Origin of the sequence: Microbacterium sp. LMI1x-1-1.1 (genome assembly GCF_040676205.1) — a bacterium.
Lineage (GTDB): Bacteria > Actinomycetota > Actinomycetes > Actinomycetales > Microbacteriaceae > Microbacterium > Microbacterium aquilitoris.
Genome location: NZ_JBEGHM010000001.1, coordinates 224394 through 443083, shown reverse-complemented (window position 1 = coordinate 443083; position 218690 = coordinate 224394). Strand labels below are relative to the sequence as shown.

At 70.6% G+C, this 218690-nt stretch carries 213 protein-coding genes, 1 tRNA gene and 1 pseudogene (2 of these 215 cut by a window edge); 114 read left to right on the top strand and 101 right to left on the bottom strand.

Annotated elements, in window-relative coordinates; translation table 11 throughout:
- Positions 1-569, top strand: the final stretch of a protein-coding gene (locus MRBLMI1x_RS02130; RefSeq protein ID WP_363455543.1) for an FAD-binding dehydrogenase. The gene continues 1084 nt to the left of window position 1, outside the view; 569 of the gene's 1653 nt are visible here — the last part of the coding sequence; its start codon lies beyond the left edge, outside the window; it ends in the stop codon at positions 567-569.
- A 66-nt stretch (positions 570-635) separates the two neighbouring features.
- On the opposite strand, the gene MRBLMI1x_RS02125 is transcribed toward MRBLMI1x_RS02130, so the two are convergent.
- The 3 genes from MRBLMI1x_RS02125 to MRBLMI1x_RS02115 all read right to left on the bottom strand — a co-directional run bounded on the left by MRBLMI1x_RS02125 (position 636) and on the right by MRBLMI1x_RS02115 (position 2497).
- A complete protein-coding gene (locus MRBLMI1x_RS02125) occupies positions 636-1217 on the bottom strand; it encodes an RNA polymerase sigma factor (protein ID WP_363455540.1) in 582 nt (193 codons plus the stop codon).
- 99 nt (positions 1218-1316) lie between these two features.
- Entirely contained in the window at positions 1317-2255 is a 939-nt protein-coding gene (locus MRBLMI1x_RS02120; RefSeq protein ID WP_363455537.1) for an SRPBCC family protein, read from the bottom strand.
- Positions 2252-2497: a hypothetical protein gene (locus tag MRBLMI1x_RS02115; RefSeq protein WP_018187697.1), complete on the bottom strand. Its 246-nt coding sequence runs from the start codon at positions 2495-2497 to the stop codon at positions 2252-2254. The genes MRBLMI1x_RS02120 and MRBLMI1x_RS02115 overlap by 4 nt, the downstream gene beginning before the upstream one ends.
- A gap of 128 nt (positions 2498-2625) precedes the next feature.
- On the opposite strand from MRBLMI1x_RS02115, the gene MRBLMI1x_RS02110 reads away from it, so the two are divergent.
- Together MRBLMI1x_RS02110 and MRBLMI1x_RS02105 are read left to right on the top strand one after the other, a co-directional pair.
- The gene (locus MRBLMI1x_RS02110; RefSeq protein ID WP_363455532.1) at positions 2626-3456 is read left to right on the top strand and encodes an aldo/keto reductase; all 831 of its coding nucleotides are present in this window, start codon (positions 2626-2628) and stop codon (positions 3454-3456) included.
- Between the two features lie 136 nt (positions 3457-3592).
- Positions 3593-5104 carry an MATE family efflux transporter gene (locus MRBLMI1x_RS02105; RefSeq protein ID WP_363455529.1) on the top strand — a complete coding sequence of 504 codons (1512 nt, stop codon included), beginning with the start codon at positions 3593-3595 and terminating at the stop codon, positions 5102-5104.
- A gap of 114 nt (positions 5105-5218) precedes the next feature.
- Here the strand turns inward: MRBLMI1x_RS02105 and MRBLMI1x_RS02100 are convergent, their stop codons facing one another.
- Positions 5219-5686, bottom strand: a complete 468-nt coding sequence (locus MRBLMI1x_RS02100) for a DUF4188 domain-containing protein (RefSeq protein WP_018187694.1) — start codon at positions 5684-5686, stop codon at positions 5219-5221.
- Positions 5687-5754: 68 nt separating this feature from the next.
- Here MRBLMI1x_RS02100 and MRBLMI1x_RS02095 point away from each other — a divergent pair, with 68 nt between their 5' ends.
- The 4 genes from MRBLMI1x_RS02095 (at position 5755) to MRBLMI1x_RS02080 (ending at position 8860) form a co-directional block, all read left to right on the top strand.
- Complete coding sequence (locus MRBLMI1x_RS02095) at positions 5755-6369, top strand: MerR family transcriptional regulator (RefSeq protein ID WP_336125268.1); 615 nt, start codon at positions 5755-5757, stop codon at positions 6367-6369.
- 28 nt (positions 6370-6397) lie between these two features.
- Positions 6398-7195, top strand: a complete 798-nt coding sequence (locus tag MRBLMI1x_RS02090) for an alpha/beta fold hydrolase (RefSeq protein ID WP_116227733.1) — start codon at positions 6398-6400, stop codon at positions 7193-7195.
- A gap of 90 nt (positions 7196-7285) precedes the next feature.
- Positions 7286-8278, top strand: a complete 993-nt coding sequence (locus MRBLMI1x_RS02085; protein ID WP_363455523.1) for a DUF2332 domain-containing protein — start codon at positions 7286-7288, stop codon at positions 8276-8278.
- A 129-nt stretch (positions 8279-8407) separates the two neighbouring features.
- Positions 8408-8860 (top strand): hypothetical protein, encoded by a 453-nt coding sequence (locus MRBLMI1x_RS02080; RefSeq protein ID WP_363455520.1) that lies wholly within the window; start codon positions 8408-8410, stop codon positions 8858-8860.
- On the opposite strand, the gene MRBLMI1x_RS02075 is transcribed toward MRBLMI1x_RS02080, so the two are convergent.
- On the bottom strand, positions 8835-9962 hold the full coding sequence (locus tag MRBLMI1x_RS02075; protein WP_363455518.1) for a PQQ-dependent sugar dehydrogenase: 1128 nt from the start codon (positions 9960-9962) through the stop codon (positions 8835-8837). The two genes, MRBLMI1x_RS02080 and MRBLMI1x_RS02075, sit on opposite strands and share 26 nt — an antisense overlap.
- Positions 9963-10057: 95 nt before the next feature.
- Here MRBLMI1x_RS02075 and MRBLMI1x_RS02070 point away from each other — a divergent pair, with 95 nt between their 5' ends.
- The gene (locus tag MRBLMI1x_RS02070; RefSeq protein WP_116227729.1) at positions 10058-10699 is read left to right on the top strand and encodes an acyl-CoA synthetase; all 642 of its coding nucleotides are present in this window, start codon (positions 10058-10060) and stop codon (positions 10697-10699) included.
- Positions 10696-11052: a hypothetical protein gene (locus tag MRBLMI1x_RS02065; RefSeq protein WP_116227728.1), complete on the top strand. Its 357-nt coding sequence runs from the start codon at positions 10696-10698 to the stop codon at positions 11050-11052. The genes MRBLMI1x_RS02070 and MRBLMI1x_RS02065 overlap by 4 nt, the downstream gene beginning before the upstream one ends.
- 233 nt (positions 11053-11285) lie before the next feature.
- On the opposite strand, the gene purB is transcribed toward MRBLMI1x_RS02065, so the two are convergent.
- The gene (gene purB, locus MRBLMI1x_RS02060) at positions 11286-12668 is read right to left on the bottom strand and encodes an adenylosuccinate lyase (RefSeq protein ID WP_363455514.1); all 1383 of its coding nucleotides are present in this window, start codon (positions 12666-12668) and stop codon (positions 11286-11288) included.
- Positions 12669-12694: 26 nt separating this feature from the next.
- Positions 12695-13168, bottom strand: coding sequence for a low molecular weight protein-tyrosine-phosphatase (locus MRBLMI1x_RS02055; protein ID WP_018187685.1), 474 nt, complete (start codon positions 13166-13168; stop codon positions 12695-12697).
- A 140-nt stretch (positions 13169-13308) separates the two neighbouring features.
- Here MRBLMI1x_RS02055 and MRBLMI1x_RS02050 point away from each other — a divergent pair, with 140 nt between their 5' ends.
- The gene (locus MRBLMI1x_RS02050; protein WP_363455511.1) at positions 13309-13602 is read left to right on the top strand and encodes a hypothetical protein; all 294 of its coding nucleotides are present in this window, start codon (positions 13309-13311) and stop codon (positions 13600-13602) included.
- Entirely contained in the window at positions 13602-14894 is a 1293-nt protein-coding gene (locus tag MRBLMI1x_RS02045; RefSeq protein ID WP_363455508.1) for a hypothetical protein, read from the top strand. The genes MRBLMI1x_RS02050 and MRBLMI1x_RS02045 overlap by 1 nt, the downstream gene beginning before the upstream one ends.
- Here MRBLMI1x_RS02045 and MRBLMI1x_RS02040 read toward each other — a convergent pair.
- Entirely contained in the window at positions 14866-15258 is a 393-nt protein-coding gene (locus tag MRBLMI1x_RS02040; protein ID WP_018187682.1) for a phage holin family protein, read from the bottom strand. The two genes, MRBLMI1x_RS02045 and MRBLMI1x_RS02040, sit on opposite strands and share 29 nt — an antisense overlap.
- Before the next feature lie 48 nt (positions 15259-15306).
- Between MRBLMI1x_RS02040 and MRBLMI1x_RS02035 the strand changes: the two genes are divergently transcribed.
- A complete protein-coding gene (locus tag MRBLMI1x_RS02035) occupies positions 15307-16371 on the top strand; it encodes a histidinol-phosphate transaminase (protein WP_018187681.1) in 1065 nt (354 codons plus the stop codon).
- 131 nt (positions 16372-16502) lie between these two features.
- On the opposite strand, the gene MRBLMI1x_RS02030 is transcribed toward MRBLMI1x_RS02035, so the two are convergent.
- Positions 16503-17963, bottom strand: a complete 1461-nt coding sequence (locus MRBLMI1x_RS02030; protein ID WP_018187680.1) for a sugar porter family MFS transporter — start codon at positions 17961-17963, stop codon at positions 16503-16505.
- Between the two features lie 134 nt (positions 17964-18097).
- Here MRBLMI1x_RS02030 and MRBLMI1x_RS02025 point away from each other — a divergent pair, with 134 nt between their 5' ends.
- Positions 18098-18850: a hypothetical protein gene (locus tag MRBLMI1x_RS02025; RefSeq protein WP_363455504.1), complete on the top strand. Its 753-nt coding sequence runs from the start codon at positions 18098-18100 to the stop codon at positions 18848-18850.
- Between the two features lie 13 nt (positions 18851-18863).
- Here the strand turns inward: MRBLMI1x_RS02025 and MRBLMI1x_RS02020 are convergent, their stop codons facing one another.
- Complete coding sequence (locus MRBLMI1x_RS02020; RefSeq protein WP_363455501.1) at positions 18864-19295, bottom strand: GIY-YIG nuclease family protein; 432 nt, start codon at positions 19293-19295, stop codon at positions 18864-18866.
- A 453-nt stretch (positions 19296-19748) separates the two neighbouring features.
- On the opposite strand from MRBLMI1x_RS02020, the gene MRBLMI1x_RS02015 reads away from it, so the two are divergent.
- Positions 19749-20327 carry an NAD(P)H-dependent oxidoreductase gene (locus MRBLMI1x_RS02015; RefSeq protein ID WP_363455498.1) on the top strand — a complete coding sequence of 193 codons (579 nt, stop codon included), beginning with the start codon at positions 19749-19751 and terminating at the stop codon, positions 20325-20327.
- Between the two features lie 25 nt (positions 20328-20352).
- Here the strand turns inward: MRBLMI1x_RS02015 and MRBLMI1x_RS02010 are convergent, their stop codons facing one another.
- Positions 20353-21762, bottom strand: coding sequence for a carboxylesterase/lipase family protein (locus tag MRBLMI1x_RS02010; protein ID WP_363455495.1), 1410 nt, complete (start codon positions 21760-21762; stop codon positions 20353-20355).
- A gap of 156 nt (positions 21763-21918) precedes the next feature.
- Positions 21919-22671, bottom strand: a complete 753-nt coding sequence (locus MRBLMI1x_RS02005) for a PepSY domain-containing protein (RefSeq protein WP_363455492.1) — start codon at positions 22669-22671, stop codon at positions 21919-21921.
- An 85-nt stretch (positions 22672-22756) separates the two neighbouring features.
- On the opposite strand from MRBLMI1x_RS02005, the gene MRBLMI1x_RS02000 reads away from it, so the two are divergent.
- Positions 22757-23269 (top strand): ASCH domain-containing protein, encoded by a 513-nt coding sequence (locus tag MRBLMI1x_RS02000; protein ID WP_363455489.1) that lies wholly within the window; start codon positions 22757-22759, stop codon positions 23267-23269.
- A gap of 33 nt (positions 23270-23302) precedes the next feature.
- Here the strand turns inward: MRBLMI1x_RS02000 and MRBLMI1x_RS01995 are convergent, their stop codons facing one another.
- Entirely contained in the window at positions 23303-24631 is a 1329-nt protein-coding gene (locus tag MRBLMI1x_RS01995; protein ID WP_363455486.1) for a sensor histidine kinase, read from the bottom strand.
- Positions 24624-25301 carry a response regulator transcription factor gene (locus MRBLMI1x_RS01990; protein WP_363455483.1) on the bottom strand — a complete coding sequence of 226 codons (678 nt, stop codon included), beginning with the start codon at positions 25299-25301 and terminating at the stop codon, positions 24624-24626. The genes MRBLMI1x_RS01995 and MRBLMI1x_RS01990 overlap by 8 nt, the downstream gene beginning before the upstream one ends.
- A gap of 145 nt (positions 25302-25446) precedes the next feature.
- On the opposite strand from MRBLMI1x_RS01990, the gene MRBLMI1x_RS01985 reads away from it, so the two are divergent.
- The 3 genes from MRBLMI1x_RS01985 (at position 25447) to MRBLMI1x_RS01975 (ending at position 29025) form a co-directional block, all read left to right on the top strand.
- A complete protein-coding gene (locus tag MRBLMI1x_RS01985; protein WP_363455480.1) occupies positions 25447-26586 on the top strand; it encodes a thiamine pyrophosphate-dependent enzyme in 1140 nt (379 codons plus the stop codon).
- Entirely contained in the window at positions 26583-27566 is a 984-nt protein-coding gene (locus tag MRBLMI1x_RS01980; RefSeq protein ID WP_311858314.1) for an alpha-ketoacid dehydrogenase subunit beta, read from the top strand. Before MRBLMI1x_RS01985 ends, MRBLMI1x_RS01980 begins: the two co-directional genes overlap by 4 nt.
- A gap of 124 nt (positions 27567-27690) precedes the next feature.
- Positions 27691-29025, top strand: a complete 1335-nt coding sequence (locus MRBLMI1x_RS01975; protein ID WP_363455476.1) for a dihydrolipoamide acetyltransferase family protein — start codon at positions 27691-27693, stop codon at positions 29023-29025.
- A gap of 8 nt (positions 29026-29033) precedes the next feature.
- Here MRBLMI1x_RS01975 and MRBLMI1x_RS01970 read toward each other — a convergent pair whose 3' ends face one another.
- A complete protein-coding gene (locus MRBLMI1x_RS01970) occupies positions 29034-29462 on the bottom strand; it encodes a BLUF domain-containing protein (RefSeq protein WP_363455473.1) in 429 nt (142 codons plus the stop codon).
- Between the two features lie 169 nt (positions 29463-29631).
- On the opposite strand from MRBLMI1x_RS01970, the gene MRBLMI1x_RS01965 reads away from it, so the two are divergent.
- From MRBLMI1x_RS01965 to rpsN, 12 genes are all read left to right on the top strand, one after another.
- Positions 29632-30582 (top strand): metal ABC transporter solute-binding protein, Zn/Mn family, encoded by a 951-nt coding sequence (locus tag MRBLMI1x_RS01965; RefSeq protein WP_363455470.1) that lies wholly within the window; start codon positions 29632-29634, stop codon positions 30580-30582.
- Positions 30579-31391 (top strand): metal ABC transporter ATP-binding protein, encoded by an 813-nt coding sequence (locus tag MRBLMI1x_RS01960; protein ID WP_116227712.1) that lies wholly within the window; start codon positions 30579-30581, stop codon positions 31389-31391. The genes MRBLMI1x_RS01965 and MRBLMI1x_RS01960 overlap by 4 nt, the downstream gene beginning before the upstream one ends.
- Positions 31388-32287, top strand: a complete 900-nt coding sequence (locus tag MRBLMI1x_RS01955) for a metal ABC transporter permease (RefSeq protein WP_018187665.1) — start codon at positions 31388-31390, stop codon at positions 32285-32287. Before MRBLMI1x_RS01960 ends, MRBLMI1x_RS01955 begins: the two co-directional genes overlap by 4 nt.
- A gap of 9 nt (positions 32288-32296) precedes the next feature.
- A complete protein-coding gene (locus MRBLMI1x_RS01950; protein ID WP_018187664.1) occupies positions 32297-32725 on the top strand; it encodes a Fur family transcriptional regulator in 429 nt (142 codons plus the stop codon).
- On the top strand, positions 32715-33746 hold the full coding sequence (locus MRBLMI1x_RS01945; protein ID WP_020098413.1) for a permease: 1032 nt from the start codon (positions 32715-32717) through the stop codon (positions 33744-33746). Before MRBLMI1x_RS01950 ends, MRBLMI1x_RS01945 begins: the two co-directional genes overlap by 11 nt.
- A gap of 4 nt (positions 33747-33750) precedes the next feature.
- On the top strand, positions 33751-34518 hold the full coding sequence (locus MRBLMI1x_RS01940; protein WP_363457782.1) for a TIGR03943 family putative permease subunit: 768 nt from the start codon (positions 33751-33753) through the stop codon (positions 34516-34518).
- Positions 34508-35896, top strand: coding sequence for a hypothetical protein (locus MRBLMI1x_RS01935; protein ID WP_363455465.1), 1389 nt, complete (start codon positions 34508-34510; stop codon positions 35894-35896). Before MRBLMI1x_RS01940 ends, MRBLMI1x_RS01935 begins: the two co-directional genes overlap by 11 nt.
- Entirely contained in the window at positions 35893-36558 is a 666-nt protein-coding gene (locus MRBLMI1x_RS01930) for a DNA-3-methyladenine glycosylase (protein WP_336125226.1), read from the top strand. Before MRBLMI1x_RS01935 ends, MRBLMI1x_RS01930 begins: the two co-directional genes overlap by 4 nt.
- Before the next feature lie 85 nt (positions 36559-36643).
- Positions 36644-37270 carry a HEAT repeat domain-containing protein gene (locus MRBLMI1x_RS01925; protein ID WP_363455461.1) on the top strand — a complete coding sequence of 209 codons (627 nt, stop codon included), beginning with the start codon at positions 36644-36646 and terminating at the stop codon, positions 37268-37270.
- Between the two features lie 171 nt (positions 37271-37441).
- Complete coding sequence (rpmB, locus tag MRBLMI1x_RS01920; RefSeq protein WP_018187658.1) at positions 37442-37678, top strand: 50S ribosomal protein L28; 237 nt, start codon at positions 37442-37444, stop codon at positions 37676-37678.
- A complete protein-coding gene (gene rpmG, locus MRBLMI1x_RS01915) occupies positions 37678-37848 on the top strand; it encodes a 50S ribosomal protein L33 (protein ID WP_005051772.1) in 171 nt (56 codons plus the stop codon). The genes rpmB and rpmG overlap by 1 nt, the downstream gene beginning before the upstream one ends.
- A 4-nt stretch (positions 37849-37852) precedes the next feature.
- Positions 37853-38158: a 30S ribosomal protein S14 gene (gene rpsN, locus MRBLMI1x_RS01910; protein ID WP_018187657.1), complete on the top strand. Its 306-nt coding sequence runs from the start codon at positions 37853-37855 to the stop codon at positions 38156-38158.
- 58 nt (positions 38159-38216) lie between these two features.
- Here rpsN and MRBLMI1x_RS01905 read toward each other — a convergent pair whose 3' ends face one another.
- Positions 38217-38720 (bottom strand): GNAT family N-acetyltransferase, encoded by a 504-nt coding sequence (locus tag MRBLMI1x_RS01905; RefSeq protein ID WP_116227707.1) that lies wholly within the window; start codon positions 38718-38720, stop codon positions 38217-38219.
- Complete coding sequence (locus MRBLMI1x_RS01900; protein WP_363455456.1) at positions 38717-39067, bottom strand: ArsR/SmtB family transcription factor; 351 nt, start codon at positions 39065-39067, stop codon at positions 38717-38719. Before MRBLMI1x_RS01900 ends, MRBLMI1x_RS01905 begins: the two co-directional genes overlap by 4 nt.
- Positions 39068-39160: 93 nt before the next feature.
- Between MRBLMI1x_RS01900 and MRBLMI1x_RS01895 the strand changes: the two genes are divergently transcribed.
- Genes MRBLMI1x_RS01895 through MRBLMI1x_RS01885 form a run of 3 tightly spaced genes read left to right on the top strand, consistent with a single transcriptional unit; the run spans position 39161 to position 41646 of the window.
- A complete protein-coding gene (locus tag MRBLMI1x_RS01895; protein WP_363455453.1) occupies positions 39161-40480 on the top strand; it encodes an FAD-dependent oxidoreductase in 1320 nt (439 codons plus the stop codon).
- Between the two features lie 48 nt (positions 40481-40528).
- A complete protein-coding gene (locus tag MRBLMI1x_RS01890) occupies positions 40529-41245 on the top strand; it encodes an MIP/aquaporin family protein (protein WP_363455450.1) in 717 nt (238 codons plus the stop codon).
- A complete protein-coding gene (locus MRBLMI1x_RS01885) occupies positions 41242-41646 on the top strand; it encodes an arsenate reductase ArsC (RefSeq protein ID WP_020098422.1) in 405 nt (134 codons plus the stop codon). The genes MRBLMI1x_RS01890 and MRBLMI1x_RS01885 overlap by 4 nt, the downstream gene beginning before the upstream one ends.
- 57 nt (positions 41647-41703) lie before the next feature.
- Here MRBLMI1x_RS01885 and MRBLMI1x_RS01880 read toward each other — a convergent pair whose 3' ends face one another.
- A complete protein-coding gene (locus MRBLMI1x_RS01880) occupies positions 41704-42222 on the bottom strand; it encodes a hypothetical protein (protein ID WP_116227705.1) in 519 nt (172 codons plus the stop codon).
- Positions 42223-42579: 357 nt separating this feature from the next.
- Positions 42580-42912: a hypothetical protein gene (locus MRBLMI1x_RS01875; RefSeq protein WP_020098424.1), complete on the bottom strand. Its 333-nt coding sequence runs from the start codon at positions 42910-42912 to the stop codon at positions 42580-42582.
- Between the two features lie 445 nt (positions 42913-43357).
- Between MRBLMI1x_RS01875 and MRBLMI1x_RS01870 the strand changes: the two genes are divergently transcribed.
- A complete protein-coding gene (locus tag MRBLMI1x_RS01870) occupies positions 43358-44788 on the top strand; it encodes a glycosyltransferase family 39 protein (protein ID WP_363455445.1) in 1431 nt (476 codons plus the stop codon).
- Positions 44789-44796: 8 nt separating this feature from the next.
- Here MRBLMI1x_RS01870 and MRBLMI1x_RS01865 read toward each other — a convergent pair whose 3' ends face one another.
- A complete protein-coding gene (locus MRBLMI1x_RS01865; protein WP_307463499.1) occupies positions 44797-45399 on the bottom strand; it encodes a hypothetical protein in 603 nt (200 codons plus the stop codon).
- A 171-nt stretch (positions 45400-45570) separates the two neighbouring features.
- Between MRBLMI1x_RS01865 and MRBLMI1x_RS01860 the strand changes: the two genes are divergently transcribed.
- Positions 45571-45876: a hypothetical protein gene (locus MRBLMI1x_RS01860; protein WP_018187649.1), complete on the top strand. Its 306-nt coding sequence runs from the start codon at positions 45571-45573 to the stop codon at positions 45874-45876.
- Positions 45877-46166: 290 nt separating this feature from the next.
- Here MRBLMI1x_RS01860 and MRBLMI1x_RS01855 read toward each other — a convergent pair whose 3' ends face one another.
- Complete coding sequence (locus MRBLMI1x_RS01855; protein WP_018187647.1) at positions 46167-46793, bottom strand: DUF1349 domain-containing protein; 627 nt, start codon at positions 46791-46793, stop codon at positions 46167-46169.
- Between the two features lie 157 nt (positions 46794-46950).
- Positions 46951-47448: a hypothetical protein gene (locus MRBLMI1x_RS01850; protein ID WP_363455440.1), complete on the bottom strand. Its 498-nt coding sequence runs from the start codon at positions 47446-47448 to the stop codon at positions 46951-46953.
- Positions 47449-47510: 62 nt separating this feature from the next.
- On the opposite strand from MRBLMI1x_RS01850, the gene MRBLMI1x_RS01845 reads away from it, so the two are divergent.
- Entirely contained in the window at positions 47511-47756 is a 246-nt protein-coding gene (locus MRBLMI1x_RS01845) for a hypothetical protein (RefSeq protein WP_018187645.1), read from the top strand.
- Between the two features lie 168 nt (positions 47757-47924).
- Here the strand turns inward: MRBLMI1x_RS01845 and MRBLMI1x_RS01840 are convergent, their stop codons facing one another.
- A complete protein-coding gene (locus MRBLMI1x_RS01840; RefSeq protein WP_363455436.1) occupies positions 47925-48908 on the bottom strand; it encodes an aldo/keto reductase in 984 nt (327 codons plus the stop codon).
- Positions 48909-48996: 88 nt separating this feature from the next.
- Between MRBLMI1x_RS01840 and MRBLMI1x_RS01835 the strand changes: the two genes are divergently transcribed.
- From MRBLMI1x_RS01835 to MRBLMI1x_RS01805, 7 genes are all read left to right on the top strand, one after another.
- Positions 48997-49410: a MerR family transcriptional regulator gene (locus MRBLMI1x_RS01835; RefSeq protein ID WP_055939212.1), complete on the top strand. Its 414-nt coding sequence runs from the start codon at positions 48997-48999 to the stop codon at positions 49408-49410.
- Positions 49411-49950: 540 nt separating this feature from the next.
- Positions 49951-50115, top strand: a complete 165-nt coding sequence (locus MRBLMI1x_RS01830) for an RNA polymerase sigma factor (protein WP_363455432.1) — start codon at positions 49951-49953, stop codon at positions 50113-50115.
- 132 nt (positions 50116-50247) lie between these two features.
- Positions 50248-50817, top strand: coding sequence for a hypothetical protein (locus MRBLMI1x_RS01825; RefSeq protein WP_363455429.1), 570 nt, complete (start codon positions 50248-50250; stop codon positions 50815-50817).
- A gap of 221 nt (positions 50818-51038) precedes the next feature.
- Entirely contained in the window at positions 51039-52070 is a 1032-nt protein-coding gene (locus MRBLMI1x_RS01820) for an alpha/beta hydrolase (RefSeq protein WP_363455426.1), read from the top strand.
- 56 nt (positions 52071-52126) lie between these two features.
- Positions 52127-53029, top strand: a complete 903-nt coding sequence (locus MRBLMI1x_RS01815) for an alpha/beta fold hydrolase (protein WP_116228448.1) — start codon at positions 52127-52129, stop codon at positions 53027-53029.
- Between the two features lie 342 nt (positions 53030-53371).
- Complete coding sequence (locus MRBLMI1x_RS01810) at positions 53372-53650, top strand: HU family DNA-binding protein (protein ID WP_018187642.1); 279 nt, start codon at positions 53372-53374, stop codon at positions 53648-53650.
- An 82-nt stretch (positions 53651-53732) separates the two neighbouring features.
- Positions 53733-55724 (top strand): cytochrome c oxidase assembly protein, encoded by a 1992-nt coding sequence (locus MRBLMI1x_RS01805; RefSeq protein WP_363455420.1) that lies wholly within the window; start codon positions 53733-53735, stop codon positions 55722-55724.
- Positions 55725-55730: 6 nt separating this feature from the next.
- On the opposite strand, the gene MRBLMI1x_RS01800 is transcribed toward MRBLMI1x_RS01805, so the two are convergent.
- Positions 55731-56858, bottom strand: a complete 1128-nt coding sequence (locus MRBLMI1x_RS01800; RefSeq protein ID WP_363455417.1) for a hypothetical protein — start codon at positions 56856-56858, stop codon at positions 55731-55733.
- A gap of 35 nt (positions 56859-56893) precedes the next feature.
- On the opposite strand from MRBLMI1x_RS01800, the gene MRBLMI1x_RS01795 reads away from it, so the two are divergent.
- The 3 genes from MRBLMI1x_RS01795 (at position 56894) to MRBLMI1x_RS01785 (ending at position 60507) form a co-directional block, all read left to right on the top strand.
- On the top strand, positions 56894-58288 hold the full coding sequence (locus tag MRBLMI1x_RS01795) for an ATP-dependent DNA helicase (RefSeq protein WP_018187639.1): 1395 nt from the start codon (positions 56894-56896) through the stop codon (positions 58286-58288).
- A gap of 93 nt (positions 58289-58381) precedes the next feature.
- Positions 58382-59635: a serine hydrolase domain-containing protein gene (locus MRBLMI1x_RS01790; RefSeq protein ID WP_363455413.1), complete on the top strand. Its 1254-nt coding sequence runs from the start codon at positions 58382-58384 to the stop codon at positions 59633-59635.
- Positions 59632-60507 (top strand): EamA family transporter, encoded by an 876-nt coding sequence (locus MRBLMI1x_RS01785; protein WP_020098438.1) that lies wholly within the window; start codon positions 59632-59634, stop codon positions 60505-60507. Before MRBLMI1x_RS01790 ends, MRBLMI1x_RS01785 begins: the two co-directional genes overlap by 4 nt.
- A gap of 7 nt (positions 60508-60514) precedes the next feature.
- Here MRBLMI1x_RS01785 and MRBLMI1x_RS01780 read toward each other — a convergent pair whose 3' ends face one another.
- From MRBLMI1x_RS01780 to MRBLMI1x_RS01750, 7 genes are all read right to left on the bottom strand, one after another.
- Positions 60515-61210: a sirohydrochlorin chelatase gene (locus MRBLMI1x_RS01780; RefSeq protein ID WP_018187636.1), complete on the bottom strand. Its 696-nt coding sequence runs from the start codon at positions 61208-61210 to the stop codon at positions 60515-60517.
- The gene (locus MRBLMI1x_RS01775) at positions 61207-62355 is read right to left on the bottom strand and encodes a uroporphyrinogen-III synthase (protein ID WP_363455408.1); all 1149 of its coding nucleotides are present in this window, start codon (positions 62353-62355) and stop codon (positions 61207-61209) included. The genes MRBLMI1x_RS01780 and MRBLMI1x_RS01775 overlap by 4 nt, the downstream gene beginning before the upstream one ends.
- Positions 62352-63590 carry a uroporphyrinogen-III C-methyltransferase gene (cobA, locus tag MRBLMI1x_RS01770; RefSeq protein ID WP_363455405.1) on the bottom strand — a complete coding sequence of 413 codons (1239 nt, stop codon included), beginning with the start codon at positions 63588-63590 and terminating at the stop codon, positions 62352-62354. The genes MRBLMI1x_RS01775 and cobA overlap by 4 nt, the downstream gene beginning before the upstream one ends.
- A complete protein-coding gene (nirD, locus tag MRBLMI1x_RS01765; protein ID WP_363455402.1) occupies positions 63587-63967 on the bottom strand; it encodes a nitrite reductase small subunit NirD in 381 nt (126 codons plus the stop codon). Before nirD ends, cobA begins: the two co-directional genes overlap by 4 nt.
- A complete protein-coding gene (nirB, locus tag MRBLMI1x_RS01760; RefSeq protein WP_363455399.1) occupies positions 63964-66540 on the bottom strand; it encodes a nitrite reductase large subunit NirB in 2577 nt (858 codons plus the stop codon). Before nirB ends, nirD begins: the two co-directional genes overlap by 4 nt.
- Positions 66541-66617: 77 nt before the next feature.
- A complete protein-coding gene (locus MRBLMI1x_RS01755) occupies positions 66618-67490 on the bottom strand; it encodes a formate/nitrite transporter family protein (RefSeq protein WP_363455396.1) in 873 nt (290 codons plus the stop codon).
- Between the two features lie 142 nt (positions 67491-67632).
- A complete protein-coding gene (locus MRBLMI1x_RS01750) occupies positions 67633-67974 on the bottom strand; it encodes a hypothetical protein (RefSeq protein ID WP_363455393.1) in 342 nt (113 codons plus the stop codon).
- A 130-nt stretch (positions 67975-68104) separates the two neighbouring features.
- Here MRBLMI1x_RS01750 and MRBLMI1x_RS01745 point away from each other — a divergent pair, with 130 nt between their 5' ends.
- The 5 genes from MRBLMI1x_RS01745 to MRBLMI1x_RS01725 all read left to right on the top strand — a co-directional run bounded on the left by MRBLMI1x_RS01745 (position 68105) and on the right by MRBLMI1x_RS01725 (position 73041).
- Positions 68105-68641 carry a MarR family winged helix-turn-helix transcriptional regulator gene (locus MRBLMI1x_RS01745; protein ID WP_018187629.1) on the top strand — a complete coding sequence of 179 codons (537 nt, stop codon included), beginning with the start codon at positions 68105-68107 and terminating at the stop codon, positions 68639-68641.
- A 79-nt stretch (positions 68642-68720) separates the two neighbouring features.
- The gene (locus tag MRBLMI1x_RS01740) at positions 68721-69080 is read left to right on the top strand and encodes a hypothetical protein (RefSeq protein ID WP_020098445.1); all 360 of its coding nucleotides are present in this window, start codon (positions 68721-68723) and stop codon (positions 69078-69080) included.
- A gap of 82 nt (positions 69081-69162) precedes the next feature.
- Positions 69163-71436 (top strand): alpha-L-rhamnosidase, encoded by a 2274-nt coding sequence (locus MRBLMI1x_RS01735; protein WP_363455389.1) that lies wholly within the window; start codon positions 69163-69165, stop codon positions 71434-71436.
- A 103-nt stretch (positions 71437-71539) separates the two neighbouring features.
- Positions 71540-72586, top strand: coding sequence for an NAD(P)-dependent alcohol dehydrogenase (locus tag MRBLMI1x_RS01730; RefSeq protein WP_363455386.1), 1047 nt, complete (start codon positions 71540-71542; stop codon positions 72584-72586).
- 110 nt (positions 72587-72696) lie between these two features.
- Complete coding sequence (locus tag MRBLMI1x_RS01725) at positions 72697-73041, top strand: hypothetical protein (RefSeq protein WP_018187625.1); 345 nt, start codon at positions 72697-72699, stop codon at positions 73039-73041.
- A gap of 56 nt (positions 73042-73097) precedes the next feature.
- Here the strand turns inward: MRBLMI1x_RS01725 and MRBLMI1x_RS01720 are convergent, their stop codons facing one another.
- The 3 genes from MRBLMI1x_RS01720 to nhaA all read right to left on the bottom strand — a co-directional run bounded on the left by MRBLMI1x_RS01720 (position 73098) and on the right by nhaA (position 75910).
- Positions 73098-73850 carry an SDR family NAD(P)-dependent oxidoreductase gene (locus tag MRBLMI1x_RS01720; protein WP_363455383.1) on the bottom strand — a complete coding sequence of 251 codons (753 nt, stop codon included), beginning with the start codon at positions 73848-73850 and terminating at the stop codon, positions 73098-73100.
- Positions 73851-73963: 113 nt separating this feature from the next.
- The gene (locus MRBLMI1x_RS01715; protein WP_231370964.1) at positions 73964-74464 is read right to left on the bottom strand and encodes a hypothetical protein; all 501 of its coding nucleotides are present in this window, start codon (positions 74462-74464) and stop codon (positions 73964-73966) included.
- Between the two features lie 84 nt (positions 74465-74548).
- A complete protein-coding gene (nhaA, locus tag MRBLMI1x_RS01710; protein ID WP_363455380.1) occupies positions 74549-75910 on the bottom strand; it encodes a Na+/H+ antiporter NhaA in 1362 nt (453 codons plus the stop codon).
- Between the two features lie 202 nt (positions 75911-76112).
- On the opposite strand from nhaA, the gene MRBLMI1x_RS01705 reads away from it, so the two are divergent.
- The 4 genes from MRBLMI1x_RS01705 (at position 76113) to MRBLMI1x_RS01690 (ending at position 78262) form a co-directional block, all read left to right on the top strand.
- Positions 76113-76856 carry a hypothetical protein gene (locus tag MRBLMI1x_RS01705; RefSeq protein WP_363455377.1) on the top strand — a complete coding sequence of 248 codons (744 nt, stop codon included), beginning with the start codon at positions 76113-76115 and terminating at the stop codon, positions 76854-76856.
- Positions 76834-77247: a phage holin family protein gene (locus MRBLMI1x_RS01700; protein WP_116227679.1), complete on the top strand. Its 414-nt coding sequence runs from the start codon at positions 76834-76836 to the stop codon at positions 77245-77247. The genes MRBLMI1x_RS01705 and MRBLMI1x_RS01700 overlap by 23 nt, the downstream gene beginning before the upstream one ends.
- The gene (locus tag MRBLMI1x_RS01695) at positions 77244-77807 is read left to right on the top strand and encodes a DUF3618 domain-containing protein (RefSeq protein ID WP_116227678.1); all 564 of its coding nucleotides are present in this window, start codon (positions 77244-77246) and stop codon (positions 77805-77807) included. The genes MRBLMI1x_RS01700 and MRBLMI1x_RS01695 overlap by 4 nt, the downstream gene beginning before the upstream one ends.
- A 107-nt stretch (positions 77808-77914) precedes the next feature.
- Positions 77915-78262 (top strand): hypothetical protein, encoded by a 348-nt coding sequence (locus tag MRBLMI1x_RS01690; RefSeq protein WP_363455372.1) that lies wholly within the window; start codon positions 77915-77917, stop codon positions 78260-78262.
- Between the two features lie 335 nt (positions 78263-78597).
- Here the strand turns inward: MRBLMI1x_RS01690 and zapE are convergent, their stop codons facing one another.
- Both zapE and MRBLMI1x_RS01680 read right to left on the bottom strand, forming a co-directional pair.
- The gene (gene zapE, locus MRBLMI1x_RS01685) at positions 78598-79590 is read right to left on the bottom strand and encodes a cell division protein ZapE (protein ID WP_363455369.1); all 993 of its coding nucleotides are present in this window, start codon (positions 79588-79590) and stop codon (positions 78598-78600) included.
- Positions 79591-79675: 85 nt separating this feature from the next.
- The gene (locus MRBLMI1x_RS01680) at positions 79676-80485 is read right to left on the bottom strand and encodes a helix-turn-helix transcriptional regulator (protein ID WP_363455366.1); all 810 of its coding nucleotides are present in this window, start codon (positions 80483-80485) and stop codon (positions 79676-79678) included.
- Between the two features lie 169 nt (positions 80486-80654).
- On the opposite strand from MRBLMI1x_RS01680, the gene MRBLMI1x_RS01675 reads away from it, so the two are divergent.
- Complete coding sequence (locus MRBLMI1x_RS01675) at positions 80655-81143, top strand: hypothetical protein (protein WP_363455363.1); 489 nt, start codon at positions 80655-80657, stop codon at positions 81141-81143.
- Positions 81140-81307 carry a hypothetical protein gene (locus MRBLMI1x_RS01670; protein ID WP_363455360.1) on the top strand — a complete coding sequence of 56 codons (168 nt, stop codon included), beginning with the start codon at positions 81140-81142 and terminating at the stop codon, positions 81305-81307. The genes MRBLMI1x_RS01675 and MRBLMI1x_RS01670 overlap by 4 nt, the downstream gene beginning before the upstream one ends.
- Positions 81308-81701: 394 nt before the next feature.
- On the opposite strand, the gene MRBLMI1x_RS01665 is transcribed toward MRBLMI1x_RS01670, so the two are convergent.
- From MRBLMI1x_RS01665 to MRBLMI1x_RS01655, 3 genes are all read right to left on the bottom strand, one after another.
- Positions 81702-81775 (bottom strand) — tRNA-Gly (locus MRBLMI1x_RS01665).
- Between the two features lie 62 nt (positions 81776-81837).
- Complete coding sequence (locus tag MRBLMI1x_RS01660; protein WP_363455357.1) at positions 81838-82185, bottom strand: hypothetical protein; 348 nt, start codon at positions 82183-82185, stop codon at positions 81838-81840.
- A 28-nt stretch (positions 82186-82213) separates the two neighbouring features.
- Positions 82214-83413 carry an MFS transporter gene (locus tag MRBLMI1x_RS01655; protein WP_363455354.1) on the bottom strand — a complete coding sequence of 400 codons (1200 nt, stop codon included), beginning with the start codon at positions 83411-83413 and terminating at the stop codon, positions 82214-82216.
- Between the two features lie 42 nt (positions 83414-83455).
- Here MRBLMI1x_RS01655 and MRBLMI1x_RS01650 point away from each other — a divergent pair, with 42 nt between their 5' ends.
- Complete coding sequence (locus tag MRBLMI1x_RS01650) at positions 83456-84340, top strand: LysR family transcriptional regulator (RefSeq protein ID WP_363455351.1); 885 nt, start codon at positions 83456-83458, stop codon at positions 84338-84340.
- Between the two features lie 19 nt (positions 84341-84359).
- Positions 84360-85409 carry a zinc-binding dehydrogenase gene (locus MRBLMI1x_RS01645; RefSeq protein WP_363455348.1) on the top strand — a complete coding sequence of 350 codons (1050 nt, stop codon included), beginning with the start codon at positions 84360-84362 and terminating at the stop codon, positions 85407-85409.
- On the opposite strand, the gene MRBLMI1x_RS01640 is transcribed toward MRBLMI1x_RS01645, so the two are convergent.
- Positions 85393-85983 (bottom strand): TetR/AcrR family transcriptional regulator, encoded by a 591-nt coding sequence (locus tag MRBLMI1x_RS01640; RefSeq protein WP_363455345.1) that lies wholly within the window; start codon positions 85981-85983, stop codon positions 85393-85395. The genes MRBLMI1x_RS01645 and MRBLMI1x_RS01640 overlap by 17 nt on opposite strands.
- Before the next feature lie 60 nt (positions 85984-86043).
- On the opposite strand from MRBLMI1x_RS01640, the gene MRBLMI1x_RS01635 reads away from it, so the two are divergent.
- On the top strand, positions 86044-88068 hold the full coding sequence (locus MRBLMI1x_RS01635; protein ID WP_363455342.1) for a beta-galactosidase: 2025 nt from the start codon (positions 86044-86046) through the stop codon (positions 88066-88068).
- A 60-nt stretch (positions 88069-88128) separates the two neighbouring features.
- Entirely contained in the window at positions 88129-88734 is a 606-nt protein-coding gene (dcd, locus tag MRBLMI1x_RS01630) for a dCTP deaminase (RefSeq protein WP_018187610.1), read from the top strand.
- Positions 88735-88740: 6 nt separating this feature from the next.
- Here dcd and MRBLMI1x_RS01625 read toward each other — a convergent pair whose 3' ends face one another.
- Complete coding sequence (locus MRBLMI1x_RS01625) at positions 88741-89178, bottom strand: hypothetical protein (protein ID WP_363455338.1); 438 nt, start codon at positions 89176-89178, stop codon at positions 88741-88743.
- A 143-nt stretch (positions 89179-89321) separates the two neighbouring features.
- On the opposite strand from MRBLMI1x_RS01625, the gene MRBLMI1x_RS01620 reads away from it, so the two are divergent.
- Both MRBLMI1x_RS01620 and MRBLMI1x_RS01615 read left to right on the top strand, forming a co-directional pair.
- Positions 89322-89837 (top strand): MarR family winged helix-turn-helix transcriptional regulator, encoded by a 516-nt coding sequence (locus MRBLMI1x_RS01620; RefSeq protein WP_363455335.1) that lies wholly within the window; start codon positions 89322-89324, stop codon positions 89835-89837.
- Positions 89838-89907: 70 nt separating this feature from the next.
- Complete coding sequence (locus tag MRBLMI1x_RS01615; RefSeq protein WP_363455332.1) at positions 89908-91575, top strand: BCCT family transporter; 1668 nt, start codon at positions 89908-89910, stop codon at positions 91573-91575.
- 17 nt (positions 91576-91592) lie between these two features.
- On the opposite strand, the gene MRBLMI1x_RS01610 is transcribed toward MRBLMI1x_RS01615, so the two are convergent.
- From MRBLMI1x_RS01610 to MRBLMI1x_RS01595, 4 genes are read right to left on the bottom strand one after another with little or no spacing between them, the layout of a single operon-like run.
- Positions 91593-94541: a glycoside hydrolase family 2 TIM barrel-domain containing protein gene (locus MRBLMI1x_RS01610; protein ID WP_363455329.1), complete on the bottom strand. Its 2949-nt coding sequence runs from the start codon at positions 94539-94541 to the stop codon at positions 91593-91595.
- The gene (locus MRBLMI1x_RS01605; RefSeq protein ID WP_363455326.1) at positions 94538-95296 is read right to left on the bottom strand and encodes a glucosamine-6-phosphate deaminase; all 759 of its coding nucleotides are present in this window, start codon (positions 95294-95296) and stop codon (positions 94538-94540) included. Before MRBLMI1x_RS01605 ends, MRBLMI1x_RS01610 begins: the two co-directional genes overlap by 4 nt.
- A complete protein-coding gene (locus MRBLMI1x_RS01600; RefSeq protein ID WP_363455323.1) occupies positions 95293-96240 on the bottom strand; it encodes an N-acetylglucosamine kinase in 948 nt (315 codons plus the stop codon). Before MRBLMI1x_RS01600 ends, MRBLMI1x_RS01605 begins: the two co-directional genes overlap by 4 nt.
- Complete coding sequence (locus MRBLMI1x_RS01595; RefSeq protein WP_363455320.1) at positions 96233-97378, bottom strand: ROK family transcriptional regulator; 1146 nt, start codon at positions 97376-97378, stop codon at positions 96233-96235. Before MRBLMI1x_RS01595 ends, MRBLMI1x_RS01600 begins: the two co-directional genes overlap by 8 nt.
- A gap of 97 nt (positions 97379-97475) precedes the next feature.
- Here MRBLMI1x_RS01595 and MRBLMI1x_RS01590 point away from each other — a divergent pair, with 97 nt between their 5' ends.
- The 3 genes from MRBLMI1x_RS01590 to MRBLMI1x_RS01580 are packed head-to-tail and all read left to right on the top strand — an operon-like array spanning position 97476 to position 101507.
- A complete protein-coding gene (locus MRBLMI1x_RS01590; protein ID WP_363455317.1) occupies positions 97476-98462 on the top strand; it encodes an aldo/keto reductase in 987 nt (328 codons plus the stop codon).
- Entirely contained in the window at positions 98459-100813 is a 2355-nt protein-coding gene (locus MRBLMI1x_RS01585; protein ID WP_363455314.1) for a glycosyl hydrolase family 95 catalytic domain-containing protein, read from the top strand. Before MRBLMI1x_RS01590 ends, MRBLMI1x_RS01585 begins: the two co-directional genes overlap by 4 nt.
- A 58-nt stretch (positions 100814-100871) precedes the next feature.
- Positions 100872-101507, top strand: coding sequence for an NADPH-dependent F420 reductase (locus MRBLMI1x_RS01580; protein ID WP_363455311.1), 636 nt, complete (start codon positions 100872-100874; stop codon positions 101505-101507).
- Positions 101508-101605: 98 nt separating this feature from the next.
- Here the strand turns inward: MRBLMI1x_RS01580 and MRBLMI1x_RS01575 are convergent, their stop codons facing one another.
- Positions 101606-103012, bottom strand: coding sequence for an MFS transporter (locus MRBLMI1x_RS01575; protein ID WP_116227658.1), 1407 nt, complete (start codon positions 103010-103012; stop codon positions 101606-101608).
- 47 nt (positions 103013-103059) lie between these two features.
- The gene (locus tag MRBLMI1x_RS01570) at positions 103060-103611 is read right to left on the bottom strand and encodes a GNAT family N-acetyltransferase (RefSeq protein WP_363455307.1); all 552 of its coding nucleotides are present in this window, start codon (positions 103609-103611) and stop codon (positions 103060-103062) included.
- A gap of 178 nt (positions 103612-103789) precedes the next feature.
- Here MRBLMI1x_RS01570 and dnaK point away from each other — a divergent pair, with 178 nt between their 5' ends.
- The 5 genes from dnaK to MRBLMI1x_RS01545 all read left to right on the top strand — a co-directional run bounded on the left by dnaK (position 103790) and on the right by MRBLMI1x_RS01545 (position 108785).
- Positions 103790-105652: a molecular chaperone DnaK gene (dnaK, locus tag MRBLMI1x_RS01565; protein WP_116227656.1), complete on the top strand. Its 1863-nt coding sequence runs from the start codon at positions 103790-103792 to the stop codon at positions 105650-105652.
- 2 nt (positions 105653-105654) lie between these two features.
- Positions 105655-106245 (top strand): nucleotide exchange factor GrpE, encoded by a 591-nt coding sequence (locus tag MRBLMI1x_RS01560; protein WP_116227655.1) that lies wholly within the window; start codon positions 105655-105657, stop codon positions 106243-106245.
- An 11-nt stretch (positions 106246-106256) separates the two neighbouring features.
- Positions 106257-107240: a DnaJ C-terminal domain-containing protein gene (locus MRBLMI1x_RS01555; RefSeq protein WP_018187595.1), complete on the top strand. Its 984-nt coding sequence runs from the start codon at positions 106257-106259 to the stop codon at positions 107238-107240.
- A 10-nt stretch (positions 107241-107250) separates the two neighbouring features.
- Positions 107251-107685: a heat shock protein transcriptional repressor HspR gene (locus MRBLMI1x_RS01550; RefSeq protein WP_018187594.1), complete on the top strand. Its 435-nt coding sequence runs from the start codon at positions 107251-107253 to the stop codon at positions 107683-107685.
- A gap of 173 nt (positions 107686-107858) precedes the next feature.
- Positions 107859-108785 (top strand): hypothetical protein, encoded by a 927-nt coding sequence (locus MRBLMI1x_RS01545; RefSeq protein ID WP_363455301.1) that lies wholly within the window; start codon positions 107859-107861, stop codon positions 108783-108785.
- A gap of 42 nt (positions 108786-108827) precedes the next feature.
- On the opposite strand, the gene MRBLMI1x_RS01540 is transcribed toward MRBLMI1x_RS01545, so the two are convergent.
- Entirely contained in the window at positions 108828-109433 is a 606-nt protein-coding gene (locus MRBLMI1x_RS01540) for a hypothetical protein (protein ID WP_018187592.1), read from the bottom strand.
- A 30-nt stretch (positions 109434-109463) separates the two neighbouring features.
- Here MRBLMI1x_RS01540 and MRBLMI1x_RS01535 point away from each other — a divergent pair, with 30 nt between their 5' ends.
- From MRBLMI1x_RS01535 to MRBLMI1x_RS01525, 3 genes are all read left to right on the top strand, one after another.
- A complete protein-coding gene (locus MRBLMI1x_RS01535) occupies positions 109464-110678 on the top strand; it encodes a fibronectin type III domain-containing protein (RefSeq protein WP_363455297.1) in 1215 nt (404 codons plus the stop codon).
- A 135-nt stretch (positions 110679-110813) separates the two neighbouring features.
- Positions 110814-112013 carry a glycosyltransferase gene (locus tag MRBLMI1x_RS01530; protein ID WP_018187590.1) on the top strand — a complete coding sequence of 400 codons (1200 nt, stop codon included), beginning with the start codon at positions 110814-110816 and terminating at the stop codon, positions 112011-112013.
- Position 112014: 1 nt separating this feature from the next.
- Positions 112015-113109 (top strand): glycosyltransferase, encoded by a 1095-nt coding sequence (locus tag MRBLMI1x_RS01525; protein ID WP_363455293.1) that lies wholly within the window; start codon positions 112015-112017, stop codon positions 113107-113109.
- A 19-nt stretch (positions 113110-113128) separates the two neighbouring features.
- Here the strand turns inward: MRBLMI1x_RS01525 and MRBLMI1x_RS01520 are convergent, their stop codons facing one another.
- Both MRBLMI1x_RS01520 and MRBLMI1x_RS01515 read right to left on the bottom strand, forming a co-directional pair.
- Entirely contained in the window at positions 113129-113341 is a 213-nt protein-coding gene (locus MRBLMI1x_RS01520; protein WP_363455290.1) for a hypothetical protein, read from the bottom strand.
- A gap of 43 nt (positions 113342-113384) precedes the next feature.
- Positions 113385-113816: a hypothetical protein gene (locus tag MRBLMI1x_RS01515; protein WP_363455287.1), complete on the bottom strand. Its 432-nt coding sequence runs from the start codon at positions 113814-113816 to the stop codon at positions 113385-113387.
- Between the two features lie 185 nt (positions 113817-114001).
- On the opposite strand from MRBLMI1x_RS01515, the gene MRBLMI1x_RS01510 reads away from it, so the two are divergent.
- From MRBLMI1x_RS01510 to MRBLMI1x_RS01500, 3 genes are read left to right on the top strand one after another with little or no spacing between them, the layout of a single operon-like run.
- Positions 114002-114970: a GlxA family transcriptional regulator gene (locus MRBLMI1x_RS01510; RefSeq protein ID WP_363455284.1), complete on the top strand. Its 969-nt coding sequence runs from the start codon at positions 114002-114004 to the stop codon at positions 114968-114970.
- 52 nt (positions 114971-115022) lie between these two features.
- Positions 115023-117233, top strand: coding sequence for an ATP-dependent Clp protease ATP-binding subunit (locus tag MRBLMI1x_RS01505; protein ID WP_363455281.1), 2211 nt, complete (start codon positions 115023-115025; stop codon positions 117231-117233).
- Complete coding sequence (locus MRBLMI1x_RS01500; RefSeq protein WP_363455278.1) at positions 117233-117772, top strand: GNAT family N-acetyltransferase; 540 nt, start codon at positions 117233-117235, stop codon at positions 117770-117772. Before MRBLMI1x_RS01505 ends, MRBLMI1x_RS01500 begins: the two co-directional genes overlap by 1 nt.
- A 141-nt stretch (positions 117773-117913) precedes the next feature.
- Here MRBLMI1x_RS01500 and MRBLMI1x_RS01495 read toward each other — a convergent pair whose 3' ends face one another.
- Positions 117914-119230, bottom strand: a complete 1317-nt coding sequence (locus tag MRBLMI1x_RS01495) for an HNH endonuclease signature motif containing protein (RefSeq protein WP_363455275.1) — start codon at positions 119228-119230, stop codon at positions 117914-117916.
- Positions 119231-119395: 165 nt separating this feature from the next.
- On the opposite strand from MRBLMI1x_RS01495, the gene MRBLMI1x_RS01490 reads away from it, so the two are divergent.
- On the top strand, positions 119396-120226 hold the full coding sequence (locus MRBLMI1x_RS01490; RefSeq protein ID WP_363455272.1) for a UbiA family prenyltransferase: 831 nt from the start codon (positions 119396-119398) through the stop codon (positions 120224-120226).
- Between the two features lie 29 nt (positions 120227-120255).
- Here MRBLMI1x_RS01490 and MRBLMI1x_RS01485 read toward each other — a convergent pair whose 3' ends face one another.
- The 7 genes from MRBLMI1x_RS01485 to MRBLMI1x_RS01455 form a co-directional block, all read right to left on the bottom strand.
- Positions 120256-121383 (bottom strand): NAD(P)/FAD-dependent oxidoreductase, encoded by a 1128-nt coding sequence (locus MRBLMI1x_RS01485; RefSeq protein WP_363455269.1) that lies wholly within the window; start codon positions 121381-121383, stop codon positions 120256-120258.
- On the bottom strand, positions 121376-122068 hold the full coding sequence (locus MRBLMI1x_RS01480; protein WP_363455266.1) for a methyltransferase domain-containing protein: 693 nt from the start codon (positions 122066-122068) through the stop codon (positions 121376-121378). Before MRBLMI1x_RS01480 ends, MRBLMI1x_RS01485 begins: the two co-directional genes overlap by 8 nt.
- Entirely contained in the window at positions 122065-123186 is a 1122-nt protein-coding gene (locus tag MRBLMI1x_RS01475) for a type III polyketide synthase (RefSeq protein WP_018187579.1), read from the bottom strand. Before MRBLMI1x_RS01475 ends, MRBLMI1x_RS01480 begins: the two co-directional genes overlap by 4 nt.
- A 56-nt stretch (positions 123187-123242) precedes the next feature.
- On the bottom strand, positions 123243-124880 hold the full coding sequence (locus MRBLMI1x_RS01470) for a sensor histidine kinase (RefSeq protein ID WP_363455261.1): 1638 nt from the start codon (positions 124878-124880) through the stop codon (positions 123243-123245).
- Positions 124881-124949: 69 nt separating this feature from the next.
- Entirely contained in the window at positions 124950-125669 is a 720-nt protein-coding gene (locus MRBLMI1x_RS01465; protein WP_116227636.1) for a hypothetical protein, read from the bottom strand.
- Positions 125670-125740: 71 nt separating this feature from the next.
- Entirely contained in the window at positions 125741-126313 is a 573-nt protein-coding gene (locus MRBLMI1x_RS01460; protein WP_363455257.1) for a nitroreductase family protein, read from the bottom strand.
- Positions 126314-126359: 46 nt separating this feature from the next.
- Positions 126360-127724: a glucose-6-phosphate dehydrogenase gene (locus MRBLMI1x_RS01455; RefSeq protein WP_363455254.1), complete on the bottom strand. Its 1365-nt coding sequence runs from the start codon at positions 127722-127724 to the stop codon at positions 126360-126362.
- A 78-nt stretch (positions 127725-127802) separates the two neighbouring features.
- Here MRBLMI1x_RS01455 and MRBLMI1x_RS01450 point away from each other — a divergent pair, with 78 nt between their 5' ends.
- Positions 127803-129605 (top strand): glycoside hydrolase family 15 protein, encoded by a 1803-nt coding sequence (locus tag MRBLMI1x_RS01450; protein WP_018187574.1) that lies wholly within the window; start codon positions 127803-127805, stop codon positions 129603-129605.
- 104 nt (positions 129606-129709) lie between these two features.
- On the top strand, positions 129710-131119 hold the full coding sequence (locus MRBLMI1x_RS01445) for a serine/threonine-protein kinase (protein ID WP_363455250.1): 1410 nt from the start codon (positions 129710-129712) through the stop codon (positions 131117-131119).
- Between the two features lie 55 nt (positions 131120-131174).
- Here MRBLMI1x_RS01445 and MRBLMI1x_RS01440 read toward each other — a convergent pair whose 3' ends face one another.
- Both MRBLMI1x_RS01440 and MRBLMI1x_RS01435 read right to left on the bottom strand, forming a co-directional pair.
- On the bottom strand, positions 131175-132266 hold the full coding sequence (locus MRBLMI1x_RS01440; RefSeq protein WP_363455247.1) for an ABC transporter permease: 1092 nt from the start codon (positions 132264-132266) through the stop codon (positions 131175-131177).
- Positions 132263-133147, bottom strand: coding sequence for an ABC transporter ATP-binding protein (locus tag MRBLMI1x_RS01435; protein WP_363455244.1), 885 nt, complete (start codon positions 133145-133147; stop codon positions 132263-132265). Before MRBLMI1x_RS01435 ends, MRBLMI1x_RS01440 begins: the two co-directional genes overlap by 4 nt.
- Positions 133148-133360: 213 nt before the next feature.
- On the opposite strand from MRBLMI1x_RS01435, the gene MRBLMI1x_RS01430 reads away from it, so the two are divergent.
- Positions 133361-133930: an NADPH-dependent FMN reductase gene (locus MRBLMI1x_RS01430; RefSeq protein WP_020098495.1), complete on the top strand. Its 570-nt coding sequence runs from the start codon at positions 133361-133363 to the stop codon at positions 133928-133930.
- A gap of 54 nt (positions 133931-133984) precedes the next feature.
- On the opposite strand, the gene MRBLMI1x_RS01425 is transcribed toward MRBLMI1x_RS01430, so the two are convergent.
- The 3 genes from MRBLMI1x_RS01425 to MRBLMI1x_RS01415 all read right to left on the bottom strand — a co-directional run bounded on the left by MRBLMI1x_RS01425 (position 133985) and on the right by MRBLMI1x_RS01415 (position 136806).
- On the bottom strand, positions 133985-134656 hold the full coding sequence (locus MRBLMI1x_RS01425) for a response regulator transcription factor (protein WP_363455241.1): 672 nt from the start codon (positions 134654-134656) through the stop codon (positions 133985-133987).
- Positions 134653-135900 carry a sensor histidine kinase gene (locus MRBLMI1x_RS01420; RefSeq protein ID WP_363455238.1) on the bottom strand — a complete coding sequence of 416 codons (1248 nt, stop codon included), beginning with the start codon at positions 135898-135900 and terminating at the stop codon, positions 134653-134655. Before MRBLMI1x_RS01420 ends, MRBLMI1x_RS01425 begins: the two co-directional genes overlap by 4 nt.
- A gap of 66 nt (positions 135901-135966) precedes the next feature.
- Positions 135967-136806 (bottom strand): exodeoxyribonuclease III, encoded by an 840-nt coding sequence (locus MRBLMI1x_RS01415; RefSeq protein WP_363455235.1) that lies wholly within the window; start codon positions 136804-136806, stop codon positions 135967-135969.
- 51 nt (positions 136807-136857) lie between these two features.
- Between MRBLMI1x_RS01415 and pyrE the strand changes: the two genes are divergently transcribed.
- Positions 136858-137436, top strand: coding sequence for an orotate phosphoribosyltransferase (gene pyrE / locus MRBLMI1x_RS01410; protein WP_018187566.1), 579 nt, complete (start codon positions 136858-136860; stop codon positions 137434-137436).
- A 5-nt stretch (positions 137437-137441) separates the two neighbouring features.
- On the opposite strand, the gene MRBLMI1x_RS01405 is transcribed toward pyrE, so the two are convergent.
- A complete protein-coding gene (locus MRBLMI1x_RS01405; RefSeq protein ID WP_018187565.1) occupies positions 137442-137588 on the bottom strand; it encodes a hypothetical protein in 147 nt (48 codons plus the stop codon).
- A gap of 59 nt (positions 137589-137647) precedes the next feature.
- Here MRBLMI1x_RS01405 and MRBLMI1x_RS01400 point away from each other — a divergent pair, with 59 nt between their 5' ends.
- Positions 137648-138601 (top strand): SDR family NAD(P)-dependent oxidoreductase, encoded by a 954-nt coding sequence (locus MRBLMI1x_RS01400; RefSeq protein ID WP_363455230.1) that lies wholly within the window; start codon positions 137648-137650, stop codon positions 138599-138601.
- A 3-nt stretch (positions 138602-138604) separates the two neighbouring features.
- Here the strand turns inward: MRBLMI1x_RS01400 and MRBLMI1x_RS01395 are convergent, their stop codons facing one another.
- Both MRBLMI1x_RS01395 and MRBLMI1x_RS01390 read right to left on the bottom strand, forming a co-directional pair.
- Complete coding sequence (locus tag MRBLMI1x_RS01395) at positions 138605-139243, bottom strand: metal-dependent transcriptional regulator (RefSeq protein ID WP_363455227.1); 639 nt, start codon at positions 139241-139243, stop codon at positions 138605-138607.
- A gap of 25 nt (positions 139244-139268) precedes the next feature.
- Positions 139269-140024, bottom strand: a complete 756-nt coding sequence (locus MRBLMI1x_RS01390; RefSeq protein ID WP_363455224.1) for a TetR/AcrR family transcriptional regulator — start codon at positions 140022-140024, stop codon at positions 139269-139271.
- 93 nt (positions 140025-140117) lie between these two features.
- Here MRBLMI1x_RS01390 and MRBLMI1x_RS01385 point away from each other — a divergent pair.
- A pseudogene (locus MRBLMI1x_RS01385) lies at positions 140118-141140 on the top strand (amidohydrolase family protein).
- An 18-nt stretch (positions 141141-141158) separates the two neighbouring features.
- On the opposite strand, the gene MRBLMI1x_RS01380 reads toward MRBLMI1x_RS01385, so the two are convergent.
- Positions 141159-142427, bottom strand: a complete 1269-nt coding sequence (locus tag MRBLMI1x_RS01380) for an Nramp family divalent metal transporter (RefSeq protein WP_363455221.1) — start codon at positions 142425-142427, stop codon at positions 141159-141161.
- 59 nt (positions 142428-142486) lie between these two features.
- Positions 142487-143176 (bottom strand): response regulator transcription factor, encoded by a 690-nt coding sequence (locus MRBLMI1x_RS01375; protein ID WP_363455218.1) that lies wholly within the window; start codon positions 143174-143176, stop codon positions 142487-142489.
- A 111-nt stretch (positions 143177-143287) separates the two neighbouring features.
- Between MRBLMI1x_RS01375 and MRBLMI1x_RS01370 the strand changes: the two genes are divergently transcribed.
- Genes MRBLMI1x_RS01370 through MRBLMI1x_RS01345 form a run of 6 tightly spaced genes read left to right on the top strand, consistent with a single transcriptional unit; the run spans position 143288 to position 149315 of the window.
- Complete coding sequence (locus MRBLMI1x_RS01370; RefSeq protein ID WP_018187558.1) at positions 143288-143911, top strand: hypothetical protein; 624 nt, start codon at positions 143288-143290, stop codon at positions 143909-143911.
- Complete coding sequence (locus MRBLMI1x_RS01365; RefSeq protein WP_363455215.1) at positions 143908-144960, top strand: peptidoglycan-binding domain-containing protein; 1053 nt, start codon at positions 143908-143910, stop codon at positions 144958-144960. The genes MRBLMI1x_RS01370 and MRBLMI1x_RS01365 overlap by 4 nt, the downstream gene beginning before the upstream one ends.
- Entirely contained in the window at positions 144957-145661 is a 705-nt protein-coding gene (locus MRBLMI1x_RS01360; RefSeq protein WP_363455212.1) for an ABC transporter ATP-binding protein, read from the top strand. The genes MRBLMI1x_RS01365 and MRBLMI1x_RS01360 overlap by 4 nt, the downstream gene beginning before the upstream one ends.
- The gene (locus tag MRBLMI1x_RS01355) at positions 145654-146841 is read left to right on the top strand and encodes an ABC transporter permease (protein WP_363455209.1); all 1188 of its coding nucleotides are present in this window, start codon (positions 145654-145656) and stop codon (positions 146839-146841) included. Before MRBLMI1x_RS01360 ends, MRBLMI1x_RS01355 begins: the two co-directional genes overlap by 8 nt.
- A 47-nt stretch (positions 146842-146888) precedes the next feature.
- Positions 146889-148676: a sensor histidine kinase gene (locus MRBLMI1x_RS01350; RefSeq protein ID WP_363455206.1), complete on the top strand. Its 1788-nt coding sequence runs from the start codon at positions 146889-146891 to the stop codon at positions 148674-148676.
- A gap of 9 nt (positions 148677-148685) precedes the next feature.
- Positions 148686-149315, top strand: coding sequence for a TrmH family RNA methyltransferase (locus MRBLMI1x_RS01345; RefSeq protein WP_018187553.1), 630 nt, complete (start codon positions 148686-148688; stop codon positions 149313-149315).
- Between the two features lie 10 nt (positions 149316-149325).
- Here the strand turns inward: MRBLMI1x_RS01345 and MRBLMI1x_RS01340 are convergent, their stop codons facing one another.
- From MRBLMI1x_RS01340 to MRBLMI1x_RS01330, 3 genes are read right to left on the bottom strand one after another with little or no spacing between them, the layout of a single operon-like run.
- Positions 149326-149745, bottom strand: coding sequence for a hypothetical protein (locus MRBLMI1x_RS01340; protein ID WP_018187552.1), 420 nt, complete (start codon positions 149743-149745; stop codon positions 149326-149328).
- Positions 149746-149805: 60 nt separating this feature from the next.
- Entirely contained in the window at positions 149806-150465 is a 660-nt protein-coding gene (locus tag MRBLMI1x_RS01335; protein ID WP_065571104.1) for a response regulator, read from the bottom strand.
- Positions 150458-152086, bottom strand: a complete 1629-nt coding sequence (locus MRBLMI1x_RS01330; protein ID WP_363455201.1) for a sensor histidine kinase — start codon at positions 152084-152086, stop codon at positions 150458-150460. Before MRBLMI1x_RS01330 ends, MRBLMI1x_RS01335 begins: the two co-directional genes overlap by 8 nt.
- Positions 152087-152256: 170 nt before the next feature.
- Between MRBLMI1x_RS01330 and MRBLMI1x_RS01325 the strand changes: the two genes are divergently transcribed.
- Positions 152257-153777 carry a CitMHS family transporter gene (locus MRBLMI1x_RS01325; RefSeq protein WP_363455198.1) on the top strand — a complete coding sequence of 507 codons (1521 nt, stop codon included), beginning with the start codon at positions 152257-152259 and terminating at the stop codon, positions 153775-153777.
- Positions 153778-153816: 39 nt separating this feature from the next.
- On the opposite strand, the gene MRBLMI1x_RS01320 is transcribed toward MRBLMI1x_RS01325, so the two are convergent.
- From MRBLMI1x_RS01320 to MRBLMI1x_RS01295, 6 genes are all read right to left on the bottom strand, one after another.
- Positions 153817-155244: an ATP-binding protein gene (locus tag MRBLMI1x_RS01320; protein ID WP_363455195.1), complete on the bottom strand. Its 1428-nt coding sequence runs from the start codon at positions 155242-155244 to the stop codon at positions 153817-153819.
- Positions 155245-155409: 165 nt separating this feature from the next.
- A complete protein-coding gene (locus MRBLMI1x_RS01315; RefSeq protein WP_020098510.1) occupies positions 155410-156729 on the bottom strand; it encodes an MATE family efflux transporter in 1320 nt (439 codons plus the stop codon).
- Positions 156730-156773: 44 nt separating this feature from the next.
- Positions 156774-158192 (bottom strand): rhamnulokinase, encoded by a 1419-nt coding sequence (locus MRBLMI1x_RS01310; RefSeq protein WP_363455191.1) that lies wholly within the window; start codon positions 158190-158192, stop codon positions 156774-156776.
- Positions 158189-159046: an alpha/beta hydrolase gene (locus tag MRBLMI1x_RS01305; RefSeq protein ID WP_363455188.1), complete on the bottom strand. Its 858-nt coding sequence runs from the start codon at positions 159044-159046 to the stop codon at positions 158189-158191. The genes MRBLMI1x_RS01310 and MRBLMI1x_RS01305 overlap by 4 nt, the downstream gene beginning before the upstream one ends.
- Before the next feature lie 7 nt (positions 159047-159053).
- Entirely contained in the window at positions 159054-160220 is a 1167-nt protein-coding gene (rhaI, locus tag MRBLMI1x_RS01300) for an L-rhamnose isomerase (RefSeq protein WP_363455185.1), read from the bottom strand.
- The gene (locus MRBLMI1x_RS01295) at positions 160217-160582 is read right to left on the bottom strand and encodes an L-rhamnose mutarotase (protein ID WP_116227599.1); all 366 of its coding nucleotides are present in this window, start codon (positions 160580-160582) and stop codon (positions 160217-160219) included. Before MRBLMI1x_RS01295 ends, rhaI begins: the two co-directional genes overlap by 4 nt.
- Before the next feature lie 105 nt (positions 160583-160687).
- Here MRBLMI1x_RS01295 and MRBLMI1x_RS01290 point away from each other — a divergent pair, with 105 nt between their 5' ends.
- On the top strand, positions 160688-161689 hold the full coding sequence (locus tag MRBLMI1x_RS01290) for a LacI family DNA-binding transcriptional regulator (RefSeq protein WP_363455181.1): 1002 nt from the start codon (positions 160688-160690) through the stop codon (positions 161687-161689).
- Positions 161690-161707: 18 nt separating this feature from the next.
- Here the strand turns inward: MRBLMI1x_RS01290 and MRBLMI1x_RS01285 are convergent, their stop codons facing one another.
- Entirely contained in the window at positions 161708-162652 is a 945-nt protein-coding gene (locus MRBLMI1x_RS01285) for a hypothetical protein (RefSeq protein WP_363455178.1), read from the bottom strand.
- Positions 162653-162827: 175 nt separating this feature from the next.
- On the opposite strand from MRBLMI1x_RS01285, the gene MRBLMI1x_RS01280 reads away from it, so the two are divergent.
- On the top strand, positions 162828-165122 hold the full coding sequence (locus MRBLMI1x_RS01280) for a rhamnogalacturonan lyase (protein WP_414685562.1): 2295 nt from the start codon (positions 162828-162830) through the stop codon (positions 165120-165122).
- A gap of 55 nt (positions 165123-165177) precedes the next feature.
- Here the strand turns inward: MRBLMI1x_RS01280 and MRBLMI1x_RS01275 are convergent, their stop codons facing one another.
- Together MRBLMI1x_RS01275 and MRBLMI1x_RS01270 are read right to left on the bottom strand one after the other, a co-directional pair.
- A complete protein-coding gene (locus MRBLMI1x_RS01275) occupies positions 165178-166482 on the bottom strand; it encodes a cellulase-like family protein (RefSeq protein ID WP_363455172.1) in 1305 nt (434 codons plus the stop codon).
- Positions 166479-169709: a DUF5107 domain-containing protein gene (locus MRBLMI1x_RS01270; RefSeq protein ID WP_363455169.1), complete on the bottom strand. Its 3231-nt coding sequence runs from the start codon at positions 169707-169709 to the stop codon at positions 166479-166481. Before MRBLMI1x_RS01270 ends, MRBLMI1x_RS01275 begins: the two co-directional genes overlap by 4 nt.
- Positions 169710-169802: 93 nt before the next feature.
- Here MRBLMI1x_RS01270 and MRBLMI1x_RS01265 point away from each other — a divergent pair, with 93 nt between their 5' ends.
- Positions 169803-170666 carry an AraC family transcriptional regulator gene (locus tag MRBLMI1x_RS01265; protein WP_018187535.1) on the top strand — a complete coding sequence of 288 codons (864 nt, stop codon included), beginning with the start codon at positions 169803-169805 and terminating at the stop codon, positions 170664-170666.
- Positions 170667-170714: 48 nt separating this feature from the next.
- Here MRBLMI1x_RS01265 and MRBLMI1x_RS01260 read toward each other — a convergent pair whose 3' ends face one another.
- Positions 170715-171497, bottom strand: a complete 783-nt coding sequence (locus tag MRBLMI1x_RS01260; protein ID WP_363455166.1) for an alpha/beta fold hydrolase — start codon at positions 171495-171497, stop codon at positions 170715-170717.
- Positions 171498-171753: 256 nt separating this feature from the next.
- On the opposite strand from MRBLMI1x_RS01260, the gene MRBLMI1x_RS01255 reads away from it, so the two are divergent.
- Complete coding sequence (locus tag MRBLMI1x_RS01255; RefSeq protein ID WP_363455163.1) at positions 171754-173886, top strand: beta-galactosidase; 2133 nt, start codon at positions 171754-171756, stop codon at positions 173884-173886.
- 270 nt (positions 173887-174156) lie between these two features.
- On the opposite strand, the gene MRBLMI1x_RS01250 is transcribed toward MRBLMI1x_RS01255, so the two are convergent.
- The 7 genes from MRBLMI1x_RS01250 to MRBLMI1x_RS01220 all read right to left on the bottom strand — a co-directional run bounded on the left by MRBLMI1x_RS01250 (position 174157) and on the right by MRBLMI1x_RS01220 (position 181949).
- Positions 174157-175116, bottom strand: a complete 960-nt coding sequence (locus tag MRBLMI1x_RS01250) for a serine hydrolase domain-containing protein (protein WP_363455160.1) — start codon at positions 175114-175116, stop codon at positions 174157-174159.
- Complete coding sequence (locus MRBLMI1x_RS01245; RefSeq protein WP_363455157.1) at positions 175113-176561, bottom strand: aldehyde dehydrogenase (NADP(+)); 1449 nt, start codon at positions 176559-176561, stop codon at positions 175113-175115. Before MRBLMI1x_RS01245 ends, MRBLMI1x_RS01250 begins: the two co-directional genes overlap by 4 nt.
- Complete coding sequence (locus MRBLMI1x_RS01240; protein WP_363455154.1) at positions 176561-177649, bottom strand: mandelate racemase/muconate lactonizing enzyme family protein; 1089 nt, start codon at positions 177647-177649, stop codon at positions 176561-176563. The genes MRBLMI1x_RS01245 and MRBLMI1x_RS01240 overlap by 1 nt, the downstream gene beginning before the upstream one ends.
- Entirely contained in the window at positions 177646-178545 is a 900-nt protein-coding gene (locus tag MRBLMI1x_RS01235) for a 5-dehydro-4-deoxyglucarate dehydratase (RefSeq protein WP_363455151.1), read from the bottom strand. Before MRBLMI1x_RS01235 ends, MRBLMI1x_RS01240 begins: the two co-directional genes overlap by 4 nt.
- Positions 178542-179480: an NAD-dependent epimerase/dehydratase family protein gene (locus tag MRBLMI1x_RS01230; RefSeq protein ID WP_363455148.1), complete on the bottom strand. Its 939-nt coding sequence runs from the start codon at positions 179478-179480 to the stop codon at positions 178542-178544. Before MRBLMI1x_RS01230 ends, MRBLMI1x_RS01235 begins: the two co-directional genes overlap by 4 nt.
- Positions 179477-180823, bottom strand: a complete 1347-nt coding sequence (locus MRBLMI1x_RS01225) for a Gfo/Idh/MocA family protein (RefSeq protein ID WP_363455145.1) — start codon at positions 180821-180823, stop codon at positions 179477-179479. The genes MRBLMI1x_RS01230 and MRBLMI1x_RS01225 overlap by 4 nt, the downstream gene beginning before the upstream one ends.
- 133 nt (positions 180824-180956) lie before the next feature.
- The gene (locus MRBLMI1x_RS01220) at positions 180957-181949 is read right to left on the bottom strand and encodes a LacI family DNA-binding transcriptional regulator (RefSeq protein WP_363455142.1); all 993 of its coding nucleotides are present in this window, start codon (positions 181947-181949) and stop codon (positions 180957-180959) included.
- A 170-nt stretch (positions 181950-182119) separates the two neighbouring features.
- Here MRBLMI1x_RS01220 and MRBLMI1x_RS01215 point away from each other — a divergent pair, with 170 nt between their 5' ends.
- From MRBLMI1x_RS01215 to MRBLMI1x_RS01205, 3 genes are all read left to right on the top strand, one after another.
- Entirely contained in the window at positions 182120-183076 is a 957-nt protein-coding gene (locus tag MRBLMI1x_RS01215; RefSeq protein WP_363457779.1) for a M24 family metallopeptidase, read from the top strand.
- Between the two features lie 153 nt (positions 183077-183229).
- Complete coding sequence (locus MRBLMI1x_RS01210) at positions 183230-183388, top strand: hypothetical protein (protein ID WP_363455139.1); 159 nt, start codon at positions 183230-183232, stop codon at positions 183386-183388.
- 111 nt (positions 183389-183499) lie between these two features.
- Positions 183500-184816 carry an HNH endonuclease signature motif containing protein gene (locus MRBLMI1x_RS01205; protein ID WP_363455136.1) on the top strand — a complete coding sequence of 439 codons (1317 nt, stop codon included), beginning with the start codon at positions 183500-183502 and terminating at the stop codon, positions 184814-184816.
- Between the two features lie 70 nt (positions 184817-184886).
- Here the strand turns inward: MRBLMI1x_RS01205 and MRBLMI1x_RS01200 are convergent, their stop codons facing one another.
- The 4 genes from MRBLMI1x_RS01200 to MRBLMI1x_RS01185 all read right to left on the bottom strand — a co-directional run bounded on the left by MRBLMI1x_RS01200 (position 184887) and on the right by MRBLMI1x_RS01185 (position 188551).
- On the bottom strand, positions 184887-185102 hold the full coding sequence (locus MRBLMI1x_RS01200) for a hypothetical protein (RefSeq protein WP_018187521.1): 216 nt from the start codon (positions 185100-185102) through the stop codon (positions 184887-184889).
- Between the two features lie 52 nt (positions 185103-185154).
- Positions 185155-185829: a rhamnogalacturonan acetylesterase gene (locus MRBLMI1x_RS01195; protein WP_363455133.1), complete on the bottom strand. Its 675-nt coding sequence runs from the start codon at positions 185827-185829 to the stop codon at positions 185155-185157.
- Between the two features lie 69 nt (positions 185830-185898).
- Positions 185899-187182: a sugar ABC transporter substrate-binding protein gene (locus tag MRBLMI1x_RS01190; protein WP_311858084.1), complete on the bottom strand. Its 1284-nt coding sequence runs from the start codon at positions 187180-187182 to the stop codon at positions 185899-185901.
- 238 nt (positions 187183-187420) lie between these two features.
- The gene (locus MRBLMI1x_RS01185) at positions 187421-188551 is read right to left on the bottom strand and encodes an acetylxylan esterase (RefSeq protein ID WP_363455129.1); all 1131 of its coding nucleotides are present in this window, start codon (positions 188549-188551) and stop codon (positions 187421-187423) included.
- 125 nt (positions 188552-188676) lie between these two features.
- Between MRBLMI1x_RS01185 and MRBLMI1x_RS01180 the strand changes: the two genes are divergently transcribed.
- Together MRBLMI1x_RS01180 and MRBLMI1x_RS01175 are read left to right on the top strand one after the other, a co-directional pair.
- On the top strand, positions 188677-189612 hold the full coding sequence (locus MRBLMI1x_RS01180; RefSeq protein ID WP_020098536.1) for a carbohydrate ABC transporter permease: 936 nt from the start codon (positions 188677-188679) through the stop codon (positions 189610-189612).
- Positions 189602-190519, top strand: coding sequence for a carbohydrate ABC transporter permease (locus MRBLMI1x_RS01175; protein WP_018187515.1), 918 nt, complete (start codon positions 189602-189604; stop codon positions 190517-190519). Before MRBLMI1x_RS01180 ends, MRBLMI1x_RS01175 begins: the two co-directional genes overlap by 11 nt.
- A gap of 59 nt (positions 190520-190578) precedes the next feature.
- Here the strand turns inward: MRBLMI1x_RS01175 and MRBLMI1x_RS01170 are convergent, their stop codons facing one another.
- The 3 genes from MRBLMI1x_RS01170 to MRBLMI1x_RS01160 all read right to left on the bottom strand — a co-directional run bounded on the left by MRBLMI1x_RS01170 (position 190579) and on the right by MRBLMI1x_RS01160 (position 193396).
- Positions 190579-192537 carry a DUF6807 family protein gene (locus MRBLMI1x_RS01170; protein WP_363455125.1) on the bottom strand — a complete coding sequence of 653 codons (1959 nt, stop codon included), beginning with the start codon at positions 192535-192537 and terminating at the stop codon, positions 190579-190581.
- 68 nt (positions 192538-192605) lie between these two features.
- Positions 192606-192989: a fluoride efflux transporter CrcB gene (crcB, locus tag MRBLMI1x_RS01165; protein WP_018187513.1), complete on the bottom strand. Its 384-nt coding sequence runs from the start codon at positions 192987-192989 to the stop codon at positions 192606-192608.
- Complete coding sequence (locus MRBLMI1x_RS01160; RefSeq protein WP_363457776.1) at positions 192986-193396, bottom strand: fluoride efflux transporter FluC; 411 nt, start codon at positions 193394-193396, stop codon at positions 192986-192988. The genes crcB and MRBLMI1x_RS01160 overlap by 4 nt, the downstream gene beginning before the upstream one ends.
- Before the next feature lie 225 nt (positions 193397-193621).
- Here MRBLMI1x_RS01160 and MRBLMI1x_RS01155 point away from each other — a divergent pair, with 225 nt between their 5' ends.
- The 6 genes from MRBLMI1x_RS01155 to MRBLMI1x_RS01130 all read left to right on the top strand — a co-directional run bounded on the left by MRBLMI1x_RS01155 (position 193622) and on the right by MRBLMI1x_RS01130 (position 200473).
- Positions 193622-195397: an ABC transporter ATP-binding protein gene (locus MRBLMI1x_RS01155; RefSeq protein ID WP_363455122.1), complete on the top strand. Its 1776-nt coding sequence runs from the start codon at positions 193622-193624 to the stop codon at positions 195395-195397.
- Positions 195394-196299, top strand: coding sequence for a hypothetical protein (locus MRBLMI1x_RS01150; RefSeq protein WP_363455119.1), 906 nt, complete (start codon positions 195394-195396; stop codon positions 196297-196299). Before MRBLMI1x_RS01155 ends, MRBLMI1x_RS01150 begins: the two co-directional genes overlap by 4 nt.
- Before the next feature lie 235 nt (positions 196300-196534).
- Positions 196535-197821: an extracellular solute-binding protein gene (locus tag MRBLMI1x_RS01145; protein ID WP_116227573.1), complete on the top strand. Its 1287-nt coding sequence runs from the start codon at positions 196535-196537 to the stop codon at positions 197819-197821.
- A 68-nt stretch (positions 197822-197889) separates the two neighbouring features.
- Positions 197890-198882: a carbohydrate ABC transporter permease gene (locus MRBLMI1x_RS01140; RefSeq protein WP_018187508.1), complete on the top strand. Its 993-nt coding sequence runs from the start codon at positions 197890-197892 to the stop codon at positions 198880-198882.
- Positions 198879-199814, top strand: a complete 936-nt coding sequence (locus MRBLMI1x_RS01135) for a carbohydrate ABC transporter permease (protein ID WP_363455115.1) — start codon at positions 198879-198881, stop codon at positions 199812-199814. The genes MRBLMI1x_RS01140 and MRBLMI1x_RS01135 overlap by 4 nt, the downstream gene beginning before the upstream one ends.
- 2 nt (positions 199815-199816) lie before the next feature.
- Positions 199817-200473, top strand: coding sequence for a hypothetical protein (locus MRBLMI1x_RS01130; RefSeq protein ID WP_363455112.1), 657 nt, complete (start codon positions 199817-199819; stop codon positions 200471-200473).
- A gap of 1 nt (position 200474) precedes the next feature.
- Here the strand turns inward: MRBLMI1x_RS01130 and MRBLMI1x_RS01125 are convergent, their stop codons facing one another.
- From MRBLMI1x_RS01125 to MRBLMI1x_RS01105, 5 genes are read right to left on the bottom strand one after another with little or no spacing between them, the layout of a single operon-like run.
- Positions 200475-202163, bottom strand: a complete 1689-nt coding sequence (locus tag MRBLMI1x_RS01125) for a hypothetical protein (RefSeq protein ID WP_363455109.1) — start codon at positions 202161-202163, stop codon at positions 200475-200477.
- A complete protein-coding gene (locus tag MRBLMI1x_RS01120; RefSeq protein WP_363455106.1) occupies positions 202163-205222 on the bottom strand; it encodes an alpha-mannosidase in 3060 nt (1019 codons plus the stop codon). Before MRBLMI1x_RS01120 ends, MRBLMI1x_RS01125 begins: the two co-directional genes overlap by 1 nt.
- Positions 205222-206115, bottom strand: coding sequence for a carbohydrate ABC transporter permease (locus MRBLMI1x_RS01115; RefSeq protein WP_018187503.1), 894 nt, complete (start codon positions 206113-206115; stop codon positions 205222-205224). The genes MRBLMI1x_RS01120 and MRBLMI1x_RS01115 overlap by 1 nt, the downstream gene beginning before the upstream one ends.
- Positions 206109-207059 (bottom strand): carbohydrate ABC transporter permease, encoded by a 951-nt coding sequence (locus MRBLMI1x_RS01110; protein WP_020098548.1) that lies wholly within the window; start codon positions 207057-207059, stop codon positions 206109-206111. The genes MRBLMI1x_RS01115 and MRBLMI1x_RS01110 overlap by 7 nt, the downstream gene beginning before the upstream one ends.
- A 21-nt stretch (positions 207060-207080) precedes the next feature.
- Positions 207081-208346 (bottom strand): ABC transporter substrate-binding protein, encoded by a 1266-nt coding sequence (locus MRBLMI1x_RS01105; RefSeq protein WP_018187501.1) that lies wholly within the window; start codon positions 208344-208346, stop codon positions 207081-207083.
- A 408-nt stretch (positions 208347-208754) separates the two neighbouring features.
- Here MRBLMI1x_RS01105 and MRBLMI1x_RS01100 point away from each other — a divergent pair, with 408 nt between their 5' ends.
- The 8 genes from MRBLMI1x_RS01100 (at position 208755) to MRBLMI1x_RS01065 (ending at position 217179) form a co-directional block, all read left to right on the top strand.
- Positions 208755-209882, top strand: coding sequence for a Gfo/Idh/MocA family protein (locus tag MRBLMI1x_RS01100; protein ID WP_036324548.1), 1128 nt, complete (start codon positions 208755-208757; stop codon positions 209880-209882).
- Positions 209883-209885: 3 nt separating this feature from the next.
- Positions 209886-211088 (top strand): dihydrodipicolinate synthase family protein, encoded by a 1203-nt coding sequence (locus tag MRBLMI1x_RS01095; RefSeq protein WP_363455101.1) that lies wholly within the window; start codon positions 209886-209888, stop codon positions 211086-211088.
- Positions 211085-211957, top strand: a complete 873-nt coding sequence (locus MRBLMI1x_RS01090) for a sugar phosphate isomerase/epimerase family protein (protein WP_363455097.1) — start codon at positions 211085-211087, stop codon at positions 211955-211957. The genes MRBLMI1x_RS01095 and MRBLMI1x_RS01090 overlap by 4 nt, the downstream gene beginning before the upstream one ends.
- A gap of 45 nt (positions 211958-212002) precedes the next feature.
- Complete coding sequence (locus MRBLMI1x_RS01085; RefSeq protein ID WP_311868091.1) at positions 212003-213046, top strand: LacI family DNA-binding transcriptional regulator; 1044 nt, start codon at positions 212003-212005, stop codon at positions 213044-213046.
- Positions 213043-214149, top strand: a complete 1107-nt coding sequence (locus tag MRBLMI1x_RS01080) for a glycerate kinase (RefSeq protein WP_018187496.1) — start codon at positions 213043-213045, stop codon at positions 214147-214149. The genes MRBLMI1x_RS01085 and MRBLMI1x_RS01080 overlap by 4 nt, the downstream gene beginning before the upstream one ends.
- Positions 214150-214161: 12 nt before the next feature.
- Entirely contained in the window at positions 214162-216051 is a 1890-nt protein-coding gene (locus MRBLMI1x_RS01075; protein ID WP_363455093.1) for a DUF2264 domain-containing protein, read from the top strand.
- A 175-nt stretch (positions 216052-216226) separates the two neighbouring features.
- Positions 216227-216637 carry a DUF4383 domain-containing protein gene (locus MRBLMI1x_RS01070; protein ID WP_018187494.1) on the top strand — a complete coding sequence of 137 codons (411 nt, stop codon included), beginning with the start codon at positions 216227-216229 and terminating at the stop codon, positions 216635-216637.
- Positions 216637-217179 carry a hypothetical protein gene (locus tag MRBLMI1x_RS01065; RefSeq protein WP_018187493.1) on the top strand — a complete coding sequence of 181 codons (543 nt, stop codon included), beginning with the start codon at positions 216637-216639 and terminating at the stop codon, positions 217177-217179. The genes MRBLMI1x_RS01070 and MRBLMI1x_RS01065 overlap by 1 nt, the downstream gene beginning before the upstream one ends.
- Before the next feature lie 157 nt (positions 217180-217336).
- Here MRBLMI1x_RS01065 and araA read toward each other — a convergent pair whose 3' ends face one another.
- On the bottom strand, positions 217337-218690 hold the 3' portion of the coding sequence (araA, locus tag MRBLMI1x_RS01060) for an L-arabinose isomerase (RefSeq protein ID WP_363455089.1). 149 nt of this gene lie beyond the right edge of the window; 1354 of the gene's 1503 nt are visible here — the last part of the coding sequence; its start codon lies off the right edge, out of view; the stop codon is at positions 217337-217339.

Genomic DNA, 218690 nt, shown 5'->3' with positions numbered 1-218690 from the left:
CCGACCTCACCGGGAAGGACGTGCGACTCCTCGCGCAGCGGCTGAAGGGTGACCGGGCGACGGCACCCGTCGAGGCGTTCAAGGAGCGCGGCGCGGACTTCATCGTCGCCGACACGGTTCCGCAGTTGCTCGAGCGGATGCGGGCGGCATCCGCTCTGCTCGACATCGATCGCGTGCGCCTCGAACTCGAGGGCCGCGACCGCGAGATGACGAATCCGTTCACGAAGGACGCGCAGGTCACCGCGGTCCGGCAGGCGCGACGCTACCGCGGCGACAAACTGCTGCGCGTCGCGACGCCGGGCCCGATCGCCGACCCGAAGAACGGACCGCTCATCGCGGTGAAGCTGCACGTCATCACGCGCAAGAGTCTCGGCGGCATCGAGACCGACCTGTCCGGCCGTGCGCTCGCCGCATCGGGGGAGCCGATCCCGGGCCTGTACGCCGCAGGTGAGGCGAGCGGCTTCGGCGGGGGCGGCGTGCACGGGTACCGTGCGCTCGAGGGCACCTTCCTCGGCGGCTGCATCTTCTCGGGACGCGTCGCCGGCCGCGCGATGGCCGCCGCCGTCTGATCCGCGCGCGTTCCCCTGTCGCAACACGCCGCACGGAGCCGCACTCTGTGACAGGCGAGCGGCGTCCTAGGCGACGGCGCCGGTCTGCGGCGGCTGGATCGGGGTGGAGCCGGTCAAAGGGAGCACGATCGACTCGGCGAGGGGGCGCGCCGCCTCGCGAAGCTGGTCGAGCGCGCTGCGGGTGCGTGCTTTCACCGTGGCCAGGGGAGTGCCCGTCATCTCGGCGATCTCGGGCTGGCTGTGGCCGCCGAAGTAGGAGAGCGAGACGACCTGTTCCTGCTCGTCGGGGAGCTTCCGAAGGGCCCGGTGATTGGCCGCGGTGCGATCCGGGGTGTGCGCCTCGGCGCCGGCGGGCCGCGCGTCGCGCAGGCTCTCGACGGCGTGCCGGTGGACGATGGCCAGGATCCAGGTGCGCGGGGACGTCCGGCGCGCCGAGTATCGTCGCGACTCGTTCCACACCGACACGAAGGCGCTCTGCAGCACCTGCTCGGCGAGATGTCGGTCATCGGTCACGCGCACGGCGACGGCGAACGCCGCCGCGGATGTCGCGTCGTAGAGACGCGTGAAAGAGGCGACGTGGCCGGATGCCGACCGGGCGATGAGTCGCGCCAGCGCGGCATCCGTCGCGGACGCGGGTGTTTCGGACATGACTGAATGGTGCGCTTCCGCGACCCCCGCAACGAGCGCTTGCCGCACGCTCGGGAGAGTGCTAGGAGATTCCATTCATGTGAATCGCTTCACGTGTCGTCAGCGCACCGCTGCCCCGAGCGTCGCCATCAGGCGCGCCACCTGCATCGCGAGGACCACGCGGTAGAGCGGTGCCATCACCCAGCCGAACGCACTCCGTCGACGGGAGTAGGTGCGCTCCCAGGAGTAGTCGATGTGCACCGTCGTCCCGCCGGCGGCGGGCTCCAGACGCAGGCCGATGCGTCGCGTGTTCGCCTTCGGTGCGTCGGGGTAGCGGAACGTCCACGTCACGAGGTGCGCCTCGGCATCCATCGTCCGCGAGATGGACAGGCGACGGAACGCCGGCTTCGCCTCGACGTCGTCGCGAGGCGCTCCGGCCCATCCGCCGTCGGGTGCCTCGCTCACGTGCCCGACCGACTCCTCCCACTCCGGCACTCGCTCGGGGTCGGACACGAGCGCCCAGGTCTCGTGGACGGGTGCGGCGACGAACGACGCGGCAGACCGGGCGAGCGGATGCCGCCGCCGCACCGTCGTCGCCGGCGGCAGCGCGCCGGCGGCATCGAGTCGCGCACGCAGATCGTCCACCGTCAGGTCCAGCCGGCGCAGCAGGGCCTCGATCGCACCGCTCGGCTCGTCGAGGAGTCGGCGCAGGATGCCGGAGCTCGTCCCGTCTCCCGGTGAGGTCAGCACCCGCTCTGCCACCGGAGACCACGCCCATCCGGCCGAGGGTCCGACCGCGATGGGGCCGGGCGAGAGGGCAGCCCCCGCTGCGCCGAGCGCGGCGAGGTGTGCGGCTTCCTCCGCGGCGACGGCCTCACGGACGGTCGTGATCGTCGCCCCCGCCGCTCGCAGGACCTGACCGGCATCCGCCTCGTCGAGGGTGAGGGCGAGGAACAGGTGCTCGACGCCGAGTTCGGTGCGGCCCGTGCGGGATGCCTCTTCCATTGCGTAGCGCGTGAGGCGATGCGCGTTCCCCAACGCCGTGGTCATCTTGCTCATGCTCTCCTCCGGGGGACCTCGATGGTCGGATCGATCCGCTTCGCATACTTCTTGTGCACGGCCTGGCGGGTGACGCCGAGCGCATCGGCGATGCCCTGCCACGACATGCCGCCGCGCAGGGCGGCCTCGACCTGCCGGAGTTCGAGAGTGTCGGCGAGGATGCGGAGCGATGCGACGGCGCGGAGTCCCGCGCGGGGGTCCGTCGTGTCGCTCGCGACCTCGATCGCGCTGGGAGTGTCCATGAAGCAACCTTGGTTGACAGAGCGACGAGTTGTCAACCTTCGTTGCTCGACATGGACACCGATGCCGCATCCGCGGCGATTCGTCAAGGCATAGGGATCGCTCATCCTGCGGTGGAAAAGTGACACCCATGACCGTTCCCACCATCACACTCAACGACGGACACACCATCCCCCAGCTGGGCTTCGGCGTCTTCCAGGTCGACCCGGCCGAGGCCGAGCGCATCGTCAGCGTCGCCCTCGAAGCCGGCTACCGCCACATCGACACCGCCGCCGTCTACGGAAACGAAGAGGGCGTCGGCCGTGCGATCGCGGCCTCCGGCATCCCCCGCGACGAACTGTTCATCACCACGAAGCTGTGGAACTCCGAGCAGGGCACCGACACCCCCCGCCCGGCGATCGAGGCGAGCCTTCAGAAGCTCGGACTCGACTACGTCGACCTGTACCTGATCCACTGGCCGCGTCCCGACAAGAACCGTTACGTCGAGACCTGGCAGCAGTTCGAGACCTTCCGGTCCGAGGGTCTGACGCGCTCGATCGGCGTCTCCAACTTCCACCAGCCGCACCTGGAGCGACTGTTCGACGAGACCGACACCGTGCCGGCCGTCAACCAGATCGAGCTGCACCCGGCGTTCGCGCAGCGCGAGCTCCGCGCGTTCCAGGAGCCCAAGGGCATCCACACCGAGTCGTGGGGCCCCCTCGGGCAGGGCAAGTACGACCTGTTCGGCGAGAAGGCCGTGGCGGATGCCGCCGAGGCCCACGGCGTGAGCCCAGCTCAGGTCGTCATCCGCTGGCACCTGCAGGAGGGCCTCATCGTCTTCCCCAAGTCCTCGACGCCCGAGCGCATCGCGACGAACTTCGACGTGTTCGGCTTCGAGCTGAGCGCTGACGAGGTCGCCGGTATCAACGCGCTCGACCGCGGCCAGCGTGTCGGTGCCGACCCGGACACCGCCACCTTCTGATCCATCCACGAGGGGAGGGCGCCGAGGAATCGGCGCCCTTTTCTTGTGCGACCCCCCTTTCGGCTCCCAGGGTGGGCTCGGTACAATCGATCGTCCTCGAATCGATTCGAAATCCCCCGAAGCCCCGAAAGCCCGCATGGCCACCTCTTTGACGACGGGCCGCCCCTGGCGCGTCATCCTCCTGTTCACCCTGCCGCTCATGATCGGCAACGTGGTGCAGCAGATGTACCACTTCGCCGACACGATCGTCGTGGGTCGGCTGCTCGGCGTCGACGCGCTCGCCGCCGTCGGCGCCACCGGGAGTCTGCTCTTCCTCCTGCTCGGCTTCGCGTGGGGACTGACCTCGGGTTTCGCCATCCCGACCGCGCAGGCCTACGGAGCGATGGATGCCGCGGGCGTCCGCCGGTCGGTCGCGACCGGCGCGTTCCTCAGCGGCATCACGACGATCCTCCTGACCGTCGGCGCCCCCCTCATCGCCGAGCCGGCACTCGTCGCGCTGCAGACTCCGCGCGAACTCCTCGCCGACGCGACGGTGTTCACCCAGATCAGCTTCCTCGGCGCCGGTGCGCTGATGTTCTTCAACTTCCTCTCCGCCGTCATCCGGGCCATCGGCGACTCGCGGACGCCCCTCATCTTCCTCATCGTCTCGTGCGGGCTGAACGTCGTGCTCGTCATCGCCGCCATCGCCTGGCTCGGCATGGGCGTCGCCGGAGCGGCCCTCGCGACGGTGATCGCGCAGGCGACGTCGGTGCTCCTGTGCCTCGAGTTCGTGCGCCGCCGCATCCCCGAACTGCACCTGCGCCGCGAGGACTGGCGCATCACCCGCGCCGACATCGTCGCGCACCTGCGCCTCGGCCTCCCCATGGGGTTCCAGGCGTCGATCATCGCGATCGGTGCGCTCACCGTGCAGGTCGCGCTCAACACACTAGGCGGCGAGGCGATCGCCGCCTACACCGCGGCATCCCGCGTCGACGGTCTCGCCGTCGCCCTCCTGCAGTCCATGTCGCTCGCCGTCTCGATGTACGTCGCGCAGAACTACGGCGCCGGTCGCCCCGACCGCATCCGCCGGGGCGTCGTGCAGGCGACGTGGATCGCGCTCGGCACGGCGGTGGCCCTCGGCATCCTGCTGATCTCCTTCGGCGGTCCCATCGTCCGGATCTTCGTCGGCGATGGCGCGGACGAGGTCATCCATCTGGCCGTCTCGATGCTCGTGATCAACGGCCTGAGCTACACGGCCCTCGGCGTGCTGTTCGTCACACGCGGTGCGCTGCAGGGACTCGGCAACGCCGTCATCCCGACGGTCACGGGCGTCGTGGAGCTCATCGCGCGCGCGGCCGCGGCAATCCTGCTCGGGTCGCTGTTCGGCTTCATCGGCGTCGCATGGTCGAACCCGCTCGCCTGGATCTCGGCCGCCGTCATCCTCATCCCGTCGTACATCCGCGCGCACAAGACGCTCGCGACAATGCCGATGGCGCCCATGACGATCACCCCGACGACCCCGATCGCGGTCATCGGCCCGGTCGACGGATCCATGACGGTCGAGACGGTCGTCACGCAGCCGGTGCCGCTGCCGCAGCATCCGTCCCGCATGCGTCAGGCGCTCCGGCGTCGCCCCCGCGCTCCGCGTCGGCTCTCGCGCAAGCGCTGACCCCGCGGCGCCTCGCGCGGGTGCCGGCGCCGAGGTCCCACTCCGGACGGGTACGGGCCCGCCATTCCCGGCCCGATCGGGACCTCGATCGGGCCCCAGGCCGCGGCCTGCGCGTCAGGAGGTCGCGCCGTCCTCCAGACGCGCCCGTGCGCGGTCGTGGCGGCGGCCGATCTCGACCAGTCCGGTCGCGGCCCCCAGGCCCATCGGGGGAGTGTCGACGTAGATCGACTCCGCGGCCGCGACCCGGTAGGTCTCGTGCCACACGCCGATCGCGCCCGGGTGCTTCCGCGCGTTGCGGTTGAAGCTCGTCCACGCGGGGCGGTGCGCCTGCTCGGGCGCCGACGCGTAGGCGTAGAGCTTCTCAAGCGACGACCAGTACTGCACGAGGTACGGCCCGCGGCGTCCGAGGAGCATCGTCGAACCGAGCAGGCCTGACTCGGGGTCGCTGAACAGCTCGCCGAGCATCTTCGGCATGCTGGCGGACACCGGCATCCACACGTCGGGACGCCACCACTTCTTGATCGTCATACCGATGTGGAAGACGACGAGTTCGCCGTCGTACGAGTGGGTCATGCGGGCCATGTCGACGCCTTTCGATAGTGTCGCTATCTAGAATGGATAGCGGTACTATCGATGTCAAGGGGGAATCGATGCGGATCTCAGAACTCTCCGCCGAGACGGGCGTCCCGGTCGCGACGATCAAGTACTACCTGCGCGAGAAGCTGCTCCCCGAAGGTGAGCGGACCTCTCCGACGCAGGCCGTGTACGGCCCTGCACACGTTGAAAGGCTGCGGCTGATCCGCGCGCTCGTCGACTCCGGCGTCGGGATCGCCGCCTCGCGACAGGTCATCGCCGCGCTCGACGATCCGCCCGCCAACCCGAACCATCTCCTGGGAATGGCGCATGCCGCCGTCTCGCCGCCGGCGCTCGACGATCTCGATCTGTCGGCGGCCGAAGCGCTGATCTCGCGGTGGGGATGGAACCCCGACGCCTGCGGTCCGCAGCAACTCGCCGGCGTCGCCCGTGCTCTCGACACCCTCGATCGGGCCGGCTTCACCGTGCCCGAGGCCACCATGGACGCCTACCTCGCCGGCATCCGTCGGATGGTCGACGCGGAGATCGACGCGATCCCCACGACGTCGACCGACGCGGCAGTGCGGTACGTCGTGCTGGGGACGGTGCTCGTCGAACCGCTCCTCCTCGCTCTCCGTCGCGTCGCCGAGGAGTTCGTCTCGGGCGACCGGTACGGCGACGCGGTTTCCTGAGATAAACCTGGGGGTGCACAATCGGGGGATGACGACCGTCTTCCCCGCGTTGACCGAGACCCCCGACCCGCAGTTCGTCATGGTCGGCGACGGGTACCGGATCGCGACCTACGAGTGGGGACCGGCGGATGCCCCGACGGTGCTCCTCGTGCACGGGTTCGCCTCGAGCGCGCGTGACAACTGGGTCAACACGGGCTGGGTGCGCGACCTGCTGCGTGCCGGATACCGTGTGCTCGCCGTCGACCAGCGCGGTCACGGCGCCAGCGACAAGCCGCACGAGTCGCGGGCCTACGCGCTCCGGACGATGGTCACCGACGTCGAGGCGGTGCTCGACACCTACCTCGTCGACGAAGCGCTCTACGTGGGCTACTCGCTCGGCGCCCGCGTCGGGTGGGAGGTCGCCCGCGACCTGGAGCCCCGCATCCCGCGCGTCGTCCTCGGCGGCGTCCCCGACGGCGTTCCGCTCGGACGACTCGACCTCGACCAGGTTCAGGCGTACGTCGATGAGGGCGCGCCGGTGACGGATGCCGTGACCCTGAACTACATCACCCTCACCGAGCGCGTGCCCGGCAACGACCTGCGCGCCCTGCTCGCGATCGCCCGCGGCATGCGCGCGACCGGCACGGTCGACCCCGACCCGGGCAACGCTCCCGCCCAGCCGGTGCTCTTCGCGACGGGGACGAAGGACGGCATCATCGAGGGCTCCCGCACGCTCGCGGCGGCGACCCCGCAGGGCCGGTTCGTCGAGATCCCCGACCGCCACCACTTCAACGCGCCCGGCTCCCGCGCCTTCCGCGAGGCGGCGCTGGCCTTCCTCGCCGAATAGGCGCGGCATCCGTCGAGGTCCCGTTCCGGCCGGGAATCGCCGGGGCATACGCGGCCCAATCGGGACCTCGCGGCGGACTACGCTCGCGTCATGACAGACCTCTCGTCGTGGGGCGTAGCCTCCGACTCGCCGACCGCGGCGCACTACCGCACGTTCGGCTCCGTCGAGGCCCGCGGCTCGTCCGACACATATGAGGACTGGGCCCTCGGAGTCGCGGACGACGCCGAGATGCTCGCGCTGATCGACGAGCTGCCGCGTGCGAAGCGGCAGGCGAACCTCGTTTTCGCGGCGATGCGCGTCGCCGGTGTGCCGGTCGCGTCGTGGCGCGATGCCCGCGGCGCGGCGATCGCGCGCTGGCCGCGCATCCGCGACATCGCACTCACCCACGCGACCCAGACGAACGAAGCCGCGCGCTGCGCCGTGCTGCTGCCGCAGCTCGCGCGCATCCCCGGTCCGCTCGCGCTGCTCGAGGTCGGTGCCTCCGCCGGGCTCTGCCTGTATCCCGATCGCTACGCATACCGCTACACCTCCGCCGACGGCACCGTCACGACGCTCGACCCGACGGAACCGTCCGGCGTCGCGATCGACTGCGACCTCTCGGATGCCGAGCCCCCGATGCGCCTGCCCGAGGTCGTCTGGCGCGGGGGCATCGATCTCAACCCGCTCGATCCCGCCGACCCCGACACGCTCGCCTGGCTCGACGCCCTCGTGTGGCCGGAGCACGAGGACCGGCGCGCCCGCCTCCGTGCCGCCATGGCGGTCGCGGCATCCGATCCCGCACCGATCCGCGCCGGCGATCTCAACGACCTGATCGCGGATGCCGCGGCATCCGCCCCCGTCGACGCGACCCTCGTGGTCTTCCACACCGCCGTGCTCGCCTACCTGAGTCCCGAGGATCGCGAGCGCTTCCGCCGCACGATGGCCGACACGGATGCCGTCTGGCTCTCGAACGAGGGGCTCGGCGTGTTCCCGGAGTTCGAGCGGATCGTCCCGCCGGGGGAGCGGCACCGATTCGTCCTCGCCGTGGACGGCGAGCCCGTCGCCCTCACTCACCCCCACGGCCGCAGCTACCGCGGCCTCTGATCGCGCTCCGGGGACGCCACGCGCCGCTTCGGCGGCATTCCCGCGACACCACGCGTCCCCGGAACCGACCCCCTCGCCCCGCACCCCCGCACCTGGCAACATCGGCAGAAGACACCGAGAGGATCGACCATGGCAGGCAAGACCAGTGACGGCGCCGGCTTCAGCGACGCCGAGAAGGCCGCGATGAAGCAGCGCGCCGAGGAGCTCAAGGCGATGAAGGGACTCAAGGGTCTCGCGAAGATCGAGAAGGAGAACCAGGCCTGCCTCGACGCGATCGAGGCGCTCGAGGGCACCGACCGCATCGTCGCCGAGCGACTGCACGTCGTCGTCCTCGAGGAGGCGCCGCACCTCAACCCGAAGACGTTCTATGGCTTCCCGGCCTACGCGAAGGACGGCAAGGTCGTCGTCTTCTGGCAGCCGGCATCCAAGTTCACCACCCGCTACGGCACGGTCAGCTTCGACGAGACCGCGCAGCTCGACGACGGTCCCATGTGGCCGGTCTCGTTCGCGGTGATCGAGATGACGGATGCCGTCGAGCAGCGCATCCGCGAGATGGTCAGGACCGCGGCACCGCGAGACTGACGATCCGGTCGTCGCCCTCCCGCGGGGACCCGCGTCCGTCGGTGTTGTTCGTCAGGACGAACACGGTGCCGTCCGGGCCGACGGTCACGTCACGGAGCCGGCCGTAGTCGGCGCTGAGCTCGGTGGACGTCGACGGGTCCGCCACGGGGACGGCGCGCAGCACGCGCCCGCGCAGGTTGGCGATGAGTATCGTGTCGTTCACGATGGCGATGCCGCTGGGGCTGGCGGCATCCGTCGGCCAGGTCTGGACGGGATCGATGTACCCATCCGCCTCGCCGCCGGTGCCCTCGACGGAGGGCCAGCCGTAGTTGCCGCCCGGCTCGATGACGTTGAGCTCGTCGCGGTAGTTGCGACCGAATTCGCTCGCGAACATCGTCCCGTCCTCGGCCCACGCGAAGCCCTGCACGTTGCGGTGTCCCAGGCTGTAGACCGCTGACGGCGGGTCGGGATTGTCCGACGGGATGCCGCCGTCCGGGGCGATCCGCAGGATCTTGCCCGCCAGCGAGCCCGGGTCCTGCGAGGCCGGTTCGTCGCTCGTGTCGCCGTTCGCGATGTAGAGCATGCCGTCGGGACCGAACGCGATACGACCGCCGTTGTGGTGTGTGCCGGCCGGCATCCCGTCGATGACGGCCGCCGGCTCGCCGAGACCGTACGAGCCGGGGGTCCCGGTCAGCGGGTACTTCTCGACGCGGTTGCCGCTGCGGGCGGTCGAGTAGACGTACAGCGCGTCGCCGTCGGTCGCGAGGCCCAGGAGTCCGCCTTCGTCGCTGTGCACGACGCCCTCGATGGTGTCGACGACGCGCGTGGTCCCGTCGAGGGATACCTCGAGGATGCGGGCGGTGTCCCGCTCGCTGACGAACACGATGTCGCCGACCACCGCCATCGACCAGGGAGCGTCGAGCCCGCTCGCGACGGTGCGGGGCGTCACCGGTACGGGCGTCGGTGTCGCGGTGGGGGTCGGGCGCGGGCTCGCGCTCGGCGTCGAGGAGGGTGTCGGGGATGCGGCGTCGGGCTCTTCCGCCGGAGCACACGCGCTGAAAAGCAGGGCGGCGGCGACACCGACCCCGGCGACGGACGAGGAGGTGCGGCGGCGCGACGACATGCGCCCAGTCAACCGCATCGGGCCCCGCGGAGAGCGGACCCAGGTGAACGACCTAAACTGGGGGCATCCCGTTCCTGTCTGTGAGAACCACGCCTGTGTCTGACGTCGCCCCCCGCACCTTCGAGGTGCGCCACCTGCAGATGGGGCGCGCCCTCTTCGCGGCTCTCGCGGCGATCATGATCACGTTCTCGGTCGACCATTCCGCGCCGGTCGGGATGTCGGTGTTCAGCGGGTTCGCGATCGCAACCGCGCTGATCCTCCTGCTCTCGGCCTGGCTCGTCTTCCGCGCCGGCGAGCGTTGGCAGGCGGTGCTCCTCGGCTCCCTGACCCTCGTCGCCGGGATGGTCGCCTCGTTCCCGGTGCTCCGCACGGTCGACGGCTTCTTCACGACCGTCCTCGTCTGGGCGCTCGTGACGGGGGCGGCCGAACTCGTCATCGGCATCCTCGGACGCCGTCGCGGCGACGCCGCCGCGCGCGAGGCGGTGTTCGTCGGCAGCCTCACGGTGCTCCTCGGCGTCGCACTGCTGTTCGTCCAACGGGACTACCTGCTCGAGTACTACATAGCCCAGGCCCGACAGTCGTTCAGCCTCACCGGCATCACGATCGGCGTGGGTGTCCTGGGCGGCTACGCGGCGATCGTCGCCGTGTACCTGGGAATCGCGGCGTTCTCACCCCGCCCCGACGCGGCGGCCGCCGTCGAGACGGCCGACACGGATGCCGCTGGAGGCCGCGCATGAGCGAGAAGAACCCCACCCGTCGTGATCTGATGCGTCCGGTGCAGCTGCTCGGATTCGCCCTGCTGGCGGCGGTGTTCGCCGGTGTCGTCACCCTCGTCTCGATGGGCGTGCTGCAGGATCAGCGGCCGGGGAGCGACGTCGACCAGCACCTGCGTGCGTGGGCTGTCGCCGGCATCGTCACGGGCATCACCTTCATCGCGACGCTCGTGATCATGGCGCTGTCGCTGCTCGCCGTCGACCCCGCGCAGATGGCCAAGCCGGTCGAGCGGGGACTGCTGCTCGACGCCGAGGACGAGTCGACGCCCGGTGAGGGCGACGCGGGTCGCCGTCCGGCCCCGCCCTCCGGGCACTGACCCGGGCTTCGGCCTGCGCGGTGCGCCGGCCAGCGCTGCGGCATCCGCTGGGCTCGGTTGTCGCGTTCAGTCGCGTCAAAGTGCGGTCTCGTGCGCGCTGAACCCGCCTTTCGGCGCGACTGAACGGTAGGGCCGGCGTTCAGCCGCGTCAAAGTGCGACTTCGCGCGCGCTAAACCCGCCATTCGGCGCGAGCGGATGCCGGGGCCACGCGCCCCCGCCCCGCCCCCGCGCGTCAGCGCAGCAGGTCGACGAGCCGGTCAGCGAGGCCCGCGTAGCCGGCGGGCGTCAGGGCGAGCAGGCGCTGCTTCGCGGCATCCCCGATGTCGAGCCCGTTCACGAACTCGGCGAGCTCCGGAGCGCCGACGCGGCGGCCGCGGGTGAGGTCCTTCAGCAGCGCGTACGGGTCGGTGATCTGCGAGCGACCGGCGACGATCTCGGCGCGGACGACGGTCTGGATCGCCTCGGCGAGCACTTCCCAGTTCGCGTCGAGGTCCGCGAGCAGCACGTGGCGCGACAGCGAGATCTCGGTGAGGCCGCGCTGCAGGTTGTCGAGCGCGAGCAGCGAGTGCCCGAACGCGACGCCGATGTTGCGCTGCGTCGTCGAGTCGGTGAGGTCGCGCTGCTGACGTGAGGTCACGAGCGTCGACGCGAGCGTCCCGAACAGGCCGCCGGCGATCTCGAGGTTCGCTTCGGCGTTCTCGAAACGGATCGGGTTGATCTTGTGCGGCATCGTCGACGACCCGGTCGCCCCCGCGACGGGGATCTGGGCGAAGAAGCCCATCGAGATGTAGGTCCACACGTCGGTGGCGAGATTGTGCAGGATGCCGCCCGCGTGCCGCACGCGGTCGTAGAGCTCGACCTGCCAGTCGTGCGACTCGATCTGCGTCGTCAGCTCGTTGAAGCCGATGCCGAGACCCTCGATGAAGCCGCGCGACAGGGCGGGCCAGTCGACGTCGGGCTCGGCGGCGAGGTGCGCCGACCACGTGCCGGTCGCGCCGGAGAACTTCGCGAGGTACTCGCCCTGCGAGATCTGGGCGGCGACGCGCTGCAGGCGCCAGGCGAAGACGGCGAGCTCCTTGCCCATGGTCGAGGGCGTCGCCGGCTGACCGTGCGTGCGCGACAGCATGACGGCATCCCGGTGCTCTTCGGCCAGCTGCGTCAGCAACTCGACCACGGCATGGAGCTTCGGCAGCCACACGCGCTCGACGGCGCGCTGGACGGTGAGGGCGTACGAGGCGGAGTTGATGTCCTCGCTGGTGCAGGCGAAGTGCGTGAGCTCGGCGATCGCGTCGAGTCCGAGGGTCGAGAGGCGGTCGCGGACGAGGTACTCGATCGCCTTGACGTCGTGGCGGGTGACCGCTTCCTTCTCGGCGAGCCAGCCGATCTCGTCGGCGCCGAAGTCGCGGTAGAGGGCGCGGAGCGACTCCTTCTGCGCGTCCGTCAACGCGGACGAACCGAACAGTCCGCGATCGGTGAGCGTGATGATCCACTCGACCTCGACCTCGACGCGGGCCCGGTTCAGGCCGGCTTCGGAGAGGTACTCGGTCAGGGGAGCGACGGCGGGGGCGTAGCGTCCGTCGAGGGGGCTCAGCGACATCGAGGGCAGGGAGGACACGCGACTCCGTTCGGTGGGGGGTGCGCTCACCGGCGAAGCGCGGGTTCGAGCTGCCGGAACAGAGCCCGGCTCGCGCTCTCGATCATACCGAGCACCTCGTCGAACATCGTGGGGCCGCCGTAGTACGGGTCCGGGACGTCGAGCGCACCGTCCGCGCGCGCGTCGAAGTTCAGCAGGAGTGCGAGCTTGTCGACGTCAGCGGGGCTCCGTGCCCACTCCGACAGGATCCGTTCGTGCGAGCGGTCGAGCGCGATCACCAGGTCGTTGCGGTCGAAATCCTCACGCGAGAACTGCTTCGCCCGGTGGCGGGTGCCGTCGTAGCCGCGCCGCTCGAGCGCATCGAGGGTGCGGCTGTCCGCGCGCTCCCCGACGTGCCATTCGCCCGTGCCGGCGCTCGTCGAGACGACGCGGTCGCCGAGTCCCGCCTGATCGGCGAACCACCGGAAGACGACCTCCGCCATGGGGGAGCGGCAGATGTTCCCGGTGCACACGAAAACCACGCGAAAAGCATCATCGGGCGCGGGCACCACTCCATTGTGCTGATCGAAGCGCCTTCTGCACAGACCGGGGGGTTCCTGAGGCATCCACCGGGCTTCGTCAGGGTCGCTCGCAGACGGATGCCGCGGGCCACCCTCGACGCATGTCCGATGTCGTCGCGCCCTACCCGTACCTCTGGGGCACCCCTCTCGAGGAGCGTCTCGCCACCTTCGATCAGGCCCTGGCCCTCCTGCGGCAGGCTGACGGGGAGGCACTTCGCCTGCTCGCGGGCGTACGCGGTCTTGCGCACCTCGTGGATTGGAGTGCGGATGCCGCCGATGCATTCCGCGCAGCGGTGTCGGCCTGGGAGAGCGAGCTGGTGCAACTGACCGCCGCCATCCAGGCCGTGATCGACCAGACCTGTCTCGACCGGCGTGTGGCGGAGGCGGCGGGCTGATGGGCGATCTCGAGATCCGCAGCGGGCGGGTCGTCGCGGTGGACACCGAGACGCTCCGACATGCGGCCGCGCGAGCCGACCTGGCCGTGGCCGATGCGGAGACGCTCGGCACGACGCTGCGACAGGCGGACCAACTGCTCGACATCACCGTGACCGGTGTGATGGTCGGCCACCCCGTGACGATCGCTCAGACGGTGACCGAGCAGGGGCGGATGCTGGTGACCGCGCTGCGCGACACCGCAACGGCCTACGAGCTCGTCGAGCTGCAGGCGCGTCACGCTGCCGCGGCGGCAGGGGACGCCGCGGATCGTCGTGACGCGGTGCTTCTCGCCCGCCGGATCGAGCAGCTCGAGGCATCCTCTCCCGCGGCCGCAGCGCTCGCGGAGCAGGCGGTCGCCGATGCTCCGAACCCCTTCGCGACGGTCGCGCGCGAGCTGTTCTGGCCGAGCCTCCTCCTCGGCACGGCCGGCGCCGGCGCCATGGGTCTCTACGGCGCGGGCGCGCTCGCGATCCGCGCTGCGGGGAAGGGGGCGATCCCCGACGGCAGCAGACTCGTGGGAACGCCGAGGACGCCGACCGTCTCGCTGATCACGGTCGCGAAGGGCACGGCGCCCGAGTCGATGTCTGCCGTCGCCCGCCGGCAGCCGTCGACGGAGCGGCCGGGGGACATCCGCGTCGAGCGGTACACGATGCCCGGCGGACGTCGGCGGTTCGCTCTCTACGTCTCGGGGACGCGCACCAAGGGCGACGTCGGCACCTTCGGCATGGGGACGAACGTGCCGCTGTACCTCGGTGCCGCGTCGTCGTCCTACGAGTCCGTCCGGATCGCGCTCGAGAAGGCGGGCGCGAAGCCGGGCGACTCGGTGATGGTCAGCGGGCATTCGCAGGGCGCGATGATCGCCAGCCGTGTCGCGCTCGAGGAGGAGTACGAGGTGCCGATGCTGGTGGGATTCGGCAATCCGGTGCAGGCGGACGTCGGCGCCGACACCCTGCAGGTCGACGTCCGCCACAGCGACGATCTTGTGCCCCTCCTGGCTGCCGGAGGGCATGACGGATCGATCGGCGCTCAGGGCAGCATGGTCGTCGAGCGGGACGTCAGTCCTTGGCCGGGTCTCGACTCCCACCAGATGGATGCCTACACCGAGACCGCCGAGATGCTCGACGCATCCTCCGACCCGCGGGTGGATGCCGTCCGGCAGCGTCTCGCCGAGTTAGGGCAGGCCGAATCGGTCGAGGTGTTCGTCTACGACACCGAGGAGGGTGTCACGCCTTCGTCTGCGGACGCAGGATGATCCCGAAGACGAAGTTGATGATCGAGATGATGAGGGCGGCGACGACGCCGAGCCAGAAGGACTCGACCGTGAGGCCCCAGCCCCACCACTCGGTGAACCATCCGGTCAGCCAGAACAGGAAGCCGTTGATCACGAGGGAGATGAGACCCAGGGTCAGGATGTAGAGCGGGAAGGCGAGGATCTTCAGCACCGTCCCGATCACGGTGTTCACGATCGCGAACACGGCCGCCACGGCGAGGAGCGACAGCACGAGCTGCAGCGTCTCGCCGGGGGCGAACGGGGTGACCTCGACGCGCAGCGGCTCGATGAGGGTGACGACCCAGATCGCGAATGCGTTGATCACGACGCGGATGATGAAGCGCATGCTCGCAGTCTCCCACGCGCGCCGCCACGCCGCTCGTAGACTCGTCGCGTGACCGACATCCCCATCCGGGTTCGCCCTGAGATCGCCGCCCTCCCTTCGTACAAGCAGGGCAAGCAGGCCGGCGCCACCGCCTACAAGCTCTCCAGCAACGAGAACCCGTTCGATCCCCTGCCCGGCGTCGTCGACGCGGTGCGGGGTGCGGTCGCGTTCAACCGCTACCCCGATGCGCTCGCCGGCCGGCTCCGAGCCCGGCTCGCCGAGCGGTTCGGCGTGAGTGACGACCGCATCCACATCGCCGCGGGCTCCGTGTCGATCCTGTACCAGCTCGCTCAGGCCGCGGCATCCGTCGGCGACGAGATCGTCCTGCCGTGGCGCTCCTTCGAGGCGTACCCCGGCATCGTGACGGTCACGGGTGCGACCCCCGTCATGGTGCCGCTGAATGACGACGCCGCCGTCGACCTTCCCGCGCTCGCGGCGGCCGTCACCGACCGCACCCGCGCCGTTTTCGTCTGCACGCCCAATAACCCCACCGGTGCCGTCGTGACCCAGGCCGACTTCGACGCGTTCGTCGCGGCCGTCCCCTCGGATGTGCTGATCGTCCTCGACGAGGCGTACGTCGAGTTCGTGACGGATGCCGCAGCGGTCAAGGGCGAGCAGGTCATCGCCGCCGGGCATGACAACGTCGTGATCCTCCGCACCTTCTCGAAGGCCTACGGGCTCGCGGGTCTGCGCATCGGCTACGCCGTCGGGCACCCCCGCATCCTCGATGTCGCCCGCAGCGCCGGCATCCCCCTATCCGTCACGGCGCAGGCCGAAGCGGCGGCTCTCGCGAGCCTCGATGCCGAGGACGAGCTGCGTGAGCGGGTCGCCGTCGTCGCCGAGCGGCGCGACCGCTTGGTCACGCGGCTGCGCGAGATCGGCTGGGACGTCCCGACCGCGCAGGGCAACTTCGTCTGGTTGCCCGCGGGGGAGCGCTCGCTCGAGGTCGCAGCGGCGTTCGAAGCCGCCGATCTCGTCGTCCGGCCGTTCGCCGGCGACGGCGTCCGTGTGTCGGTGGGCGAGGACGAGTCGATCGATCGCGTGGTCGAGGTCGCGGCATCCGTCCGTCCCTGACCGGGCCCTGAGACGACGACGTCCCCGGAGCCCTGAATCGGGCATTCCGGGGACGCGTCGTGTCGGGGTCTGTGTCGTGTCTGTGTCTGGCGGTTCGGGCGACGTCTCGCGTCCCCGGAACCCGTCGCGGCTCAGCGCGAGGACTTCTCCTTCTGCTTGCGCACGAACAGAGTCTCGGTCTGCTCGAGCTCCATGCCCTTCGTCTCGGGCACGCGCCAGGCGACGTACACGAACGACAGGGCCGCGAACAGCGCGTACATGCCATAGGTGAGCGGCAGCGACCAGCCCGACATCGCCGGGAACGACACCGTGATGAGGAAGTTCGCGATCCACTGTGCGGCGGCCGCGACACCGAGCGCCTTGCCACGGATTCGGCTGGGGAAGATCTCGCCGAGCAGCACCCAGACGAGCGGGCCCCACGACGCGCCGAAGCCGACGACGAACAGGTTCGCGGCGACGAGGGCGATCGGACCCCACGCGCCGGGCAGCGAGACCTCGCCGTCCACGGTCACCGCGAAGGCGAACGCCAGTGCCATCGTCGCGAGCGACAGGGTCATGAGCACCGAACCGGTCAGCAGGATCGGCTTGCGGCCGACGCGGTCGACCAGCCAGATGGCGATGAGCGTGACGACGACGTTCGTGATCGAGGTGATGACGCTGATGGTCAGCGAGTTGCTCTCGTCGAAGCCGACCGCCTTCCAGAGCGTCGTCGAGTAGTAGAAGATCACGTTGATGCCGACGAACTGCTGGAACGTCGACAGGATGATGCCGACCCAGACGATGCCTTGGAGCCCCAGGACCGGGCCACGCAGCGACGCGCTCTTGCTCTTGCGGTCCTGCTCGATCGCCGAGCGGATCTCGTTGACGGACTTGTCGAGGTCGGCCTGGGGGACCAAGCGCGAGAAGACCTCTCGGGCTTCGTCGTTGCGGCCCTTGGCGAGAAGGAAGCGCGGCGATTCCGGCATCGTGAAGGCGAGGATGCCGTACACGGCCGCCGGGATGACGCCGACGAGGAACATCCAGCGCCAGGCCTCGAGCCCGAGCCACAGCTGCTCCGCGGCGCCGCCGGCACTGTTGGCGAGGACGGCATCCGACAGGAGGGCGGCGAAGATGCCGAGGGTGATCGCGAGCTGCTGCAGCGACGCGAGGCTGCCGCGGATCTGCCGTGGCGCGATCTCGGCGATGTAGGCGGGGGCGACGACCGAGGCGATGCCGATGCCGATGCCGCCGATGACGCGCCACACGATGAGGTCGGGCACGCTGAAGGTCAGACCCGAGCCGATCGACGAGACGAGGAACATGACGGCGCCCAGCATCATCGTCTTGAGGCGGCCCCAGCGGTCCGACAGGTTTCCGGCGATGATGGCGCCGACGGCACACCCGAGCAGGGCGACGGCGACGACGAATCCCGTCAGCACCTTGTCGAGCTCGAAGTTGCCCTCGATCGCATCGACGGCACCGTTGATGACGGACGAGTCGAAACCGAAGAGGAACCCACCGACCGCCGCGGCTATCGACAGCCCGATCGCTCGTCGCCCGTAGGGGCTTTTGATCGAGAAGGCGTCTGCGGGAATCGTGCCGGTAGTGCTCATGAGGGACGAGGTTACCCCCGCTCCCACGAGCCGAGGGTGGACTTGCGCGAGCGCGAGAATCCGGTAATGGATGCCTGTCGGCCCGCGCGTTCTCGTCGTCCGGGTGCCGGATGGGGGTGTGTCACGATGCTCGCATGGGGATCCCGGTCACTGACGAGCTTCGCGCGTTGCGCGCCCGCGCCTACGGGCCGGCCGCCGACATCCATCTCGATCCCGCGGCCATGCGGCGCTTGGAGGAACTCGAGGAGGCAGGGCGGCGCTCGCCCGCGGTCGAGCTTCCGGTAGCGACTCCCGCTGACGTGGCCGTCGCTGACGAGGATGCCGCCGCATCACCGAGCGCCGCTGATGTCGCTCCGCCTGCACCCGAGCTGCCCTTCTGGCGCCGTCCGCGCGTTCGGACCGCGAAGTGGGCTGTGGGCCTGGTCGTCGCCGCGCTACTCGGTGCGGGCCTCACATACTCCGTGGTCGCGATCACACCGGTCTCGACGTCGTCGGGTGCCGAGCAGATCGCGACCCTCACGCCGAGTACGACACTGCGGATCCCGCCCGGCTACTTCGGGTGGGAGGATGGCGGATCTGCATTCGAGTACGCGGGGCTCACCATCCTCCAGACGTCGAACAGCTTCATCGCCGCTGGCGTCGGCGACGCGCCGTGCATACAGGTTCTGGAGACCCGGCTGGTCCCCGATCCGCAGGAATTCGACGAAGCGGGTGGCTGGTCGTACGACGGCAACCTCTGGGGCGGCTGTTCTGTCGGTGCCTTCCCCGCGTCGGCGGCTGTGCCCCTCTCCGGCGAGGGCGCCCCCAAGGTGGACCTGCCCGACGGCCGCGCTCTCCAGTTCGTCCTCGAGGGGGATCGCGTCGGCGTCTTCCTTGACCGGGGCTGACCCCGGCGACTGGTCAGGACGACAGGCGGCGGTAGGCGTCCCCGAGCCAGCGGTCGTAGGCCGCCCAGGGCTCCCCGATCCGGCTGCGCACGTCGGCGATGTGCGTCGCCAGGTCGCCGGTCAGCGTGAACCACTCGCCTCCCTCGCGGAGGTCGGCGAACTCCACGTGCCGCTGATGCTCGACGTGGCGGTCACCCGGTTCGAACGCGAGCAGCTCGTCGTGCATGATCGCGGCGAGGCGGCGTCGCGGCGTCGCGGACGTCCCGATCTTCACCCGGTCGCGGAACCGCAGGTAGTAGACGACGTCCATGCGCGGTCGGGGAAGGTCCGCGTCGGGGGCGTCGCCCAGTCGCCAGCCGCAACGATCGCAGAGCCAGGCGTCTTCGAGACGATCGCCGGTGACGCCTCCGCACACGCGGCACGGGTGGGGAAGGGATGCGGGCACGCGCCCATCCTCGCTGCGACCGCCGACACCCGTTCGTCCGGCGGGAGGGTCCCGGGTCGGAGTCGAGGGGGGAGATCGACTCGACGAACCGGGCCCCCGGATGCGTCACTGCGACGTGCAGAAACGCGATCCCGCGCGGACACCCGGGGCTGGGTTGTCGGCGACGATACGCGCACGCACGCCGGGGCGGAACCCCCTCATTGACGAACCCGGCTGGAGAGGGGCGTCCCCCTGACCCCAGCCGGGTCGTGTCGCTGTAGCGTGGCCCGCACGCGGGAACGCCTGGAATCCCCCAGAAACCAGTCCGGGTGCGGGCTAACCAGCTCCCCAACTGTTGGTCTACAGCAGGACGAATATAGAACCTCGCGAGGAGTGATTTGTCCCCCTTTCGGGGGACAAGCGAGATGTGCTAAAAACTTCTCCCCACTCCCGCGAGGCAGCCAGGATGGAGGGATGTCCACCCTCATCGTCGTCGCACACCCCGATCCGGCCTCCCTCACCCACCACGTCGCGAAGAGTCTCGCGGCGACGCTCCCCACGGGCGACGTAGAGGTCGCCGATCTCGCCGCGGAGGGCTTCGACCCGCGATTCTCCCCCGCCGACCGGCACTCGTACGCCGTCGCGGGCGAGTACCCGGACGACGTGGCAGCCGAGATCGCGAGGATCGAGCGCGCGGACCACATCGTCCTCGTCTTCCCCGTGTTCTGGTGGTCGATGCCCGCCCTCCTGAAGGGCTGGATCGATCGCGTGTTCGTCAACGGCTGGGCATTCGGCGTCGGTGAGGGCGGCGGCATCCGTCCCGGACTCGGACGTCTGACCGCGCACCTGGTTCCCCTCGCGGGGTCGGATGCGGCGCTCTACGAACGGCGCGGGTACGACGTCTCGTTCTCGACGCAGATCGCGACCGGCATCTTCGACTACTGCGGCATTCGGCGCGGACTCACCGAGTTCCTGTACGAAGCGGATGCCGGTGTCGCGGCATCCGACATCGACACGGCTGTCGAGCGCATCACGGCTGCCATCCGCGGCTGAGAGCTCGCCGGCCTCACCGCGATCCTCATCCGAAGGCGTCGACGACCTCTGTGCGGCGCTGCGGAACGGTCTGCGAGACGGTGTCGAATACGCGGTTCGCGCGCGTCGCCCCGAAGGGCGGCCAGCCCGGGTCGCCGGTGCGGATGAACGACACCCACGCGCCGTGCATCTCGTCGGCGAGGGACTGCGGGGCATCCTCTCCCGAGAGCGCCACCGCGTCGGGGCCGCTCAGCCGGCCGAACGCGAACGCGATCTCGACGGCGTGCGCGGCGCGCAGACCGCGGACGGGGCTCTGCCAGGCGAACTCGTACACGAAGGTGCGTTCGGGGCGGCCCTGCGCAAGCCGCGTCGCGGGCGCGCGCAAGATCTTGTCGCTGAGCGCCTGCCCGAGCGCTTCGGCGCCGCGTGAGCCGTCGGCCCGGGCCGCGCGCATCGCACCTGCCGGGATCCGCCCGAACAGGGCGAGGGCGGCGACCTTGAGCGGGCGGAGCGCGGCGATCGCCGCCGGCGACAGCCAGAGTCGGTACTCGTCGGTGTTGGTGCCGAGGAGGATCGGGGCCGCGGCATCCGTCAGCGCCTTCTCGGGAGCACGGGGCACCGACGCGGGGTCGAGGGCGAGGGCGAAGCCGCCGACGGGGATCGGCGACGACTTCCGCGTCAGCTCGAGTCGGGCGTCGACGAGCCGCTGCGGGCTGACGGCGGCGAACGCATCGCGGGTCGCGGGGATGCCGAGGTGCTTCGCGATCGCCCGGGTGACGCGGCCGGCGCGTTCGGGGGTCGACGCGTCGAGCGGCCCGGACTGGATGATCGCGCCGTGCGCGCGCTCGCCGATGCGGGGGATCGCCATGGCGGCAGCGACCAGTGCACCGCCGGCGGACTCGCCCATGAGGGTGACGCGCTCGGGGTCGCCGCCGAACGCGGCGATCTCGCGGAACACCCAGTCCACGGCCACCCCGACATCGAGCAGCCCGAGGTTGCGAGGCACCCCGTCGAGCACCGAGAACCCCTCGCTCCCCAGGCGGTAGTTGAGCGAGACGAAGACGACACCGTCGCGGGCGAACGTCGTACCGTCGTACCCCTCGAGCGCCGCTGTGCCGCGCTCGAGGGCGCCACCGTGCACCCACACCACGACGGGGGCGGCGTCGGCATCCGCGGGGGTCCAGACGTTGACGGTCAGGATGTCCTCGCCCGGGATCTCGACGCTGCTCAGCAGCGTCGCCGAATCGCCCTGGTACGGACTCTGAGGTGCGGTGGGCCCGAATCCGGTCGCCTCGCGCACGCCCTCCCACGCACGTGCCGGGACGGGGGCGGCGAACCGCCGGTCGCCGAAGGGCGGTTCCGCGTAGCGGATGCCGAGGAACCGGCGGACGCCGGCGCTCTCCGTCCCGGCGACGGTGCCCGTCGTGAGGGTGACGCTGGGTGAGGGGTGAGGCATCGGCATCCTTCCGAGACGGTGCGGCGGATGATGGCCGCGGCAGTCATCGTGGCATTCGGGGCTATGCGAACGCCATGCTCGGGTGACGGACGCCGACGGGCGCGGACCCCGAAGGATCCGCGCCCGGAGCGAGGGATGCCGCGGCGCGGCATCCGCTCAGTCGTCGATCTCGGTGGCGATGACCTTCCCGCCGGCGTCGAGGGTGACCTCGACGATCTGGCGGTCACCGGTGAGGATGGACACGTCGAACGGCGAGCGGTTGTCGTCGTCGGCGTCGATCTCGAGGACGCGGCCGGGCTGCTCGGCCAGTGCGGCGTCGACCATGGTCGCGAGGGTCTTCGCGTCGAGCACGTTCTTCGGGGCGCGGTCGTCCGCGTCAGCGGCCTCGGTCTCGCGGACGACGGCCTTCCCGTCGGCGCTCACGCGCACCTCGGTCTCGGCGCCGTCGGGTGCCGTCAGGGTGACGTCCCAGCTGCCGTCGCGGTCGGCGTCGATCGAGGTCGGAGCACCGTCGGCCACGCCCTTCGCGGCGCTGACGGCGGCGCCGAGCTCGTCGGCGCTCGCCGCGCCGATGGATCCGGATGCCGCACCCGCCGCGTCGTCGTCTGCGCGGTCGTCGGTGCGGTCGTCGTCGGTGTCCGTCGTCGTCGCGGCGGGGACCCCGCTGGACGGGGCGTCGGAGAGCCGGCTCGAGGCGACGCTGTCGAGACCGTCCTCGTCGCGGTCGTCGGCCACCGCGGAGCCGATGGCGACGCCCCCTCCGACGAGGAGGAGCGCGCCGAGCGTGGCGCCGCCCGCGATGAGGGCCGTGCGTCCGCGCCGCTTCGGGGCGGTGGGGGCCTCGGCGACGGTCGCGTACTGCTCGGTGGGGGCGGTGGTCTGGTCGGGGGTGGTGTTGTTCTCGCTCATGACCCCAGAGTGCCGAGTGGGCACTGAAGCGGACCTGAAGCGACCTGAAGCCGTCTTCAGGATGCCGGGGTGAGAGGATCGACGGATGTCCGAGAGCCTCTCCTCCGCCGCCTTCCCCCTCGACCGCGACGCCGCCGACCGGATGTGGGCCGACTACCGCGCGGCGCACCCTGGCGCCGCTGCGGCCGGAGCCGAGTACACCGTCGAGCACTTCGGCGACAGCCCGCGCCTCGCCGACCAGCTGCTCGACGCCGTGCTGAACGGTCCGAAGCGGGCGACCTCCGAGCTGGTCGCCGAGTTCTCCGAGCACGGCGACCCGCTGCCGCGGATCGGCTCGCACTGGATCGCATGCGATGGCACGGGCGCCCCGCGGATCATCATCCGCAGCACGGAGCTGCGCGTCGGGCCCTTCGCGAGCGCCGACGCGGCGTTCGCGTTCGACGAGGGCGAGGACGACCGGTCGTTCGTGAGCTGGCAGCGCGAGCACCGTCGCTACTTCGCGCGGGTCGCCGCCGCGCGCGGCGCGGAGTGGTCGGAGGACGACGAGATCGTCTTCGAGCGCTTCGCCGTGGTCTGGCCGCCCGAGCACGCCGACTGAGTCTCAGCGGTCCGGCTCAGCCGACGGCGGGGATCAGCCTGCCGCCGGCAGCCGAACCGTGAAGCGTGCGCCGCCCCAGGGCGACTCGCCCACCGCGACGGTGCCGCCGGAGGCCCGCACCACGCCCGCGACGATCGCGAGGCCGAGGCCACTGCCCCCGGCATCCCGCGCCCGTCCCTCGTCGAGACGCACGAAACGTTCGAACACGCGCTCGCGCTCTGACGCGGGGATCCCGCTGCCGTCGTCGTCGACCGTCAGTACCGCGTCCGCTCCGTCGCGCGCGACGCCGACGGCGACGCGGGATGCCGCGTGCCGGGCCGCGTTGTCGGCCAGGTTGCGGGCGATGCGGCCGAGCAGGCGTTCGTCGCCCGCGACCTGCACCGCCGTGATCGCGGAGCTGTCGACCGTGACCCCGGCGGCACGCAGGCGCGACACCTCGGCGAGGGCGAGGTCGTCGAGGTCGACGACGCCTCGCCGCTGCGGAGCCTGTTCGTCGAGGCGGGTCAGCACGAGGAGACCGTCGACGAGGTCCTGCATCCGCACACCCTCGGCGGCCACCACTTCGGCGAGGTCGTCGAGCGTCGTCGCGTCGGGGTGGGCGCGGGCGAGCTCGGCGTGCTGTCGCATGGTCGCGAGCGGGGAGCGCAGCTCGTGCGAGGCATCCGACACGAACCGGCGCTGCGCAGTCGCGGATGCATCGAGCCGGTCGAGCATGCGGTTCATCGTGACGGCCAGCGCGGCGATCTCGTCGCCCGACGAGGGCTCGGGCACGCGACGGTCGAGTCGGTCGGCGGTGATGTCCTCGACCTCGCGACGGATCCGGCCCACGGGACGGAGCGCGCGCCCGACGACCCACCAGGTGACGGCGGCGACCACGAGCACGACGAGCAGAGTGGATGCCGCGAGCAGCCAGCCCGCCGTGGCGAGCGTGGCCTCGTCGCCGTCGACCGGAGTCGCAAGCACGACCCGCATGTCGTCGTCGGTTTCCTCCACGACGATGAGGACCGGGTCGCCGTCGTACGTCACGACCTCGCCGTCGCGATCCGCGGGCAGGGTGCCGTCCTCCGCGTCCTCGGATGCCGCGATCACACGACCCGACTCGTCGATCACCTGCACGATGTCGTCATCGAGGTCGGGGATGCCGGCGGTGCCCGTGTCGTCGATGCGGGTGGTCAGCTCGGAGGCGCGCGTCTCGGCCGCTCGGGTGGTCGCGTCCCGCACCTCTGAACCCAGCACCGCGCTGAACCCGATCGACGCGAGAATCATGACGACCGCGACGATGACGGTCGCGGCGGCGGTGATGCGCGCTCGCAGGGACCTGAGGAGCGGCATCCGTCCGCTCGTCGTCACCTGGTCAGCCACCGTCGGCCGCCAGTCGGTAGCCGGCGCCGCGCACCGTCTCGATCGCGGTCCGGTCGAACGGTCGGTCGAGCTTGCGGCGCAGGTGCCCGACGTACACCTCGACGATGTTCGGGTCGCCGTCGAAGTCGTCGTCCCAGACGCCGGCGATGAGGTCGCGCTTGGAGACGACCTGTCCCTTGTGGCGCATGAGGTGCAGCAGCACGGCGAACTCGCGAGAGGTCAGTTCGATCGCGGCGTCGCCGCGGTGGACGCGTCGCGCGGCCGGATCGACGTGCAGGTCGCCGGCCTCGAGGGCGACGGGGCGCTCGACGCCGCCGCGGCGGATGAGGGCGCGGAGCCGCGCGACCAGCACGGGGTAGGAGAACGGCTTCGTGACGTAGTCATCGGCGCCGGCATCGAGGGCGTCGACCTGGTCCCACTCGCCGTCCTTGGCGGTCAGCATGAGGACGGGGGTCCAGTTCTCCTCGGCTCGCAGCGCCTCGCAGACCTTCCATCCGCTCATCCCCGGCATCATGAGGTCGAGCACAATCGCGTCGTACCGCGTCTCGCGGGCGCGCCACAGTCCGTCGACGCCGTTGTGCGCGACGTCGACGGCGAAGCCCTCGGCCTCGAGCCCGCGCCGTACGCCGTCGGCCAGGCGCACCTCGTCGTCGACCACCAGAACACGCATGCGCCCAGTGTGGCGTGCGCACGCTGAAGCGGGGCTGAAGCGGATGCCGGGGCGGGGCCGCCTTGTCCTGAACGCACGGCGAATCGCGGCATCCGTTGTCGACCTCATGCAGAACCGGTCATGCGCGGGGGGTTAGCGTGGGAGGGTGACCCCCTCGTTCGAGGCTCCGGCCGAAGCATCCGACGTCGTCCGCGTCCTCGCCGCCGACGGTTCGTACGCCCCCAGTGAGGCGGCCGAGCGCTACCTCCCCCTCATCGACGCGCTGACCGACGCCGAGCTCGAGACGTTCTACCGCGACATGGTCGTGGTGCGCGCCTTCGACCGGCAGGCGACCAACCTGCAGCGGCAGGGCCAGCTCGCCCTGTGGCCGCCGTCCCTCGGACAGGAGGCCGCGCAGGTCGGCTCGGTGCGCGCCGCCCGCGCACACGACCACGTCTTCCCCTCCTACCGCGAGCACGTCGTCGTGACGACCCGCGGCGTCGACCCGATCGACATCATCCGCCTGATGCGCGGTCTCACGCACGGCGGCTGGAATCCTGCCGAGCACCAGAACACGCACATCTACACGCTCGTCCTCGGCGCGCAGACCCTGCACGCGACGGGTCTCGGCATGGGCCTCGTCTTCGACGGTCGCACCGGCACCGGCGACCCCGAGAAGGACGAGGCGGTCATCGTCTACTACGGCGACGGCGCCTCGAGCCAGGGCGACGTCCACGAGGCCATGGTGTTCGCGGCCAGCTACCAGACGCCGCAGGTCTTCTTCCTGCAGAACAACCACTGGGCGATCTCGGTGCCCGTCTCGACTCAGTCGCGCGTGCCTCTCGCTCGCCGCGGTGAGGGCTACGGCATCCCGTCGGTGAGGGTCGACGGCAACGACGTCCTCGCGAGCTACGCCGTCAGCAAGCTCGCCCTCGACGAGGCGCGCGCCGGCGGCGGTCCCCGCGCGATCGAGGCGCTCACCTACCGGATGGGCGCGCACACGACGAGCGACGACCCGACCAAGTACCGCACGGGCGACGAAGAGCAGTCGTGGGCCGAGCGCGACCCGATCGCGCGCATGCGGGCCTTCCTGCAGAACCGCGGCACGCCGGCATCCTTCTTCGACGAGGTGGATGCCGCAGCCGCGGCCTACGCCGACGACGTGCGCGTGCGCACCAACGCCCTCGGCGACATCCCGACGGGCATCATGTTCGACCACGTCTACGGCGACGTCCACCCGCTCGTGCAGGAGCAGCAGCGCTGGCTCGCCGAGTACGAGGCATCCTTCGAGGAGGGGAACGCGTGAGCGACATCCAGACCCTGCCCTTCGCGAAGGCGCTCAACGCGGGCCTTCGCGCGGCGATGACCGCGGACGACCACGTCCTGCTGATGGGTGAGGACATCGGTCCGCTCGGCGGCGTGTTCCGCGTGACCGAGGGCCTGCACGCCGAGTTCGGCCCGCAGCGGGTGCTCGACACCCCCTTGGCGGAATCGGGCATCGTCGGCACCGCGATCGGGCTGACGATGGCCGGATTCCGTCCCGTCATCGAGATCCAGTTCGACGGCTTCGTCTTCCCCGCCTTCGACCAGATCACGACGCAGCTCGCGAAGCTCACGAACCGCCACGAGGGGAACGCGAACTTCCCCGTCGTCATCCGCATCCCCTACGGCGGGCACATCGGCGCCGTCGAGCACCACCAGGAGAGCCCCGAGGCGTACTTCGCGCACACCCCGGGTCTGCGGGTCGTGTCGCCGTCGACGCCGAACGACGCGTACTGGATGATCCAGGACGCGATCGCCTCGCCCGACCCGGTCATCTTCCTCGAGCCCAAGGCGAAGTACTGGATGAAGGGCGAGGTCGACGTCGCCGAACGCGCCCTGCCGCTCCATGCCTCGCGCGTCGTCCGCAAGGGCACCGATGTGACCCTCGTCGGTCACGGCGCCATGGTCACGACGCTCCTGCAGGCCGCTGCGCTCGCCGAAGGTGAGGGCACCTCGTGCGAGGTCATCGACGTCCGCTCGCTCGCGCCGATCGATTACGAGCCGATCCTCGAGTCCGTCCGCCGCACCGGGCGCATGATCTACGCCCAGGAGGCCCCCGGCAACGTGTCGGTGGGCTCCGAGGTCGCGGCGACCGTCATGGAGAGGGCGTTCTACGCCCTCGAGGCGCCGGTCCTGCGGGTCTCGGGCTTCGACGTGCCGTTCCCGCCCGCGAAGCTCGAGGGCCAGTACCTCCCCGACGCCGACCGCATCCTCGAGGCCGTCGACCGCGCCCTCGCCTACTGACCCCCGACGATGCCCCCCTACCCGCGACCCCCGCACGTCCGCGAGACTGCACGTGTGCGCCGAGACTGCGGCGTCAGCCCGCTGTCTCGACGCGCGGCTGCAGTCTCGCGGGGATGGAGATGACATGAGCACGCAGACCTTCCACCTGCCGGACGTCGGCGAAGGCCTCACCGAGGCCGAGATCGTGCAGTGGCGTGTGGCGCCCGGCGATGCGGTCGACGTCAACGACGTCCTCGTCGAGATCGAGACGGCCAAGTCGCTCGTCGAGCTGCCGTCGCCGTTCAGCGGCACGGTCGGCGACATCCTCGCCACCGAGGGCACGACCGTCGAGGTCGGTGCGGCGATCATCACGATCGCCGGTGGCGAGGGGCAGCCGGATGCCGACATCGGCCGCTCCGAGCATGGTGAGAAGCCCGCCGAGGAGCCCGGTGGCTCGGTGCTCGTCGGCTACGGCACCGGTGGCGAGGTCAAGTCGCGTCGCCGCAAGCCGGCCGAGAAGCCCGTTACCCGCGCCGTGGGCGTCGTCGCGAAGCCCCCGATCCGCAAGCTCGCGCGCGACCTCGGCGTCGACCTGGCCGACGTGTCGCCGAGTGGCACCGCCGGCGAGGTCACCCGCGAGGACGTCGTCCGCCACGCTGAGCAGGCCTCGGTGTTCCGCAACATCGCGACCCCCGACCTCCCCGAGGAGCGCGAGCTCTCGATCCCCGTCGCGGCACCGGCGGCATCCGCCCCCGCTCCTGCAGCACCCCAGGCTGATGCCCGCGAAGAGGCCATCACGGTGAAGGGCGTGCGCAAGGCGACGGCCAACGCGATGACCTCGAGCGCGTACACGGCGCCGCACGTGTCGGTCTGGACCGACGTCGACGCGACCCGCACGATGGAGCTCGTCAAGCGGCTCAAGGCCTCGCCCGACTTCGCCGACGTGAAGATCTCGCCGCTGCTGATCTTCTCGCGCGCAGTCATCTGGGCCCTCCGCCGCACGCCGATGATCAACGCCGCATGGGTCGAGACCGAGAACGGCGCCGAGATCCGCGTGCGTCACTACGTGAACCTCGGCATCGCGGCGGCGACCCCCCGCGGTCTGCTCGTCCCGAACATCAAGGACGCGCAGGACCTCAACATGCGCGGCCTCGCGCGGGCCCTCGAGAAGCTGACCGCCACCGCGCGTGACGGCAAGACGACGCCGGCCGACCAGCAGGGCGGCACGTTCACGATCACGAACATCGGCGTCTTCGGGATGGATGCCGGGACCCCGATCATCAATCCGGGCGAGTCCGGCATCATCGCCATGGGCACGATCCGCCAGAAGCCGTGGGTCGTCGACGGCGAGGTGCGCCCGCGCTTCGTGACGACCGTGTCGGGATCGTTCGACCACCGCGTCATCGACGGCGACGGCATCAGCCGCTTCATCGCCGACGTCGCGTCGGTGCTCGAGGAGCCGGCGCTCCTGCTCGACTGAGACCTGCCTCAGGCCCGGTCCGCGCCCGCCTTGTCGCGGAACCAGCCGCCGAGGGCGTCGGCCGACTCGCGTGCCGACGCTTCGTCACCGGCCGCCTGGATCGCCGTCGCCGCGTCGCCCGAGCCGTCGCCGGGAACGGTCGGTTCGTAGCCCATGGACCAGGTCGCGTACTTGCGTTCCGTGACCTGCTCGTCGAGCAGGACGCGGACGTCGGTGTGGCGCGGATCGCGGCCGATGCGCTCCAGGAGGGCGCGGACCGCGGCATCCGGTCCTTCGAGGATCTGGATGAAGTCGGGCTCGCTGTAGACGAGCATGCCCGTGATGCCGTCGCGGGAGTTGTTCGCGCGGCTCTCGGTGAGCAGGTCGACCAGGCTCGCGTGATCGAAGGATGCCGTGGCGCGGCTCGCGTACGCGATGAAGGTCAGCTGCTCGGTCATGTGCGAATCCCCCGGGTGATGGTGCGCCGGAGGGTGCGGGTGCCGCCCGGTCCGACGACAGTAACACCGGGTGGCGGGCGTTTCCGCCGGCCGGGCACGGACCAATGAGTCCGCTGAGCGTTGCCCGCTGAGTTTGAGAACCGTTATCAACAGGACATACACTCGATCCATGACCTCTCGTGTGCCCGCCCTCGCCGCCCTCGCGGCCGGATCCGTCCTCGTCCTCGCCGGATGCGCCACGGCGACCCCGGCCGGTTCGTCCGGCGGCGACGCCTCCCCCCTCAAGGTCGTCGCGTCGACCAACGTCTACGGCTCCCTCGCCGAGGCCATCGGCGGCAAGGACGTCGAGGTCACGTCGATCATCCACTCGATGTCACAGGACCCCCACTCCTACGAGGCATCCGCCCGCGATCAGCTGACCATCTCGGACGCCGACCTCATCCTCGAGAACGGCGCCGGCTACGACAGCTTCCTCGACTCGCTCGTCGAGGCGAGCGGCACGAAGGCTCCGGTCCTCACCGCCGTCGAGTACTCGCACGCGTACGAGGACGCCGACCCGCAGCACGCCGACGACCACGGCCACGGGCACATCGAGGGCTTCAACGAGCACGTCTGGTACGACCCGCACACGATGGAGGAGTACATCACCGCCATCGCGAAGGAACTGGGCACGCTGGATGCCGCCAAGGCCGACACCTTCACGAAGAACGCCGACACCCTCATCGAGGGCATCAGCGGTCTCGAGACCTCGCTCGACGGTCTCAAGGCGAAGTACGACGGCGAGAAGGTCTTCGTCACGGAACCCGTGCCGCTCTACCTGACCGCTGCCGCGGGCCTCGAGAACGCGACCCCGGAGGCGTTCAGCGAAGCCGTCGAAGAGGGTCAGGACGTCCCGCCGGCGACGCTGCTCGAGGCCACGAAGATCCTGGAGTCGGGCGAGGTCCGTACGGTCGTCGTCAACGCGCAGACCGGTGGTGCCGAGACCAGCGAGATCAAGAAGCTCGCGAAGACGAACGACATCCCGGTGCTGAAAGTCACCGAGGTGATGCCCGAAGGGCTGACTTACGTGACGTGGATGCAGAAGAACATCGACGAGCTGGCGGGTACGCTGACCCGGTGACCCGGCACGCATCACCCCCTCTCGAGATCCGGGGTGCCGCGCTCCGGCGCGGCGGACGCGAGCTCTGGAGCGGACTCGACCTCACGGTCGAGCCGGGTGAGTTGATCGCCGTCCTCGGCCCCAGCGGCTCGGGCAAGACCACCCTTCTGCGCGCCATCCTCGGACTCGAGGACCTCAGCGAGGGCACGGTCGAGGTCGACGGCAAGCGGGTCGCCCGCGCGGGGAACCGCGGCATCGGCTACCTGCCGCAGACCCGGCCGCTCCCGCGCGACACCGCACTCCGCGGCCGCGACCTCGTCGCCCTGGGCGTCAACGGGCACCGCTTCGGGCCCCCGATACCGCGGCGCAGAGACCGCGAGCGGGTCGACGAGCTGATCGCCGCGATCGGCGCCACCGACTTCGCCGATCGACCCGTCGGCATCCTGTCGGGTGGTGAGCAGCAGCGCCTGCGCGTCGGTCAGGCCCTCGCCGACGACCCCCGTCTGCTCCTCTGCGACGAGCCGCTGACCAGTCTCGACCTCGCGAATCAGCAGGCCGTCGTCGGTCTCATCGACCGGCACCGCCGCAGCGGTGCCGCAGTCCTGCTCGTCACCCACGACATCAACCCGCTGCTCGGCAAGGTCGACCGCATCCTCTACATCGCGAACGGGCGGTTCACCCTCGGCGCACCGAAGGACGTCCTCACCTCCGAGGTCCTCACCGACCTCTACGGCGCTCCCGTGTTCGTGCTCGAAGCGGGCGACCGTCTGGTCGTCGTCGGCGCTCCCGACGCCGAGGCATCCCACCACCATCACGAGGACCACGCATGAACTGGGACGACATCGCGAACGCCATGTTCGGCGGCGTACCCGTGTACGGGCAGATCCTCGCGCTCGTGCAGAACTCGGTGTGGGCGGGTGCCATCCTCGGCCTCGTCGGCGGGCTCATCGGCGTCTTCGTCCTGCAGCGCGACATGGCGTTCGCCGTGCACGGCATCAGCGAGCTCTCGTTCGCCGGTGCGGCGGCAGCGCTCCTGATCGGCGCGGACGTCGTCACGGGGTCGATCGTCGGGTCGATGGTCGCCGCGGCGTTGATCGGCTGGCTCGGCTCGCGCGCCCGCGACCGCAACTCGATCATCGGCGTGCTCATGCCGTTCGGTCTCGGCCTCGGCATCCTCTTCCTCGCGCTCTACAACGGGCGGAGCGCCAACCGGTTCAGCCTCCTGACGGGGCAGATCGTGTCGGTGCAGTCCGACCAGCTGACCTGGCTGATCGCGATCTCCGCCGTCGTGCTGGTGGCGCTTCTGCTGATCTGGCGACCGCTGCGATTCGATTCGCTCGATCCGCAGTCCGCGGCGGCGCGCGGCGTGCCGACGGGGCTGATCTCGCTCGCGTTCATGCTGTTGCTGGGACTCGCGGTCGCCGTGGCCGTCCACATCATCGGCGCGCTGCTCGTCCTCGCGCTGCTCGTGACGCCGGCCGCCGCCGCGGCGCGCATCGCGCACGGCCCCGTCGCGGTCCCGCTGCTCGCGGCCCTGTTCGGCGTCGTCTCGGCGGTCGGCGGCATCCTGCTCGCCGTCGCCGGAACCCTGCCCGTGAGCCCGTACATCACGACGATCTCGTTCGTCATCTACCTCGTCTGCCGTGTCGTCGGCGACCGGCGGGGCCGGGTGGAGCGCACGGACGCCGCGCACCGCACCCAGCCCGTCGCTAGCGTCCGCGCGTAGAATCCGCCCATGGCCCAGCGCAACACCTGGCAGCGAGAGCGCGTGCGCTCGGCGCTGTCCGACGCTCCCGGGTTCGTGAGCGCTCAGGATCTGCACGCCGCGCTCCGCGACGAGAACACCGGCATCGGTCTCGCGACCGTCTACCGGGCGCTCGCGACCCTCGCCGCGAGCGGTGAGGCGGATCAGCTCCAGTCGCCCGAGGGTGAGGCGATCTACCGCGCCTGCGCCAGCACCGGCCACCACCATCACCTCATCTGCCGGGTGTGCGGCAAGGCCGTCGAGATCCAGGCCGACGAGGTCGAGACCTGGGCGAAGCGGACGGCGGCGGCGAACGGGTTCACCGATGCCGAGCACGTCGTCGACATCTTCGGCACGTGCGCCGAGTGCTCCGCGCGGATCGCGCAGGGCGACGACCGGCCTGAGGCCCGTGCGGACTGAGGTCCGCCCCGCGGCATCCCGAGCATCGTCGACCCCCTCGCCGGGGTCGGCTGCGCGCGGCGCGCTCTGGCTGGGGCTCGGGCTCCTCGCCGTCCTCGCGCTCATCGGCGTCGCCCTGTGGAGCCCGTCGCCCGAACTGCCCACGCGAGCCCAGGACGGTCTGACCCTCGCCCTCAGCGTGCTCATCGAGTCGCTGCCGTTCGTCATGCTCGGCGTGATCCTGTCGATCGTCGTGCAGGTGTGGGTGCCGCCGGGGGTCATCGAACGGTGGATGCCGCGGAACGCGTGGGGTCGCCGCGCTGTCCTGTCGCTCCTCGGCATGCTGATCCCGGTGTGCGAGTGCGGCAACGTCCCGTTCGCCCGCGGCCTCATGATGCGCGGGTTCTCGGTCGCCGAGACGCTGACGTTCCTGGTGGCGGCGCCCATCGTCAACCCGATCGTCATCATCACGACGCACCAGGCCTTCGGCTTCGACGACGGCATCCTCGTCGCCCGTCTGCTCGGCGGCTACCTGATCGCCAACGTCATCGGATGGCTGTACAGCCGGCATCCCGATCAGGACGCCCTCATCACCGACCGCTTCCGTGACGCGTGTCTGGCCGAGCAGGGCGTGAGCGGCGACCGTGCCCGCCGCAGCCTCGCCCAGTTCGTCGTCGAGCTGCGCGCGGTCATGCCGGCCCTCATCATCGGATCCGCCGTCGCCGGCGCTGTCCAGGTCATCGTCCCGCGCAACGTGCTGCTGTCGATCGGGTCGAACCCGGCCCTGTCGATCGCAGCGATGATCATGCTCGCGATGATCGTGTCGATCTGCTCGAACGTCGACGCGTTCTTCGCGCTGTCGTTCGCCTCGACGTTCACCCCGGGTGCGATCGTCGCGTTCCTGCTCGTCGGACCCCTCGTCGACGTGAAGATGCTCGCGCTCCTGCGCACCACCTTCCGGACGCGGGTGCTCGGCGTCCTCGTGGCGACGGTCGTCCTCGCAGCGGCGGCGATCGGAGGGGTGGTGAACCTCCTTGCGTGACACCGTGTGGTTCCGGATGCTGGGCGTCGGTGCCGTGGCATCCATCGCCGCCCTGACGATCGCCCTCGCGGTCACCGGCCGGCTCGGTCTGTACATCAACCCCGAGTCGTCGTGGTTCGCCGTGTCGATGGCGGTGCTCGCGCTGGTCGGCTCGGTCCTGAGCTTCCTGCTGCCGCTCGGCGCAGCCGAGGACCACGGGCACGACCACGGCGATGCTCCCGCGGCGGATGCCGACCACGACCACGACCACCACGATCACGCGCCGCGCACGAGCCGGCAGCTCGTCGGAACAGCGGCGACGGTCGCGGGCGGCGTGCTCGCCCTCGGGGTCGCCACGACGATGCTCGTCGTCCCGCCGGCGACGCTGTCCGCGGAGCTCGCGGCCTCGCGCAACACGGGAGCCCCGCCGCTGTTCCAGGGGTCCGACACGGTGGCGCTGGCGATCACCGGAGACACCGCCTCGTTCGGCATCGGCGACTGGGCGAGCGTGTTCGCGACGGCGACCGACCCCGAGGTGTTCGACGGCACCGAGATCTCGCTCACCGGGTTCGTCGCCCCCGGCAAGGGCGGCTTCGACCTGACGCGGCTCATCATCACGCACTGCGTCATCGACGCGCAGCCGGCGAGCCTGCCGGTCACGGCCGACGACATCCCGGACGACGGCCAGTGGGTGACCGTCACGGGCACCATCCGCGACGTGAACGGGCAGCTGCAGGTGGCGGCGGCATCGGTGAAGCCGATCGCCGAGCCCAAGGATCCGTATGAGTTCTGACAGCCGCCGCTCCCATCGCCAGCGGCGGCGGGCGCGCGGGTTCTCGGTGCGCGTCCTCGCGGTCGTCGCGGTGCTCGGCGTGGTGGCGCTCGCCGGCGGCCTGGTGACCACCCTGCAGGGTCCCCGCGTCACCTCGGTGCAGTCCGACGCCGCGGCCGCGGTCAGCTCGGCCGGCTCGCGCCTCATCTTCGAGACGACGCAGTCGCTGCAGAAGGTGGATGTCTCGCAGGTCTCCGTGACCCCCGCGGCGCCGTTCACCGTCGACACGTCGGGGCGGAGCGTCGGCATCCGTTTCACCGACCCGCTCTGGGACGAGACGACGTACACGATCCGCATCGACCGGCTCGCGGGCCTCGGCGGAGGGCCGACCTCGACGGTCGAGGAGTCGTTCTCGACCCCGAAGCTGCACTCGTACGTCCTGCAGCGCGGCGGGGGCGGCGACAAGATCTACCGCGTCGGCCTCGACGGCGACAACGAACCCGTATTCGAGGACGAGCACATCGAGGACTTCCGGGCCACCGCGGCCCGCCTCGTCGTCTCGACCGTGAAGGACGGCGTCTCGCACCTCATCGTCACCCGCACCGACGGCACCCACCGGCAGGAGCTGACCCTGCCGGGCAAGGGCGTCGTCACGAACCTGCAGAGCGCCGAGCGGGGGAACACGATCGGCTACACCTTCACGGATGCCGACATCTCGGCATCCGGCGGCCGTGAGAGCCTGCTCTTCACCGGGTCGACGGCCGATCCTGCGGCGGAGCCGACCGAGATAAAGGTCACCGGTGCTGACCCCCGCGTCGAGGACTGGCGCTTCGTGCCGGGCACCGACACCATCCTCATGCTCACCTTCGACGGCGCCCTCAGCCTCGTCTCGTCGACGGGCGCCGCGCCCGTGGAGCTCGGCAACGCGACCGGCATCGACGACATCTCGGGCACGACGGCCTACATCGAACGGGTCGAGGGACCCGTCGTCGTCGACCTCGCCTCGGCGAAGGAGAAGCCCCTGCCCCCGACATCCCCCGACCTCGGCCAGACCGGGTCGGTCCTCGCGATGTCCGACGGCTCGACTCTCCGCGCGCTCACCCCGTTCGACGGACTCAACCCGCTGGGGACGAACATCCTGCGAGTGGATGCCGCCGGCAAGACGAGCGTGGTCGCGAAGGTCGACATCGCCGACGGTCTGCTGCAGACCTGCGTCTCGCCGAGCGGGCGATACGCGGCCCTCGTCATCGCGCCCGACGTGGTCGACAACCCGTACGACGGATACACGCTGCCCCTCCCGAAGAAGCTCGAGACCCGGATCTTCAGCTTCGACGGGAAGCAGATCACGACGCTCGAGGGGTTCGACGTCGCGTGGTGCCGCAAGGCTCCGTCGCAATGACCTCGCTGGTTCCCGCGACGCGCGAGGCGCTCGAAGGGCTCCCGGCCGAGGTCGCCCCCGCGCTGCTCGGCGGCGAGCTGCGGGTGCAGACGTCGACCGGTTCCGTGGCGCTCCGCATCACCGAGGTCGAGGCGTACCACGGGCGGGGTACCGGCCCGCAGGTCGACCCCGGCTCGCACGCCCGCATGGGGCCGACCGCCCGCAACGCGACGATGTGGGGCGAGCCGGGCCATCTGTACGTCTACTTGAGCCACGGCATCCACTCGTGCGTCAACGTCGTGAGCGGTCCCGAGGGCGTCGCCGGCGGGATCCTGCTGCGCGCCGGAGAGGTCGTCGACGGAGCGGATGCCGCGCACGCCCGCCGTCCCGCGGCGCGCGTCGCGCGCGACCTGGCCCGCGGGCCGGGCCGCCTCGGCGATGCGGTGGGGCTCCGGCATCCGATCCACGACGGTATCGACGCGGTCACGGGGGAGGAGCGGGCCGGCGCGAGCGCGCGGCTGTTCCTGCTCGCCGAGCCGCTGGCCGAGATCGCGACGGGACCCCGGGTCGGTGTCGCGGGGATCGCCGGGACGGATGCGTTCCCGTGGCGCTTCTGGATTCCGGGCGACCCGACCGTGTCGGCCTTCCGCTGGGGCCGCGGCGCGCGCGAGGCGGCGGGCTGATTCGACGCCCGGGAACACCCGCCGGCCTCGGCGCGTTGCCCTGAGGGTGGGATGCCGCCTCCCACCCGACCCCGTGAGGTGACCCGTGACCGAGACCACCGCCGCAGACCGCCTCGAGGCGGCGCTCGCGTCGCTCGACCCGTCGGCGCGTGTGCAGGCCGCGATGACGGCTGGCACCCACCCGCGCTCGGAGTACATCCCGGTGCTCGTGGCGCAGTGCCGCATCGAGCCGCAGTTCCTCGTGCGCGAGATGCTGACCTGGGCGTTGACCCGGCACGACGCCGATGAGGTCATTGACCGGCTCCTCGTCGAACTGGGCTCGCGCGGTGCGCAGATCCGTGCGCAGGCGCTGCACACCATGTCGAAGATCGGCGGGCCGCGCGTGTGGCCGGCGATCACCTCCGACCTGCTGAAGGATGCCGACGACGCGGTCGCGCGCGTGGCCTGGCGCACGGCGGCCCGGCACGTGCCGGCAGCCGAGGCATCCGCTCTCGCGACGACCCTGGCGACGCAGTTCGCCCGCGGCGAGGACGACACCCGGCGGAGCCTCAGCGAGGCCTTCGCGACGCTCGGCGAGCCCGCCCGCCCGCAGGTCGACTGGGCCCTCGCGACCGGCGGCCCGTACACGCGCGCCCATGCGGCCGTGACGGCTCGACTCATGGACGACCCGGAGCAGACGTACGACGAGGCCGTGGCCGCGGCATCCGCCTGAGTCAAGGCGACACGCCCGGCCGTGCTAGACTGACTCTTCGTCTGCGCGCACTCCAGCACGCAGTTCGCATCCCACCCTCAGAAGACGGCCTACAGCCGTGTCCGGGAGCGGGGTGCAGACAAGGGATCTTGGGTGGCACCGTCCGGTGTCACGGTACTAAGGAGAATCACTATGGCAGCAGTGTGCCAGGTGACTGGAGCTGTTCCCGGCTTCGGTCACAACATCTCGCACTCGCACCGCCGGACGAAGCGCCGCTTCGACCCGAACGTGCAGAAGAAGACCTATTTCGTTCCTTCGCTTGGTCGCAAGATCACGCTGAACGTCTCGGCTAAGGGCATCAAGGTCATCGACGCCCGCGGCATCGAGTCGGTCGTGAAGGACCTCCTCGCGAAGGGTGTGAAGCTCTAATGGCGAAGAAGGCTCAGGACGTTCGTCCGATCATCAAGCTGCGTTCGACCGCCGGCACGGGGTACACCTACGTGACGCGCAAGAACCGCCGCAACAACCCCGACCGCATCGTGCTCAAGAAGTACGACCCGGTGATCCGCAAGCACGTCGAATTCCGAGAGGAGCGCTGATCGCATGGCGAAGAAGAGCAAGATCGCGCGCAACAACCAGCGCGAGGTCATCGTCGCCCGCTACGCCGAGAAGCGTGCCGAGCTGAAGAAGACCCTCGTGGACCCGAACGCGACCGACGAGGCCCGCGAGGCCGCCCGCGTCGGCCTGCAGAAGCTTCCCCGCAACGCGTCGCCGGTCCGCCTGCGCAACCGCGACGCCATCGACGGACGCCCCCGCGGCCACCTGTCGAAGTTCGGCATCTCGCGTGTCCGCTTCCGCGAGATGGCGCACCGTGGCGAGCTGCCCGGCGTGACCAAGTCGAGCTGGTAAGCACCACTTCCGCACGAAGCCCCCGTCTCCGGACGGGGGCTTCGTCGTTTCCGGGGGCTCAGTCGGCCCGACGTTCGATGAGGATCGTGTCGCGCCAGGTGCCGGCCCACGGGCCGTGAGTCATGTACGCGATGCGTTCGCGGCGACCGACCTGGCGGAAACCGGCCCGCTCGTGCAGCGTCAAGCTGGCGATGTTCTCGGGGAAGATGCTCGCTTGGACCATCCAGATGCCGGCGGCGGCGGCATCCGTCACGAAAGCCTCGAGGAGACCTCTGCCGACGCCTCGGCCCTGTGCGCTGTCGGCGACGTAGACGGAATGCTCCACGACCCCTCGGTAGACCTCACGCGTCGAGACGGGGGAACCGGCGATCCAGCCGAGCACCATGCCGGTGGGGTCGGCAACGACGAGTCTGCCGACCTGGAGCTTTGCTCGGTCGAACTCCTCCCACGACGGGGGTGCGCTCTCGAAGGTCGCGTTCCCCGCTGCGATGCCTTCGCGGTAGATCGACTCCACCTGGGGCCAGTCGTGCGCGGTCAGGGCCCGGATGGTGGCGTCGGTCATGGACGGAGGGCCTGGGATGCCGCGCCGAGCGCGTCGGTGACGACGCGGTAGTAGGCCCATCGGCCCCGCTGCTCGCGCGTCGCGAGTCCCGCGTCGACGAGCTGCTTCATGTGATGGGAGACGGTCGGCTGAGACAGCCCGACGGGCTCGGTGAGATCGCAGATGCACGCTTCGCCGTCGGCGGAGGCGGCGATCAGGGAGAGCAGACGCACACGGGTGGGGTCGCCGAGCGCTTTGAAGACCCGCGCGGTGCGCTCCGCATCCTCCACCGAGATCACACTGCCCGTGACCGTCCCGCAGCACACTGCACCTTCGGACGGGGCGAGAAGCGGGAGGTGTGCAGGCATGCGGTCATCTTCTCACGTCGTATTGACATCTGTCGATGGATCTGTGCATCCTCTATCCATCGAGCTTTGTCGATGTGTGTGAGGAGGCCCCAGGTGGACGATGTCCTGCCCGTCGTCGTCATCGGTGCAGGTCCGCAGGGGCTCGCCGCTGCGGCACACCTCATCGAGCGGAACATGCCCGTCGTGGTCCTCGAGGCCGGTGCTGCTCCTGCTGCGGCTGTCGCGGAGTGGGGCCACGTCCGCTTGTTCTCCGAATGGCCCGAGCTCATCGACGCGTCCGGCGCCCGCCTTCTGCGCACGTCGGGGTGGCAGGCGCCCGCTGCCGGATACCCCACCGGCGACCAGTGGATCGGGAAGTACCTCGCCCCCCTCGCCACGGCGTTGGGTGATCGGATCCGCTTCGGCTCCCGCGTTACGGGTGTCTCCCGGATGGGTCGGGACCGGCTCGTCGATGCCGACCGCGGGGAGCAGCCGTTCACGGTCCACATCTCGCCCTCCGAGGGGGAGGAGTACCGGCTGCAGGCGCGGGCCGTGATCGACGCATCCGGCACGTGGGCCAGTCCGAACCCTGCCGGAGCCGACGGCCTGCCCGCGCTGGGGGAGGCCTCCGCGGCGGACCTGCTCTCGTACCGCATCCCCGACTTCCGCGATCGGGCGGGTTTCTCCGGTAAGCACACGATCGTGATCGGCTCCGGGCACTCCGCGGTGACCGCCGTCCTGGCCCTTGCCCGTATGGCTCGTCGCGACCCCTCGACGACCGTGACCTGGGCGCTGCGCCGCGCGACCGCCGGCAACACGTTCGGTGGAGGGGATGCCGACGAGCTGCCTGCGCGCGGCGCCTTGGGGATCCGGGCGAAAGAGTATGTCGAGGCCGGTCTCGTCTCCCTCGTCACCGGGTTCCGCGTCGAGCGGGTCACTCATGACGGAGAAAGACCCACTTTGGTCGCGGAGGACGGCCGCACCCTCACCGCCGACCGCGTCGTGGTGTTGACCGGGTTCCGTCCCGACCTGTCGTTCCTCTCCGAGCTGCGATTGGAGCTCGACCCGACACTCCAGGCTCCGGTGCGGATTGCCGCGGAGGTCGATCCGAACGTCCACTCCTGCGGTTCCGTCGCCGCGACGGGCGCCGCGGACCTCGCTCAGCCGGAGCAGAGCTTCTACCTGGTCGGGGCGAAGTCCTACGGTCGTGCGCCGACGTTCCTCGCCCTCACCGGGTACGAGCAGGTGCGCAGCGTCGTGGCCGAGCTGGCAGGCGATCACGAAGCCGCCCGCCGCGTAGAGCTGGTCCTGCCGGACACCGGCGTGTGCGGCGGCGCGGGATTGTTCGATGCGTCCGGAGCCTCGCTCGGTGGGGCGTGCTGCGCCCCGCCTGTCGCGCTCGTGCAGGTCGGCCGCGCCCCGGCATCCGTCTGATCCGTGGATATGCACATTGCATCGTGTCGGCCACCGCTGGCGCGCCGGATGCTGGCCGAGTTCGTCGGAACGGGGATGCTCGTCACCGTCGTCGTCGGCTCGGGGACCGCCGCCCAGCGACTCTCCCCGAACGACGTCGGCCTGCAGCTGCTCGAGAACAGCCTTGCCACGGCTCTCGGTCTTGCTGTGCTGATCCTCATGCTCGGCCCCGTGTCAGGGGCGCATCTCAACCCCGCCGTCTCGCTCGCGGACGGGGTGCTCGGTCGGCGCCGCGCCGGTGGCCTTCCCACGACCGACCTCGGGGGCTACCTGGCCGCTCAGCTCTCGGGTGGCGTCGCCGGGACGCTCCTGGCGGGCGTGATGTTCGACGTCGCGCCCGCGTTCTCGACGCATCAGCGAGCAACTCCCGGGCAGCTCATCGGAGAGGTCGTCGCCACCGCCGGGCTCGTGCTGCTGATCTTCACCCTCGCCCGTACGAGCACGCCGAGCGTGACCGCCGCAGCCGTCGGGGCGTACATCGGCGCTGCGTACTGGTTCACCAGCTCGACATCGTTCGCGAACCCTGCGGTCACGGTCGCCCGCATCTTCACCGACACCTTCGCCGGAATCGCCCCGGCATCCGCCGTGCCGTTCATCCTGGCGCAACTCGTCGGCGCCTCCATCGGGCTCGGCCTGCTCCTCGTCCTCCAGCCGGCAGCCACACGCGCAGCCGGCCGTGCCGTCATCCCCACCGAACCCGAAACCACCCCGCAGGAGCACTCATGACCGAGACCACCAAGCCCGCCGTCCTCTTCGTCTGCGTCCACAACGCCGGCCGATCGCAGATGGCGGCCGGGTACCTCCGCGCGATCGCCGGAGACCGCATCGACGTGTTCTCCGCCGGGAGTGAGCCCGGCAACGCCGTGAACCCGAACGCCGTCGCCGTCATGGCGGAGGAAGGCATCGACCTCGCCGGTGCCGTCCCCCAGATCCTGACCACCGACGCCGTGCGTCAGGCCGACGTCGTGATCACGATGGGATGCGGCGACGCCTGCCCGATCTTCCCCGGTAAGCGCTACGAGGACTGGGAACTCACCGACCCCGCCGGGCAGCCCCTCGACGTCGTCCGTGAGGTCCGCGACGACATCCGCGGGCGGGTCGAAGGACTCGTCGCCAGCCTGCTCTAGGTTTTCGCGCCACGCCATCGTCGCGGGCGCTGACGGTGAGTTGCCGGGTCATCGCTCTCAGTCGCGGCCTGATCCACCTTCTTCCATCCAGTCGCTTACTCGCGCGCTCTCGTCACTCAGGTCGCCTGCATCTGGCGGCGTGAATGCGATCGATTCGGCTAGCACTGCAACCGCGGCGGCGCGCGCCTTTTCCTGATGCGACGCGTCCTGGAACCGGTGGGCGTCGGCGTTTCGCTGGATCGCCAGATGAGTGTCGATGTCGCCCAGGCGCTGTGCGATCACGGAGGCGAGTCCATCACGGAGCTCTTCGAGATTGGTGTTGTGGATCTCAAGCCGACGGTCGGACACCCGCAGTTCCGCGGTCGAGTACCCGTGCGCGGACAGCTGCGCGCGAGTCTCGTTGCCTTGAATATCGGCTACCTCATCCGGCTCCACCCTGCGGGTGAAGACAGCTTCGACGGTGTATCGGTCGGGTGCATCGACGGTCATCAGCTCCGACGGGAGGGTGGTGACCAGGATCGACCGGAGGCCCAACAATGCGGGGCCACTGCCCGCGCTCTTCACTTTTGCATTCATGAACCGACGTTACGCCTCCGGCCTGGGCGTCGCACAGAAACCGTCGGCTGCCCCAGCCTGTCGCTGGAGCGGGGACCTCGCCAGGCGCGCACTGGGGGTTGCGTCGGCCTCAGAAGACGAGGTCCCCTCTCAAACGGTCGTGCAAAAACAGGATCCCCTCACAATCACCCCCCAGGTGAGTGCAAGGGGATCCACCCATCTCCAAAACACGAGGATCAAAAGATCTGCGGTGCTGGCGGGGCTTCTCCAACCGGGCGGGCCCCCCGACCGCCCTCATTGCTGACAGTGTCACGGATCCCTGCGCACCGATAGGGGGGTAGCCGGATACCACCCGGCCGGACACTTCGGGGGCGTTGGTCAGATGACGTCTGCGGCCGCTTCGGCGCGATGGTCATCCGGCGGCTCGGACACGAGGTAGAGCCCGCTGGTCGCGTCGGCAAGGCGCGCGAGCTTGCTCAACCACGCCCTGTTGATGGTCGGCGCGCGGCTACCGCGGTACGTGAAGCTGAGCTTCGAGTCGGAGTGGATCCAGACCGCTCGTCGGCCGTCATCCATGCTGAGGTCCTCGCGCCAGGTGAAGAAGAACGGCTCGCCACGTTTCAACTTGTTCCCGATCACGATCTGTAAATGCGCGAGCGCGCGATCTTCGATGTCGGTCTTCGCGTTGGTGCTGTAGTTGAAGCGCCCCATGGTGGTGACCTTCCCTTAACCGGACGCATCCCATCAGACACACTGCTGAGCAGTGCTGCGGATCCAACATTCTGGTGCCCCACTCTGCAGGTTCCTCGCGTCACGCCGATCGGGCGAGGGGTTGCGCGCCACACGACAACGTGATGGGCGGCGGGTGGCAGATCGAGATGTACGACTTATCCGGCGAGGTGGTTCCAGATGCCTGTGATGCCGGCGGCGCGTGCGATCGTGCTGTGGCTCGACTCGATAGTCTTGCGGCACATGGCGAACGGCTTCCCGCCGTACGGCAGGCCACCCGGCTGCACGCGCCGTTCCGTTCGGTTCGGTTCAGCGGGCACGCTGGCCGCGAGGGGTCGTCAGATGGGGCAGACGTGCACGGCAGGCAGGTAGCGGCTCGCTGCGCTGATTCGCCCCGCGGCGGTCTGCGGTTCAGATCGGTGAGGGAATGACGGTCAGCGAAACCGTCGCGAAAGGGACGGCGTCGCTCGTCGTCTTCGCCGCGGCGCTCGTCGCCACGATGGCGGGGTCGTGGGTGCCCTCGTTCTGGTACGACGAGGCCGCCACACTGCAGCTCGCACGGCTGCCGCTGCCGGAGTTCTTCGGCTTCGTGATGCAGCGGGATGCCGTCCACGGGCTGTACGCGTTCATCATGCACGGGTGGATCCAGGTCTTCGGAGAATCCGAGTTCTCGGTTCGGTTCCCCTCTGCGCTCGCCGTCGCGGTCGGGGCGACCGGTGTGTTCCATCTCGGCCGTCGGTGGTTCGGGGTGGCCCCCGGCATCGTGGCGGTGGTGGTCTTCGTCGTCCTCCCGAGGATGACGACGCAGGGCATCGAGGCGCGGTCGTATGCGATGGCTACCGCCCTGCTGGTCGTCGCCGCTGTGCTCGTCGCGCGGGCGCGTGAGCGCCGTGGCTGGGCGCCGTGGATCGGTGTCACGGCGGCTGCCACGGCGTCGGTGTGGATGTTCGCGTATGGCCTGTTCGTGCTTCCCGCGCTCGCGCTGCTCGCGGACGACCCCACCCTTGCGAGGCGCACGCGGGTCCTCCGGGCTTCGGCCGCGCTGGTCGTTCCCGGATTGCTCGCTGTGCCCCTCGTGCTCACGATGATTCCGCAACGCGGTCAGGTGGCGTGGTTGTCTGGGCAGGACGTCAACCTCTACACCGTGCTGATAGAGCCGATGTTCGGCTCGGCGTTCTGGATGGTGATCGGGTTGGCGCTGCTGGTCGCGGTGGCGGTGCGAGCGGGGTGGCGGGTCACGCTGTCGCGCCCCGTGGTATCGCTCCTCGTCTGGCTGTTGCTGCCCGGCACCGTGCTCGTGACGCTGTCGCTCGCGGGGACGCCGGTGTTCACTCCGCGCTACCTGACCGTCTCTGCGCCTGCACTCGCGCTCTTGGTCGGCTCGCTTCTGGGGGGCGCACGTCGCCGGACCCTCGTCGCTGCGAGCGTCCTCATCTGCATGCTCACGGTGCCGCATTACGTCGCATCGCGGTTGCCGATGGCGAAACCCGGGGGCATCGACCTTCGCGCCGCGGCATCCTTCATCGCGTCGCACGCCCGACCGGGCGACGCCATCCTGCTGGAGGCTGCAGGCCCGGCGGGAACCCGGCCACGCGTCGCCATCGCCGCCTACCCAGACGCCTTCGCAGGCCTCCGGGACATCGCGTTCGCATCGAGCTACGTCGGAACCGGCACCTACTCAGACTCCCTCGTCGATCCGAAGTTCACTGAGGTTCCCGGCGATGCCGACATCTGGGTCGTCACGAGAGATGGGTCGACGTTCGCGCAGCAACTGGCCGAGAACGGATACGCTCCGGCATCCGTTCGAGACGTCGGTGGTCTGACGGTGGGCGAGTGGCGCCGGGATGACGCGCGCTGAGCGGAAGGTCAGAACGGCAGGTCGCGTGACCCCGGCGGGGCGATGAGGATGCCGGTGATCTTGCCGGAACCGTTGTAGGCGACGCGTCCAATCCACTCGCCGGCCTCATGCTGGAGGGTCACCTGCACGATCGCTCCCGTGCTCAGATGCCGGTTGGCGAGCTTGGCCAGCGGTGTGCTGCCGTCGGCCGTCCGCACCGTCGCCTCGACACACGCGTCGAGGCGACCGGATTCGCCCCGGACCTCATCCCACACGCCCATCAGCTTGCGTTTGGTCAGCGCGCGGCCGCAGGTATACGTCATGTGCGCCCGCACCGCCTCGTAGTCGCCGGCGTCCAGGTGCGCGAACACCTCGCTGGTCCGATCCGTCAGGTCTATCCCCGGTGCTGCCATCGTTTCCCCCTCGCCCTTGGCGCCGAATCGCTTGAAGGCCGCCTGTCGGCTGACCCCGAGCGCATCACCGATCTCCTGCCACGAGACGTCGTGAGAACGCGCCGTGGAAACCACCTCCTGCAAGCGCTCGCGCGAACGTCGCACCAACTCGTCGGCGTGACGGATGCCCCGAACCTCACCACCCGAATCGGGAGGGGCGCCTGCTCCGGCGGCCTCCACGAGTGAGGCGAGCTCGGCAAGCGACATGTCGCTCGTGGATGATCCGGCCATGGGGCGAGCGTACGAGCGAAGATCGTGAGTGTCAACCAAAGGGTGACATCATGCAATGCGACGGCGTGACACACTCACGCTGGCGGGCTGGTTGGCTCGATTCGATTGAGAGGATCATCGATGGCGGATGACGCCGGTTCCGATGACGAGCGCTGGCTCACCATCAACGGGCGGCGGTGGCGGCGCACCGATCCGTCCTTGCCCGCAGACCTCGTGGCGGCGCTGACCTCCCACCTCGGGCGCGGTCGATCAGGTGTGCGCCGCGCGCAGGGCGATCCGGACGCCACGTCAGCGTCACGCCGACGAGTCGACCTCGCCAAGCACGGGCTCGGCGAGCGGGGCCCGTACTGGTGGGACGAGCCGAAGGACGAGCGCCTCCGCAGAGCGAGGCAGGCGCTCGCCGAGTTGGAGGAACTCGAGGACTGAGAAGCTCAGCCAGAAAGAGATTTCGATAGGCGGTTTCGGTGCCTGCGATCCCTCTTCTTTCGTTATCTGAACGCGCGCACTCTCGGATCAGACGGGTCCCCGTCGTGAGAACCCTTCGCGACGGGGAGGTAGTCGAAGGGTGAGTGGCCCGTCACCAGCGCCGGGACACCGATCATCGGGAGATTCTCTGCGATACCGATCGATTCGAGCTCGGTGAGTATCACTCTCACGGCGCGGATAACAACGTGGCCCCGTGCTCGTGGGTGATCAGCCGCGAGACGATCAGTAGTTCACGACTCGTCACGGAAGTCGGAGATCGTGCGTCTCTCGAGGCGCGGTTCATCGAAGACAACGTCGCAGCCTTCGCTCTGGGGCGACTGGGCCTCGAATCCAACCTCGAGCGGCTTGTGCGCGCTGGGGAGCGAGAATGCGCGGATCAGCTCCCACCGTTCGCCGTCCAAGGACGCATGGAAGGCGAAGACGGTCCCCTTCCGAGACACGCGCAGGTGCACGTGATCACCATCGACGGTGAAGGCGTTGGCGTCGTCGGACACGCGATTGTTGACGACGCTGACGATCATGCCCTGCCCGCGTGGAGAGAACTCGAAGCAGAGCTTCGCCCACGTCTCACGATCGTGGCGCAGGAAAAGTACGCCGGCATCGAATGTGCCCGCGAAGCGCACGCGAACCCGCGCGCTGAGCTGGAAGTCGCCGGCGGGAGCGTCGGTGAGAAGTGTTGCGGCGTTGTGCAGCGTCGAAGAGGTGACCTGGCCGCCGTCGTTGCCGCCTGGGTCGGTGAAGATGTCCGTGCCCGGAATGCTGGATACACGGATGCTGCCCGAGACAGGATCTACCGACCAGCGGTCGTCGGGGAACGGCCGAAATGGGGTCTCGATGGTGGGGATGTATACCGTCATGCGATCACAGTATCGAAAAACCGTGCACATGCACGGTTTACAGGGCCATGGTCACCACTGCCTGGAAAGCAGCGCCTTCCGTGGTGCGCACCCGAGCAATGCGGCAGGGCCCAGCATGAAGACTGCTGAGAGGCATGCCGGAAACACCGGGGACGGCCTACGGTGCCTCCGCGATGAGAGTCGCCCAGGCGCCGGCCAAGGTGTCGTCGTTTGACTGGATTTCGACGGAGACGGCTTCCGCTGCGGTATCGAATGTGAGCCCGGTCACCTCGCCGGGGCTCTCACAACCTTCCGCGCTCGCCACCATTCCGCTTGAAGAACCGATGGCTTTGAAGGTGACGCTGGCCTCCGCCGGGGTGCAGTCACCGGAGCGTGTAACGGACCCCTCGATCGGCTTCGCCCTGCGACATGTTGAGGCGATATGCACTGTTTTCGCCGCCCTGCGAGCGCGCGCTACCTCGCCGGTCACCTTCCCGGGCACCTCATAGTCGGGGTCGACAATCTTGAGCGCCACGAACGGAGAGTCATCGACGCCCGCCTCGGTGATCGATGGGCTTGGAGAGGGCGAGCGCTCAAGACCGACTGTCGAGATGCAACCGGACATCAGTAACGCCGCCGATATGAGTACGAGGAAGCTCGGTGCGCGCCGCACCATGAAGCCCAGAGCCGGCCGGAAAGGATCGTTTTCGGCGGGTTCCGGTTGCGTAGCCTTCGAACATGAACAAGCCACTTCTGATTCAAGTCGCGGTTCTGTTCCCGTTGGTCGGAGTGGCGTCCATTCTGTTCGCGCTGGGGTGGTGGATCCCGGCCGTCGCCGCGTCAGTTGCGGTGATCGCTGCTTCGATATGGGTGAGACGAGCAGTCGTGGATATGCACGTGGATGAGGCCCTCGCCGCGCCTGAGCAGGATGTAGATACAGCCGACCAAGGCGAGCACGAGGGCGAGTCGCGGCTCGACCGATAACGATCGTTTCTGGCGGGACCGGAACCGTCGGCGCTTTAGAGGCGCCACAAACGATCACCGAAAACCCCATACGGCAGGGATTTTCGGCGCATCGCTGCGAGGGGCGCGGTGTTGAATCCGACGCCGGCCCGCGAGACCTGTTCGGTGTCGCGGGCCTTCGCGTGCAGGTCAGCCGCGGTCGCGTGCCATTCCTGCTTCGGTGTTACGGGTGCCGACCGTGATGCCGTGCGGGGATGCGGCGTCGATGCGTTCGAGGTCGTTGGCGGTGAGTACGACGTCTGCGGCGGCGGCGTTCTCCTCGATGCGCGCGGCTTTGGCGGTGCCGGGGATCGGCGCTGTGCCAGCCTGGATCAGCCACGCGAGCGCGAGCTGCGCCGTGGTGACGCCCTTTTCGTCGGCGATGACCTTGAGCGCTGCGACGACGCGGAGGTTCGCCTCGATGGCCTCGTCAGAGAACCGGGGGAGGTTGCGGCGGGCGTCGCCTTCAGGCAGGTCGTCTTTGCGGGTGACGGTTCCGGAGAGGAATCCGCGCCCGAGTGGGGAGAAGGGTACGAACCCGACGCCGAGCTCCGAGGCTGTGTCGAGGACGCCGTTGTGCTCGGCGTCGCGCTCGAAGAGGCTGTACTCGGACTGGATCGCTGTGATCGGGAACGTCGCATGCGCCCGACGAAGCGTCTCGGCCGAAGTCTCTGAGACGCCGATGTAGCGCACCTTGCCAGCAGCGACGGCTTCGCTCATCGCGCCGATGGTCTCCTCAATCGGCACTTTCGGGTCTGCACGGTGGAGGTACCAGAGGTCGACGTGGTCGGTACCGAGGTGCCCAAGGGACCGGTCGATCGCGCGGCGCGCGTGTTCTGGGGAGCCGTCGAGGCCGATTGGTTCGCCGTCGTCGGTGAAGTCCGTCGCGAACTTCGATGCAATGACCACACGCTCCCGGTCCGTGCCGAGGACGCGACCAAGGAGTCGCTCGTTCTCGAACGGCCCGTACGCCTCCGCTGTGTCGAACAGGGTGATCCCGAGGTCGAGCGCTCGACGGATGGCTTCGGTGGAGCCTGCTTCGGTGGCGCCGCCGTAGAAGGCGCTCATGCCCATGCATCCGAGCCCGAGCACGGAAGTCTGAAGGCCTTGGGAGCCGAGAGGGATCTGTTGCATGTGGTGTCCTTTCCTCGCCGGGGTGCCCCGGGCGAAGACAACCTTCCACACTGGTGTGCACACCATGTCAAGTGGCAGACTCAGTTCCATGCTGCTTCCCGAGGTCCACGTCGACGAGCCCGTCACGATCAGTGTCGCCGCAGACCTCCTCGGCATCACCGTCGACACCATCCGCTACTACGAGAAGGAAGGCATCGCGCCCGCGCCCGACCGTGGTCCGGACGGGTGGCGACGGTACGACACGGCCGCGTTGAGCTGGCTCGCCGGAACGGTGATGCTCCGCGGCACGGGGATGAGCGTGCAAGAGATGCGCGAATACGCGGCGGCGTACCGGGCCGGTGCTGATCATGCCGAGCGTCTTGCGCTCCTCGAACAACACCACTCGGCCGTCCTCGCCCGGCAGGCCGAGGTCCAGCGTCACTTGGCGGCGCTGGAGCGGAAGATCAAGGCGTACCGCCAGACCATCGTCGCGACGAGCGACAGCGCCCGACCGGCTGCCTGACGGCTCTGTCGGGTCAGCCGTCGGCTTGTGGGCGGCGCGATCAAGACACACGCATCGCTGCGAGAACGACGATCTCTGCGGAAGTGCCCACAGGGATGACTCCGCCGAAAACGATCGTTTTCGGCGCAGGTGCGCCCGCCTGGCCAGATCGCTTGCCAGAAACGTGGTGCGTAATCACCTTTCGGCGTGCGTTTTCGGCAGCAGGATTCAGGCCGATCTGCGGGGCACCTCTCCGGTCAGGTGTCGTTTGGACAGATTCGTGTTGGTCGGACATGTACGGGGTGGGAGGCATCCCGAACAATGGAGGCGAAATGAACCCGAACCGGCTTGACGAACTGCTGACGCGATCAGCACCCTCGACCTACACGACGATGGCTGCCGACGACCTTCGGGCTGCCGTTCAAGAGGCTCGTGCTGAGGGGCTTCCCCGCATGCCGCGCAGAAGGCGCTTCGGGCTGGCGGCCGCGGCCGCGTCGGGTGCAGGGCTGACGGCGATCGGCGGTGTCGCATGGGCCGCGAGCACCATGCCGCAGGGCTTCGATGACCCGTGGGCTGATCGAGTTGGTCTATTGGGAGGGGCTCACCCTCGCCCAAGCGGCAGCGGTTGTCGGCATACCGGCCTCGACTGCGCGTAGCCGATACGCCAAAGCGAAGGAACGCCTCAGAGACGCGCTTCTTACTGGTGAGCCGACACGCGGGTTCTAGTCGGCCCGCCGAAAACGATCGTTTACGGCACCCGGGCGTTGGACACCCCCGCTCGCCGGCATGCGGCGCCGGAACATCGAGAGAGGACAACGCTGCCAAGAGCTTCTTGTCGCCGTAGGCCATGATCGAGGCGTGGCCAAGACGAAACCGGAGATCTCCCATGAGCTCGGGAGCGCCCTCGCAGATCAGTTTCCGATCCGGGTGTATCGGCGGAGGAAATGGGAGTTCGATCGGATCTGGGGATACGTGATCGGGCTGTCGCATGAATGGGTGGCCTTGCAACAGCTGTCGGATGGCGTGTACGTCGACGGCGTAACTGTTGTCCGGATTCTCGATGTGTTCGACGTCGAGGATTTGGAGGAGAACAGGTACATCGAGCGGGCTGTGAAGGTCCTCGGTCGTCCCGACTCAAACTTCCAGCTTGGGCCCGATGCCACCACCAGAGACGTCCTGAGTAGCGCCAGCAGGCACGGAAAGATGCTCGGCGTTCGATTTGAAGCGGACAGCGATGACCCGCTCATGATCGGAAGAGTCACCGGCTTCGGAGAGCGCAAGTTCGAGATGATGCTCATCAACGCGGCGGGTGTTTGGGCGACTACCCCGACACGGGAGTGGTACGGCGACGTGACGCAGGTGTTCGTTGGGGACCGGTACTCGACCGCGCTAGCGCGATTCGGGGACTCCTACCCCCTCTCCCCGTAGAAGCCGCTGTTCCCCCGCCGAAAACGATCGTTTTCGGCGGACTGCTGGCAGCGCCTCGCAAGCGTCCGACACGCCGCGGATCGACCCGCCGAAAACCCCCACCGAAACCCGCGCGCGCCGAAACTCCGCGCGAACGTTTTCGGCCGGGCCTGTGGCCCCCGCCTCGACACCGTCCCATCAGCCGCGCCCGGGGCTACGCTCGAACGGTCGGAGGGAGCACCGTGCCGCTGGATCCGTTCTTCCGCGAGCGCCTGCGCACGCATCGGCGATACCTCGCGAAGAAGGCGTGGACCGACCTGACCGCGCGGTTCCGACCGGCGGCACCGGCAGCGACGGCATCCGCTTCAGCCAAGAAGACGGTGCCGCTCACGCCGCGCGAGCGGCACCGTCGCGCGGCGCTCAACTGGGACCGCATGGAGCTGCGCAACGCCGGCATCCCCGGTCCCGACATGGAGACCACCGACGTCACCGTGCCGGTCGAGGGGTACCCCGACGTCCGCATCCGCATCTACCGTCCCGCCTCCGCGCCGACCCCGGCACCTGCGTGCCTCGTGATCGGCGGCGGTGCGTTCCGCATCGGGGGCATCGACTATCCGACGGCGGATGCCTCGTGTCGCCGCCGCGCGGCTCGTTCCGGCGTCGTGCTCGTCACCGTCGGCTACTCGCTCGCCCCCGAACAGCGCTATCCGACGCAGATCGAGCAGGTTCACGCCGCGTGGGTGTGGCTGCACACGCACGCGCAGGAGCTCGGGATCGACCCGGACCGGATCGGCCTGAACGGTGCCTCGGCCGGCGGATGCCTCGCGGCATCCCTCGCCCTCCTCAACCGCGACCGCGGCACACCCCAGGCGACGCTGCAGATCCTCGAGGTTCCGGTCACCGACCTCACCGGCCGGTGGATCGACCTGCGCGCGACGTACGCCTTGGGCGTGCCCGCGTTCATCGCGCTGCGCGAGCTGCGCTCCGTCGCGAGCACCTACCTCGGTGACCGGTCGCGGGCGCGCGAGCAGTACGCGTCGCCGATGCGGGCCGCCTCGCACGCCGGCCTTCCGCCCGCCGTCGTGCTCACGGCGGAGTACGACCCGCTCCGCCGCGACGGCGCCACCTACGCGGCGAAGCTGCGGGACGCCGGCGTCGACGCGAGCGCGACCCGCTACCTCGGCGTGACGCACGACACCCCTCTCTATGTGGGCGCGCTCCCGGCCGCACGCCGCTGGGAGGAGGACGTCGTCGCCGCGCTCCGCCGCATCTGAGGCGCACTGGTAGCGTGCGCGACGTGCATCCTCCGATCGAGCCCCACGCCTCCGGAATGCTGGACCGACCGGACGGCGCCCGCCTCCACTGGGAGGTCTCGGGCTCCGACACCGGCCGCGCCGCCCTCTACCTGCACGGCGGACCCGGCGGCGGCCTCGGCAAGGGCGGCTACCGGCGCGTGTTCGACCCCGAGCGCTATCGCATCGTCGGTCTCGACCAGCGCGGATGCGGCGCCAGCACGCCCTGGGCGATCGACGACCTCGAGAACCTCGACGCCAACACCACGCCCGCGCTCATCGCCGACATCGAGGCGCTCCGCGAGCACCTCGGCATCGACCGCTGGCTCCTCTACGGCGTCTCGTGGGGGTCTACCCTCGCCCTCGCGTACGCGCATGCCCACCCCGAGCGGGTGAGCGAGATCATCCTCCTCGCTGTCACCGCTGGTGCGCGCGACGAGATCGAGTGGATCACCGACGGGGTGGGACGCATCTTCCCCGAGGCCCGCGACCGGCTCGGAGACCTCGTGCCTGCGGGTGAACGCGTCGTCGACGCCTACGCACAGATGCTGCGCGACCCCGACCCGGCCGTCCGCACCCGTGCGGCCGACGCGTGGGATGCATGGGAGTCGGCGCACATCGCCCTCTCGCCCTGGGCGACACCCGGCCCGCTGCACGACGACCCGCGCACGCGCGAGAACTTCGCGACCCTCGTCACGCACTACTGGTCGCAGGACTGCTTCCTCGACGCGCCCGTCCTCGAGCGGATGGACCGGCTCACCGGCATCCCGGGCGTCCTCATCCACGGCCGGCGCGACGTGAGCGGGCCCGCCCTCACGCCGTGGCTGCTGCACAAGGCGTGGCCGGGCAGCCGGCTGCACATCCTCGAGGAGGAGGGGCACGGCGGTCCGGCATCCGCGCAGCTCGCCTGCGACGCGGCCGACGAATTCGCCCGCGACTGACCCGGATTCGGACATGTGCGCCGGATTCGGACGGGAGAGCGCTCCCCGGTCCGAATCCGACAACATCGTCCGAATCCCGCAACAGGCGGACGCACACGCAAACACGGCACGCGAAAGCAACCCCCTCCGCGGAATTCCGCGGAATCCGGCCGAAACGGCCTCATTCGCCTCAAAAGTCACATCCGACACGCGACACGCCGTCCGATTACGGCCCAGATGACCGAAAATCCGCGGAATCACGGGGTTCGTGGGTATATTCGGGACCGGTCGCAACGACCAACCGGCGGTCACCCCGTCGGTCCGAGTAACTGAAGACGGCGATCCGCCGTCTGGAGGAGCACCATGGCCATCACCAAGACCGAACTCGTCGCCAGCATCGCCAGCGCCACCGGCGAGAGCCAGGCCACCGTCTCGCGCGTCGTCGACGGCCTGTTCGCGTCCGTGTCCGAGGCTGTCGCCAAGGGCGAGAAGGTCTCGATCCCGGGCTGGATCGCGTTCGAGCAGGTCGAGACCTCCGCTCGCACCGGCCGCAACCCGCAGACGGGTGCCGAGATCAACATCCCCGCCGGCAAGCGCGTCAAGGTCAGCGCCGGCTCGAAGCTGAAGGCTGCCGTCAAGTAAGACGCTGCAGTCGTACGAAGGGGGATGCCGCGAGGCATCCCCCTTCGGCGTTCCCCCACCTGCCCGCGCGTAGGCTTGCAGGGTGAATCCGCGTGCTCTCCGCTTCGCCGGGCCCGCGATCCTCGCAGGCGCCGGTCTGATCGCGCTCCTGCTGGGTCTGGCCTACGGCGGCGGCGCGACGCCCCTCGTCATCGGCGATCCCGGCCCCGTCGTCCGCTGGGTGCTGCCGGTCACCGAGCTCACGGTCAACCTGTCGGCTGCTGTGCTCGTCGGCTCACTCGTCCTGGCCCTCTTCTCGCTGGTCGCCGGGTCGAAGGAGTTCGACTTCGCCCTGGATGCCGCCTCTGCCGGCGCCGCGATCCTCACCGTCGCGAGCGGTGTCACCGGGTACCTGACGTTCCTCAAGGTGATCCCCGCGCGGCCGAGCGCCGACGCCGCGTTCGGCGAGCAGCTCGGTCGCTTCCTCGTCGACACCGACCCCGGTCGTGCGTGGCTCATGACCACCGTCGCCGGAGCGGTCCTCACCGTGCTGGCCTTCGCCGTCCGCGGGTGGCTGCCCACCCTCCTCGTCGCCGTGCTCGCGATCGCCGCCATGGTGCCGATGGCGACGGCCGGCCACACCGGCAGCGAGGCGAACCACAACATCGCGGTCACCTCGCTCGCCCTCCACATCATCGCCGCGGCGGCGTGGCTGGGCGGGCTGCTCCTGCTGATCCTCCTGCGCCCGCTGCTGACGCGTGACCGGCTCGCCGACGCCCTGCAGCGCTACTCGAGCATCGCCCTCGCCGCCTTCGTCGTCGTGACCCTGTCGGGCATCGCGCGGGCGGCCATCGGCATCCTCTCGTTCCAGAACCTCTTCTCGGCCTACGGCGCGATCCTCATCGTGAAGGTCGTCGCGCTGCTGGCCATGGGCGTCCTGGGTGCCGTCTACCGGCGTCGGTTGATCGCCGGCATCCGTGACACCGCCGTCGCGGCCCGCTTCTGGACGCTCGTCCTCCTCGAGGTCGTGTTCATGGGGATCGCCTCCGGCGCCGCCGTCGCCCTGTCACTCACGCCGCCGCCCGTCGACACCACGCTGCCGCTCGATCGCACGCCGGCCGAGGTGCTGACGGGCTCGGCCCTTCCGCCCGAGCTCACCATCGATCGCTTCTTCACGGCGTGGGACGTCGACCTGATCTGGGCCTTCGCCGTCGGCTTCGGACTGTTCTTCTACCTCGCGGGGGTCCGCCGCCTCGCCCGCCGCGGCGACCGCTGGCCGATCGGCCGCACGGTGCTCTGGATCACCGGCCTGGTGCTCCTCTTCTACGTCACCTGCGGTCCCGTCAACGCGTACCAGGACTACCTGTTCAGCATGCACATGGTGGGCCACATGCTGCTGTCGATGGCGATCCCGATGTGCCTCGTCTTCGGAGCCCCCATCACCCTCGCCTCCCGCGCGATCCGCAAGCGGGACGACGGCACGCGCGGCGGTCGCGAATGGATCCTGTGGGCCATCCACAGCCCCTACGCCAGGGTGATCACGCACCCGCTCGTGGCCGCAGCGCTGTTCATCGTGTCGCTCTGGGCGTTTTACTACACCGACATCTTCCGGTGGACGCTCTACGACCACCTCGGGCACGAGTGGATGGTGCTGCACTTCCTGACGGTCGGCTACCTCTTCGTGATGTCGCTCGTCGGCATCGATCCCATCCCGTACCGGCTGCCTCACGCCGGTCGCCTGCTGACCCTCATCGGCGTCATGGCGATGCACGCGTTCTTCGGCATCTCGATCATGATGTCGTCGGGCCTGTTCGTCGCGGAATGGTTCGGGTCGATGGCCCGCCCGTGGGGGCTCGATCCGCTCGCCGATCAGTACATGGGCGGCGGCATCGCGTGGTCCATCGGCGAGATCCCGACGCTCATCCTCGCGATCGTCGTCGCCGTGCAGTGGAGCCGCTCGGACGAGCGCCGTCAGCGCAGCAGCGACCGTCAGGCCGATCGCAGCGGCGATGCGGAGCTCGAGGCCTACAACGCGCGACTCGCGGAGATCGCCGCCCGCGATGAACGGGATGCCCGGCGCGAAGCGGCGCGCTGACCGCGCTCAGTCGGCGGCCGAGACCGCGATGGACGCCGTGCCGTCGGGGAGGATCGTGATCTTGCCGGTGAGGAAGAACGGCACGAGCTCGTTCACGTCGTAGACCGAGCCGTCGAAGATCGAGCGGATCTGCACGTCGATCTTCGCGACCGCCTGCGTGCGGGTGATCGCCCAGCCGGCACCGTCGGGCTCGAGGGTCACGACGGGGTTCTCCTCGATCTTCCACGTCGGGGGCTCGACGATGCGGTTGCGCACGTAGTAGCCGAACGGGCACCCCGTGGGCTGGAGGACCTTCTGCGTCGCGCACTGCGCGAGGAAGTCGTCCACCTCCTGCTGCACGACACCGACGAACTTCTCGGTCGGCTCCGCCTGGAACGACACGGGGATCTCGGCGAGGGGCGTGTCCGAGAGGACGGCGACGCCGGGGCTCGTCGTGGCGGCCGTGTCGACGGTGATGGAGTACAGCCCGGGCGAGAAGGCGAGCAGCGGGATCGGTTCGAGGGGGTCGGCGTCGCTGCCGTCGGGCGAGACCTGGCGCTTGTCGATCGAGAAGCCGTTCACCTCGAACTGCATCGAGCCGCGCACCGCGAGCTCGATGACCGCGAGCGGGCTCTGCGCGAAACGCCACCGGGGGAGGAGACCGCTCTCGTCCTCGTCGCGCTCCACCTCGAACGTCGTCGTGCCGGCGTGGCCGCCCACCCGGTACGACACGGTGACCGTCGTCGTGCCGTCGGCATCCGTCGTCTCGGAGACCGGCTCGACGTCGGACAGCGGCGTCAGGGTGTTGCTGCGCAGCAGGGCGCCGCTCGCGTCGGCGGGCAGCTTCGCCGCGGCGAGGGTCGACGACGTCGTCGAGACGCCGGGGACGAGGAGCGCGTCGGTCGCGCGTCCGTCGGCGAGCAGGTGCAGGTAGTCCAGGACGAACGCGGTCGGGCTGTAGAGCTGTCGGTAGAGCACGGCGGAACTCGCACCGATCGCGCCGACGAGCAGGATGCCGACGACCCCCAGCACCGTCAGGTCGATCGCGAGCTTGCGTCGGCGTCGGGGCCCCGCGACGGTGGCCGTGCGGGTCGCGACGACGGTGGCGTCCGGCGCAGCGGCATCCGCTGTCTGGTCGGTACCGTCGTGTTCCACGTGCCCAGTCTAGGAAAGCCCCGCTGGTAGCTAGCATGGTTCCGGTGAGCACGCCGCCCCTGTCTCCTGAACAGGACGCGCTCTTCCGTCTGATCGAGGACACCCGCGAGCACGTGTTCGTGACGGGACGCGCCGGGACCGGCAAGTCCACGCTCCTCCAGCATTTGTCGTGGAACACGAGCAAGCAGATCGCCGTCTGCGCGCCGACCGGCGTCGCCGCCCTCAACGTCGAGGGCCAGACGATCCATTCGCTGTTCAAGCTGCCGATCGGGCTCATCGCCGACAGCGAGATCGAACAGACCGAGGCGACCCGCAAGATCCTGAACGCGATCGACACGCTCATCATCGACGAGGTGTCGATGGTCAACGCCGACGTCATGGACGCGATCGACCGCTCGCTCCGCCAGGCGCGACGCAAGCGCGCCGAGCCTTTCGGCGGCGTGCAGGTCGTCATGTTCGGCGACCCGTACCAGCTCTCGCCGGTGCCGCCCCGCGGCGACGAACTGCGCTACATCCAGGACCACTACCGCTCGTTCTGGTTCTTCGACGCGCAGGTGTGGGCGGGTCCTCGAGCGGATGCCGGTGCCATCCGCTCCGACGGTCTGCTCGACCTCGGGCGGGTCGGCGCTCCGCTGCACATCGCCGAGCTCCGCAACATCCACCGCCAGTCCGACGACGCGTTCAAGACGATGCTGAACGCGGTGCGCCACGGGATCGTGACCGCCGACATCGCAGGCGCGCTGAACGCGGCCGGTGCGCGGAAGCCGCCGGAGCCGGCAGCGGATGAGGTGCCGATCATCACCCTGGCCACCCGCAACGACATCGTGTCGCGCATCAACCAGCGTCACCTCGACGCCCTGCCGGGCCCCGCGCAGACGGCTCGTGCCGAGATCAGCGGCGACTTCGGCCGCGGCGACGCGTCGTACCCCGCCGACCAGGAGCTGCAGCTCAAGGTGGGCGCTCAGGTGATGTTCCTGCGCAACGACATCGGCGGCTTCGGCGGCGACGGCCCGCGCTGGGTGAACGGATCGATCGGCACCGTCACGCGCATCGCGGGCGGAACCGTCCGCGTCGAGCTCGACGGCGAGGAGCACGACGTCGAGCCGACGGTGTGGGAGAAGTTCCGCTACGCGTACGATCCCGGCACGCGCAAGCTGACCCGCGAGATCGTGGCGGAGTACACGCAGTTCCCGCTGCGGCTGGCGTGGGCGGTCACGATCCACAAGTCGCAGGGCAAGACCTACGACCGGGCGATCATCGACCTCGGCAACGGTGCGTTCGCCCCGGGGCAGACCTACGTCGCGCTGTCGCGGCTCACGACGCTCGACGGGCTCTACCTCTCGCGCCCGCTGCGCCCCGCCGACATCCTGGTCGACCGGGACGTGCGGCGCTTCATGGCCGGGGTGCGGGCGGCGCAGAACGCGGGCTGACAGGCGGCATCCGTCGCCGCGCGACGTGCGCGAGCGGAGGGAGCGGACGGGTGTGCTGTAATCATTGAGACGAAAACCGGGGGTGATCTGCGCGTGGCAGGACGTGTGTCGAGGCGAGTGCTCGCTGCAGTGACGGCGCTCGGCCTCGCGATCGGTCTCGGTGCCTGCGCTCCCGCACCCGACCGGGTCGACATCGGTGTGGACCAGGTCGACGGTGCTCTGCCGTCCGATCTGACGACGCAGATGCAGGAGCTCACGCAGACGGCCATGACGTCGATCGGCGCCAGCGGCGCGATCGTCTCGGTCTCGGTGCCCTGGTCGGGCGAGTGGACCGCGGGCGTCGGCACCTCCGGCGTCGGAGGGCCCAAGGTCGACCCGTCGATGACGTTCAAAGCGGTCAACGCGACCCGTCCCATGACGTGCGACCTGCTCTACGCCCTCGTCGAGAAGGGCACGGTCAAGCTCGACGACACCATCGGGAAGTGGCTCGACTCGTACCCCGGCGAGAGCACGGTCACGCTGGCCCAGCTCTGCGACAGCACCAGCGGCATCCACGGCTACCTGAACGAGATCTTCTCGCGTGTGCTCAAGGTGCCCGAGCGCGTCTGGAACCCGCGCGAGCTCGTCGCCTACGGCCTCGGGCAGCCGGCGTCGTTCGCGCCCGGAGCGCGTTTCGGCGAGTCCGACACCGGCTACGTGCTCCTCGGCCTCGTCCTCGAGCGCGCGTCGGGGCAGTCCCTCGACGAGCTGTACGACGAGTATGTCTTCCAGCCGCTCGGCATGAGCTCGACGTCGGTGCCGATGGGCATCGGCGGCGGCGACCGCCTCAAGGGGTCGTACCTCGACTCGGGTGAGGACGGCAAGCCGAACTGCGAGGCTCCGCTCGACATGACGGATCTGACCTCGAGCGTGGGCTCGTCCGCCGCGGGCGCGGTCTCGACCGTGTCGGACCTGTCGACCTACGTCCGGGCTCTCGCCGTCGGCGCGCGCCCCTACGACACCGACCAGCGGTTCGAGGGCGCCCCGCCCATCAGCGACAGCCTGCCCACCTGGTTCACGGCGAAGGGCGGCGCCTATCAGGGCGGCAGCCTCGTCGGGCAGTACGGCTCGCTCCCCGGTTACATGGTGGCCGCCTTCGCCGACCGCCAGACCGGCATGTCGGTGGTCGTCGTGCTGAACGACTCACGGGCGTCGTCGAACGTCGCGCGCCTGCTCGCGTGGCAGCTCGCGGCACTCGCGTCGAAGGCGCCGGCCGCCGACGGCCGCACGGCGCCCGAGGTCGGCCTGCCGTGGACGGTCGAGAGCCTCGGCGAGGAGCTCGCCGGTTACGCCATCTGCGGCGGGTGAACGCGCGCAGCACGTCGACGACCGCCATCGGGCTGGTCGTCGTGGGTCTGTGCTGCCAAGAGGTGGGTGCCTCTCTCGCCGTCGTGCTGTTCCCTCAGGTCGGCCCGCTCGGCATGGTGATGCTGCGGCTGGTCTTCTCTGCCCTCATCCTCGGTCTCATCGCCCGCCCATCGTGGCGGGGACGGACGCGCGCGGCGTGGGTGGGCGTCATCCAACTCGGTCTCGCCTTGGCCGTGATGAACGGGTTCTTCTACCTCGCCCTCGAACGGCTCCCCCTCGGGGTGACGGTGACGATCGAGGTGCTGGGGCCGCTCACTCTGTCGATCATCGCGAGTCGGCGGGCCTCGGCGTGGATCTGGGCGGGGCTCGCGCTCGTCGGCGTGCTCGCGCTCGGCGGCGGCGGGTTCGACCGCCTCGACCTGCTCGGTGTCGTGTTCGCTCTCGGGGCGGCGGTCACCTGGGCGCTCTACATCCTCGCGTCGGCCAAGGTCGGCGCGGCGTTCCCGAAGCTCGACGGGCTCGCCTTCGCGATGGCCGTCGGGGCGGTGGTCTCGCTGCCGTTCGGCATCGCGGACGCAGGGTCGGCGCTCCTGCGCCTCGACCTCGTCGCGCTAGGGGCCGCCGTCGCGTTGCTGTCGTCGACGATCCCCTACGCCCTCGAGCTCATCGCGCTCCGGCGCCTTCCCGCGGCCGCGTTCGCGATCCTCATGGCGCTCGCCCCCGCGACGGCCGCACTCGCGGGCTTCCTGCTGCTCGGGCAGCACCTCACCGCCCTCGAACTCGTGGGCATCGCGCTCGTCATCGTCGCCTCGGTCGGCGCGGTCCGCTCCGCGGGTCGTGGTGTCGAGGACGTCGCCGAGCCGATCGGCTGAAACCCGTTCAGGCCACGTCGACGGGAGCGCGGACGGCGGCGAGGTAGCGCTCGACCACGACGGCGGCGACGGCCGCGTCGGGTGCCAACGGGGTCGTGACGGCGTCGGCGCCGGCCCGGGCGATGACGTCGGCGAAGAAGCCGGGGGCGAGGACATAGCTCGCGGCCACGACGCGGCGGGCTCCGGCATCCCGGGCCGCAGAGACGGCTGCGTCGATGCGCGTCCCTCCGCCCGCGGCGAAGCCCACGGACACCGGCGCGGCGACGCGTTCCCGCAGCAGATCGGCCATCGCGGCGACGTCGACGGATGCCGCCGGATCGCTCGACCCCGCGGCGGCGAGCACCACCGCATCGCCCGGTGCGAGGCCGACCTCGCGGAGCCGCGTCGCGAGCAGGTCGGCCAGAAGGGGATGCGGACCGAGCGCGGCGGTCGCGGTCGCGCGGTGCCCGGCATCCGTCACCGCGCGGGCGATGTCGACCTTGGTGTGAAAGCCGGTCGACAGGAGGAGAGGGACGACGATCGCGTCGCGCGGGGCGGTGGCGCGGACGACGTCGTCGATCTCGGGCTGCTGCACGTCGACGAACGCCTCCTCCACTGCTACGCCCGGAAGGAGCAGGCGCACGTTCTCGACGAGGTCGGAGATGGCGGCGCGACCGTCGAGCGAGCTGGTGCCGTGCGAGCAGGCGATGAGGACGGGTGTCATGGTGTCTCTCCCGGGGTGACGACATCGAGGCGGTACCCGCGTTTGACGACGGTGCGGATGAGGGTCGGGATGCCGAGGGCTTCCCGCGTGCGCGCGATCGCCACGTCGACGGCGTGGGTGCTGTCGCCGGTTCCCGACCGGGGGAGGGCTGCGGCGAGCTCGCCGCGCGAAACGACACCGCCTCGCGCGGCGAAGAGCAGGGCGAGGATGGCGGCGGACGTGGGTGACAGGGTGAGGAGCGCGCCGCCCAGGACAGCGGCGCCGCTGCGCAGCTCGAGTCGCCCGGCGGTGGTCTCCAGGGCAGGCGCGCCGCCACCCCCGAAGTGGGTGACGACGGCGCGCACGAGGGAGCCGAGGCGGCCCCGCTCGGCGATGAGCGGAGCTGCGCCGGCGTCGACGAGCGGACCCGCGGTGATCGGCCCGACCGCGGCGAGCAGGAGCGTGCCCGCCGTCGACCGGCGGACGATCGCCTCGAGCGCGCCTTCGCGACGGGCGGTCGCGAGCCACTCCGCGGCGCCGGGCGCGGAGGTGAAGAGGACGGCGTCCACGTCGCCCTGCGCGGTCTGGATGACCGAGCGCGCGACGGCGGCCGGGTCGGGCGGTGGCCCCCAGCGGTAGACCGTCAGGCTGACGACGTCGGCGCCCGCGGCCGAGATGAGCTCGTCGAGCCCGTCTGCTCCCGACCCGTGGTGCTGCACGGCGACGCGGCGACCGGCGACGCCCTCTGCCAGCAGGAACGCCCCGAGTTCCTCGGAGGTCTCGGACTCAGCCACCCAGTCCGCGGTGAGACCGGCCTGCTGGATCGCCCCGCGTGCCTTCGGTCCGCGCGCGACGATCTGCGCACCCGCCAGGGCGGCGTGGAGTGCGCCCTGGAGCCCGGCCTCGTCGGCGGCCTCCATCCAGCCGCGGAATCCGACACCGGTGGTGGCGACGACGATGTCCGGCGGATCATCGATCAGCGCGCGCGTCGCGCCGATGAGCGCGTCATCGTCGATGTGCGACTCGATCGTCAGCGCGGGGGCGTGCCGCACCGTCGCCCCGTGCCGCTCCAGTGCGGACGCGAGCTCGGTGGACCGACGATCGACGGCGATGACGATCGTGCAGCCGCCGAGCGCGGCCGAGAGGGCGGGGCGGACGGTCGTCACCGAGGCGGTTCCCCCGTCCCCGCGGCGACGGGCGGCGCGGGCAGCAGGAGCCCTGCGGCGGCGACGTCGCCCACCACGATGACGGCGGGATTGCTCACTCCCGCGGCCGCGGCATCCGTCACCGCGTCGGCGAGGGTCGTGCGGGTGGTCCGCTGCGTGGGCGTGTGGCCGCGTTCGACGATCGCGAGTGGCCGATCCGCGGGGGCGCCGGCGGCGAGGGCGGCGGCCACGAGCTTCGGCAGGGCGGCGACCCCCATGAGCACGACGGTCGTGATCGTGTCGTCCGCGAGCGCGGCGCGGGTGGCGGGGGTGACGGGACCTTGGCCGATCGTCACGTGGAGTCCCGCGGCGGTCCCGCGGTGGGTGACCGGGATGCCGGCGGCTTGGGGGACCGAGACGACGCTCGTCAGCCCCGGCACGACCTCGACGGGCACGCCCGCGGCCAGGCACGCCGTGACCTCCTCGCCGCCGCGCCCGAAGACGAACGGGTCGCCGCCCTTCAGGCGCACGACGCGCTTGCCGGCCTTGGCGTGGGCGACGAGGAGGGCGTTGATCTCCTCCTGCGGAACCGGGTGGTTTCCGGGCGCCTTGCCGACGTCGATCACCTCGACGTCGGGGTCGAGCTCGACCAGGATGTCGGTGGGCCCGAGCCGGTCCGCGATCACGACGTCTGCCTCGGCGAGCAGGCGTCGACCGCGGACGGTCATGAGGTCGGCGGGGCCGGGACCTCCGCCGACGAGGTCCACGCGCCCGGCGGCCTTCCGGCGGCGACGGAGCGGCAGCATCCCGTCGCGCAGGGCCGCCCCGATCGCGTCACGCAGTCGAGCGGATCGGCGCGGGTCGACGCCGGCGTCGGAGGCGACCGCGACGATGACATCCCCCGAGCGGGTCTCGGCGGTGAGCCTCGCCGTCCCGTGAGCGCCGTCCGACGCGTTCACGCAGAACACGCGAGCCGCCTCGCACCACGCCGCGACCGTCGCATCGACGGATGCCTGGGCCGTCGCCGCGTGCACGAACCACGCCTCGGCGACGTCGCTCTCACGGGCGGTGCGCGCGATCCACGCGACCCTGCCGGCATCGACGTGCGCGCGCATCGCGTCGCCCAGCGCGGGAGCGACGACGGTCACGAGCGCGCCCTCGTCGAGGAATCGTCCGACGCGACGCCCGGCGACGGCGCCGCCGCCGACGAAGACGACGCTGCGGCCCGAGAAGGTGAGCCCGAGCATGGTGGTCATGACTGCTCCCCCCGCAGGTAGACGATGCCGTCCGCGACGGCGGCGGGCCATACGCGCAGGGTGTGCTGCTCTTTGCCGTTCGTCTCGAGGCAGACGCCCGTACGAAGGTCGAACACCTGCTTGTACATGGGCGACGCGACCGTGGGGACGTCCCCGCGGGTGCCGACGATGCCGCGCGAGATGACATGCGCGCCGCTGTAGGGGTCGAGGTTCTGCACGGCGTGCACGCGGCCGGCGTGGGTGAGGAACAGCGCGATCTGCGTGGCGCCGAGGAGGGCGGCCCGACCGCGCTCGGTCTCGAGGTCGGTCACCGCGCAGATCGCCGTCCAGCCCGCGGGTGGGGCCGCGGCATCCGTGTCGTGCATCACCGTCGTCACCGCCGCACCTCCAGTGTCGTCCCGGCGATGAGCACACCGGCATCGCGGTCCTCGGGGGTCGCGGGGCGCGCCTGGCCGCGCTCGGCGGTGTACGCCAGCGACGGGTCGGGAGTCGCGGGTGCGTTGACGAACGAGGCGAACCGGCGGAGCTTCTCGGGGTCGTCGAGGGTCGCCTTCCACTCGTCCTCGTAGTTCTCGACGTGCCGGGCCATCGCGGCATCCAGGTCGGCGCAGATCCCGAGCGAGTCGTCGAAGATCACCCGGCGCAGCTCGTCGATGCCGCCCTCGAGGTCCTCGAACCAGGGGGCCGTGCGCTGCAGCCGGTCGGCGGTGAAGACGTAGTACATGAGGAAGCGGTCGATTGCCTGCAGCAGCCCGGCGTCGTCGAGGCCTTCCACCAGCAGCACCGCGTGGCGGGGCGTGAAACCGCCGTTGCCGCCGACGTACATGTTCCAGCCCGCCTCGGTCGCGATGACGCCGACGTCCTTGCCGCGGGCCTCGGCGCATTCGCGCGCGCACCCCGAGACACCGAGCTTGATCTTGTGCGGTGACCGCAGCCCCCGGTACCGCAACTCCAGCTGGACGGCCATGCCCACGGCATCCTGCACGCCGTACCGGCACCAGGTCGAGCCGACGCAGGACTTCACGGTGCGCAGGGACTTGCCGTAGGCGTGGCCCGACTCGAAACCCGCGTCGACGAGGCGCTTCCAGATCTCGGGCAGCTGCTCGAGGCGCGCACCGAACATGTCGATCCGTTGCCCGCCGGTGATCTTCGTGTACAGCCCGAAGTCCTGCGCCACCTGCCCGATCACGACGAGGCCCTCGGGGGTGATCTCGCCGCCGGCGATGCGGGGGACGACCGAGTAGCTGCCGTCCTTCTGCATGTTCGCCATGACGTGGTCGTTCGTGTCCTGCAGCGTCGCGTTCTCGCCGTCGAGCACGTGCCGACCGGTGAGGGTCGACAGGATGCTGGCGAGCACGGGCTTGCAGATGTCGCAGCCGCGCCCGGTGCCGAACCGCTCGATGACCGCGCTGAAGGTCGACAGCCCCGAGACGCGCACGGCGTCGAAGAGCTGACGGCGCGACATCGCGAAGTGCTCGCAGAGCGCACTGCTGAGGGGGGCGCCGGTCTTCGCGAGCTCGCTGCCGAGGAGCTTCGTGATCATGCCCACGCACGATCCGCAGGCCGCCCCCGCTTTCGTGCAGGCCTTGATCGCCTTCACGTCCGTGCAGCCCTCGTCATGGACGGCCGAGCGGATTCCGCCGGCCGTGACGCTGTTGCAAGAGCACACCAGCGCCTCGTCGGGCAGCTCGCCCGTCGGGGCGGCGACGCCGTCCTGCGGCATGAGGTACGCGACCGGATCGCCGCCGAGCGCGCCGCCGACGAGGGGGCGGAGCGAACCGTAGGCCGACGCGTCGCCGACCAGGATGCCGCCGAGCAGCGTCTTCGCGTCGTCCGAGAGGACCAGCTTCTTGTAGACCCCGGCGATCGGGTCGGCGTAGACCACGTCGAGTGCGCCGGGCGTCTCGGCGAACGCGTCGCCGAAGCTGGCGACGTCGACGCCCGAGAGCTTGAGCTTGGTCGAGACGTCGAAGCCCGCGAAGGACGCCTCGAGTCCGAGCAGCCGCGCAGCCGCCACCTCGGCCATGGCGTAGCCGGGTGCGACGAGCCCGACGCACTGGCCGCCGAAGCTCGCCACCTCACCGATCGCGAGGATGCGCGGGTCGGACGTGTCGCAGCCGCCGTCGATGACGACTCCGCCGCGCGGATCGACCGTGAGCCCGGCGGCGCGGGCGAGCTCGTCGCGGGGACGGACACCGACGGTGAACACGACGACGTCGGTGCGCTCCCACGAGCCGTCGCGGAACTCGAGGCCGATCACCTGACCGCTGCGGTCGGCATCGAGCCGCGTCGTCAGCGCCGAGGTCCGCACACCGATCCCGCGCTGCTCGATGAGCCGACGCAAGGCGTCGCCGGCGGGCAGGTCGAGCTGCGCCGACATGAGGCGGTCCGAGGACTGGACGACGGTGCAGTCGACATCGAGTCCCTGCAGTGCGCCGGCTGCTTCGAGTCCGAGGAGCCCGCCGCCGATGACGGTTCCGGTGAGCCGGCGTCCGAGCTCGGCCGACCGGCGCTCGACGAAGCGCTCCAGCGCCTCGACGTCGTCGAGGGTGCGGTAGACGAAGCATCCCTCGTGGTCGTAGCCGTCCACCGCGAGCCGGGCGGCGTACGATCCGGTCGCCAAGACCAGCCGGTCGTAGCCGATGCGCTCGCCGCGGTCGGTGACGACCTCGGCGATGCCCCGGTCGATGCGGGTGACGGTCGCCCCCCGGACGAAGCGCACGCGCTCGTCGGCCAGGGGCGACGCGTCGAGTTCGAGGTCCTCTGCGGACGCGCCGGCGAAGAACGAGGTGAGGCCGACGCGGTCGTACGGATGGCGCGGCTCCTCGCCGATCACGGTGACCCGCCACGCCTCGTCGGTGCGGCTGAGCAGGCTCTCGACGAAACGATGGGCGACCATCCCGGCACCCACCACGACCACGTGGGGCGGGGTGGGGCCGGTGGAGCTCATGTCGCGACCGTAGGCGGACGACGTTGCAGCCGAGGTCCCGTCGTGTTGCGGGCTCTTTACGGGGCGGGCCACGGTCGTCACCGGACGGCGACGGGCGCGTCCGCCGCGGCGGCGCGGGCGGCATCCTCACGGCGCGAGGCGCGCACGCGGTGGGGGGCCGCGGGGCGTCCGTACGTGAAGAACAGCGGCAGTCCGACGAACAGCAGTCCGCCGACGAGGTTGCCGACCACCGTCGGGATCTCGTTCCAGATGAGGTAGTCGCCGATCGTGAAATCACCGCCCAGCAGCAGACCCGAGGGGAACAGGAACATGTTCACGATCGAGTGCTCGAAGCCCATGAAGAAGAAGAGCATGATCGGCATCCACATCGCGACGATCTTGCCGATGACGTCCTTCGAGACCATCGCGAGGACGACGCCGGTAGCGACCATGGCGTTGCAGAGGACCGCGCGGACGAACAGGGTCAGCATGCCGTTCGCCCCGTGCTCGGCATAGCCGACGGTGCGGCCCTCGCCGATGTGGCCGATCGCCTGTCCGACCTCGTTGGGCGGGGTGGAGAACCCGTTCGTGAAGACGATCGCCATCAGCACGGCGATCGCGAAGGCGCCGATGAAGTTGCCGAGGAACACGAGTCCCCAGTTCCGGAGGATGCCGCCGAGCGTGACACCCGGGCGCTTGTCGAGCCACGCCAGCGGGGCGAGCACGAACACGCCCGTCAGCAGGTCGTAGCCCAGCAGGTAGAGCATCACGAACCCGATCGGGAACAGCACGGCACCGAGGAGCGGACTGCCGGTGGTGACGCTGATCGTGACGGCGAAGGCGGCCGCCAGCGTGAGGATCGCGCCGCCCATGATCGATCGGATGAGGGTGTCGCGGGTGGAGAGCATGACCTTCGACGCGCCGGCGTCGATCACGGTCTGGACGAGCTCGGTGGGCTTGACGTACGTCATCGCAGAATCCCTTTCAGTCGTGGAGCCGGGTGTGAGGCTCGACGCTAAAGGGCGGGTGTTTCCCCCGATCGCGCGGGGATCGACCGCTTTGGTTACCTCTTCCTCTCAAACGAAGAGGTCGCGATGTGAGAAGGAAGGGGCCTCAGGCGTCGTCTGGCTCCGCGTGACCGACGGAGCGCGCTTCGAGGTACGCGCACAGCTCCGCGGCGACGGCGAGCTCGGCGGCCATGCCGTGGAGCTGATGACTGTTGAGGATCGTCGTGTCGGGCTGCGGTTCGAACGTCACGCGCCAGGATGCCTCGCCGATCTCGACGGGCTCCATGGAGATCGAGATGGTCGCGTGCTCGAGGGGGACGATGACGAGACCCGTGTCGGCGCCGTCGGATCCGTCCTGGACGATGACCTTGATCCGGTCGCCCGCGCCGCGCGCGTCATGGAACTCGGACACCCACGCCTCGAGGGTCTCTTTACTGCGGAACGGCATCCGGATTCCTCCCCGGGTCGGGTGAGGGTAGCGGATCCGCGGACACGTGGCCACGGGCGAGTTCGCTCCCTCTCTCATCACCTATTCTCGACGACATCGGCGCAATCGGCGTCATGACCGGGGAGTGAATGTGTCCGACGCGAAGACCAGTGACGACGGGCCCGCGACGGCCGGATACTGGTACGACGAGTCGCCCGGTCAGCGGGAACGGGCACGCCGCGTCCTCGAGGCGCTCCGCACCTACCGCGCCGCCGAATCGGCCATGCGCCGCCGCACGCGGGATTCGATGTCGATGGGCGAGAACGAGATGCTCGCGCTGCGCTTCCTGCTCCGCCAGCCCGATCACTCGGCACGGCCCGCTGAGCTCGTGAAGTACCTGGGCGTGACGTCGGCGTCGATCACGACGATGCTCGACCGGCTCGAGAAGTCCGGCCGCATCGAGCGCGTCGCCAATCCGACGGACCGCCGCAGCATCTTCGTCAAAGCGACTCCCCACGCCGACGGCGAGGTGCGCGAGACGCTCGGACGCATGCACGGACTCATGTACGACGTCGCCGTGGGCATGAGCCCCGACGCGCAGGAGCACGTGGTGGACTTCCTCCGGCGGATGTCGGATGCCGTCGACGACGTCGCTCCGGTGATCGTCGACGAGCCTGCCGACGCCTGACGGCCGGGGTGCTGTATCCGGCTCGGGGCGCCAGCGCAACACCCCCGGGCAAACGCGTATCACCACGCATAGTGGGGGTATGAGATGCATCACCTACGCCGGCGAGACCGTGGTCACGACCGATGACGTGGCGGAGGCTCTCATCACCCTGACCGCCGCCGTCGCAGAACTCGGACGGGCGGATGCCGTCACGATCCCCATCGTCTTCGAGAAGAATCACGAGATCGGCGAGGCATCCCTCGTCATCGGCGTGGGGAACGACGTCCTGTCGGTCGCGACCGAATGGGAAGGTCCCGAGCCGGACTTCGCCTTCGCTGCGGCCCAGCTGCGCCACCATCCGCATTTCCCTCGCGAGGCCGAGAGCTCGGGCGAACAGGCCTACGAGATCGAACCCGACACCTACTGGGACCCCGACCTCGACGGTTTCGGATCCCGCTGAAACGTTTCGCGACACGACGACCCCGCGCCTCGGCGTGACTCTAGGCTGAGCCCTGGTTCACGTCTGAGCGAAGGGGCTCTCCATGTCGATGTCCGCGTCACCCGTCCCTGTGTCGCCGCTGTCCGAAGCGGTCTTCCTCTCGGCCGAGGCCGCTGAAGGCGTCGCCCCGAGGTTCACTGCGACCGTCGCGCTCACGGCGCTCCGCGACGACGTCATCACCGCCACGCTGTGGGCGACCGCCCGGGGTGTGTACGAGGCCGAGGTCGACGGCGTGCCCGTCACCGACTCGGTGCTCGACCCCGGGTGGACCTCCTACGAATGGCGGCTGACGTACCAGCAGTTCGACGTCACGGAGACGGTCCGCGGCGGGCAGGATGACGTGCGGCTGGCGCTGGTCCTCGGCAACGGGTGGTGGCGTGGGCATCTCGGATTCGGCGACGCCGATGCGGACTACGGCGACGAGATCGCGGTCGCCGCGACCCTCGAGGTCGTCTATCGGGACGGGTCCGTGCAGCGGGTGTCGACATCGGATGGCTGGGGTGCCGCGGCATCCGATGTCACCCGCAACTCGCTCTACCGTGGGCAGAGTGTCGACGCCCGATTGCGCGAGGGCGGTGCCCCGCTCGTCGTGCGCACGAGCGAGATCGATCACGGCGTGCTCGCCCCGCAGACGTCGCCGCCGGTGCGTCGTCACGAGGCGGTTCCTGCGCGGCGCGTGTGGCGCTCGCCGTCGGGGCGGACGCTCGTGGACTTCGGGCAGAACCTCGTGGGATGGCTGAGATTCACCGTCCAAGGGCCGCGCGGCGACCTCATCCGCATCCGCCACGCGGAGGTGCTCGAGGACGGCGAGCTGGGTGTCCGGCCGCTGCGTTCGGCCGACGCGACCGACGAGTTCGTCCTCTCGGGCGGGGTCGACGCCTTCGAGCCGACGTTCACGTTCCACGGCTTCCGCTACGCGGAGGTCGAGGGGTGGCCCGGTGAGCTGCGCGCCGCCGATCTCGAGGCCGTCGTGGTCCACTCCGAGATGGCTCGCACGGGTCGGTTCTCGTGCTCCGATCCGCTCGTCACCCGGCTCGTCGAGAACTCCGTGTGGAGCCAACGCGGCAACTTCCTGAGCGTCCCGACCGATTGCCCGCAGCGGGACGAGCGGTTGGGGTGGACCGGCGACATCGCGGCGTTCGCGGCATCCGCGTCGTTCTCCTTCGACACCGCGGACTTCCTCGACAGCTGGCTGCAGGACCTGCGGCTCGAGACCGAGCACGCCCCCGACGGCGCCGTGCCGTTCGTCGTGCCGGCCGTCCTGAAGTACGCGAACTTCCCCGCGGGTCACCTGAGCGAATGGGCCGGTCCGACCGCGATCTGGGGGGATGCGGCGGTGTGGGTTCCGCAGGCGCTGTGGCACGCCTACGGAGACGCCGATCGCCTCGCGGCGCACTACCCGGCCATGGCGATGCACCTGTCGTCGATCGAGCCGCTGATCTCGGAGCGGGGCCTCTGGGAGCGAGGCAACCAGTTCGGCGACTGGCTCGACCCCGACGCTCCTCCCGAGGATCCCGCCGCCGCGAAGGCGGATGCCGCGGTCGTCGCCACGGCGTGCCTGTACCGTTCGGCTTCGTTCGCCGCCGAGGCGGCCGCCGTCCTCGGGAACGATGCCGAGGCGCACCGCTGGCGCGGACTCGCCGCACGCACGCGGGACGCGTTCGTCCGCCACTACGTCGACGACGACGGCATCGTCCGGTCGGACTGCGCGACCGTCTATGCCCTCGCGATCACGTTCGGCGTCCTCGAGGGCGACCTGCGGAGCCGGGCCGCCGCGCGCCTCGCCGAGATCGTCCGCGAGTCCGGATTCCGGGTGACGACCGGGTTCGCCGGCACGCCGTACGTGACGTGGGCACTCTCCGAGACCGGGCACGTCGACGAGGCGTACCGGCTGCTGCTCGAGAAGGAGTGCCCGTCCTGGCTCTACCCGATCACGATGGGCGCGACGACCGTGTGGGAGCGCTGGGACTCGATGCTTCCCGACGGGTCGATCAACCCCGGCGAGATGACGAGCTTCAACCACTACGCCCTCGGCGCCGTCGTGGACTGGATCCACCAGGTGGTGGGCGGGCTTCGGCCTGCCGCCCCCGGCTACGCCCGCGTGCGCGTCCAGCCTCGGCCCGGGCCGGGCATCGAGTGGGCCGAGACCTCGCTGCGCACCCGGCAGGGGGAGGTCAGCGTCGCGTGGCGGGTCGCGTCGGGCGAGCTCACCCTCGAGGTCGCGCTCCCCGATGACGTGCCGGCCGAGGTCGTCCTCCCCGACGGGCGGACGGTCGAGGTCCGCGGCGGAGGACACGTCTTCACGAGCACGCTCTGACCCGCGGTGCTTCCGATGAGACTCATCAGAGGGCGGGCGTAGCGTTTCCCGTGAGGGATGCCCCGACCCGAGGCATCCGTCTATCGATCAGCAAGGAGACCCCATGCCTACTGTCGCCGCTTACGCCGCGCCGTCCGCGACCGACCCGCTCGTCCGCACGACGATCGAGCGCCGCGAGACGGGACCCCGCGACGTCCTCATCGCGATCCGCTACGCCGGGATCTGCCACTCCGACATCCACCTCGTCCGCGGCGACTGGGGTCCGGTGACCTACCCGCAGGTCGTCGGGCACGAGATCGCCGGCGAGGTCGTCGAGGTCGGCTCCGAGGTCACCGACTTCGCCGTCGGCGACCGGGTCGGCGTCGGCTGCATGGTCAACTCCTGCCGCGAGTGCGAGAACTGCCTCGCCGGCATGGAGAACTACTGCCTGAACGGCAACACCCAGACCTACGGGTCCGTCGACCGCGACGGCACGATCACCCAGGGCGGCTACTCGACGCACGTGGTCGTCGACCAGGACTTCGTCCTGCGCATCCCCGAGGCGCTCCCGTACGAGTCGGTCGCGCCGCTGCTGTGCGCCGGCATCACGACGTACTCGCCGCTCGCGCACTGGAAGGTCGGCGCCGGCTCCAAGGTCGCCGTCGTGGGCATGGGCGGGCTCGGACACCTCGCCGTCAAGATCGCCGCCGCCATGGGTGCGGAGGTCACGGTCCTGTCGCAGAGCCTGTCGAAGCAGGAGGACGGCAAGCGGTTCGGCGCGACGCACTACTACGCCACGAGCGACGCGTCGACGTTCACGACCCTCGCCAACACGTTCGACCTCATCATCAACACCGTGAGCGCGCCGCTGAAGCTCGAGGACTACCTGCGTCTGCTGCGCCTGGACGGCACGATGGTCAACGTCGGCGCACCGTCCGAGCCCCTGTCGCTGCGCGTATTCACCCTGTTCGGCAACCGCCGCTCGTTCGCCGGCTCGAACATCGGATCGATCGCCGAGACCCAGGAGATGCTCGACTTCTGCGCCGCGCACGGCATCGCTCCCGAGACCGAGCTGATCGGTGCGGACGAGATCAACGACGCTTACGAGCGCGTGCTGCGCTCCGACGTCCGCTACCGCTTCGTGATCGACATCGAGACGCTGAAGGACTGAGTTCGGATACCCGACGGGACGGCGTCGTCCGGGGGTGTTACCCTCGCGACAGAGCACGACGTCGTCCCGCCGGGGGCACCGGCACGCCGTCGCGCCAGGAAGACGAACACATGCCGTACCGCAGTCGCGAAACCTTGCAGCTCTGGTTGGACGAGTTCGTCGCCGCGCGGCAGGACGGGGACCTCATCAAGGTCGTCATCCAAGACGACTCGTGGGGGGATGACGGGGGTCTCGTCGTCGTTCCGCTGCGGAACGCGTCGACGACGGTCTACGTCCGCCCTCCGATGAACGAGGATGCGCGCTGGCGCGTCGTCTTCGAGCCTCAGCTCGACGAGGTCGCGCTGTCGGCGGAGGAGACCGCCGCGCTCGTCGCGGAACTCGGGACCGCCGCGGATCTGTGCGGCTACCTCGAGGTGCGCTCGGTCGCCCACATCGAGGCGTCGCCGACCGCCTGACACGCAGGGGCGGCTCCGCCCCGCACGAGCGTTCTCGCGGGGGCGGAGCAGTGTCGTCAGTGGGCGGAGTAGCCGCCGTCGACGAGGTGGTAGCTGCCCGAGATGAAGGATGCCTCGTCGCTCAGCAGGAAGAGCGTGAGCGCTGCGACCTCGGCATCCGTTCCGAGTCGGCCGGCGGCGTGCTCCTTCTCGAGGGCCGACAGTGCGTCACCCGGGAGGCTCGCGCGCACGAGCGGGGTGTCGATGAAGCCCGGGCCGACCGCGTTCGTGCGCACACCCTGAGCCGTGTACTCGAGGGCCGCCACCTTCGTGAGGCCGACGAGGGCGTGCTTGCTGGCGACATAGGCCGCGTTCTGCGCGAGGCCGACCGAGCCGAGCACCGACGCCATGTTGACGACCGCGCCGCCGCCGGCAGCCACGATCGCGGGCAGCTGGAACCGCAGCCCGTAGAAGACGCCATCGAGGTCGACTGCGCGAACTCGGTCCCACGCCTCGATGTCGTAGTCGCCGATGTTCTGCGGGGCGGCGCCGATGCCGGCGTTGTTGACCGCGAGGTGCAAGGCGCCGTAGGTGTCCTGCGCGTAGCGGACGGCCTTCTCGGAGTCCTGCCATTTCGCCGTGTTCTGAGCGAACGCGGATGCGGTGCCTCCGGCATCCGTGATCTGCGTCACGACCTTCTCGGCCGCGTCGAGCTTGATGTCGGTGACCACCACCGACGCGCCTTCGGCCGCGAGCTTGCGGGCGATCTCCGCGCCGATGCCGCTGCCGCCGCCGGTGACCAGTGCCGTCTTGCCGTCGAACCGTGCCATTGCGTTGCCTCTTTTCGCAGGCCTGACGCCGTGACTCTCGCGGCCGGTGCCATGCATCTGAATACAACGGATGCCCGGCGTTGGCATTCCTGCCCAGCGCGGAAAAGTGGGTATCAGAGGTACTGGTCCCGCGCGGCTCGCCGGATCGAGTGATCGCGGATGTCATCCCAGTCGAGCACCACGACGCCGTGCTGGCCCACGGGGTCCGCGCAACGGTCGAGAAGGCGCTCCGTCAGCGCCGGGACGTCCCCGCACTCGCTGACATCCAGGAACGTGACCTCGACGTCCCGCGCATTGTCGCGCTCCAGTTCCGCGTGGACACGCGCACCCAGCGCGGACGCGATCCGGTCGAACGCCAGTGCATGTCGTGGCGCGAGAGTCACCGCGAACACGAGCTGTCGCACCCCGACATGCCGCTTCGTCTCGACAGCCGCCAAGGTCGCGAGCGCACGCAGACGATCCTTGCCCGTCACGCGGGAGTAGTCGCGCAGATCGGCGAAGGCGACGACCGCGCGCGGGCGGCTCACCTCCTCGCCGTCGAGGGGTCGGCGGGCGGTGATCCCGCGGGCGACAGCGGTGTCCGTGTCGCCGAGTGTCACTACGGGGTGTTCCATCACTGGCTTTCGTTCGAAGGGAACGGTCGAGCGACCGCTGCCGACCAGACTTCCCGGCTCACCATTTCTCGTGCGCAGGCGACGTTACCCCTGGTGCGGCGATGTGGGCGCAGGCGCTTCCTGATAGATGTCGGGCGTGCCGTCGGCATCCTCATCCACGGTCTCTTCGGCTACGATCCGGCGGTAGCGGCGGTTGCGGGCGATGAGGATGCCGGAGGCGATCAGCGCCGCGAGTACGGACGCGATCATGATGGCGATCTTCGCGTCGTCACCCTCGGTCGAGCCGGCGGGGAAGCTGAGCTCGGCGATCAACAGCGAGACGGTGAATCCGATGCCGGCCAGCAGCGCGACACCCAGGAGGTCGACCCACCGCAGCGCCGGGTGCAGCCGGATCTTCGTCACGAGTGTCAGCGCGCGGACGGCGAGCAGGATGCCGATCGGCTTGCCGAGCACGAGTCCCGCGACGATGCCGAGGGCGACCGGATCGGTGGCCGCGCGGAGGATGCCGTCGGTGCCGCCCACGGCGACTCCGGCGGCGAAGAAGGCGAAGACGGGTACGGCGAAGCCGGCCGACAGCGGGCGGAAGCGGTGCTCGAACTCGTGGGCGAGGTCGGCCGCGCGGGGGCCGTCGGTCGCGCCACGCGCAGCCTTGACCGGGATCGTGAAGGCGAGGGCGACGCCGGCGATGGTGGCGTGCACGCCCGACGCGTGCAGGAACGCCCAGGCGACGAACCCGATCGGCAGGAGAACCAGCCAGGCCGCGAACGGGCGGCCGGCGAACAGCGACCGGTAGCGCTGCGCGATAAAGCCGTAGAGTGCGACGACCGCAACAGCCACCGCGAGCGGGACGACCGCGATGTCCTCGGTGTAGAAGACCGCGATGATGCCGATCGCGATCAGGTCGTCCACCACGGCGAGGGTGAGCAGGAAGATGCGCAGCGGGCTCGGCAGGTGCGACCCGACGAGAGCGAGGACGGCGACGGCGAACGCGATGTCGGTCGCCGTGGGGATCGCCCACCCCTGAGCGAGTCCGTCCTGCCCGCGCACCACGGCGACGTAGATCAGAGCCGGCACGGCCACGCCGCCGATCGCCGCCGTCACCGGGACGACCGCCGTGCTGAACCGCCGTAGATCGCCGACGACGAGCTCGCGTTTGAGTTCGAGTCCCACGAGGAAGAAGAAGATCGCGAGCAGGCCGTCGGCCGCCCATGCGCCGAGGGAGAGCTCGAGATGCCACGGTTCATAGCCGACGCGGAAGTCACGCAGGGCGAAGTAGCTGTCGGATGCCGGTGAGTTCGCCCACACGATGGCTGCGACGGCGGCGATCACGAGCAGAGCTCCTCCGACGGCCTCCTTGCGGAGGATCGCCGACACGCGGGCGGCCTCGGTGTGACCGCGCCAGCGTGGCGCGCGCAGGTCGGTACGGTCAGTGCTCGGCGTGTTCACGGGGCGGTCCTCCGGAAGGGTCGACAGACAGAAATGTCGACCAGACTTCCCGACGCGCCGATCCCATCTTACGCGGGCCGATCCTGGCAGACGGTCTCGCACGTACCCGTCATCAGGGCCGCGCGCAACCCCCGTCTCGCGACACCACATCGGGTCGCACAGTGGCGCACCCAGGACACGAGTCCTCAGCAAAGGAGCAACCATGTCAGTCGGAAATGGACCCGCCGGTACCGGCGGAACCGGAACGGACTCGGGCAAGGCCGAGACCGCGAAGCAGGAGGCATCCGCCGTCACGGGCACCGCGGCAGATGCCGCCAAAGATGTCGCGCACACCGCGAAGGACGAAGCGGCATCCGTCGCCACCGAGGCGAAGACGCAACTCAAGGATCTCTACTCGCAGAGTCGGACGGAGCTGTCCGACCAGGCGGCGCAGCAGCAGGAGCGTGTCGCGAGCGGGTTGAAGTCCGTGGGCGAGGAACTCGGGTCGATGGCCCGGAACTCCGAGGGCGGCGGCGTCGCGACCGACATCGTGCAGCAGCTCTCCACGCGTCTCGCCGACGCCGCGACGTGGCTCGGTGACCGCGACCCCGCGGCGCTCCTCGACGAGGTGAAGCGGTTCGCGCGGCGCCGCCCCGTCGCGTTCATCGCCGGTGCCGCCGTCGCGGGCATCGTCGCCGGACGCCTCGTCCGGGCCATGGCGTCCCACGACGACGCCGGCACCGCGACCTCGGGCCGCTCGATCACGCCGACTCCGGCGGGCGCGGGCGTGCCGGCATCCGCTCCTGCGACGCCGATCGCGGGGCAAGAGCCGTCGTACCTCGACCCGATCGCGACCGACCCGAGCGACGGACTTCCGTCGTCGAGCACGCCGCTCTACGACGAGTCGGCAGGCGCCCTGCACAGCACCGACGGGAGGGACACGGATGAGCGACGCGACGCCTTCTGAGCAGAAAGCCGGCACCACGTCGCTCGGCGACCTGCTCGGCGAGGTGACGCGAGACCTGTCGACGCTCATGCGTCAGGAGGTCTCGCTCGCCAAAGCGGAGTTGAAGGAGTCGGCCACGACCTCGGCCAAGGGTGCGGGCATGCTCGGCGGCGCCGGGTACGCGGCATCCATGGTCGTCCTCTTCCTGTCCCTCGCTCTCTGGGCCGCGCTCGCGACCCTGGTGGGCTGGGGATGGGCGGGCGTCATCGTGGCGGTGCTATGGGCGATCGTCGCGGCCGTGTTGTACGTGGTCGGACGAAAGCAATTGAAGAACGTGCAGGGAGCCCCGCAGACCGTGGAGACGCTCCAAGAGATTCCCGAGACATTCAAGAGAAATGAGGAGAACCGATGAGCGATTCACCTGACGCCATTCGTGCGGAGATTGAACGGACGCGTTCCGAGCTCGGCCTCGACGTCGACGCCCTGGCCGACAAAGTCACCCCGTCGAAGATCGTCGACCGGCAGAAGAGCAAGATCACCGGCGCAGTCGGCTCGGTCCGCGACCGGATCATGGGCGCGGCCGACGACGCGGGGTCATCGGCGCACGATTTCGCAGGCTCCGCCTCCGGGGTAGCGCACGACGTGAAGGCGAAGGCCGAGGGCAACCCTTTGGCCGTCGGTCTGATCGCCTTCGGCGCGGGGCTGCTCGCCGCATCGCTCATCCCCGCCTCCGCGAAGGAGAAGGCGCTCGCCGAGACGGCAAAGGAGCAGGCGCAGCCGCTCGTCGACGAGCTCGGCGACGTGGCGAAGGATGCCGCGAGTCATCTCAAGGAGCCCGCGCAGGAAGCTGCCGAGGCTGTCAAGGATCGCGCGCAGGAAGCGGTGCACACCGTCAAGGACGAGGGCACCGACGCTGCCGGCACCGTCACCGATCGCGCACAGGAAGCGCGGAGCACCCTCAGCGACAACTGACCGCGCACACGGGAGGGGCGGGCCGCGGGTCCCGCCCCTCCCGTGTGAACGAGTGCCGCGAAGTCAAGCCCCTGCAGGAGTCGTCTCGCCCACGACAGCCTCCGCATATGGGACGACTAACCATCGGATCAGCGTCGGTGAAGCTCGACGACCGCCTCATCGCGCACCTGGAACTCGTGATCGTAACCAAGCTCCGCCGCCACGAACCCTTCGTGTTCACGTGGTCGAAGGACGTCAGCGTCGGCGGCGGTCGGGAATCGCAGTGGGTGCAGCCGTCGAGCAAAATCGACATCCGCTTCGACAAGCGCGCGAAGATCCCGATCAACCCGGCGTGGGTGGAAGCTTTGATGGCGACAGCCAATTCGCCGTCGGGTCTGTACGTCGTTCCCGAACCTGATCCGGCGGAGGCGGTCGATCCGATCGCCGAAGCAACGTGGCCGACGACGAGCGTCTGATCCGGAGGTCCGTGCTCAGAAGACGTGACCCGAGTCGCTCGGCGCGCCTGCGCCGATTCGGTGCAGATGCACATGTGGGGCGAGGCGGGCCAGGGATGTCAGGTCGGGCCCGACCTCGCACGGCGAGCGTCGTCGCCCGCGTGACGCTCAGCCCGTGGGAGGCGACAGCGACCGCTCCGAGGCCCCCGACGCGAGCCCAAGGGTCCGCTCCGCCGCGTCACGGGGGAAGTGCACGTGGGCCTGATGGTCGCTGACGACGCCCGTGTTGACGGCCCGTGTCGTGCGGACCGTCGAGTCGGAGCCGGGGAGGCGGATGCCTCCCGCCCAGCGCGCGGCTAGCCCGCCGTCGCGAGGAGGCGCAGGCGACTTGCCATGCGGAACGCGTCGGGTCGCCGAGAGGCTGCCGCGAGGAAGTCGCCCAGGTCGACGTCGGCGTAGAAGTCGACGGGCAGGTCCTCGGCGACGAGCACGTCGATGAGGTTGATGAATCGCTGCTGCGCCGGCGGGTCGACCGCGTCGAAGCGGGGGACACCCGTTACGGTCCACCGGTCGAAATCCTGCGCCCATCGCAGGTACTCGATCGTCGAGGTCGGGGTGCGGCAGAGCTGATCGAATGTCAGCGTCAGCTCGCCGGCATCCGCCGACGTCACCGGGAAGACCCGGCCGTTCAGAGTGAGGTGTTGCGGCGGAGTCGTCGCGCGCGGCGGGGTCCGCGTCGACCAGGTTCCCGACGCGAATCCTCGTGTGTGGTTGTCGGTGATCGTCCGGTAGTCCGTCGGTCCGTGGAGCGGCATCACGTCCATGTTCGTCTCGATGAGGGCGATGCCGGGGACGAAGATATGGTGCCAGTCCGGGTCGGGGAGGAGGTCCTCGGGCGCGTAGTTGGAGGTCGCGAGCACCGTGACCTTGCGGGTGAAGGCGTGATCGAGCAGCCGGGTCAGAAGCCGCGCGTCTCCCGGATCGTGCACGTGCAGCTCGTCGAAGAAGAGCAGTCTGCTGTCGCCGACGGCATCGTCGATCGCCCGCTCCGCCGCGTCGGGCTCAGTGCGGTGCCGCTGGATACTGCGGTGCAGTTCGTGGAAGAAGCCGTGGAAGTGGACACGACGCTTCTCGCGCAGCGGGATGGCGGCGTACGCGGCATCCGCCAACCAGGACTTGCCGCGGCCGGCGTCGCCCCACAGGTAGAGGCTGCGGGCTTCTCCAGTCGCCAGCTCGCTCCCGAGCGCCGCCAGCCGATCCAGGACCGCCCGTTGCCGCGGGTCGAGCGCGAACCCCTGAGCGGATGCCGCGGCCTCGACCGCGTGGACGAGTTCGTCTCTGCTCAGCACGGTTCCAGCGTGTCACGCTGCGAGGTATCGGAGTCTCAGTGAGCGGGAAGTGCGAGCGGTCGGTGCACGATCATTCGATTACGCGTTAGGTCGACGTGGTCTGCATCTCGGCGACCGGCAGGAGGCCGTTCGACCAGGCGAACGCGATCAGCTCGCTGCGAGAAGACAGCCCGAGCTTCGCCAGGATGCTGCTGACGTGCGTCTTCACCGTGGTTTCGCCGATGTAGCTCGAGGCGGCGATCTCGGCGTTGGACCTGCCGGTGGCGACGAGCTCGAACATCTCCCGCTCGCGCGGCGAGAGGTCGGAGATGAGGTGTCCGCGATCCTCGGCCCGGTCGTGATCCGATACCGAAGGAGCGGGACGAGGACGTCCGATCCGCCAGCTGAGCACGGTGACGAGAAGAGCCACGGCGGTCCAGATCGCGGTCGCGTCGAGGCTGCCCGCGACGTCCTTTCCCGTGATCGTTCCCCACTTGCCCGAGACGGACAGGGCAGGCAGCGTCAGGAGCGAACCGACCGCAACGCTCGCGGCCAGCGTGATCGCGAGCATCAGCGGGCGCCGGGTGGTGCGGCGAGACCTGCTGATGAGCGCCGGCACGACAGCGAGAGCGAGGTATCCGGTCCAGGCGATCTGACTGAAGCGCGCGGGCCAGAAGAAGATCTGCAGCACGAGGAGAGTGGTCAGAAGCGCGAGCGCCCACGTCGGGCGGTGCGTCGATACGGCGATGACCACAACGAATCCGACCATGATGGCCAACGCGTACGGACCGGTGATGAAGGTCTGGTCTCGCGACGGAACAAGATCCACCCGCTCGATTTCAGCTCGGGGGAGCCAGATGGCGAACAGCGCCAGGCCTATCAGCGGTGGCAGCCAGAAGGGCAGGGCGCGTCTCATACGCCGAGACTAGGGGCGTCGGTTGCTCGCCGAGAGTCGCGGAGGCGGAGATCATCCGTGAGACGACCCCGCTCCTCCTTCAGGAGGAGCGTCCCTTCTAAGGGCAGAGTCTCGATCGTTACTCAAACGGGTGGTGCCGCCGCCGCGGAGGCCGATAGCTTCGACGCACATGAGAGCTCCATGGGGTGTGGCGACGGTCCTGACCGCGGTCTGCGTGACTCTGCTCGCCGGATGCGCGCCCGTCGCGGAGAAGTCGCTCGGGATCACGGCGGACGACGTCGCCTCCGTCGAGTACTACGAGTACCCATGGGGCGATGTGCCCGACACGATCGACAGGTTGACTCTCGATGTCCCCGAAGTCCTGAGCGAGTTCGTGCGCGCGTACTCCGACATGCCGGTGACCGACGCCTCTCCGTCCGATCTGAACGACCTCACCGGTGGGCAGACGCAGTCGACTCGGTTCGTGTTGACGGACGGGCGTAAGATCGAGATCACTGCTGTCTGGCTCGGGCCGGCAGACGTCATCGTGCTGTGGCCGGATGGCACCGTGTCGAAGACCGAGTGGGGTTCTCCGGAACTCTTCGACGCGTACGACAGTGTCGGGACCGTTGACGAGGTGGATGCCGCGGAGCGGCCGGCAGCTACCTTGGGGCGATGAGCCCCGCATCCGCCGATCCCGGGCCTCAGCGGGACCGAGAGCGGCTCGGCGTCGAGGACTCCCGACCGCCGCTCAGCACCGGGTCGACTCGGTGGGGCTGGACGGTGTTGACGCTCTCGGTCGTGGTCGTGGTGTTCACCCTCGCCGTCCTCGCGAACATCTAGGCGGCGGTCTCGTCACGACGCCATTCGACCCCTATGGTGACGCCACGGGAAGCATCCGCAGGCTTCGGCTCGTCCAGATCATCAGCCTGGTCGTGTGGATCGGATCGGTCGCCCTTTTCGCGAGTGCTGAGAGCCCGGTTCGTTCGCTCTGGATGGTGCTGTGGATCGTTGCGTTCGTCGTATTCCAGGTCGCCTTCTGGCGGTCGATGTGGCTGGTGAGCCAGCCGCGGATGCCGCGGGACGAGCCTGACGCCGACGCGGGCTGAACTCCGGTCTACGTCTGACAGCGCTTATCGGCGGGCCAGATGGCGACGCCCTTCCAGATGAGCCACGCACCGAACGCAGCGGCCAGGACGGTCAGAAGCCACACAGGACGCGGCACGAAAAGTGACAGTGGAGGGGCTGACGGGAATCGAACCCGCGCTATCTGCTTGGGAAGCAGATGTTCTGCCATTGAACTACAGCCCCAGTGCGCCCGGAGGCGCCCCGTAAGCCTAGCAAGGCTCGGGGGCACTCGCCCGTCGCGGTGCTCAAGGGTTCGTCGGAGGCGCCGGCGGAGCCTGCGGAGGCGTCTGCGGCGGAACCGGCGGCTGAGTGGGGCGCGGCGGCTGACCCGCCTGCGGTGCCTGACCGGGGTAGGGCGGCTGAGCTCCCGGATGCCCGGCTCCAGGCTGTGCACCCCCGGGGTAGGGCGCGCCGGGGCGGGGAGCGAAGGTCATTCCGCTCTCCTGCATCGCGCGCAGCATACCGTTCTTCACGGCGGTGCGCTGGATCAGGTAGCCCACCCAGATCGCCAGGGCGAACGTGCCCACGTAGAGGACGACCGCCATGATGATCAGGCCGGCGCCGAGCCCCGCGTAACTTCCGTAGTTGTCCATGCCCGGCACTGTAGCGAGGGCTACGTCGTCAGTCCCGCACCTTGACGGAGGCCAGAGCGACCAGCACGCCGAGCACCGCGACGAGCCCGGCCAACGCCACCCATCCCGCCGCGGTCCACGCGGCGGCGCCCACGGTGCCGAGCACACTCGAGCCGATGTAATACGCGACGCTGTAGAGCGCGACGGCGTGCTGCCGACCAGAGCCGCCGGCCCGCGCCGTCGCGGCGTTGGCCGTCGCGTGGGCGAGGAACATCCCGGCCGTGATGAGGAGGACGCCGACCACGATGACGGCCACCGGCGACGCCAGCGTGACGGCGGCGCCGACGGTCGTCGCGGCCCCGCCGGCGACCAGCGGCATCCGTGTCCCGAAGCGCTGGACGAGCGCGCCAGACAGTCGCGAGGTCACCGTGCCCGACAGGTACGTCAGGAACACGAGCGAGACGGCCGTCGCCGACAAGAAGTAGGGCGCCGCCTCGAGGCGGAAGCCCAGCGCGTTGAAGACGGCGACCATCGCCCCCACCACCATCGCGCCGATCGCGTACAGCGGCAGTGCGCGCACGTTGACGGCCTGCCGTCCGAGGATGCGCAGGCTGCGGCCGAACGGCACCGGCCGATGCTCCTCGGTCGGCGGCAGCAGCACCGCGAACAGCACGGTCAGCGCCGCCGCGAGGATGCCGAGCAGCTCCAGCGACAGCCGCCACCCGACGATCTCGCCGACCGGGGCGGCGACGAGGCGTCCCGCGAGACCGCCCACGCTCGTCGCGGCGACGTACGCTCCTGCGGCGACCCCCGCGCGCTGCGGGCCGGCGGCCTCGTGAACGTAGGCGACCGCGAGAGCGGGGATGCCGCCGAGCGCGACGCCGAGAAGGAATCGTCCCGCGAGCAGCCCGGCGAACCCCGGCAGCAGCGGCGATGCGACGGCGATGACCGCCGCGGCCACGGCGGCGACGCGCAGCATCCGCCTGCGTCCGAACCGGTCGGCGACCAGCGCCCACGGCAGGATCGAGAGCGCGAGCCCGAGGGTCGCGGCCGACACGACCCACGACGCGTCGGCGGCGGTGAGCCGGTACGTCTCGGCGATGCCCGTCAGCAGGCCCTGCGGCGCGTAGAGCACCCCGAAGGTGGCGATCCCCGTCGTCCACATCGCGGCGCCGAGCCGGCGGGGCGACGCGGTGAGGGGAGGGATGCCGACGGTCGTCACCCGCTCCACGGTAGGCATCTGTCGCATACAGATCCAATACCCATACGCGTGGAGCGATAGCGTTCCTGCATGAGTCGTGATCGCGTGATCGACCTCCTGCCGCACCTCCCGCTGCTCGACGCGCTGGGAGACGACGAGCACGTCACCCGCGCGGCCGAGGCCCTCGGGGTGCCGCAGCCGACCGTGAGCCGTGCGCTCCGCCAGCTCGAGTCGCGGCTCGGCGTCGCCCTGGTCGCGCGGGATGGCCGCGGCATCCGACTCACCGACGCCGCGCGTCGGATGCTGCCCGGAGTGCGCGTCGCCCTCCGTGCCGCGCAGGATGCGCTCGACTCCCTCGACGACGCCCGGTCGACCGTCGGGCTCGCGTTCCAGAACTCGCTCGGGGAGAACCTCGTCCCTCGGCTCGTCCGGCGGCTGCGCGAGGAGCGCCCCGACATCCGGGTGCAGCTCTGGCAGGGCGCGCGCGACGCGTGCCTGGCCGAACTCGACTCCGGACGGACCGACCTCGCGATCGTCTCGGGGGCCGCCGCGACGCATCCCTCCGGAGAAACCCTCCACCTCTACGACGAGCCGCTCGTGGTCGTCGTCCCCGAGGGGCACCGGCTCGCGACGGCCGCGCGGGTCACGCTCGCGGACGTCGTCGGCGAGACGCACGTCACGCTCAAGCCGGGGTACGGACTGCGCCGCACGCTCGAGCAGCTCTTCGCCGCCGAGGGCGTGCCGCTCGACATCGCCTTCGAGGGCGACGATCTGCGCACCCTGCACGGCCTCGTCGCCGCCGGGCTCGGCATCGCGATCGGCCCCGAGGTGCCGCATCCGCTCGACGGGTGCGTGCAGCGGCCGATCGACGATCCGCGCGCGGCGCGCGACATGGGCGTGGTCTTCCGGGCGGGCCCCCGCCCGCCTGCGGTCGACGACGTCATCGCCGTGCTCCGGGAGCTCACGCGGTTCTGACGCCCGGCAGAATCGAGGCATGCGCGCGATGGTGATGGAACAGATCGCAGGACCCCTCGTCGTCACCGAGGTCCCCGATCCGGTCGCGCCCGCGGGCGGCGCTGTCATCGAGGTCCACGCGACGGGGCTGTGCCGCAGCGACTGGCATGCCTGGGTCGGACACGACGGCATCGCCCTGCCCCACATTCCCGGGCACGAACTGGCGGGCGTCGTCGTCGAGGTCGGCGCGGGCGTCGAGAAGTGGGCGGTCGGCGACCGGGTGACGGTGCCGTTCGTCTGCGGATGCGGCCGGTGCGAGTGGTGCCGCAGTGGCAACGCGCAGGTCTGCCCCGACCAGCAGCAGCCCGGCTTCACCCACTGGGGATCGTTCGCCGAGCGGGTCGCCCTCCACGCCGCCGACCGTAACCTCGTCGCCGTGCCGGAGTCGATCTCGTTCGCCGCTGCCGCCGCACTCGGATGCCGCTTCGCCACCGCCTACCGCGCGCTCACCGCCCGAGCGCGGCTGACCGCCGGGGAGTGGGTCGTGATCGTCGGGGCCGGCGGGGTCGGCCTCAGCGCCGTCATGATCGCGAAGGCGCTCGGCGCGAAGGTCATCGCGGTCGACCGGTCGACCGCGGCGCTCGACGTCGCCCGCACGCTCGGCGCGGACGAGGCCATCGTCGCGGACGGGCGTGACGTGCCCGAGGCCGTCCACGCGGTCACGGGCGGCGGGGCCCACGTCTCGGTCGACGCCGTCGGCAGCGAACAGACCTGCGCGGATGCCATCCACAGCCTGCGCCGCCGGGGGCGGCACGTGCAGGTCGGGCTGCTGCCCTCGGCATCCGGCCTCACCCCTGCACCGCTGGCACGGGCCATCGCGTGGGAGCTCGACCTGCTCGGCAGTCACGGCATGGCGGCCGAGGACTACCCCGGGATGCTGGAGCTCATCGCGCGCGGCACGCTCCGCCCGCAGGACCTCATCGAGCGGACCGTGTCGCTCGAGCAGGCCGCCGAGCTGCTGCCGGTCATGGACTCGGCCTCGCCGGCAGGGATGACGATGATCGACCCGCGGCTCACGCCTTCGGCTTGAGCAGAGCGTCCAGTGCGACGCGCATCGCGGCGACGGGGTCCGTGCCGTCGGCGAGCCACCGCACCTGGATGCCCTCCCACGTGCCGATCACGAGGTCGGCGAGCATCGTCGCGTCGGCCGTCGTGGTCAGGCGTCCGGCCGCGCGGTCGTGCTCGATCGCGTCGCGGTAGTCGGGGATGACCGACGCGTAGCGCTGCCGCAGCCACTCGTGCGCCTCGTGGTCGGCGTGCGTCGCCTCGGCCTGGACGACCGTGAACATGCGCACGAGCTCGCGTCGGGCGATGTTCCGCTCGACGATCGCGAGCACCGTCGGGATGAAGCCGTCCCGCGCGGAGCGCTCGAGGAAGTCCGTGTCGGCGGCATCCTCCTGCGAGAGGACGGCCGCGAGCAGCGACACCTTCGTGGGGAAGTGGTGCATGACGGTCGTGAGGCCGAGGTCCAGCTGCTTCGCGATCTGGCGCAGCGACCCGCCCCGGTACCCGTGCGTGCCGAAGACGGCCGTCGCGGTCGCGATGATCTCGTTGCGCCGCGCGGCGGACTTCGCGTACGGTCCGCGGGCCGGTGCATCGGTCATAGTCGAACAGTAGATCACGTGAAACCGTGCACCTGCACGTTTTTGGGCTAGCGTGGTCGCGTGCAGAACTATCGCTGGGTGAAGGACGGCTCGCAGGAGCCCGGGACCATGCGCTACGGCGCCGACTACAACCCCGAGCAGTGGCCTCGCGAGGTGTGGGACGACGACATTCGTCTCATGCGCGAGGCGGGCGTCAACATCGTCTCGCTCGGCATCTTCTCGTGGGGCCTGCTCGAACCGCGTCCCGGCGAGTTCGACTTCGCGTGGCTCGACGAGATCATCGAGCTGCTGCACGCGAACGGCATCGACGTCGACCTGGCCACCGCGACCGCGTCGCCGCCGTCGTGGATGGCCCGGCGGCATCCCGAGATCCTGCCGCAAACCGTCGACGGCACGATCCTCTGGCCCGGCGCCCGCCAGCACTGGCGGCCGACGTCGCCGATCTTCCGCGAGTACGCCCTGCGTCTCGTGCGCGCGCTCGCCGAGCGCTACGGCGACCACCCCGCCGTGGTCGCGTGGCACATCTCCAATGAGCTCGGATGCCACAACCTCTACGACTACTCCGATGACGCCGCGCGGGCGTTCCGCATCTGGCTCGAGGCCCGCTACGGCACGATCGAGGCCCTCAACGACGCGTGGGGCACGGCGTTCTGGTCGCAGCACTACGAGGAGTGGGACGAGATCCTGCCGCCGCGATCGGCGCCCACGATCCGCAACCCCGGGCAGCAGCTCGACTTCGAGCGGTTCTCGTCGGATGCCGTCCGCGACCACCTGCGCGCCGAGGCGGCCGTGCTCGACGAGGTGACCCCCGGCATCCCGCGGACGACGAACTTCATGGTCGCCCAGAACGTCCGCGACATCGACTACCCGTCGTGGGTGGACGACGTCGACTTCGTCTCGAACGACCACTACCTGCGCCCCGGCGAGTTCGGCCGCGACGACCTCTCGTTCTGGGCGAACCTGACCGGCAACATCGCCGGCGGGCGCCCCTGGTTCCTCATGGAGCACGCGACGAGCGCCGTGAACTGGCGCGAGGTCAACACGCCCAAGCGCTCCGGCGAGCTCGTGCGCGACGCCCTCACGCACGTCGGCCACGGCGCCGACGCGGTCTGCTACTTCCAGTGGCGACAGTCGCGCGCCGGCGGCGAGCGCTACCACTCCGGCATGGTGCCCCACGCGGGCGAGAACAGCCGCGTGTTCCGCGACGTCGTCACTCTCGGCGGGGCGCTCCGCGACCTGTCGCCCGTCACCGGTTCGCGTCGCGAGAAGGCGCGCGTCGCGATCGTCGTCGACTACGAGTCGTGGTGGGTGAGCGGGCGCGACGCGCACCCGTCGGACTCGCCCGCCTACGACGACGAGACCCTCGCCTGGTACCGCGCGCTGCTCGACCTCGGCGTCCGCGCCGACGTCATCCCCGTCGGTGCGGCCTTCGACGGGTACGAGGTCCTTATCGCCCCGATGCTGCACGTCGTGCCCGACGCCCTGCGGTCGCGTCTCGAGGCGTACGCGGATGCCGGTGGCCACCTCATCACGACGTACTTCTCGGGCATCGTCGACGAGAACGACCGCGTCTGGCTCGGCGGCTACCCCGGCGCACTGCGCGAGCTGCTCGGCGTCATGGTCGAGGAGTTCGTGCCGCTGCTGCCCGACGAGCGCATCGCCCTCGCCTCGGGAGCCGTCGCGCACGGCTGGACCGAGCGGATCGTGCACGTCGGCGACGACGTCGAGGTGCTCGACACCTACGCCGACGGCGACCTCGCCGGTGCGCCCGCAGTGACCCGGCGGAGCCTGTCCACGGGCGGGTCGGCGACCTACGTGTCGGCCGACATCGGACGGGACGGCGTCCGCGCGGTGCTCGCAGGGCTGGGGCTGGACGCCCTCGCCGGCGACCCGCGGTCGGCGGACGGCCGGCTCGACGTCATCGAGCGCGGCGACGACGAGGCGCGGTATGTCTTCCTCTCGAACCGCACCGACGACGAGGTCGTGGTGCCGGTGGCGGGCGACGTGCTCGTCGGCGCGGCCGCGGCATCCGGTGTCGTGACGGTGCGGCCGCGGAGCGTGGTGGTCGTCCGCGTCGCGCGCTGAGGGTGCGATGCGCCGGGTGGCTGGCCGCGTGCTGCCTTCGGCGGCCAGTAGGCTGGCCGCGTGCTGCTCAGCGACCGCGACATCCGAGGCGAGATCGACGGAGGCCGCATCGGCCTCGACCCGTGGGACCCGGCGATGGTCCAGCCATCGAGTGTCGACGTGCGGCTCGACCGGTACTTCCGGCTGTTCGACAACCACAAGTACCCGTTCATCGATCCGTCCGAGGACCAGCCCGAGCTGACGCGCCTCATCGAGGTCGCGCCCGACGAGCCGTTCATCCTGCACCCGGGTGAGTTCGCGCTGGGCGCGACGTTCGAGCAGATCACGCTGCCCGATGACGTCGCCGCGCGCCTCGAGGGCAAGAGCTCCCTCGGTCGCCTGGGTCTCATCACTCATTCGACGGCGGGCTTCATCGATCCTGGCTTCTCGGGTCACGTGACGCTCGAGCTCGCCAACGTCGCGACGCTGCCGATCAAGCTGTGGCCGGGTATGAAGATCGGGCAGTTCTGCTTCTTCCGCCTGAGCTCACCGGCCGAGAACCCCTACGGCACCGGTTCGTACAAGAACCGTTATCAGGGGCAGCGGGGGCCGACGGCATCCCGCTCGTTCCAGAACTTCCACCGCACCGACGTCGGGACGACCGACGCCGGTGCGAAGGGGAACTGATCGCGCTCAGTCGCGCTGCGCCTGCTCGTAGCCGCGGCTGAAGCCGCGCTCGAAGGCCTCGGCGACGGCGGGGTGCGGCGCGAAACCGCGGCGCTCGCCGTGGCCGCAGTTGCGACCGTATTCGCCGTGCCCGTGCCCGCCGTGGCTGTGCCGTGGGCCGAACCCGTGCCCGTGCCCGAACCCGTGGCGCGGGCCGAAGCCGCCGTGCCGGTGGCCGCGCCCGGGGCGGGGCGGCATCGGCTGCGATTCGTCCCAGCCGAGTTCCCGCGCGATCGCGTCGAGCGAACGCAGCAGAGTGTCGTAGTCGTCCTCGGGGACGGCGGTCGAGATGCGGGCCTGGAGGTCCGCTCCGTCCGACGCCGTTTCGTCGTGGAGCTCGCGCGCCAGCAGGCGGTGGACGAGCTTGAGTCGGAATCCGAGGGTGTCGTTGATCGAGGTGTTCATGGGTGTCCTTCCGAGACGTCCTGTCATCGGCGGACTGTCCGCGATGACCATTGCATGTCACTGTGCAAGTACATGCAGTGTGACATGTATCCGTGTTGCATGTCAAGTGACATGGATGCCGCGCCGAGCGGTATCGTCGAGGGGTGACCGATCCCACCGGCGACCTCGACGCGCTCCTCGCCGCCTTCGCGCAGATGCGCGGCCGCGGTCCGCACCGCCACCATCCCGGCGGACCCCACGCGCACGGACCTCACTCCGACGGCGGCGGCCCGCCCCGGATGCGGGGGGAGCGCGGGTTCGGTCCCGGTGCGCGCCTCGCCGGCGCCCCCGCCCGCATCCGGTTGCTCGACGCCCTGGTGCACGCGGAGAACCCCCTCTCGGTGAGCGAGATCGCCGAGGCGATCGGCGTCGACCAGCCACGGGCGTCGCGGCTCGTGCAGCAGGCGGTCGAGCTCGGCTTCGCTGCGCGCGAGGCCGATCCCGACGACGCTCGGCGCACCCGCATCGCGCTGACCGCCGAGGGGCGGCGACGGGCGGGCGACTTCCGGGGCGAGCGCCGCGAGCGGCTGTCGCAGGCACTGGCCGACTTCACGGCGGAGGAGCGCGCGGAGCTCGTCCGCCTGCTCGGCAAGCTCGCGGCATCCTGGCCCCGCGACTGAGGCGCTAACCCGGCCGACCCCCGGAACGCAAGAAGGTGAGAGGAACCCCCTCCGTCAGTAGCCTGGCGGCATGCCCGACAGCGCCTCACCCTCAGAGACCGTCGCCCACCCACCCGCGTCGCGGGCGAAGGCCAGCGTGTGGGTGATCGCGCCGGCCGCCGTGGTCGCGGTCGTCTTCAGCGCGTTCGCGATCGCGCTTCCGGCCCAGGCCGAGGCGTTCTTCGGGACGATCCAGGGCGCGATCATCGACACCTTCAGCTGGTACTACGTCCTCATCACCGCCTTCTTCGTCGCCTTCTGCCTCTTCCTCGGGTTCAGCCGGTTCGGCGACATCCGCCTGGGCAAGGATGACGACAAGCCGGAGTTCTCGACGGGTGCCTGGTTCTCCCTTCTCTTCGCCGCGGGGATGGGGATCGGCCTCGTCTTCTATGGCGTGAGCGAGCCGCTCAGCCACTTCGTCGACCCCAAGCCCGGCGTCGAGGGCACGTCCGCGCAGCTCGCGCAGTCGGCGTTGACGCAGACCTACCTGCACTGGGGCGTCCAGGCGTGGGCCGTCTACGTCGTCGTCGGCATCGCCCTCGCGTACGCGATCCACCGCCGCGGACGCCCGCTGTCGATCCGGTGGGCGCTCGAGCCCATCCTCGGTCGGCGTGTGCGCGGCGGGTGGGGCAACGCCATCGACGCGATCGCCCTCGTCGGCACGCTGTTCGGCGTCGCGACGAGTCTCGGCCTGGGTGTGCTGCAGATCAGCTCCGGCCTCGACAGCGCGGGGATCATCAAGGACCCCAGCCTGCTCGTGCAGGTCATCATCATCGCCGTCATCACGACCGCCGTGCTCTTCTCGGTGCTGTCGGGCGTGACGAAGGGCATGAAGTGGCTGTCGTCGCTGAACCTGATCCTCGCCGGGCTCCTGCTCCTGTTCGTCCTGTTCACGAACGACACCTTCTACCTGCTCCGCGAGTGGGTGCAGTCGATCGGCTCGTACCTGCAGAACTTCGTGGGGCTGAGCTTCAGCGTCAGCGCGTTCCAGGGAGCCGAAGGCCAGGCGTGGCAGGCGACGTGGACCTCGTTCTACTGGGGCTGGTGGATCTCGTGGGCGCCGTTCGTCGGCATCTTCATCGCCCGCGTCAGCCGTGGTCGCACGGTGCGCGAATTCGTCATGGGAGTGCTCATCGTGCCGACGCTCGTCGGTGTGCTCTGGTTCGCGGTCCTCGGTGGCTCCGCGATCAAGCTCCAGCTCGACGAGCCGGGCGTGATGACGCAGGCCGACGGATCCGTGAACGTCGAGGGCGCGCTCTTCCAGCTGTTCCAGCACCTCCCCGCGCCGCTCCTGCTGACCATCGGAGCGCTCGTCCTCATCGCACTGTTCTTCGTGACGTCGGCGGACTCGGGTGCGCTCGTCATGGGCATGATCGCAACGGGCGGCGACCCCGAGCCGAGCAAGCCCGTGCGGACGCTCTTCACGCTCATCACCGCGCTCCTCGCGATCGCGCTCCTGATCGCGGGTGGGTTGACCGCGCTGCAGACGGCGGCGATCATCATCGCTCTGCCGTTCAGCATCGTCATGCTGCTCATCTGCTGGTCGACCGTCGTCGCGTTCCAGCGCGAGAGACGCATCTACGAGAAGGCGGAGCGCGCGCAGCTGCTCGATCACATCGGGGAGCACTACGGCCTCGAGGTCGAGTCCGAGAACGAGCGAGGCATCCGACTGCCCTGGGGCCGGAAGCGGGCCGACTGACCCGCCCCCGGCGGGCCTCAGACGGCCTCGAACAGGAGCGCGAACGACGCGTCGCGGGCCGGCAGGCGGTGACGCGGCAGCACGCCGGGGCCGCACGTCGCCGTCCCGACGCCCGACTGCGCGATGTCGATCGACACGTGGGTCGCGGTCGGCGTCGGCAGGAGCGACGCGTGCGACGTCGTGCTGAGGGTCGTCCGGTCCCACGGTGACACGGTCAGGGCGACGCCCGCGTCGAGGGCCTCGCCGCCGACGACGCTCACGCGTACGCCTCCCTCGGTGGTGCGGATGACGGCGGTCCGCACACCGCGTCGCGATCCACTCTCCTGCGGCCGCACGTGCGGGGTGACGAGGTCGTCCGCGCCGGCGTCGAACCAGCCGAACTGGACGCCCGACGCGGTGTCGGGGTAGCTCGGACCGGGGCCGTACCCCGCGAACTCCATGCCGACGGGCGCCCCCGCGAACGTCACGTCGATGCCGAGTCGGGCCCAGTCGACGGTCCACGAGAAGGGCGCCTTCTCGATCCAGGAGTTGTCCCACGAGCCGATGCTGCGCAGGTCCAGCTCCAGCAGCAGTCCTTCGGGGACGGTCGACCAGCGCCACAGCGCGTCGACGCCGCTGTCGAACGAGGGTGCGCCGACGCGGGTGTCGACGACGAGGGCCGCGGCATCCGATTCGACGCTCCGGACGCGGGTCTGCATCCGGTCGATGCGCGCGAGAGCCCAGCGTTCCGCCATCGGCGGGAGCGTCGGCTCGTCCCACCCGGGGAAGAGATCGTTGTCGGTCGGTGCGCGCCAGATCCCGATGCCCGGTCCGTCGACGACGTCGAGCGAGCCGAGACGCCGCGGACGGCCGCGGCGATCGAACTCGTCGGGTTCGGGCGCCGACGCCCGGCCCACGCGGGGAGTGCCGGCGGCGACGTGCTGACCGGTCGCGACGACGTGCCCGGCCGACGCCCAGCTCGTCCCGTCGCGCAGCACGGCGTCGACGGTGAGGACGTCGGCCACGGTCGAGCCCGACACGACGCGGGCCTCATCGGGGAGGGGCACCTCGGCTCGCTGGCGCGGTCCGACGGCAGGAACGGTCAGCTCACCGTGCGCGACCGTCTCGCCGTCGACCTCGCGCCGCCACCGGAAGGCGAGGTGGCTCGTGTCGACGTGGTCGTAGCGGTTCTGCAGCCGGATGCGGCGACGCGCGGCATCCACCTCGATCACGAGGGGCGCGATGATCGCGGCGTAGTCGACGAGGCCGGGGCGCACGTCGCGGTCGGCGCTGATGAGGCCGTCGATGACGAAGTTGTGGTCGTGGACGGACTCGCCGAAGTCGCCGCCGTAGCGGAAGGCCCGGCGGCCATGCTCGTCCTCGACCGCGATCGCGTGCTCGATCCACTCCCAGATGAAGCCGCCCGCCAGGCGTGGGAACCGCTCGTAGAGGTCCCAGTACTCCTTCACCCCGCCCGGGCTGTTGCCCATGGCGTGCCCGAACTCGCAGTGCACGAAGGGGAGCGACCGGCGCCGCAGCTCGGCCGCGCCGATGTCGGCGGGCGCGATCTCATCGGCCTCCTCGCCGATCTGCCGGACCTCGTCGTGCGAGGCGTACATCCGCGAGTACACGTCGGTGTCGCGGCTCGAGTGATCGCCCTCGTAGTGGATGAGGCGGGTGCCGTCGTTCTCGCGCACCCACCGCGCCATCGCGCGGATGTTGCAGCCCGCGCCCGACTCGTTGCCGAGCGACCACATGATCACGCTCGGGTGGGTGCGGTCGCGCGTGACCGTGCGACGGATGCGGTCGACGAAGGATGACTCCCACGACGGGTCGTCGCTCGGGTTGCCGCGCCACGACACGTACTCGTACTCGTGCGTCTCGAGGTCGCACTCGTCGATGACGTACAGGCCCAGCTCGTCGGCGAGGTCGAGCAGCTCGGCGTGCGGCGGGTAGTGGGACGTTCGGACCGCGTTGATGTTGTGCTGCTTCATCAGGACGAGGTCGCGGCGCGCCAGCTCGGTCGTGTGCACGCGCCCGCGGTCGGGGTCGTGCTCGTGGCGGTTGACGCCGCGGAGCATGATCGGGCGTCCGTTCAGTGTCAGCACGCCGTCGTCGGCGCGGACGCGGCGGAAGCCGATGCGCACCGACACGGTCTCGGATGCCGTGCGGAGGGTCGCGGTGTAGAGGCGCGGCGTCTCGGCGGACCAGGGCCCGACCTCGCCCGCGTCGACCGTGCTGCGCCCGGCGGGGACGCCCTGGCGGATGCCGAGCTCCGCGATCTCGAGCACGGCGTCGGCCGACGTGGTGACCTCGACCGCACCCCGCCCGGTCTCGTGGTCGAAGTCGCCCGTGACGACCGCGTCGTCGATGCCGCCGACGGGGCGGGCGAGCAGGGTGACGCTCCGGAAGATGCCCGGCAGCCACCACATGTCCTGGTTCTCGAGGTAGGTCCCGTCCGAGAACTGCGCGACGCGCACGGCGATGACGTCGCCCGTGCCGGTGAGGTGGTCGGTGACGTCGAACTCGTGCGTCAGGCGGCTGCCCCGGGTCGAGCCGAGGCGCGTGCCGTTGACGAAGACGTCGGCGGCCGACTCGATCCCGTCGAAGCGCAGAAGCGCGCGGCCCCCGGCATCCGTCACCTGTCGGATCGCGTCGTCGACGTCGATGCGGCGCACGTAGTCGCCGACCGGGTTCTCGTCGGGCGGATAGGGCGGGTCGATCGGGAAGGGGAACTGCACGTTCGAGTAGGCCGGGGTGCCGAACCCGCTCATGTTCCAGTGGGCGGGCACGGCGATCTCGTCCCACCCGTCCGTGTCGCCGGCGGTCCAGTCGTCGTGCGGTGCGAGCGCGGGGGACGGCGAGAGGCGGAACCGCCAGCGGCCGTCGAGCGACTGGGTCGGAGCGTCGGACGTCAGGCGCGTGCGGGGAGCGATCGATCCCTCGCCGGGCCCGATGCGGGCGACGTCGAAGACGGGCGCGCTCATCGGGCGGCCTCGACGGGAAGCGATGCGGGGCTGAGGCGCGAGGCGGCTGCGGCGTCGAGGACGAGCGTCACGCGACCGTGGCGCTGCAGGAAGGATGCCGGGAGCTCCGCGGTCTGCGGCCCCTCGACGGCCCGCGCCACGGCGTCGGCCTTCGACTCGCCCCACGCGATCAGGACGATCTCGCGCGCGTCGAGGATCGTGCCGATGCCCTGCGTCAGCGCTCGCGTCGGGACGAGCCGGGCGTCGCCGTCGAAGAAGCGGCTGTTGTCGGCGACGGTGCGCGGAGCCAGGTCGACGACCCGTGTGCGGGAGTCGACGGCGGAGCCCGGCTCGTTGAACCCGATGTGGCCGTTCGCGCCGATGCCGAGGATCTGCAGGTCGACGCCGCCGGCGCCTGCGATCGCCGCCTCGTACCGTGCGGCGGCCGCGGCGGGATCGGCGGCGGCGCCTTCGGGGACGTGCACGCGGGCGGAATCGAGGCCGAGCGGCCCGGTCACCTCGCGCGCGATGACGGCGTGGTAGCTCTCGGGGTGGTCGACCGGCAGGCCGACGTACTCGTCGAGCGCGAACGCCGCCGCCCGCGAGAGGTCGAGACCCGCCTGCACGCGGTCGGCGAGCGCGCGGTAGAGCGGCTGCGGGCTCGACCCGGTCGCGACGCCGAGGACGGGAGCGGGGCGGTCGCCGACGGACGAGGCGATGATCGCGGCGGCGATCTCGCCGGCGCCGGCGGCATCGGGGGAGAGCAGGATCCTCACGAGAGCACCTTTCGGGGGGAGGGGGCGTCGGAGTGGGCGAGTGCGAGCGCGAGCGCGCCCGCGACGGGGGGTTCGTCGAGGACGTGCAGACGCAGGGCCTCGTCGTGGCGCTGCAGGTCGGCCCGCAGCAGCTCGGCGAGCAGGGGTTGCGCGGTCATGACGCCGCCCGCGGCGATGACGTCGGTGCCCTGCGCGCCACGGCCGCGGACCGCCGTGACAGCGTCGGCGAGATGGGTGGCGGATGCCGCGATCACTCCGTGCGCGATCGTCGATCCGGCGGCAGCCGCGTCGAAGACCTGCGGAGCGAAGCCGCCCCACGAGGCCTCGCTCGCGCTCGCCTGGAAGCGCAGCGCGAGGTCGACGTGATCGAGGGCGTCGAAGGCGGCGAGGAAGCGCGCCGCGAGCGGGTCGCTCATCGCGCTCGCACCGTCGCGGTCGACGGCGCGGAGCAGGGCGACGGCAGCGCGCCGCGAGATCCCGGGCGCGCTCGCGTCGTCGGCGATGAGCCAGCCGTAGCCGTCGGCCGTCACGGGCTCCCCGTCGACGTCGAAGCCGACGATCGCCGAACCCGTCCCCGCGATGACGCAGACGGCCGCCTCGAGCCCCATGGCCGGGGCGAGAAGCACGGCGTCGTTGACGACCGCCACGACCCCCGGCATCCGCTCGCCGAGCAGAGCCGTGGCCTGGTGACGCTGCCGAGTGCTGTCGATGCCGTGGGCGCCGACGACGGTGACGGCGGGCGCGGCGCCGACCGTGTCGGTCACGAGCCGGGCGAGGCGGTCGAAGTTCTCGGCGTCGTCGAAGATCGCGCCCACGCGCCAGAGCTCGCTCGGCACGATGCGGTCGACGACCTCGCCGTCCACGAGGGCGCGCAGCTGCGTCTTCGTGCCACCCACGTCGACGCCGACGATCGCGTCGGGGGTCGGGTACCGGATCTCAGGCAAGGTAGACCGCCCCTTTCACATGGTCAATGGTGCGCTGGCCGATCCCGACGAGGGCCGCGTCCTCGCCGAGCGCCCCCACGACCAGGGCAGGAGGACGGGGGATGCGGCCGGCCAGTCGCGCCGCGACGCCGTCGATGAGTCGGTCGGTCCGTCGCGGCAGGCGCCCGGCGAGGATCACGACGCGGCAGTCGAGGATCACGGTGAGCGCGGCGACCGACATCGCGATGTGGTCGAGCAGCCGCTCGGCGCGGGCGTCGTCGCCCCGGTCGAGGACGGCCATCGTCGAGGCGTCGTCGGCCGATGCGGCACCGAGTGCGAGCACGCGCGTCTCGAGATCGCCGCCCGTGCCGTGGTCCTGCGCGAACGCCGTCGGGTCGGTGATGAGGTAGCCGATCTCGCCCGCGGCGGAGCCCGCTCCGCGCACGAGGCGGTCGCCCGAGACGATCCCGGCGCCGACGCCGATCCCGAAGACGAGAGCCGCGAGGTCTCCGGTGCCCTGCCCGGCGCCCCGGGTCCACTCGCCGATCGTGACGGCGTTGGCGTCGTTCTCGACGACGACGGGGAGTCCCGTGCGCCGGTGCATCAGATCGCGGACGGCGACGCCGTTCCAGTCGAGCTCGACCGAGTCGCTGACGGCGCCGTCGGTGTCGACGACACCCGGCACCGACACGCCGATGCCCTGCGCGGGCGTCCCGAGCTCGGCGGCCGTCCGGATGAGCCTGTCCGCGAGCCGGCCGATGCCCTCGAGTCGAGAGGATGCCGACGGCATCCCGTCCTCGCCGCGAAGGGATTCGCGGGCTTCGTGGCGGATGTCGCCGTTCAGGTCGATGAGCGCCCCGCGGGCGACGGTCGCGGTGACGTCGAGGGCGACGACGGTGCGCGCCTCGCCGAGGGGGCGGTACCGGTGCGTCGGGCGACCGACGCCGCTCGCGTCGCGCTCCACGGCGAGGAGCCCGTCGGCGACCATCCGGGCGCACAGGCGGTGGACCGTCGCCGAGGCGAGGCCGGTCGCCTCGATGAGCTCGGCGCGGGTGAGCGAGCCGCCGGCCTGCAGGGCGTCGAGGATCGCGGTGCGGTTGATGCGGGTGACGTCGGCGTTGGTCGCCGTGCCCCTGCTCGCCACGCGTTCGCCGCTCATCGTTCCCCTGACGCCCTTTTCGTCTTACTCTGAGATAAAAGCAGACGGATGCCGCTCCCGCAAGACCACCGGCACCGTCCCCGACATCGGAGCAGCCGTGGCCCCCACCCTTTCCCCGTCCACCGAGTCCCTCCGCGCGGCGGGACGGTTCGGTCTCGGCGCCGCACCCCTCGGCAACCTCTTCCAGGAGATCGACGACGCCGAGGCCACGGCGATCGTCGACGGCGTCTGGGACAGCGGCATCCGCGTCTTCGACACCGCTCCCCACTACGGACTCGGCCTCAGCGAACGACGCCTCGGCGCCGCGCTCGCCCGCCGACCGCGCGACGAGTTCGTCCTCTCGACGAAGGTCGGACGGCTCCTCGAACCCGACCCGAGCGGTGCGGGGCACCTCGACGACGAGGGGTTCGTGGTCGAGGCGACGACGCGGCGCCGGTGGGACTTCTCGGCCGACGGAGCGCGCCGCTCGCTCGAGTCCTCGCTCGAGCGTCTCGGGATGGATCGGGTCGACATCGTGCATCTGCACGATCCCGAAGGGCGCGTCGACGAGGCGATCGACGGAGCGCTCCCCGCGCTCGTCGCCCTCCGCGACGCGGGCGTCATCTCGGCCGTCGGCGTCGGGTCGAAGGACCCCGCCACCCTCACGCGCATCATCGAGACCGGCATGGTCGACGTCGCCATGGTCGCGGGGCGGTACACGCTGCTCGAGCAGCCCGCCGCCGTCGACGTTCTGCCCGCCGCGCTCGCCCACGGCGTCGCGGTGATCGCGGTCGGCGTCTACAACTCGGGGCTGCTCGCGACCCCGCATCCCGATCCCGCCGCCCCCTATGAATACGGCACGGCGCCCGAAGCCGTCTATCGTCGAGCTGTACGGCTCGCGGACGCGTGCGCGGCGCGCGGAGTGCCGTTGCCCGTCGCCGCCCTGCACTTCCCGTTGCGGCATCCTGCCGTGGTCAACGTGACGGTGGGGCTCGGCAAGGCATCGCACGTCGCGCAGACAGCCGGATACATGAACGAGCCGCCGACCGAGGATTTCTGGCGCGGCCTCGCAGAGGAGGGCCTGGTGCCCGAGGGAGAACGATGACAGAGCACGTCCTGTGGTACCGCCGACCCGCGGAGACCTGGAACGAGGCGCTGCCCCTCGGCAACGGTGCGCTGGGGGCGATGTGCTTCGGCGGTGCCACCGACGCCCTCCTGCGCCTGAACGACGAGACGCTCTGGTCGGGAAGCCCCGCGAGCGAGCTCGCTGCGCCCGTCGTCACGGCGGATGAGGCGCGCGACGCGCTCGCCGAGGCCCGCGCCGCCGTCGCCGACGGGCGTGAAGAGGATGCCGACCGTCACGTCCGCCGCCTGCAGCACCGCCACGCGCAGTCCTTCCTTCCGTTCGCCGACCTGCGCCTGCGCATCGACGGCGCGACCTCCGACGAGGTCGAGGACTACCGTCGCGAGCTCGACCTGGCGACGGCGACCCACGTCGCCACCGGCACCCGCGCCGGCGCGGGGCTGAGCCACCGCACATGGATCAGCGCCCCGCACGGCGTGCTCGTCCACGAGCTCGAGAGCGACGAGCCGATCGACGTCCGCGTCGAGCTCGAGACGCAGCTGCGCGAACTCGGCCGCGTCGAGATCGACACCGCCACCACCCTGCTCGTGCAGGCACCCTCCGACGTGACGCCCCCGCACGACGAGGTCGACGAACCCGTCGTGTACGAGGACGACGCCGCCTCGGTGCGGGGAGCCCTGCACGCGCGCATCGTCACCGACGGCACTCCCGTGCGCGGCGGACGCGTGCTGCGCGCGACCCGGGTGACCGTCGTCCTCGCGACCGCGACGACCTTCACCGGTATGGGACGGATGCCGGCAGGCACCGAGCGTGCCGCGGCCCGCCGCGCGACCGAACGTGTCGACACCGCGATCGCCGCGGGCCTCGACCAGGTGCGGGCGGCGCAGCTCGCCGACCACGCGAGGTTGTACGCCCGGGCCGAACTCGCGATCGGCGTCGCGCCGGACCCGGAGCGCGACACCGCCGAACGCCTGCGCGACCTCGCCGGGGCCGACGGGGGCGGCGCGGTCGACATCGGCCGCGACCCGGGGCTCGCCGCCCTCCTGTTTCACTACGGCCGGTACCTGCTGATCTCGTCCTCGCGACCCGGGGGACTGCCCGCGACCCTGCAGGGCATCTGGAACGAGGACCTCCGCCCCGACTGGAGCTCGAACTACACGACGAACATCAACGTCGAGATGAACTACTGGGGCGCCCACACCGCCAACCTCAGTGAGACCGAGGAGCCGCTCCTCGGCCTCATCGAGGCGCTCGCCGACAGTGGCGCCGAGACGGCGCGACGGCTGTACGACGCCCCCGGCTGGGTCGCCCACCACAACACGGATGCCTGGGGCTACACCCAACCCGTCGGTGACGGCGTGCACGACGCCGCCTGGGCGTTCTGGCCGATGGCGGGCTTCTGGCTCTGCCGGCACCTCGCCGAGCGCGACGCGTTCGGTGTCGCCGACGAGGCCGAGCGCCGCCGCGCGTTCCGTCTGCTGCGGGGGGCGACCGCCTTCGCCCTCGCCTGGATGACGCAGGCCGAGTCGGGCGAGCGCGGCACCGCGCTGTCGACGTCGCCCGAGAACACCTTCCGCACCCGCGACGGTGGTTCGGCTGCCGTCGCCGAGTCCGCCACCCTCGACATCGTGCTGCTGCGGGCGCACCTCGACGAGTTCCTGCGCCTCGCGCACCACCTCGGCCACGAGGACGATCCGCTCGTCGCCCAGGCGCAGGACGCCCGCGCCGGACTCCCCGAGATCCCGATCGAGGACGGCTCGATCGCCGAGTGGCCCGGCGGCCGCGAGGCCGTCGATCCCCATCACCGGCACCTGTCGCCGCTCGTGTTCGCCTACCCGGGGACCGAAGCCCTCACGCCCGAGCTCGGGGCCGCGGCATCCCGCTTCCTCGATCTCCGCGAGGACGAGTCCACCGGATGGTCGCTCGCCTGGAAGATCGCCCTCCGCGCCCGGCTCGGCCAGGCGGATCGCGTCGCGGACCTGCTCGCGCTCGTGTTCCGCGACATGTCGATCGACCGCGGCGACCAGTCCGGCGGCCTCTACGACAATCTCCTCGCGGCCCACCCGCCGTTCCAGATCGACGGCAACCTCGGGTACGTCGCAGGCCTCGCGGAGTGCCTCGTCCACTCGCACGGGGACGCGATCACGCTGCTGCCGTCGTGGCCGGCACCGCTCGGAGCCGGTTCCGTGCGCGGTCTCGTGGCCCGTCCCGGTGTCGAGATCGACCTCGCGTGGGATGACACCGGTGCGGTGACCTCCGCCCGCGCCCGTGCGCGCGTCGCGTCGGCGCATGCCGCTCACACGTTCCGAGCGGGCGAGCGCGAGATCGAGGCGACGATAGACGACGCGTGGAGCGTCCTCATCGGCGAGTGATCGGGTTCGCACAGCGCGTGTCGGGAATGCGCGCCTGGCGCATGCGTTCTCCCGACGTATGACACACGTAGGAATCATCGGAGCAGGTCACATCGGTTCGGCTGTCGCGCGCGGTCTCGTCGCGCAGGGGCACCAGGTCGCGATCAGCAACTCGCGCGGTCCCGAGACGCTCAGCGATCTCGTCGCCGAACTCGGTGAGAACGCTCAGGCCCTGACCGCGAAGGATGCCGCAGCCTTCGGCGAATGGGTCGTCGTCACGATCCCCCTGAAGGCCATCGACGGACTCCCCGTCGACGAGCTCGCCGGCAAGTTCGTCGTCGACACGAACAACTACTACTGGGAGCGCGACGGCCACATCGCCGAGCTGGACGAGAAGAAGACCACCACGTCGCGCATGCTGCAGGAGCGCCTGCCGCAGTCGACCGTCGTGAAGGGCTTCAACCACATCCCCGCCGCCGACATCCTCACCGACGGCGCCCCCGCCGGCACGCCCGACCGCCGCGCGCTGGCGACCTCGAGCGACTCGGCCGACGCCGTCACCTTCATCACGAAGATCTACGACGACTTCGGCTTCGACACCGTCAACGTCGGCGGTCTCGACGAGAGCTGGCGCGTCGAGCGCGACCAGCCGGCCTACGTCGTGCGCCAGACCGCCGACGAGCTGCGCGAGAACCTCGCCCGCGCGGAGCGCTGAGCCCCGGCATCCCTCGTCGACCCGACGCGACCTGCGTCCATTCCCCGTGGATGGATGCCGGATGCGTCGGGTCGACGCGTTCGCGGGACCTGTCGCGGTCAGCGCAGGTGCGCCGGCCGCGGCAGCTTCACGAAGAGCATGAGCACGAGGCCGACGACCAGCACGATCGCGATGCCGAGGATGCCCCAGTAGGTCGCACCGAAGACGGCGATGAACAGCGTCCACATGCCCGGAGCCAAGAAGCTGACGACGCGTCCGGTCGTCGCGTAGAGGCCGAACACCTCGCCCTGCATGTGCTCCGGCGTGACGCGGGCGAGGAGCGAGCGCGTCGAGGCCTGTGCAGGGCCGACGAAGGCGCAGAGCGCGAGCCCGAGGATCCAGAACGGGAGCTTGCCCGCGTCGTGCAGCAGGAACACTCCCAGCGCCGAGACGACGAGCCCCACGAGCGACGTGAGGATGATCGCGCGGGCGCCGTACCGATCGTCGAGGCGGCCGGCGAGGACCGTCGAGATACCAGCCACGAGGTTGGCGGCGATGCCGAAGAGGATGACTTCGTTCGGCGAGAACCCGAATGCCACGGCCGCGAGCACACCGCCGAAGGCGAAGACGCCGCCGAGGCCGTCACGGTAGACGGCGCTCGCGAGCAGGAACCACGCCGTCGGTCGGTGCGAGCGGAACAGGTCGCGGATCGAGCGGAAGAATGCCCGGAACCAGGCGGCGAATCCGAGCGGCGGCTCCCCCGGGGGAGCCGGTGGCTCGGGGACGTTCCGGAAGAGCGGGATCGCGAAGACGATCGTCCATACCGCGCAGCCGGCCGCGATGAGGCGGTAGGCGAGGCCGCCCGACGTGTCGAGGCCGAACCACTCGACGGCGTTCAGGACGACGACCGCGACGAGGGCCAGGATGCCGCCGATGTAGCCGAGTCCCCAGCCGAGCCCCGACACCTTGCCGACGGTCCGAGGCGTGGAGACGCTCACGAGCAGGGCGTTGTAGTTGACGCCGGCGATCTCGGACGCGACGGCACCGAGCGAGACGAGGATCGCGCCGAGCCAGAAGTACGACGGGTCGGCGAAGACGAAGAACAGGCTGAACTGCAGCAGCGCGAGGAGGGCGGTCGCGATGAGCAGCCACCGCTTCTTGCGGCCCTTGCGGTCGGCGACCTGTCCGAGGATCGGCGCGAGCAGCAGGATCGCCAGTCCCGCGATCGTCGACACGAGTCCGTAGCCGGTCGACAGGTCCGCCAGGGCCGACTCCTTAATCGGGTCGTCGTCGGCGAGGCGGGCGACGTTCTCGGGCAGGAACGTGTCGGACACGAGGTACAGCGAGACGAAGACGAAGGTCAGGATGACCGAGTTGAAGGGCTGCGTCGCCCAGTCCCACATCGCCCAGGACGCGACGTTCCTGCGAGGGACGGGACGCTCCTCGAGGTCCTGGAACATCACGGGGAGGGCGCCGCTGTCGGCGGTGGCGGGGATCTCGGGCGTCCCGCCGGTGGAACGCGTCATGAGCCGCACCCTACCGCGCGTTCAGGGCGCGCCGGTGACGTGGCGCGTCAGGCTTCCCTCGGGGGATCCCAGACCACGGGTGTGACGGTGCCGTCGCGCCAGTCGCGGCGGAGGACGCTGTAGGCGACGGATGCCAGCAGTCGCCCGTCATCGGTCGGCCACCCCTCGCGGTAATAGGCCTCCTGCACCCAGCCGCAGCGGACGAACACCCGCCGCATCGCGATGTTGTCCTCCCGCGTCTGTCCTTCGAACCTGTTGACCTCGGGCATCGTCGTGAAGACGTGGTCGGTCGCCACGCGCAGGACGTCCGCCGCGAGCCCGCGGCCGCGGTGCGCGGCATCCAGCCGCAGGTCGAACAGGGGAGCGTCGTCGCTGAGGTCCTCGAGCCGGAAGAACCCGATCCGGCCGTCCGCGTCCGAGTCGATCCAGAACGAGGCATGGTCCTCGTCGGCGTAGGCGCCGTCGTCGATCGCCTCTGCGATCTGCGCCGCCGTGGGATCGGTCCGCACGTGGAACGGGAACGACTGCGACGTCATGAACGAGATCAACGCCTCGCGGTCGGCGCCGGTGGGATCGAGGGGCGTCAGGCGGATCGGCATCCGTCCACGCTAACGGCGATCGCGATCACGCCGAGCCTGCAAACTTGATATGTATCGGCTCAAGTTGGTTTGACGGTCGGCGAGGGCCGGAGTAGCCTTGAGTCATCGCGGCTCAGGTTGTGGCCAGAGCCGCCGGAAGACTTCAGATCTACGCAATCGCCACACGAAGGAGAATCACATGGCACGTGCAGTGGGAATCGACCTCGGAACGACCAACTCGGTCGTCGCCGTCCTCGAAGGTGGCGAGCCGAAGGTCATCGCCAACGCCGAGGGTCTTCGCACGACCCCGTCGGTCGTCGCGTTCACGAAGGACGGCGAGGTGCTCGTCGGCGAGACCGCCAAGCGCCAGGCCGTCACGAACGTCGACCGCACCCTGACCTCCGTCAAGCGCCACATGGGCACCGACTGGAAGACCCAGGCGATCGACGGCAAGAACTACACGCCGCAGGAGATCTCGGCCCGCATCCTCCAGAAGCTCAAGCGCGACGCCGAGCAGTACCTCGGTGACACGGTGACGGATGCCGTCATCACCGTCCCCGCCTACTTCAACGACGCCGAGCGTCAGGCCACGAAGGAGGCCGGTGAGATCGCGGGCCTCAACGTGCTCCGCATCATCAACGAGCCCACCGCCGCCGCTCTCGCGTACGGCCTCGACAAGGGCAAGGAGGACGAGCTCATCCTCGTCTTCGACCTCGGTGGCGGTACCTTCGACGTCTCCCTCCTCGAGGTGGGCAAGGACGACGACTTCTCGACCATCCAGGTGCGCTCCACCGCCGGTGACAACCGCCTCGGTGGCGACGACTGGGATCAGCGCATCGTCGAGTACCTGATCAAGCAGTTCAAGGACACGAGCGGTGTCGACGTCTCGGGCGACAAGATCGCCCTGCAGCGTCTGAAGGAAGCCGCTGAGCAGGCCAAGAAGGAGCTCTCGAGCTCGCAGTCGGCCTCGATCAACCTGCCGTACCTCTCTCTGACCGACTCGGGCCCCGTGTCGCTGTCCGAGACCCTGAGCCGCGCGAAGTTCGAGGACCTCACCAAGGACCTCCTCGACCGCACCAAGAAGCCGTTCGAGGACGTCATCCGCGAGGCCGGCATCAAGGTCGCCGACATCGACCACGTCGTGCTCGTCGGTGGATCGACGCGTATGCCCGCCGTGAGCGAGCTCGTGAAGAAGGAAGCCGGCAAGGAGCCCAACAAGGGCGTCAACCCGGACGAGGTCGTCGCCGTCGGCGCCGCCCTGCAGGCCGGTGTCCTCAAGGGTGAGCGCAAGGACGTGCTGCTCATCGACGTCACCCCCCTGAGCCTCGGCATCGAGACCAAGGGCGGCATCATGACGAAGCTCATCGAGCGCAACACGGCCATCCCGACCAAGCGCAGCGAGACCTTCACGACCGCCGACGACAACCAGCCGTCGGTGGCCATCCAGGTCTTCCAGGGTGAGCGCGACTTCACCCGCGACAACAAGCCGCTCGGCACGTTCGAGCTCACCGGCATCGCGCCGGCACCCCGCGGCATCCCCCAGATCGAGGTCACGTTCGACATCGACGCGAACGGCATCGTCCACGTGTCGGCGAAGGACAAGGGCACCGGCAAGGAGCAGTCGATGACGATCACCGGCGGCTCGTCGCTGCCAAAGGACGACATCGAGCGCATGGTGCGCGAGGCCGAGGAGCACGCGGCCGAGGACAAGAAGCGCCGTGAGGCCGCCGAGGTCCGCAACCAGGCCGAGACGCTCTCGTACTCGATCGAGAAGCTCCTCAGCGAGAACGCCGACAAGCTGCCCGAGGACGTCAAGACCGAGGTCCAGGCCGACGTCGACGCGCTCAAGACGGCGCTCGCGGGCGACAACGACGACACCGTCAAGGACGCCTACGACAAGCTGAACGCGTCGCAGACCAAGATCGGCGAGGCGATCTACGCCGCGAGCCAGGCCGACGCCGCACAGGCGCCGACCGATGCTCCGGCCGGCGAGCAGACGGCATCCTCCGATGAGGATGTCGTCGACGCCGAGGTCGTCGACGACGAGGACGAGAAGAAGTAAGCATGGCGGACAAGGACTTCGAGAAGCCGGACGAGGGCGACGACGTCGCCGCGACCCCGGCCGAGGAGTCGGTGGAGCCCGCCGGGGATGCCGACACGGAGCCGGACGCGCTCACGGTCGACGACATCCTCGGCGCGGCCCAGTCCGACGAGGCTGCTGTCGCGGATGCACCGGAGGAGGAGCACGACCTGCTCCTCGACCTGAAGCGCGTGCAGGCGGAGTACGCCAACTACCGTCGTCGCACCGAGGAGCAGCGCGAGGTGGAGCTCGCGCGCGCCAAGGGCGCCGTCGCGAAGGGGATGCTCCCCGTGCTCGACGACCTCGACCGCGCTGAGAAGCACGGCGACCTCGCCGAGGGCAGCGCGCTGGCGGCGATCGCCGAGAAGATGCGGGCCGTCGTGGCCCGCCTGGGAGTGGAGCGTTACGGCGCTGCGGGCGACGCGTTCGACCCGCAGCAGCACGAGGCGATCTTCCAGGCGCCCACGCCCGGCACGACCGAGCCGACGATCCTCGAGGTCGTCGAGATCGGTTACCGCCTCGGTGACCTCGAGCTGCGTCCGGCGAAGGTCGTGGTCGCGGTTCCGGCTGAGTAAGGGGCGCGCTGATGGCCAGTCAGGATTGGTTCGACAAGGACTTCTACAAGGTGCTCGGGGTGTCCAAGGACGTCTCCGACGCCGACCTGAAGAAGACGTACCGCAAGCTGGCGCGCACCTACCACCCCGACTCGAACGCGGGGGACCCCGCGGCCGAGGCGAAGTTCAAAGAGGTCAGCGAGGCGTACTCGGTGCTCAGCGACAAGGAGCAGCGCGCCGAGTACGACCAGCTGCGCGCCATGGGGTCGGGGAGCGCCCGCTTCCAGCCCGGGGCGAGCGGCGGGTTCGAAGACGTGTTCAGCCGATTCCAGCCGGGTGGCGCGGGCGGCCAGCAGGCCGACTTCGATGACCTCTTCGCGATGTTCGGGCAGCAGAGCGGCGGACGGTTCGGTTCCGGTCGCTTCGGGCAGCCGAGCGGCGGATTCCGCGGCTTCGGCGGCCCGCAGCGCGGGGCCGACGTCACCGCCCGCACGACGCTCGACTTCACGACGGCCGTGAAGGGTGACACCATCACGCTCCAGGGCGACGACGGCAAGCCCATCAAGGTGAAGATCCCCGCAGGGGTCTCAGACGGGCAGAAGATCAAGCTCCGCGGTCGCGGTCGCCCCTCGCCGGACGGCGGCGAGGCGGGTGACATCGTCCTCACGGTCGGTGTGCGCCCGCATCCCGTCTTCACGCGCGAAGGGCTGAACCTCCGCATCCATGTCCCCGTCACGTTCACCGAGGCGGCGCTGGGTGCGACCATCGAGGTCCCGACGCTCGGCGGCGACAGCGTCAAGCTGCGCGTCGCGCCGGGGACCCCGTCGGGTCGGGTGCTGCGCGTGAAGGGCCGCGGGGTGCAGACGGCGAAGGGCACCGGCGACCTGCTCGCCGAGGTCCAGGTCGCCGTCCCGACCCACCTCGACGGACCCGCCCGCGAAGCGCTGGAACGCTTCCACGAGTTGGAGCCCAAGGAGAACCCCCGCGCCGATCTGATGGCCAAGGCGCGCGAGTGAGGTGAGACGCATGGCGAACGAGCAGGTCGACGAAGACGCCCCGATCCTGGCGATCGCGGTGGCCGCTGAGCTCGCCGGCATGCACCCGCAGACGCTGCGTCAGTACGACCGGCTGGGACTCGTGGTACCGGCGCGCACCCGTGGCGGGTCGCGCCGGTACTCCCTCCGTCACGTCGCGCAGCTGCGCGAAGTGGCGCAGATGTCGGCTGACGGCGTGAGCCTCCCGGCCATCTCGCGCATCATCGAGCTCGAGAACCAGGTGCGGATGCTGCGCCGCGAGGTCTCGGGACTGCAGGGTCGCCTGCGCGACGAGGTCGCCGCACGCCGCGGTGCCCGCGTGTTCGCCGCCGGCGCGACGGGCTCGGTCGTGACGCTCCGCCAGGGCACGCGCGTGCGCCGCGCGACCGACGTCGTCCTCTACCGCCCCCACCCGCCGACCGACTGACGCGCCGGCGCCGGCGTCGGGTCGTCGAAAGGTCGCAGATGGTCGCCCGGCGACATCGAAAGCGGCCATCTGCGACGTCTCGAGGCGTCTGCACGGGGCGCGCCGCCCGTGGGGCTTTCCACAGGGGGGCGGATTCGGGGTGGGGCCGGTGGTGAGGGGTGGATCGTGGGCGGATGCCGAGCGTCCTTCCCCCGGAGCTGCCGGACCGCTTCCTGGTCGGGTGGGCGATCGACGCGGGTGTGACACGCCGTCGCTTGCGGCATCCATCACTCGCGGCGCCGTTCTACGGCATCCGCTCGCGCGAAGCGGCGGACGACGTCAGAGCACTCGCCCTCAGCTACCTGCCCAAGCTGCGGTCCGGCGAGCACTTCTCCCATGCGACGGCCCTCGTGCTCGCCGGCGGCTGGGCTCCTGATCGGCTCCGACTCGCCCTCGATGTGACCGCGATCCCACCGACCGTGCGGGCTCGCGGCGCGGGAGTGCGCGGGCACCGTTCGCAGACGGCGCACGTCCGATTCGTGGACGGGATGCCGGTGGTGGACCCGGCCGCTGCGTTGTGCCAGGCGGCATCCCTTCTCAGCGATCGAGAGCTCGTCGTGGCGGCGGACGCGCTCCTCCGTCGCCACAACCCTGTGCTCACCGTCGGGGCTCTGGAGGCTGAGGTCGCTGATCGGGACGGGTCACGCGACGTGCGTCGACTGCGACGTGCGCTTGAGCTCGCGGAGCCAGGCACGGATTCCGTCGCGGAGACGCTCCTTCGACTGGACGCGCGAGACGCAGGGCTCCCGCCGTTCCAGGTGAACGCCGAGATCAGGGATGCACGCGGGCGGTTCCTGGCCTACGGTGACCTGGTCCACGCGCCGACGAAAGTCCTGCTCGAATACGACGGGCAGCAGCACCGCCTCGATGACCGCCAGTACTCGCGCGATGTCGATCGCCTCGACGACCTCGCCACCGCAGGGTGGCGCGTGATCCGCGTGAACCGCTCGCACCGTGGTGCCGCGCGTCGCGGCATCCTGGAACGCGTTCGAACCACCCTGATCGAGCGAGGCTGGCGCGCCGAGACGTCGCAGATGGTCGCTGGGCGGCAGCGAAAGTGACCATCTTCGACGCCTCGCCGACGGCCGAGCGGATGCCGGGGGTCAGGCGGGGTCGATGCGGAGGGTGCCGGGGCCCTCGCCGACCGTCAGGTCGGTCACGAGGCGGAGCGAGCGGGCGAGGGCGTCGACGGCGGGGATGACGGTGCCGAAGCGCTCGCGGTCGGAGATGACGGCGGTGAGGGTGACGAGGTGGGTGCCGGTGTCCCACGTGTACGACGCGAAGGGCGTCTGGCGCGGGTTCGGCGGCAGGGGCATCTCGAGCTTCTCGGCCACGCCGAGCGGGGAGCCGGTGAAGCTGACCGTGTCGTCGTACTCGATCGGCATGCTCGCGCGCATGGTCCGCAGCTGGGGCGTGAGCTCCTGCACCTGCGCCATCGCGACGAGGAGTTCGGGGTCGTCCTTCCACACCCACGCGAGCAGGCGACCGTCGGCGCGGCGCATGAGGGCGGGGATCGCCTGGCTCATCGCCCACGCGGCGACCTTGCTGCCGGGCTGCTCGCGACCGAACGCGGCGTTCGCCTGGGCGAGCAGCATCCCGATCGCCTTCTTGCGGGCGCGGCGCCCGCGGAACCCGAACGAACCGGTGATCGGGACCCACTGAGCGGGGTCCACCTGGGCGGAGAGGCGGAGGCCGGTGAGAGGCGTCATCGCTCCAGCGTAGGTTGCTAGGATCCGCCTATGCTGCGCACCCCCCACGTCCGCAGCGCCGTCGCAGTGATCGTCGCGATCGCGCTCAGTCTCGCCCTCCCCGTCTCGCCGGCGGCTGCCGCCGGCAGCGTCCCCGCCAAGCCCGGGCTCGTCAACTACGTGGGCGCCTCGCTCACGTCGCTGACGGTCGACTGGGCCGACATCCCCGGTGCGACGAGCTATTACGTCTACGCGAACACCAGCCACGATCTGGTCACCCGGCCCGCGCAGCCGATCAACCAGAAGGTCACTTCCTCGAAGGCGACCGTCACCGGACTGAAGCCGGGGGTCGCCTACTTCATCCAGGTGCGCGGCGTCTCGGCCGCGGGCATGGGGCCCCGGTCATCGCCGGTGGCCCACGAGACGATCACGGCGCAGGCGACGCTGCCCGTGGGCTCGCCGAGCTACCTCGCGGTCAGCTGGAACGTGTGCTCGAACGTCTGCTCCGGTTTCTCGACGCGCAAGAACGTCATCAACAAGCGCATCACCGAACTCGCCCCCGACATCGTCGCCCTGCAGGAGGCGTCGAAGTACACGACCCCGCCCAGCGGCTACACCTTCGCGTACAACGGGCAGAACGACATCCTCATCCGCAACGGCCGGTTCACCCGCGTCGCCGCGACGTCGGGCGGCGCCACCTCGGGTGCCGTGCTGTTCCCGTCGCAGTACGCCTCGGCGGGCAAGGGGATGTCGTGGGCCGCCGTCCGGCACAGTTCCGGCGCCTACCTCCTCGTCGTCGACACGCACCTCGTGGTCGGGACGTCGGCATCCGTCGTCCGTCAACGCCAGTACGAGGCCGGCAAGCTGGCGGATGCCGTGACCGCGACGCTCACGAAGCTCAACAAGACGCACCGGTCCCTGACCGACTGGACCAAGGCGCCCGTCATGATCGTGGGCGACCTCAACACGCACAAGTCGCGCGTGGGCGACGGCACCATGGCCGCACTCGAGAAGCGCGGGTGGCACGACGCGTACGACCAGGCGCGCACCCTCAGCCTGCAGCACTACAACACGGCGAACCCGACCATGTCGCTGACGCCCTTCACGAGCGTGACCTGGGGCGACCACATCGACAAGGTGCTCGTGCGGCCCTCGCGGTCGGTCGTGTACTCGTGGAGGAACGCGGGGAAGACCGCGGGTGGCAAGTGGATCGGACCCCTCGGGTCGGACCACCATCCGCTCGCCGTCCGCGTCGGCCTCCGCTGAGGCGCGCCGGTCCTCCACCGGAGGACGTCCCGGTCCCGGGCTAGAATCGAGCCCCGGCGCCCCGCACATCCCTGCGCCCCATCGGCGAGAATGCCCCTCGCCTCCGACGCACAGATTGGCCCGTACCCCGTGACCATGACGCCCCCGGACGAACCCGCCCCCGAGCGCGGACCCCTCACCATCGTGATCGCGGCCGACACGTTCGCGCCCGATGTCAACGGAGGGGCTCGCTTCACCGAGCGCCTCGCCGCGGGCCTCGCCGCACGCGGTCACAACGTTCACGTCGCGACGCCGAGCGTCGGGCACCGCAACCACGGCGTCTTCACCGAGGACATCGAGGGTCAGCCGCTCACGGTGCACCGTCTTCCCGGGTGGCGCTACCGGCCGCACGACTGGCTGCGGTTCGTCCTGCCGTGGATGGGTAAGCACTACTCGCGCCGGCTGCTCGACGAGGTCGACGCGGATGTCGTGCACAGCCAGTCGCACATCGTGATCGGTCGCGCCCTGACCCGTATCGCGAACCAGCGTGGCATCCCCGTCGTCGCGACGAACCACATCATGGCCGACAACATCCTGGACTTCACGCTGCTGCCGAAGTTCCTGTACGACATCTTCCTCAAGATCGCGTGGGCCGACGCGGAGCGCACGTTCAAGATGTCGCGCGCGGTGACGACCCCCACCCGCAAGGCGGCGGAGTTCCTCGAGAACACGATCGACATCTCCGGCGTCGTGCCGATCAGCTGCGGCATCCGCCAGAGCAACTACACGCCGAACCTCGAGCCGCGTGAGAACCGCCGCCGGGTGCTGTTCGTCGGCCGCCTGACGACGGAGAAGCACGTCGAGGTCACCCTCGAGGCGATCACGAAGCTGCCCGATCTCGACATCCAGTTCGAGATCGTCGGCGGCGGCGATCAGCGCAAGAGCCTCGGTCAGGTGACCGAGCGTCTCGGCCTGGCCGACCGTGTGACCTTCCTCGGGCGGGTGTCCGAAGAGGAGCTCCGCGCCGCTTACACCCGCGCCGACGTCTTCGTCATCGCCTCGGTCGCCGAGCTGCAGTCCATCGCGACGATGGAGGCCATGGCCTCGGGTCTTCCCGTCATCGCGGCGAACGCCGTCGCGCTGCCGCACCTCGTCCACGACGGCGAGAACGGCTACCTGTTCGAGCCGGGCAACGCCGACGAGCTGGCCGAGAAGATCCGCACCGTGCTGACGGCGGACCAGACCGAGTACTCGCGGATGCAGCAGGCCTCGCTCCACGGCGTCGAGATCCACGACATCGAGCGGACCCTCGACACCTTCGAGAAGCTCTACCGCGGCGAACCGCTCGGCGGCTGACATGCGTCTGTTCTTCGACGCACGCTACATCCGCACCGACTTCCACGACGGCATCAGCCGCTACTCCGCCGAGCTCGCGCAGGCGGTGGCGGATGCCGCATCCGCCTACCGCACCGAGGTCACCTACCTGATCCACGACGAGCGGCAGCGCGCCTTCCTGCCCGCCGATGCGATCACTCTGACGATCCACGCGCCCACGTCGGTGAAGGAACCGTTCTCGTCGCTGCTGCTGAACCGCCACCGGCCGGACGTGCTGTTCTCGCCGATGCAGACGATCGGGTCGGGCGGCCGGCGGTTCCGGCTCATCCTGACGCTGCACGACACCATCTACTACCGGCACCGGACGCCGCCGCGGGCGCTGCCCTGGTACGTGCGTGTCGGCTGGCGGCTGTTCCACCTGTCGTACTGGCCGCAGCGGTGGACGCTGAACGCAGCCGACCTCGTCGCGACCGTCAGCGAGACGAGCGCGCGCCAGTTCGCCCGTGTGCGGTTGACGAAGCGCCCGGTCGTCGTGATCCCGAACGCGCCGCAGCGCCTCGCCGAACTGCTCCCCGACGGTGCCGTCGTGGGCTCCGGCCCCGTTCGGAACCTCGTCTACATGGGTTCGTTCATGCCGTACAAGAACGTCGAGACGCTCGTCGCGGCCATGCGGGAGCTGCCGGATCACACCCTCCACCTGCTGTCGCGCATCACGCCCGAGCGTCGCGCCGAGCTGACGTCCCTGGCCGGCGGGGCGTCGGTCGTCTTCCACGACGGGGTGACGGATGCCGCTTACGCCGCGCTCCTGGCAGACGACGCCGCTCTCGTCACGACGAGTCTCGACGAAGGCTACGGGCTGCCGGTGGCCGAAGCGCTCGAACTCGGGGTGCCCGCGGTGGTGACCGACATGGAGATCTTCCGCGAGGTGGCCGGAGACGGCGCGCTCTACGTCGATCCGCTCGATCCGGAAGCCGTGGCCCGCGCCGTGCGGTCGCTCGATGAACCCGGGATGCGGGGGCGACTCGTCGAGGCGGGGACGCGCCACATCCGCTCGTTCGAGTGGGCTCGGTCGGCGAAGATCCTGCTCGCCGCGGCGACCGATCTGACGCGGCGCTGAGCCGGGTCAGGGGCCGGGGTCAGATGCCGCCGCCGCCGCCCGCGTTGCTGCGGTTGTCGACGTGGACGGCCGTGGCCTTCGCCATGCGCGCTTCGGAGTCGGCACCGCGACGCGCAGCCGCGCCGTGACCCTCTTCATCGGTCACCGAGCGGTCGAGTCGCGCGCGTCGACGTGCGACGACAAGGCTCAGGGCGACGATCGCGACGACGACGGCTGCGAATCCGAGTTCCATGGTCACAACCTAGCCGTTACCGCAGCGGGTGGAGAAAAAGAGGTCAGAGGAACTGTCCGCCGACCGTGGAGGAGAGGAACCCCAGGACCGTCCCCACGAGGGTCGCGGCTGCGAGGCCGATCGCGATCCCGCCGAGGAGGCGGGCCCCGGCATCCCGGCGCACCGCGATGAACCCGAGGATGAGGGCGACGACGGCGAGGGCGCAGGTGAAGAGCGAGAACACGGCGTTGACGATGCCGTACAACTGCGGGTCGTAGACCGACCGATACAGCTGGATCGTGATGGCCGGCCAGAGTCCGCCGAGGAGGACGGGAGCCGCCGCCACGAGCAGTGCGGCGATGGCGAAGCCGCGGGCGCTTCCGGCGCCGGCCGCCGGAGGAGGAGTGCCGTACGGGTAGGGCGGCTGCCCCTGGGGCGGGTACTGGGGTGAGTGCTGCGGCGGCTGCTGCGCGTTCGGCGGGACGGGGTCGGTCATGGCTGTCCTCTCGCGGGGACCCGAGTCTAGGGGCGTGGTCCCGCGGGGCGGAAGGGGGTGCCCCGGGGGGGGACATGCGGCCGTCGTGGCAGGAACGCTATGCTTGCTCGCATCCTGCCATCAATGGCCGCATCGACGCTGCTCGCAGGAATCCTGCCAGCCGAACACCATCCGGGGAGAACGCCATGATCCGCACCGTCGCCTGCGTCGTCCAGAGCGGGTTCGCGCCCTTCGAGTTCGGGCTCGCCTGCGAGGCGTTCGGGCTCGATCGCAGCGACGACGGCATCCCGAACTTCGACTTCCGGATCGTGACCCCTGATCCCGGCGCGATCCCCAGCAACCTCGCGTTCTCCATCAACGTCGATCACGATCTGACGTTCGCGGACGAGGCGGACGTCGTCGTCATCACGCCGATCCCCCGGGAAGCATGGGGCTGCGTGGACGAACGGGTGCTCGACGTGATCCGCAGGGCGGTCGCGCGAGGCGCGTGGGTGCTGACGGTGTGCAGCGGGGCGTTCGCGGTCGCGGCATCCGGTGTCCTGTCGGGGCAGCGCGCGACGACGCACTGGCGCTACGCCGAGACCATGGCGAGCATGTACCCCGACATCGAGGTCGACCCGAACGTGCTGTACGTGCAGTCGGGACGGATCATCACGAGCGCCGGGACGGCGGCCGGGCTCGACGCGTGCCTGCATCTTCTGCGGCTCGAGCTCGGGGCCGAGGCGGCGAACACGATCGCGCGGCGCATGGTGGTGCCCCCGCAGCGCGACGGCGGCCAGGCGCAGTTCATCGCGTCGCCGTTGCCGGTGTCGACCTCGCTCTCGCTGACGCCGGTGACCGAGTGGATGCTGGAGAACCTGCGGCGCGACCTGTCGGTCGACCAGCTGGCGGCGAAGGCGCACATGTCGCCGCGGACGTTCGCGCGGCGGTTCAAGGCCGACTACGGGACGACGCCGGCGGCGTGGTTGGGGCGGCAGCGGATCCTTCATGCGCAGCGCCTGCTCGAACAGACCGACCTCGGACTGGACGCGATCGCGTACGAGTGCGGTTTCGGTTCGGCGGCCGTGCTGAGGCAGAACTTCGGCCGGGTGCTCGGGACGACGCCGACGGCATACCGGTCCCGCTTCGCCTGCGCCGCCGTCATGGCGTCGTGATAAAGTTGAGCCTGACGGACTCAAGTTTTGATCGACCCTTCAGGAGTGGACGATGAACGCACAACCGGCATCCGGTCAGGGGGAGCAGGGCAGCGCCCTGGAGCAGTACGGCATCAACCTCACCGACCGTGCGCGTCAGGGCAAGCTCGACCCCGTCATCGGACGGGACGGCGAGATCCGCCGGGTCAGTCAGGTGCTCACGCGGCGCACGAAGAACAACCCGGTGCTCATCGGCGAGCCCGGTGTCGGCAAGACCGCCGTCGTCGAGGGGCTCGCCCAGCGCATCGTGGCGGGAGACGTCGCGGAGTCGTTGAAGGGCAAGGAGCTCATCGCGCTCGACATCTCCGCGCTCGTGGCTGGGGCGATGTACCGCGGGCAGTTCGAGGAGCGCCTGAAGAGCGTCCTCAAGGAGATCACGGAGTCCGAGGGGCGCGTGATCACGTTCATCGACGAGCTGCACACGCTGATGGGTGCCGGCGGCGGCGAGGGCTCGGTCGCGGCATCCAACATGCTGAAGCCGATGCTGGCGCGCGGGGAGTTGCGCCTGATCGGTGCGACGACCCTCGACGAGTACCGCGAGTTCATCGAGAAGGATGCCGCACTGGAGCGGCGCTTCCAGCAGGTGTACGTCGGCGAGCCGAGCGTCGAGGACACGATCGCGATCCTCCGCGGGCTCAAGGAGCGGTACGAGGCGCACCACAAGGTCGCGATCTCGGACGGCGCCCTGGTGGCGGCGGCGGCGCTGTCGAACCGGTACATCCCGGCGCGGCAGCTGCCCGACAAAGCGATCGACCTGATCGATGAGGCCGCGTCGCGCCTGCGCATGGAGATCGACTCCGCGCCGCTCGAGATCGACGAGCTGCGTCGTCACGCGGATCGGCTCAAGCTCGAGGAGCTGGCGCTCAAGAAGGAGAAGGACGACGCGTCGAAGGAGCGTCTCGCCGCGCTGCGCGACCAGCTCGTGAAGGTGCAGCAGCAGCTCGACGACCTGCAGGCGCGGTGGGAGCGGGAGCGCGCGTCGCTGAACGCGGTCGGTGATTACAAGACGAGGCTCGATGCCCTGCGCGTCGAGGCGGAGCGCGCGCAGCGCGAGGGCGACCTCGAACGTGCGTCGCGGTTGCTCTACGCGGAGATCCCGGCGCTCGAACGCAAGCTCGCCGAGGCGGAGATCGCGGAGGGTGCCGTCGGTGATGGGGCCGAGCGGATGGTGGGCGATCGGGTGACCGAGGAGGACATCGCCGAGGTCATCGCCGTGTGGACCGGTATCCCGGTCGGAAAGCTGCTGCAGAGCGAGAGCGCTCGACTGGTGCACCTCGAGTCGGAGCTGGGCAAGCGGTTGATCGGGCAGAAGCCGGCCGTGAAGACGGTGGCGGATGCCGTGCGTCGGTCGCGTGCGGGGATCAGCGACCCGAACCGGCCGACCGGCTCGTTCCTGTTCCTGGGGCCGACGGGTGTCGGCAAGACCGAGCTCGCGAAGGCGCTCGCGGAGTTCCTCTTCGACGACGAGCGCGCGATGGTCCGCATCGACATGAGCGAGTACGGCGAGAAGCACGCCGTCGCGCGGCTCGTCGGTGCCCCTCCGGGGTACGTCGGGTACGAGCAGGGCGGTCAGCTGACCGAGGCGGTGCGGCGCCGTCCGTATTCGGTGGTGCTGCTCGACGAGGTCGAGAAGGCGCACCCTGAGGTGTTCGACGTGCTGTTGCAGGTGCTCGACGACGGACGGTTGACCGACGGCCAGGGGCGGACGGTGGACTTCACGAACACGATCCTGATCCTGACGAGCAACATCGGATCACCGGTGCTGATCGATCCGACGCTGACGGACGACACGAAGCGCGAGCAGGTCATGGCGATGGTGCGGCAGGCGTTCCGGCCGGAGTTCCTGAACCGCCTCGACGACGTCGTGATGTTCACACCGCTGACCGAGTCGGATCTGGCTCAGATCGTCGAGCTGGCGGTCGATGCGCTGCAGCGGAGGCTGCACGCTCGCCGGTTGACGCTCGCGGTGACGCCGGACGCGCGGGCGTGGCTCGCCGAGCGCGGCTACGATCCGCTGTTCGGGGCGCGACCGCTGCGGCGTCTGATCCAGTCCGAGATCCAGGACAGGTTGGCGATGGCGCTGCTGTCGGGCGGCGTGCACGACGCTGATGTGGTCCGGGTGGATGTCGCGGTCGACGGCTCGCAGCTGGTGCTGACGAGCAGCGGGCCGACGCCGCCGGAGGAGTCGGGCGACGACACCATCGAGGCGGAGCTGCTCGACTGATGACGCCGGTCGCGCTGGGGCATGGCGTGGTCCTGCGCGAGGTCGTCGGATCGGATGCGGCTGCCCTCGCCGAGGCGTACCGCCGCAATCGAGAGCGGCTGGCGCCATGGGAGCCGGAGCGAGCCGAGCGCTTCTTCACGGATGCCGGTCAGGAGTCGGCGATCGAGGTGATGCTGCGCGAACGTGAGGCGGGGACCGGCGTTCCGTTCGTGCTCGAGGCGGGAGAGCGGATCGTGGGGCGGGTGAACCTCTCGGGCATCGTGCGCGGACCGTTCCAGAGCGCGAACCTCGGGTACTGGATCGACGGCGAGCTCGGTGGACGAGGCGTGATGACCGCCGCAGTGGATGCCGTGGCTCGAGTCGCCGCTGGAGGTCTCGGCCTGCACCGCATCCAGGCGGCGACGCTGCTGCACAACGCGCCGTCGCAGTCGGTGCTGCGCCGGTGCGGCTTCGCGGAGATCGGCGTCGCGCCGAGGTACCTGCGGATCGCGGGGCGGTGGCAGGACCATCTGCTGTTCCAGCGGATCCTGGAGGGCTGAGCCGGTCGCGTGTCGGTTCGTGGCGGTGTCGGTTCTGAGCGGTGTCGGTTCGTGGACGTGCCGGTTCGCGGGCGAGAGGCCCGTGCGCGAGCTGGGGTAGGCGCCCGCGGTCCACGCAGTGCGGGGTCGGGGAGCGGCGGTTCAGAACGGAGCGGGGTCTCCGGGCGTTGTGGCGGCAGGGGTGAAGGCGACGGCCGGGGTGGGTGCGTCTTCGCGGTAGGTCCTGCCGAGGGGTGAGGTCCATTCGAGGACTCCACCCGACAGTTGTCGGACCCGCCATGCGGTGAACTGCTTCATCGAATGGTGTCTCTGGCAGAGATGCGCGAGGTTGGACAGTTCCGTCTTGCCGCCGAGGGCGTGGTCGTGGGTGTGGTCGACTTCGCACCGGATCGCGGCGACGCGGCACCCCGGGAACCGGCAGTGCTGGTCGCGGGCTTGCAGGAACCGTCGCATCCCCGAGGGCACCCGGTACGAGTCGGTCGACACGGTGACTCCGGTGGTGGGGTCATGAAACAGGCGCTCCCACACCAAGGTGTCGCCGGCGAGTGTGCGAGCGGTGGCCGGGTCGATGGGCGAGCGGCCGGTCAGGTCGCACGGCCCGTCGTCGACACCGGTCAGGGTCGCCGCGGGGATGAGTACTTGCACGCGTGCGCGGATGGCGCCGAGCGGTCCGGCGGTGGTGTCGCGGGTGTCGTCGAGCGCCGGGGTGCCGGCGAGGAGGAGATCGGCGAACACGTCGGCGCGGACCTGATCGGTCGAGCGCGCATCGGTCGCGACGATTTCTGAACCTGTCGCGCGTTCGCCCCGGGTGTCGATGATCGCTCGTGCCTGCTGTGTCAGCCGGTCGTGGATGCCCTCCGCGATCACCGTCGGCAGTGTCGCGATCACGTCCGACATCCCATCCCGTCCTGGCGTTAGTCGCACGCACCGCCCCGCGGCAGCTTCCTCGTGTCGTTCCGCGAAGGTCCGGGGATGCATTCGGTGGGCGAGGATCTCGAGCTCACCCCGAACCCGGTTCGGTGTGTCGCCTTCGCACCGGTCGATCGCGACCTTCTCGAACTCCGCCCACATCTCTGCGGGCAGGTTCAGCCCGGTCTCGACGATCGCCCTCACGTGCCCCTGCACGATCCGCCCGGCCTCCCACGCGGCCACCGCGGCGGGGAATCCTTCGATGGTCACCCGTGCTTCACCGATCCGGCGTTGCACCGTCCGGTCGGTGATGCGCATCGCCCCAGCGACCTCGGCTGAAATGGACCGCAGCACCATGTCGTGCAGGGTGACTTTCGCGTTCGGGGGCGCGCCCTGCTCCTCCGCCAACCGGCCCGCGGCAGCGAGCACGCGCAACTCCCGGATCTGCGCCCGAGCGAGCTCAAGGGCCACGTCCTCGACGTCCGCGACGATCCCCACGATGGCGGCGAGATACGCCTCGCCACCGGGGGTTTCCGCCGCATCCGTCATACCTGAACCCTGCCACCAACCTCCGACATCGAGACCCCGAAAACCGCTCAAAACACACGCTCCGCACACGGCCGAAGGTGAGAAACGTCTCATCTGCGAAGGACCCACCCTCCGTACCTGAGTCGGCCCCAGCCAAGCCCCGTCCGGAGCGTGAAAGGATCGAGCATGCGAACCGCACGGGCCCTCTGGGGTTCCACTCACCCGGGCCCCTCGCTCGTCGTCACCGTGTTGTCCCTCGCCCTCGGCATCGCCGCTGGTCTGGAACCCTGGCGGCTCATCGTCCTCGTCGTCGCGGTGTTCGCCGGTCAGGTCTCGGTCGGTCTCTCCAACGACGCGATCGATCTGTTCCGCGACGCGACCGTCGGTCGCTCCGACAAGCCCCTCGTCCGAGGCGACACCCGCGTCCGCACCGCGTGGATCGCGGCGGGGATCGCACTCGGGGTGGCCGTCCTGCTTTCGGCGGTGCTCGGCTGGGGCATGCTGTTCGCCCACGTCATCGCCCTCGTCTCGGCCTGGAGCTACAACGCCGGACTCAAGGCGACGGCCGCATCACTGCTGCCGTTCCTCGTCAGCTTCGGGATCTTCCCCTCGCTGGCGACGCTCTCGGCGCCCGCCCCGCAGCCGGCTGCACTGTGGGCCGCCTTCGCGGGGGCCATGCTCGGCGCCGCCGTGCACCTCACCAACGTCCTGCCCGACCTCGACGACGATCGGCGCACCGGCGTCCGCGGTCTGCCGCACCGGATCGGGCCCGCGGCATCCGTCATGCTGGCGGTCGTCGGCATCGTGGTCGCCGCGATCGCCGTCCTCATCGGCAGTCTCGTCGAGGGCGCCTCACCGCTCGCAATGATCGCGTTCGCTCTCCTCGTCGCGGGAATCGCGGCAGCGGTGATGATCCGGATGCGGCGTCGCGGCCCCGACCGCACCGGTTTCCGTCTCGTGATGCTCGCCGCGCTCGTCCTCGCCCTCCAGCTCGTGGTGGCGTCGGGCGCCGCATGATCCGCACACTGGCGGAGTAGTTCCGACACTCACCGCGCGGCGGCGTCGAGCCCCATCGCGTAGGCGTGCGGCACGAGCGACCCCGTTGCGGCGAGCAGCGAACCGAGAACCCGCGACCGGACGGCGTCGGCGCTGCGTGACACCGGTCGACCGAGCCCCATGTTCACGGCCGCCATCCGGCCGGCGACACGGGAGGAGCGCAGGCGGTCGCGTTCCCACTGGGCGAGATCCGCCTCGGGCGCCGACCCGAGATGCACCCATGCTGCGAGAAGGGGCGCGAGGGTCGCGGCATCCAGCAGACCCAGATTGAGGCCCTGCCCGCCGATCGGGCTGATCTCGTGCGCCGCATCCCCGATGACGAACAACCGGTCGCGACGCATCGACGGAGCGAGCACGCGCCGCACGCCGAACGCGGTCGCCTCGCTCACGACGTCAGCGGCCTCGGCTTCGCCGCGCGTACGCATCGCGTCCTTCAGCCGGCGAACCAGTGCATGCGGCTCGAGCGATCCGCCGGCATCCCACGCGACGAACCGGCGCCGCCCGTCCGGCAGCGGGAACGACTCCAGCACGCCTCCAGGGGCCAGGTGCACGAGGGCGGTCTCGGCGTCCTCACGTGGTGGGAGGGCGGCATCCGTCATCAGATACCGATCCGCGTATGCAGTCCGCCGCAGCGCATCGGGGCGGTACACCAGGTCGCGCGCACCGACACCCCCGGCGACCACGACGATCGGCGCGACCCGCTCGCCGCGATCGGTCTCGACCCGCACGCGAGCGCCGTCGGGCGCCACGCGCGTCACCGTCACGCCGCGTTCGGGATGCGGGCTGTCGCCGCGCAGGGCCGCCTCGGTCTCGACCTGCGGCAGCGTCGCGACATACGGATGCCGCGCGTCGAGCCTCCCGAAGTCGACCACGCCGATCGCGCGCCCGCCGCTGCGCGCCTCGCCGCGGCGCACGCGGACCGCCCGGGTCAGGATGCGGTCGGTCGCCCCGCCGGCTTCGAGTGCAGCGAGCGTCGGGGCGTGCAGACCGATGGCCCGCGATCCGCCGCCGGCGGCGGGGCGGCGCTCCAGCACGGCGGCGTCGACGCCGAACCGCGCCAGCTCGGCCGCGAGCAGCGTGCCGACCGGGCCGGCACCGATGACGAGGACCTCAACCATCGCCGTCCGCCACGGCGAGCAACCGGAACGGCGCCGGCGAGGCCACTCGCCACGGCTCGCCCAAGGTCGATTGGAGCTCGCCTGCGCGGTAGCTGCGGCGGATCGACCGCAGTCCGTCGGTACGGAGGAACGTCCCGCGCTCGAGTGCCGTGATCCCCATGCCGTAGAGCGCATACGCCAGCGCGCCGCGCTCGATGTCGGCGTGCATCACGGTCCCGGCGGCGAGCGCCCGGGTGTCGACGGCGAACTCGGTCAGCTCATCCGCCTCGAGATGATGCAGGACGTGGTTCGACAGGACCAGGTCGAACGTCTCACCTGCCGCACGGAGGCTCGCGGCATCCGTGGCGGCGAAGCTCACCCGATCGCTCGCGCGCGTCCGCGCCACCTCGAGCGCCCGCGGGTCGGGATCGATCCCGAGCCAATACACGTCGAGCCCGTCGCGCTCCGCCCACTGCGCGAGTCGCGCGATCACGTCTCCGCCGCCGCTGCCGACGTCGAGCACGCGGGCGGGTCGCCCGAGGCGCTGCAGCCGGGGACGGATGCCGCGGCGCCAGACCCGGCCCCACCCGCCGATCGCCCGGTTCACGAGGTCGAAGCGCTCGAGGGTCGCCGCGAGCGCGACCGGATCGCAATCAGGGTCGTCCATCAGTTCGCGGAGGGCCGCGTCGCGTTCGGCGAGGTTCATGCCGCCGCCCGCCGGAACGTCAGCCGTGCCGCCTCGAGGGTGAGCCCGGGGCCGAACGCGAGCGTCGCCACCCGGTCGCCGTCGTCGAGCTCGCCGGCGAGCAGCGCGCCGAGGATGAACAGGATCGTCGCGCTCGACATGTTTCCGTAGTCGCGGAGCACGTCGCGCGACACCGTGAGCGCGTCGGCGGGCAGGGCGAGACCCGTCTCGACGCGATCCAGCACGCTGCGCCCGCCGGGGTGGACCGCCCAGGTGTCGACGCCGTCGTCGCCGAGGAACGACTCGACCGCGCCGCGGATCTCGCGACCGATGATGCGGGGCACCTCCGCCGAGAGGATCATCTCGAATCCGGTGTCGCCGATCGTCCAGGCCATGTCCTTCTCGCCCTCGTCGGTCAGCACGGTCGCGAACCGATCGAGCTCGAACGAGACCCCGGTCGCGCGCGACGCGTCCGCGCTGACGATCGCCGCGGCGGCACCGTCGGCGAAGACGGATGCCGAGACGATCTCGTCGTGATCCGCCGGGGTCCGCACGTGCAGTGAGCAGAGCTCCGCGCAGACGACGAGCACCACGGCGTCGGGGTGGGCGGCGCAGATCTGCGATGCCGTGCGGAGCGCAGGCACGGCGGCCGCGCACCCCATGAACCCGAGATGCGAGCGCGCGACGGTCGTCGGAAGCCCCAGGTCGCGGACGAGGCGGTAGTCCGGCCCCGGCGCGAACATCCCCGTGCACGACACGGTCACCACGTGGGTGACCTCGGCCGCATCGACGGATGCCGCAGCCAGAGCCTTCCGCGCCGCCTCGGCGAACAGCGGCGGGGCCAGTCGGATGTACGCGTCGTTGCGCGCCCCGGTCGAGGGCGACAGCAGGTCGCCCGTCGCGGTGACCGTCGGCATCCGCTCGTCGCCTTCGGGCGCGGCCGTCGCAGCGGCGGCTGCGGCGAGATCGTCGAGCACCGTGTGGCGGGTCTCGATCGCCGAGGCGTCGAACGCGGCGCCGATGAGGCGCTTGGTGAGGCGATCGGCGCCGGGTTGCCCGGCGAACAGATCGCGCACCTGGTCCTGTCGCAGGCGGGCGCGGGGCACGGCGGTGCCGATCGACAGGATCCGGGTGGTCATTGCCTCACCGTAACCGTCGGAGGCGTGCGTGGCGCCGCGGGTTGACCGTGGCGGACCTATGTGGGCTGTCGCAGAGGCAGGCGGAGGGTGAACGTCGCCCCGCGGCCCGGGGCGCTGTCGACCCGGATGCTCCCGGAATGCGCGACCGCGATGGTCCGGAGGTTCGTCAGGCCCAGGCCGAATCCCTGCACCTGACGGGCTCGGGCCTCGGCCGTGCGGTAGAAGCGGTCGAACACGCGCCGCTGCTCGGCGTGGGTGAGACCCGCGCCCGGGTTCGTGACGGCGATCTCGACGACTGCGCCGTCGGAGCGGCAGGCGACCGTCACCACGCCGTCCGGCTGGCCGAACTTGACCGCGTTCGTCACCAGTTCGGTGACCGCGACGAGCAGCTGCCGAGCGTCCGCCTCGACGACGACGGTGCCCGGACCGACGATGTCGATGCGCATTCCGCGGGCGGATGCGGCGACCCGCGCCTCGCCGACGGCCTGCCGCACGACCTCCGCGACGTCGACGGGGGCGATCGTGAGCTCCTTGACCGTCTCGGTCGCGTGCAGCAGGTCGCCGACGCGGTGGAAGAGGTCGTCGGTCTTGCGGGAGACGATCTCGATGTAGCGCTGCAGCTTCTCATCAGACGGGTCGGCGGCGTCGGCGAGCAGGTCGAGGAAGCCGGTGATGCTCGTGATCGGCGTCCGCAGCTCGTGCGAGACGGTGCGCAGGAACTGTTCACGCACCTCGACCGCGTCCGCCAGCTCGGTGACGTCGTACGCGACGACGACGGTCCCCAGGAGGCGTCCGTCCTCCCTGTGCACCTGGCCCGAGGATGCAAGGATCGCAACCTGCGAGTCGGCCGGGCCCAGCCACTCGACGTGGTTGTCGATGACCTCTCCGCGCAGCGCCCGCGGGATGATCTGCTGGTCGTACGGGATCTGGCTCACCCGATCGGCGGCGAGCACGTCGTCGCCGGCGTAGGGCGGTTCGTCGAGACGGAACCCGACCATCTCGACCATGCGGTGGGCGAGCGGGTTGGCGATGTCGAGGCGTCCCTCGTTGTCGTAGAAGGCCACTCCTGCGTTCACCGTGTTCAGGATGCCGAGCGCGATCGCCTCGGCATCCTTCGCCTCGCGGAGCGCCTCCTCCTGCGCCCGCGACGCCTCGGCGAGACGGATGCTGTTGCGATGGAGCTGGCGGGCGGCGAGGAACACGACGACGGCGATACCGACGATGAGGGTCGGGAAGGCGAAGACGTTCGCCCAGTCAGCGGGCGTCGTCGGCCAGGCCCCCGTGTACACGTATCGGAAGCCGATGACGAAGACGGCGCCCATGACCGCCACCGCGATGCCGTACCACGGGAAGCCGTAGGCGAGCCAGAGGATCGGGAAGAGCGCGAGGATCGTCACCGCGGGGACGAAGGGCATCAGTTCGGCCCGGAACAGGGCGACGGTGAGGAGGTCGGCCACCGCGATCAGGATCATCCACGCGCGCGGCAACCTCTCCCACGGGACGACCGCCGCGGCGAGCGTCGCCACGGCCGCGACGGCGAGCCCCGTGAGCAGCGCGACCGTCCGCAGGCTGTCGGGGTGCGCGATCGCTCCCACCAGGGCGATGAAGACGACACCGATCGCGAAGGGCAGTTGCGCACGCAGGAAGACACGCATCCGACCGGATCGGCTGGCTTCCATCTCGAACAGCGGCACCGTCGCCTCGTCCTTCCTTCGACCGAACGTCAGGTACCCGAACGGTATCCCACTCCGGCCGATCCGCGATCACCGATCAGCGACCCACACTTCGACGCCCGATTCGCCCAGGGTGAAGTTGATCGCCGTCCCGGGCGCGTACGCCTGCCGGGCGGCGGGCGGGCTCAGCGAACTGACGACGGCCGTCACCGAGACGGGGAACGGGCCAGCCCCGCACGTCGAGAGGGTCTCGCCGATGGTCGGGTCGGCGGCCTCCTCGGGGCTCACGATGCTGAGGCACCGCACGGGATTCGGGTCGGCGGGGGTCCCGACGGTGTTGGTGAACACCGAGAAACCCCGGAAGTCCGCGTACCGGCGACTGTCGGAGTCGTTCTGCGGGCGCAACGGCACGAGCTCGGACAGTCGGGTCACCTCGGTCGCATTCGGATACCGCGGCACGTCGCGCGGGATCGACAGGGTGACGGCCGCGGTCGCCGCGACGAGTCCGACGGCCCCCACGGCCACGGCGGCGGGTCTCACCCAGCGCGGCCAGCGCCGTGGGGTCAGATACGGGCGCTCGGCATCGCCGCCGGTGAGCGCGCCGGGCGGGTCCGTCTCGGCCGGACCGGGGGCGTCCGGGGCGCTCTCGTCCTCGTCGTCTGCGCCGGGCGCGACGCTCGGCGCCCGCACCGCGCGCGTTTCGAGCTCGCGCAGGCGCTGCAGCGCTGCAGCATCCCCTGCGATGTCAGCGGTGCGCCCGTAGGCGCGTTCGCGCAGGCGGGCCAGCTCGGCGGCGTCGTCGTCGTCCATCGGGACTACTAAACCAACAACGCGACCCCATCGGGGCGGAATGATCGAGAAGCGGCGGGCGCCGCGACCGGTCAGTCGTCGACGAGCACCGATTCGGCGACGGGGCGACGTTCGCGGGGGGCTTCCTCACGGGCGCGCAGGTCGTCGCCGGCCGCGTCGATGTCGCCGAGCGGGCCGACGGCCATCACGGTGATCGCGCGCTGGTCGTCGGCCAGACCGAAGGCCTCCGCGACGCGGTCGGCGTGGAACCCGCCCATCTGATGCGTGCTCAGCCCGTTCGCGTGCGCCTGGATAGTGAAGTGCGCCGCAGCCTGGCCGACGTCGTAGGCCGCCCAGCGCAACTCCTTGCCGTCCTGCTGGGTCGTCGCGACGAACACGACGAGAGCCGCCGCATCCGCCGCCCATGCCCGGTTGAACCCCATGAGGGCGTCCACCACGCTCGCGTGGGATGCCGTTCCCCGTCGCGCGACGATGAAGCGCCACGGCTGCGTGTTCGACGCGGACGGCGACCACCGTGCGGCCTCGAGAGCGGACGCCAGCGCCTGCTCGTCGATCGGCGCGGACGCGTCGAAGATCCGCGTGCTCCAGCGCTCGGTCAGAACGTCGAGGATGGGGGCGTCGGTGGATGCGGTGCGATTCGGCATCCGTCTATTCCATCACCACCGACGACGCCTCGGCCTCGCCGAGCTCTCAGGACGTGGCCCAGTCGGACGGCCCGGAGGTGCCGGCGGAGTATTCGTCGAGCGGGACGCGCCCGTCCCGCCAGGCGTCGATGACGGGCTGGACGATGTGCCAGCAGTCGACGGCGGCGTCGCCGCGCACCGACAGCATGGCGTCGCCGTCGAGGATGCCCGACAGCACTTCGGCATACGCCTTCAGCGCCCCTGCGCCGAGTTCCGCCTCGAGCGTCACCTTCTCGAGTTCGAGCGGGTCGGCCTCGCCGTTGACGTTCAGGTCGAGCGCGATGGAGTCGGGCCCGAGCGAGAAGCGCAGCACGGTTGGGCCGGGGTCGCCGGTGAACCCGCGAGGGAGGTGCCGAACGGGGTGGAAGCGCACCTCGACCTTCGCCTCGGCGTTCCCGAGGGCCTTGCCCGAGCGGAGCGTGATCGGAACGCCCTGCCACCGGGCGTTGCGCACCTCGACCGTCATCTCGGCGAGCGTCTCGGTCTCGCGGCTCGGATCGACCCCCGGCTCGTCGACGTACGACGGGAAGTCCCGCCCCTTCACGGTGCCGGCCGTGTACCGCGCCCGGCGCGACGCCGCGACCGGGTCGTCGCCCCACACCGCCGTCGCGCGAAGAGCGGCGCCCGTCGCGTCGCGAAGGTCGCGCTGATCGAGGGATGCCGGGGGCTCCATCGTCGCGAACGCCATGACCTGCAGCAGGTGACTCTGGATCATGTCGGTGAGCGCGCCGGCCTTGTCGTAGTAGCCCGCCCGGCCTTCGAGTCCCAGCGGTTCGTCGAACTGCACGAGCATCGAGGCGATGTGGTCGGCCGACCAGGCCGGTTCGATGAGCCGGTTCGCGAAGCGCGCCCCGAGCAGGTTCAGGACGGTGGAGCGGCCGAGGAAGTGGTCGACGCGGAACACCTGCGACTCGGGAACCAGCTCGGCGAGCGTCGCGTTGAGGTGCTCCGCAGATGCGGCATCCGACCCGAACGGCTTCTCGAGTGCGAGGATCGTGCCCTCGGGGATCGTGACCGAGCGGAGCGCATCGCACGCCTTCGCGGCGACGGCGGGCGGCACGGCGAAGTAGAGCGCGGGCCGGCCCTCGGCGGCATCCAACAGCTTCTGCAGTTGATCAGCGTCGGTGATGTCGGCCCGCGTGTAAGTCGTGTCCGACAAGGGCTCGAAGGCGGACTCCGAGTCGGTCGTGGCGAACGCCTTTTGCACGGTCTCGCGCCACGCGTCATCGCTCCACTCCTCGACACCCGCCCCCGCCAGCCGCACGCGGCGTTCGGGCTCGCGTGCGAGCAGCTGCCCGAGCGCGGGGAGCAGCAGCCGCGAGGTGAGATCCCCCGAGGCGCCGAGGATGAGCAGGGTCGTGTCGGCCGTCATGGGCGTCACCCTAGCCCGCTCCCGATGACGACACCCGTCGCGCCTCGTCTCTTGCCCCGCCGCCCGCCGCGAACGACAATGACGTCGATGCCTGCCCCGATCGAGTCCTATGCCCTGCTCAGCAACTGCCGGACGGGAGCCCTCGTGTCGGATGCCGGGAGCCTCGACTGGCTGTGCCTTCCCCGCTACGACGACGCGTCGATCTTCGGAGCACTCCTCGGCGACGACGAACACGGTCGGTGGAGTCTCCGCCCCGCGGACTCCGCCGCCACGTCTACCCGCCGCTACGACGGCGACACTTTCGTGCTCGTCACGCGCTGGCAGACGCCGACGGGCAGCGCCGAGGTCATCGAGTTCATGCCGATGCACGACGACACGGATGCCGTCGTCCGACGCGTCGTCGGCATCGAAGGCACCGTCGCCTTCACGAGCGAGCTGCGCCTGCGTTTCGATTACGCTCGGGCGCTCCCCTGGGTGCGGCAGATCGGGCACGCGGACGCGCCGGTGTTGCTCGCGATCGCGGGTCCCGACGCCGTCGCCGTGCGCGGCCCCCGGCTGCACCCGGACGGCACGATGCACCGCGCCGTGTTCACGGTGGCGGCGGGCGACACCGTCGACTCGGTGCTCACCTGGGACCGGTCGTACCACCGGCATCCCGTCGGGATCGACGTCGACGCCGCGATCGCGCACACCCGCAGGTGGTGGAGCGACTTCGCGGCGGGCGTCGAGGACGGCGGACCCTGGGGAGCCCACGTGGTGCGCTCGATGCTCGTACTCCGTGCCCTGACCCATACCGAAACCGGCGGGATCGTCGCCGCTGCGACGACCTCGCTCCCCGAGGACCCCGGTGGCTCGCGCAACTGGGACTACCGGTTCGTCTGGTTGCGGGATGCCGCCCTCACCCTCGAGGCCTACCTCGCCCACGGCTACACCCGGGCACCGGAGCGCTGGCGCGATTGGCTGCTGCGCGCGATCGCCGGCGACCCCGCCGACGTGCAGATCATGTACGGCCTCGGCGGTGAACGGGACCTCCCCGAACGCGAGCTGACGAGCCTGCCGGGCTACGAGGGATCCGCGCCCGTCCGCGTCGGCAACGGCGCCGTTGACCAGTACCAGGGCGACGTGATCGGCGAGGTCCTCGTCGCCCTCGAGGCCGCCCGCCTCGCCGGGGTGACCGAGACTCCGTCGTCGTGGTCGTTGCAGCGCGCGCTGCTGGCGCAGGTCGTCGCGTGGGTCGACCGCCCCGACCACGGCATCTGGGAGATGCGCGGCGACCTGCACCACTTCACGCATTCCCGCGCGATGGTGTGGGCCGCGCTCGACCGCGGCATCCGCGCGGTGCGCGAGCACGGTCTGCCCGGCGACGCCGACACGTGGGATCGGCTCCGCGATCAGGTGCGCGCCGAGATCGATGCGACCGGGGTGGATGCCGCGGGTGGCCACTTCACGCAACACGACGGCACCGACGAGGTCGACGCCTCGCTGCTTCTCCTGCCCGTCGTCGGGTTCTGCGCCGCCGACGACCCGCGGATGCTCGCCACCGTCGCCCGCATCGAGCGCGACCTCCTGCGCGACGGTTTCGTCATGAGGTATCGCACCGCGGCGGGGACCGACGGGTTGCCCGGCGACGAGCACCCCTTCCTCGCGTGCTCCTTTTGGCTCGTCGAGCAGTACGCGGCGACCGGACGCATCGAGGATGCGACGCGCCTCATGGACCGGCTCTGCGCCGTCGCGAACGATGTGGGTCTGCTCTCGGAGGAGTACGACCCCGGGGTGGGACGCCACATCGGCAACACCCCGCAGGCCCTCAGCCACCTCGCGCTCGTCGGGGCCGCGGACGCGCTCGCCGGGCACACCGGCCGCGCCGCGCATCGGACCTGACCGGGGTCGACACCGTGGCATCCGATCGTCCGTCAAGGCCGTGCGCGGCGCCGCGGCGCTGACTATCGTCGAGGGCACCGCGTCGGAACCCGGAGGAGGACGCGATGACGGACACATCCGAGCCCCTGCCCGGCGACGTGCTGGCAGAGCGCTACCGCCTTGTCGCGCAGATCGGACAGGGCGGCATGGCGCGCGTCTTCCGCGCCGACGACACGGCACTGGGGCGCCGCGTCGCCGTCAAGGTGCTCCGCCCCGGTGTCGAGGGGGCGGTCAGCGCGCCGGATCGGGCGCGCAGCGAGGTCACCCTGCTCGCCTCGCTCAACCACCCCTCGCTCGTGACACTGTTCGATGCGCACCTCACCGGTTCGCCCGACTACCTCGTGATGGAGTTCGTCGACGGCCCCACGTTGAGTGCGCGCATCGCGGAAGGCCCTCTGCCCACCGCCGACGTCGCCGCCCTCGCCGCAGAGCTCGGCGAAGCCCTGCACGTGGTCCACTCCTCGGGTGTCGTGCATCGGGACGTGAAGCCGTCGAACGTGCTCCTCGCCTCACCGCACCTTCCCGGTGGGCGGCCCCGCGCCAAGCTCGCCGACTTCGGCATCGCGCTCCTCCTCGACAGTGCGCGGGTGACGACGCCGGGCACGATCATCGGCACCGCCGCCTATCTCGCCCCCGAGCAGGTCGAGGGCCGCGACCCTTCGCCCGCATCCGACGTGTACGCCCTCGGTCTCGTCCTGCTCGAGGCGCTCACGGGTGAGCGCGCCTATCCGAACACCGACGGGGTGGGCGCCGCCCTCGCGCGCCTGACGACGCCGCCGACCGTTCCCGACACCCTCAGCGAAGGGTGGCGTTCGCTCCTCTCACGCATGACGGCGACCTCGCCCGAGGAGCGGCCCACGGCCCTCGAGGTCGTCCACGCCGCGGAGCGGCTGCGGACCGAGCCGATCGACGGCGCGCCGCCGCTGCCTCCGGTGCGTGCCGCGGTGGCCGCCGGCATCCCCGCCGCCGGCGCTGCGGATTCCCGTCGGGCCGGTGAGGAGACCACGGGGGATGCCCCGACCCGCCGCTACCCCCGCCCTTCAGCGACGGCGGCGACCGTCGCGCTCGCCGGGGCCCCGGCAGCAGCCGGAGCCTCGGCGGCATCCGGCGTCTCGACCGATCGGCCCGAGAAGCGACGGTCGCGTCGCCCGCTCGTGATCGGACTCGCCGCCGCCGCGGTCGCACTGATCACGGCGGGGAGCATCTGGGCGGGATCGCTCGCCGGTTCGCCGCAGCCCGCCTCGACCGACCCCGCGCAGACGGAGCCGCAGGAGTCGGCACCCGCCGAGGTCGTCTCGACGGATCCCACGCCGACCCCGACGCCGACCGTCACGACGACGAAGGTCGATCCCGCTCCCGACGACGACGCGGCCGACGAAGCGGCGAAGGACGCCGAGAAGGCGGCCAAGGACGAGCAGAAGCGGGCGGAGCGCGAGGCGAACAAGGACCGCAAGGGGCCGAAGGACAAGCCGTGAACGACGGAACCGCCCCGCCGCGGCTGCGGACGGGACGGTTCCGATCGAGCCGGACTCAGCGCGCGAGCGCGTCGCGGAGCTTGACGCGGGCACCCATCCGCAGGAGCGAGTTCTCGTAGATCTTCGCGCCGACGAGGATCGCTCCCACGCAGGCGGCGAGCATGACGGCCAGCGCGAGCAGCGGCTCCCACCACTGCGCCTCGCCGACGAAGATCCGCACCGGCATCCCGACCGGAGCCGAGAACGGGACGTACGACATGATCGTCAGCACGACGGGGTTGTCGTTGAAGAAGATCACGAGGAAGTACGGCGCCATCACGATGTAGGTGAGCGGTGTGATCGTCGGTCCGATGTCCTCCTGGCGCGACACCAGGGCACCCGCCGCGGCGAACAGCGCCGCGAGCAGCACGAACCCGAAGAGGAAGAAGACCGCGAACCAGGCGATCGGCCCGCCGAGACCGGCGATCAGGAAGTCCTGGCCCGTGACGGTCAGCCCGATGATCGCGACCGCGGCGATGCCGACGATCTGCCCCATCGCGAGGATCGTGTTGCCGAGCACCTTGCCGGCCAGGAGTGCGCGGGTCGGGATCGCCGAGATGAGCAGCTCGACCACACGCGTCTGCTTCTCCTCGACGACGCTCGTCGCGATCGTCGTACCGAAGGTCAGCGCCGCGGCGAAGAACACGCCGCCGAAGGCGATCGCGATGATGTAGCGGAGGAATCCGTCGGTGCTCTCCGGCTCGAGGATCTCGACCTTCGGGGCGATGCTCAGCTGCTGCAGCAGGCTGTTCGACACCGACTCGTCGAAGACCACGGTGTAGCCGAGCGGCTCGTCGCCGCCGGGGATGACTGCTGCATCGACCGTGCCGTCGCGGACGAGATCGCGGGCCTCCTCGGCGGAGGCCGCATCGGTCACATCGAACGCCTTCGGGTCGGTGATGGCCGACGCCGTCTCGGAGGTGACCGCGATCGGCGTGCGGCTGTCGCTCTGAGCGGAGAAGCCCGCCCAGAGGACACCGGCCAGCACGATCAGGAACATGACGGCGGTCGAGATGATGAACGACTTCGAGCGCAGCTTCGAGCCGAGCTCGCGCTCGGTGACGAGCCAGACGCTCTGGCCGAACGAGGGGGAGACGGACGTGTTCACTGGATGACCTCCGTGAAGATCTGGGCGAGGGTGGGGCGGCGCGGCGCGAACGTGGTCACGTCGCCCGCGGCGACCGCGCGCTGCAGGACGCGCTGGACGGTCTCGTCGGAGTCGGCCTCGAAGAGGGCGTAGCCGCCGTCGAAGTCGATGACCTCGACGCCCGGCTCGTCGCGGAGCCATCCGGCATCCGTCCCCGAGACGAGTTCGACGCGGCGGGTCGTGTGCTCGGCACGGAGCCCCTCACGGGTGCCGGCCGCGCGGATCGTGCCGCCCGCGATGATGACGAGGTCGTCGCACAGGCGCTCGACGACGTCGAGCTGGTGCGACGAGAACAGCACCGAGGCGCCCTGCGCCGCGCGGGTCTGCAAGACGTTCGCGACGACGTCGACGGCGATCGGGTCGAGCCCCGAGAACGGCTCGTCGAGGATGAGGACCTCGGGGTCGTGCACGAGGGCGGCCGCGATCTGCGCGCGCTGCTGGTTGCCGAGCGAGAGGGTCTCGACGTTGTCGCCGAGGCGCTCACCGAGCCCCAGCTCCTCGAGCAGAGCGGTCGCGCGGGCGGCGGCATCCGTCTTCGAGAAGCCGTGCAGACGGGCGAGGTAGACGATGTGCTCGAGCACCTTCATCTTCGGGTACAGCCCGCGCTCCTCGGGCATGTAGCCGAACAGGCGCCGGTCGGCGGCGGTGACGGGGGCGCCGTTGAGGGTGACCTCGCCGGCGTCGCGACCGAGCACGCCGAGCATGATGCGCATCGTCGTGGTCTTGCCGGCGCCGTTGCCGCCGACGAACCCGGTCAGCCGGCCGGGCGCGACGTCGAAGGCGACGTCGTCGAGGACGCGCCTCGACCCGTAGCTCTTGGTGATCCCGCGTAGCTGCAGCATCCGTTCCTCCTGTGGTCGGTGCGCCACCGGCGGCGGCACGTGTCCCACGTTAGGAAGATCGGATGCCGGGGACCTCCCCCCGGCGGGTGAAACCCGTCCCCTCCCCACGGGGGAGAGACGTTGTCGGTGCATTCATAGGAATAGGGATGCCGGGGGTCTCGTTGGGTTCTGCGATGCCCACCGGCATCCCCATCCACTCTCTTTGGAGGACCCATGACGAATCGCACCATCGGCTACATCGTCGGCAGCATCTCGTCGACGTCGATCAACCGGACCCTCGCGAAGGCGCTCGAGCGTCTCGCTCCCGAGGGCACCACGCTGGTCGAGATCCCGATCAAGGACCTGCCCTTCTACTCGGTCGACCACGACGGGAACTTCCCGCAGGTGGCCGTCGACTTCAAGCAGGCGATCGCGGACGTCGATGGCGTCATCATCGTGACCCCCGAGTACAGCCGCTCGATCCCCGGCGTGCTGAAGAACGCGCTCGACTGGGCTGCCCGTCCCTACGGTCAGAACGCCTTCCACCACAAGCCGACCGCCGTCATCGGCACGTCGGGCAGCGGTGTCGCGACTGCTGTCGCGCAGCAGCACCTGAAGGCGATCCTCAGCCACTTCAACGCGCCGACGCTCGGCCAGCCCGAGGGCTTCATCCAGACCACGCCCGGCCTGTTCGCCGAGGACGGCGAGGTCACGAACGACGCGACCGCCGGCTTCCTGACCGGCTACCTCGAGGCGTTCAACGACCTCGTCGACCGCTACGCGAAGGTCCCCGCGAGCGCCTGACCCTCGCTGCCGGAAGAAGCGGCCCCACCCCGACTCGGGTGGGGCCGTTTCTCGTCAGGCGAGGCCGTAGCGGTGCGCCCAGACGACGGCGGCGACGCGGTCGCGGGCGCCGAGCTTCTGCAGGACGTTCGACACGTGCGTCTTCACCGTCGCCTCGCCGATGTAGAGCTCGCGGGCGATCTCGCCGTTGCTCATCGCCTGCGCGAGCAGCCGCAGCACCTCGACCTCGCGCTCGGTGAGCTCCACCGGAAGGCGGGGCGCGGCATCCGTCTCACGGGGGAGGGATGCCGCCGGTTCCGTCGCGGTCGACGCGAACCGCGCGATCACCCGGCGGGTCACCGACGGCGACAGCAGCGCCTCGCCCGAGTGCGCGAGGCGGACGGCGCTCGTCAACTCCTCGGGGCCGGCGTTCTTGAGGAGGAACCCGCTCGCCCCGGCCGAGAGCGCCTGGAACAGGTAGTCGTCGCGGTCGAAGGTCGTGACGATGACGACGGATGCCGCGATCCCGGCATCCGCCACGATCCGCCGCGTCGCCTCGAGGCCGTCCATGTCGGGCATCTGCACGTCCATGCAGATGACGTCGGGCTGCAACGTGCGGGCGGCTTCGACCGCTGCGCGACCGTCACCGGCCTCACCGACCACCTCGATGTCGCCCGCCGCCTCGAGGATCATGCGGAACCCGGCGCGCATGACGGCGTGGTCGTCGACCAGCAGCACCCGGATCATGCCGGCACCGCCTGCGACAGCGGCACGCGCACGCGCACGAGGAACCCGCCGCGCGGGCGCGCCCGCGCCTCGAGCGCCCCTCCGGAGGACGTCGCACGTTCGCGCATCCCGACGAGGCCGAGGCCCGCCCGTCCCGAGATCGGCGCGCGGCCCTCGTTCGAGACCTCGAGTTCCACCGCGTCGTCGGCGTAGCGCAGCCGCACGTCGGCGGTCGCACCCGGACCGCCGTGGCGGCGCGCGTTCGTGAGCGCCTCCTGCGCGATGCGGTACAGGTTCACCTGCACGAGTTCGGGTGTCGGCACGGGGGCCCCCACGACCGAGAGCGTCGTCGGCAGGCCGTTCTCGTTGGCATGGGCGACGAGGTCCGGCAGGGCGTCGAGGCGGACGGTCGAACCCCCGGGCGCCTCGGTCTCGGGTGTCCGGAGCGTCTCGAGCAGCTGGCGCAGTTCGGTCAGCGCCTGGCGCGCCGAGGACTCGACGCCGGTCAGCGCGGTGCGCGCGGCATCCGGATCCCGGTCGAGCACCGTGCGCGCGGCCCCCGCCTGCACGCCCATCGCCGAGACGTGGTGCGCCACCACGTCGTGCAGTTCGCGGGCGATGCGCACCCGGTCGAGGGCGACCGCCTGAGCGGCCGTCCGCTCGCGTTCCCGCTCGAGCTCGGCGGTGCGCTCTTCGAGGGCGGCGCGCTCCGTCGCGCCCGTGTAGGCGCGCTCGCCGAACAGGTACGCCCCGCCGAAGAAGGCCACGTTGACGAGGAACTGGATCATCGCGAAGGCCGCGAAGGGCGAGAACGGTCCCTCCTGCGACAGGCCGCCCTCGGAGGAGGCCGCGCTCTGGAAGATCGTGATCATCAGCCACACGAACATCGCGACGATGAGCAGGATGCGCACGAGCGCCGCGCGGCGACGATCCGCCACCCAGGAGCCGACCGTGTACATCCCGACGAACAGGGCGACGTTGCCGACGTAGAGCTCGGGGATGCGCGCCGAGACACCGACGAAGAACACGACCGAGACGACGATCAGGGCCGTCATCGGGTAAAGCCGCCGGAAGGCGAGAGGCGCGGTCATGGCGACGGAGTAGAGGAGCCCCCAGACGAGGTCGGGTTGCGCATCGTTGTAGATGCCCGAGACCGATCCCAGGGCTGTGCTGATCATCGCGGCGACGAACAGTCCGGCGGCGAGCCAGGCGTCCTGGCGGCGTTCGGCCGCGGTCGCTGCGCGGCGGAGCATCGATTCGGGCATGCTCTCCACGCTAGAGGGGGTCGCGGGTCCCGGCATCCGTCCCGCGGGGGAGCCGCCGGGCCGGCGTCAGAAGATCATCGGACGATCGTCGTCGTCCTCGCCGTTCAGATCCAGGTCGACCACGACCGGCACGTGGTCGCTGGGGATCTCGCCCTTGCGCTCGTCGCGGTGGATGGATGCCCCGACGACGCCGTCGGCGAAGGCCGGGGAGCCGAGGATGAAGTCGATGCGCAGGCCCTCGTTGCGCGGGAAGCGCAGCTGCTTGTAGTCCCAGTACGTGTAGCCGGTGGGGACGAGCGGGCGGACGGTGTCGGTGAGGCCGGCGTCGAGCAGTGCCTGGAACGAGGCGCGCTCCTCGGGGGAGACGTGGGTCGACACGCCCTGGACGATCGTCGGGTCGCCGTTGTCGGCATCCGTCGGGGCGATGTTGAAGTCGCCGACGAGCGCAAGGGGCAGGTCGGGGTGAGCGGCGAGCGTCGACTGCGTGTAGGCGCGGAGGGCCTCGAGCCAGTGAAGCTTGTACGCGAAGTGCGGGTCGTCGAGTCCGCGGCCATTCGGGACGTAGAGGCTCCAGACCTTGACCCCGTCGATCGTGGCGCCGAGCGCCCGGGCCTCCTGCGGGGCATCCGGTCCCTCATGCCCCTTCAGGAACCCCGGCATGTCGGGGAACGCGTACTCGACGTCGGTAATCGGCTCGCGGCTCGCGATCGCGACGCCGTTCCACTGATTCAGGCCGTGCGCCTCGACGTGGTACCCGGCCTCTTCGAACGCCTCGTAAGGGAACTGCTCGGGCTTGCACTTGATCTCCTGCATCGCGAGCACGTCGATGTTCTCGCGCACGGCGAAGTCGACGGTGCGCACGACACGGGCGCGGATCGAGTTGACGTTCCAGGTGGCAAGCCGCATGGTCTCCAGCCTAGATCGGGCGTCCGACGCCGTCGGTCCTAGACTCGTCCCGTGACCGTCGCCTCCACGCCCGCACTCGAAGCCGACCGCCAGCGCCTCATCTCGCTCATCCAGGAGGAGGCCGTCTTCCACGGCGACTTCACCCTGTCGAGCGGCAAGAAGGCGTCGTACTACGTCGACATGCGAAAGCTCACGCTCGACCACCGCGCCGCGCCGGCCATCGGGCGGATCATGCTCGACCTGATCCGCGACGTCGACGGCATCGTCGCGGTCGGCGGTCTGACGCTCGGCGCCGACCCCATCGCCAACGCCGTCATGCACGAATCTGCGCGCACCGATTCCCCGCTCGACGCGTTCGTCGTCCGCAAGGAGCCCAAGGACCACGGCCGCGGCCGTCAGGTCGAAGGAGCGGATGTCGTCGGCAAGCGCGTCATCGTCGTCGAGGACACCTCGACCACCGGCCAGTCGGCGCTGAAGGCCGTCGAGGCGCTGCGCCGCGAGGGTGCCGAACCCGTCGCCGTCGCCGTCATCGTCGACCGCAAGACCGGAGCGCAGGCCGCCGTCGAGGCGGAGGGTCTCACATGGCTCGCCGCGATCGACCTCGACGACCTGGGACTGCAGCCGCAGTAATCGGTCTACTTGGGCTCGAGGTCGTCCCAGGGTTTGCGGTCGTCGCGATGGTCGCCGCGTCGGCGCACCGCACCCACGATGATGACCACGAGCGACGTGACCAGCGAGAGTCCGACGACGGCGAACAGCAGATTCTGCTCGAGTCCGTTCATGCCTCAACTCTCCCACGAAGGGATGCCGCGACGCGGCGCCCGAGCGTAGGGTCGAGGGTGTGGCGCGAAACGACTGGGACCCCAACGATCTCCCCGATCTGAGCGGCCGTCGCTACCTCGTCACCGGGTCGAACACGGGCCTCGGATTCTTCTCCTGCCTGCAGCTCGCCGGCGCCGGTGCGCACGTCGTCATGACGGCGCGGAACCCGTCGAAACTGTCACGTGCGCGCGCCGCGATCCTGGCGCAGGTGCCGGATGCCGACCTCGAGACGCTCGCGCTCGACACCAGCAACCTCGGCTCGGTGCGCGCCGCCGCGGCGACCGTCCGCGGCCGCGTGGGACTGCACGGCGTGTTGTTCAACGCCGGGATCGTGCACCCGCCGAAGACCCGTGAAGTCACCCGTGACGGCCACGAACTCGTCATCGCCACGAACGCCCTCGGCCACTACGCGCTTGCGGGTGCCCTCCTTCCCGCGCTCGCCGCGGCGCGGGGCCGGATGGTGTGGCTCGGCTCGGTCGCGACGAAGCTCTTCCCGTGGGATCCGATCGACCCCGAACTCGTCGACGACTACACGCCGTGGCGTGCCTACGTGCAGTCCAAGGTCGCGACGTCGGCGCTCGGTTTCGAGGCCGACCGGCGGCTGCGGGCGGCATCCGTCCCCGTCGCGAGTCTCGTCGCCCACCCGGGGTACTCCCTCGGCGGTCGTACCCGGCGGATCGCGGGGGTCAGTGTGCCGTCGCGACGCAAGCGGTTCCTCGGCGGGCTGCAGGCCGCGGTCTCGCAGTCGAAGGAGAGCGGCGCATGGGCTCCCGTCCGGGCGCTGATCGACCCCGACGCCGAAGGCGGGCAGTACTGGGGGCCGGCGCGCACGTACACGGGGTCGCCCGTGCTCGTCCGCCCGTCGCGGGTCACGATCGATCCCGACGTCGGCGCCCGCATGTGGCACTACGCCGAGCACGCGACGCGGGCCGAATGGCCCTACCTCAAGGGCCGTAAGCTGCGCCTGCGCTGACGCTCAGGCGGTGAGCCACACCGCGCGCGCGGCGGCGGGCGGCAGGTCGATCGTCGGGCCGCCGTCGACCTGCACGGCGTCGCGCCCCGTGGAGGTTACCGTGTGGCCGACGTCGAGGCCGACCTCCTCGAGCGAGCGCAGCAGCGCGGGGTCGCGATCCGAGACCCGGAGCACCCGTCCGGTGTGCCCGATCGTCGCCTCGGCGAGCAGGACGAACGGCTCGCGCTCGACGCTGCCGTCGAGTGCCGGGATGGCGTCGCCGTGCGGGTCGAACCGCGGATGCCCCAGCCGCGCGTCGATCCCCGCGAGCAGCCGATCGCTGATCGTGTGTTCGAGGACCTCGGCCTCGTCGTGCACTTCGTCCCACGCGTAGTCGAACTCGCGCACGAGCCACGTCTCGATGAGGCGGTGCCGTCGGATCACCGCGGTCGCGCGGCGGGTCCCGGCATCCGTCAGCGAGATCGGACCGTAGGGACGGTGCGACACGAGACCCTGAGTGGCGAGCTTCTTGATCATCTCGGTCACCGACGAGGGCGCGAGTCCGAGTTCGGCGGCCAGCACCGAGGGAGTGACGGGATCGGTCTGCCACTCGGTGTGGTGGTAGATCGTCTTCAGATAGTCGTCGACGGTGGACGCGGGCACGCGCCCCAGATTATCCGGCGGCCGGTCACGAACCGAACGCGGCGGCATCCTGAGCCGGCGATCCCCGCCCCACGTCACCACGACTGACCCACTCGCGGAGAAGCGCCCTCTCGGCCGCGCTGAGATCCGTCAACTCGTCCGCTACAGCCCGGAGCTGGATGAGAAGGGCATCGACAGGACGAGAGGATGTCTCACCCCGGCCCTCGACGATGCGGCCGAGAATGGCGTCCAGCATGTCGTTGGACAGCGTCGACATGCGCTCCGCGTCGGCGGGCGAGGTGAGCAGTGAGCGGATCACCCCGTCGCCCGCCGCGCGGATCAGGTCTACCGCTCTCTCCTCGGTGACCAGCAGGACTCCCGCCGCCGCAACCGCTCGGACGCGCACTGTCAGGACGTCGGGGATGCCCGTCGGCGCGGAGGCGTCGGCTCCTCGACTCGCCCGGGTGGCGTCGTTCATGAGGAGATACAGCCCCGGATTGGCGAGCCCGAAGTCGATGTGTGCTCGCCATGCTGTCCTTAGAGCAACGACGGGGTCGGCGTCGTCGTCGGCGACATCCTTCGATCGGGCATAGGTCTCGAGGACGTAGGCGGCGACCGCCCGCACCAGACCCTGCTTGTCTTCGAACAGGCGGTAGATCGTGGGGGCCTGCACGCCCGCCCGCACAGCAACGGCGCGGGTGGTCATCGCGGCTGCGCCGCCCTCGGCGATGAGCTCGCTGGCCGCGAGGAGGATCGTCTCCCGCAGACGATGCCGTTGGGTGTCCTCTTCCTCGGTGCTCATGGTTACGACGATACCGTCTCGATGTTACTGTCGATATTATCAGCGATAACACTTCACCGATATCACCGATAGAGCTCAGAAGGATGGTCAGCCATGTCGCAAAAGATCACGATCGTCGGACTGGAGGAGCACATCGCGCTTCCCCTCGTGTTGGATGCCTGGGAGCGCGCCGGCGTCCACCCCAACCCGCACGGCGGGTGGGGGGATGCCCCCTTCGCGCGCCGACTCCGCAGCACCGGGGAGGAACGCCTGGCCGACATGGACGATCAGGGGATCGACATGGCCGTTCTCTCACTGAACTCGCCCGGGGTCCAGAACCTGTCTGCCGCGGACGCGCCCGTCGTCGCCCGCGACGCGAACGATCACCTTGCCGCGATCGTCGCGGAACGTCCCGACAGGTTCCAGGCATGGGCCGCGATCCCCACGGCTGATCCGACCGCGGCAGCCACGGAGATCGAGCGGGCCGTCACCCGACTCGGCATGGTCGGCGCGATGCTCTACGGCCGGACCGGCGATGTCCTGGCGGATTCGCTCGCGTACGACGAGATGTAAGCGAAGGCCGTCGAACTCGGCGTGCCCCTGCACTTCCACCCGCAGGTACCCACTCCCGGGGTCATCGACTCCTACTATTCGGGTCTCGGCCCCGCTGGCATGGGACTGGCCACCGCCGGACTCGGGTGGTACTACGACCTCGGCATCCAGTACATGCGGATGATCTTCAGCGGCGTCTTCGACCGCCACCCCGACCTGCAGGTCGTTGCCGGGCACTGGGGCGAGTTGGTGATGTTCTACCTCGACCACACCGGCATCATGGCCCACAATGCGGACCTCGAGCGCCCGCTGCTCGATTACTGGACGCAGAACTTCTGGATCGCCGGCAGCGGCACCGTGTCGGAGCGTTACCTGCGCTGGACCGCCGAGGTCGTCGGCACGGAGCGTATGGTCTACTCCACCGACTACCCGTATACATTCGGCACCCGGCCCGGCGGGTTTCCTTTCCTCGACACCTCGGCCGGGGTCGGGCGCAGCTTCCTCGAGGACTCCCCCTTCACCCACGAACAGAAGGTCGCCATCGGATCCGGAAACTGGGAGGCGCTGCGGGCCCGGCGGCGATGACGGCCAAAGGTCGTGTCGTCACGAGCCGAACAGGGTGAGCCAGAGCAGCAGCCCGTTGAGCGCGACGAGGAAGACCGACGCCAGGATTCCGGCGGCCGTCGTCCACGCCCGGTTGCGGTACGCGCCGAGCACGTCCCGCTTCGCGGTGAGCGAGACGAGGGGGATGAGGGCGAACGGGATGCCGAAGCTCAGCACGACCTGGCTGATGATCAGCGCGAGCGTCGGGTCGACGCCGACCGCGAGGATCGCGAGCGCCGGCACGAGCGTCACGAGGCGGCGCGCGAGGAGCGGGATGCGGACGCTCAGCAGCCCGTGCATGATCTCGGCTCCCGCATACGCGCCGACCGCGCTGCTGGCGAGGCCGCTCGCGAGGAGCCCGACGGCGAACAGCGTCGCGACGACCGGACCGATGCCGTTCTGCAGCGCCGCGTAGGCGCCCTCGAGACTGTCGGTTCCGGGGACCCCGGCGAGGTTCGCCGCCGCCAGCAGCAGGATGCCGAGGTTCACCGTCCCCGCGACGGCCAGGGCGATCGTGACGTCCCAGCGCGTGGCGCGGAGCACCCGGCGGGTGTCGAGGGCCGCGCCGGTGGCCGCGGCATCCGCTCGCCGGCTCTCGGCCGGATGGAAGCGGTCACGGGCGAGCGAGCTGTGCGCGTAGATCGCATGCGGCATGATCGTCGCGCCGAGGATGGATGCCGCCAGCAGCACCGATCCGGTCCCCTCGAATCGGGGGAGCAGGCCTTGGGCGACGCCGGACGCCTCGGGCGGGCCGATGAAGACGCCGTAGGTGAAACCGACGGCGATGATCACCATCAGGCCGATGATGACGAACTCGAAGGTGCGCGCGCCGCGGCGGGATTGGATCAGCAACAGCGCGATAGAGACGGCGCCCGTGATGAGCCCGCCCCACACGAGCGGCACGCCGAACAGCAGCCACAGGGCGACCGCACCGCCGATGATCTCGGCGACGTCGGTCGCCATCGCGACGAGCTCCGCCTGCAGCCAGTACGCGCGACGAGCGGTGTGCGTGCGGAAGCGGGCGCCGAGGAGTTCGGGAAGGCTCCGCCCTGTCACGATGCCGAGCTTCGCCGACAGGTACTGGATCAGCCAGGCCATGACGTTGCCGAGTACGACGACCCACACCAGCAGGTAGCCGTAGCGGGCGCCGGCGGTCATGTTGCTCGCGACGTTCCCCGGGTCGAGATAGGCGACTCCCGCGACGAGTGCCGGCCCGAGCAGCCACGCCGCGCGGGTGCGCGGACGGGCGGTCCCGGGATTTTTCGGCATACCGAAAAATCTAACAGGGCCAGCGGATGCCCGGAAGCACCATCGTGGCTCCGGCGAGCTCAGCCTGTGGGGGACTCAAGCTTGTACCCCACGCCGTGCACGGTGATGAGTTTCGCCGGCCGCTGGGGGTCGTCCTCGATCTTCAGTCGCAGGTTCTTCACGTGGGTGTCGATGGTGCGCGGGCCGATCCACTGCGCGGAGCCGTGCAGCCGGTCGAGGAGCTGCGACCGGCTGAGGACGATGCCCGACTGAGTGGCGAACTCGAGCAGCAGATCGAACTCGGCCCGGGTCAGCTCGACGGGTCGCGCATCGACGGTCACCGTTCGGCGCTCGGGATCGATGACGAGGCCCCCCACGACGACGTCGGTGCGGATCGTCGTGGCAGGCAGCGCCCGCCGCAGCAGGGCGCGGACGCGACCGACGAGTTCGCGAGGGCTGTAGGGCTTCGTGACGTAGTCGTCGGCACCGAGCTCGAGACCGAGAAGCAGATCGTTCTCGGTCGACCGCGCCGTGAGGATCAGGATCGGCAGCTCGTGCATCTCTTCGCGAAGCGTGCGGCACAAGGTGAGCCCGTCGAGTCCGGGGAGCATCACGTCGAGGATCAGCAGGTCGGGGGAGGAGGCGCGGATCGAGGTCAGTGCGATGGCTCCGTCGTCGATGGCCTCGACATCGTGCCGTTCGCGCTCGAGGTATCGGCGGATGAGCTCGGACTGCAGGGCGTCGTCCTCGACGATCACGATGCGGGCCACGTCATCGACTGTAGGCGCGCGACCGGAGCGAAGACGGTCTCGGCACCGCACGCTCACATTCCCTTCACAACCGGCGATCACTGTGGGGGCAACGACAGAGATCGGAGAACCATGTTCCGCCATTCGACCCGCCCCCTGGGTGTACTCGCCGGCCTCGCCCTGACGGTGTTGCTCGCGACCGGCTGCACCGCCGGTACGGCGCCGCAGGGCCAGGATGCCGCCCCTGTTCCGGACGATCAGATCGCGAGTCTCGAGACGGCGGCGCCCGAGAAGACGGCGACGGAGGACCCGTTGACCGCCGAATACGGTGAGCCGGTCCGGCTGCGCCTCGACATGACCGAGGAGGAGGGCGAGGCGGCGTGGCAGCCTCGAGAGCGATGCCTCGCGGATCGGATGCCCAAGGCGACGATCACGGGCGGCCAGGACAGCGGCGTGGGCGTTGCGACCAACGACGACCCCGAGGCGGCTGCCGAGGCGGAGGCGTTCTGCATGAGGTTCGCGCCGCTCCCGCCGCACGAGCTCGACGCCCAGAACCCGGACGCGCTGCGATTCGCTCAGAAGGTGGTCGACTGCCTCCACGCCGAGGGCGTCCGCTACGTCGAGATCACCCCCGCAGACGAGTTCGGACAGATCAACTTCGCTTTCGGTGGTGAGCAGAACGACTCGGCGTCGATCTCGCTGGGGATGGCGAAGGTCGACGGGTGCGTCGCCGGCGTCTCGGGCGGAACCCGATGAGCCGCGACCGCCGTCGACGCACCTTCGCGATCGCGGCAGCCGCCGTGGGGGCGACGCTCCTCCTCGCCGCGGGTGGGGTGGCAGCCGTGACCAACGCGACCGAGCAGTCGCCGGAGCCCGCGCCGTCATCGCAGGTGGAACGTGCGACAGCCGAGATCGAGCGGGGCGACCTGTCGTTGACCGCGACTCTGGACGGGTCGATCGGGTTCGGCGCCGCCGAGCCCGTGTCGGTCAAGGCGAAAGGGACGATCACCTGGCTGCCGGCACCGGGTACCGACCTCGCGCGAGGCGCGACGGCACTCCGTGTCGATGACCGCGCCATCCCGGTGCTCATCGGGACGACCGCGCTCTACCGGCCTTTGACCTCGTGGGGCATGACCGGTGCCGACGTGAGCATGGTGGCGGAGAACCTCATGGAGCTCGGCTACCTGCGCCGCGCCGACCCGGCGGATGCGCGGACGAACAGTGCGTTCCGCGCGGCCGTGCGCTCTTGGCAGAAGGCGCTCGGCCTCGAACGGACGGGAGACCTCGCACCGACGGATGTCGTCGTCCTCACCGCCGAGAGTCGCATCGCGAAAGTGACCGCCCGGCTCGGCGACACCGCGACCGGAACGCCGTTCACCGCCTCGACCACCGCGAGGATCGTCCAGGCGGCCGTTCCCGCCGGCGACGCGGGGCTCGTGGGTGCGGGGGCGGCTGCGGAGATCGAACTGCCCGACGGCCGCATGCTGGAAGGCACGATCCGCGACGTCGGCACGGCGGGCGACGGGGCGCAGTCCCAGGTGCGGGCGACGGTCGAGATCGCGGACCAGAAGGCCGTCGCCGAGGTGGATGCCGGGGCCGTCGTCGTCCGCGTCGTGACGAAGACCGTCACCGACGTGCTCATCGCCCCCGTGCCCGCGCTCATCGCGCTCGCCGAGGGCGGCTACGCGCTGCAGGACGAATCCGGGCGGTTGCACGCCGTCACGATCGGGCTCATCGCGGACGGTCGCGTCGAAGTCGCCGGAGACGGCGTCACCGCCGACATGACGGTGGTGACCGCACGATGACCACTCCCGCCCTCGAACTCGATCGCGTCGGTCGCGTCCATCCGGGCGGCGTCGCGGCCCTGCGCGACGTCTCGCTCCGGATCGACGCGGGCGAGATCGTCGCGATCGTCGGACGGTCCGGCGCAGGCAAATCGACGCTCCTGAACGTCCTCGGCACCCTCGACCGGCCCACCAGCGGAACCGTCCGGGTCGGCGGCATCGACACCGACGACCTCGATGACCGAGCGCTCTCGACCCTGCGGGGGCGGACGATCGGTTTCGTCTTCCAGAGCTTCCATCTGACCGACGGGCTGAGCGCCGAGGACAACGTCGCGACGGCGCTCCTGTACAGCGGCGTCCCGCGCCGGCTCCGTCGCGATCGCGCCCGAGCGGCGCTCGAGCGGGTCGGGCTGGCGCACCGCCTCGCGCACCGGGCTCGGGACCTCTCCGGCGGGGAGCGCCAGCGTGTCGCGATCGCCCGCGCCGTCGTCACCGAACCCCTGGTCGTCTTGGCCGACGAGCCGACCGGAGCGCTCGACAGCGCCAACGGCGAACGCATCGTCGACCTCCTAGAGCGACTCAATCGGGAGGGCACGACCGTCGTGGTCATCACCCACGACACCGGATTGGCCGCTCGGATGCCGCGCCGGGTCGAGCTCCGCGACGGCGGGATCGTGTCGGATACGGCCGCTCCTGCAGGGGAAGAGGTCGCTCATGTCTGAACGTCGGCCTCGCCTCGGCATCCGGGACCTGCTGAACCTCGGCACCGTGGGGCTGTTCACCCGCCCGCTGCGCGCCGTGTTGGCCTCGCTCGGAGTCGCCATCGGCATCGCCACCCTGGTGACGGTCACCGCGCTGCCCGCCTCGTCGCAGGCCGCGCTCGATCAGGAGCTCACGAAGCTCGGAGCGAACTTGCTGCGCGCCGATCCGAGGGTCGGCGTCGACGGTGAGCCGATCCCGCTCCCTCCCGAATCGCGCGGCATGCTGCAACGCATCGGTCCCGTCACGGATGCCGCGACGGTCGGAAACGCCCATGCGGGAGTCCGGAGCAACGGACTCCGCGACTACGTCGAGAGCGGCATCACGACCCTCGCGGTGACGGGCGACCTGCTCGGTGTGCTCCGGGGTGAGCTGGCCGAAGGCCGGTGGGTGGGCGACGATCCGTTGCCGGTCGTCGTCCTCGGTTCCGATGCCGCAGACCGCCTCGGGCTCTCACAGCTCCCCGATCGTGCGGTGTCGATCGACCTCGGCGGCATCCCGTTCCAGGTCATCGGCGTTCTGGAGGACACCCCTCTCGCGCCCGACCTGCAGTCGGCCGTGCTCGTGAGCGACGCGGCCGCCCGACGATGGCTCGACTTCGACGGCGCCCCCACCGTGGCCTACCTCACCGGCACCGAGTCGCAGATCGAGGCGCTCCGGCCCATCGTGGCCGCGACGCTCTCGCCGGGGGCGGCCGGCATGGTGCAGCTCAGTCGCCCGTCCGCCGTGCTCGCCGCGAAGGATGCCGCCCAGGCGAACTTCGATGGACTGTTCCTGACACTGGCGGGGATCGCCCTCCTCATCGGCGGGATCGGGATCGCGAACACGATGTTCGTCTCGGTGCTCGAGCGCCGGAGCGAGATCGGGCTGCGCCGGGCGCTCGGTGCGCATCGGGGGCAGATCCGCGCGCAGTTCCTCGTCGAAGCGGTGGTCCTCTGCTCGATGGGTGGGCTCCTGGGAGTCTCGCTCGGACTGCTCGGCACGGTGCTGTGGAGTGCGACGCAGGGGTGGCCGGTGGTCATCCCGGTCGCGACGATCGTCCTCGGCGTGACGGCATCCCTGGTGACGGGGGCGCTCGCCGGGCTCGCGCCGTCGATCCATGCGGCACGGCAGTCGCCGACCGCTGCCCTCGCCGCAGGATGAGGGGCGCAGCGGATGAGGGGGCGGCGGGTGAGAGCATTGCCGACGGGATGAGCGTGCGATCGGACGAGCAGCAGACACGGCGACGGACGCCGCGCCTGCTGCTGCGGTACCTCGCCGCAGGCCTCCTCCTGGTCGTCGCGTCGGTCGGCAGCACGCTGTGGCTCGCGCAGACGGCGGAGTACCGCTTCGACCAGCGGTCATCGGATGCCGCCCTCGCCCGGAACGAGCAGATCCTCGACGAACTGAGTCTGTGGGCCGGCCGGCATCCGACCTGGGACGGAGTCGGACCCGAGCTCCTCGAACTCGCGCACGACACCGGCCGGCGGATCGCGCTCGTCGGGGGGGACGGAGAGCTGATCGCCGACAGTGCGCCGACTCTGCCGCGACCCGAGGAGTCGACGATGACGTTCGATCCGCTCGAGGAGTACGCCGAGCCGGGCACCCTCGAGCTGCGCCTGCACCGGGGGATCGTCGGCCCCTTTGGTCTCAGCGAGGATCAGCGGACGGCGCTGACCGCGCGCGCTGCTGACGTCCGCGCCTGCCTGGGAACGGCGGTCATCGGCTCGACCGTCTGGACGACGGGACGCCCGGTGGTGTGGGCCACGGACAACGCCCCGGATTGCGGGCGGACCCGACTCGACACCCCGCTGCCGTCCGAACAGGACGCTCTCGACGAACTGCGCGAACTCACGAACCGGTGCCTGCTCGACGCCAGTGCTCCTCCGATCGACCGTGTCGACCTCGACCTCTCGGCCGCGGCGGCGAGAACGGAACTCGCGTTCCGCACCGATCCCCCCGGGTCGGAGATCACCGCGGGATGCCTCCTCAGCGCACAGGTCGAGCAGGCCTCCGCCGTCACGGCGCCGACCGTCCAGATCGTCCTCACGAACCTCCGGGGGAACGTCCGCGGGCCCTTCGACGCGAGCCCGGGGACGATCGCACGACTCGCGATCGTCGTGGTCGTGCTCCTGGCTCTTCTCGCGGCCGCAGCCGCCATCATCCTCGCGCCGACCCTTCGGAGCGCGCGCAAGCTCGAAGACGCCGCCGACCGCTTCGCCGCCGGAGAGCGTGCGGGTCGGAGCGGAGTCGGTGCGACGGACGACCTCGCCCACGTGGGTGCGGCGTTCGACCGGATGTCGGCGGAGATCGCCAGTCACGAGACCGCCCGCCGCCGTCTTCTCGGTGACGTGGCACACGAACTGCGGAGCCCCCTGACGAACATCCGCGGCTGGGTCGAGGCCGCTGACGACGGGCTCGGAATGAGCGATGCCGAATTGCGGAGCCTCGTGCTCACCGAAGCGGGACGCATGGAGACCATCACGCGCGACCTGCAGCTGCTCGCGCTCGCCGAGACGGGCGACCTCGCCGTCGACCTCGCACCGGTGGATGCCGCCGAGGTCGTCCGCAGCGTCGTTGCGGCCCATCTCGTTCGCGCCGCGGCCGCAGACGTCACGCTGGCCGCCGACGTCGAGGGACCTCTGCCGATGCGCACCGATGTCGCGCGCCTCGGGCAGATCCTGAGCAACCTGGTGGGCAATGCTCTCCGCCACACCGCCGCGGGCGGGTCCGTGCGGGTCGGCGCGGGTGCGACGGGCGGAACCGTCCGCTTCGAGGTGACCGATGACGGCGAGGGCATCGCCGCCGACGACCTGCCGTTCGTGTTCGACCGGCTGTGGCGGGGAGACCCGGCGCGCACGCGGTCGGGCGAGAGCTCCGGACTCGGGCTGTCGATCGTTCAGGGACTCAGCCAGGCGCTGGGTGGATCGGTCGAGGTCACGAGCGAGGTGGGCGTCGGGTCCCGCTTCACCGTCCTCCTGCCACGATGCCCCGACTAACCTGGACCGGTGCCAGACCCGACCGAGCCCGACGCCGAGCCGCAGCTTCCGGTGGGGGTCGGGCCGTGGCCGGGCGAGTGGCCCGACGATCCGCACTACGACCGCGACCTGCTCGAGCACGGTGACCGCCGCAACGTCGTCGACCGCTACCGCTACTGGACGATGGCGGCGATCGTGGCGGACCTCGACGAAAAGCGGCATCCGTTCCACGTGGCGATCGAGAACTGGCAGCACGACATGAACATCGGCTCGATCGTCCGCAGCGCCAACGCGTTCGGCGCCGCCGAGGTGCACATCATCGGCAAGCGACGCTGGAACCGGCGCGGCGCGATGGTCACCGACCGGTACCAGCACGTCCGCCACCACGAGGACGTCGCGGCCTTCACGGTATGGGCGGATGCCGCGGGCCTTCCGGTCCTCGCGATCGACAACGTCGACGGCTCGGTTCCGGTCGACCGGGCGGACCTGCCCGAGCGCTGCGTCCTGCTGTTCGGGCAGGAGGGGCCGGGGCTGTCGCCCGAGGCGCTCGCCGCGGCATCCGGCGTCGTCGAGATCACCCAGTACGGGTCGACCCGGTCGATCAACGCCTCGGCCGCCGCGGCGGTCGTCATGTACGAATGGTGCCGCCGCTACGCGTGAGCCCGCGTCGTCAGGCCACGGCGTACCGGCGGGACCGCAGGTAGAAGGCGGCGAGCGTCACGGCGAGAGCGGTTGCCGGCACGGCGAGGACCGAGCCGACGAGCAGGAGCAGTCCCGCTCCGATGTTCGCGAATCCTCCCGCCGCAGCATCCTGGAGGGTCGTCACGGCGCCGAGGAAAATCGTCGCCCCCACCACCAGGTATCCCACCGTCGCGAAGGCGGAGACGACGGTGCTCAACCGGTGCAGCCACACGCCGACGATGCCGGTGACGATGGCGGTGCCGGCGGCGCCGGCGACCACGACGAGCTCGGCGAAGGTGCCGTCCGCTGTCAGCAGGTAGGTCGCGAGTGCCGTGGCTCCGATGGTCAGTGCGAGACCCGATGCGGCCATCAGAGCGGTCGCGAGTGTGATCCGGCTTGTGTTCGTCATGGTGGAGTCCGTTCCCCGAGCGGTTCCTGCGCGACACGGCCGTCGTGGCGTGGTGTCACCTTAGCCCGCGGCATCCGCCACGCGGAAGCGGTGCTCAGGGCGGCCCGTCGTGCCGTATCGCAGGCTGATCTCCACGAGCCCGCGCGAAGCGAGCGCGGTGAGGTGGCGCTGGGCCGTCGCGCGTGAGATGCCGCTGCGCTCGGCGACTTCGCTCGCCGATGCCTCGCCGTCGGCGAGGGCGCCGAGGATGGTCCGCTCCGTCGCCGACCGCGACACCGACGCCTGGTCGGAGGCAGCGCGCATCGCCGTCGCCGCGCGGTCGATCTGGTCCTGCGTGAGCGGGGCGGCGTCGGAGAGCAGGTTGCGGTAGCGCGCGTACCGGTCGAGGCGATCGGCCAGCGTTCGCGCGTCGAACGGCTTCACGAGGTAGGCGAGGGCGCCGGCGCGGAAGGCGCGCCGCACCGTCCGCGCGTCCGTCGCCGCACTCAGCACGAACGCGTCGACGCCGCACGAGCGCACCACCTCGATGCCGTCCCCGTCGGGCAGGTACACGTCGGCGAGGATCAGGTCGGGGGTGTCGGCCCGCACCGCCGCCAGCGCCTCGGCCGCGGTGCGGACCGGCTCGAGCGCGGTGAATCCGCGCACCCCCGTCACGATGTCGCGGTGCACGCCGGCGACGCGGAAGTCGTCGTCGATGATCAGCACACGGATGTCACTCATCGTCGCTCTCCTCGATCTCGCCCGGTCCCGCCGGACCCATCACCGCGGGTAGACGAGCCCCGAAGATCGCGCCGCCGTCGCGGCCGCCCGCGTCGATGATCCAGACCTCGCCCCCGCGTCGCCTCGCGAGCTCACGGGACAGCGGCAGCCCGATGCCGTGGCCGTGCACCTCCGTCTCGGTCTCCGACACCGTGCGCGCGGCGAACACGTCGCCGGGCTCCGTCACGCCGCCTCCCGAATCCGCCACCGTCAGGACGAGCTCGCCCCCGTCGAGCTCGTCGAGGAGGGTCACCTCTACCCAGGCGTCCGCCGACGAGGATGCCGCGGCCGTCACCGCGTTCCCCACGAGGTTCCCGATCACGGCGAGGGTGTCCTCCACCTCGCGCAGCGTGCTGCGCAGCAGGGTGTCGGGCCCGACGCGCAACTCGACGCCGCGTTCGCGGGCGCTCTCGGCCATCGCGCCGAGGAACGACTGCAGGACCGGGTCGGTCACGGCATCCAGCCCGGCCACCCGCAGGTCGACGGCGCCGCGACCCGAGACCTCGCGCAGGAAGTCGCGGGCCTCCTCGCCGCGGCCCGCGTCCAGCAGACCGGATGCCGCGTGCAGGCGGTTCGCGAACTCGTGGCGCTGCGCGCGCAGCGCGTCGGTCAGGGTGCGGACGCCGTCAAGACGCTCGGTGAGGGCGAGCAGATCGGTCCGGTCGCGGAGGATCGCCGCGGTGCCGAGTGCGCGGGAACCGCGGCGCACCGGGCGGACGTCGACATAGACGATGCGGTCGCCGACCGCGAGTCCCGACGGCGCGCCCCCCGTGAGCGCATCGCGCACCGACGGGTCGACCGGGACGTCGCGAAGGGCGGTCCCAGGCGCGGCGGCGACGCCCAGCATCCGCGTCGTCGCCTCGCTCCACACGCGCACGGTGCCGTCCGGGTCCACCGCGACGACACCCTCGTCCGCGCTCTCGAACACGGCGGTCTGCGTCTGGACGAGTGCCGCGAGCTCTTCGGGCTGCAGCCCCAGCGTCACGCGCTCGAGCCGCCGACGCATCAGCAGCGCCGCGACCGCGCCGAGGGCGAGGGCCAGCACGACCGCGACGGCGATGCCGGTGAGGAGGGCGGGCAGATCGCGGAACACGCTGGCTCGCTCGAATCCGACGCTCACCTCTCCGACCGGCCGGTCGCCGTCGCCGGGCGCGTACACCGGCACCTTGGCGCGTGCGGATTCGCCGAGCGTGCCGGACTCCCACGTCACGACCTCGCGCCCGGCGAGGGCGTCGTCGAAGCTCGTGCTCACGACATCGCCGAGCCGGTCCGGGTCGGGGTGGGCGAGACGGATGCCGTGATCGTCGGTGATCACGACGAACAGCACGTCCGTACGGTCCGAGACGGCGGTGGCGTACCCCTGCAGAGGGCCGCCGCGAAGCTTCGCGGCATCCGGCGTGCCGGGGTCGGCGGAGTATTCCGCGACCAGCTCGCGGACGTCGGGGGTCGCCGCGACGCTCCGGGCGATGTTCAGCGCCGAGGACTCCGCTTCGGCGCGCAGCTGCTGCACCCCGAGGAAGAGGAAGACGCCGGCGCACGCCGCCACGACGCACACCTGCGTGACGAGCTGGAGGACCAGCATCCTGCTCCCGAACCGCACCCGACCACCTCCTGCGCACAATGAGCGAAAGCCACGTTACGCGCACAACGCGGGGGAATGAGCCTTAGCGCGCGCCCTGGTTCACGGCATCCCTACGATCGCGTGACCAGGCACCGAACCCGCCGGAGCCGCTTCACGACGAAGGAGTCGCGATGAGCATCGTGCATACCGAGGCAGCCGAGTACCCGGTGGCCTTCACCCCACCCGACACCGTCCTGGTCATCCTGGGCTTCGTGATGGTCCTGACCTTCATGGCGCTGATCATGACGAGGCGCCTCACCCCCATGGTCGCGCTCATCACCGTGCCGACGATCTTCGGCCTCTTCGCCGGCGCGGGTCTCGGCCTCGGCGACATGGTCATCGACGCGATCGGCGACCTCGCACCCACTGCGGCGCTCCTCATGTTCGCGATCATGTACTTCGGCATCATGATCGACGTCGGGTTGTTCGACCCGCTCATCCGCCTCATCACCCGCCTGCTGGGCGACGACCCCGCCAAGGTCGTGCTCGGCACGGCGATCCTCGCCGGTGCGGTCTCGCTCGACGGCGACGGCTCGACCACCTTCATCATCACGACGTCGGCGATGCTGCCCATCTACCTGCGGCTCGGGATGAGCCCGGTCGTCCTCACCTGCGTCGCGGGCCTCATGAACGGCACGCTGAACATCGTCCCGTGGGGCGGCCCCACGGTGCGCGCCGCCTCGGCGCTCGGCCTGCAGCCGACCGACATCTTCGTCCCCATGCTGCCCTCGCTGGCCACCGGCCTCGTGATCTCCCTGCTGTTCGCCTGGTTCCTGGGGCTCTCTGAGCGTCGCCGCCTGGCCGGATCGGTCGACACGTCGCGTCTCGAAGCCACGGCCGGCGACGGACGCCTCGGCGCTCCCCGCCTGTTCCGCGGCGCCGAGAACAAGCCCGGCGCGCTCGCGCACCTGCGCACGGGCAACATCGTCACCGTTCGCGGCGCCCGCAACGCGGTCGACGCCGCGAAGCTCGTCGACACGGCCGACACCGCGATGGCCGACACCCTGCTCGACCCGAACCGTGCCTCGCTCCGGCCGAAGCTCATCTGGTTCAACCTCGTGCTGACCCTCGCCGTCATGGTGATGCTCGTGCTCGACATCTACCCGCTGGCCTACGTGTTCATGGTCGGTGCGGCCATCGCACTGATCGTGAACTTCCCCCGGCTCAAGACGCAGGCCGATGAGATCGTCGCTCACGCCCCCAGCATCGTCGGCGTCGTCTCGATGGTCCTCGCCGCCGGCGTCCTGGTCGGAGTGCTGAACGGCACCGGCATGGTGTCGGCGATGGCCAGCTGGGTGACCGAAGTCATCCCGCCGTCGCTCGGACCGTTCATGGCCGTGATCACGGGCATCCTGTCGATCCCGTTCACGTTCTTCATGTCGAACGACGCCTTCTACTTCGGCATCCTGCCGATCCTCGCCGAGAGCGCGACGACGTACGGCATCGAACCCGTCGAGATGGCGCGCGCCTCGATCACCGGCCAGCCCGTGCACCTGCAGAGTCCGCTCGTCCCCGCGATCCTGCTGCTCGTGTCGCTCGCCGGCGTGAACCTCGGCGACCACCACAAGAAGGTCCTGTGGCGCGCCGTGGTCGTCTCGCTCGTCATGCTCGCCGTGGGCGTCCTCGTCGGGTCCATCCCGCTGATGGCCTGAGTCCTGGCGCGGGTCAGGCGAACACGCGAGAGGGGCGCATCAGTAGTCGGCTCCGAAGCGGATGCTGCTGGTGACGCCGTGCGGGCCTGCCGCGTCGGCGGCGGCCTCACCGCCGAACAGCACGCGGGAGATTCCCCGGGTGTCGTCGATCATGGCGTCGAGCGCGGTGGCCAGGTCGCCGTCCGTGACGTCTCGGTCGTCGGACACCGCCCGGAGCACCGCGCGTCGGATGACCTCCTTCGCGAAGGATGCGGTGACGCCTTCGGCGCGCTCGGCGGCGCGCTCCAGCGCCTCGGCGGAGAACGGCAGGTCGCTCCCGTACACCTGGAACAGTCGCTGACGGGCGGACAGTTCGGGCAGCGGGATCTCGAGCGCGAGGTCGACCCGGCCGGGGCGTGCGGCGAGGGCCGGCTCGAGGATCTCGGCGCGGTTCGTCGTCAGGACGAAGGCGACGTCGGCATCGCCGTCCAGACCGTCGAGAGCGTCGAGCACCTCGAACAGCAGCGGCTGCAGTCCGAAGTCGCCCCGATCGGCGGCCACGAGGTCGACGTCTTCGAGGACGACCAGAGCGGGGCTCATCGCACGTGCGAGTGAGGCGGCCTCGCCGATCAGCCCGAGTGCGGCGCCCTGCAGCAACACGACCGTCGTTCCGGGCGTCTCGTGGATGAGGTGGCGGATGGTCAGGGTCTTGCCGGTTCCGGGAGGGCCGTACAGCAGCACGCCCCGCTTGAGGTGCTGGCCGCGGGCACGCAGCTCGTCGGCGCGATCCCCGATCTCGACGACGTGAGCGCGGATGCGGTCGAGCAGGCCCTCGGGCAGGATCACCTGATCGGCGGTGATCGTCGGCCGCTCGAGGAACGTCATGCCCCCGACGCCGCTCGCCCCGTACTCGCTCCGCGCGAAGCTCACGACGTTGCCGCGGACGACGCTGAGCTCGTTCATGAGCCGACGGATCTCGGCCAGAAGCCTGGGCGCGACCTCCGGCGTCGCGGTGATGACGTCGAGTGTCGCCTCGCTGCGGCCGGCCCGCGGGTCGGCAGCCCGTTGCAGCGCCGCGACCGGCACTCCCTCGAAGCGGAAGAGGTGCACTGCAGTCGACTTCGTCTGCCGAGTCGTCGTCGGACCGGTGGCGACGGTCACGTACTCGACCGGGCCCGGCTGGATGCGCGCGTAGGGCGATGCGAGGAGGCCGGCGAACTCCTCGTGCTGCAGGTGCTGCCCACCGCGGATGCCGACGACCTCGGCATCCGTTCCGCCGATCGCATCGACCGCGAGATCCAGGTCGACGAGACGATGCGGCGGGACCGCTTCCGTGACCATCGGCAGTTGGGCCGGGTCAGCGCTCAGGTGGTCGCGCACCCGCTCGCCGAGGGGGGTCAGCGGGGCGGTCTCGACCTCCGGCATCCGATTCACGCGCTGGATGAGGCGGTGGAAGTCGCGGAGGAAGTCGTTGTCACGGGAGTCCATGCCCGCACTCTAGGGGAGTGGGGTGACACGCGAGACCGGGCACCGGAGGCCGAACCCGGCCGTGCAGCGGAGATCGGCGTTCGAGCGGGCTCGTCACCCCAGAGCCGTCCGCGGAAAGGCAGATCTCCGCGGAAGCGCCGCCTGCCGCAGGACTGACGCCACCGCTCAGACCGCGGCGGTCATCCACTCCGAGCGGCGCACACGCCAGCCGAGGGTGCCGAGGCGCGCGAGCATGTAGACGCCGAAGAAGCACGCCGCCAGCCAGGCGAGGCCGCCCGATCCGCCCGGGTGCAGGGCGATCACGATCGCGAGGGCGGGCAGGTACGGCAGGAGGTTGAGGCCGCCCGCGATCGCGAGGTACTTGGCGTCGCCGGCGCCCATGAGCACGCCGTCGAGGACGAATACCACTCCGCACACGGGCTGTGCGATCGCCAGCACGAGAAGGGCGGGCACGATGAGGGCCGCGAGTTCGGGGTCGCCCGTGAAGGCGAGCCCGATCACGCCGGACAGTGCCGCGATGATCACCCCGACGATCACCCCGAACCACGCGCCCCACGCGACCGTCCGGCCGAGGACGCGCCGGACGAACGGTTCGTCACCGGCTCCGAGCCCGCGCCCGATCAGGGCCTGCGCCGCGATCGCGAGCGCGTCGAGCGCGAAGGCCGCCGTCGAGAAGATCGTGAAGGCGACCTGCCACCCGGCGAGCTCGGCGGTGCCGAGCCCCGTCGCGACCGCGACCGTCGCGAGCAGGGCGACGCGCAGCGACACGGTCCGCAGGAACAGCCACCCGCCCGACCGCGCCGATCCGCGCACCCCATCGCGCTGAGGCAGGACGGATGCCGCGTGCCGCCGCGCGAGCCGGCCGATGACGACGACGTAGGCGGCGACCATGCCCCACTGCGCCGCGACGGTGCCGGCGGCGGAGCCCGAGATTCCCCACCCGAACCCGTAGATGAAGAGCCAGTTGAGCAGGGCGTTGGCGCCGAAGCCGAGCCCGGCGATCCAGAGCGGGGTGACGGTGTCCTGCATCCCGCGCAGCAGCCCGGTCGCGGCGAAGACGATGAGCATCGCCGGCAGTCCCCACATCGACAAGCCGAGGTAGGCGATCGCCTGGTCGGTCACATCGGGACCGGCGTCGAAGAGCCCCACGAGCCACGGCGTCGCGAGCGACCCGACGAGGGCGAGCAGTGCGCCGAGCCCGAGCGCGAGCCACAGGCCGTCGATGCCGACGCTCACGGCGCTCTTGCGGTCGCCGGCTCCGAAGCGACGAGCGACGGCGGGCGTCGTCGAATAGGCGAGGAAGACCATCAGCCCGACGATCGTCTGCAGGATGGCCCCGGCGATGCCGAGACCCGCGAGCGGAACGACGCCGAGGTGGCCGATCAGGGCGGCATCCACGATCAGGAACATCGGCTCGGCGACCAGCGCGCCGAGCGCGGGCACGGCGAGGCGCAGGATCTCGCGGTTCAGGGTCGGCGCAGGCATGATTTTCAGCCTAGGGGTGACGAGTGGCTCAGCCCGCCCGGCGGTCAGCGAGCGCCGGGCTCGTACCGCCGGGGCTCGTGCGTGCGGGCGACGAGGTCCCGCAGGGCTTCGAGCGAGCCCGAGACGAGCCCCGCGGCCCGCGCCTGCACGAGGATGTTGCCGAGCGCGGTCGCCTCGACCGGGCCCGCGAGCACCGGGACGCCCGCCCGATCGGCGGTGCGCCGGCACAGCAGCTCATTGAGCGACCCGCCGCCGACGATGTGGATGACGCGCACGTCGACCCCGCCGATACGGCCGGCCTCGTGCGCGGCGTCGGCGAAGGCCTGCGCCAGCGACTCGATGATGCTCCGGGCGATCTCGGCCCGGCTCTGCGGGGCGGCGACGCCGTGCTCCTCGCACCACGCCGCGATGCGCGCCGGCATGTCGCCCGGGGGCAGGAACCGCGCGTCGTCGACGTCGAACACGGCGACCGGGCCGGGCACGTCGGCCGCCGCGGCCAGCAGGTCGGCGAGCTCGATCTCGTGCCCCTCGCGCTGCCAGCCGCGGACGGTCTCGCTGAGGATCCAGAGACCCATGACGTTGCGGAGCAGTCGGGTGCGTCCGTCGACGCCGCCCTCGTTCGTGAACTTCGCCTCGCGGGCCGCGTCGGTCAGCACCGGGCGGTCGACCTCGACGCCCACGAGTCCCCACGTGCCGCACGAGATGTAGGCGGCATCGCCCGACGCCATCGGTACGGCGACGACGGCGGATGCCGTGTCGTGCGACCCGACGGCGGTCACGGCGGTCCGCGGGGCGCCGAGGCTCGCGGCGACCTCGGCGGTGAGGGATCCGAGTGTCTCGCCGGGGGAGATGAGCGGGGTCAGCAGGTGCTGGGGGATGCCGAGGGCGGCCGCCAGATCGGCATCCCATTCGCCCGTGTCGGCGCGCAGGAGACCGGTCGTCGACGCGTTCGTCCGTTCGGTGCGCGCCTGGCCGGTGAGCCAGTACCCGATGAGGTCGGGGATGAGCAGGGCGTGCTCGGCGAGGCGCAGCACGGAACGGTCCTCCGCGGCGAACTGGTAGAGCGTGTTGAACGGCAGGAACTGCAGGCCGTTGCGGGCGAAGAGGGCCTCATGCGGGTGGGACGCATGGACCGCCTCGACGCCGCGCGTCGTCCGCTCGTCGCGGTAGTGGAACGGCTCGCCGAGCAGGCGCGAGCGCGCGATGAGGCCGTAGTCGACGGCCCAGGAGTCCACGCCGATGCTCGCGACGTCGTCGCGCAGCGCCTCGCGGAGTCCGTCGAGCACCGAGCCGTAGAGGCCCAGAATGTTCCAGTGCAGGCCGTCCGAGACCCGCACCGGGTCGTTCGCGAACCGGGCGACGGTGCTCGTCTCGAGCGTGTCGGAGCCGACGTTGCCGACGATCACCCGACCGCTCGTCGCACCGAGGTCGACGGCGACGACGGTGCCCCCCGCGGTGCTCACGGGGTGAGGGCCGCCAGGCGCGCGGCGAAGCGGGCCAGCGTGAGGGATGCGGCATCCCCCTCGTCGGGACGGTTGAGGTGGCCGTGGTCGGTGCCGGGCTCGATCACGTGCTCGACGTCTCGGCCGGCCGACGCGAGGGTCCGCGCGAAGTGCTCGCTCGAGACGCGGAGCTCGTCGACGTCGCCGGCGACGACGAGCGTCGGCGGGAACTCGGCGAGGTCCTCGTGAGTCGCGAGCCCCGGGATGGCCGCCAGCGGCGCGTCGACGACCGATCCGCCGAGGTAGTTCTCGTACATGCCGCGAACGGCATCCGGCCCGAACCGGTCGGCCGCGGGTCGGGCGTCGAGCGCGGCGCGGAGCTCGCCCTCGGGTGCGGGCTGCTCGGCCAGCAGCGTCGGGTAGGCGAGCAGGACGAGCGCGGGCAGGTGTCGATCGTTCTGGATGAGGCGCAGGACCGCCCCGGTCGCGATGTTCGCACCGGCGCTCGCACCGCCGATCGCGAGCCGAGCCGGATCCACGCCGAGCGTCGCGGCCTCGGTCAGCAGCCAGTCCCAGGCCGCAAGGGTGTCGTCGGATGCCGCGGGGAACCCCGCGCGCTCGCGCCCAGGTTCGGTCGCGGGTGCCTCCCACCCGTCGGGCAGCGGCGCCAGGCGGTAGTCGACGGAGACGACCGTGGTCCCGGCATCCGCCAACGTCCGTGCGACGTGGTCGGCCTCAGGCATGTCGATGTCGCCGGCGGCGAACCCGCCGCCGTGCAGCCACACCAGTCCCGGGGTCGGGCGCTCGAGGACGCGGGCGGGGTAGACGCGGACGAGGCCGCCGGCAGCGCCGAAGGGGGTGGGGATGTCGCTCATCGGTCGATCATGCACCCCAGCCGGCTTGCGTGCCGCCGACGCGCTCGTCGGCGATCTTCTGCAGGTGACCGGATGCCGCGAACGTGGCCATCGGGTCGGCGGGAAGCCCGCGCGACTCGCGCCACTCGGCGAGGGCGGGGCGGACGTCGGTGTAGAAGGCGTCCATGAGGATGCCGTTGGCGCCGAGCACGTCGTTGGCCTGCTGCGCGGCATTCAGGGCGTCGCGGTCGATGAGCAGGGCGCGCGCCGTCATCTCCTGCACGTTGAGCACCGAGCGGATCTGGCCGGGGATCTTGTCCTCGATGTTGTGGCACTGGTCGAGCATGAAGGCGACGTCGGGGTTGCCCAGCCCACCGCCGCGGACGACCTCGGTGAGGATCCGGAACAGCTGGAACGGGTCGGCCGAGCCCACGATGAGGTCGTCGTCGGCGTAGAAGCGCGAGTTGAAGTCGAAGGACCCGAGCTTTCCAAGACGGAGGAGCTGCATGACGATGAACTCGATGTTGGTGCCGGGGGCGTGGTGGCCGGTGTCGAGGCAGACCATCGCCTTGTCGCCGAGGGCGGCGACCTGGGCGTAGGACGTGCCCCAGTCGGGAACGTCGGTGTGGTAGAACGACGGCTCGAAGAACTTGTACTCGAGGACGAGACGCTGCGCGTCGCCGAGGCGGGCGTAGATCTGCTGCAGCGAGTCCTGCAGGCGGTCCTGGCGTCCGCGCATGTCGTTCTGGCCGGGGTAGTTCGACCCCTCGGCGAGCCAGATCTTGAGGTCGCGCGACCCCGTCTCGTGCATGATGTCGATGCACTCGAGGTGGTGGTCGATCGCCTTGCGGCGGATCGCCTCGTCGTGATGGGTGAGTGCGCCGAACTTGTAGTCCTCGTCCTGGAACGTGTTCGAGTTGACGGTGCCCAGCTGCACGCCGAGGTCCTCGGCATGGCGGCGGAGGGCGGCGTAGTCGTCGACCTTGTCCCACGGGATGTGCAGCGCGACGGTCGGAGCCAGCGCGGTGTAGCGGTTGACCTCGGCGGCGTCCGCGATCTTCTCGAACGGATCGCGCGGCGTGCCGGCCGTCGCGAAGACGCGGAACCGGGTGCCGGAGTTGCCGAACGCCCAGCTGGGCAGTTCGATGGCCTGCCCCTCGAGCTGGGTGAGGATGTCGTGTGACAGCGTCGTCATGAGGGGTCGCTTTCTGAGGGGGCGTCGGCGGTGGCCGCCAACTGGTCGTGCAGGTTGAAGACTTCGGCGAGTGGGGTCGCCGCCTGGTCGGGGCGGCCCTCGAGGCCGACGAAGTAGCGGGCCATCTCGGCCTCCCAGCGTGCGGCGACGGGGGAGGCGGCGAGGTAGGCCTGCGCCGCGGTGTCGTCGTCGACCTCGTAGTAGCCGAACAGGCGCCCGCCGTCGCCGAGGAACAGGGAGTAGTTGCGACGACCGGATGCCTCGATCTCGGCGAGCATCTCGGGCCAGACGGGCGTGTGGCGTGCGACGTATTCGTCGATCAGTGCAGGGTCGATCTGCAGCTGGAAGGCGACGCGGATCATGTCACTCCTTCGTGAGGCCGGTGCATCGTCGGGGAAGCGTTTCATGAAACGATTCAAGATTCAGAACAGTAACGTGGGTCCGAAGCATCCGTCAAGGCAGGTCATGTGGCAGTCAGTGTGAAGGACGTCGCTCGCGCGGCAGGAGTGTCGGTGGGGACCGTGTCGAACGTCCTCAACCGGCCGGCGAAGGTATCCCCGGCGACCGTGGAACGCGTGCACGCGGCCATCTCGGCGCTCGGGTTCGTCCGCAACGACGCCGCGCGCCAACTGCGCGCCGGACGCAGTCGCACCGTCGGGCTCGTCGTCCTCGATACGGCCAACCCGTTCTTCGCCGAAGTCGCCCGCGGCGCCGAAGAGCGCGCCGCGGCGCACGGCGTGACGATCCTCCTCGGCAGCAGCGGGCAGGATGCCGCCCGCGAGAACGCCTACCTCGACCTGTTCCGCGAGCAGCGCGTCAACGGCGTGCTCCTCACCCCGTTGGCCCTCGACGACGCACGCGCCGAGACGCTCGAGACCGCCGGCGTCCCGATCGTCCTCCTCGACGCCGAAGCGGACGGCGATCTGCCCTCCGTGGCCGTCGACGACGTCGAGGGCGGATACCTCGCCGTCCAGCACCTGCTGCAGCAGGGGCGTCGCCGCATCCTGTTCGCCGGGGGACCGGCATCCGTCCGCCAGGTGGCGGACCGTCTCGACGGGGCGCGGCGCGCGCTCGCCGAGGTGCCCGAGGCGTCGCTCGAGGTCGCCGCGACCGACGAGCTCACGGTGCTCGCGGGGCGGCTCGTCGGCGAGCAGCTGGCCCGACGCGACGCGGCCGAGCGGCCCGACGGCGTGTTCTGCGCGAACGACCTGCTGGCCGTCGGGGTGCTGCAGGGTGCCGGCATCCTCGGATCGCTGCGCGTCCCCGAGGACCTCGCCCTCATCGGCTATGACGACATCGATTTCGCGCAGTCGACGGTCGTTCCGCTCAGCTCGATCCGTCAGCCCGCGCGCGAGATCGGCGCCGCGGCCGTCGACGCGCTGTTCGCCCTGCTGGAGGACCCGGATGCCGAGCCGCAGCGCATCCGCTTCCGCCCCGAACTCATCGTCCGGGCGTCGACCGGGGGCTGAGGCGCGGGCGGCCGGGCGTCAGCGCGCGGCTGAGCGCACCAGCGAGGTCAGGAGCGCTGCCGCGTACTCGCGGTTGTCGGCGGTGATGGCGGGCACCGCCGGGGCGCGATGGTCCGACGCGATGCGGAAGCCTTTGGCCTCGGCATCCCACGTGATCTCCGTGATGTCGGCGAGCGGCGTCCGGTGCACGTCCTCCATCAGGTCGCGCGAGTAGAGCGCGGCGTCGGTGATCGCGATGCCGTAGACGCCGGCGAGTGTGGCGCTCGACAGCGAAGCGAGGGGGCGGTCGGATGCCGGGAGTTTCCACTTCGCGGAGAGCTTGGCGAGGTGCTTCGCGTCCTTGGGTCGCGAGGGAAGCGAGAAGTCGGTGGACAGCCTGCTGGCGAGCACCAGCTCCTCGACGGTGGCGGGCGCCTCGACCGGCGGGTCGGTGACGGCGACCGTCCCGCGCACCGTGTCGATGACGGCGGCCAGATAGCGCGCGACCGCAGGACGGTCGTCGGGTGCCAGCACCCGCTCGGTCGGGGCGAGATCGACCGGGGTGTCGCGCACGCGCAGGGCGGTCCCCTCGATCCGGATCTCGGACGTCCCCAGTGAGGCGAGGCTGAGGGGGATCGCGTCGAGGTCGTCGACGCCCTCGACGTAGAGGGAGCGATCGGTCACGAGCACACCGCGGGAGTGGCGCCGGCCGAGCAGATCGAGGGTGTGGAAGCCCCAGAACAGGACCGGTAGATCTCCGTCCGAGACGGCTCCGCGCAGGTACATCTGCTCGACCGCCTTCCAGAACACGGCTTCGGCGTCGGCGTAGTCGGGGTGGTCGGTCTGGCCGGCGCGGAACACCAGCCGGCTGATCGCCTCGGGCGTCTCGACCGCCGACACCTCGGCGATCAGGCGGTCGAACAGCTCCCGCCTGCCGGGGCTGAGGGTCTGGAGGTACTCGGTGAGGTTGCTCGGCCCAGGCATGGCTCGTCCCGTCGTCGGTTCCGGATGTCGTGGCCATTGTGGCCGGTCCCGGGGTTTCGCGGGAAGGGGAGGCGCGAGCGCTCCCGTGCCCCCATTGACACGATTCAACGCCGCGCATAGGCTCGGCGAACGACTGGGGAAAACGCATTCCATCACGAGTTCAAGGGTGAACAGCATGAGAAGACCCGTCCGCACATCCGTCGTCGCTGCGCTCGCCGCAGCGGCCCTCCTCATCCCGGCGCAGGCCGCGATGGCGCACCCCGGCCATGGGCCGGGAAAGCCGAAGCCCGGCACGTCGCCACAGCTCGAGAAGCTCGACCGCGGCCTCGTCGCTCTTCCGGGCGAGGACGGTGTCCACCTCACGTGGCGCCTCTTCAAGAGCGAGGCGACCGGCGCGTCGGCGACGGGCCTCACCGGCACCGACTTCGTCGTGAAGCGCGACGGCAAGCGCGTCGCGACCGTGACGGACTCGACAACCTACGTCGACCCGGACGGCACCGACCGTTCGACCTACACGGTCTCGCCGCTGCAGGGCAAGCGCGAGGGCAAGGCGTCCGAGAAAGCGACCGTGCAGGGGTCGCCGTTCCTCGACATCCCGCTCACGAAGCCGGCTGACGGCGTGACCCCCGCGGGTGAGGCGTACACGTATTCGGCGAACGACGTCTCGGTGGGCGACGTGGACGGCGACGGCGCGTACGAGTACGTCGTGAAGTGGGACCCCTCGAACTCGAAGGACGTCTCGCAGGTCGGCTACACCGGCCCGGTCTACATCGACACGTACGAGCTCGACGGCACGCTGCTGAACCGCATCGACCTGGGCGTCAACATCCGCGCCGGCGCGCACTACACGCAGTTCCTCGTCTACGACTTCGACGGCAACGGCAAGGCCGAGATCATGATGAAGACGGCGCCGGGCACGAAGAGCACGGAGTTCAAGAAGGGCAAGGCGAAGAAGGCCGAGTACGTCACGATGCCGAAGGCCGACCGCAAGGCCGGCTATTCGCACTCCGACGACTACCGGTTGAGCGCGGACGACTACGCCGCGCACCTCGCCGACGTGTTCCAGGGCTGGTCGGAGCGCCCCGAGGTCGTGTCGGGTCAGTGGCCCGCCACGATCGAAGAGGCGCTCGGCACCGAACCGACGCACGACTACCCGCTGTCCCGTGCTGACGCGGAGGAACTCGTCGACTACTTCATCGACGTCTACGCCCCCTCGCGTTCCGCCCGCAACGTGCTGCGGAACTTCGAGGGCTTCATCGTCGACGGACCCGAGTATCTGACGGTGTTCGAGGGCAAGACCGGCAAGGAACTCGAGACGGTCCGCTACGAGCCGGGTCGCGGTGACGACGGCCTGCTCTGGGGCGACTACGCGATGTCGCGCATCGAGCCGGGCAACCGCGTCGATCGCTTCCTGTCGGGCGTCGCCTACCTCGACGGAAAGCGTCCGTCGGCGGTATTCGCCCGCGGCTATTACACGCGCTCGACCGTCGCGACGTACGACTGGAACGGGAAGCACCTCACGAAGCGCTGGTTCGTCGACAGTGGTCACGTCCCGATGACGAACCCGTTCAACGACGGTCCGCACGGCCGCGACGGAACCGATCCCGAGTACGGCACGCTCACGACGCAGGGCTTCCACAGCTTGAGCGCCGCCGATGTCGACGGTGACGGCAAGCAGGAGATCGTCTACGGCTCCGCGACACTCGACGACGACGGCAGCCTGCTCTACTCCTCGTTCGACACGATGCCCCCCGGCAGTGCGACGCCCGGCGAGAACGTGCGCCTCGGTCACGGTGACGCGATGCACGTCGGCGACTTCGACCCGGGCCGCCCCGGCAAGGAGATCTTCACCGTCCACGAGGGCGGCTCGTACGCCCCGTACGGGACGGCGATGCGGGATGCCGCAACGGGCGAGGTGCTCTTCGGCGCCTATTCGGGCAAGGACACCGGCCGCGGGATGGTCGGTGACGTCCGCCCGGACGTCCCGGGCATCGAGGCGTGGTCGAGCATGCCGGCGGGAACGGATGCCTCCGGCCTCCTCTCCGCGGACGGCGACGTCCTGCAGTCCACCAACCCCGGCACGAACATGTCGATCCGCTGGGCCGGCGACCTGACGACGCAGATCGTGAACGGCGCGCAGACCGTGACCCCGACGATCGACGACTGGACGCGCGGGACCCTGCTCACGGCATCCGGCACCCTCACCAACAACGGCACGAAGGGCAACCCGTCGCTGGTGGCGGACGTCCTCGGCGACTGGCGTGAGGAACTGCTCGTGCGGACGGCCGACTCGTCGGCGCTGCGCATGTACGTCTCGACCGAGCCGACCGAGCACAAGCTCTACACGCTCATGCACGACCCGCAGTATCGGGCCGAGATCGCGCGTCAGCAGACGACGTACAACCAGCCCGCGTACACGGACTTCTACCTGGCGTCCGACATGTCGTTCGCGGACGTGCCGCTGCGCTGACGGGTGACGTGAGTGGGGGCGGATGCCGGTGGCATCCACCCCCTCTTCGTGTGCGTCAGCGCGAGCGGACGAGCGCGTTCACGCGCTGCTGCCAGTCGCGCAGTTGCCACATCGGGTGGTGCGGGGCGGCGTTCGAGCAGAGGACGACGCCCCACACGCCGCGGTCGAGGGCGGTACGGATGCCGTGTTCCGCCAGCTCGCGACCGGTCTCGGACTCCTCGAACCCGCCGTGCAGCGGCGTGTAGCCGACCCAGCCCTCGCCGATCAGTGCCGGCACGCCCTGCCAGCGCGCCCACTCGGCGATCGCGATGACGCGGGACTCGATCTCGCGGTGCATCACCTCGGCGTAGCGCGGGTATTCGTCGTCGAGCCAGGCGTCCCAGGCCGCGGCATCCACCCAGTCGTAGCCGTAGATCATCTGGTCGGTGACGACCGTGGCGCGCAGCTTCCACTCGGCGGGCCGGCCGTACTCGGCGGGCGTGGGCGCATCGGCGCGCAGCAGGGCGCCCAGGTCGTCGTTCGGGAAGTCCCCGCTCCCCTCGGAACGGATGTCGATGCGCTTCTGGAGGGCGTCGAGCACCCCGTAGCTGTAGACGTGGCACTGCGCGGCCGAGAGGGTGGCGGGCAGCTGGTGCATCGCCAGGTGCGGCGGCTTGCCGATGCCCGCCGTCACGATCAGGTCGGGATGCCGCTGCTGCAGCCCTTCCAACGCGGTCGCCCCGCCGTCGGTCACCGCCGGCAGGATCGAGAAGTCGACCTCGTTGTGGATCTCGACGAGGGCGATGAGGTCGCGGGCGCCCTGTTCGTCGATCCACGCGAGCATCCGGTCCCACGCCTCCGCGAGCACCCGGTAGCGGTCCTCCAACGGCACGGCCTCGACGGCCTCGAACCACCGGGGTGACGCGGCGAACGCGCAGGACTGCTGGTACTCCCAGCTCGAGAGGATCAGCACGAGGCCGTGCCGCCGCGCGGCGGTGAGCAGCGTGGCGAGGTGTGCGCGCACGTCGATCGCGTAGCCGCCGGGGGTGTCGTACCAGCGCGTGCGCTGCCCGTAGTACCCGCCGGATGCCGCGGCTCCGAGCCCCTCGATCGTGAGGTCCCGGGAGAGGTCGTCGAGGCCCAGGTCGCCGAACAGCAGCAAGGGAGCGGCGCAGATGCGGATCGCGTTGTAGCCGAGCGACGCGGCGTCGGCGCACGCGGCATCGAGGTCGGCGTACACGTCTCCCTCGCCGGCGCGGGTGTACCAGGAGAAGTCCCACAGTGTGATCGCGAGACGGTCCGGGAGGTGTGCGGGAACGGGTCCTGTCGGTCCGTACGGGTTTTGGGGAAGGTTGCCCGACCCCAGGTAGCGATCGGTCATGCGTTCATCCTCTCGTTCGCGATGGTGCGGCCGTCGGCGGCCAGGTCGCGCAGCGCGGCGGCCTGCGTCCGGCGACGGTCGGCGGTGTCGAGATCGAACACCAGGAGCTCCGGCAGCGAGGTCGCGAAGTAGTCGACCTCGTCGGGTGCGGCCTCGATCTGTGCGGCACGCGCGTCGAGCGCATCCCAGATCGCCTCGGCGGCGGCGGTCTCGCCCAGACGTGCGTGCGCGACGCCGATCCAGAACGTCGCTTCGTCGGCGGGGCGCGGAGCGACCGCGAGCGGCGTCGCCGCACAGGCCCGCTCCCAGGCGGCGCGGACGGCCGCGTCGTCGCCCGCGAGGCGGTGCGCGTCGCCGAGGGCAACGAACCGTTCCGCCTGTGGGACGGCGGGATGCCGGCCCTCGCCGAGATTCGCGGGGGCGTCGATCCCCGCCTCGAGCAGGGCGACGGCGGCATCCGCACGGCCCGCGGCGCAGAAGCGTCGCGCCATGAGGCAGGCCGCGCGGTCGTAGGCGGCCAGCACGATCCCCTCGCCGCCCTCGAACGGGCGGAACACGCGCGTCGTCAGGATCTGCCACGCGTCGTCGACCCGGTCGGCGTCGAGCAGCAGCCCGACATGGGTGACCGCGAGGTCGTCGCGGGCGTCGAGCGCGGCGGGGTGGCGTTCCATGAGCGCAAGGCGGGTGGCGGCATGCGTTTCCGTCAACTGCGCGAGAAGGTCGCGTTCGAGGACGAGACGCGGGTCGGGGCGGTGGGCGAGCGCGGTCTCGTAGAGATCGGCTGCCTGGGCGGGGTCGCCGCCGGTGCGGACTGTCGCGAGGGCGAGGTTGCGCAGCAGGACCGGGTCGTCGCAGCCCAGGTCCCGCGCGCGCTGGAAAGCCGCGTGGGCGTCGTCGTCGCGCCCGGCGTCGAGCAGCCAGGCGCCGAGCATCGCCGCGGCGGCGGAGGACCCGGCCGCGGTGCCCGCGACGAGGGCATCGAGCTGGTCGAGCCCTGCGGGGAAGGCGCCGCCGAGGTCGAGGAGGTCGGCGGCGGCGCGCTCAGTCGCGGCCAGATCGGGGCGCCCGGCGGCATCCGCCCAGGCGGCGCGGAGGATCAGGCGGACCGGCTCGAGGTTGCCGAACCCGGCGTCGCCGGTCGCCTCGCGCTCGGTCGCGGCGAGGGCTTCGTCGAGCGCGCCGGCGCGGGCGAACTCGGCGCCGGCGTCGAGCGCGGCGCGCGGGTCCGACGGCGCCGGCCCGTCGGAGAGCAGCGCAGTGATCGGGTCGAGCGGGTCGGCGGCGACGAGATCTTCGAGCGCCGTCGCCTCGTCGTGACTCCCGAGTCGGCGCAGCGTCAACACGCGCAGACGGCGCGCCTCGGGAATCGCGTCGGCGGCGTCCGTGAGTCGGAGCGCGTCCGACGCGCGCCCGCCCGCGAGCGCGAGGCGAGCACGGGCGAGGGATGCCGGCGCCGCCCACACCGCGTTCCACGCCGCCCGCGCGAACCGCCGATCGGCCGCGTCGCGCTCGCCGAGGCGCTCGAGCGCGAGCCCGAGCAGGTAGTGCGCCTCGCCATCGCGGGGGTTCAGGTTGCGGCGGGTCTCGCGGGCGACGGCCGCGTCAAGATGTTCGCGCGCCGCGGCGTACTCGGCTCGGGCGAGGTGCCACGCGCCGAGCATCGTGCGGGCGCGGGCATCGTCGGGATCGCGCCGCAGCGCCTCGCGCAGGTAGGGGAGCGGTGACCGGGTGGGATGCCGGTACTGCACCAGATGCGCCGCCGTGAGCAGCAGCTCGTCGGTGCCCTCGATGCGTTCGGGCGCCTCGGGCGCCGTCGCGACCCAGGGCTCCGCGGGCTCGGCGTCCCGGCGCACCCACCGGACGAGGATCGCATCGTCGGCGACGACCGTGACCTCGACCGCGGTTCCGGTGACCTCGACGACGGCGGGGGTGTCAGGGCCGATCGCGACGTCCGTGATCCTCGTGTCACCGCCGTCGACCCTGACCTCGACGCGCGCCGCTCCGTGCGCACGCGTCGTGAGGACGCCGATGCGCGACCGGCCGCCCTCGGTCGTGACCGAGACCGCGGCATCCGTCGTCGCCTGCCGCACCGGACCGATGGCGTGCACGGGGAACCAGTGCTGCGAGAACGTCTTCGTCTCGCCGGGCATGAGCCACGCGAAGTCGGGCTGGTTGTCGGTGTACACCCCGGCCATGAGCTCGACGTAGGGTCCGTCGGTGTCGGTGAGCTGGTCGTCCCACGCGCGTCCGATGGGGCCGTCGCCCCACGTCCACTGCTTCTTGCCGGGCGAGATCGCGGGGTCGGCCCAGTGGACGAATCCGGCGTCGGCGGCGTGGTCGTAGCCGCCGAAGAAGCCGTCCTCGGTGTCGGTGATCATGTACGAGGTCGGCACGGGGATGTTGCTGTACACGTCGATGCGGTCGGCGCCGGGGCGCTCGGCGGCGAGGGCGGGATAGTCGACGCCGTAGTACGCCCGGTCGGCGTGCGGGAACGCGGTGATCGCGCGGCGGGCGTGGTCGGCGACGAAGCGGACGTCGTCGGGAAAGAACGACTGGTACTGCTCGTGGGAACGCGCGGCGACGTTCGCCCACCACAGGAAGGTCTGCGGCACGTCGGTGCAGTTGTGCAGGCGCACGTCGAGCTCGATGAGTGAGGATCCGGGGCGCAGCCGCACGCCGTGGACTCCCCGCATCCGCTGCAGGGGATCGAGGTCGCTGTGCCAGACGATCGCGCTGCCGTCGTCCTCGCGCTCGATGCGGCTGTCGACGGGGAGGAACGTGGCGGGGCGATGGTGCTGGGGCCAGTTGAACTCGACGCCGCCCGAGATCCACGGGCCGGCGAGGCCGACGAGGGCGGGCTTGATGACGTTGTTCCGGTAGAAGAAGTCGTAGCCCGCGACCTTGTCGTACCCGATGTGGATGCGTCCGCCGAGCTCGGGCAGCAGCATCAGCCGGACGTACGCGTTCTCGAGGTGGATCGCCCGCCACACCCGCGGCTGCTTCTCGTGCGAGATGGATTCGATCATCGGCAGCGGATACACCCGCCCGCTCGAGCCCTGGTACACGCGCCGGTCGAGGAACGCCGGGTACGGATCGGGGTCGCCCGGCTCGTAGGTGTCGATGACGGCGTCTTCGGACCAGCACGCGACCCCGCCGACCGCGAGCAGAGCCTGCTGGTCGGCGGGGGCATCGGGGAGCAGGATGCGGCTGGGCGCGGCGTCGGGCATGGGGCGAATCTATGCGGGGCGGCGAGCTCGGGCCATGGGTTCGCGTGCGGTCGACATGGACGATTCGACGATGCGGTGCGGCAGGATGAAGGGATGCAGCGCGCGGACGGGTTCGAGCGGCAGCGGCTGAGCGTCGTGCCGCGTCCCGTCGTCGAGGCAGCCCTCGCCAAGCCGGTGACCCGGCGGATGGTGGTGACGGATGCCGGGTACTTTCCACGCGCGGCGGGCCACGGCCGGCATCGCCCTATGGGTGCTCCCGAGACGATCGTCATCGTCTGCGTGTCGGGGGCCGGATGGGTCGAGGCGGGCGGTCAACGGACGCGCGTCGGGTCGGCGACGGCGATCGCCATCCCTGGGGATGTGCCCCATTCCTACGGAGCGGATGCCGCGGATCCCTGGACGATCTGGTGGTGCCACGTGCGCGGTTCGGACGTGCCGGAGCTGGTCGAGGCCGCGGGGGTGTCCGCGGACCGCGTGGTGCTGCCGCTGCGCGCCGTCGAGCGGGCGACCGCCCTGCTCGACGAGATCTCGACCTCGCTGGCGCGAGACACGACGCCCGCGCGGATGGTCGCGGCATCCGGGATGGCGTGGCGGTTGTTCACGCAGCTCGCGGTCGACCGGCTGCTACCGGAGCATGGGACGCCCGTCGAGCGGGCGCTGCGCTACCTCGAGGAGCGCATCGACGGCACGGTGCACGTGGGAGAGCTCGCGGCGATGGTCGGTGTGTCGCCCTCGCACCTCGCCGCCCTGTTCCGCGATGCGACCGGCGGCGGGGTCATCGCGCACCACCTCGCACTGAAGATGGCGCATGCCCGGCACCTGCTCGATACGACCGACCTGCCCGTCGCGGAGGTCGCGCGCCGCGTCGGCATGGACGATGCGTTCTACTTCTCGCGCAGGTTCCGCGTCGCCCACGGAGTGTCCCCGACGGCGTACCGCGGGCAGGGGAAGGGGTGATCGGTCCAATTTCGCGAGCGCAGTCGTCGTCTGAGCAGGCCGCCGATGCTAGTGGGTGCCGTCGAGAATGAGTCGGGTTGCTTCATCCGCTGCGTCCCATTGAGGGAAGTGGCCGCAGCGGTCGAACCAGTGCAGTACGGCGTCCGGGAACAGTTCTGTGGCTCGAGAGGCCTGACGGGGTACCGTCACCAGATCACGCCGCCCCCACCCGATTGTGACCCGGCCAGGTACCGAACCGGCCGGGGCGCCCTGTTGCTTGGGTCCTTTTGTGAGGGCGTTCATGGCGGCCCCGGTCGACGGCGAATCGGCCAGTCCGCGCACGTCCGGCAGTACGGTCTCGGGCGAGAGGGCCCACGGCCGCGCCGACAACTGCGCCAGCAGCAGAGTCCGTCCGACGGGGTTGCCCAGCAGGGCCGGCAACGCGCCTCGCAGCGCTCTGACCAGAGTGATCGAGGGCCGCAACGTGGCGCCGAAGACGACGAGCTCGCGGTGGCTCCAGAAGCCGCCCGGGTCCAACGCCACAGCGTCACCGCCGACCCCTCGCCGCGCGAGCTCGAGCACGATTCGGCCGCCCATCGACTGGCCTGCGGTCGAAACCCCGTCCAGCCCCTGCTCGCGGATGAAGTCCGCGACAGAGTCGGTCAACGTGGCGATCGAGACCTCACCGGCCAAGGCCGGAGTCTCACCGAACCCGGGTAAGTCGACGGCGATGACCTCACGATGTTCCGCCAGTTGGTCGAGGATCGGGGCCCAAGACCGCCACCCTGCACCCAGGCCGTGTACGAGTAGCAGAGGGCTGCCGTTCCCGCGTCGAATGTGGTTCAGCGTCACCCACGCAACGCTATCCCGCGCGGGTCTAGGGAGGGCCGGATCGCCAGAAGCAGCCATCGCCCCTGCGTGTGCGTGCGTTCGATCCGCATCCGCGTTTCCATGGTCGCGAGTTCGGCCCGCTTCGGAGAGTCCTGTCCACGGTGGCAGCGAGGGCGACCGTTGCCGACGACATGCCTGGACGATCCGACGGCGTCGCCGCGCCACGTCGGCTCGCGCTCCTAGGCTCGGACCCGTCCCCGCCCCCGTTGGAGTCCCGATGACGCGCGTCCACGCCCTCACCGTCCGCCCGCCCGCCGCGATCGAGCTCGCGGACATCCGCCCATCGGCGGGTGATGACTCCGGCGTCGAGGTGACGGTCCAGTCCGTTCGACAGGACGGCATCCCGGTCGTCCCGATCACCGGCGAGATCCACTACTCCCGCATCCCCCGCGAGAAGTGGATGCCGGTGCTCACCGCCGCCCGCGCCGGCGGCCTCACCCACGTGTCGACCTACGTCCTCTGGAACCACCACGAGCCGGAGCGCGGACGGCCGGACTTCACCGGCGGACTCGACGTGCGCGCCTTCCTTGAGACAGCGCGCGACGCCGGTCTCGGGCTCATCCTGCGGATCGGCCCGTACGCCCACGCCGAGGCGCGCCACGGCGGTCTGCCCGACTGGCTCGTGGACTCGGGGCTTCCGCTCCGCACCAACGACCCGGCCTACCTCGGCGAAGTCGAGCGGTGGTACGCCCTGCTGGCCGAGCAGGTCAGCGGCATGCCGCTGTTCTCGATCCAGGTCGACAACGAGCTGTACGACGGTGCCGATCACCTCACCCGGCTGCGCGAGATGGCGGAGCGGCTCGGCCTGCGCGCGCCGATCTGGACGGCGACCGGATGGGGGGGAGCCCAGCTGCCGGACGGATTCCTGCCGGTCTACGGCGGATACCCCGAGTCGTTCTGGGTCGACGCCGACGTCGAGCCCGACCTGCGCAGCCATGCGAACTTCTACCCGTCGCCGCGGCGCGACGACGACTCGATCGGCGCCGACCACCGCGCCGGCGAGCCCGTCGCCGAAGCGGTGCGGGCGCCGCATCCGTTCACGACCTGCGAGCTCGGGTCGGGTATGACCTCGGCGTACCACCGCCGTCTCGACGTGCCGGCCGCCGATGTCGCGGCCCTCGCGATGGCCAAGCTCGCCTCGGGCAGCGTCTGGCAGGGGTACTACATGTACGCCGACGGCCGGAATCCGCGCCGCGGGCTGCAGGAGTCGCACGCCGCGGCCGGACCGAACGACTTTCCCGAGATCGCCTACGACTTCGGTGCACCGGTCCAGGTCGACGGCGCGACGCGGCCGAGCTGGGCGGCGCTCCGCCGGCAGCACCTCATGCTCGCGCGGTGGGGTGCGGCGCTCGCCGCCATGCCCGCCTTCTTCGCCGAGGACGCCGCCGACTCGCCCGACCTCACCGGGCTGCGCTGGTCGGTCCGCTCGGACGGGCGACGCGGATTCGTGTTCGTCGTGAACCGGCATCCTGGAATCGACCTCCCTCGACATGAAGGCGTGCGGTTCGAGGTCGGCGACACCGCCTTCCCCGAGGTCGACATCCCGTCGGGCGCGGTCTTCGCCTGGCCGTTCGGGATGCCGCTCGGCGACGCGACCGTGCACTGGCTCACCGCGCAACCGGTGACCGAGGTGCTGTGGCGCGGAGCGCCGCTGCTGGTCGCGGCGGCGACCGACGGCATCCCGCCTCAGCTCTCAGCCGACGCGGACGTCACGGAGATCGCCGCGGACCGCGGGCGCATGTGGGAGCTGACGCGCGACGGAGGGGTGGTCTCGCGGGTGCTCGTCCTCGACGAAGCGGGTGCCGATGCGATCGCGGTCGCCGGCGGGCGGGTCGTCTGGGCGCCCGGCGCGGTCGTGACCGACGACGGTGAGGTCACGTTCGCGGGCGGTGTGGCGGCGTCCCCACGTCTCGAGGTGCTCGACGACGGCGGGTGGGTGGCAGTCGAGGTCGAGCCTGGACATGCCGCGGAGGTCGCGGTGACGCTCGAACGGTCCGCCGGGGCGACCCCGTCCGGTGCCGAGCGGGGCGGTCGCGCGTCGATCCCGGCGGAGTGGGATGCCGCCGCGATCGTGACGATCGCGGTCGACCCGGCCGACGAGCGCACGGTGCGCCTGAAGTGGATCGGCGATGTCGCCCGCGCGTGGGCCGCCGACCGGCTCGTCTCCGACGCTCTGTGGACCGGGCGCCCCTGGCGCATCCCGGCACACCTTCGCGGCGACGCGACCGAGCTGCGGATCGAGATCCTGCCCGGGCCGCCGTCCGGGCGCGTGCGCTTCCCCTGTCAGGCGCACGTCGGGGCGGGGATCACGCGCGCGGAGCTCGAGCCGCGCGCGAGCGTGCGTATCTGACGCGTTCCTCGACAGCGCTGTCTGGTGCCGAAAGCGCACCGGCGGCCCGGTTTACAGGGGGGCGCTCTGGGCACGAGGGGGCGCTCTCGCGCGTGTGCGGCGCGGGCCGGTGCAGGATCGCGCGCGGGGAGCCCCAGTATCGAGCGCGCGGGTAGCGTCGCGAGACTCAGTCGCGAGAGCGCCGCCTGTTGCCGAGAGCGCTGCAGGATGCCGGGCACGTCAGGGCGCTCTCGGCACAACGGGACGCTCTCGCGGGCTGAGTCACACCCCTCAGCGCGCGGAAACCACCGCGTTGTCGATTGCGTCGAGGTCGACGCCGGGGCGCGAGACGGCGTTCGTGAGCAGCACCCACGCGATCCCCGCACCGGGGTGCACCCAGAACTCGGTGCCCGCCCAGCCGCCGTGGCCGTAGACGTCCTGGTCGATGAGGCCGGGCGCGCGCGTGCGGAGGTTCCACGTGAACCCCCAGTCCTGACCGCGGTCCGCGGTGTAGGGCTCGAGTCGCGGGATGTCGCCCGTCAACGGCCGCCGCATCATCGCCAGCGTTGCCGGCTGCAGGCTGCCGCCGGTCGCCCCGCCCCCGATCCGCAGCAGCTCTGAGCCCAGTCGCAGCAGGTCGTCCGCCCGGCCGACGAGACCCGCCCCCGGATGCCGCACCGCGGCGAACCGCGCCATGTCGACGCCCGAGGCCGCGGCGTCGACGACCTCGATCGAGCCGGCGTGATCGAGGCTGAGCCCGTCGGCGCCGATCTCCGCCGCCCAGTCCGCCACGGCATCCGCCCACTCGCGACCAGTCGCGTGCTCGACGAGCGCCGCGACGCCCTCGAACGCGAGCGACGAGTAGCGCGACGCCGTGCCCGCCGCGAAGTCCCGCCCGCGCGTGATCAGCTCGGTCCGGAGCGGCGTCACAGGGTCGAGCGGCGGCTCCGCGATCCCCGCGGTGTGCGACACGAGATGGCGCAGCAGCACGACGTCGTCCCGTCCTGCGCCGAACTCGGGCACCGCGCCGCGCAGCGGCGTCTCGGCCGTCAGCAGCCCGCGCTCGATCGCCCGCGCCGCCGCGATCCCCAGCAGGGGCTTCGTGATCGAGAAGAGCGGGTACCGATCGGATGCCGCGGCCCCGAAGCCCTCGAGCGCAACCGTCCCCTCGGCCGTGGCCACACCGAGCACGGCCGACGGCAGCCGGCCGGCATCGACGTGCCCGCCGACGAGGTCGAACGCCGCGCTCATGCGGACGGCACCTGCAGAACGCCGTTGCGGCGGTGCGGCAGTCGAGCCAGCGACGCGTCGCGGAGCGCCTCGGGCAGCAGCGCGTCGGGCGCGTCCTGGAACGCGACCGGCCGCAAGAACCGGCGGATCGCCGTCGCGCCGACGGAGGTGTGGAGCGACGTCGTCGCGGGCCACGGTCCGCCGTGCTGCTGCGACCACGTCACGGCGACGCCGGTCGGCCAGCCCGCGAACAGTACGCGTCCGGCGCGCAGCTGCAGCAGTTCGAGCACCTCGGCGACATCCTCGCCCGCCTCGCTGTGCAGGGTCGCGGTGAGGCTTCCCGGCACGGCGCGCACCGCGCGGAGCAGCTCGGCCTGGTCGCTGTAGCGGACGAGCAGCGTGACCGGGCCGAAGACCTCGGCGATGAGCGTCTCGGGGCGCTCGGCGACCGCCGCGGCATCCGTCGTCAACACCACGGGGCGGGCGCCGTCGGGCATCTCGGCGCCCTGGGCGAGCACCTCGACCGACGGGTCGGCCTCGAGGTCGCGGATGCCGTCGGGGAACGCGGTCGTGATGCGCTCGGTGAGGAGCGGTCCACCGGCAGCGCCGGCGACCGCGTCGGCCACGAGCTGCTCGATGCCGGCATCCCGCGGGATGAAGACGACACCCGGCTTCGTGCAGAACTGACCGGCGCCGAGCGTGAACGAGCCGACCAGGCCCGTCGCGAGCGACTCACCGCGCGCGGCGGCCGCGCCGGTCGTGACGACGACGGGGTTCACGCTGCCGAGCTCGCCGTAGAACGGGATCGGGTCGGGCCGTCCGTTCGCGAGGTCGAACAGTGCGCGTCCGCCCGAGAGCGACCCGGTGAACCCGGCCGCCTGGATGACGGGGTGCTGCACGAGCGCGTTCCCGGCCTCGCGGCCCTCGATGAGGGCGAGCGATCCGTCGGGCGCGCCCGCGGCGCGGAGCGCCTCGATCGCGATCGTGGCGGTGCGCTCCGACAGCTCAGGGTGGCCGGAGTGCGCCTTCACGATGACGGGGTTGCCCGCCGCCCACGCCGAGGCGGTGTCGCCGCCGCAGACCGAGAACGCGAACGGGAAGTTGGATGCCGAGAACACGGCGACCGGGCCGACGCCGACCAGCAGGCGACGCAGCTCGGGGCGGGGCGGGGTTGCGACGGCATCCGCGTCGTCGACCGTCAGCTCGAGGTAGGAACCCTCGCGGACGACCGAGGCGAACAGACGCAGCTGACCGGTCGTGCGGCCGACCTCGCCGCGCAGGCGCACGGCGCCGAGGCGCGTCTCGCGGTCGGCGATCGCAACGAGCTCGTCGGCGTTCGCGTCGAGCGCGTCGGCGACGGCGCTCAGCCAGCGGGCGCGATCGTCGGCGGACGACGTGCGCCAGATCGGCGCGGCGGCCGCCGCGGCGTCGGTGAGGCGGGTGAGCTCTTCGGGTGACGTGGTCATCACAGTCCTTCCGGGTGGGTGAAGCGCAGTCCGAGACCCTCGTGGGGCACCTCGGTCAGGGTTCCGTCGACGATGGCGACGGGGGAGGGGCCCTCGAGCGCACCGAGAGCACCGAACGCGGCGTCCTCGATGTCCTCGACGAGGACCTCCTGCGGCAGGACCAGCGCGAGCTGGCCCGACAGTTCGGGCAACAGGTGGGGGTGCAGGTCTATGCCCACAGCGTGCGCGTCGCCCGCGATCTCGAGGAACGGCGTGATCCCGCCGACGCGGACGATGTTCGGCTGCACGACCTGCGCCGCGCCCGAGCGCACGAAGTCGTCGAAGCGGTAGCGGGTGTGCACGTTCTCGCCGAGGGCGATCGGTACTCCCGATCCGCCCCGCAGGCGCCTCGCGAGCTCGATGTGCCCGGCGAGGTCGTCGGCGCGCAGCGGCTCTTCGATCCAGGCGATATCGGATGCCGCGAGTGCCTCGACGGCGGTCGTCGCCCGGTCGAGGTCCCACCGCTGGTTCGCGTCGACCATGAGTGCGCGGTCGGTTCCGATGACGTCACGCACCGCGGCGACGCGCGCGACGTCGCGGGCGAGGTCGGGGCTGCCGACCTTCATCTTCACGGCGCCGAAGCCGGCATCGACCCAGCGCCGCGCCTGGGCGAGCAGGTCGTCGAGCTCGTAGTGCAGGTTGATGCCGCTGCCGTAGGAGCGCACCGAGTCGCGACGGCGACCGATCGAGGTCGACACCGAGATGCCGGCCGCGCGGGCCGCGGCATCCCACAGTGCGAGGTCGAGACCCGCGATCGCGATCGTCGTGAGGCCGCCGCCACCCGCCTCGTGCAGGTGGCGCCACAGCTCGGGCCAGACCTCCGCCGGCTCGGCCGAGCGGCCGACGGCGAAGGCGGGGATGTCGTGCTGCAGCAGCGCGAGAACCGCCTCGGCGCCGATCTGCGGAGTCCACGAGAAACCCCACCCCTCGGCGCCGTCCGACCGCACGACGTGGGTCGCGATGACGCCGACCGACGTGACGTCGGCGGCCCACGGGCGCGTCAGCGGCACCCGGATCAGCCGGGCGCCGAACGAGGCGATAGTGGTCACAGCAGTGCGCGGCCCGCGGCGAGGATCTCGGCCAGACGGGCCTCCTGCGCCGGGGTCGGGTCGACCAGCGGAGCGCGGACGGAGCCGACCGGCAGCCCTTCGAGACGCAGACCCGCCTTGATGAGCGAGACGCCGAACCCGGGGGTCTCGTCGCGGAGCGCGACGAGCGGCGCATAGAAGCCGTCGAGGATCGCCATGCGACGCGCCTCGTCACCGTCGACGTACGCGCGGTAGTAGGCGTTCGCGACCTCCGGGATCATCGCGAAGGCGGCCGACGAGTACAGCGGCACGCCGATCCCGCGGTACGCGCCCTGCGTGAGCTCTGCGGTCAGCAGGCCGTTGAAGAACGCGAAGTCCTCACGGCCGGCATCCGCGACCGCCCGCACGATCAGTTGCGTGGCGCCGATGTCGCCGATGCCGTCCTTGAAGCCGACGACCTTCGGGTTCGCGGCGAGCGTGCGGATCGACTCGGTCGTGAACGCCGCCGACCCGCGGTGGTAGACGATGACGGGCAGATCGGATGCCGCGGCGATCGCCTCGACGTAGGCGATGAGCCCGCGCTGCGGGGCCCCCACGAGGTACGGCGGCAGGACGAGCAGGCCGTCGGCACCGGCATCGGCCGCGGAGCGCGCGACCTCGATCGCGTGGCCCAGAGGGCCGCCGGCTCCGGCGATGACGGGGACGCGACCGGCGACCGCGTCGACCGCGGTGCGGACCACGAGCGCCAACTCGCTGGCGGACAGGGCGTGGAACTCGCCCGTGCCGCACGCGGGGAAGACGCCGCCGGCACCGGCATCCACTCCTGCGGTGACGTGCTGGGTCAGGAGGTCGGTCTCGACGCGGTCCGCCGAGTCGAACGGGGTGACGGGGAAGAAGAGGATGCCGCGGAAGTTCATACCGGCACGTCCTTTCGATCGGAGACGGCGTTCAGGGAGGAGGAGGTGAGTTCGGTCCGCCACGAGTGCTGCGGCCGCCAGCCGAGCACGCGCGCCGCCTTCGCGTTCGAGAACGCGGGCGAGGTGCCGGTGAGGGCGCGGGCGAGGTCGTCGGTCCCGGGGACGAAGCGCGGCAGGAGCTCGGCCAGGGGGGCGTCGGCCAGCGCATCGTCGGCGCCGACGAAGAACACCTCGGCGTTCGGGATGTCGGGGAGCGCCCCCAGCAGCAGATCGGTGAACGATGCGACGTCGCGGGCGTCGACGTAGTTGAAGAGGGCCGGAGCCGACAGTGCGGGATCGGCGATCCGCTCGGCGACCGTGTGGCCCTGCTGGGTCGGGGCCCCCGCCCATTCCTCGGGCGCGATGACGTAGCAGGGGCGGAACGTCGCGTAGCGGACGTCGTCGCCGGTGCGCCGGTGCAGCATCGACACGGTCTGCTCGATCATGAGCTTCGACAGCGCGTACGCGTTCCACGGCCGCGGCGTCGATGTCTCGTCGAGCGGCAGGGACTCGGGCAGCCAGCCCGACGGGTTGCCGTAACCGAGCACGGTGGGGCTGGAGGCCGCGACGATGCGTCCGATGCCGGCATCCACCGCTCCGCCGAGGACCGAGACGGCGAGACCGGTGTTCGTCCGCATGATCACGTCTTCGGGGGCGCTGAACGGCACGGCGATCGCGGCGAGGTGGACGAGCGAGTCGGCCTTCGCGCGCACGAGCGTCTCGGCCGTCGCTGCCGCGTCGAGCAGGTCGATCGAGATCTGCTCGACGCCGTCGATGCGGAGGTCGTCGGACGGTGCGCGATCGAGCGAGACGACCTCGTGCCCGAATGCGGCGAGCCCGGCGACGAGGTTGCGCCCCAGCCGGCCGGAGCCGCCGGTGACGACGATGCGGCTCATCGAGGAATCCGCGGTGTCGAGTCGCGGAGGATCGCGACGCCGAGGTCGGCGACCTGCACGGGCATGCCCGTCTCGAGCGAGCGGTTGCCGGCGATGCCGACGGCGATCGAACGGACGCCGTCGGTCCAGTCGGCCGGGCGCCCCAGCGGGTCGTCCACGGGGCCCGCGAAGACGTCGGCCAGGAGCAGGGCGTCGCCGCCGCCGTGGGCGGATTCGCCCGAGACGATCGGGACCTCGACGGCTTCCTCCCAGTGCCGCTGCACGAGCAGGCGCTCGCCCATGGGGCGGAGGCTCGAGTGGGCGGCATCCTGCACCGCACTCGGGTCGACCACCGGGTGCAGCCCGTCGCCGACGAGGACGGCGCCCCGCTCGACGACCTCGAGCTCGGCGCGGCCCTCGGTGCCGTTGATCGCGACGCGGTAGCCCTCCCAGGGGGCATGGGCGTTCAGCGAGTACGACAGGGTCGCGCCGTCCGAGTAGTCGACGACGAGGGCGAGGTTGTCCTCGATCGTGATGCCGGGACCGAACACGTCGCGGTCGCGGACGTAGCCGTCGTGCTGCTCGGCCTCGAGGTACAGCGCGCGCAGGCGCTCGTCGCCGCGCAGGTCGAGCTCGAACGGGTCGCGGTCGCCGTCGTGCGTGCCGCGGTCAGGGCGGTCGCCGAGGCCGCGGGCGGCGGCGTTCTCGGCGCCGTAGAAGCGGAGGGCTCCCGAGGCGAAGACGCGGCGCGGGCGCTGCCCGATCCACCAGTTGACGAGGTCGAAGTGGTGGCTGGACTTGTGGACGAGGAGCCCGCCGGAGTGCTCCTTCTCGCGGTGCCAGCGGCGGAAGTAGTCCGCGCCGTGCTGCGTGTCGAGCATCCAGGAGAAGTCGATGGAGGTGACGCGACCGATCCGGCCCTCGGCGATGACCTGGCGGAGGGCGGTGTTGCGCGGCGCGTACCGGTAGTTGAAGGTCAGGACGACCGATCGCCCCGTGCGCTCGGCGGCCGCCTCGATCGCGGCGGCGCTGGCCGCGTCGATGGTGAGGGGCTTCTCGACGACGACGTCGGCCCCGCCATCCATCGATCGGACGATCAGCTCGGCGTGCAGGTCGTCCCGCGCGGTCACGATGACCCGCTCGATGCGCTCGGCGCGGATCATCTCCTCGAGCTGGTCGGGCTGCCAGGTGCTCGGAGCGGCGAGGCCGTGGTCGACGAGGCGGTCGACGTAGAACTGTGCGCGGGTCGGGTTCGGCTCGCAAATCGCGACGAGGTCGGCGCGGTCGCGGTAGTCGTCGGCGATGGCGTCCACGTACATCTGTGCGCGGTGGCCTGCGCCGACGAGGGCGTACCGGGTGGTCATGGCTCTCCTTCGTGCCGGACTCCTCCGAGCCGGGAAACGGGCTCAGGAAACGTTTTCTCAGACGGTAGCACGGATGCCGCCGGCTCCGCGAGGAATGTTCTCGAGGGAAAGTGGATCGTTTCAGTCGCGCGATTCAGCGCCTGGGCGCGGCAGTCGTTCCGCGGAGGATGACCTCGGGGACGACGGTGTGCGTGGCGTCGGGCGTCTCGCCCTGCAGCAGGGCGCGGAGTGCTCGCCAGGCGAGGGCGCCGAGCTCCGCCGTCGGGACGGCGGCGGTCGTCAGCCCGGGGGAGGTGTAGCGCGCGAAGGGGATGTCGTCGAAGCCCGCGATCGACAGATCGCCGGGCACGGTCAGACCGCGCTCGGTGGCGGCGCTGAGGAGGCCCATGGCGGACAGGTCGTTGAAGGCGAGGACGGCGGTCGCGCCCGAGTCGAGGACGGCGTCGAGCGAGTCGGCGCCGGCCGCGAAGTCGACACCCGCCGGGATCTCGAAGATCTCGCACCCGTCGAGGGTCGCGCGGGCGTCGTCGAGTGCGGCGAGGCGCTGCGCGTTCGAGGCGCTCCGCTTGGCGCCGGCGAGGTAGGCGATGCGGCGGTGGCCGAGACCGTAGAGGTGGTCGATGACCTCGCGGAGCGGGGTGCGGTAGTCGGCCGCGACGCTGGGGGCGTCGCCGGCGCGGTTCACGAGCACGACGGGCGCCACCTCGGCGAGGACCTCGGCGAGGGCGGCATCCGACATGCGGGGAGCGCAGAGCACGAGACCGTCGGAGCGGCGGCGGGACTCGAGGGCGAGCAGGCGCTCCTGGTCTTCGTGCTCGTCGGAGTCGGCGACGAGCACGTGGTAGCCGTCTGCGACGGCGGCGCGACTGAGGCCGCGGAGCATGCCCTGGAACGTCGGGTTCGAGAGGTCGGGCACGACGACCGAGATCGTCTGGGTCTTGCCGAGGACGAGGCTGCGGGCGAGCGGGTTGGCGGAGTAGCCGAGTTCGGTGGCCGACGTGCGGACCCGTTCGGCGAGAGCCGGATCGACGGTCGCGTTGCCGTTCATCACGCGGGAGACGGTGGCCAGCGAGACGCCGGCGTGCTTGGCCACGTCGGTGATCGTGGTCTGCTTCTGCCCTGCCATCGGCTCCCCTTCGCGCCTTCCGGCGTGCGCCGTGCGTGCGCCAGTCTGGCCATACTATGCGAGGAAACGTTTTATGACGGGAGACGACGATGTCCGGATCTGCTGCTGACCGAGCCGCGAAACGTGAGCGGATGGCTGGTGTGCGGCGGGATGCCGGGGGTCGCCCACTCGTGCTCTCGTCGCACGAAGCGCTCGCCTGGTACCTCGAGGGCGCCCGCACGCATGTCTCCCTCGCCGGCCCGCCGGTGTTGGCGGTTCGCGTCGACGATGACGGAGACACACTGTTCGTGAGCGCGAACGAGGCCGACCGCCTGATCGCCGAGGAGCTGCTGCCCGAGGATGCCGACCGCCTCGTCCGTGTGCCGTGGCACCAGCCCGTGCTCGAGGCCGCAGGTGCCGGTCTCGGCGAGGTCGATGTCACAGCCGCGCTGCGCGCCGCGCGCGCATCGCTGCTTCCCGCCGAGGCCGATCGGTACCGCGCGCTCGGGCGCGAGACGGCGGAGGTGCTGACGGCGGTCGCCCGCGGACTGAGTGCGTCTTCGACCGAGCGCTCGGCCGCGGCTGCGCTCGCCGAGGGGCTCGTGGCGCGGGGCATCGATCCGCTCGTGATCCTGGTCGCGGGGGAGGAGCGGCTGCCGCACCGGCATCCGCTCCCCACCGACGGGGCGCTCGGGCGTCGGGCGATGCTCGTCGTCTGCGGGCGGCGGCACGGCCTGATCGCCAACGCGACCCGGTGGGTCGGCGAGGCAGGGGTCGACGATGACCGCATCCTCGAGGTCGAGGCGGCGTTCTTCGCCGCGACCCGCCCGGGCGCCCGGTTGAACGACGTCTTCGCCGCCGGGACCGCCGGGTACGCGGCATCCGGGTTCGACGCGCACGAGTGGACGAAGCACCACCAGGGCGGACCGACCGGGTACGCCGGGCGCGACCCCCGCGCGACCACGCTGACGACGGATGCCGTGGTCTCGTCGCACGCGTTCGCGTGGAACCCGAGCGCCCCGGGCGCGAAGGTCGAGGACACCGTGCTCGTGACGGAGTCGGGTATCGAGGTGCTGACGGTCGACCGCGCGTGGCCGACCGTGGAGTTCGGCGGGGTGCGGCGGCCGATGGCGCGGGCGTTCGGCTGACGCGCCGCGCTCGGATTCGGAGACGTCTATGGCGTTGATCCTGCATTCCCGCACGGGCGCCCGCATCGTGGACGGGTCTCCACCCTCGACACGGCGCAGGGGTCCATCGATATCTCCGCCTTCGGCGGCTCGGCTGCGCTGCGCGAGCTGCACGTGGCGGAGAACCTGCCGCCGCGAGGCGTCCCGGCCGTGCTGGCGGGCGCACCCCACGCGACCGTGCATGTCGCTCGTGATTTCCATGACGCACCCGACGGAGCGGAGCGGGTCCACCGCATCGCGGTCCCGATCAAGAAGCCCCGCGCCACGCGCTGACGTGAGGGCCCGCTCGAGATGAATGAACTCTCATTCTCGGGATGTGGATAGGGGTCGTTTTCGGCTGATTCTGCCGGGGACGATGTCGGAGGTTGGTGGCAGAGTGCAGGTATGACGGAAGCGATGGAAACCCCCGGTGGCGAGGCATATATCGCTGCCATCGCGGGGATCGTCGCGGACGTCGAGACGGTGGGTCGGCAGATCGCTGCGGGGCAGATCGCGGAGCTTCGCGTGCTCGCCGCGGCGGGACGGTTGGCGGAGGCGCAGAGCGCTCACGCGGACGCGAACGTCCTCCTGCACGACATGGCACTGAGGTCGATCGCTGCAGAAGTCGCCGGGGCAATGCGGATGACCGACCGGACGGTGCAACGCCGGATCGGTGAAGCACGGGTGACCATCGAGGGATTCCCGGCCGCGGTCGCCGCGTGGGAAGCGGGGCGGATCGTCCGCGGACACGTCTCGGCGATCGTGGACGCCGGGGTGAACCTGCCCGCCGAGTTGTGGGCGGAGTTCGAGAAGGTCGCGATCGAACGGTGCGAACGAGACACCCCGAACCGGGTGCGGGGTGAGTTGGAGATCCTCGCGCACCGGATGCACCCGCGATCCTTCGCGGAGAGGCACGAAGAGGCGGCCGCGGGACGTTGCGTCCGGTTGGTCGCCGGCCGGGATGGGATGAGCGACCTGATCGCGACCCTCCCCACCGTGATCGCCGAGGGGATCCACGATCGACTCACCCAACAGGCGCGCGCGATCATCGACACGCGAGGCGAGCGTGCGGCGACCTCCGATGTGATCGCGACCGATGGCCGCTCGACGGACCAGGTCCGGGCTGACGTGTTCTCAGACCTGCTCCTCGCGGGCATCCCGGCGTTGGACGACACCCGGGACACCGCGGCTGGGCCGCTGGGCGCGATCCGCGCACGCGTGCAAGTGCTGATCCCCGCCGCGACACTCACCGGTGCAGATGACGGGCCCTGCGATCTCTCGGGGCGCTCACCGATCGACCCGGTCACCGCTCGCACGCTCGCCGGTGAAACCGGAGTCTGGGAGCGTCTGCTGCACGACCCCGTCACCGGGGTCACCGTCGCGACGGACTCGTACCGTGTCCCGTCGGGGATGCGCAGGTTCCTGCAAGCTCGGGATCAGCACTGCCGGTTCCCCGGATGCCGGGTCGCCGCCATCCGCTGCGAAGTAGACCACACGCATGATCACGCGCTCGGCGGCAAGACAGAACTCTCGAACCTGGCCCACTTGTGCCAGAGACACCATTCGATGAAGCAGTTCACGGCCTGGAAAGTCCGACAACTCCAGGGTGGTGTCCTCGAATGGACCTCACCCCTCGGCAGGACCTACAGAGAAGACGCACCCACTCCGGCCGTCGCCTTCACCTCTGCCACCGCAAACCCCGGAGACCCGGCGCCCTTCTGATCCGGGCCTCCGGCGGTCAGGTCGGCGCGTCAGCTCCGCGCCCGCGCGTCAGTGCTTCAGCTCCGCCCCGTCACGCGGCTGCGCGCCGGCGCGCCATGAGGGCTCCGACACCGACCGCGATCGCGACGACGCCGGCGAGCCCGAGCCAGAAGACGTCCGGGGCGAAGAGGTTGCCCGCGGTGCCCTCCCGGTCGACGCGGTCCATTTGCGCGTAGAGGTTCACCTGCGCGAGCACGACGATCGCGAGGCCGCCCAGGATGAGGGCAGTGCCGACGGTGAGACGCATCAGGATCTCCTCCGGAACGTGGCTGATGCTCCTCACCGTACGACCATCTCGGTCACGCCGTGAAGGTCGACCCCTTCGCCGGCTGATCGCCGTCGCGCCGCTCGATCGCCCGCAGGCTCTTCGCCACGAACCGCGCGATGCGACGCGCGCCCTCCACGCGGAAGTGCGTGTCGTCGACGAGGCCGTCCGGCCACGCGGCGGTCTCGCCCGGCGCGTAGTGCGACAGCAGACGAGCGGATGCCTCGTCCCCCAGGTCCTCGTAGAGCCAGGTCGTGAACGCCGTGAGGTCGATGAGGTCGACGCCTTCGCCCGCGGCGAGGTCACGGGCGGCGTTCGGGTAGTCGCCGTGCGTCGGCGTGACGCGCTCGCCCTCGAACCACCGCCGCTCGCAAGAGGTGCACAGCACCGGGCGGGCACCGCGGTCGCGCACGTCCGCGACCATCCGCCGCAACCGCTCGGTGTACCCACCGCGCGAGGCGAGCACCTCCGGCTGCTTCTGGTCGTTGTGCCCGAACTGGATGACGACGATGTCGCCGGGGGCGACACCGGACAGCAGCGCATCCCACGTCCCGCTGGCGAGGAACGATTCGGTCGTCGCCCCTCCGAACGCATGGTTGCGCACCGGATCAAGCGTGAACTCGCCGAGGCATTCGCCCCAGCCCGCCATCGGTTCCTCACCCGCCCTCATGGGCGCGACGGTCGAGTCTCCTGCCAGGTGATAGGTCATCCGCATCCTCCGATGGTCCGGGACATGGCGATGCGGCGGCCGGATGATCCCGACCGCCGCATCCGTCTGTCAGCTCGCGGCGAGTGCCGTCTCCACCTGCGAGATGAGCTCCTTCGCGGCATCCGCGGGAGTCGTCTTGTCGAAGGTGACGTCGTCGAGCAGCTTCGTGATGATCGGCCCGAGCTGCGAGGTCGGCAGCGCGATCGGGTTCTGCGGCGTGCCACCGGCCTTCGACAGGCGGTCGATGAAGGCCACCTGCTCCTTCTCGGAGTCGGTCAGATCGGGCGTGATGGCCTCGAGCACGGTCGGGTCGGCGGGGATGCCGAGGGTCAGCTTGTTGAGCGGACCGGCCTGCTCGCTGTTCAGCAGGAAGTCGATCAGCTTCGCAGCCTCCTTCGGGTGCTTCGACTTCGAGTAGACCGCGTACTGCACGGTCGGCTGGATGACGAGACCCACCTTGCCGGCGCTGTCACCGGGGACATTGAGGATCTTCAGCTCCTGACCGGCTGCGCCCGCGTAGATGCTGATGAAGTTCAGCGGCGCGAACGTCATGCCGACCTTGCCCTGACCCATGAGGCTCTGCTCGAGGGAGGCCGACGCGTCCTCGGCCGCCGTCGAGGCATCCGGCGACCCGCCGGAGTCCTGCAGGTCCTTCGAGAACTCGAAGAACTTCTCGGCTGTGGCTTCGCTGACGCCGAACGTGCCGTCCGCGGTGTAGAGGTCCTCGCCGTTCTGGCGGGCGAACGCCATGAGCGACTGGTCGTTCGAGATGGCCGACGAGCCGTACGTGCCCTTGCCGGCCTTGTCGGAGATCTCCTTGGCGATCGAGATGTAGTCGTCCCACGTCCAGGTCGTGTCGTCGGGGATCGCGACGCCCGCCTTCTCGAAGACGGCCGGGTTGACGATGATGCCGCGCGAGCCGACACCTGTCGGCAGGGCGTAGAGCTTGCCGTCGATGATCCCGGCGTCGAGCGAGCCCGCCTGGAACTTCGACTGGTCGATGTCACCCGTGATGTCGGCGATCGCGTTCTTGCTCTTGTACAGCGGCAGCGCGTCGTACGTGATCTGCAGCGCGTCGGGTGCGCCGCCGCCGGCGACCTGGGTCGCGAGCTTGTCGTAGTACCCGTTGTACTCGCTCGGCTCACCCTCGACCTTGATGTTCGGGTTCGCCTTCTCGAACAGCTTGATCTGCTCGGCCTTGATGGCGTTCAGCTCATCGCTGCCCCACCAGGCGAAGCGGAGGGTGATCTGCTCGTCGCCGTTTCCGGCTCCGGATCCACCGCCGCAACCGGTCAGCGTGACGGCCAGCGCCACGCCGGCAGCGGCGAAGGCGAGGAGGCGTCGGTTCTTCATGGGGTTCCTCTCAGACGGTGCGGCGGCGGAGGGCGCGCAGCAGGACAGGGGTGATCCGAGCGGAGCGGAGGATCGATCCACCGGCGGCCGTACGTTCGTGTCGGGTCGGGCCGGAGGTGATCGGGGTCATGCCGCTCCTTCGCGGATCAAACGTTTTCTCAGCTGTGAGAAAACGCTTACTGACGGACGGTAGCGCCGGGGTCGCGATGTTGTCAACGATCGGTGTGTCTCGCTTGGGTCACGCCGTCAGTGTCGCGGCGAAGAATGCGCGTGCCTCGTCCTGCATCGCGGGACTCGAGACGTGACCGTCGTCGAAGAACGTCCCGCGGTAGCCCGGCGTCCCCGCCAGAGCTCGGTCCGCGTCGCGCATCCCCTCGATCGGGAACAGCGGATCCTGCGCCCCGTACTGCACGAGGAGCTCGCGAGGAGACGCGGATGCCGCGATCTCGGGGAGGTCTCCCGCCGCCCGGATGCCGGGGCTGTTCAGCAGCCACGAGTGCGTGTCGATCTCGCGCGGGACGAGCGAGGCGAAGGTCGCCATCATGCACGTCACGACGGTCGCCCGCACCCGGTCGTCGAGGGCGCGCAGCAACACGGCGCGCCCGCCGCCGCCCGACAGCCCGAACGTGCCGAGCCTCTCGGCATCCACCTCGTCGAGTCCGGCGAGCACATCGAGGGCGGCGACGTCCTCGGTCATCACGGCGCCCGCGAGCGACGTGCCGAGCATGCCCGCCGCCTTCGCGAGTGAATCCTCGTGCAACGACGCGACGGCATCGAACCGCTCGGCCTCGGTCGGGGTCACGCCCTCCTCGCGCCAGAGCGCCTCGCGGCCTGCGATCAGTCCCGCGAGCCGGGGTGTCGGGTGCGAGAGGTCGAACGCCCGGCTGCCCCACGAGAACGTGTCGTGGGCGAGGACGACGAAGCCGTCGCGGGCCAGGTCGTTCGCGGGAGCGAGGCCGCCGTAGACGTTCTCGCGCAGACGGGATGCCGACGGGTGCGGCGCCTGGTCCGTTTCGAGCAGCTGCTCCGCGCCGACCGAACGGACGCCACCGTGGCAGTGCAGGCCGAGCAGTCCGGGGAGGCCGCGACGATCGTCGTCGGGACGCAGCACCCAGGCGCGGGTGCGGGGGCCGTACGGCAGCTGCCAGGAGAGCTCGCGGCCGTGCACGCCGCCTGACCGCCACTCGCGCTCGACGCGGACGTCGCCGGCGACGGCGCGGCGGACGCCGAGGACCGAGGCGAGGATGCGGCGCGTCTCGGATCCGCTCGTCGGCACCTGCTCGCGTTCCAGGAAGGCCGGCCAGTCGGGGTACCCGGCGATCGGGCCGAGGTCCGGCATCTGCTCGTCGACACGGGCGGAATCGGCCATGGCGGCTCCTCGTCTTCGGGGACCGCTTGTGCGCTCCGCTCGATAGTGTATCGTCACAGAAAGCGCTTTCTGAGCGTGTCGTCGGCGGTCGCAGAAGACCGTCGAAAGTGTCGAGGAGGACCCGGATGAGCGCGATCAGCGAGCTGTCCCAGATACGCCGCCCGCGCGGCAAACGAGGCGCGCGCGAGCGACCCAAGGACACGAAGGCCGCCCTGGTCTTCCTGGCCCCGTGGCTCCTCGGGCTGATCCTCGTCACGGTGCTGCCCATCATGGCGTCGCTGTACCTGTCGTTCACGAAGTACGACCTGTTCAACGCCCCCGAGTGGATCGGGCTCGACAACTACGTGCGCATGTCGCAGGATCCTCGACTCGGGGCATCCCTCGGTGTGACCTTCGTCTACGTGCTCGTCGGCGTCCCGCTCGCCATGGCCGCTGCCCTCGGCGTCGCGCTGCTGCTCGACAAGGGACTGCGCGGACTGGCGTTCTACCGGTCGATGTTCTACCTGCCGTCGCTGCTCGGCTCCTCGGTCGCCGTCGCGATCCTGTGGAAGCAGATCTTCGGCGTCGACGGCATCGTGAACCAGTTCCTCGCCGTCTTCGGCATCGAGGGACCGGGCTGGATCTCGAACCCCGACACCGCGCTGTCGACCATCATCCTGCTGAGCGTGTGGGGCTTCGGCGCCCCGATGGTCATCTTCCTCGCGGGCCTCCGGCAGATCCCGGTCATGTACTACGAGGCCGCATCCGTCGACGGGGCCGGACCCGCGCGCCAGTTCTTCTCGATCACGCTGCCGCTGCTGAGCCCGATCGTCTTCTTCAACCTCGTGCTGTCGATGATCGGCGCGTTCCAGGCCTTCACGCAGGCCTTCATCATCTCGGGTGGATCCGGCGGACCGTCGGACTCGACCCTCTTCTACACGCTGTACCTCTACCAGAAGGGGTTCACGGCGTTCGACATGGGCTACGCCTCGGCCATGGCCTGGCTGCTGGTCGCCATCATCGCGGGCTTCACTGCCGTGAACTTCGCTCTCTCCAAGCTGTGGGTGTTCTATGACGACTGAACTGATCACGACCCGCGACCGTCGCTTCGCCCAGGAGCGTCAGCGCATCCGACGGCGGCAGAGCGCGGGTCTCGGCGGACGCTCGAAGGTGAGCGTCGTCGCCCGTCACGTCTTCCTCATCGCGACGTCCGCGCTGATGCTCTATCCGCTCCTGTGGATGGTCGTCAGCTCGCTGCGACCCAACGACGAGATCTTCCGCCTGCCGGGCCTCTGGCCGCTGTCGTTCGAGGTGTCGAACTACACCGAGGGATGGAACGCCCTCTCGCCCTCGTTCGGCACGTACCTGTGGAACTCGATCGTCGTGGTCGCCGGCTCCATCGTCGGCAACCTGATCTCGTGCTCCATGGCGGCGTACGCGTTCGCCCGTCTGAACTTCCACTTCAAGCGCACGATGTTCGCGATCATGCTCGTGACGATCATGCTCCCCGTGCACATCGTGATCGTGCCGCAGTACATCATGTTCAGCCAGCTCGGCATGGTGAACACGTTCTGGCCGCTCATCCTGCCGAAGGCGCTCGCGACCGACGCGTTCTTCATCTTCCTGATGGTGCAGTTCATCCGCGGCATCCCTCGCGACCTCGACGAGGCCGCCCGGATCGACGGCGCCGGACATGCGCGCATCTTCCTGCAGATCCTGCTGCCGATGATGACCCCGGCCCTCGCGACGACGGCGATCTTCACCTTCGTCTGGGTGTGGAACGACTTCTTCGGCGCCCTCATCTATCTGAACAACCCCGACCTGTTCACCGTGCCGCTGGCGCTCCGCCAGTTCATGTCGGCCCAGGGGGCGTCGAACTTCGGCGGCATGTTCGCGATGTCGGTCGTCTCGCTCGTCCCGGTGTTCCTGGCGTTCCTGTTCGGTCAGCGCTTCCTCATCCGAGGCATCGCCACCACCGGCATCAAGTAAGCCCGAACGCGAAGGCGGCGACCCTGGAGGTCGCCGCCTTCGTCGTGCGTGGGGGAGCGTCAGCCGAGGCGGAGGGCGGCGACGACCTCGGCATCCGACAGGCGACCGTCGGCGACGAGCAGGCGGTACGAGCGGGTGACGGGGATGCCGGGGGCCAGCTCCACGGCACGGTCCCAGGCGAGGGCGGCGCCGATGCCCGGGTAGCCCGCGACCCGGACGAACCAGGGGTCGGCCGCCGAGTCCTCGTCGAGCGGCGCCATCGCGACGGTCGCCGTGCCGGTGGGGAACTCCGCTGACCACGCGAGCCAGGGGGCGACGGTGCCGTGCACCGCATCCTCGCCCCGCGCCGAGGCGGTCCGCACGTCGACGTCGGTCGCCACGGGCAGCCGCCACGCGAGTCCGCCGTAGCCGCCGCCGACTCGGCCGTTGCTGCCCGGGCCGCCGAGGTGCAGCGTGCCGGCGCGCGTGGCGAGCGAGAATGTCAGATCAATGGTGGCCGCGCCGGGCCAGGCCTCGGCGACCGTCATCCGACGCTGCTCGGTGAGCATCTGCGCACCATCGCGGCCGATCCACGCGAACTCGGCTTCGAGGGCGGATGCCGCCCCCTCGACGCGCGTCGCGACGATGCGTCCGTGGTCGTCGCGCCAGACGTAGTCGCGTCCGGGGGTGTAGGTGCGGCCGCCCCAGAAGTTGACTCCCGAGACGTCCTGCAGCGTGACGCTGATGCCGAGGTGCCAGTCGTGGTCGGCGGGGTGCGTGTCCGACACGACGACGCCGCCCGGCGTGCTCACCGGATGGAGGTAGGGACGCGGGCTCGACGATCGGGTCACGTCGGCGCCGTCGACGAGGACGGCGATCGGATGCTGCGGCTCGCCCGGTGCGGCGAGGTCGGCCAGGACGGCGGCCTCGGTCTTCGCGGCCCACGGCAGGTGCAGCTCCGCGAAGGTCGCCTCGGCGTCGACCGCGCGCTCCACGGCGTCCTGCACGCCCGTGATGACGACGCGCGGCGAGCGGCCCTCCTCGTTCCACGTCACGAACGCGGCGTCGATCGCGACCGGCTCGGTGTCGGCGACGGCATCCATCACACGGACGAAGGCTCCCGTCTCGTGCAGCGGAGCGAGCATCGGCGTGCCGTGGTCGCGGTGGTCGAGCAGGTTCTCGACGAGGTCCACGCGGCCGAACTCGACGCGGCGGCCGTCGGTCTCGACGACGTCCTCCGTGTAGAAGAAGGTGGCCGATCCGCGCGTGCCGCGGATGAGGACGTACGGGTCCTCGTCCTGCACGGCGCAGAGGGTCAGAGCGGAGGTGACGCGGATGCCGCGCCCGGTCGACAGGCGGATGACGCTGGTGTCGTCACCCTCGATGGCGTTGGCGCGGTAGAGATCGGCGGTGATCTGCGTCACGTCCGTGGCGGCGGTCGACTGGGCGACGGCGAGGGCGGTCGCGGTCGCGTGGGCGAGCGGGTTCGCGACGACGCCGTCGAGGACGGGGAACCCGTCGAGCACACGGTGCCCGGCCCAGCGGCTGCGCGACCAGTACGCCCGGTCGCGGCACCACAGGCCGACGGCGCCGATCGCCTGGATAGGTCCGAGCCCGAACTCGTCGGCGATGAGGGCGGGGATGGCGAGCGATCCGAGGCTCTGGAACCCTACCTGGACGCGCGCGCCCGAGGCCGCCGCGGCATCCGCCAGCACGGCGAAGTCGGCGGATGACAGCACGGGCGGCTTCTCGAGGTAGAGGTCGATGCCGCGCGAGACGACGAGGCCGGCGAGGGCGGCGTGGGTGTGCAGCGGCGTCGCGACGATGACCACGTGGATGTCGTCGACGGCGTCGAGCGCATCGGCGAGTGAGGCGAACGCCTGCGTGCCCGCCGGCAGGTTCTCGGGCGGCACGGGGGTGGGATCGGCGACGGCCACGAGCTCCACGCGATCGCCGAGGCGGCGCAGGTTCTCGAGGTGGACGGTTCCGAAGCCCTGGGCTCCGGCGAGGACGATGCGGGTTCGTCGGGGGACGGTCACGGGGACTCCTTCGTCGGCTCCTTCGAGTATGCCAGCAAGCGCTTTCCCCATGCGGCATCCTCTTGTCGTCATCCGCTGATCAGGCGCCCCAGCACGATGCCGAGAAGTCCCGCCGCGACGGCGGCCACCAGCATCCCGACGGCGTTCACCGATGCCAGAGCGTACCGACGCTGCTGCACGAGCCGGACCGTCTCGAAGCTCGCGGTGCTGAACGTCGTGAACCCGCCGCACAGGCCCGTGCCGATCACGAGTCGCCACGCGTCTTCGAGGCTGCCGCCGAGGGCGAGCTGCGTGACGAACCCCAGGACGAACGAGCCCGACACGTTGATGAGGAGCGTGCCGAGCGGGAACGCGCCCCGCACGCGGGCTTTGATGGCACCGTCGACGATGAGGCGGAGCGCCGCACCCACGCCCCCCGCGAGCGAGAGCGCCACGAAGAGAAGGGGCGTCATCGGGCAGCCTGCTTCCGGCGGCGTGCGGCAGCGAGGGCGATGCCCGCCACCGTCGCCAGCGCCCCGACCGCGACGGTGGCGAGCGCGTATCCGATGCCGGCCGCGGCGTGGCCGTCCGTCAACAGCAGCCCGGTGTCGACGGCGAGGGCGCTGTACGTCGTGAAGCCGCCCGCGAAGCCGGTGCCGAGCAGCAACCGCAACGACCGGCGCCGGCCGACGTCGGCTCCTCGGCGGGAGAGGCTTTCGAGCAGCGCACCGAGGAAGAGGGCTCCGACGATGTTGATGGCGAAGATCGCGACCGGGATGCCGCCCACCGCCGGGATCGTGAGCGACAGCGCTTCGCGGGCCGCCGTTCCCGCCGTCCCGCCGGCGAGCACGAGCAGGATCGATCGCCCCGCGAGATGCACGGGGCGCTGCTCGTGCTCGGTTGCTGGCGTGGTCATCAGGTCCCGGTGTCGAGGGAAGGCGGGCGGTTCCACGATAGACCCGCGGGTTCCGGCGCCAGGGCTGGGCTTGCGGGGACCCGACGTGTCGCGGATGCCGGGGCTCGGCGGCATCCCGCGTCCCCGGAACGCGCGTGGACTGGTCGCGGGGGCTTCCGGCCCGGCATCGGTCGCGCCTACGATGGGACCATGACGCGGAAAACGCTTTCCCATCTGGAAGGTCTCATCGACGGCGATCGCCCCGCACGGTCGGTGCTGCGTCTGCTCGCCCGGCGGCCGGGACGGATGACCGTCGCCGTCCTCGCGTTCGCGGCGAAGGAGATCCCGCTCTGGTTCCTGCCGGTCGTCACGGCCGCGGTCATCGACGTCGTCGCCGGCCGCGGCGACGTGTCGCAGGTCATGTGGTGGTTCGTGCTGGCCGCCGCCCTCCTGCTGCAGAACTACCCGAACCACATCCTCTACACGCGCAGCTTCATGACGGTCGTCCGCGACACCGGCGCTGACCTGCGCAACGCCCTCGCCGAGCGGCTGCAGAGCCTGTCGATCGGCTACCACACGCGCATCAGCTCGTCGATCGTGCAGACCAAGGTCGTCCGCGACGTCGAGAACGTCGAGCTGATGCTGCAGCAGGTCACGCACCCGCTCCTGTCCGCGACGATGGTCATGATCGGCGCCATCACGATGACCGCGATCGCCGTCCCCGCGTTCCTGCCGGTCTACGCGCTCGCCGTCCCGATCGCGATCGGCATCCGCTACGGCATGCGGCGACGTTCGCACGATCGCAACGCGCACTTCCGCCGCGAGGTCGAGACGCTCTCGGCCCGCGTCGGCGAGATGGCGTCCCTCATCCCCGTCACCCGGGCGCACGGCCTCGAGCAGACCGCTGTGACCCGGGTCGCGACCGGGGCCGACGGCGTCCGACGCGCCGGGCTGCACCTCGACATGCTCAACGGCCACGTCGCGTCCGTGTCGTGGGTCGCGATGCAGCTGCTCGGGGTGGGATGCCTCGTCCTCGCCGCGACCTTCTCGCTCACCGGCATCCTGCCCATCACCCCCGGTGAGGTGGTGCTGCTGTCGACGTACTTCACGCTGCTCACGCAAGGGTTGACGCAGCTGCTCATGCTCATCCCGGTCGGAGCGCGCGGACTCGAGTCGGTGCGCTCCATCGCCGAGGTGCTGCAGGACCCCGACCTCGAGCAGAATGCCGGCAAGCGCACCGTCGACGCCGTCACGGGCGACCTGACCCTCCACCGCGCGTCGCACCGGTACGCCGGCGCCGGCGAGGATGCGCTGCACGCCATCGACCTGCACGTCCCCGCCGGCGCGACCGTCGCCTTCGTCGGGTCGTCGGGGTCGGGCAAGTCCACGATGCTCAACCTCATCCTCGGGTTCCTCCGTCCGACGGGAGGGCGCATCCTCCTCGACGGCGACGACATGCAGGACCTCGACCTGCGCACCGTCCGCCGATTCGTGTCGGTCGTTCCGCAGGAGTCCGTCCTCTTCGAGGGGACCATCCGCGAGAACATCGCCTACGGTCTCGGCGACGTCGACGACGCCCGCATCGAGCGGGCTCTGCGCGACGCGAACGCGTGGGATTTCGTGCAGGACCAACCGGAGGGGTGGGACACCGTGGTCGGCGAACGCGGCGCGCGCCTGTCGGGCGGCCAGCGGCAGCGGCTCGCGATCGCCCGCGCTCTCATCCGCGACCCGAGGATCCTCCTGCTGGATGAGGCGACCAGCGCCCTCGACCCCGAGTCCGAGGAGCTCGTGAAAGATGCCCTCGGTCGCCTCATGACGGGGCGCACGACCCTTGTCGTCGCGCACCGGCTCTCGACCGTCCGGCAAGCCGACGTCATCGTCGTCCTCGAGCGCGGCGAGATCGTCGAGCGCGGCTCGCACGACGAACTGCTCGAGCGCGGCGGCCGCTACGCGCAGCTCCATCTCGCGCAGGCGGGTCTCGCATGATCGAGGTCTACCGCGATCCCGTCTACGACGGCGCGACCGATCCGCTCGTCGTGATCGCCGGCCCCGGCGACTGGTGGATGTTCTACACGCAGCGGCGCGCGACCCATCCCGACCCGGGTCCGGGCGTCGCCTGGGTGCACGGGAGTCGCATCGGCGTCGCCCGCTCGACCGACGGCATCCGCTGGTCGTACGCGGGGACGCTCGAGCCGACCGCCGACGGGCTGCAGCTGGATGCCGCCGGCCCGCCCGCGCGCACGGATCGCACCCACTGGGCGCCCGAGGTCGTGTTCGACGGGCAGATCTGGCGGATGTACCTGACCGAGATCGACGGGGTCCCCGACCGGTGGCCGGGGTACGCGCGTCACATCGTGGAGTACCGGTCGGCGGACCTGTCCGAGTGGCATCGGATCGGCGCGCTCGCTCTCGACAGCGACCGCGTGATCGATGCGGGCGTCGCTCGCACCCCCGACGGGCGCTGGCGCCTCTGGTACAAGGACGAGGCCGCCGAGTCGGTCACCAAGGTGGCCGTCTCGGACGACCTGACCACCTGGGAATCCGAGGGCACCGCGATCGGCGGACGGCCCCACGAGGGTCCGACGGTGTTCGAGCTCGGCGGATCCTGGTGGATGATCGTCGACGAGTGGCGCGGCATGGGCGTGTACCGCTCGGACGATGCGATCTCGTGGCGGCGGCAGGGCGGAGCGGATGCCGTCATCCTCGGCGCCGGCACGGTGCCGAGCCCGGGGTTCGGCCATCACGGGGCGCCCGTGCGCGACGGGGAGCGCGTCTGGTTCTACTTCTTCACGCACCCGGGCGCGCCCGATGAACCCGATGAGCGACGCTGCGCCGTGCTCCGCGCCCGCCTCGAGGTGCGCGGCGACGAGCTCGTCGTGGTGCGCTGACTCGCGGCCTGGCCGGTCCGCTCAAGGTGCGAGTATGGGCCATAGGGTGGGTTGGGACCGGTCACAGGTGGCGTCGTAAAAACGTTTCAATCTTCTTGAAAAACGTTTCAATTGGCGCTACTCTCGGGGCGAGCGCTTTCCTGTGGGCATCGATCCACGGCACCGAAGGAAGTCGCAATCACGGACCATGACGTCCACCAGCACTCGCAACACGGACGTTCGAGAGAGGACAAAGATGTTCAGCAAACGCGCACTCGCCGCCGTCGCACTCGCGACGGGGTCAGTCATCGCCCTTGCCGGCTGCGCCGGCTCGCCGGAGCCCGCCGGCACCTACGACCCCGATGAGAAGGTCTCGCTCGACCTCGCGTTCTGGGGCAACGACGTGCGAGCCGATCTCTACAACAAGGCGATCGACGCGTTCAACGAGAAGTACCCGAATATCAAGGTGAGCACGAGCTTCCTCGCGTTCCCCGAGTTCTGGGAGAAGCGGCAGACCGAGGCGGCGGGCAAGAATCTCCCCGACGTCATGCAGTTCGACTACTCGTACCTGCGGCAGTACTCCGAGAACGGTCTCCTTCTCGACCTCGACCCGTACCTCGGCGGCATCATCGAGACCGACCCGCTCCCGCAGAACATCCTCGACATCGGCGTCGTAAACGACACCACCTACGGCATCGCCACCTCGACGAACGCCTGGGGTCTGTTCACCAACCCGGTCCTGCTCGAGAAGGCCGGTGTCGACGAGTTCCCCGGCGGCTCCTGGGACGACTACACCGCCTGGATGAAGGACATCACCGACGCCAGCGGCGGTGAGTACTGGGGCGGCAGCGATTACACCGGCCGCATTCAGAACTTCGAACTCCAGTTGCGCGCGGAGGGCGGCAACCTCTTCACCGAGGACGGCAAGCCCGGTTTCGACGAGGCGCGCCTGAAGGCGTTCTGGGAGGAGGGCCAGTCGATCCGTGACGGCATCGGGGCGCCGCAGCAGACCGTCGAAGAGGCTCTGCCGCTCGGTCCGTTCGACACGGCCATCACCGCCAGCGAACTCACCTGGGACAACTTCGGCGCCGGCTACCTCGGCAACCTCGGCGAGAGCTACACCGAGCTCGGCCTCGTCGCCCCGCCGGTGACCGAGGAAGGCGCCAAGGACCTCTACCTGAAGCCCTCCATGCTGCACTCGATCGCGGCGAACACCGACCACCCCGAGGCTGCGGCGACGCTCGTGAACTTCCTCGTCAACTCGCCCGAGTCGGGTGAGATCTTCGGCACCAACCGCGGTCTGCCCGCGTCGGAGACCGCTCTGGCCGCCGCCGACCTCGACCCGCTGAGCCAGCAGGTCAAGGCGTACGAGGAGTCCATCGCCGACCGTCTCGGTGACGCACCTCCCGTTCCGATCGTCGGCTATGGCACCCTCGAGGAGAAGTTCCGTCAGCTCGGCGTCGAACTGAACTTCGGGACCATGACCGTGGACGAGGCCGTCTCGCAGTTCTTCACCGAGATGGACGTCGCCCTCAACTCGTGACCGATCGCGGGGTCCGGATGCCGCGGCATCCGGACCCCGCACCGTCCCCCCGACATCAGGAGCCACCCGTGAGCACCACCGCGACGAGAGTCATCGTCACCGGCGAGAAGCGGCGTCGCGCACTCGCGAACAAACGCCGGCCCGAGAACCTCAGCCGTCCCACCCAGCGCTCGCGCGCCCGCAAGGAGACGCTCGCCGGCTACGGATTCCTCATCCCATGGCTGGTCGGCTTCTTCGGGCTGACGATCATCCCGATGGGGTACTCGCTGTACCTGTCGTTCACGCGGTACAACATCTTCACGCCGCCCCGCTGGATCGGGTTCGACAACTACGTCCGCCTGTTCACGAACGACCCGCAGTTCATCCAGTCGGCGCAGATCACTCTCGTCTACGTGTTCGTCGGGACGCCGATCACCCTGATCGCCGCCCTCCTCGTCGCGATGCTGCTCAACTACCGCGACAAGGGCGCCGGCTTCTTCCGCTCCGCGTTCTACGCCCCGTCGCTCATCGGCGGCTCGGTGTCGGTCGCGATCGTCTGGCGCGCGATGTTCGGCTCGGAGGGTCCCGTCGACTCGTCCCTGTCGGCTATCGGCATCGACCTCGGTGGCTGGATCGGAAACCCGAGCCTCGTCCTGCCCGCCATGATCATCCTGTCGATCTGGCAATTCGGCGCGACGATGGTCATCTTCCTCGCGGGGCTCAAGCAGGTGCCGAAGGAGCTCTATGAAGCGGCCGAGATGGACGGCGCCGGGCCCTGGTACCGCTTCCGCGCGGTCACCCTTCCGATGCTCTCGCCGGTCATCTTCTTCAACCTGCTGCTGGGTCTCATCGGCGCGTTCCAGGTGTTCGCCTCGGCGTACATCATCTCGAACGGCTCGGGCGGCCCCGCCGGCATGACGAACTTCATCACGATCTACCTCTACAAGCGAGGCTTCAGCGACGGCCAGATGGGCTACGCCGCTGCGATCGCCTGGGTCCTGCTGGTGGTCGTCGCGATCATCGCCTTCATCCTCTTCCGCACCCAGCGCTCCTGGGTGCACTACGCCGGAGACAACCGATGAGCACATCCAACGTCGCCACGACCTCGGGCGCGGCATCCACCCCGGTCTTCGCCGCGCAGCAGACGATCGCCGCTACGCCGCGGCGTCGCCGCGTGAAGCGCAAGACCTGGCAGACGGTCATCTGGCTGGTCGTCCTGATCGCGCTGACCGCCCTCGTCCTGTACCCGCTCGTGTGGCTGGGCATCTCGACGCTGAAGCCGAACTCCGAATTCGGTCAGAACCCCGGACTCATTCCGCAGCAGCCGACCTTCGACAACTATCTGAAGGTCTTCGACGGCATCGCCGGCGTCCCGCTGTGGCAGTTCTTCGGCAACTCGCTCATCCTCGCGGTCCTGGCCGTCGTCGGCACCGTGTTCTCGAGCGCGCTGGCCGCCTACGCGTTCGCCCGCATCCAGTTCAAGGGACTCGGCATCCTGTTCGCCGCGATGATCGGCACGCTGCTGCTGCCGTTCCACGTCGTGATCATCCCGCAGTACATCCTGTTCAACAATCTGGGCCTGGTCGACACGTTCTGGCCGCTCGTGCTGCCGAAGTTCCTCGCGACGGAGGCGTTCTTCGTCTTCCTCCTCGTGCAGTTCATGCGTCAGATGCCGCGCGACATGGATGAGGCGGCCCGCATCGACGGCGCCGGACACGTCCGGATCTTCTGGGCGATCATCCTTCCGCTCGTGAAGCCGGCGCTGATCACGTGCGCGATCTTCGCCTTCATCTGGTCGTGGAACGACTTCCTCGGGCCCCTGCTGTACCTGACGAGCCCGGAGAACTACCCGCTCCCGATCGCGCTGCGCCTCTACAACGACCAGTCGTCGACGAGCGACTTCGGCGCGACGGTCACGGCCTCGTTCCTCGCCCTCGTGCCCGTGCTGCTGTTCTTCCTCGTGTTCCAGCGCTTCCTCGTCGACGGCGTCGCGACGCAGGGCCTCAAGGGCTGACGATGGCCGCGACGCGAACGGATCGGCGGGCGGTGCTTGCCGCGGTGCGCGCCGACCGTTCCGGCAGCGGTCCGGTCCTCGAGGAGCGGGCTCCGTCCCGGTTCCCCGGCGCCGCCGCGAAGTTCGCGCTCTTCGGGGAGGTCCTCCTCGTGGGTCTGCTCGTCGCGCTCGTCGGCGTGCTGGCCGTGACCCTGCCGATCGCGCTGGCGGCCGGCATCCGTCACCTGGCCCGCTATATCGCGGCGGAGGACTCGCGGCTCGGTCTGTTCTGGCGCGACGTCCGTGCCGGGATCGCCGGCGGCAGCGTCGTCGGGCTCATCGCCGCGGTGATCGCCGTCGTGCTGGCCGTCGACATCGACCTCGCACGGTCGGGGTTCCTGCCCGGTGGCGGCGTCATCGAAGCCGTCGGATGGACGGGCCTCGCCGTCCTCACCGTCGGGCTGCTGATCGCAGCCGGCGCGTGGGATCCGCGGACCGGCTGGCGAGCGGCCGTCCGCAGCGTTCCGGCGACCGTCCGCAGCGACCTGCGCGGGCTCGCGTTCTATGTCGCGGCGGTCGCGCTCGTCGTCGTCCTGACGTGGATGCTGCCGCCCCTCCTGCCCGCTGCGCTCGGCTGCGCGGTGCTCGCCGTCGTGGCGGTCCCCGAGCGCCGACGCTGAGTCAGCGCACGCGACGGACGGTGAACGTCGCCCGCCCGGGTGTCGTCCCGGTCGCGTAGAGCCGCGGACCACCCAGGGCGTCGGTGCCGCCCAGGTAGTCGTAGTCCTCACCGGGAAGGTACGCGGCCGGTGCGGACGAGCCCGTCCCGGGGCCGATCTCGAGGATGTCGTCGCCGACGGCGTACCGCGCGGTCCCGTCGGCGAGCACGGCTGTGCCGTCGGCCCGCACGTCGACCCCCTCGAACGCGCCGCCCGAGCGGAAGGCGAACTCGAGGCTCCACGCACAGATCGGACCCTCGGTCTCGATCGTCAGCTGAACGCCGTCCTCGACGGGCACGACGTCGATGCGGGTACGGAGCGGGACCTCGTCGCGCGGTCGCTCGTCGAACGACATCGCAGCCGAGAAGCGACCCTCGTCGACGACGCGGTAGTCGCCGCCCGGGCGGCGGAGCGTGGTGTCCAGCGGCCCGAAGTACGCGGGGGAGAGCCGCTCCTCGAGCACGATGCGGTCGTCCTCGGCGGTCATCTCATCGGCGCGGAACGGGCCGAGACCGAAGAAGTGCCGCGAGAGTCGCACCGAGTCGAGGACGGCGTCGCCGGCGAACAGGCGCAGGAACGTCGGGTTGCTCGCGAGGCCCGAGCGGATGCGGCGGGCGACGGTGTAGTCCGACCCGCCGAAGACCACCAGCGAACGGTCGGGCGTTCGGTCGACGACGAGCCCTGAGACCGGCCACACGATGCGCGCCCGGTCGGCCGGCGCCGTGCCCGCGGGCAGCGGCTCGCGCAGCGCCGGGTGCAGGATCATGTCGGCGAGGGCCGTCTGCGGATCGATGACGGGGGCGGATGCCGCGACCCGCGCCGCCCACGCGAAGTCACCCCGTCCCGTCTCGAGGGCGATGCGGCGGTAGTGGAGGGCGAACGGCGCGAGGGGGAACCGGGTCTCGCGCTGGTCCTGCCTGCGGGAGTGCACGGTCTCGACGGAGCCGTCGGGGTGGATGAGTCCCAGGGTCGCCTCGAGGTTCCGTGCCACGACGTCGTGGAGCTCGGGCAGGCCGAGGACGTCGCCGATGACCAGGAGCGAGGGGTTCGAGACGTAGACGGAGTAGTTCGCGCTGCGCTCGGAGTACAGGCCGTCGGCGTCGATGTCGATGCCCTCGGCGAGCCATTCGCGCGCCCGCGCCTCGAGCCGCGGGTCGGGGCGGTGCCGATGCAGCCGGACGAGCGCGGCGCTGAGCTCCCAGCGATGGTTCGGCGTGTGCACGCCACCCGCCAGCAGCGCCGGGGCGGCGCGATCGGCGATGCCGCCGAGCACCTCGGCGACCCGGTCGAGCCGGGCGTCGCCCGAGCGGCGCGCGAGCTCGAGGATGTCGCCGACGTCGTTGATCGTGAATCCGGTGTCGGGCGGCGACTCGACGTTGTCGCCGCCGAGGAAGAGCCCCGTCGGCGACTGCAGGTCGTGCAGGATCCCCGCGTACGTTTCGGCGAGGGCGACCGCCGCCGGGTCGCCGGCGAACGCGGACCCCGGCTCGAGGAAGACCGCGACCAGCAGCTTCGCGCGTCGCATCGACTCGCGGTGCGGTCCGAGCGGGGCGAGCGACACATCGGTCGACGCCTGCAGGAGGGCGGTGGCCTCGGCATCCGCCGCGGCGATCACGTCGGCGACGAAGGTGTCGGTATCGGTGTCGATCATCATGACTGCTCCGGTTCGTGCAGGGCGATGCGCAGGGTGACGACCTCGAACGCGCGCAGGTCGAGCGCGACGGTGCGGTCGTCGGTCCGCCGCGCGGCGTCGGCGCGGCCGCGGCCGACGGTCTCGACGAGATCGCAGACCTCGAGTGACGAGCTGGGGACATCGAGGTGCAGCGTGCCGCCGGTGCGGGCGCCGCGCTGCTCGAAGGCGCGGACGATGAGGTCGCCGCTGCCGTCCGCCGCGAGCTTGACCGCCGAGACGACGATGCCGTCGGTCGAGCTCGTCACGAGCGGTGCGACCGGCGCTGCGCCCGTGACCTCGCGCAGCGGCGAACCGACGATCGCACCCCAGCGGGCGGCATCCGTCGTCGTCTCGGCCGGCGCGAAGAGCGACGTGAACTCGTGCACGCCCTGATCCGCGTCGGGGTCGGGGAACGTCGGCGCGCGCAGCAGCGACTGCCGCACGGTCGTGACCGTCCCGTCCTCGTCACTCGTGCGGGTCGCATCGTGGCCGTACATGCCGTCGTTGACGATCGCCGCACCGGTGCCCGGCTCGCCGACGTGCACCCACCTGTGCGCGCAGACCTCGTAGCGGGCGGCATCCCACGACGTGTTCGTGTGCAGCGGGCGACGCACGTGGCCGAACTGCGTCTCGTAGGCCGCGTCCTGCGCGTGCACCGCGACGGGGAAGGCGAGCTTGAGCAGACGGTGCCGCTCGTGCCAGTCGACGCGGGTGCGGATGCGGACGCCGCCGCCCTCGGGGTGGATGTCGATCCATTGCTCGGCGGTGCCGTTCGGCAGCGGGTGCACGACGTGCACGACGCCGTCGACCAGTTCGGCCGTGCCGCCGTCGACGTCGGTCGTGGCGAGGCGGTACGAGGCGTCGAGCTCCCATGCGTCCCACTTCGACGGTGCATCGACGTGCAGCTGCAGCAGTCCGCCGCGGTGACCGGCGGGGATGAGGTCGCGCCCGGTGGCGAGCTCGACCACGCTCCGGAGGGTGCCGTCGGGTCCGACGCGCACGTCGATCTGGTCGGAGCGCAGGCGGAATCCACCGTCGACGTTCTCGGCCGTGACCGGCACCGGCGCCGGCGCGGGTCCCGCGCCGCCCGCGGCGATCGCGGCGACGGGTGCCGTGCCCGGGTTGAGCGCCAGGGGCTGCGAACCCTCGCCGACGAGGGCGGCGACGGCATCCGCGATGATCCGTTCGAGCCGGTCGGTCGTCTCGGCGTGCGAGCGCTCCGCCTCGCGGTGCACCCACGCGATCGCGCTGCCGGGGAGGATGTCGTGGAACTGAAGCAGCAGCACCTCGCGCCAGAGCTCGTCGAGCTCGGCCGCCGGATAGGGGATGCCGCGGCGTACCGTGGCCGCGGCGCTCCAGTGCTCCGCCTCGACGAGCAGGGCCTCGTTGCGACGGTTGCCGCGCTTGGTGCGCATCTGCGACGTGAAGATGCCGCGGTGGAACTGCAGGTACATCTCGCCGGACCAGACCGGCGGGTCGGTCGGTTCGGCGGCCGCCTCGAGGAAGAACTCTCGCGGCGTGCCGAAGGCGACCGTGGGGGAGCCCTCGAGGTCGGCCTGCAGGCGGGCGTCGGCCATCATCTCGCGCGTCGGTCCGCCGCCGCCGTCGCCGAAGCCGAACGGCATGAGCGAGCGGGTGCTGGCCGCGTGGTCGGCGAAGTTGCGGACACTGCGGGCGAGCTCGGTCGGCCGCATGTCGCCGCTGTAGGTGTTGTTCGGCGGGAAGTGCGTGAAGATCCGCGACCCGTCGAGCCCCTCCCAGACGAAGGAGTGGTGCGGCATCGTGTCGACGTCGTTCCAGCACATCTTCTGCGTGAAGAACCACTCCAGTCCCGCGCCGCGCAGCAGCTGGGGGAGTCCGGCGGGGAACCCGAACGAGTCGGGCAGCCACCCGACGTCGCTGCGCGCTCCGAAGTGCTCCTCGAAGAAGCGCGTACCCGCCAGCAGCTGACGGGCCAGCGATTCGCCCGAGGGCATGTTGACGTCGGATTCGACCCACATGTTGCCGACGGGGAGGAAACGTCCCTCGGCGACGCGTTCCTTGATCCGCGCGAAGAGCTCGGGATCGCTGCGGCGCACCCACTCGAAGTGCTGCGCCGACGAGCTGACGAAGACGGCATCGGGATCGGCGTCCATGAGCTCGAGCACGTTCGCGTACGTGCGCGTGACCTTCCGCACCGTCTCCCGGCTCGGCCACAGCCACGCAGAGTCGATGTGGGCGTGCCCCGTCGCGGTGATGCGGTGAGCGGATGCCGCGGCCGGTGCCGCGAGGAGGGGAGCGAGGATGCCGCGGGCCGCCGCCGCACCCTCGGCGGGCGCGTCGGGGTCGATCACGTACAGCGCGCGCTCGAGCCCGTCGAGGATGCGCGCGCGACGCGGGTCGGAGTCGACCAGCTCGCGGGCGAGGCCGACGAGCACGATGATCTCGCGGCGGAGGCGCTCGACGGTCTCGTCGACGAGGCGCAGCTCCATCCGTCCGAGCCGGTAGAGGGGTTCGGCGCCGGCCGTGGCCGGGTCGCCGAGCGGAGTGGGCGAGAAGGCGAGGGGGCTCTTGAAATCGTCGCCCCCCGACAGGTCGGGATTCGCGGCGGCCTCGACCGTGAACGACACGCGCTCACCGGGGCGGTTCGACACGGGGACGTGATGGTTCCGCGGTTCGAGGCCCTTCACCACGACGCCCTCCGGCGTCCGCACGAGTCCCTCGCACTGGAAGCCGGGTTTGGCCTGCGAGAAGCCGAGGTCGAGCGACAACTCGATGCGGCCGTCGCGCTCGGCCCAAGACCGCGGCACCTCGCCCTCGACGGTGAACCACGTCGTGCCCCAGGCGCGGCCCCAGCGGTGACCGCCCTCGACGGGGGCGAACGCGGCATCCTGCCGCATCCGCTCCACCGACACCGGTTCGCCCGGCAGGTCGCCCTTGTCGGGGACCTGCCAGGCGGACACGTGGAGCGGAGCTCGGTCGGCGACGACGGCCCGGTCGAGGTACTCCCCGATGAAGCGGTCGACGCGTTCCAGGACGAGGTGGTCCCGTGAATGCATCAGTCCTTGAGTCCTGCGTTGATGTTCGACGAGGTCACGTACTTCTGGAACACGAGGTACAGCGCGACCAGGGGGATCATCGACAGCACGGATGCCGCCAGCAGGATCGTCCACTCGATGTTCTCGGCGCCGACCAGGGCCCGCAGCGCGATCTGCAGGGTGAACTGCTCGGGGTCGCCGAGGATGATGAGCGGGAAGATGTAGTCGTTCCAGCGCCACTGGAAGGACATGATCGCCAGCGTCAGCGCGATGGGCCGGGCCAGCGGCAGCATGATCCGGAAGAAAATGCCGTACTCGCTCGCACCGTCGATGCGCGCGGCCTGCATGAGCTCATCCGGGATCGTGATGAAGAACTGGCGGAACATGAAGACGCCGGTCGGGGTGACGATCGAGGGGATGATCACACCGGCGAGCTGGTTGTAGAGCCCGAGGTCGCGGATGACGACGAACATGGGGTTGAGGATGACCTCGCCCGGCAGCATCGTCATCGAGAGGATGAAGAGCCCCAGGACGCTCAGCCACGGGTTCTTGTACTTCGCGAGCGCATAGCCCGTCGTCGCGCAGAGGAAGACCGTCAGGACGGTCGACACCGTCGCCACGATCGCCGTGTTCAGGAAGTAACGGGCGAAGTCGATGCGCTCGAGCGCCGCCTCGTAGCCGCCGAGCGTCCACTCCTTGGGGAAGAACGACAGCGGGTAGCTGAACAGCTCGCTGCCCGGCTTGAACGACGAGAGCAGGAACCACGCGAGCGGGAACAGCATGAGCAGCGCCAGGACCCACAGCATGGTGGTCGGCACGACGGCGCGGCGACGGAGGTTCTTCGACCGGCGGCGACGCTCGAAGCTCTCGCGCTTCTTCTCGTCGGGGACGGTGATGGCGTAGGTGGTCACCATGAGTTGTTGCTCCTCCGGCTGATGCGCAGCTGGATGATCGCGATGACCATGAGGATCACCAGGAGGACCATCGACGCCGCGCTGGCGTAGCCGATCTCGGACTGCTTGAAGCCGGTCTCGTAGATGTACTGGACGATCAGTCGGTTCTGCGTTCCGGGACCGCCGCCGTTGAGCGACTGGACCAGTGCGAACTCCTTCATGTGCCCGAGCGTGGACAGCAGGATCACCAGGACGGACGTCGGGGCGATGGAGGGCAGCGTGATGCTGCGGAAGCGCTGCCAGCCGTTGGCGCCGTCGAGCTCGGCCGCCTCGTAGTACGACTTCGGGACGTTGTTGAGGGCGGCGACGAACAGCAGCATGTTGAAGGCCGCACCGGCCCACGAGGATGCCAGGATCACGACGAGCAGCGAGAGGTCCGCGTTCGAGGACCACGGCACACGCTCGCCGCCCAGCATGCTGATCACGAAGTTGACGAAGCCGAAGCTCTCGCCGAACATCCAGCGCCAGATGACACCGGTCACGATCGGCGAGACGAGCCACGGGAGGAAGAAGATGATGCGCGCAGCGGTCTTGCCGCGGGCGTGCGCGGCGTTGATCGCGACGGCCATGCCGAGCGAGAGCGCGTAGCTGAGGGGCACCGAGAGCAGTGCGAAGACGAACGTGCGGCCGAGGGCCGAGTAGAAGCTCGGGTCGCTGAGGAGCTTGCTGTAGTTGTCGAGTCCGACGAACTCGGCGTCGCCCCAGCCGCGGAAGTCCGTCAGCGAGTACGACAGTCCGAGGACGCCCGGCCACAGGAAGAACAGGGCGAACAGGGCGGCCGTGACGACGGTGAACAGGAACGGCGCCATCCGGTACCGGCCGAAGGCGCGCTTGCGGCGGGGGGAGGGCGCGCCGGGCGCCCCCGCCGTGGGGGCGGAGGCGTCCGGCGTGATGGTTGCAGTCATGCGTGTGCGGTTCCCTGCGGGTTACTTCATCTGTTCGGTGGAGACCGTGTCGATGTTCTTCACGGTCTGCTCGAGCGACTGCTCGCCGTTGAGGTACTTGATCGTCTCGTCCTTCAGCGGCTCGCTGTCGATGGCGAGGCCGGTGTAGCTGTTCTTCAGGCCGTCGACGGTCTGGCGCGCAGCGATCTCGGGGGACTCGGCGATCTCGCCGTTGTAGAGGTCGAACGCGTACGCGTCGTCCTTGTAGGTGATGTCGACGCCGTCGATCGCGGGCAGGCAGCCCGAGATCTCGCAGTACTCCTTGTAGTTCTCCGGCTGGTACATCCACTTCACGAAGTCGAGGGTCTCCTTCTCGACGCCCGTGCCGTCGTAGGCGACGATCCAGGAAGCGGCACCGTAGTTGGTGGAGCGGACCGGCTGCTGCGGCAGCGGCACCGAGACCCAGTCGAAGTCCTTGATGTTGGCCTGGAAGTCGGCGATCTGCCAGACGCCCGACATGTAGCCGGCCACGCGGCCGCTCTTGAAGGTCGCGCTGGGGTCGTCACCGGCGGCCCACACGGCCTTCGGCATGAACCCGTCGTCGTTCAGCTTCTTGAAGTACTCGAGCGCCTTCTCGCCCTCGGCGTCGAGCGCCCAGGTGCCGTCGGACTGCTCGGTGACACCCTGGCTGCCGAACTCGAACATGAAGGCGCGGAGGCGGTGGGCGGAGCTGTCCATGACGGCGCCGAACTCGGCATCCGTCTTGTCGACGACCTCGGTGGCCTTCTGGACGTACTCGTCCCAGGTCCACTTCTGGTCGAGCGAGGTCGGGTACTCGACGCCCGCTTCGTCCCAGAGCGTCTTGTTGAGGAACATGCCGACACCGGTCAGGGTCGTCGGAAGGGCCTTCACTTTGCCGTCCTCGGGGTCCTCGACGCGAAGAGCCGGGAGCACCTTGGCGTCCTTGGCGATGTCGGTGAGGTCGAGCATGCGGTCGGTCCACGCCGGGTCGGCGTCGGGCGCTGCCGCGAGGGCGGGGAGGTCGTTGGCCTGCGAGGCGGTGCGGAGGCGGGTGCGGAGGTCGTCGCTCGGAACCTCGACGACCTTGACCTTGACGCCGGTCTCCTTCTCGTACTTCTTGGCGAGCGTGGCGTAGCCGCCACCCTGGGCGGCGTCACCGGACTGGACGAACTCGAGGGTGACGTCGTCGCTCCCGCCGCCCCCCGAAGACGAGCAGCCGGCGAGCACGAGGGCGCCCACAGCCGCGGCGATGATGGTGGCGGATCGGATGGTGCGGGAACTCTTCACTGCTTCTCCTTCGCGTGCGCTCTTCGGTGAGCGCGAGGTGAGTCATGAGCGGGTATGTCGGCATTTGTCGGCATGTCATGACAAGGGGTGCTCATAAGGTAACCGGGGACGCTCGGGACGGCAAGCGCTTACCTGTGTCGGATATGTAACGTCTTTGCGACAAGCGCCACTTCCATGATCACCCGGGCTTCGACGTTCGCGCGACCGACGCGGCTGTTGCGCAATCGGATCGCCGATGTCACACTGAGTGGAAAGCGCTTACCCATTCGCCTCCGCGGCGTTCGGGGCAGCCCCGACGCCGCACGCAGAGAAGCAGACAAGGACCTCACCGTGTCAGAGACGACCATCACCGCACCCGCCCCGGCGGCTGCTACCGCCGCCCCCGCCGTCCGCGAGATCGGCATCATCATGAACGGCGTCTCGGGCCGTATGGGCTACCGCCAGCACCTCGTGCGCTCCATCCTCGCGATCCGCGAGCAGGGCGGCATCGAGCTGCCCGACGGGTCGAAGGTCACCGTCAAGCCGCTCCTCGTCGGCCGCAGCGAGGCGAAGCTCGCCGAGCTCGCCGCGAAGCACGGCATCGAGGACTACACGACCGATCTGGATGCCGCTCTGGCAGACCCGCGCTGGGAGATCTACGCGGACTTCCTCGTCACGAAGGCGCGTGCCACCGCCCTTCGAAAGGCCATCGCCGCCGGCAAGACGATCTACACCGAGAAGCCGACCGCCGAGTCGCTCGAAGAGGCGCTCGAGCTCGCGAAGCTCGCCGCCGAGGCCGGCGTCAAGACCGGTGTCGTCCACGACAAGCTGTACCTCCCCGGCCTCCAGAAGCTCAAGCGCCTCATCGACTCGGGCTTCTTCGGCCGCATCCTGTCGGTGCGCGGCGAGTTCGGCTACTGGGTCTTCGAAGGCGACTGGCAGCCCGCGCAGCGCCCCTCCTGGAACTACCGCGCCGAAGACGGCGGCGGCATCATCGTCGACATGTTCCCGCACTGGAACTACGTGCTCGAGAACCTCTTCGGCGGCGTCAACACGGTCTACGCGCAGGCGGCCGTCCACATCGCCGACCGCTGGGACGAGAAGGGCGAGCACTACACCGCGACCGCCGAGGACGCCGCCTACGGCGTGTTCGAGCTCGAGGGCGGCGTCGTCGCCCAGATCAACTCTTCCTGGACGGTCCGCGTGAATCGCGACGAGCTCGTCGAGTTCCACGTCGACGGGACGCACGGCTCGGCCGTCGTCGGCCTGTTCGGCGCGAAGATCCAGCCGCGCAACGCCACGCCCAAGCCGGTGTGGAACCCCGACCTCGAAGACACCCACGACTACGACGCCGACTGGCAGAACATCCCCGTCAACGACGTCTTCATGAACGGCTTCCGTCAGCAGTGGGAGGAGTTCCTCGTCTCGTACGTCGAGGGAACCGACTACGAGTTCGACCTCCTCGCCGGTGCGCGCGGCGTGCAGCTCGCCGAGGCCGGGCTCCGCTCCAGCCGCGAGGGTCGCAAGATCGAGCTCGACGCGCTGTCGCTGGACTGATCCATGACCGACCTCACCCTGCTCTCGGGGGACGGCGCACTCCGGCGCGTCCCCCTCGTCGACACCTCCGGCTACACCCGCCCCGACGGACCGCTCCGCAGCCGGGTCGCGTACGCGGCGGCGCACGTCGTGCCGAAGACGCACGCCGACAACACCCCGGGCCAGCCGGCCGACATCGACTGGGACGCGACCCTCGACTTCCGTCGCAACGTGTACTCGTGGGGCCTCGGCGTCGCCGACGCCATGGACACCGCGCAGCGGAACATGGGACTGGATGCCGCGGCCACCCGCGAGCTGATCTCGCGTTCCGCCGAGGTCGCCCGTGAAGAGGGTGGTTCCGTCGCCGTCGGCGTGAACACCGATCACATCGATGAGGAGCGGATCACGCTCGACGAGGTCGTGTCGGCCTACCTCGAGCAGCTCCACTTCACCGAGGAGCAGGGTGCGGGTCCGGTCCTCATGGCCTCTCGTCACCTGGCACGGGTCGCCGAGAGCGCGGCGGACTACCGCCGCGTCTACGACGCCGTGCTGTCGCGGGCGACGACACCGGTCGTGCTGCACTGGCTCGGCACCGCCTTCGACCCGCAGCTCGCGGGATACTTCGGGGCGACCGACTGGCAGACGGCATCCGCTGTACTGCTCGAGGTCATCGAGGCGAACGTCGACAAGGTGGCGGGCGTCAAGATGAGCCTGCTCGACGCGGCCTCCGAGGTCTCGGTGCGCGAGCGCCTGCCCGAGTCGGTGCGCATGTTCACGGGCGACGACTTCAACTACGTCGGCCTCATCGGCGGTGCGGACGTGCCCGACGCCCCGCAGCCGACGAGGGACCCGGCATCCGCTCGTCAGCACTCCGACGCGCTGCTCGGTGCCTTCGCCGCCCTGACGCCGGTCGCCTCCGCGGCGATCCAGGCGCTCGATGCGGGCGACCCGGCGCGCTACCTCGAGGTGCTCGCCCCGACCGAAGCGCTGTCGCGTCAGGTGTTCGCCGCGCCGACGTTCTATTACAAGACGGGCGTCGCCTTCCTCGCCTGGCTCAACGGACACCAGCCCGCGTTCCAGATGGTCGGCGGTCTGCACTCCGCCCGCAGCCTTCCGCACCTCTCGCGGATCGTCGAGCTCGCGAACGACGCGAAGGCGTTCGAACGTCCCGAGCTCGCCGCGGAGCGCTGGAACGGGATGCTGCGACTGAACGGCCTCGACGCGTGAGCGCCGTCGATCCGCGCCTGTCGATCAACCAGGGCACCATCAAGTACGCCGACCTCGCCACCGCTCTCCGCGTGACCGTCGAGGCCGGTGTGCAGTCCATCGGGCTCTGGCGCGAACCGGTGCAGGAGGTCGGTCTCGCGACGGCCGCGTCGATGCTGACCGACTCGGGCCTCCGGTTCTCGACGCACTGCCGGTCGGGCTTCTTCACGATGCCCGAAGGCCCCGCGCGACGCGCATCGATCGACGACAACCTCGTCGCCATCGACGAGGCGGCGACGCTCGCCGCCGCCGGCGCGCCGGGGTCGACCGCCGTGCTCGTGCTCGTCGCCGGCGGGCTGCCCGAAGGATCCCGCGATCTGATCGGCGCCCGCGAGCGGGTGCGCGATGCGATCGGCGAGCTCGCTCCGCACGCGAAGGCGGCGGGAGTGACGCTGGCCATCGAGCCGCTGCATCCGATGTACGCGACCGACCGCTGCGTCGTCTCGACCCTCGGTCAGGCCCTCGACATCGCGGCGGACTTCGATGCGGATGTCGTCGGTGCGGCCGTCGACACCTTCCACATCTTCTGGGACCCCGCGGTGCTCGACTCGATCGCGCGCGCCGGCCGGGAGGGTCGCATCGCGACGTACCAGGTGTGCGATTGGAAGACCCCGCTCCCCGCCGACGTCCTCCTCGGACGTCACTACCCGGGCGACGGCGTCATCGACCTGGCCGGACTGACGAGCGCCGTCGAGGCGACGGGATACGACCGCGATATCGAGGTCGAGATCTTCAACGCCGACATCTGGGCGACCGACCCTCTCGAGGTGGTGCGCCGGACCGCGGCGGGGTTCGCGGCATCCGTCTCGCCTTCTCTCGCCGGTCGATGACGCGCATCCCGTGCTGCCTGAACCGCCGCCCGTAGACTGCGCACCATGACCGACCGCACCCTGCGTCGAGTCGCGCCGTCCGGCGCGGTCACGCTCGACGACGTCGCCCGCGCGGCGGGCGTTTCGCTCGCCACCGCCTCGCGCGCCCTCAACGGCTCGACCCGCAAAGTCGCCGACTCCTACCGGGAGCGGGTCGAAGAGGCCGCCGCGCGGCTCGGATACAGCGCGAACCTGTCGGCCCAGGCGACCGCGCGGGGAACGTCGGCGATCATCGCCTTGCTCGTGGCCGACATCGCCGACCCCTACTTCGGGCTCATCGCCTCAGGCGTCGCCCGCGGTGCCGATGAGGCCGGGCTCGTCGTGACGGTGGCGATCACGGAGCGCGATCCGGAGCGGGAGGTCAGGCTCGTCCGGGCCCTGCGCGGACAACGCCCGCGCGGGCTGATCCTCGCGGCGTCGCGGACCACGGCGGGACCGTCGGCCGAACTGACGCGCGAGCTGGAGCTCTTGAGCGGGATGGGCGGTCAGGTCGTCGCCCTCGGCAAGGGCGCCGGCGATGTGCGCTCCCTCGTCCTCGACAACCGCAGCGGCGCCGAAGCCCTCGGTCGAGCACTCGTCGAGCGGGGATACCGCCAGGCCGTCGTGCTCGCCGCCGAGGAGGGGACCGCCACGAGCGACACCCGACTCGACGGATTCACCGCCGGGTTCACCGCTGCGGGCGGGTCCGCCCCCCGTGTCTACCGCGGCGGGTTCACGCGCGAAGCGGGCTACGAGGCCATGACGCGCGCCCTCGCGGACGGCATCGAGCCCGGGACGGTCGTCTTCGGCATCAGCGACGTCGTCGCCATCGGCGCCCTGACGGCCATGCGCGCCGCGGGGCGCACGGCGGGTGAGGACATCGCCCTCGCCGGCTTCGACGACATCCCCACGGGCCGCGACGTGACCCCGGCGCTCACGACCGTCCGCGTGCCGCTCGAAGAGGTCGGCTACCAGGCGTTCCGCGCGGCGACGGATGCCGAGTGGGAGCCGCACCCGGATGACCTGCGACTCGAGGTGCTGCTGCGCGAGAGCACCCCTCCGCGCGCATGAGCGTCGTCGTCGCGCTCGACAGCTTCAAGGGCTCCCTCCCGGCTGCCGCCGCCGCGGCCGCCTTCGCCGCCGGGTGGCGCGAGGTGGATCCTGCGGCAGAGCTCGTGCTGCGTCCGATGGCGGACGGGGGAGAGGGAACCCTCGACGCGTTCGCGGCCGCCGTCCCCGGCGCCGAGCGACGCCCGGTGCGGGTCCGGGGGCCCCGCGGCATCGCCGTCGATTCCTCATGGCTTCTGCTGCCGGACGGCACGGGCGTCGTCGAACTCGCCTCGACGAGCGGGATCGAACTGCTCGGCGACGACCGGCTGCCGTGGGATGCCGACACCACCGGTTTCGGGCAGGCGATCGCCGCCGCCCTCGACGCCGGGGTCACCCGACTCGTCCTCGGGATCGGGTCGTCGGCGTCGACCGACGGCGGCAGCGGGATGCTGCGTGCCCTGGGCGCGCGCATGGTCGACGCCGACGGGCGGGACGTGCCGGCCGGCGCGCGCGGACTCGCCGCCGTCTCGGCCATCGACCTCACGCACGTGCGTCCGATGCCCGCGGGCGGGGTGACGGTCCTCAGCGACGTCACCAACCCGTTGACGGGGCCCTCGGGTGCTGCGGCCGTGTTCGGGCCGCAGAAGGGGCTCACCCCCGCCGACGTCACGGTCGTCGACGGGGTGCTCGAGCGCTTCGCGGCGTGCATCGCCCGTCACGCTCCGGGCGCCGACCCGTTGCTGCCCGGTGCGGGCGCCGCGGGCGGCACGGGCTTCGCCCTCGCCGCGTGGGGCGCGGATCTCGTCCCCGGCGCGGAGCGGGTCGCCGAACTCGTCGACCTCGCCGGCGCGGTGGGCGCGGCATCCCTCGTCGTCACGGGTGAAGGCTCGTTCGACGGTCAGTCCGCGGCGGGCAAGGTGCCCGCGTTCGTCCACGGGCTCGCGACGTCGCGGGCGGTGCCGGTCGCGGTCGTCGCCGGACGGTTCGGTGCGGATGCCGACACGTCGGGATTCGCGCACGCCGTCTCGACGACCGAGCTGGCCGGGAGCGCCGCGGCGTCGATGGCCGACCCGGAACGCTGGCTGCGGGATGCCGGGCGGACGCTCGCGAGCCGACGAGGCTGACCGGGGCGTCCGATGCTCGCCGGGGAGTGGTCGCGCGCGGAATGGGTCGCGCACGCCGACGCCCTTCTCGACGCCGCGCGACGGTACGCGACGCCCGGTGGCGGTCGCATCCTCTTCCCGGGAGCCGAGGGCGGGTACGGCCGTGACGTCGACGGACTCGAGGGCTTCGCGCGCACGCTGCTGCTGGCGGGCTTCCGGATCGCGGGGGAGCGCGGCGTCGGTGTCGACGACCTGATCGCGTTCGTCCGCCGGGGAGTCACGACCGGCGTCGATCCCGGAGCGCCCGACCGGTGGGTGCGGCCGGACGAGCACGGGCAGGCGAAGGTCGAGGCGGCATCCATCGCCCTCGTCCTCGACCTCACGCGGCCCTGGGTGTGGGACGCCCTCGACGCCGTCACCCGGCGGCGCGCGATCGAGTGGTTCGCTCCCGTCGTGGGGGACGACACGTATCCGCGGACGAACTGGGTATGGTTCCGCATCGTCGTCGAGACGTTCCTGCGCTCGGTCGGCGGTCCGTGGTCGCCGGACGACATCGCGGCCGACCTCGCCTGCCACGATTCGTTCGTGCGGGAGGACGGTTGGCTGTCGGACGGCGACGAGCGCTCCTACGACCACTACGTGGGCTGGGCGCTGCACGTGTACCCCGTCCTCTGGTCCCGGATGACGGGGGCCGCGGAGCTCGCCGGCGGACGGACGGCGGGTGACGTCGCCCGGCTGGATCGCTTCATCGACGATGCGCTCGCGCTCGTGGGCGGCGACGGGTCGCCCCTGATACAAGGCAGGAGCCTCATCTACCGGTTCGCGGCTGCGGCCGTGTTCTGGGTCGGCGTCATCGCCGAGGTGCCGTCGCACTCGCCCGGTCGACTGCGCCATGCGGCGGAGCTCATCGTCCGCCACTTCGCCGAAAGGGGCGCTCCGGACGCCGACGGCATCCTGACGATGGGGTGGCACGGCGAGTGGCGCGCCCTGGCGCAGTCCTACTCCGGACCCGGGTCGCCCTACTGGGCGGTGAAGGGGCTCCTCGGCGTCCTGCTGCCCGCGGATCATCCCGTCTGGACGACGCCCGCCGAGCCGCTCCCCGTCGAGACGGGCGACGTCCTCCGCGCCGTGACCTCGCCGGGCTGGATCGTGTCGGGCACCGCCGCCGACGGCATCGTCCGCGTCGTCAACCACGGCACGGACCACTCCCGCGCGGGCGCGGTGTCGACGGACTCGCCGCTGTACGCCCGCATCGGGTACTCGACCGCGACCGCGCCCCTCCTGGACGCGCAGGCGTGGCGCGATCCGCTCGAACAGTCGGTGACGATGACGGATGCCGACGGTCGCCGCACCCACCGCAGCGGGATGCGGCTGCTCGGGACGCGCGTCGACGACGGGGTCGGGTCGGTCTCGGCGGAGTGGGACACCCACTGGGTCGAGCCGGCCCCCACGACGCACGCGCACGGGTCGGGGCTCACCGGCGTCGCGCGTCGCGCCGGCCGCATCCGGGTCGATTCGTTCGTCCGCGGCAGCATCGAGGTGCGGGTCGTTCGCGTCGAGGATCGCGCGGAAGGCGCGCTGCGTCTGCGCGTCGGGGGCTGGGCCGTCGCCGGCGACGATCCGACGGGGCACGTGAGCGGCGCGGCGGCTGAAGCCTCGTCGGGCGGGGTGACCAGCGGCATCCGCTCGTTGACCGGCGGGATCGCCGGTGTGGTGCGCTGGGACGGGGCCAGTCCCCTCGGCGACCGCGCCGTCGTCCCGGTGGTCGACCTCGGTTCGTGTGACGAGGCGATCGTGGTGCTGGATCTGCGCGGCTCCGGCGCGCCGGTGCGGACCGATGCGGTCGTCGAGGTCGAGTCGGACGCAGTGTCGATCATCTGGCCGGACGGCCATCGGTCGCGGACACCCCTGCTGTCGGCATAGCGCTCGCATAGCAGTGGGTGCCAGCGGCCCACAAGGCCTGCGTTGCGGGGTCGCCCTGTCCATACAGTCTCGACAACGGGCCGAGTGCAATCCGTTCCCGGCCCCGCACCGAATGCTGTGTAGCACCTGAAAGCGCAACCTGCGGCATCCGTCGCACCAATGGAGGGACAATCACATGACCAGCTCACCCAACCGCCTCGTCGCCGTCATCTTCGGCGCCGTCTACATCCTCGTCGGACTGCTCGGATTCACCGTGACGGCGGGCGTCGGCTTCCTTGCTGACAAGGGTGGCCTCCTGCTCGGCATCTTCATGGTCAACCCGCTGCACAACGTCGCGCACCTCCTGATCGGTGCGGCGCTGCTGATCGGCGGCCTGTCGAACGTCCGCGCCGCCAAGGGCGTCAACCTCGTCGTCGGAGCCGCGTACCTGCTGCTCGGCATCGTGGGCTTCTTCCTCGTCGGCAGCGCGGCGAACATCCTCGCGCTGAACACGGCCGACCACTTCCTGCACCTCGCGAGCGCGATCGTCCTGCTCGGCGTCGGCATCGCCGCCGACAAGCAGGTCTCCACCCGCGCGGCCGTCTGATGTCACCGTCCGCTCTCGTCCGCTCCTGGCCCGCGCTCGCCGCGTGGGGAGCAGGGCTGGTTCAGCTCGGGCTGAGTGCGGGCGCGATCGTGAAGGGTGCCGATGCCGCCGACCGTGGCATCGGCATCCTGCTCGCCACCGTCGGCGCGGCAACCCTCGCGTGGGGGATGGTGACGCTGGCCAAGGGCCGGCTCGCGACGCCCCGCTCCGGGGTGGCCGTCTCACTGGTCGGGATCGTCCTGCTGTTCGCGCTCATGCTCGTCGGGCCGGCGCAGGTGAGCATCTACCCCGTGGTCGTCGCCGCGGTTCTGTCACTCGCCGTCGGCGTCGTGTCGGCGGTCGCGCTGCGTCGCGCCGACCGGGGACGACCGAGTCGACCCACCGCGCGGGCCGCGGCGCGGACCAGCATCGGCGGCCTCATCGCCGGCGCCTTCCTGCTCGCCGGCGTCGTGACACCGGCTCTCGCCGCGACCCCGATCGGCAGCGACGCCCCCGGCGCCTCGGTCAACGAGGTCTTCATGACGGGCCACGGCGGGCACTGAGCCCGGTCGACGTTAGCGGATGCAATAGATCCGCGGCGACACGCCGGTAGCGGGCGAATGCTGCGGCGCGCCGCCCGGCATCTATTGCATCGCGTGACACCGCGCACACACGAAACGCCCCGGCGCCACATCGGCACCGGGGCGTTCTCGTGGGCGTTTACAGTCCGCGCGCGAGGCGGTAGTAGGCCTGGTTCCAGCGGAGTTCCTTCTGGAAGCCGCGCACCGTCGTGTCCTCGTCGATGACGAGCAGCTCGGTGCCGGCGATGTCGGCGAAGTCGCGGAACACCTCGATGCCCACGGCCGTCGTCATGACGGTGTGGTGCGCGGCGCCCGCAGCGAGCCAGCAGGATGCCGAGGTCGCGAAGTCCGGCGACGGCTTCCAGACCGCGCGACCGACCGGCAGCTTCGGAAGGTCGGGGGCGTCGACGTTCTCGACGACGTTCGCGACGAGGCGGAACCGGTCGCGCATGTCGCTCATCGCGACGACGAGGGCGGGGCCCGCATCCGCCGTGAAGACCAGGCGCACGGGGTCGGCCTTGCCGCCGATCCCGAGCTCGTGCACCTCGAGGCGCGGCTTGGACGTCGTCAGGGTCGGCGACACCTCGAGCATGTGGGCGCCGAGGATCCGCTCGTTGCCGGGAACCAGGTCGTAGGTGTAGTCCTCCATGAGGCTCGCCCCACCGGGGAGCCCCGAGCCCATGACGTTCGCGACGCGCACGAGGATCGCCGTCTTCCAGTCGCCCTCGGCGCCGAAGCCGTAGCCCTCGGCCATGAGGCGCTGCACGGCGAGGCCGGGCAGCTGCGTGAGCGCGCCGAGGTCCTCGAACGACGTGGTGAAGGCCCCGAAGCCACCGGCCTCCAGGAACGAGCGCAGTCCGACCTCGATCGCCGCGCCGTCGCGCAGCGACTGGTGCCGCTCGGCTCCGGGCAGCAGCTCCGGCGCCACGTCGTACGACGCCACGTACTCCTCGACGAGCGCGTCGATCTGAGCCTCGGATGCCTGGGCCACGGCATCCGTCAACTCGTTCACGCCCCACGTGTTGACCTGCACGCCGAACTGCAGCTCGGCTTCGGTCTTGTCGCCCTCGGTGACCGCGACGTAGCGCATGTTGTCGCCGAAGCGGGCGAGCTTGAGGGTCTTGACGGCCTGCCAGCCCGCGGCGGCGCGCTCCCAGTCCTCGATCTGCTGCAGGACGACGGGGTTCGAGACATGTCCGACGACGGTCTTGCGCGCGACGCCCAGGCGCGTCTGGATGTACCCGAACTCGCGGTCGCCGTGGGCGGCCTGGTTGAGGTTCATGAAGTCGAAGTCGATGTCGTTCCACGGCAGCTCGACGTTGGCCTGCGTGTGCAGGTGCAGCAGGGGCTTGCGGAGCGCGTCGAGACCCGAGATCCACATTTTCGCGGGGCTGAAGGTGTGCATCCACGCGATGACGCCGATCACCGAGTCGTCGGCGTTGGCGTCGAGGGCGAGCCGCTTGATCGAGTCCGAGTCCTTCAGGACAGGCTTC

What these genes read in the sequence shown, in the direction of transcription:
- dnaK (WP_116227656.1), top strand. Translation starts at nt 103,790, where the DNA reads ATGGCACGTGCAGTGGGAATCGACCTCGGAACGACCAACTCGGTCGTC.
- MRBLMI1x_RS01220 (WP_363455142.1), bottom strand. Translation starts at nt 181,949, where the DNA reads ATGGCAGGGCAGAAGCAGACCACGATCACCGACGTGGCCAAGCACGCC.
- MRBLMI1x_RS01135 (WP_363455115.1), top strand. Translation starts at nt 198,879, where the DNA reads ATGAGCACATCCAACGTCGCCACGACCTCGGGCGCGGCATCCACCCCG.
- MRBLMI1x_RS01690 (WP_363455372.1), top strand. Translation starts at nt 77,915, where the DNA reads ATGGGACGACTAACCATCGGATCAGCGTCGGTGAAGCTCGACGACCGC.
- MRBLMI1x_RS02015 (WP_363455498.1), top strand. Translation starts at nt 19,749, where the DNA reads ATGTCCACCCTCATCGTCGTCGCACACCCCGATCCGGCCTCCCTCACC.
- MRBLMI1x_RS02050 (WP_363455511.1), top strand. Translation starts at nt 13,309, where the DNA reads ATGTCCGATGTCGTCGCGCCCTACCCGTACCTCTGGGGCACCCCTCTC.
- rpmG (WP_005051772.1), top strand. Translation starts at nt 37,678, where the DNA reads ATGGCGAAGAAGGCTCAGGACGTTCGTCCGATCATCAAGCTGCGTTCG.
- MRBLMI1x_RS01175 (WP_018187515.1), top strand. Translation starts at nt 189,602, where the DNA reads ATGACGACTGAACTGATCACGACCCGCGACCGTCGCTTCGCCCAGGAG.
- MRBLMI1x_RS01475 (WP_018187579.1), bottom strand. Translation starts at nt 123,186, where the DNA reads ATGACCACCCGGATCCTGTCGATCGGCACCGCCGTGCCCCGCGCCCGC.
- MRBLMI1x_RS01405 (WP_018187565.1), bottom strand. Translation starts at nt 137,588, where the DNA reads ATGAACGGACTCGAGCAGAATCTGCTGTTCGCCGTCGTCGGACTCTCG.
- MRBLMI1x_RS01425 (WP_363455241.1), bottom strand. Translation starts at nt 134,656, where the DNA reads ATGATCCGGGTGCTGCTGGTCGACGACCACGCCGTCATGCGCGCCGGG.
- MRBLMI1x_RS01495 (WP_363455275.1), bottom strand. Translation starts at nt 119,230, where the DNA reads ATGACGGATGCGGCGGAAACCCCCGGTGGCGAGGCGTATCTCGCCGCC.
- MRBLMI1x_RS01875 (WP_020098424.1), bottom strand. Translation starts at nt 42,912, where the DNA reads ATGGGGCGCTTCAACTACAGCACCAACGCGAAGACCGACATCGAAGAT.
- MRBLMI1x_RS01955 (WP_018187665.1), top strand. Translation starts at nt 31,388, where the DNA reads ATGAACTGGGACGACATCGCGAACGCCATGTTCGGCGGCGTACCCGTG.
- MRBLMI1x_RS01100 (WP_036324548.1), top strand. Translation starts at nt 208,755, where the DNA reads ATGAACGGCGTCTCGGGCCGTATGGGCTACCGCCAGCACCTCGTGCGC.
- MRBLMI1x_RS01480 (WP_363455266.1), bottom strand. Translation starts at nt 122,068, where the DNA reads ATGAACCTCGCCGAACGCGACGCGGCCCTCCGCGAACTGATGGACGAC.
- MRBLMI1x_RS02040 (WP_018187682.1), bottom strand. Translation starts at nt 15,258, where the DNA reads ATGCGCTTCATCATCCGCGTCGTGATCAACGCATTCGCGATCTGGGTC.
- MRBLMI1x_RS01235 (WP_363455151.1), bottom strand. Translation starts at nt 178,545, where the DNA reads ATGAACTTCCGCGGCATCCTCTTCTTCCCCGTCACCCCGTTCGACTCG.
- MRBLMI1x_RS01815 (WP_116228448.1), top strand. Translation starts at nt 52,127, where the DNA reads ATGCTGGACCGACCGGACGGCGCCCGCCTCCACTGGGAGGTCTCGGGC.
- MRBLMI1x_RS01200 (WP_018187521.1), bottom strand. Translation starts at nt 185,102, where the DNA reads ATGCGTCTCACCGTCGGCACTGCCCTCATCCTGGGCGGCCTCGCGATC.
- MRBLMI1x_RS01435 (WP_363455244.1), bottom strand. Translation starts at nt 133,147, where the DNA reads ATGCTGCAGCTACGCGGGATCACCAAGAGCTACGGGTCGAGGCGCGTC.
- MRBLMI1x_RS01155 (WP_363455122.1), top strand. Translation starts at nt 193,622, where the DNA reads ATGACGCGGAAAACGCTTTCCCATCTGGAAGGTCTCATCGACGGCGAT.
- MRBLMI1x_RS01900 (WP_363455456.1), bottom strand. Translation starts at nt 39,067, where the DNA reads ATGCCTGCACACCTCCCGCTTCTCGCCCCGTCCGAAGGTGCAGTGTGC.
- MRBLMI1x_RS01085 (WP_311868091.1), top strand. Translation starts at nt 212,003, where the DNA reads ATGACCGACCGCACCCTGCGTCGAGTCGCGCCGTCCGGCGCGGTCACG.
- MRBLMI1x_RS01545 (WP_363455301.1), top strand. Translation starts at nt 107,859, where the DNA reads ATGCCGAGCGTCCTTCCCCCGGAGCTGCCGGACCGCTTCCTGGTCGGG.
- rpsN (WP_018187657.1), top strand. Translation starts at nt 37,853, where the DNA reads ATGGCGAAGAAGAGCAAGATCGCGCGCAACAACCAGCGCGAGGTCATC.
- MRBLMI1x_RS01550 (WP_018187594.1), top strand. Translation starts at nt 107,251, where the DNA reads ATGGCGAACGAGCAGGTCGACGAAGACGCCCCGATCCTGGCGATCGCG.
- MRBLMI1x_RS02045 (WP_363455508.1), top strand. Translation starts at nt 13,602, where the DNA reads ATGGGCGATCTCGAGATCCGCAGCGGGCGGGTCGTCGCGGTGGACACC.
- MRBLMI1x_RS01265 (WP_018187535.1), top strand. Translation starts at nt 169,803, where the DNA reads ATGCAGCGCGCGGACGGGTTCGAGCGGCAGCGGCTGAGCGTCGTGCCG.
- MRBLMI1x_RS01585 (WP_363455314.1), top strand. Translation starts at nt 98,459, where the DNA reads ATGACAGAGCACGTCCTGTGGTACCGCCGACCCGCGGAGACCTGGAAC.
- MRBLMI1x_RS01230 (WP_363455148.1), bottom strand. Translation starts at nt 179,480, where the DNA reads ATGAGCCGCATCGTCGTCACCGGCGGCTCCGGCCGGCTGGGGCGCAAC.
- MRBLMI1x_RS01720 (WP_363455383.1), bottom strand. Translation starts at nt 73,850, where the DNA reads ATGGCACGGTTCGACGGCAAGACGGCACTGGTCACCGGCGGCGGCAGC.
- MRBLMI1x_RS02075 (WP_363455518.1), bottom strand. Translation starts at nt 9,962, where the DNA reads ATGTCGTCGCGCCGCCGCACCTCCTCGTCCGTCGCCGGGGTCGGTGTC.
- MRBLMI1x_RS02030 (WP_018187680.1), bottom strand. Translation starts at nt 17,963, where the DNA reads ATGAGCACTACCGGCACGATTCCCGCAGACGCCTTCTCGATCAAAAGC.
- MRBLMI1x_RS01640 (WP_363455345.1), bottom strand. Translation starts at nt 85,983, where the DNA reads ATGACCGATGCACCGGCCCGCGGACCGTACGCGAAGTCCGCCGCGCGG.
- MRBLMI1x_RS01695 (WP_116227678.1), top strand. Translation starts at nt 77,244, where the DNA reads ATGAGCGATTCACCTGACGCCATTCGTGCGGAGATTGAACGGACGCGT.
- MRBLMI1x_RS01150 (WP_363455119.1), top strand. Translation starts at nt 195,394, where the DNA reads ATGATCGAGGTCTACCGCGATCCCGTCTACGACGGCGCGACCGATCCG.
- MRBLMI1x_RS01115 (WP_018187503.1), bottom strand. Translation starts at nt 206,115, where the DNA reads ATGGTGACCACCTACGCCATCACCGTCCCCGACGAGAAGAAGCGCGAG.
- MRBLMI1x_RS01885 (WP_020098422.1), top strand. Translation starts at nt 41,242, where the DNA reads ATGACCGAGACCACCAAGCCCGCCGTCCTCTTCGTCTGCGTCCACAAC.
- MRBLMI1x_RS01660 (WP_363455357.1), bottom strand. Translation starts at nt 82,185, where the DNA reads ATGGACAACTACGGAAGTTACGCGGGGCTCGGCGCCGGCCTGATCATC.
- rpmB (WP_018187658.1), top strand. Translation starts at nt 37,442, where the DNA reads ATGGCAGCAGTGTGCCAGGTGACTGGAGCTGTTCCCGGCTTCGGTCAC.
- MRBLMI1x_RS01185 (WP_363455129.1), bottom strand. Translation starts at nt 188,551, where the DNA reads ATGGCCGATTCCGCCCGTGTCGACGAGCAGATGCCGGACCTCGGCCCG.
- MRBLMI1x_RS01250 (WP_363455160.1), bottom strand. Translation starts at nt 175,116, where the DNA reads ATGAGCGCGGCGTTCGACCTCGTCGGCGGGCACGTCGATGCCGGCCGG.
- MRBLMI1x_RS01855 (WP_018187647.1), bottom strand. Translation starts at nt 46,793, where the DNA reads ATGACGGTATACATCCCCACCATCGAGACCCCATTTCGGCCGTTCCCC.
- MRBLMI1x_RS02080 (WP_363455520.1), top strand. Translation starts at nt 8,408, where the DNA reads ATGGCAGGCAAGACCAGTGACGGCGCCGGCTTCAGCGACGCCGAGAAG.
- MRBLMI1x_RS01950 (WP_018187664.1), top strand. Translation starts at nt 32,297, where the DNA reads ATGGCCCAGCGCAACACCTGGCAGCGAGAGCGCGTGCGCTCGGCGCTG.
- MRBLMI1x_RS01880 (WP_116227705.1), bottom strand. Translation starts at nt 42,222, where the DNA reads ATGAATGCAAAAGTGAAGAGCGCGGGCAGTGGCCCCGCATTGTTGGGC.
- MRBLMI1x_RS01080 (WP_018187496.1), top strand. Translation starts at nt 213,043, where the DNA reads ATGAGCGTCGTCGTCGCGCTCGACAGCTTCAAGGGCTCCCTCCCGGCT.
- MRBLMI1x_RS02065 (WP_116227728.1), top strand. Translation starts at nt 10,696, where the DNA reads ATGAGCGAGAAGAACCCCACCCGTCGTGATCTGATGCGTCCGGTGCAG.
- MRBLMI1x_RS01675 (WP_363455363.1), top strand. Translation starts at nt 80,655, where the DNA reads ATGAGAGCTCCATGGGGTGTGGCGACGGTCCTGACCGCGGTCTGCGTG.
- MRBLMI1x_RS01445 (WP_363455250.1), top strand. Translation starts at nt 129,710, where the DNA reads ATGACGGACACATCCGAGCCCCTGCCCGGCGACGTGCTGGCAGAGCGC.
- MRBLMI1x_RS01890 (WP_363455450.1), top strand. Translation starts at nt 40,529, where the DNA reads ATGCTGGCCGAGTTCGTCGGAACGGGGATGCTCGTCACCGTCGTCGTC.
- MRBLMI1x_RS01380 (WP_363455221.1), bottom strand. Translation starts at nt 142,427, where the DNA reads ATGCCGAAAAATCCCGGGACCGCCCGTCCGCGCACCCGCGCGGCGTGG.
- MRBLMI1x_RS01725 (WP_018187625.1), top strand. Translation starts at nt 72,697, where the DNA reads ATGCCGTACCGCAGTCGCGAAACCTTGCAGCTCTGGTTGGACGAGTTC.
- MRBLMI1x_RS01670 (WP_363455360.1), top strand. Translation starts at nt 81,140, where the DNA reads ATGAGCCCCGCATCCGCCGATCCCGGGCCTCAGCGGGACCGAGAGCGG.
- MRBLMI1x_RS01965 (WP_363455470.1), top strand. Translation starts at nt 29,632, where the DNA reads ATGACCTCTCGTGTGCCCGCCCTCGCCGCCCTCGCGGCCGGATCCGTC.
- MRBLMI1x_RS01420 (WP_363455238.1), bottom strand. Translation starts at nt 135,900, where the DNA reads ATGCCCGAATCGATGCTCCGCCGCGCAGCGACCGCGGCCGAACGCCGC.
- MRBLMI1x_RS01555 (WP_018187595.1), top strand. Translation starts at nt 106,257, where the DNA reads ATGGCCAGTCAGGATTGGTTCGACAAGGACTTCTACAAGGTGCTCGGG.
- MRBLMI1x_RS02000 (WP_363455489.1), top strand. Translation starts at nt 22,757, where the DNA reads ATGTCCGAGAGCCTCTCCTCCGCCGCCTTCCCCCTCGACCGCGACGCC.
- MRBLMI1x_RS01365 (WP_363455215.1), top strand. Translation starts at nt 143,908, where the DNA reads ATGAGCCGCGACCGCCGTCGACGCACCTTCGCGATCGCGGCAGCCGCC.
- MRBLMI1x_RS01520 (WP_363455290.1), bottom strand. Translation starts at nt 113,341, where the DNA reads ATGGAACTCGGATTCGCAGCCGTCGTCGTCGCGATCGTCGCCCTGAGC.
- MRBLMI1x_RS01975 (WP_363455476.1), top strand. Translation starts at nt 27,691, where the DNA reads ATGAGCACGCAGACCTTCCACCTGCCGGACGTCGGCGAAGGCCTCACC.
- MRBLMI1x_RS01615 (WP_363455332.1), top strand. Translation starts at nt 89,908, where the DNA reads ATGCCCGACAGCGCCTCACCCTCAGAGACCGTCGCCCACCCACCCGCG.
- MRBLMI1x_RS01810 (WP_018187642.1), top strand. Translation starts at nt 53,372, where the DNA reads ATGGCCATCACCAAGACCGAACTCGTCGCCAGCATCGCCAGCGCCACC.
- MRBLMI1x_RS01075 (WP_363455093.1), top strand. Translation starts at nt 214,162, where the DNA reads ATGCTCGCCGGGGAGTGGTCGCGCGCGGAATGGGTCGCGCACGCCGAC.
- MRBLMI1x_RS01700 (WP_116227679.1), top strand. Translation starts at nt 76,834, where the DNA reads ATGAGCGACGCGACGCCTTCTGAGCAGAAAGCCGGCACCACGTCGCTC.
- MRBLMI1x_RS02110 (WP_363455532.1), top strand. Translation starts at nt 2,626, where the DNA reads ATGACCGTTCCCACCATCACACTCAACGACGGACACACCATCCCCCAG.
- MRBLMI1x_RS01755 (WP_363455396.1), bottom strand. Translation starts at nt 67,490, where the DNA reads ATGACGTACGTCAAGCCCACCGAGCTCGTCCAGACCGTGATCGACGCC.
- MRBLMI1x_RS01500 (WP_363455278.1), top strand. Translation starts at nt 117,233, where the DNA reads ATGACGCCGGTCGCGCTGGGGCATGGCGTGGTCCTGCGCGAGGTCGTC.
- MRBLMI1x_RS01315 (WP_020098510.1), bottom strand. Translation starts at nt 156,729, where the DNA reads ATGCCTGCGCCGACCCTGAACCGCGAGATCCTGCGCCTCGCCGTGCCC.
- MRBLMI1x_RS01330 (WP_363455201.1), bottom strand. Translation starts at nt 152,086, where the DNA reads ATGCTGGTCCTCCAGCTCGTCACGCAGGTGTGCGTCGTGGCGGCGTGC.
- MRBLMI1x_RS01510 (WP_363455284.1), top strand. Translation starts at nt 114,002, where the DNA reads ATGATCCGCACCGTCGCCTGCGTCGTCCAGAGCGGGTTCGCGCCCTTC.
- MRBLMI1x_RS02120 (WP_363455537.1), bottom strand. Translation starts at nt 2,255, where the DNA reads ATGAGCAAGATGACCACGGCGTTGGGGAACGCGCATCGCCTCACGCGC.
- MRBLMI1x_RS01835 (WP_055939212.1), top strand. Translation starts at nt 48,997, where the DNA reads ATGCTGCTTCCCGAGGTCCACGTCGACGAGCCCGTCACGATCAGTGTC.
- MRBLMI1x_RS01130 (WP_363455112.1), top strand. Translation starts at nt 199,817, where the DNA reads ATGGCCGCGACGCGAACGGATCGGCGGGCGGTGCTTGCCGCGGTGCGC.
- MRBLMI1x_RS01515 (WP_363455287.1), bottom strand. Translation starts at nt 113,816, where the DNA reads ATGACCGACCCCGTCCCGCCGAACGCGCAGCAGCCGCCGCAGCACTCA.
- MRBLMI1x_RS01750 (WP_363455393.1), bottom strand. Translation starts at nt 67,974, where the DNA reads ATGCCGTTCCGCAGTAAAGAGACCCTCGAGGCGTGGGTGTCCGAGTTC.
- MRBLMI1x_RS02090 (WP_116227733.1), top strand. Translation starts at nt 6,398, where the DNA reads ATGACGACCGTCTTCCCCGCGTTGACCGAGACCCCCGACCCGCAGTTC.
- MRBLMI1x_RS01485 (WP_363455269.1), bottom strand. Translation starts at nt 121,383, where the DNA reads ATGGTTGAGGTCCTCGTCATCGGTGCCGGCCCGGTCGGCACGCTGCTC.
- MRBLMI1x_RS01840 (WP_363455436.1), bottom strand. Translation starts at nt 48,908, where the DNA reads ATGCAACAGATCCCTCTCGGCTCCCAAGGCCTTCAGACTTCCGTGCTC.
- MRBLMI1x_RS01705 (WP_363455377.1), top strand. Translation starts at nt 76,113, where the DNA reads ATGTCAGTCGGAAATGGACCCGCCGGTACCGGCGGAACCGGAACGGAC.
- MRBLMI1x_RS01595 (WP_363455320.1), bottom strand. Translation starts at nt 97,378, where the DNA reads ATGAGCGGCGAACGCGTGGCGAGCAGGGGCACGGCGACCAACGCCGAC.
- MRBLMI1x_RS01355 (WP_363455209.1), top strand. Translation starts at nt 145,654, where the DNA reads ATGTCTGAACGTCGGCCTCGCCTCGGCATCCGGGACCTGCTGAACCTC.
- MRBLMI1x_RS01860 (WP_018187649.1), top strand. Translation starts at nt 45,571, where the DNA reads ATGGCGGATGACGCCGGTTCCGATGACGAGCGCTGGCTCACCATCAAC.
- MRBLMI1x_RS01350 (WP_363455206.1), top strand. Translation starts at nt 146,889, where the DNA reads ATGAGCGTGCGATCGGACGAGCAGCAGACACGGCGACGGACGCCGCGC.
- MRBLMI1x_RS01270 (WP_363455169.1), bottom strand. Translation starts at nt 169,709, where the DNA reads ATGCCCGACGCCGCGCCCAGCCGCATCCTGCTCCCCGATGCCCCCGCC.
- MRBLMI1x_RS01320 (WP_363455195.1), bottom strand. Translation starts at nt 155,244, where the DNA reads ATGGACTCCCGTGACAACGACTTCCTCCGCGACTTCCACCGCCTCATC.
- MRBLMI1x_RS01275 (WP_363455172.1), bottom strand. Translation starts at nt 166,482, where the DNA reads ATGACCGATCGCTACCTGGGGTCGGGCAACCTTCCCCAAAACCCGTAC.
- MRBLMI1x_RS01280 (WP_414685562.1), top strand. Translation starts at nt 162,828, where the DNA reads ATGAGAAGACCCGTCCGCACATCCGTCGTCGCTGCGCTCGCCGCAGCG.
- MRBLMI1x_RS01655 (WP_363455354.1), bottom strand. Translation starts at nt 83,413, where the DNA reads ATGCGACAGATGCCTACCGTGGAGCGGGTGACGACCGTCGGCATCCCT.
- MRBLMI1x_RS01145 (WP_116227573.1), top strand. Translation starts at nt 196,535, where the DNA reads ATGTTCAGCAAACGCGCACTCGCCGCCGTCGCACTCGCGACGGGGTCA.
- MRBLMI1x_RS01580 (WP_363455311.1), top strand. Translation starts at nt 100,872, where the DNA reads ATGACACACGTAGGAATCATCGGAGCAGGTCACATCGGTTCGGCTGTC.
- MRBLMI1x_RS01930 (WP_336125226.1), top strand. Translation starts at nt 35,893, where the DNA reads ATGACCTCGCTGGTTCCCGCGACGCGCGAGGCGCTCGAAGGGCTCCCG.
- MRBLMI1x_RS01850 (WP_363455440.1), bottom strand. Translation starts at nt 47,448, where the DNA reads ATGGTGCGGCGCGCACCGAGCTTCCTCGTACTCATATCGGCGGCGTTA.
- MRBLMI1x_RS01195 (WP_363455133.1), bottom strand. Translation starts at nt 185,829, where the DNA reads ATGACCTATCACCTGGCAGGAGACTCGACCGTCGCGCCCATGAGGGCG.
- MRBLMI1x_RS01845 (WP_018187645.1), top strand. Translation starts at nt 47,511, where the DNA reads ATGAACAAGCCACTTCTGATTCAAGTCGCGGTTCTGTTCCCGTTGGTC.
- MRBLMI1x_RS01535 (WP_363455297.1), top strand. Translation starts at nt 109,464, where the DNA reads ATGCTGCGCACCCCCCACGTCCGCAGCGCCGTCGCAGTGATCGTCGCG.
- rhaI (WP_363455185.1), bottom strand. Translation starts at nt 160,220, where the DNA reads ATGACGACGCTGTCACACGACATCCTCACCCAGCTCGAGGGGCAGGCC.
- MRBLMI1x_RS01970 (WP_363455473.1), bottom strand. Translation starts at nt 29,462, where the DNA reads ATGACCGAGCAGCTGACCTTCATCGCGTACGCGAGCCGCGCCACGGCA.
- MRBLMI1x_RS01465 (WP_116227636.1), bottom strand. Translation starts at nt 125,669, where the DNA reads ATGGACGACGACGACGCCGCCGAGCTGGCCCGCCTGCGCGAACGCGCC.
- MRBLMI1x_RS01335 (WP_065571104.1), bottom strand. Translation starts at nt 150,465, where the DNA reads ATGAGTGACATCCGTGTGCTGATCATCGACGACGACTTCCGCGTCGCC.
- MRBLMI1x_RS02095 (WP_336125268.1), top strand. Translation starts at nt 5,755, where the DNA reads ATGCGGATCTCAGAACTCTCCGCCGAGACGGGCGTCCCGGTCGCGACG.
- MRBLMI1x_RS01650 (WP_363455351.1), top strand. Translation starts at nt 83,456, where the DNA reads ATGAGTCGTGATCGCGTGATCGACCTCCTGCCGCACCTCCCGCTGCTC.
- MRBLMI1x_RS01325 (WP_363455198.1), top strand. Translation starts at nt 152,257, where the DNA reads ATGAGCATCGTGCATACCGAGGCAGCCGAGTACCCGGTGGCCTTCACC.
- MRBLMI1x_RS01870 (WP_363455445.1), top strand. Translation starts at nt 43,358, where the DNA reads ATGACGGTCAGCGAAACCGTCGCGAAAGGGACGGCGTCGCTCGTCGTC.
- MRBLMI1x_RS01450 (WP_018187574.1), top strand. Translation starts at nt 127,803, where the DNA reads ATGACGTCGATGCCTGCCCCGATCGAGTCCTATGCCCTGCTCAGCAAC.
- MRBLMI1x_RS01715 (WP_231370964.1), bottom strand. Translation starts at nt 74,464, where the DNA reads ATGGAACACCCCGTAGTGACACTCGGCGACACGGACACCGCTGTCGCC.
- MRBLMI1x_RS01610 (WP_363455329.1), bottom strand. Translation starts at nt 94,541, where the DNA reads ATGAGCGCGCCCGTCTTCGACGTCGCCCGCATCGGGCCCGGCGAGGGA.
- MRBLMI1x_RS02125 (WP_363455540.1), bottom strand. Translation starts at nt 1,217, where the DNA reads ATGTCCGAAACACCCGCGTCCGCGACGGATGCCGCGCTGGCGCGACTC.
- MRBLMI1x_RS02115 (WP_018187697.1), bottom strand. Translation starts at nt 2,497, where the DNA reads ATGGACACTCCCAGCGCGATCGAGGTCGCGAGCGACACGACGGACCCC.
- MRBLMI1x_RS01795 (WP_018187639.1), top strand. Translation starts at nt 56,894, where the DNA reads ATGGTTCCGGTGAGCACGCCGCCCCTGTCTCCTGAACAGGACGCGCTC.
- MRBLMI1x_RS01540 (WP_018187592.1), bottom strand. Translation starts at nt 109,433, where the DNA reads ATGACGCCTCTCACCGGCCTCCGCCTCTCCGCCCAGGTGGACCCCGCT.
- MRBLMI1x_RS01460 (WP_363455257.1), bottom strand. Translation starts at nt 126,313, where the DNA reads ATGCCGAATCGCACCGCATCCACCGACGCCCCCATCCTCGACGTTCTG.
- MRBLMI1x_RS01125 (WP_363455109.1), bottom strand. Translation starts at nt 202,163, where the DNA reads ATGATCGACACCGATACCGACACCTTCGTCGCCGACGTGATCGCCGCG.
- MRBLMI1x_RS01680 (WP_363455366.1), bottom strand. Translation starts at nt 80,485, where the DNA reads ATGAGACGCGCCCTGCCCTTCTGGCTGCCACCGCTGATAGGCCTGGCG.
- MRBLMI1x_RS01780 (WP_018187636.1), bottom strand. Translation starts at nt 61,210, where the DNA reads ATGACACCCGTCCTCATCGCCTGCTCGCACGGCACCAGCTCGCTCGAC.
- MRBLMI1x_RS02010 (WP_363455495.1), bottom strand. Translation starts at nt 21,762, where the DNA reads ATGCCTCACCCCTCACCCAGCGTCACCCTCACGACGGGCACCGTCGCC.
- MRBLMI1x_RS01370 (WP_018187558.1), top strand. Translation starts at nt 143,288, where the DNA reads ATGTTCCGCCATTCGACCCGCCCCCTGGGTGTACTCGCCGGCCTCGCC.
- MRBLMI1x_RS02005 (WP_363455492.1), bottom strand. Translation starts at nt 22,671, where the DNA reads ATGAGCGAGAACAACACCACCCCCGACCAGACCACCGCCCCCACCGAG.
- MRBLMI1x_RS01575 (WP_116227658.1), bottom strand. Translation starts at nt 103,012, where the DNA reads ATGACGCGTTCCACCGGCGGGACGCCCGAGATCCCCGCCACCGCCGAC.
- MRBLMI1x_RS01255 (WP_363455163.1), top strand. Translation starts at nt 171,754, where the DNA reads ATGACGCGCGTCCACGCCCTCACCGTCCGCCCGCCCGCCGCGATCGAG.
- MRBLMI1x_RS02105 (WP_363455529.1), top strand. Translation starts at nt 3,593, where the DNA reads ATGGCCACCTCTTTGACGACGGGCCGCCCCTGGCGCGTCATCCTCCTG.
- MRBLMI1x_RS01455 (WP_363455254.1), bottom strand. Translation starts at nt 127,724, where the DNA reads ATGACGGCCGACACGACCCTGCTCATCCTCGGCGCCTCGGGGGATCTC.
- MRBLMI1x_RS02025 (WP_363455504.1), top strand. Translation starts at nt 18,098, where the DNA reads ATGGGGATCCCGGTCACTGACGAGCTTCGCGCGTTGCGCGCCCGCGCC.
- MRBLMI1x_RS01095 (WP_363455101.1), top strand. Translation starts at nt 209,886, where the DNA reads ATGACCGACCTCACCCTGCTCTCGGGGGACGGCGCACTCCGGCGCGTC.
- MRBLMI1x_RS01285 (WP_363455178.1), bottom strand. Translation starts at nt 162,652, where the DNA reads ATGCCTGGGCCGAGCAACCTCACCGAGTACCTCCAGACCCTCAGCCCC.
- MRBLMI1x_RS01245 (WP_363455157.1), bottom strand. Translation starts at nt 176,561, where the DNA reads ATGACCACGTCACCCGAAGAGCTCACCCGCCTCACCGACGCCGCGGCG.
- MRBLMI1x_RS01625 (WP_363455338.1), bottom strand. Translation starts at nt 89,178, where the DNA reads ATGAACACCTCGATCAACGACACCCTCGGATTCCGACTCAAGCTCGTC.
- MRBLMI1x_RS01295 (WP_116227599.1), bottom strand. Translation starts at nt 160,582, where the DNA reads ATGATCCGCGTCGCCTTCCAGCTGCAGATCGACCCTGCACTGATCGAC.
- MRBLMI1x_RS01570 (WP_363455307.1), bottom strand. Translation starts at nt 103,611, where the DNA reads ATGCCGATCCGCCTGACGCCCCTCGATCCCACCGGCGCCGACCGCGAG.
- MRBLMI1x_RS01905 (WP_116227707.1), bottom strand. Translation starts at nt 38,720, where the DNA reads ATGACCGACGCCACCATCCGGGCCCTGACCGCGCACGACTGGCCCCAG.
- MRBLMI1x_RS01525 (WP_363455293.1), top strand. Translation starts at nt 112,015, where the DNA reads ATGCGTCTGTTCTTCGACGCACGCTACATCCGCACCGACTTCCACGAC.
- MRBLMI1x_RS01360 (WP_363455212.1), top strand. Translation starts at nt 144,957, where the DNA reads ATGACCACTCCCGCCCTCGAACTCGATCGCGTCGGTCGCGTCCATCCG.
- MRBLMI1x_RS01990 (WP_363455483.1), bottom strand. Translation starts at nt 25,301, where the DNA reads ATGCGTGTTCTGGTGGTCGACGACGAGGTGCGCCTGGCCGACGGCGTA.
- MRBLMI1x_RS01340 (WP_018187552.1), bottom strand. Translation starts at nt 149,745, where the DNA reads ATGACGAACACAAGCCGGATCACACTCGCGACCGCTCTGATGGCCGCA.
- MRBLMI1x_RS01415 (WP_363455235.1), bottom strand. Translation starts at nt 136,806, where the DNA reads ATGCGGCTTGCCACCTGGAACGTCAACTCGATCCGCGCCCGTGTCGTG.
- MRBLMI1x_RS01530 (WP_018187590.1), top strand. Translation starts at nt 110,814, where the DNA reads ATGACGCCCCCGGACGAACCCGCCCCCGAGCGCGGACCCCTCACCATC.
- MRBLMI1x_RS01110 (WP_020098548.1), bottom strand. Translation starts at nt 207,059, where the DNA reads ATGACTGCAACCATCACGCCGGACGCCTCCGCCCCCACGGCGGGGGCG.
- cobA (WP_363455405.1), bottom strand. Translation starts at nt 63,590, where the DNA reads ATGACCACCATGCTCGGGCTCACCTTCTCGGGCCGCAGCGTCGTCTTC.
- MRBLMI1x_RS01560 (WP_116227655.1), top strand. Translation starts at nt 105,655, where the DNA reads ATGGCGGACAAGGACTTCGAGAAGCCGGACGAGGGCGACGACGTCGCC.
- MRBLMI1x_RS01205 (WP_363455136.1), top strand. Translation starts at nt 183,500, where the DNA reads ATGACGGAAGCGATGGAAACCCCCGGTGGCGAGGCATATATCGCTGCC.
- MRBLMI1x_RS01190 (WP_311858084.1), bottom strand. Translation starts at nt 187,182, where the DNA reads ATGAAGAACCGACGCCTCCTCGCCTTCGCCGCTGCCGGCGTGGCGCTG.
- MRBLMI1x_RS01735 (WP_363455389.1), top strand. Translation starts at nt 69,163, where the DNA reads ATGTCGATGTCCGCGTCACCCGTCCCTGTGTCGCCGCTGTCCGAAGCG.
- crcB (WP_018187513.1), bottom strand. Translation starts at nt 192,989, where the DNA reads ATGACGCCCCTTCTCTTCGTGGCGCTCTCGCTCGCGGGGGGCGTGGGT.
- MRBLMI1x_RS01070 (WP_018187494.1), top strand. Translation starts at nt 216,227, where the DNA reads ATGACCAGCTCACCCAACCGCCTCGTCGCCGTCATCTTCGGCGCCGTC.
- MRBLMI1x_RS01180 (WP_020098536.1), top strand. Translation starts at nt 188,677, where the DNA reads ATGAGCGCGATCAGCGAGCTGTCCCAGATACGCCGCCCGCGCGGCAAA.
- MRBLMI1x_RS01065 (WP_018187493.1), top strand. Translation starts at nt 216,637, where the DNA reads ATGTCACCGTCCGCTCTCGTCCGCTCCTGGCCCGCGCTCGCCGCGTGG.
- MRBLMI1x_RS01430 (WP_020098495.1), top strand. Translation starts at nt 133,361, where the DNA reads ATGACGAATCGCACCATCGGCTACATCGTCGGCAGCATCTCGTCGACG.
- MRBLMI1x_RS01645 (WP_363455348.1), top strand. Translation starts at nt 84,360, where the DNA reads ATGCGCGCGATGGTGATGGAACAGATCGCAGGACCCCTCGTCGTCACC.
- MRBLMI1x_RS01225 (WP_363455145.1), bottom strand. Translation starts at nt 180,823, where the DNA reads ATGACCACCCGGTACGCCCTCGTCGGCGCAGGCCACCGCGCACAGATG.
- MRBLMI1x_RS01390 (WP_363455224.1), bottom strand. Translation starts at nt 140,024, where the DNA reads ATGAGCACCGAGGAAGAGGACACCCAACGGCATCGTCTGCGGGAGACG.
- MRBLMI1x_RS01490 (WP_363455272.1), top strand. Translation starts at nt 119,396, where the DNA reads ATGCGAACCGCACGGGCCCTCTGGGGTTCCACTCACCCGGGCCCCTCG.
- MRBLMI1x_RS02100 (WP_018187694.1), bottom strand. Translation starts at nt 5,686, where the DNA reads ATGGCCCGCATGACCCACTCGTACGACGGCGAACTCGTCGTCTTCCAC.
- MRBLMI1x_RS01830 (WP_363455432.1), top strand. Translation starts at nt 49,951, where the DNA reads ATGACCCGTGGGCTGATCGAGTTGGTCTATTGGGAGGGGCTCACCCTC.
- MRBLMI1x_RS01305 (WP_363455188.1), bottom strand. Translation starts at nt 159,046, where the DNA reads ATGAGCGACATCCCCACCCCCTTCGGCGCTGCCGGCGGCCTCGTCCGC.
- MRBLMI1x_RS01730 (WP_363455386.1), top strand. Translation starts at nt 71,540, where the DNA reads ATGCCTACTGTCGCCGCTTACGCCGCGCCGTCCGCGACCGACCCGCTC.
- MRBLMI1x_RS01120 (WP_363455106.1), bottom strand. Translation starts at nt 205,222, where the DNA reads ATGCATTCACGGGACCACCTCGTCCTGGAACGCGTCGACCGCTTCATC.
- MRBLMI1x_RS01740 (WP_020098445.1), top strand. Translation starts at nt 68,721, where the DNA reads ATGAGATGCATCACCTACGCCGGCGAGACCGTGGTCACGACCGATGAC.
- nirB (WP_363455399.1), bottom strand. Translation starts at nt 66,540, where the DNA reads ATGAGCTCCACCGGCCCCACCCCGCCCCACGTGGTCGTGGTGGGTGCC.
- MRBLMI1x_RS02085 (WP_363455523.1), top strand. Translation starts at nt 7,286, where the DNA reads ATGACAGACCTCTCGTCGTGGGGCGTAGCCTCCGACTCGCCGACCGCG.
- MRBLMI1x_RS01935 (WP_363455465.1), top strand. Translation starts at nt 34,508, where the DNA reads ATGAGTTCTGACAGCCGCCGCTCCCATCGCCAGCGGCGGCGGGCGCGC.
- MRBLMI1x_RS01505 (WP_363455281.1), top strand. Translation starts at nt 115,023, where the DNA reads ATGAACGCACAACCGGCATCCGGTCAGGGGGAGCAGGGCAGCGCCCTG.